This window comes from Massilia aurea, from assembly GCF_040790145.1.
Classification (GTDB): domain Bacteria; phylum Pseudomonadota; class Gammaproteobacteria; order Burkholderiales; family Burkholderiaceae_D; genus Telluria; species Telluria aurea_C.
In genome coordinates this window covers 1-230686 of record NZ_JBFMMP010000004.1, presented here as the reverse complement: position 1 = coordinate 230686, position 230686 = coordinate 1, and the positions used below count along the sequence as shown (strand labels likewise).

Below are 230686 nucleotides of genomic sequence, written 5' to 3'. Positions count from 1 at the left end.
ATTTACCGTTACGTAGCTGGCGTACGGGTACACCTTGCGCAGGCATTCGAGGTAGTCGTCGGCGGCGCGCTCGATCGGGGTGTCGGCGTTCTTGCCGATGTTCAGGCCCAGCACGCCCTGCTTCTCCTGGAAGAAGCGCGAGGCCTGCACATTGGCCACGAAGGCGTCGACGCCGCCGTTATTGAAGCCCATGCGATTGATGATCCCGCGCGCGCGCGGCAGGCGGAACATGCGCGGCTTCGGGTTGCCGGCCTGGCCGCGCGGCGTGACCGTGCCGATCTCAATCGAACCGAAGCCCAGGGCGGCCAGGCCGTCAATATAGGCGCCATCCTTGTCCAAGCCGGCGGCCAGGCCGACGGGGTTGGGAAACGTGATACCCATGACGGTGCGCGGATCGGGCCGTGGTTTCCGGAAAGCGCCTGTCAGGCCAAGCGCGGCTGCGCGACGCAGCATGGGCAAGGTCAGGTTGTGCGCCGCTTCGGGATCGAGCGAGAACAGTGCTGGTCGGACGAGGGTATACAGGATTTTGTCTGGCATGGGTTACTCGGTTGAAATATCCCCACCATTTTAACGTGCGTCGGGGGCCGCGTACGTAACGGCGTGTCAACGCAATTGTTAGCGGTTGTGTCCGGAACGGCCCCGTGCAACAGTCTCAGGCGTCGAGTACGCCCCACTGCCCGTCGATACGCGCTTCCAGCGGCCTGAAATTGATCTTGTACGCCATCTTGGGACTCTGTGCGATCCAATAGCCCAGGTACACATGCGACAGGCCCAGCTCGGCCGCCTGGTTCACCTGCCACATGATGTTGTAGGTGCCGTACGACGCGTTCTCGACATCGGGGTCGAAGAAGGTATATACCGATGACAGGCCATCGGACAATACGTCGATGATCGAGACCATGCGCAAGGTGCCATCGGGTTCGCGGAACTCGACCAGGCGCGTGTTGACGCGGCTTTGCAGCAGGAACTGCGCGTACTGGTCGCGGCTGTCCTGGTCCATGCCGCCGCCGACGTGGCGCGTGGTCTGGTAGCGCAGATAGAGCGCGTAATGTTCGTCCGAAAAGGCCAGGTTGGCGACCATCGCGACCAGGTCGCCGTGGCGCTTCCAGGCGCGGCGCTGGGTACGGTTGGGGCGAAAGTCGGCGCACTTGACGCGCACCGGGATGCAGGCCTGGCAGCCGTCGCAATAGGGGCGGTAGGTGAAGATGCCGCTGCGCCGGAAACCATTCTTGACCAGCTCGGAATACACGTCGGCATTGATCAGGTGCGACGGCGTGGCGACCTGCGAGCGCGCCTGACGCGCGTCGAGATAGCTGCAGGGGTAGGGCGCCGTCGTGTAGAACTGCAGCGTTGCGAAGGGCAGGTCGTGTAGGTGCGTCATGCAAGAGCTCTCGGGACGACGTGGGTTGGTGCCTATTCTAGCGAAAACCGGCGCGCCACGACGCTAGTCAACCAACGGTGACGCCACCGTCCACGCATCGATGCCCGGCTTGCCGATGGCGCCACGGACGTGTTCAAGAAAACGGCTGCGCGCAATGGGCGCCGCGCCGAGCGAAGCCAGGTGGCCGGTCTCTTGCTGGCAGTCGACCATGTCGACGCCATGACGCCGCAAAAATGCCACCAGATAGGCCAGCGCGACCTTGGACGCATCCGAGACGCGCGCGAACATCGACTCGCCGTAGAACATGCGGCCGATGCACACGCCATACGCGCCGCCCACAAGTTCGCCATCGAGCCAGACTTCGGCCGAGTGCGCATGCCCGAGCGCGTGCAGGCCCGTGTAGCCGGCGATGATCTCATCCGAGATCCAGGTGCCGGGCCCGTCGCGCCGCGGCGCGGCGCAGGCGCGCATCACGTCTTCAAAGGCGCTGTCGAAGCGCACCTCCCAGCGCCCGCCTTCCGTACGGCTGCGCTCGATCTTGCGCAGCGTTTTCGCCAGGCTGTCGCTGACCTTGAACTGGGCGGTATACAACACCATGCGCGGGTCGGTGCTCCACCACAGGATCGGCTGGCCTTCGGAAAACCACGGGAAGATGCCGTTGCGGTAGGCCTGCAGCAGGCGCTCTGGCGACAGGTCGGCGCCGGCGGCGAGCAGGCCCGGCGCTTCGGCGGTCAGTGCCTTCGACACGTCGGGGAATGGCGTATCGGCTTCGAGCCAGGGAATCATGTCAGTCCGGTTCGCGTGGGGCGATCATCGGGCGGTGGATGGCGAGGCTGTGAAAGCCGAAGCTGCCACCCTCGCGCACTTTGATCCGGTCGGCAAAGAAGAGTTCAAGCGTCGTGCGAATGGTGGGGAAGGCCAGGTCGTCCCATGGGATTTGCGCTTCGGTGAACAGTTGCACGTCCAGGCTTTCGATGCCCGCCGCGTAGTCGAGGTCGCGCAGGCGCGCCAGGTAGAACAGGTGCACCTGGTGCACGTGGGCGACATTGAGCAGCGTAAACAGCGGGCCGAGCTCGACGTTGGCGCCGGCTTCTTCCTCGGTCTCGCGCTGGGCCGCCTGTTCAGTGGTCTCTTCGTTTTCCATGAAGCCGGCCGGCAACGTCCAGTAACCGTAGCGCGGCTCGATCGCGCGCTTGCACAGCAAGATCTGGAGTTCGCCATCGTGCTCCCACACCGGGATGGAACCGACCACCAGTTTCGGATTCTGGTAGTGGATCGTGTTGCAATGCGTGCACACGTAGCGCGGCCGGTTGTCGCCTTCGGGAATGGCCAGCACGACAGGGTGGGCGCACTCGGAGCAGAATTTCATGGGTGGGTGGGGCAGGTTGGTCGTGGCAATACTGTACACCGAATGCGGGGTCGGTAGGGCGGGCGGCCGTGTTGCCGACCAGCGCGTTCTGCGCGCGACCGAGATATAAATTTCTTCAATCGACCATGCGGGGAGGATTAGATTTGCTTAATGACCGACGGTCGCGTATAATTCATTTCACAGACGCGGGGTGGAGCAGTCTGGCAGCTCGTCGGGCTCATAACCCGAAGGTCACAGGTTCAAATCCTGTCCCCGCAACCAGATTCAAGGCCGTTGATTCGAAAGAATCAGCGGCTTTTTGTTTTTCTGACGCCAGTCTGCTTCTTGCTCATCTATAACGGCCTCGATGCAGGTCAACCTCACGCCCCTCTGTTGCAATGCACCGCGGTTTGCCCGGTCGAACTGGAAACGGTCGACAAGTGAGGGGCACGCCATGATCGATGTAGACGACATCAACAAATCCTGGGGCTGGGTGGGCATGAGCGCGGTCGAAGTGCTCGGCGCCAATGCGTTCGGCAATCTCATCATCCGCGACGAGGACGACCAGTTCTGGTGCCTGCGCCCGCACGAGCTTTGTTGCGAGCCGCTCGCCAGCAGCCGCGCCGCGCTCGATGCGCTGTCGTACAACCAGGATTTTCTCAACGACTGGTATATGCCTGAGGCCGTATGCCTGGCCGAAGCCGCGCTGGGGCCGCTCACCGATGGCCGCACCTACTGCCTCAAGATTCCCAGTGCGCTTGGCGGACAGTACGGGTGCGACAACCTGGCCACGGCGCCGCTGGCAGCGCTGATCCGCTTTTCGGGGGAAGGGGCGCAGCAGTTCGACGGGTTGCCGCGCTGGCGTTGAGCGCCTGACAAAATGTCTTGGTGACTCTTGCCCTTCAGCCCGTCGGCTGACGAGAGTTCTTGCATGTGGAACTCCCTGCGAGAGCAGGGTCTGGAACAGTTTGTCTCTATCCGAATGTCGATAACTTTATCATCGCGATACACACCATCGCAGGCGGGTATGACAGCGGCATAGAATCGATGTGGGCCGTAGATTCGGGTAGTGGCTTCTGGTAGGGTGACCCACTTGTACATTCAATCTGCGCAAGTGGCAGAGTGCCGGTCCCCAAATCGACTTGCTAGCCAGGGAAATCATGCCAGCCGTTTCACTCAACGATCGCCGTGTCCTGCTTACTTTGCTCGCGTTTGGCGCTGAAGTCGGCATATTGGCATGGGAATACCTGAACGGTGGAGTTCGTTCCCACCACCTGCTCGCTAATCCGGATTTCCTGGCCGTTTCGAACTGGTGGGGCCTGCTCGTGATCCCGCTATTGACGTGGTGGACCCTGAGCCAGTTACGTCGCCGCGTCGAGAGAAGCGCTGAGCACAGCGCGAACGGGACTGCAGCGCTGGTTGCGTTCGTGTGCGCTCTGGCTTATGGCCTTGCATTGTCGCTGCTGTTCTCGCACGGCAGTATGCTGGTTGACTATGTTTTCTTCGGCCTGCTGGCCCTGGCCCTGGTGCTGCGCCTTTGGCATGGCGAGTATCTGCTCGGCTTCGTTTTCGGCATGGGGTTCGTGGTCGGGCCGATCTTGCCAGCGATGTTCGGCGCCATAATCGCGCTGTTTTCGTGGACGGTTCATACCACCGGGCGTGCATTATGGCGCAAGGTTCGCGCCAAGCGCGGTGTGGCATAACTGACCGGATCCCCTGGCCGACCATCGGTCTCCTTAATCTGTCGGTCTTGGCGGAGACGTTCGTAACGGAATAATCGTCACACGCTCGATTGAATCGCTCGACATATACCAGTCATTGATGACCAGTTCGACATTGTCCACGCATGTGGCGCCGAGTGGCTCATCACGCATGTCTGCGAGCAAGGCTGCAAACGCCCGTGCGTTCTGCAAGGGGGCGACAAAGCGAAACAATGTGGCGTGCGCAGTGATCAATCGATATCGCTGGTCGAGCGATGCGTGCAGGCCTTTCGCACGCAATTCGCTCCGCAGACGTTCGCGCAAGGTTTCCAGGCCGGAGTCGCGTGGAAAACCCTGGGCGATCACGGCGCTACGCGACATGCTGACGCCAGCAAAGTCGATGTCGATTGCCTCGATGCCGTCCAGGGCGGCGCTCACTGCAGCGCGATAATCGGCAAGTCGATGTAAATGTGGCGCAGGGTGATCGGTGACCGTAAATAACGACAAAATCGTTATGTGCATATCATCCGCCGGTTGGCGATATTGCTGTGGTTCAGCGCTCGCCAGGCGATCCAGCACAGCATCGAAGCGCGCCCGCAACGCCTGGCTCGGGCGCGCGATCAATGTCAGGCCCCGGCGCAGGTCACGCCCGGCCATGAGGCGTGCATCGCAGTCGATATTGCCACGGGCGACTGCATCACAAGAGCGATCCCACATGGCATCGTAGTGGCTCTGCAGATGGGCGTTGGCAGCGGTGTCGGTCATGTCGTCTATCCGGGGACAAGCCGCCGGTTCAGTCAGGTTTCAGTCTGTCGCCGGCTTCTCGGCCAGGCTCGCCCACAGGTACGCGGCCGCCAGCGTCCGATGTGGCGCGTAACGCGCCAGCAGGCGCTCGGCCTCCGGCACGCCCGGTCTGGTCGCGTCGCCCGACAGCTGGTGCAGCGCGGCGCGCACGGCGACGTCACCGTGCAGCGAACAATCCGGATAACCGTAGCCCCGCAGCAGCACGTAATTGACCGTCCACGGGCCGATGCCCTTGATGGCCAGCAGTTTCTGGCTGACATCCGCATCTGCGCCACGCTCGAGCGCCAGACTGCCATCGACGACCATGCCCGCCACGCGCAGGATCGTTTCTGCCTTGGCCTTGGAAAACTTGCGGCCCGTCAGTTCCGTGGCGTCGAGCCGGGCGACATCGACCGCTTCCGGATAGCACCACAGCCCCGACGAATGCGCGCGGCCGGCCACTTCGATCAGCGTGCGGCGCAGCGCGATGGCAAATGTCAGGTTGATCTGCTGGCCGACGATGGCCCAGGTCAGCGCTTCGAACACGGTGGCCGACTGCACGATGCGCAGGCCCGGCTGGCGCGCCACGAGTGGCCCCAGCCACGGGTCGTCGCGCACAAAGGCGGCGAATGCGGTCGGGTCGATCCGCAGGCCGAGCACATTCAGCAGCGCCTCGTGCGCCAGCACCTGCACAGCCGGCGTGACCGGCCCGTCGAACAGTACGCGGCAGTGCGCCACGCCGGCATCGAACCGGATCTCGAGCAGCGTCGGTACACCACCGAGCAGCACGCCCTTGCGCAAGCCGCTGGCGTCGACCTGTTCGGCCACGCCTTCCAGGTCGCGGCCATGAAAGGCCAGCACGTCGGCAACGCGGTAGCCGGGCGGCAGCCCGACGCTGTACCGCTCGCTCATGTGCGCGTCAATCATGTGCGTGTCGGTCATTTGACGGCGCTGGACGCCGCCACGCGCCGCCAGGTCGGTTTGAAGCCCGTCACCAGCGCCGTGCCAATCAGGACGATTGCCGAACCGACGATCGTGTGCCAGCCGATCGCTTCATGCAGGAACAGCGCGCCCCACAGGATGCCGAACACGGGACTGAGGAACGTCACCGTCAGCGCCGAGGTGGCGCCGACGTCCGCGATCAGCTTGAAATAGATGATGTAGGCGATGCCGCTGCAGGCCACGCCAAGTGCCAGCACGGCGCCCATGATGCCGACGGTCGGTTCGCCCGGCGCCGGGAAGAACGCGACGAGCGGCAGCACCAGCAGGGCAGAGGCCCACATCGAACCGTGCGCATTGGCGAACGGCGCCACGCCGTTCTGGCTGGCCGCGGTCGACTTGGTGTACTGGCTGGCGATGCTGTAGCTGAAGGCCGCGATAAGGGTTGCGACCACGGCCAGGCCCGCGCCTGGCCGTTCGGCCACATGGTCGAAGCCGACCAGCAGCGCCACGCCGGCGGTGCCGAGCAGCAGGCCGAGGGCGCTGCGACCGGTGATGGTCTGCCGTGCCCACACGGCGCCGACCAGCGCGCCCCACATCGGCGCGGTGGCATTGAGCACCGCCAGCACCGATGCCGACAGCGTGCGCGCGGCAAACGCAAACAGTAAAAAGGGCAGGGCAGAGTTGAACAGGCCGAGGATCAGGTAATGCTTCCAGTGGCGCCGCACGTTCAGCGGCGCGCCGCGTCCGCGCAGGTGCAGTACCCAGCTCACCAGCGCGAGGAATACGGCGGCCAGCGCCAGCCTGTATTCGATCAGCACCGCAGGCCCCAGCACCGGCGCGGCAATGCGCATGAAGAGGAAGGAGCCGCCCCAGATGGCGGCCAGCGCAACGAGGCGCAGCATGTTCGCGGTGTTCATGTGGTCGAAAAAAATGGCCGTTATTTAACTGACCATTGTGGCAGGGCCGAGGCATTCGTGCCAGCCGCTTCTTGCTGTCGATATCAGGTCAGGCGGCGCTGGCGAGCGTGAGCGCCGCCGCATGCGGCATGATTAAAGTCTGCGGCACCGCGTTCTTCACGGCCGTCATTTCGGCCATGATCGACACCGCGATTTCGGCCGGCGTCTTGCTGCCGATGTACAGGCCGATCGGACCATGCAGGCGCGCCAGTTCGGCGTCGGTGATGTCGAACAGCTTGAGACGTTCGCGCCGCTTGGCGTTGTTGGCGCGCGAGCCGATCGCGCCGACATAGAAGGCGTCGGACTTGAGCGCCTCCATCAGCGCCAGGTCGTCGAGCTTCGGGTCATGTGTGAGCGCCACGACGGCACTGCGCGCATCGAGCCTGGCGTCGATCACCAGGTCGTCGGGCATCGCATGCACCAGCGTCACCCCTGGGATGTGAAAGCCGCTGCGGTATTCCTCGCGCGGGTCGCACACAGTGACGCGGTAATCCATGCCGGCCGCGATCTGGGCCAAAAAGCGCGACAGCGGGCCGGCGCCGATGATGTACAGGCGCCAGCGCGGCCCGTGCAGCGTGTGCAGCACGCCATCCTCGACGCGCTGGATGGCCGTGGCCTGCGCCGTGGCGAGGGTCACGGCGCCGGTGGCCAGCGTCACGCTGCGCTCGACCAGCTCGCCCTGGCCAAGGCGCGCCAGCAGGTCCTTGATGCCGCTCGCGCTCGCGCTCGACAATGGCTCGATGGCGAGTTCGATGGTACCGCCGCAGGGCAGCCCGAAGCGGTGCGCTTCATCGGCGCTGATGCCGTAGCTGATGATGTCGGGGAGGGTGATTTCGATGCCGTTGTCGCGCACGCGGGCGATCAGGTCGTCTTCGATGCAGCCGCCGGAGACCGAGCCGACCACCTGGCCATCTTCGCAGATGGCCAGCGTGGCGCCGACCGGGCGCGGGCTCGAGCCCCAGGTCTTGATGACCGTGACCAGCTGGCAGCGCTGGCCGCCGTCAAGCCAGGCGGCGCAGGTTTTCAGTACGTCGAGGTCAATGCTGTCCATGGTGTTCGTGTCGCCGGGGCGGGTGAGTGGGATGGACAATCATACAAAAAAAGCGGGGAGGACGTGCGGAGGTAGTGTGTGGCGTACTTGGGTTCCCGCCTCCGCGGGAATGACGGTTTGGCGGCTAGCAGCAAATTCAATCGTAGCTGGTAACTTGAAGACCGTCGTTCCCGCCCTCGCCGGGCGCCTTGGCGGGAACCCAAGTCAGTCGAGAAGTGTTACCGCAGACAGCACCTCACAATCAAGGCACCAGCGGCTTTTTCCCGCTTTGCTTGCCCTTGACCTCACCGATCGCCTTGTCGATCGCCGTCACGCGCATCGCCGTGGCCGGGTGATTCGCCGTGTAGCCGTTGAGGATCCTGGCCGGGTAGGTCGCCGCCAGCCGCTTCCAGAAGCTTGACGCCCCCTCATAGCGGTAGCCGGCGCGCGCCAGCAGGTAGATCGCCAGGCGGTCGGCAGCCACGTCGTCGGCCGCCGGCATCGCCTTGATGCCGCCGCTGCCGATCAGCATCGAGGTATCGGGCGTGATCGCGGTCAGGTTGTCGACGATGCTGCCGATGGTGGCGGCGTTGCGCTGCGTGGCCGCGTGGCCCAGCATATTGTGCGCCATCGTGCGCGCCACCACGTACGCCAGTTCGTCGTCGTTCTGCGCGAAGCCCAGCATGCCGCGCGTGACCATCACGCGGCTGCCGTCGGCATACGCATTGATGTTGTCGGCGTTGCCCAGTTCAATGGCGAAGGCGCAGGCGCGCGTGACCGGGATGGTCAGGTCGCGCGGCTTGCCGGCTCGTTCGATCGACAGCGGCAGGCTGGCCTGCTTGGCCACGATGGGACCGAACACGGCGCCGGCCTGGCTCAATGCATTCGGGCCTTCCGGCAGCGGCGTGCCGGCGGCGGCCAGCAGGCGGTCGCCCTGGCGCAGGCCGGCCTTGGCCGCGCCGCTGCCATTCAACACGTTGGTCACCTGCAGGCGCTCGTCCATGCCAAGCACCACCCACGCCGCTTCGTTGTACTGGCCCGGATAGGTGTAGCGGTTTTTTGCGGTGAAACCCAGCAGGTTGCGCGCATGCTTGGTGCACAGCGCGGCGTTGTCGATCAGGAGCGGCGCGGCGACGCGGTACAGGCGATCCTGCTGCGCAGCCATGCGCTGGAGCAGTTCGGCGGCGGCCGCCATCTGCGGCGTGACCTGGGGCTTGCCCGGCGCCTGTTCGACTGGCACGGCACCAGGCTCGGTCGACGATTGCATTGGCCCCGGCGTGCTGCAGGCGGCGAGCAATGCTGCAGTGGCGACGACGAAGGCCGTGGAGGTGAATCGATGCAAGCGTTGAAGGCGAATCATGGTGCTCCTCATGGTTTGTTATTGTTTGCCGGTGCTGCCGAACCCACCGACGCCACGGTCGCTCGAAGCGAAATCCGTCACCACGTTGAAAGCCACTTGCAGTACCGGCACGACGATCAGTTGCGCGAGCCGGTCCATTGGCTGCAGCACGAAGGCGGTGTTACTGCGATTCCAGGTCGAGACCATCAGCTGGCCCTGGTAATCGGAGTCGATCAAGCCTACCAGATTGCCCAGGACGATGCCGCTCTTGTGGCCGAGCCCACTGCGTGGCAGGATCATCGCGGCGTAGCCCGGGTCGCCGATATGGATTGCCAGGCCAGTCGGCACCAGGACGGTTTGTCCAGGCTCGATGGTCAAGGGCGCATCCAGGCAGGCGCGCAGGTCCAGGCCTGCGCTGCCCGGCGTGCCGTAGGCCGGCAGCAGGTCCTGCATGCGCGGGTCGAGGATTTTGAGGTCGATATTCTTCATGACGGATTCTTCGGTGATTCAGGTAAGGAGGGACCGTTGTTCGAGGCGCTTGCCGATCTCGGAGACCAGCTGGCGCGCCAGCGTGAGCTTGTCGGCGCGTTCGAGCAGCACGTGGCCGTTCTCGTCGAACAGGATGATCGTGTTGTCGTCCTGCCCGAACGTCTGCGGGCCGATATTGCCGACCAAAAGGGGGATGCCCTTCTTCTCGCGCTTGGCCGCGCCATACGTTTCAAGCTGCTCGGATTCGGCGGCAAAGCCCACGCAATAGGGCCAACCCGACAGCGACACGGTCGCCGCCACCGACGCCAGGATGTCCGCGTTCTGCGCGAATTCCAGCGCGGGCGGGGCGCCATCAAGCGTCTTCTTGAGCTTCTGGTCGCTGGCATTGACGACGCGCCAGTCGGCCACCGCCGCCACGCCGATGAATACGTGCTGGCCTTCCACGCCGGCCATCACCGCATCGTGCATCTGCTGCGCGGTGAGCACGTCGATGCGGCGCACGCCGTGCGGCGTGGGCAGCGACACCGGGCCGGACACCAGCGTGACCTCGGCGCCGGCTTCACGCGCGGCGCGCGCGATGGCGTAACCCATCTTGCCCGACGACAGATTGGTGATGCCGCGCACCGGGTCGATCGGCTCGAATGTCGGCCCGGCCGTGATCATCACGCGCCGACCGGCCAGCACCTTGTGCTGGAACGACGCGATCAGTTCATCGACCAGTTCATCGGCTTCGAGCATGCGGCCCAGGCCCGTCTCGCCGCACGCCTGCGCGCCGCTGCCGGGACCGAACAGGCACACACCGTCGGCGCGCAGTTGCGCCACGTTGCGCTGCGTGGCCGGGTTGTCCCACATCTCGACGTTCATCGCCGGCGCCACGTGCAGCGGTACATGGCGCGGGCGCGCCACGCACAGCAGCGACAGCAGATCGTCGGCGGCGCCGTGCACCAGTTTGCGGATGAAGTCGGCCGAGCAGGGCGCGATCAGGACCGCGTCGGCATTCCTGGTCAGGTCGATGTGGGCCATATTGTTGGCCATGCGCGCATCCCACTGGTCCAGGTAGACCGGGTTGCCCGAGACAGCCTGCATGGTCACGGCGCCGATGAAGTGCGTCGCCGCGTCGGTCATCACCACCTGCACGCTGGCGCCCTGCTTGACCAGGGCGCGACACAGTTCGGCGGCCTTGTAGCAGGCCACGCCCCCGGTCAGGCCCAGCACGATGCGCTTGCCTTTGAGGTCCATGCTCATTCTCCTGACACGGTTACGACTTGTTCACGCGCCGGAATTCGTCCAGCACGAACAGCACTGCGCCGACCGAGATGCCGATGTCGGCGATATTAAAGGCCGGGAAATGGCCGATCCCGGTCCAGTAGAAATCGAGGAAGTCGATCACGTGGCCGTGCACGACGCGGTCGATGCCGTTGCCGACCGCGCCGGCCATGATCAGCGCGAGCGCGAAGCAGAACAGGCGCTGGCTCGCGTTCTTGCTCATCATGTACAGGCAGAACACCACCGCGCCGATGGCGATACCCAGGAACAGCCAGCGCTGCCAGCCGCTCGCGTCGCCCAAAAAGCTGAACGCCGCGCCCGGGTTGTACACCTTGATCAGGTTGAAGAAGCTCGTGAGCGGCACCGTCTCGGCATACGCGAAGGTGCGCTCGACGGTGAGCTTGGTGACCTGGTCGAGCAGGACGATGATCAGCGACAGCCCGATCCAGGGGAACATGCTGGCGCCGACGCTCTTGTTCGTACTGCGCTTGACGAGGGTGGCGCCCGAAGGCGCTGGTTTCTTTTTGGTTGCCATGGTGTGTGGTGTCGGTACTTATGCGAAGCGGCGCGCTTCGCCGGCGCCGAACAGATTGCTCGTGCAGCGGCCGCACAGGGTCGGATGCGCTGGATCGTGGCCGACGTCGCGGCGATAGTGCCAGCAGCGCTCGCACTTCTCGGCTTCCGACGGCACGACCGCCACGGCTTCCTCGGCCTCGGCTGCGACTTCCGTGACGCTGGCCTGCGACGTGATGAAGACGAACTTCAAATCGTCGTCCAGGCTGGCCAGCGCGCGGTACTTCTCGCCCGATGCCTTGATCGCCAGCTCGGCCTGCAGCGACGAGCCGATCGCGCCGGACGTGCGCACTTCTTCCAGTTGCTTCGTCACGTCCAGGCGCACCTGGCGCAGCAGGGCGTACTTGGCCAGCAGCGAATCGCCGTCCGCCAGTTCGGGGAAGGTCCACAGCGTTTGCGTGAAGATGGTTTCATCGCTGTTTGCAAACGTCTCCTGGTCCGCGAAAACGGCCCATGCTTCTTCGGCCGTGAACGACAGCACCGGCGACATCAGGCGCAGCAGCGCATGCGCGATGTGCCACAGTGCGGTCTGCGCCGAGCGGCGCGCGGCAGAATCGATGCCGGTCGTGTACAGGCGATCCTTCAGGATGTCGAGGTAGAAGCCGCCCAGGTCTTCCGAGCAGTAGTTCTGCAGGCGCGAGACCACCGGGTGGAATTCGTAGCGCTCGAAATGCGCGGCGACATCCTTCTGCAACTGGGCCATCGAAGCGATCGCATAGCGGTCGATCTCGAGCAGCTCGTTCATCGGCACCGCGTGTTTGGCCGCGTCGAAATCCGATGTATTGGCCAGCAGGAAGCGCAGCGTGTTGCGGATGCGGCGATACGATTCGGTCACGCGCTTCAGGATCTCTTCGCCGATCGACAGCTCGCCCGTGTAATCGGTCGAGGCCACCCACAGGCGCAGGATGTCGGCGCCAAGCGTGTCGGAGATTTTTTGCGGCGCCATCGTGTTGCCGAGCGACTTGGACATCTTCTTGCCATGCTCGTCGACCGTGAAGCCGTGCGTGAGCAGCGCCTTGTACGGCGGCTCGCCATTGAGCATCGAGGACGTGAGCAGCGACGAGTGGAACCAGCCGCGGTGCTGGTCCGAGCCTTCGAGGTACAGGTCGGCCGGGAAGCCCAGTTGCTGCTTGTGCGAGCCGCGCAGCACGGTCTGGTGGGTCGCGCCCGAATCGAACCAGACGTCCAGCGTGTCCTTGTTCTTTTCGTAGATGGCGGCGTCCTCGCCCAGCAGCGTGACCGGGTCGAGATTGTGCCAGGCGTCGATGCCGCCGGTTTCGAACAGCTTGGCCACTTGTTCGAGCAGTTCCGGCGTGCGCGGGTGCAGGGTGCCGGTCTCTTTGTGGATAAAGAAGGCCATCGGCACGCCCCACTGGCGCTGGCGCGACAGGGTCCAGTCAGGGCGGTTCTCGATCATGCCGTGCAGGCGCGCCTGGCCCCAGTCCGGGAAGAACCGGGTCTTGGCGATGCCGGCCAGCGCGGTCTGACGCAGGGTCGGGCCGCCATCTTTTGGCGTGATGTCCATGCCCGCGAACCACTGGCTGGTGGCGCGGTAGATGATCGGCGTTTTATGGCGCCAGCAGTGCATGTAGCTGTGATCGAACATCTTCAGTTCGAACAATGCACCCGCTTCGGTCAGCGCAGCGCAGATCGGTTTGCTCGCTTCCCAGATCGTCATGCCGCCGAACAGCGGCAGCGTCGGAACATAGCGGCCATCGCCCATCACCGGCTTGAGGATGTCGTCGTCCTGCATGCCGTGCGCCTTGCACGACACGAAGTCTTCCAGGCCGTAGGCTGGGGCCGAGTGTACGACGCCCGTGCCGCTGTCGACGGTAACGTAGTCGGCCAGGTACAGCGGCGAGAGGCGGTCGTAGAACGCGTCCTGCTTGTGCAGCGGGTGCCTGAAGTTGATGCCGGCGAGTTTTTCGCCGACCGTGGTGGCGATGACGGTGCCTTCGAGCTTGTAGCGCGCCAGGCACGACTCGACCAGCTCGGAGCCGAGGATCAGCAGCAGCGGCTTGCCGTCACGCTCGGCCTGCACCAGCGAGTACTGTACTTCCGGGCCCACGTTCAGGGCCTGGTTCGACGGGATGGTCCACGGGGTCGTGGTCCAGATGACGATGAAGCCATCGCCTTCCGGCAGCTTGGGCAGGTCGAAGGCGGCGGCGATTTTTTCCGGTTCGGCAAACGGGAAGCCGACGTCGATCGCCGGGTCGCGCTTGTCCTGGTATTCGACTTCGGCTTCGGCCAGGGCCGAACCGCAATCGAAGCACCAGTTCACCGGTTTCAGGCCGCGATACACGTAGCCTTTTTCCAGCAGCGTGCCGAGCGCGCGCAGCTCGTCGGCTTCATTGCTGAACGCCATCGTCATGTACGGATTGTCCCACTCGCCGAGCACGCCCAGGCGGATGAAGCCGGCCCGCTGGCGGTCGATCTGCTCGAGCGCGTAGGCGCGGGCCTTTTGCAGCACTTCGGCCGTTGGCAGGTTCTTGCCGTACAGTTTTTCGATCTGGATCTCGATCGGCATGCCGTGGCAATCCCAGCCCGGCACGTAGGGCGCGTCGAAGCCGGCGATCGTGCGCGACTTCAGAACCATGTCTTTCAAGATCTTGTTGACGGCGTGGCCCAGGTGGATGTCGCCATTCGCATACGGCGGGCCGTCGTGCAGGATGAAGGTCGGACGGCCCTTGGCCGCCTTGCGCACCCGCTCGTAGATTTTCTTGTCTTGCCACTGTTTTACCCAGCCCGGTTCGCGCTTGGCGAGGTCGCCGCGCATCGGGAACGGGGTGTCGGTCATATTGACCGGGTATTTGCTCTCGGGCTTCTTGCCACCCTTGGCAGGGTTGTGCTGTTTGGTGTCGGACATAAGGTTCTTTTGTTGGGTGTTCGTGTGTACGGCGCCATGCGGCGCGTCGAATAGGGTGAATCTGATGGTGAGAACGCGCTTTCCGGCCAGTCGGTGACTGCCCCGAAAGCGCACTCAAATTCGGTCGGTCGCGTTCAAGGCGCCATGGCGCTGGTCGAAGAACGCGCGTGCCTGCAGCGCGTCGTTGTCGATTGCGGCCGTGAGCAGGGCCAGGTCGGCGTATTTTTCTTCGTCGCGCAACTTGGCCAGAAATTCGACGCGCACCAGCTTGCCATAGCAATCGCCGGCATAGTCGAACACATGGACTTCGAGCAGCGTGCGGCCCGCGTCTTCGACCGTCGGGCGCACGCCCAGGCTGGCCACGGCCGGCAGCGGCTGTTCGGCCAGGCCGTGCACCTGCACGACGAAGATGCCGGACAGGGCAGGGCGGTGCGTGACGCGCAGATTCAGTGTCGGGAAGCCCAGCGTGCGGCCGAGCTTGGCGCCATGGATCACATGGCCCGACATCGCGTACGGATGGCCGAGCAGTTTGCTGGTGCCGCAAAAGTCGCCCGCAGCCAGGGCCGCGCGCACGGCCGACGACGAGATGCGTTCATCGCCATGGATCACGGCGCCGAGCGTGTGGACCTCGAAACCGAACTCCCGGCCGGCGTCCATCAACATCGCGATGTCGCCGGCGCGACGCGCGCCGAAGCGAAAATCGTCGCCCACCATCAGCCACTTGACGTGCAAGCCGTCGACCAGCACGCGCTGGACGAAGTCGCGCGGCGACATGGCGGCGAATTGTTCGTTGAAATGTTCGACGATGACGCGGTCGATGCCGGCCTGATCGAGGTCTTCAAGCTTGTCGCGCAGATTGGCGACGCGGGCAGGGGCCTTGGACGGGTCGCCCAGCTTCTGGGCAAAGTATTCGCGGGGATGCGGTTCGAACGTCATCACGGCCGCGTCCAGACCGAGCGCATCGGCCGCACCGCGCACGTGCGCCAGCAGGGCCTGGTGGCCGCGATGGACGCCGTCGAAATTGCCGATCGTGAGCGCGCAGGGCGCGCGCGCCCTGTCGTTGGGAAGTCCGCGAAATACCTTCATCAAATCTGGTTCCGGTTGCGCGCCGAGCTGTGTTTGTGCGGCGCCAAAAGCCTGATTATACGGGAACTGCGCGGCAACTCGGGCGTTGCATAGGAGGAATGATTGGCATGCGGAAGGTTGCGCGAGCGCGGGTGCGTTCTCTTTCACAGCCCACGTGTACGGCGCCAAAAAAACGCCCGAAGGCTCATGCCATTGCGTCAGCCGAAAAGCCGTCATCCCCGCGAAGGCGGGGATCCAGGTTTTCACACATACCGCGAACGCATATTGCGGTGGTTGTGCAACTGACTTGGATCCCCGCCTGCGCGGGGATGATGGTCTTCAGACTAGCGACGAATTAGCTGCGCTTCTGGTCGATCGCGAGAAGCGATTACGACAGTGGATGGTTGACAGCCAGGATCCAGTAGCGCGCCAGTTCCGCGGTGCCGTCCTTGCCGCCCACGGTCTTGAACGCAGCGATGGCTTGCTGCTTCTTGCCGGCCACGGCGTAGGCTTCGCCCAGACGCAGCTTGGCTTCTTCGGCATTGCGCAGGCCGCCGGCCTTGATCGCCGCTTCCATCATTTTCAGGCCCTTGTCGGCCTGGCCAGCTTGCACCAATGCATAACCCAGGCCAACCATCTGGTCTGCGTCCTTGGCGGCGGTGTACTCGGCTTCGAGTGCGGCGAAGTTCTTGTTCTGCTCGGCCAGGTTCTTTTCGGCCAGTTCTTTCAGGCGCTGGTGGCGCGCAGCGTCGGTGCCGGTGCCCAGGGCGCCGGCCTTGTAGCCACGGTCGATGATCTTGAGCGCTTCAGCCGGGGCTTTCGCCTGCAGTACCAACTGGGCCATTTCCATGAACTCGCTTGGCTTCTTGAGCAGGTTGTTGGCCAGTTTGAGGCGGTAGACGTCGATGTTCAGACGCTGCGAGTAACCAGGCTGACGCTGGACGCGGTTGAGCAGGTCGGTCCAGTACTGGGCCTTCGGATAGCTCGCTGCCAGCTTCTCGATCGTGCGGACGTAGCCGGCCGTATCGTTTTTCTTGAGCTGGATATTGGCCAGCATGCCGAGCTGATCTTCGCTCAGGCGGCCGGTTTTTTCAATGGTGCGCAGTTCTTGCTCGAGCGCGGCGGTGTTGCCTTGCTTGTAGTAGTTCTGCAGCAGGTAAGCGCGCAGCTTCGGATCGTTGTTTTGCTTGAGCAGCGTTTGGATCGTGCTGTTGGCTTTGTTCAGATCGCCGGCGCGCATATAGATGCCGACCAGGCCTTCCGAGAATTGCGAACGCTCGTTGGCGTTCAGCTTGCCCGAATTGAGTAGTGCTTCGAACGATTTGGCAGCGGTGTCATAGTCGCCGGCCGACGAAGCTGCCGCAGCGCGAACGCGCTCGATCGTGTAGCTTTCGTTGGCGGTCTTGTTGCCTACTTTGTCCAGTCCACGCAGGGTTGCCAGTGCTTCTTTGTGCTTGCCCTGCTTCATTTGCGCCTGGGCTTGCTGCAGTGGCTTACCGATTTCCGCGCGCAAGGCTTCTGCAGCGACAGCGGAGGACAAACCGATCACCGGAGTGGCGGCAACGAAGCCGAGTGCGGCCATTGCGATGCTGAGGTGAGCGAGACGGAACTTGATCATCTGAACAATCCTTATTTCAAAATGGACACGGCAGGGGGTAGCCCTGCCGTGTGGTCAAAACATGGAACGATTACTGGAATTGCTCGTTACCGACCATGCCGATTTTGCTGACGCCGATGCGCTGGGCAGATGCCATCACGCCGGCCACAACTTTATACTCTACCAGCTTATTTGGACGCAAGTGCACTTCAGGCTGGTCAGCCATTGCTGCGACTGCGTTCATTTTCGCTTCGAGGGCTGCACGATCAGGGATCACTTCGCCATCCCAGAGGATGGTGCCGTCAAAGTCCACGTCGATGGTGACCACGACCGGCTTGACATCCGTCAGCGGTGGCGGGGTACCCGTCGGCATGTTCAGATTGACCGAGTGGTTCTGCTTTGGAATCGTGATAATCAGCATAATGATCAGAACGAGCAAGACGTCGATCAACGGCGTCATGTTCATTTCCATCATCGGTTCCGGATCAGCATCCTTGGCGGAGCTCGAACCTACGCTCATACTCATGGTGTTTCCTTTTCAAATGTCGGGAGAAGGGCGCGGCGCCCGGCTCGATGAGCCTGGCGCCGCGTGCAGGGCTATCAGCCCGGTGGCTCGATGACGAAGCCAACCTTCTGCACCCCAGCACGTTGTGCCGTGTAAATGACCCGGCCGATCGCTTCGTACTTGGCCTCTTGGTCGCCACGCACTTTCACTGCCGGTTGCGGCACTTTCACCGACTGCTCCGCGAGAAACTTGAACAGTTCGTCCGTGTTCGCGAGGTGCAGCTGGTTATAGTACATTTCGCCGTCTTTATTGACGGTGATGTTTACGTCTTCCGGCTTGGTCAGGGTGACCTGGTTCTCTTCTGCAGGCAGTGCAACGGTCTGCAGCTTCAGAACCACCGGACTCGTGATCAGGAAGATGATCAGCAGAACCAACATGATGTCAACGAGTGGCGTCGTGTTGATCTCTGAATTCAGCTCATTTTCTCCGTTATCGGATCCGACACTCATCGACATAATTTATCCAATCTTTTTGGCGCTGGCGGCTGCGTTCGAGGTCGACATTGCGCCCGAGATCAGCACCGAGTGCACGTCAGCCGAGAACGAACGGATGTCTTCCAGGACGGTCTTGTTACGACGCACCAGCCAGTTGTAACCCAGGACGGCAGGAACTGCAACGAACAGACCGAAGGCGGTCATGATCAGTGCTTCACCGACTGGACCTGCAACCTTGTCGATCGATGCGTTACCCGACATGCCGATGGCGGTCAGTGCGTTGTAGATGCCCCAGACGGTACCGAACAGACCGATGAACGGCGAGGTCGAACCAACGGTTGCCAGGAACGACAGGCCATCTTGCAGACGCGACTGGACGCGGTCGACCGAGCGCTGGATCTGCATGGTGACCCAGGTCGACAGGTCGATCTGCTCGAGCAGGGCGCCGTCGTGGTGCTGGGTAGCCTTGGTGCCGGTTTCAGCGATGAAGCGGAATGGCGAACCTTCTTTCAGCTGAGCCGAACCAGCAGCGATCGACGGTGCTTTCCAGAACTTGGCTTGCATTTCTTTCGACTGGCCCATCACTTTTTGCTGATCGATCAGCTTGGTGATGATGATGTACCACGAACCGATCGACATCAGCGACAGGATGATCAGGGTGCCCTTGTTGACGAAGTCGCCGTGTTCCCACATGGCTTGCAGGCCGTACGGGTTGTAGACTTCTTCGGTTTTTTCGGTGCCTGGAGCAGCAGCCGGTGCAGCGGCGTCAGCCGGAGCAGCAGCAGCGTCGGCAGCAGGAGCAGCCGCTGGATCGACAGCTGGTGCAGCTGCGTCGGTCGCTGCTGGCGCTGCTGCGTCGGTTGCCGGGGTTTCTTGAGCGAAGGCTGGTGCCGACACCAGCGCCGATGCTGCGGTTACCGACAACAGGACAGCCGCCAGGAAAGCGGACAAACGGGTATTCTTAAACATGCTTCCTCCAAAATATTTAAATAGACAGTTCGCTGAACTTACGACAACGACAATCAAAGGTTGAGACGGTGTTTTGTCCCGGTTTTATTCCAGCGTCCAGACGTACTGCACCGCTGTCCACGCCTGTTCCGGCTTGCCATCGATCATGGCTGGCTTGAATCGGCATTTGCTCAGAGCCGATTGCGCGGCCCGGTCCAAGTCTCGGAAGCCACTTGACTTCGCCAGCTTGGCTTCCAACACGCGACCATCGACACCAATCAGGAACTGCAGGGTCGTGGTACCCGTTTCTTCATTGCGTTGCGACGAACGCGGATATTCCGGACGTGCGCAAGTATTAAAGTCTGCTACTGCCTCGCTGCGGCTGACGCCACGCGGTGCCGGTGGTGCTGGCGGCGCAGGTGGTGCCGGTGGAGCAGGCGGTGCCAGCGACGTGGTCGGTGGCGGCGTCTGCGTCGCGGCGGCGATCACGTTCTGCGGCGGTGGCGGCTGCTGCACCTGCACTTCGACCGGCGGGATGAATGGAGGCGGTGGGGCCTTCATTTCCGGCGGTGGCGGCGGTGGCGGGGTTTCCGGTGGTGGCGGTGGAGCCACTTCTTCAATCAGCTTGGTCTCCACAGCTTCGGTCACCGTGCTGACGATCCGGGTACCCAGGCCAGCCACGAGTGCCCAACCCACAAGGATGTGGAAGATGAGAACAACGATGAATCCTGTGAAATTTTTCCCGGGTTGCTTTTCGTTCGAAAAATTCATGCCATATTTCTCCAATGCCAACTCTTTTTTGTTGCTACCAAACCCACTAAATACGACGGAAACCTAGAGCCGCATCCGGGACATTCGAGGAATTATACCTACGAATTCTTTTTTGCACATACATTTTTACGGCGCCGAAAGGGTCGCTAACTGCTTGTAAATGCACGCAAACAAGCTCATCTATACAAGAACGGATGGGCCATACAGCGGGGCTTGGCAGTCCGGAAAATGTGTAGTTTTATATATCGATTCTCCTCATCACGTGGAAGATCAGTGCACAGACCACTTTCGCCAAATTATTATCGTTAAAACAGATCTCTGGCAAATTTCCTATGACTAAATAATGGCTTTTCTGCAAACAATAGCCATTCTTTCTGTCCCCACCCGGCGAGCAAACCGCCTGGAACCGCCAATTGCCTGCACAAGGTATGGAAAAAAACTATACCAGTAATCACCATTGAGACAGGTCAACCGTGTGTTCAACCACGAGTTCAACTTGACAGGAATGAAAGCTGCGAGCTTCCACACCCTTGAACCCAAACTATATTACTTAGTTTTGCTAGGTACTTCACCACCATATTGCCATGACGTAGATGTGACAGCGCCAACATGTGATGACGGCAACATACCATGAAATCTGTATGTTGGCGATACCAAGGCGGTGTAATTGCGCGTGCATAGTAGCGCGAAGGGTAGGGTGGGCGGCGATGCTGCCGACGCGGTGGTGGTTGGTAGCGAGATCATTCGGCGCGAGAACGCTGCCGACAGCAATCGACGCGGCGGCGCAGCCGCGCCGTCGGCAGTGCCAACGAGGCGGATGAGAGGGATCTCAGTGCCCGCGCTTTTCGCGCCGGCACTCGATGAAGCTGACGACATGGCCGTTGGGATCGGCCGTTTCGAGACGCACATCGAAGCCCCACAGACGGGCGACGTGCTTGAGTACCTCTTGGGCCTGCTGGTTGAGCGGGCGGCGGTTGTACTGCGTATGGCGCAGCGTCAGGGCACGGTCATCCCGTGTATTGACTTGCCAGACCTGGATGTTTGGCTCGCGGCTGCCCAGGTTGTATTGCTCGGCCAGCTTGTGGCGCACGTAGCGGTAGCCGGCTTCGTCGTGGATGGCCGAGATCGACAACTTGTCGCTGCGATCGTCATCGAGCACAGCAAAGAAATGGAATTCGCGAATCAGCTTCGGCGACAGGTACTGGGCGATAAAACTTTCGTCCTTAAAATTGCGCATCGCGAAGTCGAGCGTCTTGCGCCAGTCACTGCCGGCAATGTCAGGGAACCAGGTGCGGTCTTCGTCGGTCGGGTGCTCACAGATGCGGCGGATGTCGGTCATCATCGCGAAGCCCAGTGCATACGGGTTGATCCCGCTGTAATACGGGCTGTTGGCGGGCGGCTGATACACGACGTTGGTGTGGCTTTGCAAAAATTCGAGCATGAAGCCATCGCCGACGATGCCCTCTTGATACAGGTCTTGCAAGATGGTGTAGTGCCAGAACGTGGCCCAGCCTTCGTTCATCACCTGCGTCTGGCGTTGCGGATAAAAGTATTGCGAGATCTTGCGCGTGATGCGCACGAGCTCGCGCTGCCAAGGCTCGAGCAGCGGCGCGTATTTTTCAATGAAGTACAGCAGGTTTTCTTCGGGCTCGGGCGGAAAACGCACCGGCGCCGCGCTTTGCACCTGCTCCTCGCGCAGGGGTAGCGTGCGCCACATGGCGTTCACTTGCGACTGTGCATACTCTTCACGTTCTTTCGTGCGTGCCGCCTCTTGCGCCACCGACAGCTTGGCCGGCCGCTTGTAGCGGTCCACGCCGTAGTTCTGCAGCGCGTGGCACGAATCGATTAATTCTTCTACCGCATCGATGCCATGGCGCTGCTCGCATTCGGCGATATAGTTTTTGGCGAACACCATATAGTCGACGATGGCGTCGGCATCGGTCCAGCTCTTGAAAAGGTAATTGCCCTTGAAAAAGGAGTTGTGGCCATACGCCGCGTGCGCGATCACCAGTGCCTGCATCGTCAAGCTGTTCTCTTCCATCAGGTAGGCGATGCAGGGATTGGAATTGATGACGATTTCGTAGGCCAGGCCCATCTGGCCGCGGCGGTAGCTTTTCTCGGTACTCAAGAAATGCTTGCCGAACGACCAGTGATTGTATGACACGGGCATGCCGACCGAGGTGTAGGCATCCATCATTTGCTCGGCGGTGATGATCTCGAGCTGGTTCGGGTAGGTGTCGAGGCCGTAGCGTTTGGCCACGCGCCTGATTTCTTCGTGCGCCTGCTCGATCAGGTCGAAAGTCCACTCCGACTGTTCGGGCAGGGCACGCGGGTTGTCCGGATCTCTTGGCATGGGGCGCCTCGCTGTTGGGTAGTTCGGCTGTTCGCCGCGTCGCCGGGCCGCGGCTACTTGGCCTGCTTCTTGAACAGTTCGCGGAACACCGGATAAATATCGGCCGGCGTCACGATCTTTTGCATCGCGAAGTTGCGGTGCTGGTTGGCGACGTCGCAATATTGTTCCCACAGGTTCTGGGGTGGGCCGTCGGTGATTTCGACGTAGGTGTAGTACTGAACCCGCGGCATGATCGCGTTGGACAGGATCTGCTTGCACAGCACCGAATCGTTGTCCCAGTTGTCGCCGTCCGACGCCTGCGCCACGTAAGCATTCCAGTCGGCGCTGCCGTAGCGCTCGCTGATGACTTTTTGCAGCAGATGCAGCGCCGACGACACCACGGTGCCGCCGGACTCGCGCGAGTGGAAGAACTCGTTCTCGTCGACCTCGGCCGCCGCCGTATGGTGGCGAATGAAGACCACGTCGATTTTTTCGTACACGCGTTTCAGGAACAGGTATAGCAGGATGAAGAAGCGCTTGGCCGTGTCCTTGCGCGTTTCATCCATCGAACCCGAGACGTCCATGATGCAGAACATCACGGCCTGGGTGCTTGGCTTGGGCACCTTGATCCGGTTGGCGTAGCGCAGGTCGAACGGATCGATGAAGGGGATGGCATTCAGGCGGATGCGCAGGTGGTGAATGTGGTCCTTGAGCTCGATGACGCCCTCGTCGTCGCCGGGCGCGCCCTCGTCGAACAGCGCCTGCAATTGCTGTTGTGCTTCGGACAGCTGGCGCCGGGTGGGGCCACCGACGGCGATGCGCCGGCCCAGCGCACCGCGCAGCGAGCGCAGCACGTGGATATTCGACGGCGTGCCCGAGACGTTGTAGCCGGCGCGCTGGTTCTTGTATTCAATGGTCTGGGACAGCTGCGTCTTGACCATATTCGGCAGCTCAAGGTCTTCGAAGAAATAATTCATGAATTCTTCGCGCGACAGCTCGAAGATGAAATCGTCTTCGACGGTCTGGTCGCTGTTGCCGGCGCGGCCGCGCCCGGCGCCGGCGCCACCGCTGCGGGGGCGGCTGAACTGGTCGCCCTTTTGATACTCGGTGTTGCCGGGATTGACAGTTTCCCACACGCCGCCATGGGCGTGGCCGAAATGCGGCTCGTTCACATCCTTGACGGGAATGGTGACTTTTTCGCCGTTTTCGATGTCGGTGATCGAGCGGCCCTTGATGGCGCGGCCGACGGCATCCTTGATTTGCGCCTTGTAGCGGCGCAGGAAACGTTCGCGGTTGACCGCAGACTTGTTCTTGCCCTGCAAGCGACGGTCGATGAGGTAAGTCAAAACAGGCCTCCTGCTCAATGTAAGCGCGGATCTGGCGTTTTGGACACGCTAATTTGGCGCTGTGGCGCTGCCATCAAAACAGCAGCACCCCTATCTTAATACGCTGCGCGAACGCGCGTGCGATGCACGTGCAGCGTGGGACGTTGCCGGCTGACGGCCTGCGGCCAGCCGGCAACGTTGTTGCTCAGGATGACTTGCGCACGCGCAGGTACCACTCGCACAGCAGACGTACCTGCTTCGGCGTGTAGCCTTTCTCGACCATGCGCGCCACGAAGTCGGCGTGCTTGTTCGCGTCATCGGTATTCGCCTTGGCATTGAACGAAATAACCGGCAGAAGTTCCTCGGTATTCGAGAACATTTTTTTCTCGATCACGCTGCGGAACTTTTCATAACTGGTCCAGGCCGGATTTTTGCCGGCATTCGTGGCGCGCGCGCGGAGACTGAAGTTGACGATCTCGTTGCGGAAGTCCTTCGGATTTGAGATACCCGCCGGCTTCTCGATCTTTTCCAGTTCGGCGTTGAGTGACTCACGGTCGAAACTCTCGCCGGTGTCAGGATCGCGGAATTCCTGGTCCTGGATCCAGAAGTCGGCGAACGTGACGTAGCGGTCGAAGATGTTCTGGCCGTACTCAGAATAACTTTCCAGGTACGCCGTTTGAATCTCTTTGCCGATGAAGTCGACGTAGCGCTGCGCCAGATGTTCCTTGATATACGAAAGATAGCGCTGCTCAGTTTCAGGCGGGAATTGCTCGCGTTCGATTTGCTGCTCGAGCACGTACAGCAGGTGGACCGGATTGGCCGCCACCTCGGTATTGTCGAAATTGAAGACCTTCGACAGAATCTTGAATGCAAAGCGGGTCGACAAACCGTTCATGCCTTCGTCCACGCCGGCGTAATCGGCATATTCGTGCAGCGACTTGGCCTTGGGGTCGGTGTCTTTCAGGTTGTCGCCGTCGTACACGAGCATCTTGGAGAAGATGCTGGAATTTTCGGGATCCTTCAGGCGCGAGAGCACGGCAAATTGCGACATCATGCGGAGCGTACCGGGCGCGCAGGGCGCCTTGTTGAGCGACGAATTGCGCAGCAGTTTGTCGTAGATTTTGACTTCATCGGACACCCGCAGGCAGTAGGGCACCTTGACGATATAAATGCGGTCCAGGAACGCTTCGTTATTGCGGTTGTTGCGGAAGGTTTTCCATTCGGATTCATTCGAGTGGGCCAGCACGATGCCGTCGAACGGAATCGCGCCAAAGCCCTCGGTGCCCTTGTAGTTACCCTCTTGCGTCGCCGTCAGCAGCGGGTGCAGCACCTTGATCGGCGCCTTGAACATCTCGACGAATTCCATCAGGCCCTGGTTGGCCAGGCACAGGCCGCCCGAATAGCTGTAGGCGTCCGGATCGTCCTGCGAAAAATCTTCGAGCTTGCGGATATCGACCTTGCCGACCAGGGACGAGATATCCTGGTTGTTTTCGTCGCCCGGTTCGGTCTTGGAAATGGCCACCTGCTTGAGGATCGACGGATAACGGCGCACGACGCGGAACTTGTTGATATCGCCGCCGAATTCATGCAGGCGCTTGACGGCCCACGGGCTCGGTACTGCGCGCAGGTAGCGGCGCGCGATGCCGTAATCTTCTTCGAGGATGGTGCCGTCTTCTTCTTCGCTGAACAGGCCCAGGGGCGACTCGTTCACGGGCGAACCCTTGATCGCGTAAAACGGCACCAGCTCCATCAGGCTCTTGAGTTTTTCGGCAATGGACGATTTACCGCCGCCGACCGGGCCCAATAGATACAGGATCTGCTTGCGTTCTTCGAGGCCTTGCGCGGCATGGCGGAAATACGAAACGACCTGTTCGATCACTTCTTCCATGCCGTAAAACTCGCGAAACGCCGGATAGATCTTGATGACCTTGTTGGCGAAGATGCGCGACAGGCGCGAATCGAGACGGGTATCGATCAAGGTAGGTTCGCCAATGGCGGCGAGCATGCGTTCGGGCGCGCTGGCATACGTCAGCGGGTCACGCTTGCACATCTGCAGGAACTCGGTCATCGAGTATTCTTCTTCCCGAGTACGCTCATAGCGGGCCGTGTAATTTTCAAGGATGCTCATTGAATTTCCTTTAATGTGCCAACAACGAATCACTGTCACAGCAGCTGCACATGGCGCTGCCCGGGGCCCCGGTTATTTTTTGGCGTACTCCTTGTTCGGTCGTCACGTGCGGCGCCAGCGTGGTCGGCGTCGTGGAAGGTGCGCGTGCGATTGCTTGTTGTGGATTCGAATCTACCGAATCTACCGCAGTGTGGAGAGCGTCTTTTTTGCGTTACTGAAATTTATTATGTGCCTAATAGTTTCCGAAGTCAAAGTCGTGTTGTACACCATGATGACCCTGCGACAAGTGCTTGATTCAAATATCGAAAGCTGGTTTTTGCAGGCGCCGCGCGTGCGCCATGGAAGGTGCCGAAACGCGGCGTCGAGGCCGGTCTGGATCGAGAAGAAGAACGGCCTGGACCACGTTCAATGTCACCCGATGCATGCCGAGTGTGCACCAACTGTGCCACGGGCGGCGCACGCGAATCGTGCTTCGGCGCCCGGCGACGCTGCGCTTTTTCGCTATGGCACGAGCCGATCGCACGCATGCGTTACACTTGCCGGTCGCCTCAACGCGACCTTATTCATTGAACACCCTGTTGGAGAACACCATGCTTGACGAACGCCTGCGCACCCAGTTGCAGAACATGCCCAAGGCAGAACTGCACATCCATATCGAGGGCTCCCTCGAGCCAGAACTGATTTTTGCGCTCGCACAAAGAAATAACGTCCAGCTGGCCTATGCCTCGGTCGAAGCGTTGCGCGAAGCCTACGCTTTCAGCGATCTGCAATCGTTCCTCGACATTTATTATGCCGGCGCCAGCGTGCTGCTGACCGAGCAGGACTTCTATGACATGACCGCCGCCTACCTGGCGCGCGCCCATGCCGACAATGTCCGCCACACCGAGATCTTCTTCGACCCGCAGACCCACACCGCGCGCGGCGTGCCGTTCGAGACCGTGATCAACGGCATCTGGCGCGCCTGCCAGGACGCGCCGCTCAGCGCCGAACTGATCATGTGCTTCCTGCGCCACCTGTCGGAAGACGACGCAATCGCCACGCTCGACGAGTCGCTGCCGTACCGCGACAAGTTCATTGGCGTGGGCCTCGATTCGTCCGAAGTCGGCCACCCGCCCGAGAAGTTCGCGCGCGTGTTCGAGCGCGCCCGCAACCTGGGCCTGCGTCTGGTCGCCCACGCCGGCGAAGAAGGCCCGCCAGCCTACATCGAAAGCGCGCTCGACGTGCTCAAGGTCGAGCGCATCGACCACGGCGTGCGCAGCCTGGAAAGCCCGCTTCTCGTCGAGCGCCTGGTGCGCGAACAGATGGCGCTGACCGTGTGCCCGCTGTCGAACATCAAGCTGCGCGTGTTCGACGTCATGGGCTCGCACAACCTGCGCACGCTGCTCGACGCGGGCCTGGCCGTCACGGTCAACTCGGACGATCCGGCGTACTTCGGCGGTTACGTCAACGAGAACTACTTCGCCGCCTTTGATGCGCTGCCGCTCAATGCCGGCCACGCGCAGCAACTGGCGCGCAACAGCTTCGAGGCCGCCTTCATCGACCCGGAGCGCAAGCGCGCGTTCCTCGCCGAAGTCGACGCCTTCTTCGCCAACGCTTGAATCCATAGAACGGAGCGACGCCATGTTCGTCCAGGCTCTTCGCATGACGGCGCGCGACTGGCGCGCCGGGGAACTGCGCTTCTTGCTGGTGGCGCTGATTGTCGCCGTGGCGGCACTCACGTCGGTCGGCTTCTTCACCGACCGCATGCGCGCCGGCATGGACCGCGATGCGCACCAGCTGCTCGGCGCCGATTTGCTGGTCAAGACCGATGACCCGGTGCCGCAAGCCTGGCGCGACGAAGCCACGCGGCGCGGACTGCTGCTGGCCGACACCGTGACCTTCCCGAGCATGGCGCAGGCAGGCGAGGGCGATGCGTCGCTGGCGCAGCTCTCGTCGATCAAGGCGGTATCCACCGGCTACCCGCTACGCGGCCAGATGACGATCACCACCGATCCTGTCGCGGCGGGCGGCGCGCGCGGCGAAGCAACGCGTGCGGTTCCGGCGCCGGGCACGGTGTGGGTCGATCCTGGCCTGCTCGCGCAGCTGTCGACCCAGGTGGGCGGCATGCTCACGCTGGGGAACAGCCAGTTGCGCATCACGCAGCTGATCGCCACCGAACCCGATAAAGGCGCATCGTTCGCCAACTTCGCGCCGCGCGTGATGCTGTCGATGGCCGACCTGAAAGCGACGGGCCTGATCGACGATTTTGCGCGCGTGGACTTCCGCCTGCAGATCGCTTCGACCAACCGCAATGACCTGACTGTCATCAAGGCCTATGAAACCTGGCTGCGCGCGCAGATCCGCGACGGCAACGTCAAGGGCGTGCGCATCGAGACGCTCGAGAACGGGCGCCCGGAGATGCGCGCCACGCTCGATCGCGCGGGCTTGTTCCTGTCGCTCGTGGGCTTGCTGTCGGCGATGCTGGCGGCGGTGGCCGTGGCGATGGCGGCGCGCCGCTTCATGGGCCGCCACCTGGATGCCTGCGCGATGCTGCGCTGCCTGGGCCTGACCCAGAACCAGGTCACCGTCATGTACGTGACCGAATTTGCGCTCATCGGTTTGCTGGGCAGCGTGATCGGCGTGCTGGTGGGCTTCGGCGCGCACTTCGTGCTGCTCGAACTGATCGCGTCGCTGATCCGCACCGAGCTGCCGCCGGTGTCGATCCTGCCGGCGCTGCAGGGCGTGGCCACCGGCATGCTGCTGCTGGTCGGCTTTGCGCTGCCGCCAATTCTGCAGTTACGCAATGTACCGCACAACCGCGTGATCCGGCGCGAAGCCGGCGCGCCGCAACCGGCCGCGCTGGCAACGTACGGCCTGGGCGTGGGCGCGTTCTTCCTGCTGCTGTTGTGGCAGGCGGGCGACCTGACGCTGGCCTTGATTACCGCCGGCGGCTTCCTCGGCGGCTTCGCGCTGTTCGCGCTGGTGGCGTGGCTGGGCCTGAAACTGCTGCGCCGCATGCGTAACCTGTTCCCGCACCAGGCGTGGCGCTTTGCCGTCACGTCGCTGCAGCGCCGGCCCGGCGCCACGGTGGTGCAGGTGGTGTCGCTGTCGCTGGGCCTGATGGCGCTGCTGCTCCTGACCGTCGTGCGAGGCGACCTGATGTCGGCCTGGCAGTCGGCCACGCCGGCCGACGCCCCCAACCGCTTCGTGATCAACATCCTGCCCGAGCAAACGAAGGGCGTCGAAGGCCAGTTGGTGGCGGCCGGCGTGCAAGAGCCGGTGCTGTTCCCGATGATCCGCGGGCGCCTCACGGCGATCAACGGCGCGGCCATCACGCGCGATACCTTTGCCGATGGCGAAGCGCGCCGCCTGGCCAACCGCGAATTCAACCTGTCGACGACGAACGTGCTGCCCGAGGCGAACGAGGTGGTCGACGGCGCCTGGTTCAAGGATGCACCGGGCCTGGCCGAGGCGTCGGTCGAAAAGAGCATCATGGACCGCCTGGGCCTGAAGCTCGGCGACAGCCTGCGCTTCGACATGGCCGGCCTGATGGTCGACGCGAAGATCACCAGCGTGCGCAAGCTCGAATGGGGCTCGATGCGCGCCAACTTCTTCGTCATCATCAACCCGGCGGCGATGGCCAACGCGCCGACCACCTACATGACGGCGTTCCACGTGCCGGCCGAAGGCGCGAACCTGGGCAATGCGCTCACGCGCGCGTATCCGAACCTGACCGTGGTCGACGTCTCGGGCATCATCCGCCAGTTGCAGGATGTGCTGGACCAGGTGGTCGTCGCCGTCGAGTTCCTGTTCCTGTTCACGCTCGCCTCGGGCGTGCTGGTGCTGTATGCGGCGCTGATGGGGTCACAATCCGAGCGCACGCGTGAGGCGGGCCTGCTGCGGGCGCTGGGCGCCACGCGCCAGCAACTGGCCAGGGCGCAGCGGATCGAGTTCGTGCTGGTGGGTGGTCTGTCCGGCCTGCTGGCCGCGTCGGGCGCCGCGGCGCTGGGCTGGGCGCTGGCGACATACCAGTTCAAGTTTCCGTGGGCGTTCGCGCCTGGCGTGTGGCTGGCCGGCCTGGTAGTGGGCGTGCTGTGCGCGATCGTCGGCGGCTGGTTGGGCCTGCGCGGCGTGCTGCGCCAGCCGCCGCTGCAGACCTTGAGGGAAGCATAAGCATGCAAGATGTTCAAGCCGAAACGCAGACGCTGTACGAGATCATGGGCGGCGCCGAGCGCCTGCGCGCACTGGTCGACCGCTTCTATGACCTGATGCAGCTCGAGCCGGATTTTGCCGGCATCCATGGCATGCACCCGGTGCCCAACGACAGCTCGCGCGAGAAGCTGTTCATGTTCCTGTCCGGGTGGATGGGCGGGCCTGACCTGTACATCGAGCGTCATGGCCATCCGCGCCTGCGCGCGCGGCACCTGCCGTACGCGATCGGCACGAAAGAGCGCGACCAGTGGCTGCGCGCGATGGCCTGGGCCATGGAAGACCTGGGCTATGACGAGGCGCTGCGGCTGCGCCTGATGACCTCCTTCTTCCAGACCGCCGACTGGATGCGCAACAAGCCCGATTGAATCGATGACGATTGCAGATATTCTGATCCTGGTGAGCCTCGCGCTCATCGCCGTGTTGCTGGTGCTGGTCTTGCTGCGTCTGCGCAGCAGCGGCGACGGCCTGCATCTCGAGCGGCTCGAGCGCGAGCTGCGCCAGGAACTGCAAGCCAGCGCGCAAGCGACGCGCCAAGAACTGGCCGGGCATCTGGCCCAGTCGATGGCGCAGAACCAGAGCGCATCGAGCCAGCAATTCGACAGCATGCGCCAGCAGATGCAGCTGCAGTCCAGCAGCGGGCGCGAAGAGCAGGCGCGCGCGCTGAAACGCTTTGCCGACACGCTGCAGCAAACGCTGGGCAGTCTCACCGAATCGAATGCGCAGCGCATGCTGGAAGTGCGCAATACGCTGGAATCGAAAATCCGCGACCTGCAGCTCGATAACGGCAAGCGCCTGGAAGAGATGCGCCAGACGGTCGACGAGAAGCTGCACGCCACGCTGGAGACGCGCCTGACCGAGTCGTTCCGCCAGGTGTCCGAGCGCCTGGAAAAAGTCCACCAGGGCCTGGGCGAGATGCAGCAGCTGGCCATCGGCGTGGGTGACCTCAAGCGCGTGCTGACCAATGTGAAAACGCGCGGCACGTGGGGCGAGGTGCAGCTCGAGATGCTGCTCGAGCAGGTGCTGACCGTCGAGCAGTATGCGAAGAACGTCGAGACGGTGGCCGGCTCGAACGCGCGGGTCGAGTTCGCGATCAAGCTGCCGGGTGTCGTCGATGGCGGCGCGCCGTTGTGGCTGCCGATCGACGCCAAGTTCCCGAAAGAGCAGTACGAGCGCTTGCAGGCCGCGGCCGATATCGCCGATGCCGAAGGCGTGATCCGTGCCGGGGCCGAGCTGGAAAGGGCAGTGCGGCGCGAGGCGCAAACGATCTGCGACAAATACGTCTCGCCGCCGCAGACGACGGATTTTGCGATCCTGTTCCTGCCGACCGAAGGCCTGTACGCCGAAGTGATGCGCCGCCCAGGCCTGGCCGACGATTTGCAACGCACGCTGCGCGTGACGATCGCGGGCCCATCGACGCTGAGCGCGTTGCTCAACAGCTTGCAGATGGGATTCCGGACCCTGGCGCTGGAGAAGCGGTCATCGGAAGTGTGGCAGGTGCTGGGCGCGGTGAAGACCGAATTCACGAAGTTCGGCGACGTGCTGGCCGCGACCAAAACAACGCTGGAACGGGCCGCGAAAAACATCGAAAACGCCGAAGTCCGCAGCCGCCAGATGGCGCGCAAGCTCAAGTCGGTGGAAGCCTTGCCGAGCGAAGCGGCGCAATTGCTGCTGGGCGCCGACGGGCATGAACGCAATGACTGACACCGCCCATATCATCCACCCTCCACAAATAGGGTCAGAGTCGAATTATTGAGCAATTGCTCCAAAAAAGGCCGATTCCAATTAGGGTCAGAGTCGAATTATTGAGCAATTTCTCCTGCCGATAGCGGTCTCGGCAATTCTCGGACGGAAGAATTGAAAAAGTTGTCAAACAATTCGACTCTGACCCTAATTGGATTGCAAGAGCCGGTTAGCAATATTTGGGGTATCCGCTGGCGGTTGGGGAACACGTTCGGGCTGGGTTAGAACAGGCCTTCGAATGGCAGGATATCCACCATCTCGCCAGCGGCCACGTTGCCCTGTTCATCGTGCAGCACGACCATGCAGTTCGCTTCGGACATCGAGCGCAGGATGCCCGAGCCTTGCGCGCCGGTGAGGCGCACTTCGGGCGCACCGTCGATGCCGCGCGCGACGATGCCGCGCTGGTACTCGGTGCGGCCCGGTTTCTTGCGGATCGCATCGGCCGAGCGCGCTTGCAGCAGCGGCAGGGGCGCGTCGGCGCCCATCATCTGCAGCAGCGCCCCGCGCGCGAAAAAGTAGAACGACACCATCACCGCCACCGGATTTCCCGGCAGGCCGAACAAAAACGCGCTGCGGCCGTTCGATGACACCCGGCCGAATGCCAGCGGCCGGCCCGGGCGCATGCCCACTTTCCAGAACGTCACGTCGCCCAGTTGCGCCATTACCTGCTTCGTGTAGTCGGCCGCGCCGACCGAGACGCCGCCCGACGTGACGATCGCGTCGGCGTTCTCGCAGGCGGTGCGTAGCGCTTCTTCCAGCGCTTGGGGGCTGTCGCGCACGACGCCCATGTCGATGATTTCGCAGCCCAGGCGCGTGAGCATGCCGTAGATTGTGTAGCGGTTGCTGTCGTAGACGCAGCCTTCGCCCAGCGGCTCACCGATCGAGCGCAACTCGTCGCCGGTCGAGAAGAACGCCACGCGCAGGCGGCGCTGCACCGGGATTTCGGCAAAGCCGAGCGATGCGCACAAGCCCAGGTCGGCCGGCCGGATGATGCGGCCTGCCTTCAGCGCCGGGCTGCCGATTTGCAGGTCTTCGCCGGCCAGGCGGCGGTTGTCGCCAGCGCGGATCGCGCCGGCGCGCACGGTCATGGCGACGTAGTCGCCACTGTCGGCGAATTCTTGCGGCAGCACACTGTCGCAGCCGGCCGGCATCACGCCGCCCGTCATGATGCGCACGCATTCGCCGGGGCCGGGCACGATGGCTGACGGTTTGCCGGCAAGCACGGTCGCGACGACCTTGAACGTTGCCACGCCATCCTGCGGCAGGTCGACGCCCCGCAGCGCATAGCCATCCATCGCAGAATTGTCGTGCGCCGGCACGTTGATCGGCGAGACCAGGTCGCGCGCCAGCACGCGGCCCAGGCTCGCGCGCAGCGCTACCATCTCGACGGCGCGGACCGGCTGGATGAATTCGCGGATGATGCGCTGCGCATCGCGTACCGGCAGCGCGTTCGGGTCATAGCCATTGATGCAGCTGGCCACCTGGGCCAGGCTGGCGGGGAAGGCCGGTTGCTCGAGGTCGCGCAATTCGTCCAGCGTGTTGATATTGCGGAACGCGGCGGCATCGTCGAACAGGACCTCGACCGCTTTCAGGTCGCGCAGCCAGCGCTCGACGCGGCGGCCGCCTTCGGCCAGGTACCGCGATAACGCCGGCAAGCGATCGGCGCGCACCAGGCAAAACACCGGGTGCGGCTGGATTGGTTGACCGGCTTCCTGCGTCGCGGCATAGGCCACGTCGGCATCGTGCTCTTGCAGCGCAGCAAACAGGCGCGCCGCCAGATCGGGCGGCAGGAATGGCGAATCGCACGGCACGGTCAGCAGATATGGCGTGGCGCAGTAGCGCAAGCCCGCTTCGAATCCAGCCAGCGGGCCGGGGAAGTCCGTCAGCTCATCCGGCAAAACCATCGTGCCAAACGCGCGGTACTTATCCAGATTGCGGTTGGCGCTGATCGCCAGCGGCCCGACCTGCGGCCGCAAGCGCGCCAGCACGTGTTCGACCATCGTGCTCGAACGGAACGGCTGCAAGCCCTTGTCCACGTTGCCCATGCGCGAGCCGCGACCGCCCGCCAGAATCAATCCGCTGATCAAGCCTGTTTCCATCTGTTGATTCGCCACTGAATATCAGCCACCAATATAGGACATCTCGACCCGGCGCGGCCCGTCGCGCTGCCCGGTGCCGGTCTCGGCCGTGCGGGTTTCCGAATACCGGTCGGCCCGACCGCGCCACAGTTGCGCGATGGCGCCGCTCAGTGCCAGATCGTCGTGCCCGGCGCGCAGCAGCGCGCGCAAGTCGTGGCCGCGCGTGGCGAACAGGCACGTGTACAGCTTGCCTTCGGTCGACAGCCGCAGACGGCTGCAGTCGCCGCAGAAGGCTTGCGTGACGCTCGAAATGACGCCGATTTCGCCGTCACCATCGAGGTAGCGCCAGCGTGACGCCGTCTCGCCACTGTAGTTCGCGGCGACCGGCGCCAAGGGCAGCTCGGCCGAGATGCGGCGCACGACGTCGCCGGACGGCACGACATCAACCATGTCCCAGCCATTCGATGCGCCGACATCCATGAACTCGATGAAACGCAGGATGGTCGGCGAGCCCTTGAAGTGGCGCGCCATCGGCAGGATCTGGTCGACATTGGTGCCGCCCTTGACGACCATATTGACTTTGACTGGGCCCAGGCCCACCGCGTGTGCGGTGTCGATGCCGTGCAGGACGTCGGCCACCGAGAAATCGACGTCGTTCATGCTGCGAAACACGCCGTCGTCGAGCGCGTCGAGCGACACCGTGACGCGGTCCAGGCCCGCGTCTTTCAGGGCTTGCGCCTTGCGCGCCAGGATCGAACCGTTGGTGGTCAGGGTCAGGTCGAGCGGGCGGCCGCTTGGCGTGGGCAATGCGCGCAGCATGCCGACCAGGCGCTCGAGGTTCTTGCGCAGCAATGGCTCGCCGCCGGTCAGGCGCAGCTTTTCGACGCCGTGCGCCACGAACAGGCGCGCCACGCGCGTGATTTCCTCGAACGAGAGCAGGTCGCCGTGCGGCAAGTATTGGTAATCCTTGTCGAACACTTCCTTCGGCATGCAGTACACGCAGCGAAAGTTGCAGCGGTCGGTGACCGAAATTCGCAAGTCGTGCAAGGGCCGGCCAAGCGCGTCGCTCAGCAAGCCAGTGGGTGCTTCGGGCACGGCCGGGACCCGCAGCTTGGATGAGCGCAGGTCATTGATCAGGATGATTTTTTCAGCCATTTCAATACGATAGCATGCGCCCGGGAATACTGCCGGGCGGGGGTGTGTGTGAAAGTCGGGTGTCTGTGAAAGTCGATAATGCGTGAGTTCCAGCTATCTTCAAAACGTCGTTCCCGCGGAAGCGGGAACCCAAGTATTGCCAGCGTTATCGCGATGCTGGCTAACTTGGGTTCCCGCCTGCGCGGGAACGACGGATCTTGCTGCGCTGGTACCGATTACTGGCGGCTGGTATCCACCTGCACCAGCGGTTCCTCCACCGGCACGACGACCGGCTTGCGGGCCCGGCCGACGCGTACTGGCGCGGCTGCCTGTGCTGCTGCGGCCTGGGCGGCGCGCAGTTTTTCAGGATCCGTTGCGGCCAGTTGCAGGCCCGCTTCGGCCAGCATGTCGTCCAGTTTCGGTGCAGGCGTTGCCACCACCGGCGCTGCCGGGGCCATGGTCACTTCTGGAGCAGCAACAGGCGCTGGCTCGACTGCCACGGCGGCCACTGGCTCGGCAACCGGTACAGTTGCAACTTCAACCACCGGCGCAGGCGCCGGTTCAACAGGAACAGGCGCAGGCGCAGGAGCAGGCGCTGGAGCAGCCTCGGCCACAACCGGATCAGCCGCAGCATGTTCCGCCGCCACCGATGCCGCCGTCGGGAACATGACCGGTTCGGCATTGGCTGCCGCTACCGATGCCGCCGTCGGGAAGTTCACCGGCTCGACGTTTGCAGGAGCCGCTTGCTCAGCCGCTGCCGCCACCGACGCTGCCGTCGGGAACATATTGCCCTCGACAGGCTTCGCTTCGGTAACCACCGGCGCAGCAGGGCGCGCCGCTACTTCCTTGGCAGCGCTCGCTGCAGCAACCGATGCCGCCGTCGGGAACGGCCACGCCGCCTGGGTACCAGCCTGCGCCGGCTTGCCCTTGGCGGCACGTGCCGCCGCAGCCACCTTGGCCACTTCTTCATCCGCTACCGGCGCGAACGCTGGTGCTTCTTCCGCGCCGTCGCTGCCTTCGCCTTCGACCTGGTCACGGTCGCGACGATTGCGGTTACGGCCACCGCGACGACGGCGACGGCGTGGCTCGTCGCCATCCATCTCGACTTCTTCGCCATCCGGGCCGATCGTGGTCACCGATTTGATGACTTGCTGCACGACTTCCTGGCTGCCTTCCGGCCCCGTGGTGGTCACCGCGACGGTGGTGTTCGACACCACCTGGCTGACATTGACTTCATCGAGCTTGGCTTCGATGACCTGGGTGGTGCGTTCCGTACGCTCGGTGCGCTCGCGCGGCTGACGTGGTTGGCGTTCCTTGCGCTCACCGCGCTCAGCACGATCGGGCCGCTCGGCGCCCTCGACGCGTGGCGCCCCGTCGACCGTCTCGCGTGGTTCACGCGGTTCGCGGCCTTCGCGTGGTGGACGTGGCGGGCGCGGCGGGCGTGGCGGACGCGCTTCGGCGTCCGGGCCCTTGGCCAGTTCTTCGCCCGGCGCAGCAGCCTTGGCAACCGGTTCGCGCTCTTCGCGCTCACGGCCCGGCTTGCCAGCTGGACGGCCGCCGGTGCGGCCATTCTTGTTGCGGTTGTTGCGGTCGCCACGCTCTGCCGGGGCAGGGGCGGCGGCAGGCACTTCCACCAGCACCGCTGGTGCGGCGCCCGTTGGTTCTGGCTTGCCGAAGAAGAAGTTACGCAGCTTGGCGAAGAAACCTTCTTCTTCCACCGGAGCCGGGGCGACAGGCGCGGCGGCGACGGCCGGCTTGGCTGGCTTGGCCGCTTCGCTGCGGTCGACCAGCGGTGCAGGCTGGGCCGGGGTGATCGTCTTGACGACGGCTTCCTGGCGCGGCTTGGCTTCTTCTTTCTGGCGCTTGGCGTACGCCATGTCGGTATCGGCCGACTCCGCCATCGCGTAGCTGGCGTGCGCGTCTTCCAGGCGCGGATCGTCGTGCTTGATGCGCTCGAGCTTGTAGTGCGGGGTGTCCAGATGCTTGTTCGGGATCAGGATCACGGTGATGCGGTGACGGTTCTCGATCTTGAGCACTTCGCCGCGCTTTTCGTTGAGCAGGAAAGCAGCAACATCGACCGGCACTTGCACGTGGATCGCGGCCGAATTTTCTTTCATGGCCTCTTCCTGGATGATGCGCAGGACTTGCAGGGCCGACGATTCGGTATCGCGGATGTGGCCGGTGCCCGAGCAGCGCGGGCAAGTGACGTGGGAACCTTCGGACAGCGACGGACGCAGGCGCTGACGCGACAGTTCCATCAGGCCGAAGCGCGAGATCTTGCCCATCTGAACGCGAGCGCGGTCATGGTGCAGCGCGTCCTTGAGGCGCTGTTCGACTTCGCGCTGGTTCTTGGCCACTTCCATGTCAATGAAGTCGATCACGATCAGGCCGCCCAGGTCGCGCAGGCGCAACTGGCGCGCCACTTCGTCGGCCGCTTCGCAGTTGGTGTTGAAGGCGGTCGTTTCGATGTCGGAGCCACGCGTGGCGCGGGCCGAGTTGACGTCGATCGAGACCAGTGCTTCGGTGTGATCGATCACGATCGCGCCGCCCGATGGCAGCGGCACGGTGCGCGCGTAGGCGGTTTCGATTTGATGTTCGATCTGGAAACGCGAGAACAGCGGCACGTCGTCGCTGTAACGCTTCACGCGGTGCGCCATGTCGGGCATCACGTGGCTCATGAATTGCTGGGCTTGCTCGTAGATGTCGTCGGTGTCGATCAGCACTTCGCCGATATCGGGCTGGAAGTAATCGCGGATCGCGCGGATGACGAGCGACGATTCTTGATAAATCAGGAACGCGCCATTGGACGACTTGCCGGCGCCTTCGATCGCGCGCCACAGTTGCATCAGGTAATTCAAATCCCACTGCAGCTCTTCGACATTGCGGCCGATGCCGGCGGTGCGGGCAATCACCGACATGCCTTGCGGCAGATCGAGCTTGTCCATCGTTTCGCGCAGTTCCTGACGTTCTTCGCCTTCGACACGGCGCGAGACGCCGCCGCCGCGCGGGTTGTTCGGCATCAAGACCAGATAGCGGCCGGCCAGCGAGATGAACGAGGTCAGGGCAGCGCCCTTGTTGCCGCGTTCTTCTTTCTCGACCTGGACCATGATTTCCTGGCCTTCGCGCAGTGCTTCCTTGATCGAGCAATTGCGCACGTCAACACCTTCACGGAAATACGTGCGGGCGACTTCTTTGAAGGGGAGGAAACCGTGGCGGTCTTCGCCGTAGCTGACGAAGCAGGCTTCGAGGGAGGGTTCGATGCGGGTGATGACACCCTTGTAGATATTCGACTTGCGCTGTTCGCGACCGGCAGTCTCGATATCGATGTCGATCAGCTTCTGGCCGTCGACGATGGCGACGCGCAGCTCTTCTTGCTGCGTCGCGTTAAACAACATACGTTTCATTTTTATAACTCCGTGACCCAGGGGCCATGTGAAGGCCGCCCTCGCGGGCGGCGCAGCTACAAGGATGTATGCGGGGACGGGTGACAGGAGGGGGTATGCCCGGGCGTGCGATACAGCAAAAACAGCAAAGTGATTTCGCTGCCGCAACAGGGCGCTGTGGGGCCGAACGTCATTGTCTACGCACGCCGCAACTTTTGTCCGTCACCTGCCACCACATTGGGGTTGGCACAGCGGCGAACAAGGGAGGGTGTGCTACAGCCAGCCGAACCTGGGCGCCAGCAACCATCGACCGGCCTGGAGGCGAAGAGACAGCCTTGCTCAAGCGGTGTGGATGGTGCTGCAGCGGGGTCGGCGAAAACGACAAGCGTTATCGACACCATCAACCGGCAAGCAGCTTATAAGGATGCTTGCTGGTACTTATCCTTAAGAATCCTGACAATCCAATCCGGCATCATTGCGCGCAACCCGATTACAACGACAGGTGCAACCTTGATTGGCGCAAGGATGTGCGTACACGTTCTTTTCCATCGAATTTGCACTTGGCGGGGCCGATGGGGCGTGCCCCAGTGTAAAATTTCATTTTAATTCTTACACCAGCAGAGGTTTGACCGCCGCCTGTCGATTATATATTCAAAATGAAGGACTTAGAGAGAATTTCTGGGAAGACAGACCGAATGGCAATGCAGAACGATAGTGTCCCCCCTTCATCCCCCGCAGCACTGCAAGCGCAGTTCGTGACAATCGACGAAGAAGAAGCCGGCCAGCGCATCGACAACTATCTGTTGCGTGTCTGTAAAGGTGTACCGAAGAGCCATATCTACCGCATCCTTCGCTCTGGCGAAGTGCGCGTCAACAAAGGCCGGATCGACCAGCTGTACCGCCTGGTGGCAGGCGACACCGTCCGCATTCCCCCGATCCGCATCGCCGAAAAGTCGACCGAGCATGCCGCGCCCGGCGCCGAATTCGCGGTCGTGTATGAAGACGCGCACCTGCTCGTGATCGACAAGCCGTGCGGCGTGGCCGTGCATGGCGGCTCCGGCGTGTCGTATGGCGTGATCGAGCAATTGCGCGCGGCGCGCCCGCAAGCGAAGTTCCTGGAACTCGTGCACCGGCTCGACCGCGAAACGTCCGGCCTGCTATTGATCGGCAAAAAACGCAGCGCGCTGACGCACCTGCACGACCAGATGCGCGAAGGCACGACCGACAAGCGCTACTTTGCCGCCGTCAAGGGCGACTGGGTGAACAAGCGCCAGCACATCCGCTTGCCGCTGCATAAATACACGAGCGCCGAAGGCGAGAAGCGCGTGCTGGTCCAGGCCGGCGGGCAAGAGGCGCACACGATTTTCAGTTTATTGAAAAAATGGCACAATTTCGCCTTGCTCGAAGCCGAACTCAAGACGGGCCGCACGCACCAGATCCGGGTGCACCTGGCCTCGTCGGGCTTTCCGATCCTGGGCGATGAAAAGTACGGCGATTTCGCGTTCAACAAGCAACTCCACAAGGTGGGCGAGGGCCGTGGCGCGCTCAAGCGCATGTTCCTGCACGCACACCAGATCACGTTTACGCATCCGGATTCCGGTGAGCGCATGACCTTGCGCGCGCCGCTGCCGGCTGAGTGCGAGAGGTTCTTGGTCAGCTTGGGTGCGCCACAAGCGTAAGCCCTGCCTGCGCACCAATAAAAACTAGAGGGGACCGGCGGCTTGGCCGCCATTAATTATGGCTAGAAAATTATTCGACCTGATCGTGTTCGACTGGGACGGCACGCTGATGGACAGTACCGCGACCATCGTCAAGTGCATCCAGGCGGCGGCGCGCGACCTGGGCTTGCCGGTGCCCACCGATTCGTCGGCCGCGCACGTCATCGGCCTGGGCCTGGCCGAAGCGATGCAGGCCGTGATGCCCGACATCGGGCCGGCACTGTATCCGCGCATGGTCGAGCGTTACCGGTATCACTTTCTCACCAAGGACCATCAACTGGTGCTGTTCAAAGGGGTATCGGAGATGCTCACCGAGCTGTCGGGCGACGGTTATTTTTTGGCCGTGGCCACGGGCAAGAGCCGCGTGGGTTTGAACCGCGCGCTCAATGCCACCGGACTGCTGTCGATCTTTGACGCTACCCGTTGCGCCGATGAGACATTCTCCAAGCCGCATCCGGCGATGCTGCAAGAGCTCACGCGCGAGCTTGGCCAGGATTTGCGGCGCACGGTGATGATCGGCGACACCACGCACGATCTGATGATGGCCACGAATGCCGGCGCTGCCGGTATTGCGGTCGAGTTCGGTGCGCACCCGGTCAGCCAGCTCCAGGCGTGCCGTCCCATGTTCTCTGCCAAGAGCATCCCGGAGCTGCATGCATGGCTGCTCGAGCACGCCTAAAGCAGGCCGTACGCGACGGCGCGGGCAAGATATACTGACTGCCGCACGAACAGCCCCGCGCGTTTGCGCGGGGGCGGCGTTTCGTTGCCCACCTTCCCGACTTTATGAGTGACCATACGAGCATTGACCAACCCGGCGACAGCCGGCTCGCGTCGAATCCGACAATGAGCAACTGGGAGCGCGACACGCTCGAGAAGCTGGTATTTGCCACCGTCCAGGAGCGGCGTTCCGCGCGCCGCTGGAGTATTTTCTTCAAGCTCGGCTTCCTGACCGTGGCGCTGCTGGCGCTGTGGGCGTATTACGATTTCAACTTCGCCAGCGGCGACACCGAAAACCTCGGCCGCCACACGGCGCTGATCGAAATCAATGGCGAGATCGAGGCCGAAGGCAGCGGCGCGGCCGATACCGTGATCCCGTCGCTGAACAAGGCGTTTTCCGATCCCGGTTCGGCGGCCGTCGTGCTGCGCATCGACAGCCCGGGCGGCAGCCCGGTGCAGGCCGGCATCATCGTCGACGAAATCCAGCGCCTCAAGCGTGGCTATCCCGATAAACCCTTGTACGTGGTGGTCGACGAGATCTGCGCCTCGGGCGGCTATTACATCGCCTCGGCAGCCGACCGCATCTACGTCAACAAGGCCTCGATCGTCGGCTCGGTGGGCGTGCTGATGGACAGCTTCGGCTTTACCGGCACCATGGAAAAGCTGGGCGTCGAGCGACGCCTGATGACGGCCGGCGAGAACAAGGGGTTCCTCGATCCGTTCAGCCCGCAGTCCGAGAAACACCGCGAGCACGCCCAGGCGATGCTCAACGAGATCCACCAGCAGTTCATCTCGGTGGTGCGCGCAGGGCGCGGCAAGCGCCTGAAAGAAACCCCAGAGACGTTCTCGGGCTTGTACTGGACCGGCGCGCGCGCCGTCGACATGGGCCTGGCCGATGCCTTCGGCACCGTCGACACCGTGGCGCGCGACATCGTCAAGGCCGAAGACATCGTCGACTACACGGCGCACGAAGGCTTGCCGGAACGGGTGCTGAAGAAATTTGGCGCGTCGGTGGGCGAGAGCGCCGTGAAGGCGGCGTATCACAGCGCCGTGCCGACATTGCGCTGAGTATTTTGATCTTGAAAACATCCGACGGGCGGCTATAGTAAAACGGTGGCCGACGCTGCGGCGGATCAGTCAACCTGCTGGTTGACTGATCCCGGACGGCGAACGCTGGCGACCGCATCGCGGTGCGGTTTTCGAGAGAATTTTTATTCCTCGCGGTATGACTGTCCCGGGCGGGTACATGCGCGCAGCGGGATTGGAAACGACGGCCCAGGCCGTCGTTTTCATTTCGTGGTTCAAGTAGTTGCGGCTGGTGGGGGCATTGTCAGCCTCTCTCGTGCCAGCCATCGTGGATGGGTACTATTTGCGTTGGGTTGTCGTGCTGTTACGTGCCTTGCCAAATCAGGACATGCTGCCGCACTGGCGGCTGTCGTCATCGCGGCCTGTGCGGCGTGACGGCTGTTGCTGGTCGTTGTCGTTGCATTGGTCTGTCAGGTCGCCCGTCACCAGGGGCGGCAAGGGCGGCAATGGCGATGCGAGGCGCGGTGGGTGCCACATAGTTGGCTGGCGCAACGGTGGCAGATCGTCATGCTGAGAAAAGCCACCGCGATCGAGCCAGGCTTGATGGTCGCGCCCGATGCGGGCAAACCACGCCAGTCGCAGCCGTGCCTGTTCATCTTGCAGCAGCGGGCGGGCGCCGCTGCACCAGCGCGCCAATGCCATCGCGGTGGGAAAAAGCGCCGCATGTACTTGTGCAAGGCGCTGGCGCGCGCAATGCATCTCATGCGGGGAAAGCTGTCCAAATGGCGTATCGAGGTCGTCGTTCACGTTCATTCCTGTTCTCTGGCGGAATTGCACCTTGACGTATGGCAAAGGTACGTCACGGCCGTTAGGCGGATTCCTAACATGTTGAAGTCTATCAATAGGAATTTCTTAAGACTTGACGCTGCTCAAATGTACCGTGGCATGCAAATTGGGTAGAAAACATTGCTCTCACTGTCAACCTGTCGCCGCCTGACCTGTTCTGGTAAAGTCTCGCCCCATGAGTAAACTGTCCTTAGACCGCATCCTGCAATCGCAGGGATTCGGCACCCGAAAATACTGCCGCGCCCTGATCGAGGATGGCGATGTCGTCATCAACGGCGAGGTTGCCGACAATTTCAAGGCCACCTTCGAGACCGAAAGCCTGGTATTGACTGTATTCGACGAAGAATGGGTCTACCGCGAGCGCGTCTATATCGCGCTGCACAAGCCAGCCAACTTCGAATGCTCGCGCAAACCGAGCCACCATCCGGGCGTGCTGACGCTGCTTCCAGAGCAATTTACCTGGCGCGATGTGCAGCCGGTCGGTCGCCTTGACCATGATACGACTGGTCTCTTGCTGATGTCGGACGACGGTCCATTCATCCACGCCCAATCGTCGCCAAAACGCCACGTTCCAAAGGTGTACCATGCCACCACGGCCGAGCCGGTGACCGACGAACTGGTCGCAAAGCTGCTCGCTGGCGTGCAATTGCACGATGAGCCGGCGCCGCTGAAGGCGGTGTCGTGCGTCAAGTTGGGCGAGCAATTGATCGAGATCGTGCTGGAGCAGGGCAAGTACCACCAGGTCAAGCGCATGCTGGCTGCGGCGGACAACCATTGCAGCGCGCTGCACCGGGCCCAGATCGGCGGCTTGACGTTGACTGCGCTGGGACTGGCCGAAGGCAAGTGGTGCTTCCTCGAGCAATCCCAGCTCGACCTGCTGGTACCCGCCTGACATACCACATGAGTGTACCGTTGTGGAAATTTCACAACGGAACATGCTCGCCCACAATATTCGTGCGACATGGACAGCCGATTTCCGCGACACTCCGTTGCGACGGCGTCCGGGCACCGGTTGTCGCACGAATGATTCTTCAAGAAAAATAACCATGCAAGCATACCGACCGAGACTCTCCCATTCTTTCGCCCTGATTCCCTTGTTGCTGGCACTGCCGGCCCTGGCCCAGAGCCAACCGGCCACCCTGGCCGAGTGCACCCCGATCCTCGACAGCGCCCAGCGCCTCGCGTGCTTCGACCGCGTGGCCGGCACTGGTAGCACGGCTGCTGCAAGCACCATGTCGGCCAACACGGCGGCCCCCGCATCGACCGCTATCGTGACCCCGGCCCCAGCCGGCCAGGGCGCGTTTGACGCACCGCTGAACCACACCGTCGATCACACCGCCTCGGTCGATCCAGCCGTCCAGGCCGCCGCTGAATACACGCTGAGCAGCCACTGGGAACTCGATTCGCGCGACAAGCGCGGCGCGTTCAAGTTCCGTCCGCACCATCCGAGCTACCTGATCGCCACCCGTACACACCGCCCGAACGAAGCGCCGTACGCCGACTTCCTGGCAACTGACCCGGATGCCGAAGGCCTGTCGAAGGCCGAACTGGAATTCCAGCTCAGCTTCAAGATGAAGCTGATCGAGACCGCGTTCTCGTATCCCGTCGACGTCTGGTTCGGCTACACCCAGAATTCGTTCTGGCAGGCTGCCAACCACAAGGCCTCGAGCCCGTTCCGCGAAACCAATTACCAGCCGGAGATCATGGCGGTCACGCCACTGGACTTCGCCCTGGCTGGCATCAATGTGCGCTTCCTGAACCTGGGCTTTGTGCACCAGTCAAATGGCCAGTCGTCCGACCTGTCGCGCAGCTGGAACCGCTTCTACGCCCAGGTCGGCCTGGAGCGTGGCCCGTTGACCATGACCGCCAAGGTCTGGAAGCGCGTCAACGAATCGCTGGAAGACGACAACAACCCTGACATCACCGATTTCATGGGCCGCTTCGAGCTGGCCGGCAATTACCGCCTCGGTGGCGGTCATGAAATCTCGGGCCTCGTGCGCCGTAACTTCAGCACCGACAAGGGCGCGGTGCAGGTCGGCTGGGCATTCCCGTTGGTCGGTCCGGTCAAGGGCTATATCAATGCGTTCGCCGGCTATGGCCAGAGCATGATCGACTACAACTACTTCCAGCGCAGCCTGGGCCTGGGCGTCGTCGTCAAGTATTGATCGCAGCTTTCCGCCGTATCGTAGAATGGCGGGCTTGATCCCTCGAGCCCGCCCATGAAACTTGCATCACTGGACGACGGCACCCGCGACGGCCAACTGGCCGTGGTGTCGCGCGACCTCTTGACCGCCCACATCGCCGACGGCATCGCGCCAAGCTTGCGTGCCGCTCTCGACGACTGGGCTTTCATTGCCCCGCAACTCGACGCCCTGTATCGCCAGCTGAACGACGCCAAAGGCGACGCCAGGGCCCGCCGCGCGTTCGACTTCGACCCCACCCGTTGCATGGCGCCACTGCCGCGCGCCAGCGCCCGCGTGTGTGGCGCCACCTATCTGCACCATCACGACCTGGAGCAGCGCGCGCTCGGGCGCACACTGCCGGCCGCCTGGCGCGACACGCCGCAACTGCGCCAGGCCGCGAGCGACGGTTTGCTCGGCCCCACCCGGAACCTGGTGTTGGCGCGCGAGGAGTGGGGCATCGACTTCGGCGCCGAGCTGGCCATCGTCAGCGGCGACTTGCCACAAGGCGCGACGCCCGATGCGGCGCTGGGCCAGATCCGCCTGTTGCTGCTGGCGAACGACATCACACTGCGCAATCTGGCGCCGGACGAGCTGGCGACTGGCCTCGGCCTGCTGCACGCGAAACCGGCCACGGCGTTCGCACCGGTGGCGGTCACGCCGGACGAGCTGGGCGAGGGCTGGGTGGCCGGCAAAGCCGCGCTGCCGCTGCGCGTAAAACGCAATGACAATCCCGTCGGCACGCTCGAGGCAGGGGACGACATGACCTTCAATTTTGCCCAGCTGCTGGCGGCGCTGGCGGGAACGCGGCCGGTGACAGCCGGAACCATCGTTGGCTCGGGCGTGGTGTCGAACCGGACGACCCGGCGTCATACGCCGGGCTACGCCAGCATCGCCGAGGCGCGCTGGACCGAGATGCTCGATGGCGACGACGCGGTCACGCCGTTCCTGCGCTTCGGCGACGTGGTGCGCATCGAGATGCTCGACGGAAATGGAAAATCGTTATTCGGCGCGATCGAGCAGAACGTTGGGTTGGCGGCTACGCCGCCGACGCGGTGATCGATAGCGGCTTCGTTTTCGCGCCGGATGATTTGGCTGCCAACGATCACCGCGTCGGCGGCTTGGCCGCCAACCCTGCCAGATCACGCAGCTTTACCTGCACCGGCGGGCTGATCCGCCGTAGCGCCTCCGCCCGCACCAGCCGCCCATCCGGTTCATGCAGCCGGTACCAGAGAAACGCCACGCCGGACAAGGCCAGCCGCTCGCCCGTGAACAGGTTGTCGCGCAGCACGGTGAGCCCTTCGAGACGCAGGTCGACATCGAGCACCAGTGCGCCGGCGCTGCGCTCGGCCTGGCCCAGGTAACGTGCTGTCGTGAATAGCGGGCTCTTGTCGCTTGCTTCGCCAGCGCGCAGCGCCTCGGTGAAGCTGTCCACCGCCTTGAGCTGGACCGTTGCCCCTGTGGCGACGGCAGTGATTTCTTTTTTGCGCTCGCCCTTGGCGGCATCGGCCAACGCCTCGATGGCATCGATGTGCCGCGCGAGCGTGGCGCGTTCGAGCCCCAGCAGCCGCACGCGTTCCAGCAGTGCGGCATGGCGCGTGACGTCGAGTTCGCCCATATAGCCGCCGCTCAGGCCTGCCAGGCGGGCAGGGCAGCTACGCGCCATGGCGCTGGCAAACAGGGCGCGGGCGCCGTCGCCATAGGCCGTGCCGGCCAGGGTGGTGTCGGTCTTGAACAGGCTGGCCAGGTCGGCCCCGGCGCGCAGCAGCATCGTCGGCGCTGTCAGCCAGGCCAGCGGCAGGGCGCTGCGGCGGCGGCCTTCTTCACGTGGCGCGTTGGCCTCGATGTAACGCTGCAGTTCGGTGTTGCGCACGGCCAAGTCTTGCGCCTGCCGGCCAAGCGCGGCGTCGACGGTGCGCGCCACCACGATGCCCTGGCTGACGATCGGATCGTAGAGGGTGACCATGCGGTCGGGCGGCAGGGTCTGGCACAACTCGGCGGCCAGTTCCAGCGCCAGGTCGAAGGCGCGCGCCAGGCCGGCAGCGCCGAACCCGCGGGTATCGACGCTCCCGCCCAGCGCCCTGGCCTGCGCCGGCGGCAGGCGCGCCAGCAATTCGGCGCGCTCGGCTTCGGCAATGGCTTGCCGGGCTTCGGCTTCCAGCAGCCGCGCCCGGGCTGCGAGCAATTCGGGCGACGCAGTCTGGGCAGGCACGGCCGCAGAAACCGTGGCGCCCAGGCAAAACACCAACATCGAATAGAACGCTCGTGCCTTTGAATAGTGTCGCGCCATGGATTTTCCGTGAATGTGTGAAGAGAAATAAATCTATCTAAATATCACTCGAGAAAAGTGTAACAATTTGTGGAGAAATGGTCGGGGAAGTATCTGCACGATTGATCATTACCGCCTGCTCGACCTAGAATCATTTGATAGTTCGTTCACAATCAATGGCTTACATGGCACCGTTAAAGATGTGTGAAATTGCGCCAGAAAGCCCGGGTCGGCACGGTTGGGAGAGGGTTTACCCGAAATGCGATAGAATTGACGAGTTAACAAAGTGGTTCTATGAGTATTATTAACCTGCCATTAGCCGGCCTCGAAATCGGCTTTGCCACATCGCTGATCGTATCGCTCTTGCTCGTGTTCACCACACGCTGGCACGGCCGTTACTCGCTTGATGCAACGCGTGGCGTCCAGAAATTCCATATCACCCCAACCCCGCGCATCGGTGGCGCTGCCATCATGACCGGCCTGTGGCTGGCGCTGGGTGTGTTGCCGCAAGCACAGCGCGATTTGTTGCTGCCAGTACTCATTGCTTCGCTGCCAGCCTTTGTCTTCGGCCTGGCTGAAGACCTGACCCGCACCGTTTCCGTACGCACCCGCCTGCTCGCCACCATCGGCAGTGGCGTCTTGTGCTGGTTCCTCACCGGCGTTACCCTGCAGCACACCGGCCTGCCGCTGCTCGATGGCATGCTCGGCTGGCTGCCGTTCTCCGTGCTGTTCACCGCGTTTGCGGTCGGCGGCGTGGCCAATGCCGTCAATATCATCGATGGCTTCAACGGCCTGGCCAGCGGCACGGTTGTCATCGGCCTGGGCACGCTGGGCCTGATCGCCCTCGGCGCTGGCGACATTCACCTGGCGCAGCTGTGCTTCGTGATCTGCGCCGTCACGGCTGGCTTCTTCGTCGTCAATTTCCCGCTGGGCAAACTGTTCCTGGGTGACGGCGGCGCCTACCTGCTTGGCTTCCTGCTGGCCTGGCTGTCGGTGATGCTGGTCTACCGCAATCCGTCGGTGTCGGCCTGGGCGCCGCTGCTGGCCTGCGCCTATCCGGTGTTCGAAACCCTGTTTACGATCGTGCGCCGCCTGTGGTGCCGCCGCCATCCTGGGCATCCCGACAGCTGGCATCTGCACAGCCTGGTCAAGACGGCAATCACGGCGCGTTACCTGCGCATGCTGCCACCGCCGCTGCGCAATGCCTTCGTCTCGCCGGTATCGTGGAGCATTGCCCTGGTGCCGGCCGCGCTGGCTGTCAACTACGCCGGCGACCCGGCCGTGCTGGTGCAGGGCGCTGTGGCCAGTTTCGCGCTGTACCTCGGTGTGTACGCCCTGGTGGTCTCGGCGTGGCGCGCCCGTCGTCGCCAGGCACCGATCGTCATACCGGGCGCGGCCGCACCGCTGATGCCGAAGGCGGCCGCTGTCATCGTCAAGCCGGTGGCCGTCAAGCCAATCATTACCACCAGCAATGGGCAGGGCGCCACGTCCGGCCTGGTTGCCGCGCGTATCGCCAATCCGAATGCTGCCAACCAGCCGGGCGCCTTGTCCGATCACGGCCACAAGCAATCGGCGCCGGTCCTCGCGCGCCGCCGCATGTAATTCCCACGCCCTTCGCTCGTCGCCGCCCCTGAACTGGGGCGGGATTCTCCCCCTGTTCTCGACCTGTCCGCACGGCAATTTCAGCGATAATCTCGCTCGCGCGGTACAAAGGCGCATGTGAGAAATTGAGCGGGGGCGATATGTCGGAAGATAGCGACGCAGAAAAGACCGAAGACGCATCACCCAGGAAGATTGAGAAGGCGCGCGAAGAAGGCGACGTTCCCCGATCCCGTGAGCTGGCGACGTTTACCGTGCTGATGACCGCTGGCGCCTGCCTGTGGGCATTTGGCGGCATGCTCGTTGGCAGACTGGCGACGTCGCTCAAGTCCGGTCTCACGCTCGACCGCGAGCAAGTCTTCAATCCCAATATCCTCCTCGAGCGCATTCTCAACGACATCGTCAGCGTCTTGCTGGCCTGCCTGCCCATTGCCGGGGCGATCATGCTAATCGCCCTGGTCTCGCCTCTGTTGATCGGCGGCTGGCTGTTCTCGTCGAAGGCCTTCATGCCCAACTTCGGCAAGCTCAACCCCATCAAGGGCATCGGCAATATGTTTTCCAAGAACGCGCTGGTCGAGCTGCTCAAGGCCATCATCAAGACGATCGTCATTGGCGTGGTGGCCTGGATCGTCGTCAGCGGCCAGAAGGAAGCGATGCTGGGGCTGGCGGTCGAACCGCTCAATGAAAGCAGCGCCCACGTCGGCGACATGATCGGCCGTTCATTCCTGTTCATCACCGGCGCGCTGGGCGTGATTGCCCTCATCGATGGCCCGTATCAGTTGTGGCATTGGAAAGACAAACTGAAAATGACGCGCCAGGAAATGATCCAGGAATCGAAGGAATCGGACGGCAATCCTCAGATTAAGGGGAAGATTCGCCAGATGCAGCGCGAAATGAGCCGGGGTCGGATGATGCAAAATGTCCCTACTGCTGATGTGATCGTAACCAATCCGACGCACTATGCAGTCGCACTGAAGTATGCGGATGGCAAGGGAGCACCGCGGGTGGTGGCCAAGGGCGTCGATGATGTCGCGGCCAAGATCCGCGAAATGGGCGCTGAACACAAGGTGGCCATGCTCGAAGCCCCGGCCCTGGCCCGCGCCCTGTTCAAGCACACCGAGATCGATGAAGAGATTCCGGAAAAGCTGTACTCGGCGGTGGCGGAAGTGCTGGCGTATGTGTACCAGCTGCGGGCATACAAGAAGGGCGAGGGCGACTACCCGGATCGCCCGACCAGGTTGAGAGTACCTGCCGAGATGGACCCGCTGAACCCGGCCTCGCAACAGCGACCGGCACCCAATAATGGAGCTACTGAATGACCAACAGCATGAAACTGCCAGCCTGGATGAGCGGCCTTGGCGCACAAGGCGGCAAGGCGGCGGCGCCGATCCTGATCATCATGCTGTTGGCCATGATGATCTTGCCGTTGCCGGCGTTCGTGCTGGACGTATTTTTCAGTTTCAATATCGCGCTGTCAATCATCGTGCTCCTGACCGCGCTGTACACGGTCAAGCCGCTCGATTTTCTGGCTTTCCCGGCCATCTTGCTGGTCTCGACGATGCTGCGCCTGGCGCTGAACGTCGCCTCGACCCGTATCGTGCTGACCGAAGGCCACACCGGCGGCGCCGCTGCCGGTAAGGTCATCGAGGCCTTCGGCCACTTCCTGATCGGCGGTAACTATACCGTCGGTATCGTCGTCTTCATCATCCTGACCATCATCAACTTCTCGGTCGTGACCAAGGGTGCGGGCCGTATTGCCGAGGTGGGCGCACGCTTCGCGCTGGACGCGATGCCGGGCAAGCAGATGGCGATCGACGCCGACCTGAACGCCGGCCTGATCGGCGAAGACGAAGCGCGCAAGCGCCGCCAGGAAGTCTCGCAAGAAGCCGAATTCTACGGCGCGATGGACGGCGCCTCGAAGTACGTCAAGGGCGATGCCGTCGCCGGTATCATGATTACCGTGATCAACATCATTGGCGGCCTGATCGTCGGCGTGGTGATGCACGACCTGGCTGTTGGCGAAGCAACCAAGATCTACACGCTGCTGGCCATCGGTGACGGCCTGGTGGCACAGATTCCGTCGCTGATCATTTCGATCGCGGCTGGTATGGTGGTCTCGCGCGTTGCCAACGATGAAGACGTCAGCTCGCAGCTGACCACGCAGCTGTTCGCCCGCCCTGAATCGCTGTACATCACCGCCGCCATCATCGGTGGCCTGGGCATGATTCCGGGCATGCCGAACTTCGTGTTCCTGCTGCTGGCCGGCTCGCTGGCTGCCGGTGGTTACTTTATTTCGAAGCGCAAGAAAGAAGCGCCGGCGCAGGCGGAAGCCGCCGCCGTGGCCGACGCCGCCGCTGCCGCCCGTACGGCCCCGGCCGAGAGCGAAGAAGCAACCTGGCAAGACGTCATGCCGGTCGACACGCTGGGCCTGGAAGTGGGCTACCGCCTGATTCCGCTGGTCGACAAGAACCAGGGCGGCGAGCTGCTCAAGCGCATCAAGGGCATCCGCAAGAAGTTCGCACAAGAAGTGGGTTTCCTGGCCCCGCCGGTGCACATCCGCGACAATCTGGAACTGAAACCATCGGCCTACCGCATCACGCTCAAGGGCGTCGAGGTGGGCAGCGGCGAAGCGCTGAACGGTCAGTTTTTGGCGATCAACCCGGGCATGGCCAGCGGCACGCTGCCAGGCGTGGTCACGACCGACCCGGCCTTCGGCCTGCCGGCGACCTGGATCGAAGCGAGCCTGCGCGACGAAGCGCAAAGCATGGGCTACACCGTGGTCGATGCCGGCACCGTGGTGGCAACGCACCTGAACCACCTGATCACGCTGCACGCGTCGGAACTGCTGGGCCGCATGGAAGTGCAGGCGCTGCTGGACCACCTGGGCAAGGAAACCCCGAAACTGGTCGAAGACCTGGTGCCGAAGGTTGTCTCGCTGTCGACGCTGCAAAAAGTGCTGCAGAACCTGCTGGTCGAAGGCGTGCACATCCGCGACATGCGCTCGATCATCGAAGCCCTGTCGGAACATGCCGGCATGACGCAAGACCCGGCCGAACTGACCGCCGTGGTGCGCGTGTCGCTGGGTCGCGCCATCGTCCAGCAACTGTTCCCGGGCGAGAACGAGCTGTCGGTGATGACCCTGGACAACCGCCTCGAGCGTCTGCTGATGCAAGCGATGGGCGCCGGTGGCGACGGTACCGGCATCGAGCCGGGCCTGGCCGACACCATCGCCCAGCAGGCGGCGCACGCCGCCAACCAGCAAGAGCAGATGGGCCTGTCGCCTGTGCTGCTGGTGCCGGCGCCGCTGCGCGTGCTGCTGTCGCGCTTCCTGCGCCGCGCCGTGCCGGCCCTGAAAGTGCTGTCGCATGCTGAAGTGCCAGAGACCAAGACGATTCGCGTGACGAGCCTGGTGGGCGTGCCGATGTAATGGTGCGGTAACGATGATCGCACTTGCGCGGCCAACCCTACGCATAGCTACTGCACCACGATCTGCTGTTCGACCGGTCCCAGGTCGGTGATGGTCACCAGGACATGCAGAGGACTATCCCAGTCCACATGCAGATGGAATTCGACGCCGCCGTCGCCACCCTCGGGATCGTGCGGCCCGATATTGGTGACGTACACATTGGCTTCACCCAGGTGAGGGCGCCCGGGCGGTGAATCGAACGGGTCGGTACCGGGTTTCCATTCGGCGGCCGAGATCAGGACAGCCGAGCTTTCAGTCAAGCCGGCCCAGCCGACATTGCGGCGTACACGGCCTTGTACATTGCGGTAGATGAGCCGGATCGAACGTGCCATGGCGCCTCCAGAAGTCATGTGCGGCACGCCAGCCGTGCCAGTGCAAGTTCGATCCTTGCGCCGGCAAAAAGATCGGCAGCCCGATATGGCTTCCTTGTGCCAGCGCAAACCCGGGCATCACATCCGCAACGGTGTTTCACTTTTTCTGATTTTCACGAAATAGGCCCTTTTCCCCATCCTTCTCTGCTGATCGTTTCCTCACGGCATCGACAATAATGTTCTCTATCGATGGGCATGTGCCCGTCATGCAGAACATAGATTGAAGCGCGGAGAACCAAGATGAAAGTGAAGAAATTTACAGCGGCAACTTCCCGGGATGCATTGCGCAAAGTGCGCGAGGCACTGGGCCCCGATGCCGTCATCCTGTCCAACCGTCCGGTCGACGGCGCGGTCGAGATCCTGGCGCTCGACAACGACGACGTCGCCTCGCTGTCCGCGCCAGTCGCGGATTCCGAGATGGCCCAGCCGAAGCCGCAGCTGCAGCACTTTGACGAACTCGCGCCAGCCGCGCCGCGCGCCACGCCAGCCCGTCGTTATCAGGATGCCGGCCCGGCCATGCACGCACCGGTCGCCCCCGCCTACGCCGCACCAGTCGCGCCGCTGGCGCCGGCCGAGCCAGCCTCGACCTACGCCGAGCGCCGCGCGCCAACGCCGGAGCCAACCGTCGACATGGCCGCCATGACCGCCATGATGAGCGCCGCGATCACCCAGGCGAAGGAATCGGCCGCCTCGGAAGTGAGCGGCATGATGAGCGAAATCCGCGCCATGCGCGGTCTGATGGAAACGCAACTGGCCGAACTGTCGTGGGGCTCGACCACCCAGCGCGAGCCGCACAAGGCGACCGTGCTGCGCGAGATGCTCGCTGCCGGTTTCTCGGCCACGCTGGCGCGCTACATCATCGAAAAAATGCCGGCGATGAACGACGCGGCGCAAGCCATGCGTTGGGTCAAGACCGTGCTGGCCCGTAACCTGGCCACCATCGGCAACGAAGACGCGATGCTGTCCGAAGGCGGCGTGTTTGCCCTGGTCGGCCCGACCGGCGTGGGCAAGACCACCACCACCGCAAAACTGGCCGCGCGCTGCGTGATGCGCCACGGCCCGGACAAGCTGGCCCTGATCACCACCGATGCCTATCGTATCGGCGGTCACGAACAGCTTCGCATCTACGGCAAGATCCTGGGCGTCATGGTGCACTCGGTGAAAGACGAAGCCGACCTGCGCATCGCCCTGAAAGAACTGCGCAACAAGCACACCGTGCTGATCGACACCATCGGCATGTCGCAGCGCGACCACATGGTGGCCGAGCAGGTCGCGATGTTGTCGGGCTCGGGCGCCGAAGTCAAACGCCTGCTGTGCCTGAACTCGACGTCGACCAACGAAACGCTGAACGAAGTCGTGCGCGCCTATCAAGGCAGCGGCCTGCACGGCGCGATCATGACCAAGATGGACGAAGCAGCCTCCACCGGCGGCGTGCTCGACATCGTGATCCGCCAGAAACTGAAACTGCACTACATCTCGAACGGCCAGCGCGTGCCGGAAGACCTGCACGTGGCCGACAGCGCGATGCTGATCGACCGCGCCTTCCGCAACCGCGGCGCCGCGCCAAGCGACGCCGACCTGCCAATGCTGATGGCAGCCGCAGCGCAGGCCGACCGCCGCGAGGTGTCGCATGGCTAGTTTTGATTTCGACCAGGCCGAAGGCCTGCGCCGCATGCTGCAAGGCCCGCGTCCGCGCGTGGTCACGTTCCTGTCGGCCACGCCGGAAGACGACAAGGGCGCGATGCTGGTGAACCTGGGCGCCTCGCTGGCCCAGGCCGGCAACGAAGTGCTGATCGTCGATGCCTGCGACGTCGAATACGGCGTCGCTCGCCGCCTGGGCCTGAACCGCGGCGCCTCGCTGCTGCAGGTGGCGCGCCAGGAAAGTGCCCTGAACCAGGTGATCCATCCGGCCCCGCAAGGCTTCTCGGTGGTGCCGATGGGCACGCCCGAAACGACCGACGACGTGCGCCGCCTGGGCAAGACCTTCGACGTGCTGGCCACGCAGGCGGCGATCGTGATCGTCGATGGTGAACTGGGCCCTGACGGCGAGTTCCCGGTGCCGTTGATGTCCAGTTCCGAGATCGTGATCCAGGTCTCGACCGGCGCGGCCTCGATCACCAATGCCTACTCGCTCATCAAGCGCCTGACGCAGGAGCTGGGCCGCCGTCCGTTCGGCATCCTGGTAACCGGCGCGACAGAGGCCGAAGCCAAGGTGGTATACGATAATATGTCACTGGCAGCAACACGTTACCTGGCCGTCAAGCTCAGTTTCATGGGCGCCGTGCCGGCCGACGAGTACCTGCACCGCGCCGCGCGCCTGGGCCGGGCCGTGGTCGATGCTTTCCCGTTGGCCGGCGCATCGGTCGCGTTTCGCCAGCTGGCCGGCAAGTTCGCACTGCCCGCACTGCCGCAGTTCGGCCGCCAGGGCAGCGCTTCGATCGGTTCGTAATACAACAACACCAGCCACACGCACATAGAAAAAGACTCACACCAGCATGTACACGGTCAAAGGGAAAGCGGACAAGAATTCTTTGCTGACGGAGCATATGCCGTTGGTAAAGCGTCTTGCCCACCACATGAAGGCAAAGCTTCCGCCTTCGGTGGAGGTCGATGACCTGATCCAGGCCGGCATGATCGGTCTGCTCGATGCGATCAACCGCTACGAGGATGACCACGGTGCGCAGTTCGAGACCTACGCCGTGCTGCGCATCCGCGGCGCGATGCTCGATGAGTTGCGCTCGAGCGACTGGATGCCGCGCAGCACGCGCCAGAACATGCGCAAGGTCGAGGGCGCGATGCAGAATCTGCAGCAGCGCCTGGGCCGCCCGCCCAGCGAATCCGAAGTGGCCGAGTCGCTCAAGATTTCGCTCGACGAGTACCAGGACATGCTGGCCGACTCGGGCGGCCACCAGCTGCTGTACTACGAAGACTTTCATGCCGACGAAGGCAGCGACAACTTCCTCGACCGCTATGCGGTCGACGATGCCGACCCGCTGCGCAGCCTGATGGAAACCGATTTTCGCCAGGCCGTGATCGATGCGATCGACAATCTGCCGCCGCGCGAAAAGCTCCTGATGGGCTTGTACTACGAAGAAGAACTGAACCTGAAGGAAATCGGCGCCGTGATGGGCGTGAGTGAATCGCGGGTGTCGCAGCTGCACACCCAGGCCGTCGCACGTTTGCGCACCACCTTACGGGAGCAATTATGGACTGGGCCAGCGTAATCGGCCTGGTGCTGGCGATCGCCGGCATCTTTCTCGGTTACACGCTCGACGGCGGCAGGTTTGCGTCGCTGATCCAGCCTGCGGCATTCGCCATCGTGGTGGTCGGCACGTTTGGCGCGGTGCTGCTGCAAAGCGAGCCGCGCACCTTTTTGCGCGGCATCGGCATGCTGCGCTGGGTCTTCGTGCCGCCGAAGAACGGGCGCCAGAAACTGTCGCGCGAGATCGCCCTGTGGAGCCTGACGGCGCGCCGCGACGGTTTGCTATCGCTCGAACAGTTCATGAACAAGGCCGACCCGTTCGTCGCCAAGGGCTTGCGCCTGGTGGTCGACGGCATCCAGCCGGACAAGGTGCGCAGCCTGCTCGAGCACGAAATCAACGGCTACGAATTCGCGCAGCGCCAGGCGGCGCGCATCTGGGAATCGGCGGCCGGCTATTCGCCGACGATCGGCATCCTGGGCGCCGTGCTGGGCCTGATCCACGTGATGGAAAACCTGTCCGACCCGGCCCGCCTGGGTTCCGGCATTGCGGTCGCGTTCGTCTCGACCGTGTATGGCGTGGGCATGGCCAACCTGTTCTTCTACCCGGTCGGCAACAAGCTCAAGGCCATCGTCAGCGACAAGGTGTCGCAGTACGAGATCCTGGCCGAAGTCTTCGCCGACCTGGCCAGCGGCGACCATGGCCGCGTCGTCGACGAACGCGTCGCCAGCCTGCTCACGCACCACTAGGACGCCGACGCCATGGCCCGCAAGCGCTACGACGACGATGTGCCACTGGAAAACCACGAGCGCTGGCTGATCTCGTACGCCGACCTGATCACGCTGCTGTTCGCGTTCTTCGTCGTCATGTACGCCATTTCCATCGTCAACGAGGGCAAGTACCAGGTGCTGTCCGATGCCCTGGGCGATGCCTTTGGCGGGCGTGGCGCGGCCACGCAGGTCAACACCAATGTCGAGCCGGTGCTGCCGCTGTCGCACATCATCAACCGCCGCCGCAACGAAGCGGCGCGGCGCGAGCAGGAAAAGATGGGCGTGATGGCGCGCGAACTCTCTGCGACCCTGCTGCCGCTGGTAAAGTCGGGCCAGGTGCGGGTGACGCAGAACGCGCGCGGCATCAGCGTCGAGATCAATGCCAGCGTACTGTTCCAGCAAGGCGAAGCGGCGCTCGACGGCGAAGGCCAGGAAATCCTGGCCGAGGTGGCGGGCCTGCTCAGGAACGACACGCACCGCATCGAGGTCGAAGGCCACACCGATGACTTGCCGATCGCCAATGGGCTGTATCCATCGAACTGGGAATTGTCGACCGCGCGCGCGAGCAGCGTGGTGCGGCTGTTCGCGGCCAACGGCGTGCTCGATGCGCGCCTGTCGGCGATCGGCTTTGCCGCAACACGGCCGGTGGCGCCCAATACCGACGAAGCAGGGCAGGCGCGCAACCGGCGCGTGGCGGTGATGATCCTGGCGGCGCTACCGGAGACCGGCGGTAACATACTTCAGTGAATGTATTGATGGAATCATGTCATAATTGTCCGGCAGCATCGCGCGGGCGGTGCCCGCCGTGAATCCTGGAGGAGTCGCAATGCATGTCAAACGAAGCTCGCCGGCGGCCAAGCTGGCAATCGTGCTGTCGCTGGTCGGCCTGGCAGGCGCAGTCGATACGGCCGAGGCCAAGGTGAATGTCCATCACCGGCTGGAAGTGGAAACCGGCGCCGGCAAGGTCAAGGTGCGCGTAATGATCGAGAACCGGGGCGATGCGCCGGTATGGATCCCGCGCGAGATCGCACTGGGCGACGATCTGAGCGCCCCGCGCTTCGCACTGAGTTCACTGGCGGACACGGTGGCCTACACGGGCCGCATAGTCAAGCGCGGCCCGCTCGGGCCCGCCGATTATCTCGAAGTCAAACCGCAGACGACCTACCTGAACACGCTCGACATCACGCAGGCGTATGCGTTCAAGCCGGGGCAGCATAGTTACGAGATCCGGTATGCGGGACCGTGGGTGACCGACCTGCGCAAGCTTGACGCGGGCGCGCTCAAGAGCAGCCCGGCGCTGCCAGTCAAGTTCTCGCACACGGTCAGGCTGGCCGCGCACTGAGTCACGGCGCCGGGCGAGCGGCCCGGCAGCACGCCTTGGCATTGGCGTCGACCGAAGAAACTGTGCAACATTCTCTTTTCAGTCCGCAAGGCTGGCCAGGATATGTTCGAGGTCAGCAAATTGCACCGGCTTGGTCAGGTGATGATCGAAGCCGGCCTGCCTTGAACGCTCCCGGTCGCTGTCGGCGCCCCAGCCCGTCACCGCCACCAGATCGAGTCGTTTCGCGCCCGGCATGCGGCGCATGGCTGTGGCGGCTTCATATCCGTTCATGCGCGGCATCCCGATGTCCACGAACGCGATCCTGGGCGCGAAATCGTCGAACGCAGCGAGGGCGTCGATGCCGTCGTGGGCCACGCGGGTAACGTAGCCGTTCAATTCCATGATCATCGACAGCGTCAGTGCCGAGTCAACATTGTCGTCCACGATCAGTACCCGCATGCCGGCCGCTGATGTTCTGGGCGAGCCCGGTGTTGCATCCGCAACCGTCGTGTCCAGCGCTGCCGGCGCCTGCACCAACGGCAAGCGGAGTGTGAAGGTACTGCCCTGGCCGGCGCTGGCGGCAGTCACGCTGCCGCCATGCATTTCGACCAGGCGCCGCACCAGCGACAGGCCGATGCCCAGGCCGCCCTGTGCGCGGTCGATGCTGCTGCCGATCTGGCTGAACATGTCGAACACGCTGGCCAGTGCATCGGGTGGAATGCCGATCCCGGAGTCGACCACGGTCACGACGGCATCGGCGCCATCGCGTGCGAGCTGCAGCGCGATCGTACCACCCGGCGGCGTGTATTTGGCGGCGTTGTTGAGCAGGTTCGCGACGACCTGCGCAATGCGCGTGGCATCGACATCGGCGCTGAACCCTGCCTGCGGTACAGCGACGTGCAGGGTATGGTGGCCGGCATCGATGATGGGCATGCTCGTCTCGATCGCACTGGCGATCACCTGGGCCAGTTCGACCCGGGCCTTCTTGAGCTGCAGTTTGCCGCCGCTGATGCGGGCAATGTCGAGCAGGTCGTCAATCAGATGGACCATGTGGCCGACCTGGCGCTCCATCATGGCATGCACCTTGTCGCTGACCCCGGGCTTGTCGCCGCTCATTCGGATCACGCTCAGGCCGTTACGGATCGGCGCCAGCGGGTTGCGCAGCTCATGGGCCAATGTCGCCAGAAATTCGGTCTTGCGGCGATCGGCTTCGGCCAGGTCGGCAGCCAGCTTGCGCAGCGTGTCGCCTGCCTGCTTTCGCGTAGTAATGTCAGTGAAGAGGACGGCCACGCGGGTGCTGCCAGCCCCGCCGATTCTGGTCGCATAGACATCGAACCAGCGCTGTAGCGACGTAACTTCGTTTTCCAGGCGAATCGCCTGGCCGGTGCTTGCTACCTTGCCGTAGGTGTCGATCCAGAATCGGCCCATGTCGGGTATGAGCGCCAGCGCCGTCTTGCCTGCAGCGCCGGACAGGCCGCAATGCAGTTCGAACATGCGGTTCATTTCGATGTGACGGTAGTCTGCCGGACAACCTGCCGCATCGAAGATGATATCGATAATGCAAAAGCCCTGATCCATCGATTCGAACAGCGTCCGGTAACGCTCTTCGCTGGTGCGCAGATCGTTTGCGGCGCGCTCGTTGTCTGTCATGTCGAGAACGATTGCCACCATCCCCTGGAAGGCACCGTCCGGCCCGCGCAAGCCATTCAGGCTGCTCGTGGCCGGTACGGCCGAGCCGTCCCTGTGCACGTAGTGTTTTTCGATGATCGCGCCAATACCGTCATCCAGCAGCTTTGCCAGCACGTCTTGCGTTGCCTGGACTGACAGCGGGGCCGTCAGTTCGATCGCGCTCATGCCGATCAGCTCATCACAGGTGTAGCCGAGCATATCCGCATAGCGCTGGTTCGCAAATACGATACGCCCGTCCAGGTCCATTTCGACAACGCCCGTCGCGGCCTGGCTGACGAGTTTTTCAAAACGCTCGCGGCTGGCGTGCAGAGCCAGTTCGGCCTGCTTGCGTTCAGTCTGGTCGACGCCGTGCGCGAGCAGGCCGGTGATCGTGCCATCGGCATCGCGCAGCGCCATGTAGACAAGGTCGATGAAGCGCTCTTCGAGCGGCGCGCCCGGTTCGCGTTGCAGCATGACCGGCAAATCAAGGCCGACGAATGGATCGCCGGTCTGGTACACCTTGTCCAGCAGTTCGAAGAAGCCCTGACCGCTGACTTCCGGCAATGCGGTGCGGATTGGCAAGCCGACGACATCGCGATTGCCAATCAGTTGCACATAGCGGTCATTGGTCAGCTCGACCACATGCTGGGGCCCGCGCAGAACGCACATGAAGGCCGGCGCCTGGCGGAAGATGTCGCTCATCCTGTCGTTCGCGGCCTGCACTTCGCGCATCAGGCGATCGTTCTCGCTGGCAGCCTCGATTTCGCCCGTTACGTCGGTATGCGCGCCAACCCATTCCACCAGCTCGCCTGGCGCACTGGCAATCGGCACGACGTTCGCGCGCATGTGGCGGTAAGCGCCATCGGCGCGTCGCAGACGGTGCTCGAGACGAAATGCCTGGCCGCTCTGGCGCGCCCGCGCCCAGGCTGCCTGGGTTGCCGCGCGGTCGTCAGGATGCACGGCATCGAGCCAGCCAGTGCCGCTGTAGGCGGCAAACGGCTGACCGGTGAATTCAGCCCAATCCGGTTGCTGCGTTTCAAAACAGCCTTCCGTTGAACAGTACCAGGTGATGGCGCTGGTGGCTGCCACGAACGCGCGCAGCCGGGCCTCGCTGGCCCGCAGTTCATCCTGGGCCAGGTGGGTGTCGGTGATGTCGCGCGAGACGGCCAGCAGACTGGGGTGCCCAGACCCCGGGTCGGTCACCAGGGACACGATGACGTCCCACCATCGCGGCGTACCTTTGGCGGTCGGGCAAAATGCCCTGAAGTGGCCTGTGTTGCCGTCGATGGCGCTGGCGATCGCAGCACTGATCTGGTCGTGGCTGTCTTCGGGCCAGAACGATTTCCACGGTTGGCCCCTGAACTTGGCGAACTCGTCGATTTCCATGGCACACAGGCCATTTTCATTCATGGCCAACACCTGGCCGTCGCAATCGAGGAGCTTGACGCAATCTGGACTGCTTTCGAAAAGATGCGAATCAAGGCTAAGCGCGAGCAAGCCGGCCGGCGGTTCAAACGTAATCGACATAGCTGGAAACTAGTAACGGTCTCTTGATTAAAGCGAATTGGACTGGTGATAAAAGACGCTTGTATGCACATAGCTTTTATCACGCTGCATTGTAGGTCACCTCCTACATATCGACCGTCCACACGACAAAAATCCTCAAATTCGTCAATTTTCTCGATCCGCTTGTTGTAATTTAGAGAAAAAAATGGTGGATTTGACGCTGTGCGCCCGCTGCCGCGGTAGTGATTCAATCGGTCGCAGTGTCGTGTTCTTGGCTGATATCCTTATTCGGGCCTACCACTGACACCACCGTCGGCGGCTTGTAATTGTCCGGGTCGATCGACGGCTGGACGATGTGCTTGAAAATGTTCGCTCCTTGCGCCTCGCGCCGTTCCTTGCTCGGCGGGCTGATGAACACGATGCTGGCGCCGCTCGGGTCGCGCAGGTTGATCGCGGCCGAGGCGCCGCCGTCGATATAGCTGCCCATCACACCGACTGCCATCTGCACGAAGAAGGTCGCGGCGCCGGTGTTGCCCATGCGGTGGTCGACGTCGATGAACTGCGACGTCTTGCCGCTGTCGATTTCCGGGCCGCCCCGCGCGGCGTAGGCGTGGAGGGTGCCTGCGAGTGCGATCTTCTGTTCGGTGTGGTTGTTGAATGCGGCGATGATGCGGGCGGGACCGGCGACGCGTTCGGGTTCGGGCAGCGTCTGCAAGGCCTGCTGCCAGCCAGCCTCCAGGATTTTCTGGCGGGCGTCGCGGCGCGTGACCGGCTTGCCTTTTTCATCCTCGAACTTGACGAACACCGGGCAGTGGATGAAGCCCATGGAGGGCAGGGCGTCGAAGGCGGCGAGCTGGTTGTGGTTCCAGGGGACCGGGAACCAGGGGGTGGGTTTCCAGTCTTTCGGCGGCGGATTGGCCCAACGTTTGTAGGCGTCGACCAGGGTGCTTTCGGGTCTGTCGAAGATGGGGTGTTTGGCGAATGCGGCTGCGGCGGGGAGCCATTCGGCGACGGTGGGTTGTCTGGTGATGCCTGGATATCTGGCGGCCGCCCATGCAGGTATTGGGACGTTGTCTTGTAGCTGGTAGTACATCTGGCGCAGGGTCGCTTGCAAATAATCGTTGTCAGGGTCGTTCCACGCATAGGGACGCAGCGGTTCGACCCGCTCGCGCCGCGCCAGTACTAACACTGCACTGGCGTCTGTGAATTCGGGAATGTAATGACCGTCCCGAACGCGAAATTCTTTATTGGCTGCTTTTCCATAGTCACGACTTGAGTCACTGTCCGTACTGAGCAATACAAGGTAGGGAAGATCCGGGTTTGCATCGAAAAATGCGAATGCTTGTTCAAGTAGTTGGTCGGGGCGTTCGCCGACCTGCCACGGGCCGATGACAAACAGATGCCACGCCATGCCGGTCCCTTCGGCGTTGCCAGCCAGTCCAGCCATCGGCCAAGTTTCACTCGGCAGCTTCTCAGGGTCGTTCATTGGACCGCGCGCGTACATCGATGGCACGCCCCAAAACATCGGGGACGGATCGGCGCCGTTCTCCAGCGAATCGTTAGTGCGACTACCCGTCACTCCCCGCTTGTCAAATCCGGTCCACGGATACTTGTTGGGATCCGGCTCGCGAATACTGGTAAAGGGTCCTCCTTGCTGCAGAATGTTCCATAGTTTTCCTTGACGATACTGTTCAACTGTGACGCCCAAGCCCAGCACTTCAAGTACATATTCGCGATGGGATTGTTCGATTGTCGCGGCAGCTTCTAGCTGCTTGAGTTGCTGCGTTTTCAGCTGCCACTCGCGTTTACGACCGTCGGCGGCATGCGTATCGAACAACCATTTGCCACCAAACAAAGTAATCACCAACAACAGAGGAATACCAATCAAGCGTAGTTTGTTCATTGTCGTCTCCATGTCCAGATCGGTAAGCTCCGGACGTAAAATCCAAACATCAAAGATCATCCAGAGCAAAAGTAAGGCCGGAAATGCGATCAGCGCCCCCATCAGGTATTTCCATGTGATAGGGCGCTTAATGTTGATGTCGTCGCTCGGAACATTGCTCATGACTTTCCCTTCGATGTGGATGCCATTACGCGTTTGCCTGACGTTGTCTCGGAAATGACGATGTCCCACAGCTTTCCCGTCAACAGCGGTAACCCAGTTGGAAGAGCACCACTGGAGTAATATTTCGCGCTACCTTCAATGATTTGTCTGCGCCAGTCTGGTTCACTTGCAATGTATGGGCCGAACGTGGCGAGAAACTCGTTCCAAGTAAGTATTCCGAGCCGCGCCTCACCATCAATGCCCAGAATCTTCAACCGCCAATCCGCCACCGCACACAAATACGCATAAAACTTCGGATCGCTCACCGCCTTGCCACTCCCAATCGACAAATCGTACGCAGTCACTTGCCGATGATTCTTGCTGCTGGCGAAGATCACGCTATGAAACGATTTCGGACTGTATTCGTGCTGCCAGCGCAGCCTTGCCGCGTTGGGACTTTCCTGTACCAGTGCCGCGATCACATGGCCGTGACGCGTGGCCGACAGGATGCGCGCCATATCGTCGGGATTGGTGCTGCCAGGTAGCCGTGCTTTGTTGTACGCGGCTTCCAGCCGTCCAAGGTCTGCCTTGGACACCACGTCATTGACGCCGCGTTCGATCGATACGGTGACCGAATCCGACAACCGCTCGGGTCTGACCAGCAGACCGCTGCCACTCGTGACGGCGGTGGCAGCATCAATCGCATCGATTTCTTCACAGGGCCCGCGATCTTCGCGTCCGACGCGCGCGCGCATCGATGTGGCAGGAATCTTGTCCGCACTGATCTGGCTGCCACCAATATCGGCCTGGCAGGGCGTCTTGAGCGCTTCGCCATTGATCGTCCGAATGCCATAACGATGCACGCCATCACTCAGACTGAATTGCCCAGCCTCCGGCAACGATTGGCGCAGCGTGCGGCCGCTGGAAGCCACATGAGTGTGGTCATCTTCTCCTGGAAGTCGCAGCACAAAATCGTGCGGTGGCTGGCCAACCAGCACTGGCGCAGCTTTCCCCAGTCCGGCTGTGGGTCGCATCTTTGCCGTGAAGACGCGCTGATGGAAGGAAACGCCCAGTTCAATCAGCGCGTTGCGCCGCACTTTCATCATTGAGGGCGACGGGCCAAACTTCGCTTCATCACCAAGGACGTCGATCTTGTTCGAGGGCGGTGGCGCCACCAGATAAGCGACGGAATCCGGAACACCCTGCCAGCCAATCCCGCGCATATTGTCGAGCGCCACCGTCATGTCTTCCGGACTGAAATACAGATAGACTTTGCCCCGGTTGTCGCGATCCGCATCCGGTTTCCAGCGACCATGCACCATGCCGCCGCAGCCCGTCTCGCTGATGCGTGAGAATACCGGCTCGGTTGCCTTCGACTTTGCGACACCAGCGACGATGTTCACCAGCGTCTGCAGGCGCGCATGAACGCTTTGCCTGCTGGCGATCAGGTCATAAAAGTCGTTCATCGCCGCGTCCTTATCGCCTTGAACAAAGGTAGCTGTACGCATTGCCATGCCCATCTTTTCATCCAGGCTATACGGCGGATGCGTGAGAATCAGCGTATCCGCAGTACGCTCGCCCATCTCCATCAGAAAAGCCTGGGCCAGCAGGCTGATCAAGCAACCCTGGCTGTGCGCAACGATGTTGACGGTGTCATTTGGCTCGTACTGGCGAATCATCGCGACCAGCGCCGCCAGCCGCCGCGCCGCGAGCACCATGTACAGGCGGCCCGGCCCCGTCTTGATGGGCCTGAGCGGGTCACCGGCCGGATCGATCAGCGCATACACGCCCCGGTTCCACATATCGGGCAGGGTACTGGTGGCGTTGCCGAACGGGCCGCCGCCCTTTGACAAATCCTTGTCGAGGCGATTGCCGTTGCGGTCGGTCTTCTGGCCATTCACGGTCCGGGTCTGATTGCTCACCTCACGAAAACCCCAGTAGAACGGAATCACCGGACTATCCGTATCCGTTTCCACGTTACGCTTGAAGAACACCGCATCCGGATCGTCCAGTACCTTCTTCTTGTCATCCGCTCCAGGCATCCGGTAGGTCCCAGGCTTGAATTTCCGCAGTAGCCGATCCTGCAACCCCGCACACAACCCTTCCTCGACCGCGCTATAGCTAGTCCCCACATCATTCACCCCATGCACCACGATGATGTTGCAAGGTTTCTCGCGCGGCACATCGATGACCTTGTCGCGCGTACGTCCCGGCTGCAGCACTGCATATGCACACGTGACAACGTACTCAGGCTTCGGATAACTTTTCCCGGACATCGCTGCCTCCGCTTATTGTTCGCCGCCGCGCGACAGCGCGATCTCGGCCATGTGCATCGCATCGCGCGCCAGCAATTCGGACTTTCCCTGCGCATCGCTGACGCCCTCGAGAGTCGTGCCATCGCTGAGCGAGACGCGCATCTTCAGGTCTTGCACCGGCGCGCCCAACGGCTCGGTACCGTCGTCGTCCACCGTGCCGCGCGGGTAGCGCAGTTCCAGCTTCTGGTCCGCGCCGCCAGCACCAAAATCAGGTAACTGCGCAGCCATCGACTCCGGCCCGTCGAACGTGTAATCCGGCGCATGAAACTGTATAGGCGCCTTGCTGCCCAGCACAGGGGGGCCGTCGCCCAGCTTGAGGAACGAGCCATCGGCCGCCACCAGCAGGATGATCTTGCCGGTCACCGTCACCGTGCCCTCGGTCGCTGTGAGCTGCATGTTCTTTGCCGATTCGATGGCCGTGTCGTCGTGCTGGCTCTGCATCAGGAGCTTGCCGTTGTGGGCGATTGCATGCAGCCCGCCGTGATGCGCGAACAGCGACAACCCCTTGCCGGCATTGACCGAGAACCGCTGGCCCGCAGTCAGTTGCATATGCTGCTGCGCGACCGTGTCGACGTTGGTGCCGGCGTAGCTGACCACCGCTTTCGCGCTGGCGAAGCCGATCCCCGCCGGTGCCGTCACGGCGATCACCGCTTCGCCTGGCGCCGCCGCCTGCGGCCTGGTATTGCTGCCGTCTTCCCATCCGGTAAAGCGCGCCAGCAGCGCCTCTTGCTCGGCCGTATCGATGGCCAGCCCGTGGTGCTCGGCGGCGTAGTTGCCCAGCGATGCGCACAGCTCGCCGCAGTCGCGCAGCAGTACCAGATAATCGTCGCGGGCCAGCTGCGCACCCTTGTCGCCGCCACCACCGAGCAGCTTCCAGGCGCTGAGCAGGATGCCGCGCGCCGCGTGCAAGGCGATCGCCTCTTCGGTGCGCAGCTCGGCGCCTTCGCCGCGCGCGCTGGCGCTGCCTTTCTTGCGCGGTTCAGTCAGAAAGCCCAGATTCAGTTCGCTCGATGCGTGGTCGCTCGCCAGCTGCGCGCTGATCTGGCCCGACGTGTCGTCAAGCCGCAGCTGATTGCCGCGCTGGCCACGGATTTCGCTGCTGCGCAGGCCCGACTGGTAGCGGTTGGCGGGCAGGCCGTCTTCGCGCCGGAATTCGGGTGGCGGGGCGCCGCGGTTGTAGACCTGTGAAATGATGACGGGCTTGTCGGGGTCGCCACCTGCGAACGCCACCAGCACCTCGGCGCCCACCGGCGGCAACAGGCGCGCGCCACACTGACCGCCCGCCCCCAGGCCGTTGCCGGCCCAGCCGGACGCGACGCGCACCCACGCCGAATCGGTATCCGAATTCGAGGCGCCGGCGCCATCGGCATGGGCGTGATCCTGCGTCCGGGTCGCCGGGAAGCGAATCTTGACGCGGCCCAGGTGATCGCACCAGACAGACTCGTCCTTCGGCCCGACGACGATGGCGCTTTGCAACTGCGGCTGGGGAATCACCGGCGGTGGCGGCACGATCCGCACGCCGCGCCGCACGCAGGTAAAACTGGATCGGTAGCGCAGCGGTCGGTCGGTGTCGCCACGTTGCGCGATCTCCCAGCCGTTGCGCGCAAACAGCTGGTCGATATGCGCGCCGATGTCGCCCGGCAGGTTGTTGGTGGCGCAGAGGCGCTGCGCCGTGACGACGAATTCGCGCTCCTCGAGCCGGTGCGTGTCGATCTCGGGATGGCCCGTCAAACCGAACCATTCGCCAACGGCCAGGTCGCGCACCGCCCCTTCGCCATGGAAGCACTTGGCGACAAATTCCAGGTGCGCCATCCTGGCGTCGCTGATCGCCAGCAGATCGTCCCGGTTGTCGCCCAGATGCGGCGCCGTGATGTGGTGTTGCTCCAGCGTGGCGGCCAGGGCGTTGCCGCTTCTGCCCTGATCGACGTGCGATGCAGAGATGGACGTCAGGTTGCCACTGGCCGGGTTCAGGTAATCCCAGCTGTTGAGCGCCATCTGGCCGGGCACCAGCGTGCGCTCGGCGTTCCAGAGCGTGATCGCGTCGCGCTCCTCGGTCGCGGCGTCGCGATGAAACCGGATGGTGCCGGCCGCATTGCACGCCAGTTGGTTGACGTTATCGAACAGCACCAGCGTATGACCGATATCACCCGCCTGGCCCTGCTTGCTGCCCATGCCCGGCTGGAAGAACCAGGCGATGCCGCGCCGCTGCATCAGGCGACGCATGAAGGCGGCGTCGGATTCGTCGAGCTGCAACGTGAACGCGCGCTTCGGAAGCTGGCGGTTGAACAGGCTGCCGGCAATCTGGAAGTCGAAGGTCGAACCGATCACGCGATTGTTTCTTTGCCACTCCTTGAGAATCAGTTCGATGATCTCCAGTTCATTCTTGTCACGGAACACCCGGGTTTTCGCCCCGGCGTCCATGACCGACAGCGCGTCGCGGACAGTGAGCTTGTAGGTCGCGAGCCCGCCATCGCTGTGGCCGGACGCTGCCACCGTGACGATGCCGCAGAGTCGGCGCAGGCCGCCCCGGTCGGTCACGATCTGCAATTCGCACGGCACGCCAATGAAGTCTTTCAGACTCAGGGTTGCACTCTCGGACAAACATAGAATTTGCAGCTCGAGGCTGCCGCACACCGATTCGGTGGCGCTGACACATTGCGGCAGCAGTGTGTCGCCGCCCGTGGCGCCGGGCTGGCCCAGTACCATGCGCAGGGGCCGGTTGCGCGTATCGAGCCGGTAGTGGGCCAGGGCGGCGGCGAGCGTGGTCGCAGGGATTGCCATGGTGATTCACTCCTGGCCAGGTTGCGGCGCTGTGGTGAACGCCATCGCGCGTTCGGCGTCCATGGCCGTGACCAATTGCTCTTGCTGCGCATTGGCGCAGTTGGCGAAGGCGAAACGAGGGTGCATGGGAGACTCCGGTTGAGTTTGAACCGGATTACTCTCGCTCCAATTTCGCTGTCGATAGTGCGCTGCCAGCGACAATCGCCGTCGATCTTGAAGCACGTCATGTGCTCGGCGAAATCTAACGCAAAATAACAACAGCGGATCGACAGGCATCGCCTGCACTCGCAGGGTTTGCTATTATGCAACTATCGTATCCAACATCCCATGCCTCTCGAACACGTTGGATCGCCACCGGCCTTCCCATGATGATCCAGACTACCGTGCCCTCCGACCCGCAATCCCCTGCCGCCGCTGCTGCCGTTGTCGTTGCCGAGAGCACGGCTGCCCGGGACATCCGCGAGACGAGCGAGGCCGATGCGCTGCGCGACGCCCACGCGCTGCTCGGCCAGAACCGCAACTACCTCGAACAGGTCATCGACGGCATGCCGGCGGGCTTGCTGGTCATCGACGCCGAGCGCCGCGTGCGTTCGATGAACCGCATGATGGCCGACCTGATCGGCGCGCCGGAAGAGTCGGCCAGCGCCGGCCATCCGCTCGAGCATTGGCTGCCCGATGCCGGCCTGGTCGCGCGGGTCACGGAAGCGCTGGCCACCGGCACGCCGCAAGACCACGTGCTGGTCTCGCTCGAAGGCCGCCCGGATGGCGTGCGCCACCTCGAATTCAATATCCGCCGCACCGGGCAGGCCGACGACTGCACGCTGCTGCTGATCGGCCAGGACATCACGTTTCGCCGCAAGGCGCGCCTGCGCCTGCAAGAGAGCGAAGAATTCTTCCGCCTGACCTTCAGCCAGGCGGCCGTGGGCATCGTGCTGCTGGGCCCGGACGGGCGCCTGCTGCGCGTCAACAGCAAGATGGCGCAGATCCTGGGCTACAGCGAAATCGAGCTGCTGCAACGTTTCTTCCAGCAACTGACCCACGTGGACGATTTGCCGGACGAGCTGACCCTGGTCAAACGCCTGCGCGACGGCGAGATCAGCGACTACCAGCGCGAGCGGCGCCTGCTGCGGCGCGACGGCACGCCGATCTGGGTGAACGTCAGCGTGTCGACCATGCGCGACGCCTACGGCAACCAGCGTTTTATTTCGGTCATCGAAGACATCTCGCGCCGCAAGAGCGCCGAAGAAGCGCTGCTGCGCATGATCAACCACGACGCCCTGACCGGCTTGCCGAACCGGGTGCTGCTGCAAGACCGGCTCGAGCGCGCCATCGCCCACGCGCACCGCGCCGGCACCCAGGTGGCGGTGATGTTCATCGACCTCGACCGTTTCAAGCACGTCAACGACACGCTCGGGCACGACGCCGGCGACCAGCTGATCGTCGAGATCGCGCGCCGTTTAGCAAGCACGCTGCGCGAGACCGACACCGTGGCGCGCCAGGGCGGCGACGAATTCGTGGTCGTGCTGCCCGAGCTGGGGGGCGAGAACGATGCGTCGCTTGTGGCCCGCAAGCTGCTCGACAACCTGTTCCAGCCGCTGCTGCTGTGCGGCCAGGAAGTCTTCCCGACCGGCTCGATCGGCATCGCCATGTACCCGCGCGACGGCACCGACAGCGCCACGCTGCTCAAATGCGCCGACAGCGCGATGTATGGCTCCAAGGGTGGCGGCGGCAACGGCTTCAGTTTCTACATGACCGACATGGGCGAGCAGACCGCGCTGCACCTGCGCATGGAAGGCGAGCTGCAACGCGCGCTGCAGCGCCAGGAATTCGTGTTGCACTACCAGCCCGTGGTCGATATCGCCAGTGGCCACCTGGGCGGCGTCGAAGCGCTGCTGCGCTGGCAGCCACTGGGCAAGCCAATGGTGCCGCCATCCGATTTCATTCCGCTGGCCGAAGAGACCGGCCTGATCGTGCCGATCGGCGAATGGGTGCTGGAAACCGCGATGGCCCAGCAAGTGGCCTGGCAGCGGGATGGCCTGGCGCCGGTGCGCGTCAGCGTGAACCTCTCGGCGCGCCAGTTCCTGGGCCAGGACGTGGCCCAGCGCGTGGCCGCGCTGCTCGAGAAAACCGGGTGCGACCCGCGCGCGCTGACGCTGGAAATCACCGAGAGCGTCTTGATGCAGAACCCGACGGCAGCGACCGAAACGATGGCGCGCCTGGCCGCCATGGGCGTGCAACTGGCGATCGACGATTTTGGCACGGGCTACTCGAGCCTGGCCAGCCTGAAACGCTTCCCCATCCACAGCCTCAAGATCGACCGCTCGTTCGTCAGCGACCTGACCGAAGACGTCGACGATGCCGCCATCGTCGATGCGGTGATCGGGCTGGCCCATTCGATGAAGCTCAACGTGATCGCCGAAGGCGTGGAGACGGCGGATCAGCTGGCGTTTTTGCTCGCCCATGGCTGTGACCAGATGCAGGGCTTTTGTTATAGCCGGCCGGTTGAACCTGAGGCCATCGAAACAATGCTGCGTTCGCACAAAAATGCGCACTGTCAGCCTAGCAAATGTTAGTATTACCTCAACGTTATGGATGACGCCAGTTGACGTTGACAAAATATCTACGCCGCAGGGACAATGTATTTGTATGTCACCTTGTTGCTATCTGGTCATCATAGAACAGTAGCAAGAGTGGGCGAGAGGCACGTCACGCAACCGAACCTGGCGCCGTTTGTCCACGACATTTCTCAGGTTCGCGCAGCGCCCAGGCGCCGTGCAGCCACCGATACCTTTACCAGGAACTGCAGGCATGACTATCCTCGTGACCGGCGGAGCGGGCTTTATTGGCTCGAACTTCGTCATCGACTGGCTCGCACACCATGACGAACCAGTCGTCAACCTCGACAAACTGACCTACGCGGGCAATCTTCAGAACCTGGCGAGCCTGGAAGGCGACAGCCGCCACCACTTCGTGCGCGGCGACATCGGCGACGGCGCCCTGGTGGCGCGCCTGCTGGCCGAGCACAAGGTGCGGGCCGTGCTGAACTTTGCAGCCGAAAGCCACGTCGACCGCTCGATCGAAGGCCCGGGCGCGTTCATCCAGACCAATATCGTCGGCACCTTCAACCTGCTCGAAGCCGTGCGCGCCTACTGGAACGGCCTGGACGAGCAAGCCAAGGCTGATTTCCGCTTCCTGCACGTGTCGACCGACGAAGTGTATGGCACGCTCGAGAGCGACGCGCCGGCCTTCACCGAACAGCACCGCTACGAGCCGAACAGCCCGTACTCGGCCACCAAGGCGGCCTCGGATCACCTGGTGCGCGCCTACCACCACACCTACGGCCTGCCGGTCCTGACGACCAACTGCTCGAACAACTACGGCCCGTATCACTTCCCGGAAAAGCTGATCCCGCTCGTGATCCACAATGCGCTGGCCGGCAAACCGCTGCCGATCTACGGCGACGGCCAGCAGATCCGCGACTGGCTGTATGTCACCGACCATTGCAGCGCGATCCGCCGCGTGCTGGAAGACGGCCGTCTGGCCGAAACCTATAACGTGGGCGGCTGGAACGAAAAAGCCAATATCGACGTCGTGCGCACGCTGTGCGCGATCCTCGATGAACTGCAACCGCGCGCCGACGGCGCCTCGTACGCCACGCAGATGACGTTCGTGAAAGACCGCCCGGGCCACGACCGCCGCTACGCGATCGACGCCGGCAAGCTCGAGCGCGAACTGGGCTGGCGCCCGGCCGAAACGTTCGACACCGGCATCCGCAAGACCGTCGAGTGGTACCTGGCCAACGGCGCCTGGGTGAACAACGTGACCAGCGGCGCCTACAAGGAATGGGTTGGCCGCCAGTACACGCCAGAAAACGCCGCCGCATGAAGATCCTGCTACTGGGTAAGGACGGGCAAGTCGGCTGGGAGCTGCAACGCGCGCTGGCGCCGCTCGGCGAACTGCGCGCCGTGGGCCGCGCCGACGCCGACTTTACGGATCCCGAATCGCTGCGCGCCGTCGTGCGCGCGTTTGCGCCAGACGTCATCGTCAATGCCGCCGCCTACACGGCAGTGGACAAAGCCGAGACCGACGCCGCCATGGCGCACAACGTCAATGCCGTCTCGCCGGGCGTGCTGGCCGAAGAAGCCGTCGCCGCCAACGCCTGGCTCGTGCACTATTCGACCGACTACGTTTTTGACGGCACGAAAGAGGGCGCCTGGGTCGAAACCGACGCCGTCAATCCGCTGTCGGTCTATGGCCGCACCAAGTACGACGGCGAGCAGCGCATTGCCGCCAGTGGCGCGCGCCACCTGATCCTGCGCACCAGCTGGGTGTTCGCACCGCGCGGCGGCAACTTCGCCAAGACGATGCTGCGCCTGGCCAAAGAGCGCGAGACCCTGAACGTGGTCGCCGACCAGCATGGCGCGCCGACCGGCGCCGAACTGCTGGCCGACGTCACCGCGCTGGCGCTGCACCGCATCAACGTGCTGGGAGAAGACGCGCGCGTATTGTCGGGCGTGTACCACCTGGCCGCCGCCGGCAGCACCACCTGGCACGCCTATGCCCAACACGTGCTGGCACAGGCGCAGGGCCATGGCGCCGTGCTCAAGGCCGGCCCGGACGCCGTGCAACCGATCGCCGCCAGCGCCTTCCCGACCCCGGCCGCGCGGCCCGCCAATTCGCGGCTCGACTGCAGCAAGTTCAGTACCAGCTTCGACCTGACGCTGCCCGACTGGCGTCACCACGTCAACCGATTGATCGCCGAACTGTCGGCACAAGGAAACCTATGAGCGACCCCACGAAGCGTAAAGGCATCATCCTCGCCGGCGGCAGCGGCACCCGCCTGCATCCGGCCACGCTGGCGATCTCGAAGCAATTGCTGCCCGTGTTCGACAAGCCGATGATCTACTATCCGCTGAGCACCCTGATGCTGGGCGGCATTCGCGACATCCTGATCATCTCGACGCCACAAGACACGCCGCGCTTCCAGCAACTGCTGGGCGACGGCGCGCGCTGGGGCCTGAACCTGTCGTACGCGGTGCAGGCATCGCCCGACGGCCTGGCCCAGGCCTTCATCATCGGCGAAGATTTCATCGGCAACTCGCCATCGGCGCTGGTGCTGGGTGACAACCTGTTCTACGGCCACGATTTCAACCAGCTGCTCGAGCGCGCCGACGCCCGCACCGAGTGCGCCAGCGTCTTCGCCTATCACGTGCAAGATCCCGAACGCTACGGCGTGGTGGAATTCAACGACGACGGCAAGGCCATCAGCCTGGAAGAAAAGCCGGCCAAGCCGCGCTCGAACTATGCGGTGACGGGCCTGTATTTCTATGACGAGAACGTGGCGCACATGGCGCGCACGCTCAAGCCGTCGCCGCGCGGCGAGCTCGAGATCACCGACCTGAACCGCATGTACATGGACATCGGCAAGCTCAATGTCGAGATCATGGGCCGCGGCTATGCCTGGCTCGATACCGGCACCCACGAATCGCTGCTCGACGCCGGCCAGTTCATCGCGACGATCGAACAGCGCCAGGGCCTGAAAGTGGCTTGCCCGGAAGAGATCGCGTACCGCAAGGGCTGGATCAATGCCGGCCAGCTCGAAGCACTGGCGGCGCCGCTGCGCAAGAACGGTTATGGCCAGTATCTGGTCCGTGTTTTGAACGAAAAGGTATTTTGATGCAAATTACTCGCCTGGCAATTCCTGATGTCCTGAAGATCGAACCGCGCGTGTTCGGCGACGAACGCGGCTTTTTCTACGAGAGCTTCCACCAGGCCCGCTTTGAAGAAGCGGTTGGCCGCAAGGTGGCGTTCGTCCAGGACAACCACTCGAAATCGACCAACAACGTGCTGCGCGGCCTGCACTACCAGATCAAGCAGCCGCAGGGCAAGCTGGTGCGCGTGGTGGCCGGCAGCGTGTACGACGTGGCCGTCGACCTGCGCCGCTCGTCGCCGACGTTCGGCCAGTGGGTCGGTGAAATCCTGAGCGCCGAGAACAAGGCCCAGCTGTGGGTGCCCGAAGGCTTCGCGCACGGTTTCGTGGTGCTGTCCGAGACGGCCGAGTTTGTGTACAAGACCACCGATTACTACGCGCCCGAGCACGAGCGCTGCATCGTCTGGAACGATCCGAGCCTGGCAATCACCTGGCCGATCAGCGCCGCGCCGTCGGTGTCGGGCAAGGACGAGAAGGGCACGATGTTCGCCACGGCGGAGGTGTTCGACTAACTTGCGTCGAAGTCCATGGTGTCGGGATCGGTGTCGCCAGCGGCCGGCGCACCGAACAGCTTCAGCCAGACAAAGCCGAGAATGCCGGCCGTCAGCGACGCCAGCAGAATCGCCATCTTCGCCGCGTTGATCACATCGGCCTGACCGGCGAAGGCCAGGTTGGTGATGAAGATCGACATGGTAAAGCCGATCCCGCCGAGCAGGCCCGCGCCGATCACGTGACGCCACGCCAGGTCAAGTGGCAAGCGGCACACACCGATCGTCACGGCGGCAAAGGTGAACAGGAAGATGCCGATCGGCTTGCCGGCGACCAGCCCGGCGATGATGCCCATGCTGTTCGACGACAGCAGCGCGCCGGCCCAGCCGGCGCCGATCACGATGCCCGTATTGGCCAGCGCAAAGATCGGCAGGATCACGAACGCGACCGGCGTATGCAGCACGTGTTCCATCTTGTGCGCCGGCGAATCGGCATCGTCCTGCTTGTGCGAGTACGGAATGGTGAACGCCAGCAGCACGCCGGCGATCGTGGCGTGCACGCCCGACTTGAGCATCAGGAACCACATCAGCGCGCCGCCCAGCAGGTAGGGCCACAGCGCCAGCACCCGCAGGCGCCGATTCATCAGAAACAATGCAGCGAACATGGCCAGCGCGCCGACCAGGTAGCCGACCTTGAGCTCTGCGGTATAGAACACGGCGATGACGATGATGGCGGCGAGGTCGTCCATGACCGCCAGCGCGGTCAGGAAGATCTTGAGCGACGCCGGCACCCGGCTGCCCAGCAGGGCCAGCACGCCCAGCGCGAACGCGATGTCGGTGGCCATCGGAATGCCCATGCCCGGCTGGCTGGGCGTGCCGCCATTGAGGCTGAAGTGGATCAGCGCCGGCACGGCCACGCCGCCCGCCGCGGCGATGATCGGCAGCAGCGCGTTGCGCAGGTCGGACAGTTCGCCGTTGTTCAGTTCGCGCTGCAGCTCGAGGCCAATCAGCAAGAAGAAGATCGCCATCAGCGCGTCGTTGATCCATAGTTCGACACTCAGGCCGGCCAGGTCGATTTGCCAGAACGCCAGGTATGGTGCGCCCCAGGGTGAGTTGGCGACAATCAGCGACAGGATGGTACACAGGATCAGTACCGAGCCACCGGCCTTGCCGGAGGCGGCAAATTCCTTGAACGAGTTCGATAGTCGCTTCTCAATGCGCATTGTTTTTCTCCAAAATTGTCTGGGCGTCATTCGGCAACCCCCTCGTGTAATAGGGCGCCGCTGGTGGCGCGACGGTGAAAGGCGGGCAGGTCTTGGCGCGGCATTGGCGGCCGACTGGAAAACGGGCAGTGCGTGCCTGGCGTGAAGCTGGATAGAAATGCAGGTGCATGGTAGTCGCGTCGTGGCCCGCGTGGCGGCCCGACCAGCGCAAATCCTGTCATACCTGGCGGTATGAACACCCTGCCTGGATTATAGCGTAATCAATTGTCGCGCCGCCCCGCGTGACGGCGCGGACTGCCCGTTATTGCGGCCGGCCGGATGGCTTGTCGAGGTTCACCTTGTACTCTGGCCGCGGCGGCAACTGAATCGTCGCCAGCGCGCTGTACAGGGGCGGCGTAAGCACGCGCGAGACGGTACTGGCCACGACCGCGCAGGCCATCAGGCTCAGCACCATGCTGTGGCCATCGACCATTTCCATGACAATGATAAAGGCCGTCAGCGGCGCCTGCGTGGCAGCCGCCAGAAAGCCCACCATGCCCAGCGCGATGAGCGCCGCGCCATACGGATAACCCGTGAGCGTGGCGATATTCTGGCCCAGCGCCGCGCCGATGGACAACGACGGCGCGAAGATCCCGGCCGGCACGCCCGACCAGGCGGTGAGCCAGGTTGCGGCAAATTTGAAGAACGCAAACGCCGCAGGCACGTTGGCTTCGTTTTCCAGCAGGCTGCGCGTGGCCTCGTTGCCGCTGCCGTAGGTGGCGCCGCCGCTGAGCACACCGATCACCGCCACCAGGAAGCCGCAGCCGAGCGCGAAGCGCACCGGATAGCGGGCGCGCCAGCGGCTGGGCAGGTCGGGCGAGACGCCGCGCAGGCTGGCAATCAACAGGCGGGCGAACAAGCCACCGGCAAAGCCGCACACCACGGCGGCAAGTAACCCCGGCCACAACAACGACAAGCCGATCGGCCCCGCGTGAATGACGCCGAAGTGCGTGCCATTGCCATGCACTGATACGGCAATCAGGCCGGCCAGCACGATCGCCGCGACGATCAGGCCGCTGTTGCGCTGCTCGGGCGCGCGTGACAATTCTTCGATGGCGAACATGATGCCGGCCAGCGGGGTGTTGAATGCGGCCGCGATGCCGGCGGCGCCACCGGCCACCAGCAGGGAATGGGCGCTGATGCCGCTGCGGCGCGGCAGCCAGCGGCGGGCGGCCAGCATGACGCCAGCGGCGATCTGGACCGAGGGGCCTTCGCGACCGAGGGACAAGCCACCCAGCAAGCCGGCCGAGGCCAGGCCGATCTTGGCGAAGCTGATTTTCAGCGACACCAGCAGGGGACGCCGACCGCCGGAGAGGCCAGGGTCGAGGGCCGCCATCACTTGCGGAATGCCGGAACCGCCCGCGCCGCGCACGAAGCGGCGGGTGACCCAGACGATGGCGGCGCACAGGAGTGGTGTCCAGATCAAGGGAACCCACCAGGCCAGCGCGGCGATGTCTTTGAACTGTTCAAATGCGGACTCGGCCAACCAGGTGAACGCGACGACGACAAGGCCGGCGATGGAGGCCATGCCGACGACGACGATGCGGGTGCGCCAGAGATTGGGGGAGATGAGTTCGCGTTTGAAGGCGGAGCGGACGTCGTGCGGAGAGGGGTCGAGGGACATGGTGGGCTCGTGGGGGCGAGACCGGTATTATATAGATTTGTGGGAATGTATTTGCAGCGGTACGCGATTGCGAGATGCTGGATGACGAACCAGCTCTCTGACTGCAGCTTGCGAAGGTCGACCCGATGGTCATGCCGGCGTTCACGCTGTCGCTGAGAGTCCAGCGACAGCAAGTGACATCAGCTGCCGTCTCTTTCATCCTCACGTACCGCGCACTGGATGCGCTCAGGGACGCAGCCGTCGCTTCTCGCGGATACCATGCTGCAGGTAGTGCTGGGTCGGATCGACGCCAGCCGCCTCCACATCCGGATTGGCAAGCAGGTACAGCTGGGGATCAAAGGCTTCCGCCTCAAGCCAGTTGGTGCTACCTGGCGCTGTCGCCTCGATGAAGCTCGCCGGTACCTCGTGGCCTGCAACACGGTTGGGAACGTTCTCGCCGGTGACGATGTTGGTGAGCGTACGGAATGCGATGCTGCCGTAAAACGGATCGGACATCATCGGCGTGTAGTAGGCACAGTCATCGAAGAAGTAATGGGTGACTTGCGACCAGCGGGTGCGAGCAGGATCGAGTTGCTTCGTCCCGCCATGCATCAGATTGGCAGCCCAGATGAGCGCCTGCCCTTTCTTCGCATGGAAATAATCGGGCTGCGCGTTGTGAGCGTCCACCAGATCGCGCCACATTGATTCGTAGATTGCCTGCGACTTCGTACCTTTCAGCTCCGCGATGCACTTGCCGATATGTTCGTTCGTATAGATGGGCCAGCGGTGGCTGCCGGGGAAGTACATCAGCGGCCCGTTGGTGTCATCGATATCTTCCATGGCGACCCACACGCCGCACATGAATCGCTCGGGGCTCGAGCTGAAGTGGATCGAGTCAGTGTGAAAGTGTTGCTGGGTGCCGACCGGGAAGTTTAGCGTCTGGAACGGCCAGGCTTGACGGCCGTAGAGCTGGGACAGCAGGGCAAGCACCTTCTCGTTGCAGGCGATGCGCTTTACGTTGTCGTTGAACTCCCAGGCGTCTTGCACGCGCAGGCTGATGCCGGCTTGGTGGCCGTGATTGCGCCAGCCTTTAAAGTCGTAATGGCTGTGGAGGTTTTGCTTGATTGACTCGGCCATTGAGTCGAAGTCTTGATCGGGGAAATCTAGCACCGCGTAGCCCTTGGTCGCTAGTTCGAAGGCGATGCGGCGGGTTTGTGGGTCAATAGTATCGTCGAAGATGCGCGCGAAGAAGGGATGTTCAATGTAGGGAACACCGGGGAGCGAGTTTTTGACGGAAGTTAACATTGATACCAATGGCTACATGATTGCAACTGCATGATAATTCGATAGGTATCAGCCGCCAATTATTTGTCGAAAAAATTTTAGCCTTGAGTAGTAATATACCCTTTCCGCTAATTAGAATTTTCCACTAGGCTAACCGCCAGTAAAGGGTGGATAGCATTAAGTTTCCAGTGTTGTGCGGTCATAATCCTCGTCGTAGCTGGCCCCTGTCCGGGTAAAGGCAATAATATTTGCTACTGTTTAATACACTCAAAGATTGAAAATTAGCGAGGAAATAGCTTATTTTTTAAATAAAATCTGAATCGTAAGATTGATATCTTAATATGTGAGATCCATAAATTGACGGCGATCGCTTTTTATATTGATCGCAGTCAACTTTTATATAATCATCACATCATTCTTGAAAAGACATTCAGATCTGTCAACTTGTGAAAAATAATTATTTTTACAGAGAAATTTTTCGACCTTCCTGTAAGCCATAGAACCGATAGTGAGCCAGTGCCGATGGCACTACCCCAGCTTCGACAGCTTTTGCGACATCTGGATTAGCCTCCAAATATTTTTCTGATGAGAACCATCTCTCTATATCCTTCATTAGCACATCCTCGGAAATATTTGCCATTTTCATTAAGTATTCCCGATCCATTTGATCTGGATTGCTGATTTTATCAATGGCAGATTGTAAGTAGATTTCGCGCTTTTTTAAGCCAGCAACAGTCTTGCCTAATTTTTCAACCTCCGTCGCATGAGTTTTTACCAAATTCTTTATAAATTGCTCTTCGTATAGCATGCTTAAGTACTCATTTAAATTTTCAAAATTTTTGGCAACAGCCAAACCGGAAACAAGATCGGTAATATTATATTGAAGCTGACTCTTAAGCACATGTTGGCCATGACCCCATAAGCTAAAGCTGTGCGGATCTGCAAATGACAGAATTGGATAAGCCGGTTCGCCGCAGTATAAATTCTCGAATTTTACATCGTCTAGCATGTACAGATCGATTAGGTTCGGATGCTCGACAAAGCTGTCAAAAGGCTTCAATGCCCGTTCCCAATTGAACTGTGTCCAGTCAACATAGCTCCTATATTTTTCATATGTTCCAAGGAATTTTTCTACACCTGTCCATAGCTGAGAAACAAAATGATTTTTTCCTGATGATAATTGCTCGCTGGTCAGCACCGCTGCGGTACCTTTATCCGTCTCAATATAATTAAAGGTGCTTCCAACCGTATGACTGAAAATAGTTTCGAAAATATGTACCGCATGGACATATTGATGTCTAGTAAGGGATGGGTCAATATTCTCACCAGCATAGCCTGATGCTTTCCCGCCTTGCTCGAACAGCGACTTGATCCCAACAAAGGTGGCAAAATACAATCCATCGATAAAATTCACCCCGTAAATCTTCTCGATGTAGCGCTGCAAACTTGCCGAGTAGCCAATGTCAAATATGGCTACGTTCTTCCCCGCCTCCGGCTCAAGACCAATTTCCTTGAAATAACGCTTAACTTTCCCACGCATTTCTTCCGAGGAGATAAAAATTCTGCCTGCTAATCGCTGTGCGATCAGAATTAAATCTGCCAGATGAGTTCGTGTGGTGATTTTCTGGGCGGGCGATTTAATAGATGTATCACGCAAAACCTCATCCAACTCATCTTTAGTTAATGCCCATAGATCAATGCCAAAGCGGATTCGAACAAAATCTTCCAATGGCGCTAATTCGAAACGTTGTTTTGTTAGGGCGAGAATGTCCTCGTAATCACTAATTCCAGCGATGGCTAGCACTCTGCGAGAAACGTTAACGTATTCGTATCGGTCTAACGTTGTATATTGATCTGAAATCTTTTCATAGATATTCTTCACTACGAATCCGTCGCGGGCGAAGAAAAACAAGCGATCGATCCCTTTGCTGCTAACGGTTTCCTTCACCCACTCGGCCAAGCTTGTTAGCAATGGGCCAGCTACGGCATAGCCGAAAAGCTCGGGCCTGCCTCGGAAGAACGTGGGTTGCTCATTTGCATAGTATGGAAAATCATACAAAGTCATCGCCTGCCCACCAAAAATGACTTCCTCAGTCAAATTTTCTGCTCCACGTTTCCGATACGACGGACCGTAAGTTTGCATCCATAGCTCTCGCGCTGCTGGGACAAGCGAGCAGGATATGCCAAATCGCTTTGGTACCGTGTAATCTCCATGGAGCGCATCACCGATATGGAACAGCTCGTCTGGCAGCAGTTGAAGATCCTTCAATATATAAAGAAATAATGTTCCAGAATGCTTTCGTAAACGAATCTCGGACGAGACATAAATCTTTTCGCCATTGTAAATATCACATTTTTCCAGTATTTGGCGTATGACAATTTCCGGAAGGTACATGTCACTAGTAAATATAACATTATGACCGGATGCACGTGCTATATCGTAAAGCAATCTTCCGTGAACTCGCGGTTGGATTACATCCATCTCGCAAGCGAGTTCGCTTTGCTTTAAAAATTCGGTTAACCCTAAATCTTTTGAATATGTCTGCAGCTTTGTGAAAATTTCATCATAATTGCAGTCCTCGAAATTTAGGCTTTCAACATCTTGCCTTGCCTCTCGTTCGGAAGCCATGCGTAAGTCACGGTAGTTTGAGAACGAGCTTTCCCGCAACATCTTCTTAAATGCTGGACCAAACTCACTATTGAGCGCTTTGTGCGCAACAATATCAAAAACTGCTGCTGGCGAATAAAGCTCTCTCTGCACTAACGTATCAAAAATATCGAATGATACCGTTTTGTATTTGCTTGAACCTAATCGATCAAGTAAAACAGATGCATGTGTGGAAGCTTGACCGAGATTAGATTTGAGATTCCGAGTAAATTCTTCAGAAAGTTCATTCGATTTTTCTGCGTAATATTCTTTCAGTTCGCGTTGATCGAAAAATTCAGGAATGTCCGAAGATCTGTACTTTAGCAGCTTATTCAAAAAATTTGAGACTGTCCCTTGGTTTTTGAAAATCAAATCGGTTGGTAAGAAATATCGGCCATGCAAAAATTTTAAAGAGCTCGAGCAATCCTTCGCTAAAAGATCCAATTTCCCGATATCTGCAAGACCACCATCAGAAAATCGCGACAAGTGAGAATCGCCCACCGTGATCAGATCTTTTCCTAAAAGCTTGGCTTGAAGACCTACCGAAGACGAAATTGTTATAACCCCATCGACCAAGGGTAATAACGCTTGCGACGCGGAACCTGACTCGTCCAATTCCGTAGAATAGATTAAGTTTGGAAAGCGAGTGCTTAGATAATTAATATTGTCCGGTAATACTACGCGTTCTTCCAATCCTGGAGAAAGATAATGTGTAACTACGATGCCTACATCTGCTGGCGCCGCTTCAAGAACGGAAATCAAGAAATCCCACTGCTTAGTGCCCGTTTGTTTGTTCGACGTTGCGAAATAGTCGGAAATTTGCAGCGGCACGCAATAATTTTTCCGATAGTTCTTTAATCTGCGTTTCAATTCAGCCGGCACTACCGTCTTCGATCGATAATCATGGATATGTCCTACTGATTCTAGTAAGCTATCGATTGCACTGCTCTTAGAGTTCCCATGATTTTTAGCAAATTTTTCTTCGTTCCAGAATTTATTCAACCAAGATTCTGAAAAAAGTCCTTCTGCATCTACGGTTATATGGTACGGGTACGGTTCCCGACTCAACATCCCTGGAGAGAAATAGAATATTCGAGTAGACTTGAATACAGTCTTTAAATATTCAGCGCGAGATTCCCAATTTATTACCAGATCATATTTTTTGGTCATCAATTCTGGGAAACTCTGTGCCATCAACTTTCCTAGTGCCAATGGAGATTCTTGGTCTTTAGTAGAAAAATCTGAATAGCTTGAGGCAATTGTCCTCAATTTTTTTTCTTCTAATACAATGACGTTATCGTATGCAGCGAACCCCCATCCCCCTTCGAGAATTTGAAAATATGCACCTTCTCCGCAAACTAGCGTAACAGTTCCGCCGTCTGCTTTAATTGCATTGGCGAATTTATTAAAAATAGCTCGAATTGGAAAATGGCGAAACCATGGCTTTTTATTTTCGGTCCATGGTTCTAAATAAAGGAGTGCAGAAATTTTTTTCATATTTATATTTTAGAGAGTAACCGTAGTTTGGCTATCCGACGTTTTCTAGCGTTATCGGATTTTCTTATTTATACTATCGCACGTTAAGTATTGTTAGTTATAATTTTATTTGTAAAATCAGAATCTCGTGGCCTTCGATTTCTAGGCGGAATTGCTAGCCCAGAAAACGCAAGACTATTTGGATCAAGGTTCAAACTTGGATGATATGCGGGGTCGTCCAGCAACACACTTCCCCATTTCTGACGAAGATTAAAAATCTCCCGTTGTGCTCGAGACATTTTCTGCTGTGTATCCTCATGTCCCCGGCTTGCTGACTCCGCGTGTAGTAGTTTTGCATGTGGAGTCCATATAATTGCCCTGCCTGAGGCGCGTATTTTTAAACAAAGGTCTACGTCGTTGAATGCCACTGGGAATGCATCCGCGTCCATTTCGCCAAGCTCAAAGAAGTCCTTCCTAAACATGAACAAGCAAGCCGCGGTACATCCACTAACTTGTTGTACTAGTTGGTTTCGACCATGGTCGCCCCAGTCATCATCGGCCAACCGATTACCAAAGTGACCAGCCACGTTGCCAACGCCAAGCAATACGCCACCATGCTGAACCATGCCATTTGGCCACAACAACTTAGCACCGACTGCACCAGTTCCAGATCGCACCAACTGTGCAAGGATTTCGTCGAGCCAGCCTTCATGCAACGCCTCAATGTCGTTGTTTATGAAACCGATAATTTCGCCAGCTGCTTTTGCGATCGCGCGATTGTTCAGGTCCGCATAGTTGAATGGCCCTGGCATCGATAGGACACGTACACCTTGTTCTGCGATTTCCGCAAAATAGGTGTGTGTGGCCTCGTCGGTCGATCCATTGTCGATGATGATGATCTCGAGCTTGGGCCAGTCCGTAAACCGCTGAATCGTACTGATGCATCTTTGCAGCAAATCGACACGGTCACGCGTTGGGATCACCAAGCTGACGATCATGTCTCTCGCAGCATCTGGAAGCGTGTGGCGAACGCGACGTGCTGCATGTGCCACGTTGGGCGGTGCGTTTGGTAGCTCTTCAAGCAGCGCTGTTGGCTGAACTGTAAGCAATGCGCGCCTGGCCGCATTGAGGCGTGCGTTGCGTTCTTCATCGTTCAAGCGCGACTGCACCCGCACTAATACTCGCGGTACGTGCACAATACTGGTCGCGCTTTCATGCCACACCGCTGCCAATGAGTCCCACACAAATTCGGCCGCCGTTGCTATGCGCTGCAAATCTCGTGCAATCACGCTGCGTACCAGCAGCAAATCGAGCGGATAATCGCTCGCCAGCGCGTAGTCGGGATTCCACGCCGGTTTAAACCATGGTCGGCCTTCAAATTCGCTGTCGGTATACACGATCTTGATACATGGCAATGTAAAACCCTGTAATGCATAGGCCAAGGCGTGCTGCGCTAAGACATCTCCTGCGCGGATGCAGCAAATAACATCGCTGTCTGATACCAAAGCCTGCGCCAGTAGCGCCGGGAAGGGCTGGCCAGTGAACATCCGCACGGACATGCCGTGCTGCGCGTTCACACTAGCGATCGTGCGTTCCAGCTGTGCCGCATCCGCCTCGCCCGTGATAATAATGGCGGTGCTCAAAGTTGGCAGCAATGTCGGGCCTTCCCGATCAAAGCGGGCCGACCATTCAGGCCAGGCCGACATCGGAAGGCTACGCGGCAGGTGCCGTTGATAAATGTCGGCGACGTTCAGCAAAAGTTCATCGGCGTCGGCAGGCAGCAGGCCGGCCAGACCATCGAGTGCGCAGCAAATCGGGAGTGGGCTGCCATTGAGTGGCCGTCCTTCTTCGTCCACCACTCGCACGCTGTGCACCGCGCCATCTGCGAGCGAGGCGGGCAGGGCGAGATCAAAGCCATGGGCGCCGTCGATATACCCGCGCATCAATGGAAGAATGATGTTTGCTTCCGCCTGCGCCACCATGTCATTGCCGACAAATGCCCGCACCGTCAACGTACGCTTCGGATCGGCCGGGTCTAGCGCCCAGCCGTGCAGGCGCAGGCCGCCGTCGCCAATGACGGTGTTGATGGCAGCTGCCGGCGGCGTCGTTGGTTGACTCAGACGCACATGGCCGGTGAGTAGTGCGGTGGTGTTGGCGATACGTGTGGAAATGACGCCGCTCGACCGTTCCGGCAACACGCCAAGATCGGCCACGAAGCCATGGCAGACATCAGAGGCACCGAGTGCAGCGAAATTGTCTGCCAAGTCGGATCGGGCAACATCGGCGATGATGCTGGCGATCGGCTCGTCATCGAGGCACACTTCGACGACGACGCGGCTGTTTGGCCGCTCTGCGTCGACGGCCCAACCATAAACCAGTTTTTCGTGGATTCCATCAACTACGCCATGCCATCGCACCGCGACTGCGGTAGCGCCATCAGGTAATACAGATTCGGTGTTCATTACGAAAAAGGAGAGTCAGGCAGCCTTGGCACCTGGGTTGCGGGACATCCAGTCGTTCAGCCACGCGGCAGCATCGAAGCTGTCGTCGAGAAGTACGGGGCGCACCTTGGAGGGCAAGCCCGCTGGGGAAGCGGTCAGCACGGCGCGGCAGCCGGCAATTTGAAGCAGGCGCAGATCGTCCAGAAGCGACAAGGCTTCGCCCATCAGTTCTGGAATCTGGTCGATCACGCCCGTGTGCAGCAGCGCATCGCTGGCAGACCCGATGACGAGCAGGCGCAACCGCAGCTGTGGTCGGCTGGCAATCATGCGGGCCAGTGCCAAAACCATACGCGCCGACGGCGCCAGCGGATCGTGGCGCCAGATGGCGACGCGGTTGTACGACGACGCTAACGCCGGCAAATTGGCCGGCAGCGGCTTCTTCGCCACAGTGTTGGGCAACGCAGCAGTCGGCTCGGCCGTTTCTGCCTTGCGCAGCCATCCGGCTGCGCGCGATTGCCCAAGCGCGGCGCGCAGCAAGTCGCGCGCGCCAGACAGCGGGTCGTTGCGCTGGAAGGCGGCGAACTCGCCGTAATAGTCGGGATAGCGCGCCACGACCACGCCGCGGTTCTGTGCCACGCGCAAGGTTTTCTCGGCGCGGAACGACACCGTGCCTTCGTGCGCGACGAACACACCCGTGGCTTGCAGATGGCGCCAGCCGGCGGTGCGTGCACGTACGCACCAGTCGACTTCTTCGCCGTAACCGCGCACCAGCGCGGTGCCGTCGAGCATGCCGATGGCGTCGAGTACCGTGCGGCGGATCAGCATCGTGAAGCCGCAGCATGACGGCAATTCGATGTCGGCGCCGCCTGGGCCCGCGCGCACGGCGGCGGCGGTCTGGTCGATTAGCGCGAGTTCGCGCGTGTCGGGCGCCGGCGCGGCCTGGCTGATCACCGGGAAACTGCTGATCTCGCCGTTGTTGGTCCAGGGCGTCACCGACGCCACATCAGGCGTGGCGTAGAGGGCAGTGGCCAGGCGGTCGATCCAGTCGCCGTGCACCTGCGTGTCGGCATTGAGCAGCATGACATCGTGGTCATTGAAAGCGCGCATGCCGCGGTTCACCGTTTCGATAAAACCAAGGTTGCACGGGTTGCGCAGCAGCGTAATCGCGCCGTTGGCAGCCTGCTTGTCGAGCCAGGCCGAAACGGCTGGCTCCGGGCTGGCGTCGTCGACGACGACGATACGGGCGGGCGTGCGGTTCAGCGGCAGGCTGGTCGTGACGCTCTCGATGCAGGCCCGCACCAGCGCCAGGTCGCGGTACACCGGTATGACGATCGACACCGGCCGTGGTTCGCCTGTCGCAATTGCGTCAGGCGCGGCGCCGGCGCGGATCGATGGTGCAGGGTAAAAGGCCAACGGCGAGCCGGGCAGCAACTGGCGGCGTCCATCGGGTTGCAACAGGGTGAGTGACCACGCGGCGCCGGCGCGCGGCGGCGTCAGGCGTACTCGGGTGCCGTCACCCGGTACGTCAAACTGATATTGCGTGGTTTCATCGGATAAAAGCAGGGTCGCGCGTGGCGCGGTCGCACTGCTGGTGCCAATGAAAACCATCGCTTCGATGGCGTCGCCTGCGGTCCAGCAGGCGCCCGTATGGGCAACGCCGGCCGTGCGCAAAATAGGCAGCAGGCTTGCATGCTGGCCTGCGCGACAGCGCGCTGGCAAAAAGGCAGGGCCCAGGCTGGCAACGTCGGCACGGCCGCCGTCCTTGAGCCAGCTCTGGAGCATGATGTCTTGTAGTAAAGGGTTTTCAGCTTCCGTCATCCAGGCAGCGTGCCATGCGCGGGCGGCTAAAAATGGATAGCCCGTCTGCAGGATCTTGGCGCGCAAGATGGCTGGAATGCGTTTCATGGGAAAGCGGCGGCATACGTACTCGGAGGCCAGCAGCGCATCGGCGTGTTGGCCCGCCGCGAACAGTTCAAGCGCTCGCGTTAATAGTGCGTCGTCCCGCAAGCGGGACGAGCACGAAGTGAGGAAAAAGGGGGCGGGGCCCCCTTTTGGTTGCTGCATATTACGACTGCTTAGCCGATTGGATCGACGATCGTGACGCTACCGACGATTTCGGTCTCAACACCCGACATCACTGCTTCCACGAAGTTGACGGTGACAGCAGCGCGCGACATGCCGTTGGTCAGCTGACCAACCCAGAACGCGGTACCGGCAGCATCGCCATCACGGTCCAGCAGGCCGTCGTACAGCGAGTCGATGAATTGTGCGTTGGTCTGCGTTTCACCGGTGTACTCGGCTGCGTCCATGAAGCCCATGGCGATCGAGGTCAGGGCAGCGCCGTCGTCAGCACGGTCGAACCAGAAGTCCAGACCGCCAGCATCAGCGGTACGACCCAGCAGAGCCTGGTAAATGTGTGCAACGACAGCCTGGTCAGCGTTGTCTGCGAAGATCAGCGCATCGGTGCCATCCAGCTTGACGAAGTCGACATCGGTGAATTCAACCGACACGTTCGTTTTCGTGTTGGTGACTTTCGATTGGCCATTGTTGGTGATGATGGTGAAGTCATCTTCAACGCCAGCGACCACGATGACCGTCTCGTCGTTACCGGTGACTTTGCTGGTGCCCTGGGTTGCGTTCACGACCAGTTGGCCAGTGCCTGCAACGACCACGTCCTTGTCGCCAACGATGACTTGGGTGTTCTTGCCGTCAACGATGGTGATGGTGTCGGCGCCTGCGGTGCCAACGATGACGCGTTCGATGTCCACGCCGGCAACGACTGCCTGCGACGAGCCAGCTTCAGCGGTGTTAGGAGTAGCGGTACCAACCGTAGCATTCACGCCACCAGCGCCCTGGAAGAACACGACTGGGGTGTCGCCAGTCAGGGTGACATTGGTCACTGCGTTAGGCGAGGTGGTGACGAACAGGACTTCAACACCAGCAGCGCCGCTGATCGTGGCGTTGTTAGCAACGGTGGTGCTATCGACGACGACGGTCGTGTCGGTTGGCGACGACACCAGCGACAGGATCTGCGAGATGGTATCGGCGTTGAAGACTTGGGTCGAGGTTGCGGTCAGCTGATTGCTGACTGCTTGGGCATTGCTTTCGTACATTAACTACTCCTAAAAGGATTAAAGTTTCCCGGTTTCGCCGGGTGCTCCAGGGGACAAATTGGACGGCCAACCTTCAGCCCTCGCACGACGCACCTTAGAAATTGTTCAACCAAGACATGACTAATTCTTGCAAGCCATATCTTGGTTGAGATTTAGTACATCCAGATACCCGAGATATGTTGTTGCCCAAACAAATTGTTTGGATTGCTCGACGTGTACCTAAAAGTCACAACAGCGTTCGAATTTTCGTTCCAGAATCCATTACGGTCGCGCTGCGATTCTACAGTGTAAATGTATGAAAATTCTCACCGAATGTCTCAATGTTCCTATATTTCTACAGGAGGAAATCGAAATAGTCCTGTAATTACAGGAGGTTGGAATTGTTTTTCAAAAGTAACTTTACCGCGACCAACGATCGAAATACAAAACAATCGTGCAGTGCAGCAGATTATTTGTTCAATAATCAGCAAATACAACATATGACGATTGTTAGTGGCCGGATTTTCGGCTTGGACTTGTCAGAATGACTTGAGAAGGGCGCAGGAAGCCGCACATGACTGGGAGGGATATATGAGCAGACTGCAAACGACCGGGCGCCGCATGCGAGGAGGAGGTGCAATCGTACAAACGGCGAGCATTGGCGCTCGCCGTGGATTGATCAATCAGTCCTGACGCTCGGGCTTTACCGCAGGCGTTGCCGCATCAACATCAGCCGCCTGCTTGTTTCGCTCACCCGGCGCCTTCCCCCGCGTGCCGCCCGGCACATCGCCAGTCGCGTTTCCATGACTCACCTGCGCCGCGCCGGCCGGGCCGACATTGCTTTCAGGTGACGCTTGCGCGAAATTGCTATTGATCCCAGACTGGCTGTTGCCAGCCTTGTTGCCGCCGTCGCGGTGCCCGATGCTCGAGTCGCCATCGGCATCATCTGCCACGAAGCCGGCATACGCGTCCGGGCCGTCCTGGCGCAGGCCGTTGTCTTTCGAATCTTTGCGGTTGTTGTCGTTCATGCTGCTCTCCTGGTTCGTTGGTATGGAAAGCATCTGGGTACGCCGTTCCCCGGTCCCAATAGGAGCAAAGATCGTAACAACGTAGGATTTGTCCTCAGTAGCTGGCCGACATCTGCACCGAACGCGACGCGTGCAGCGGTGGCGCCAGCGCAATCACCTGGTCGCGCCCGGCCGACTTGGCGGCGTACAGCGCAGAATCGGCGCGCGCCAGCGTGGTCTTGAATTCTTCGTTATCCAGCGTGATCGTCACGCCAATGCTCAGGGTCAGCCGGCGTTGCGCGGCCGGCAGGTTGCTGGCGGCCTCGCGCAGCGTTGCGGCCAGCGCATTGCCGACCGCGCTGGCGCGCGCCAGGTCGGCGCCCGGCAGCAAGACCGCGAATTCGTCGCCGCCCAGGCGCGCGATGCAGTCGACGGGGCGCAGCGTGTCGCGCGCGCGGGTGGCCACCAGTTGCAGCGCGCTGTCGCCCGCTTCGTGGCCGGCGCTGTCGTTGATGGCTTTGAAGTGGTCAAGGTCGATCAGCATCAGGGCCAGCGGCTGGCGGCGGCGCTGGCTCAGAGTTACTTCGCGCTCGGCGATCTCGAAGAAGGCCTTGCGCGACCAGGCGCCGGTCAGGTGGTCGTGGTTGGCGATGTATTCGGCCTGGTGCACGATGTGGCGGTGCAAGGTCAGCAGGCCGCCCAGGGTCAGCGCGGGCAGCGCCAGCGCGGCGACGGTCAGGATTGCCAGGCTGGCGGTACTGGGTTGCAGGAGCGACGTCGGTGGATCGGCCGCTACCAGCAGCCACAGCATGCGCACCCCGTGCCCGCCGGCGACCAGCGCGCACATCAGCAGGACAAAGCGCTGCACGTGCAGCTGGCCTGGGCCTTGCAGGTGCGCCTGGCCATGCGCGCGGCGCTGCTGCTCGCCGCGGCCGGCAAGCACGCTGTGCGCAATGTCGATGCAGATGCCGGCCTGGAACAGCGAGACGACGGCGCTGCGCAAGGCGAACGAGTCGAGCCAGTAATGAAACAGCGTCGTGAGAATGCCCACCGCGCCCACCAGCAGTGTCAGCACCTTGACATGGAGCGCGCGCCCGGAGAGCTGGCGGTAGCCGGCGGCGAGGGCCGCACCGGACGCCGAATATGAAATGTTCGCTAACTCGTAAGCGAACACGGGCGGCAGTTCGCGGCCGAAGGCATACAGCAGGTTGCCGAGCAGGCCCAGCAGTGCTGCCGAGCGCATGGCGCGCATGCCGCGCAAGGTTTGCGAGCCAGCCGAGACCAGCGCCAGATAGACCAAAAAGCAGAGAAGAGACGCAATCAGGAAAATCTGCTGGGTGGCGAGCATGGCGAACGGGCCTGGCGCAACGGGGTGCGCAGTGGATGACAAGGATGGGATAACCGAACTGAGCCGGTATTATGCCGTCCTCGCATGCGGGCAGGGTGTTGATTTGTCGCTATCTCGCAACTACTTGAAATTACGGCAATAGGCCACGCCCGTCGCCTTGCTCATCAAGGCAAGTTACCCCACGACATACCGTTTGGAGACACCCACGCCCATGGTCTGGCCGCTGGCGCCGTAGATGGTGCCGCTCGGTGCGTTGGTCGGGGTACGCAGGGCGTTGAGCACGCCCTGGTTGTGCGCCAGCTGCTTGTTGATCAGCATGCCATTGACGCGGTTGAGTTCTTTTGCTTCGCGCGCTGCATCGAGCATGCGCTCCCACTGTTGCCGTACATCGCCGTCGCCATTGACTGCCAACCAGGGTTCCATGCCCGCTTCCGATGCGTCGCAGCCTGCTGCGGCCAGCGCCGCGTGGCGCTGTTGCGACAATGAGGCCAGATCGGCCAGCATCGCATTCTTGCGCGTGGTCAGCGTTGCCAGGGTATCGGCATCGAGCGATACCAGCGATTGCTGTTCCTGCTTCATCAACGCCAGGAGGGCGGTGAGGTGATGGTGTTCGGCGGCGATGGTCTGGAACGGGCTGGTGGTCATGGTTTAGCGTTGTCTCGAATGGAGCAAGTCGCGTACGGTTTCTAGCAATCCGTCAGCCACTTTCTCGGAGTTGACTTGGAACTGACCATCGGCGATGGCCATCTTGATACGTTCTACTTTCTTGGCGTCGAATACGGCGGCGCCGCCACCGATGCTGCTTGCCATGGCCTGGCCTTGCGAGGACAGGCGCACGCTGTCGGTCTGCGCCCCGGTCAGGGGGGCGGTTGTTGCGGCCTTGTCGGCGCCACGCGCGTTGTTCGTTTGCGTGGTGGCGGGTTGAAGGCCTGGGTTGCTCTTGAGCGTATCGTTGATTTTCATGGCTTCATCCTTCTCGGTGCGCGGAGCACAAGCTCCGGGATCTGCTTGTTGTAACGGCTGCGCCTTTACAAACTTTAGCAATCAACGCAAATTCGGCGAAGAGAAAATCACAAATACTTTACAGAACTATTTCTACCGTCCCGTCCTGGCGCGCCGTGCCGCTGATGACGCGGCCGGCGATGGTACGCACCTGCACCACCTGGCCGTCGCTGGCGTTGTTGATGGCCTTGGCTTCGCTGCTCACCGAAAAGTTCGAGCCGCGCGATACCAGTCGTACCGCCTGGCCCTGCTTGATCACGGCCTGGCTGCGCAGGGAGTCAGTGCGCAGTGCGGTGCCGGCCGGCAGCGACACGGTGGGCGTACGGCCCAGCGCCTGCGCCATGTCGGTGATGATCCCGTTCGGCATGGCGGCGATATCGCCTTTGACCATCACCAGATGACTTTGCAACAACGGCTGGCCCTGGGCCAGCGGCACGCCGGCGGCGACATACTCGGCCACCACGCTCACCTGGGCCTGGACATACATCGTCCACGCCGGCGCCGTGCAGCGCACGCCCACGGTCGTCTTGCCCCAGGGGCGGGCGCCCGGTTGCTGGAAGGCTTCCGGCGCCGGGCAGGCCGGCAGGTTCAGGCGCTGGTCGATCACGCCCACCTTCACGCTCACCTGGCCCGGCAAGCCGGCGCTCTGGGTGGCCAAAAATTGCTCCACCACGGCGCGCACGGCGTCGGGTTTCTGGCGGTTGTTCGCGCCCTGCTGGGCTTGTGCACCACTCACTAACAGGGCGAGCAGCGAAAAAGCGACAAGTTGAGATTTCATGGTTTGGCGGTTGACCAACGATTCGGGAATGCTGCTATCTTAGGTCCAATGATTCCGTAGTGAAACTTTGAATAGCGGGGGGAATGCCCGCTCTTCTCCGTCGATTGGTGTGGCGAAGCGAACCGTATGATCGCTTCTGTCCCAACAAAGTACAGCCCGGAGGCGGCATGATCGGCAAACTCGACGACTACATGCGTTACAACGAAACGGCATTGTCCCTGCGCTCGCAGCGCCAGGAACTGCTGGCGTCCAATATCGCCAATGCCGACACCCCTAACTACAAGGCGCGCGATATCGACTTCGCGGCCGCGTTGCAGGGGGCGATGGCAGGCAGCAAGCCGGGCGGTGCAATGAACACCACGAACACCAGCCATATGGCACGCGGCACCGCCACCGGCGACACGCTGGCCAACGGCACCCCGGTGCTGTACCGCGGCGTGGTGCAGGGCAGCGTCGACGGCAACACGGTCGACATGGACGTCGAGCGCAACCAGTTCGCCGACAACGCGCTGCGCTACGAGGCCGGGATCATGATGATCAACAGCCAGATCAAGGGTCTGCTGAGCGCGATCCAGGGCCAATAAGGAGCTTACGCATGTCGCTATTTAATATCTTTAACGTGTCCGGTTCGGCCATGAGCGCCCAGGCGCAGCGCCTGAACACGGTCGCCAGCAACCTGGCCAATGCCGACAGCGCCACGTCGCCATCGGGCGAAGCCTACCGCGCCAAGTCGGTCGTGTTCGAGTCGGTGCCCAGCGCGTCGGGCGCCACCGGCGTGCGGGTGCGCGAAGTGGTCGAAGACCCGTCGCCGCTCAAGCAGGTGTACGACCCCAAGCATCCAATGGCCGACGACAAGGGCTATGTGTCGATGCCGAACGTGAACGTGGTCGACGAGATGGTGAACATGCTGTCCGCCTCGCGCTCGTACCAGACCAACGTCGAAACCATGAATGCAGCCAAGACCATGCTGCTCAAGACCCTGACCATCGGCCAATAAGCCCCGTAGATCGATACCATGACCAGCCCAATCACCAGCTCGACCGCAACGTCCGACATTTCCAGCCTGCAGGCGACCATGAATGCCAAGGCGAAGACCGCCGAAGACAGCGTCCAGGCCGACACCGACAAATTCATGACCCTGCTCGTGACCCAGTTGAAGAACCAGGATCCCCTGAACCCGATGGACAACGCGCAGATGACCAGCCAGCTGGCCCAGCTGCAGACCGTCACCGGCGTGAACAAACTCAACACCACGCTGGAGTCGCTCAAAGCCAGCTACCAGTCGAGCGAATCGCTGTCGGCCACCAATCTGATCGGCCATGGCGTGCTGGTCGAAGGCGACGGCATCCTGCTCTCGAAGAGCCAGGCCATCCTGGGCGTGGAGCTGGAAAGCCCGGCCGACTCGCTGCAGGTCATCATCGTCGACAAGGCCACGGGCAAGGATGTGGCGGCAATTGACCTGGGCGAGCAGGAAGCCGGGATCGTGCCGGTCGCCTGGGATGGCATCGCCGACCCCAACAATCTGGACGCCGACGGCAAGCCGGTCGTGTTGCCCGATGGGAGCTATACCTTCCGCGTGGTTGCTTCACGCGGCGGCGAACAGCTCACCGACGCCAAGACCCTGTCATTCGACAGCGTGGCCAGCGTCACGACGAATGGCAAGGACGGCGTCAAGCTGAACCTGCCGGGCAAGGGCGCTGTCTCCCTGGCCGATATTAAACAAGTGCTGTAAGCCAAGCCGCTTACTGACTCACCTTATACTGGAGCATTACTATGTCTTTCCAACAAGGCCTGAGCGGCTTGAACGCTGCTGCCAAATCGCTGGACGTTATCGGTAACAACATCGCCAACGCCAGCACGGTCGGCTTCAAGGGTTCGACCACCCAGTTCGCCGACGTGTATGCCAATGCGCTCAACGGCGCGGGCGGCATGACCGCCGGCATCGGCGTGAAAACCGCCGCCATCGCCCAGCAGTTTACGCAGGGTAACGTGGAAGCATCCAGCAACCCGCTCGATATCGCCATCAACGGCGCCGGTTTCTTCCGCATCGAGCAGGCTGGCGTGACGCAGTATTCGCGCAATGGCCAGTTCTCGCTCGACAAAGAGGGCTTTATTGTCAATGCCCAGGGCGCCAAGCTCACCGGTTATGGCCTGGGCGCCAACGGCCTGCTGGCCGCCGGCACCGCCGTGCCACTGAAAATCGATTCGTCCGACCAGCCGCCGAAGGTCACGTCGGAAGTGCAGATCCAGCTCCAGCTCGATTCGCGCACGACCACGCCGAAAAAGACCGAATTCGATCCGGCCGATCCGGACACCTACAACAAGCAGGTGCCGATGAGCGTGTACGACACGCTGGGTAACTCGCACACGCTGTCGACCTTCTACGTCAAGTCGCCAACCGGCGACGGCACCTGGAATGTGTACGCGGCCAAGGACGGCACTGAAATCGGCGCGCTGGACGCGATCGGCAAGGCCCAGACCGACCCGGCAGCCGTCACGTCGCGTACCGCCTGGGATACCGCCAGCAAGGTCGTGCCGCCAGTGGCCGCCGACCTGGCCAGCACCATCGCCACCTATGCCACCGACGCCGCCAATGCGGTCGTCGCCGGCGCCGGCAACCTGGCCACCGCCGACAACCTGGCCGAAGTGCGCGCCGCCGCCGCGACCGCCGCCGCCGTGCCGGGCGCAACCCCGCTGCAGATCGACGCCGCGATTGCCAAGGCGCTCAAGATGGAGCCGAAATCGATCGGTACGCTCAAGTTCGACACCAATGGCGCGCTGAACCTGGCCAGCACCGGCACCGCCGGCAAGTTCAATATCGACATCCCGATCGTCCCATCGACCGGCGCCGAGCTGAACCTGCCAGTGGAGATCGACTTCGCCGGCACCACCCAGTACGGCACTACCACCAGCGAGAAGTTCCTGGCGCAGGATGGTTACAAGCCGGGTTCGCTGCAGCGCTTCTCCACCGGCGCCGACGGCAGCATCCTGGGCCAGTACAGCAATGGCCAGACCAAGGTTTTGGGCCAGGTCGTGCTTGCCAACTTCACCAACCCGAACGGCCTGCAGCCGCTGGGTAACAATGCCTGGGCCGAATCGTCCGATTCCGGCATCCCGCTGATGGGCACTGCCGGTACGGGCGGCCTGGGCGTGCTGCAATCGTCGGCCACCGAAGCGTCGAGCGTCGACTTGACGGCCGAGCTGGTCAACATGATCACGGCGCAGCGCGTGTATCAGGCCAATGCGCAGACGATCAAGACGCAGGATTCGGTGCTGCAGACGCTGGTGAATCTGCGTTAATGCACGTCATCCCCGCGAAGGCGGGGATCCAAGTTTGCTAGCGCAGCCACGAAAGCAAACTGTATCGGTAACGCAAACAAACTTAGGTTCCCGCCTTCGCGGGAACGACGTGGTAACACATCAAGGAACACATCATGGACCGCCTGATCTACACCGCCGCCTCCGGCGCCAAGCACATCCTCGAGCAGCAAGCCACCACGTCCAACAACCTGGCCAACGTAAGCACGACGGGCTTTCGCGCCCAGATCGACATGTTCCGCGCGGCGCCGGTGCAGGGCCCGGGCATGCCGACCCGCGCGTTCGTGGTCGACTCCACGGCCGGCAACGACTTCGCGGCCGGTCCGCTGCAAGTGACGGGGCGCGACCTGGATGTGGCGGTCAAGGGGCAGGGCTGGCTGGCGGTGCAGATGCCCGACGGTTCCGAGGCCTACACCCGCAACGGTTCGCTCCAGATGAGCCCGAACGGCGTGCTGCAGACTGCAAACGGCCAGACGATCGCCGGCGAAGGTGGGCCGATCACGATCCCGCCCGACGCCACCGTGACGGTCGGCGGCGACGGCACCATTTCCACCATCTCCAGCGTCGACACCCCGGCCGCGCCGGCCGTGATCGGTCGCCTGAAACTGGTCAATCCGCCAGAAGGCGACCTGGTGCGTGGCGACGACGGCTTGTTTCGCATGAAGACCGGCGCCCCGGTCCAGGCCGACCCCACCGTGCAGGTGGCGGGCGGCGCGCTCGAGGGCAGCAACGTCAATCCCGTCGATTGCATGGTCAACATGATTGCTTTGGCACGTTCTTTCGATACCCAAATGAGCTTGCTGAAGAACGCCGAGAACAACGCGGCGAAAGCCACCCAGATCCTCGCTTTGAATTAAGTGTTGCCGCTGCATAATTCTATTGTCCGTGGAGGCCTTCGCCTACCACCAATAGGAGAATGCAATGATCCGTTCGCTCTACATCGCCAAGACCGGCCTGGAAGCCCAGCAGACCAATCTGGACGTTATCTCGAACAACCTCGCCAACGTCAGCACCAACGGCTTCAAGAAGTCGCGCGCCGTGTTCGAGGATCTGCTGTACCAGAACGTGCGCCAGCCAGGTGCGCAGTCGTCCCAGCAAACCAACCTGCCTTCGGGCCTGCAGATCGGTACCGGTGTGCGCACCGTCGCTACCGAGCGCATCCACACCCAGGGTAATCCCCAGCTGACCGGCAACGACAAGGACGTGATGGTCAACGGCCCCGGCTACTTCCCGGTGCTGATGCCGGACGGCACCCAGGCCTACACCCGCGACGGCTCGTTCCAAAAGGATCAGAACGGTCAATTGGTTACCTCGAGCGGCTTCGTCATCCAGCCGCCGATCACCGTGCCGATCAATGCCTCGTCGATCACGGTCGGCCGTGACGGCACCGTGTCGGTCAATGTCGCCGGCGAAACCGGCACTACCCAGATCGGCGCGCTGCAACTGGCCACCTTCATCAACCCGGCCGGCCTCGAGTCGCGCGGCGAGAACCTGTACACCGAAACCACTGCCTCGGGTAACCCGAACCTGAACGTGCCGGGCACCAACGGCGCCGGCAACATCATGCAGGGCTACGTGGAATCGTCGAACGTCAATGTGGTCGAGGAAATGGTCGCCATGATCCAGACCCAGCGCGCCTACGAGATCAACAGCAAGGCGATCACGACGTCCGACCAGATGCTGCAAAAACTGTCGCAGCTTTAATTCGACTCTTCTTTCAGACACCATGAAAATCCTGACTTCGTTCGCTGCGCTGGTACTGCTTGCCGGTTGCGCCACCGCTCCCACCACCATCGTGCAGGGTCCGACCAGTGCACGGCCGATGCTCGTCGATGGCGCGCCAGCCACCGATGGCGCGATCTTCAACGTCAACAGCTATCGTCCGATGTTCGAAGACCGCCGCGCCCGTCATATCGGCGACCTGTTGACCATCAATATCGCCGAGCGCACCACGGCCACCAAGGCCGGCGCGAGCTCGGGCAACAAGACCGGCAGCGCCAGCTTCACCACGCCGGGCCTGTTGGCAGGCGTGATCGGCGCCGGCGTGGCGGTTGAATCCGGCACCAAGTTTGCCGACGGCGACAACCAGAGCGCATCGAACAACTTCACCGGCACCATCGGCGTGACCGTCACCGAAGTGCTGCCGAATGGCAACCTGATCGTGGCCGGCGAAAAGCAGGTCGCGATGAACAAGGGCACCGAGTTCATCCGCTTCTCAGGCATGGTCAGCCCCGACACCATCCAGGCCGGCAATACCGTGTCCTCGGCGGTGGTCGCCGATGCGCGCGTCGAATACCGCACCAATAGCCGCCTCGATCGCGCCGAAGTGACGTCGATGCTGTCGCGCTTCTTCCTGTCGATGCTGCCGTTCTAAGAGATCACCACCATGCGTAAATTTGCTTCCGTCGTCTTGCTGGCTGCCGCCTTTGGCGGCATCGCCCCGCTGGCCCAGGCCGAGCGCCTGAAGGACCTGGCCACCATCGCCGGCGTGCGTCAGAATCAGCTGTCGGGCTACGGTATCGTCGTGGGCCTGGACGGCACCGGCGACCAGACCAGCCAGACGCCATTCACCGTGCAGTCGATCCGCGCGATGCTGCAACAGAAGGGCGTGAACCTGCCGCCCGGCACCCAGCTGCAGCTGAAGAACGTGGCGGCCGTGATGGTCACGACCTCACTGCCGGCGTTTGCCCAGCCGGGCCAGACGCTCGATATCACGGTGTCGTCGATCGGTAACGCGAAAAGCCTGCGCGGCGGCACGCTGTTGATGGCGCCGCTGCATGGCGCCGATGGCCAGGTGTACGCCATGGCCCAGGGCAACCTGGTGGTCGGCGGCGTGGGCGTGCAGGCGCAGGGCGGCGGCGCGCAAGTGCAGGTCAATCACTTGGCAGTGGGCCGCATCTCGGCCGGCGCCACGGTCGAGCGCGCAGTGGCATCGAACCTGGGCGAAAACAACCAGATTCGCCTGGAACTGAAAGAGACCGATTTCGCCACCGCCGCGCGCGTGGTCGAGGCTGTCAACGACCAGTTCGGCCCTGGCATCGCCACCGCCATGGACGGGCGCGTGGTGCGCGTGCGCACCCCGTCGTCGAGCGACCAGCGCGTGGCCTTCCTGGGCATGCTGGAACAGATCGATGTGAAGCAGCCGCTGGCCTCGGCCAAGGTGATCATGAACGCCCGCACCGGGTCGGTCGTGATGAACCGCGCCGTGATGCTCGACAACTGTGCGATCTCGCACGGCAATCTGTCGATCACCATCGGTTCGGATACGCAGGTGAGCCAGCCGAATCCGCTGTCCGGCGGCCAGACCGTCGTCACGCAGAACCAGTCGGTCGAGATCAAGAAGGAACCAGGCCAGATGATCAACGTGAAGGGCGGGGCGTCGCTGGCCGAAGTGGTCAAGGCGATGAACTCGATCGGCACCACCCCGCAAGACTTGCTGGCCATCCTGCAAGCGCTCAAGGCCGCCGGATCGCTGCGCGCCGAACTCGAAATCATCTAAACCGAGAGTCCCGCCATGATCGCCTCGCCCAACCTTGACCAGACCAGCAAGCTCGCGCTCGACACCAACAGCCTCAACGGGCTGAAGAACAGCGCGAAAGCCGGTGGCCCGGCCGCCATGAAAGAAGCGGCGACCCAGTTCGAGGCGATGTTCATCAACATGATGATGAAGAGCATGCGCGACGCCACCCCGCAGGAAGGCATGCTGGACAACCAGCAGACCAAGACCTTTACCACGATGCTCGACCAGCAGACGAGCCAGAACCTGGCCAAGCGCGGCGTCGGCCTGGCCGACGCGCTGGTGCGCCAGCTGAGTGCGAACCAGATGGGCCAGCAGGCGCTGGCCATCGGCGCCGATGGCATGAGCAGCGAAGCGGGCGCTGCCGCCGGCGCCGGTCGCCTCACGCCATCGCTGAGCAGCGCGGCGGCCATGTACGGCAACGGCGCAGCACTGGGGACGGGCGCGGCAGCCAGCGCAGCAGCAGGTAACACCAAGGCGCCACCGCTGGCCGCCACCACCGAGACGGGTCGGGTCCAGGCGCCGCATGTGCGCGCGTTTCAGGAAAAACTGCACGAGCACGCCCACGCGGCCGAGCAGACCACCGGCGTGCCGGCCAAGTTCATGCTGGGCCAGGCCGCGCTCGAAACCGGCTGGGGCAAACGCATGATCAAGAACGCCGATGGCAGCAACAGCAACAACCTGTTCGGCATCAAGGCCGGCCCGGGCTGGAAGGGCAAGGTCGCCACCGCCGTGACCACCGAATACGTGAACGGCAAGCCGCAGACCAAGGTCGAGAAATTCCGCGCCTACGACAGCCCGGCCGATTCGTTCCGCGACTACGCGAACCTGATCGCGAAGAATCCGCGTTACGAAAAAGTCATCGGCAGCAGCGACGCCGCGACCTTTGCCCACGGCCTGCAGCGTGCCGGTTACGCCACCGACCCGAACTACGCGGCCAAGCTGACCCGCCTGATCAAGAACTCGCTGGCGTAACGCACACGCGCCCGACCGAAGAAATTGTTATGACAGCCAACCGTCAAGTTTTCTGAAAAGCTGCCGTTGACTGTACTGTCAAAGAGAGAAAAAAATTATGTCCGGTAACCTCCTCGCCATCGGTAAGACAGGGTTGTATGCAGCACAGGCAGCCCTGGCCACGACCGGCCACAACATCGCCAACGCGAACGTGGCGGGTTTCTCGCGCCAGACCGTGGTGCAGGCCACATCGGCCGCGCTTGATACCGGTGTCGGCTTCCTCGGTACCGGCACGCAGATTTCGCAGATCAAGCGCTACAGCGACAACTTCCTGAACACGCAGGTGCGCAGCGCGCAGGCCAGCACCAGCGGCCTGGAGTCGTATTATTCGCAGATCAAGCAGATCGACAACCTGCTGGCCGACACCACGTCGGGCCTGTCGCCGGCGATGCAGGGTTTCTTCAAGGGCGTGCAGGACATGGCGGCCAACCGCGCGTCGGTGCCGTCGCGCCAGGCGATGCTGTCGGGCGCCGAAACGCTGGCCACGCGCCTGCAAGACCTCGATTCGCGCCTGGGCGAAATCCGCGCCGGCGTGAATGGCGAGATCGAAGCGAGCGTCACCGCAATCAACACCTACGGTACGCAAATCGCCAAGCTCAACGAGCAGATCGCCAACTTCGCCTCGTCGGCGACGCGTCCGCCGAATGACCTGCTCGACCAGCGCGACCAGGTGGTGCTCGAGCTGAACAAATATGTGAAAGCCACCGTCACGCCGGGCGACAACAGCAGCCTGACAATTTCGATCGGCAATGGCCAGCCGCTGGTGGTGGGCAACGATTCGTTCCAGCTGGCGGCGCTGGCTTCGCCGACCGACCTGACCCGCATGGAAGTGGGCTACCAGGTGGGCTCGAAGGTGGCGGTGCTGCCCGATGGCGCGCTGTCCGGCGGCAAGCTGGGCGGTGTGCTCGAGTTTCGCACCGAGACGCTCGATACGGCGCAGAGCGCGCTTGGCAAGATCGCCATCGGCATGGCCTTCGAATTCAACCAGCAGCACCAGCTGGGCCTCGACCAGAACGGCAACAAGGGCCAGGCATTCTTCAATGTGGCCCCGGCCTTTGTCGGCGCCAGCATCAACAACGCCAAGGGCACCGACGCCAATCCGGCCGCTGAACTGACCGCGCAGGTGACCGACCCAAGCAAGCTGATGGACAGCGACTACGAAGTCACGTTCAACGGCACCAGCTACAAGGTCGTGCGCCAGTCGGACAATGCCGACGTCGGCACGGTCACGCCGGGCGCAGATGGCACCGCCAAGTTCGAGATCGATGGCGTCGAGTTCAATTTCTCGGGCAACGCGCGCAACAAGGATACCTTCCTGGTGCGCCCGACCATCAATGGCGCGGCCGACTTCAAGGTGCTGGCCAACGATGTCTCGCAGATCGCCGCCGCGGCCCCGATCGCCACCAGCATGCCGCTGACCAATACCGGCACCGCCAAGATCAGCGAAGGCAAGGTGTCGAAGGACTTCTTGAGCAGCCCGCCGACGCTGCCGGTGACGCTCGCTTTTGACGAAACCAGCGGCAACCTGACCGGCTTCCCGGCCGGCAGCACGGTCACCGTGGTCAACAGCAAGGGCGAGTCGAGCGATGTCGCCGCCGCCAACGTCAAGTTCGAAAACGGCTCGACCTACAGCTTCAATGGCGTGAGCGTCACCATGACCGGCAAGCCGGGCAATGGCGACAAGTTCACGATCGCGGCGAACAACAGCGGCGTGGGCGACACCCGCAACATCGCCGCGCTGGGCGAACTGCAGACCAAGAACATCTTCAACAACGGCACGGCGACGCTGACGTCGGCGTACGCGCAGATGGTCAGCGAAGTCGGCAACAAGACGCGCGAAGTGCAGGTCAATGCGCAGGCCGGCAACGCCTTGCTGGCGCAGGCCACCGGCGCCCAGGCCGATGTGTCGGGCGTGAATCTCGATGAAGAAGCCGCTAACCTCATCAAGTACCAGCAGGCTTACCAGGCTTCAAGCAAGGTGATGCAGATCGCCGGCACCATTTTCGACACGCTGCTGTCGATCAGCCGCTAACGTAGCGAAAGAATATTATGCGTATCAGTACCGCGAACCTGTATGCCACCTCGACCAACCAGCTCAACACGCTGCAAAGCGCGCTCGCGCGCACGCAGATGCAGCTCTCGACCGACCGCCGGCTGCTCACCGCCGCCGACGATCCGGTCGCCTCGGCGCGCGCGCTCGAAGTGAGCCAGTCGCAAGACATCAATGCCCAGTTCGCCACCAACCGCAACAGCGCGAAGTCGTCGCTGGCGCAGGTCGAATCGACGCTGCAGAACACGGGCGACCTGCTGCAGGACATCCAGACGCTGGCGGTCTCCGGCGGTAATGCCACGATGCTGCCGAGCGACCGCGAAAAGCTGGCCACCGAACTCGAAGGCCGCCTGGCCGACCTGCTGGGCATCGCCAATACCGCCGATGGTTCGGGCGGCTATCTGTTCTCGGGTTACATGACCACGACGCAGCCGTTTACCAGCACCCCGACGGGCGCGGCCTATCAGGGCGATCAGGGCGTGCGCCAGTTGCAGGTGAGCGATTCGCGCAAGTTGCCGCTGTCGGCATCGGGCAGCGCCATCTTTGAAGCGATCCCGACCGGTAACGGCACCTTCCAGACCCAGGCCGGCGACGGCAACAAGGGCGCGGCGCTGATCTCGTCCGGCTCGGTCGTGGACCGCCAGGCATTCAACAGCACCAAGTACGGCATCGAGTTTGCGGTGAGCACCGACACGCCGCCCGTGACCACGTATTCGGTCTACAACACGAGCAGCGATCCCAAAGCCCTGGTCAGCGGCGGCAACGCGTATGAAGAAGGCAAGCAGATCACGTTCGGCGGCATGGCCTTCGATATCAAGGGTGCGCCGGCCAATGGCGACACCTTCAGCGTCGAGCCGAGCCAGAAGCAATCGGTGTTTGCCACCGTGACCGACCTGATCGCCACGCTGCGCCTGCCGGGCGACGGCTCGGCCGGCAAGGCCGCCCTGACCAACGGCCTGAACACGGCGATCGACAACCTCAAGAACGCACACGACAATGTGCTGACGGTGCAAGCCTCGGTGGGCGCGCACATGAAGGAGCTTGACTACCTCGACAGCACCGGCGACGACCTCGACATCCAGTACGCCGCCACGCTCGACGAGCTGGTGGGCCTGGACGAGGTCAAGGCGATCTCCGACTTCTCGCAGCAGCAACTCACGCTGCAGGCGGCGCAGATGTCGTTCAAGACGATGTCGGGCCTGTCGCTGTTCAACTACCTTTAATCTTCGGCGCTACCTTCCCGTTCACCTTGGGCGGTTGTTTTGCGGCGCTGATCTCGGCGCCGCAATTCGTATCGGGCGCCTTGTCGACGTTAATCAACGGCAGCAGGGCGGCCAGCGGATTGATCGCTGCCAGCGCCACGGCCGCGCCGGCCTTGAGCGCCAGCGGCCCCACATGCGGGCCTACCTTCGGATCCTTGAACGTGCCGCGCGCATACAGCGGCGTGCGCAGCGACAGGATGCGCGCGCCCTTGGTTTTCGGCCGCACGTCGACATCGAGCCGCTCGGTGGCGAGGTCCACGTAGCCGGTCGCGTTCACCACCGCATCTTCACTGTCGAGCACGAAGCGATCGATGTTCGCACGGCCATTGCGCACGGTGGTCGTTGCCGCCACGCAGTTGAGCGTCGTCTGCTTGTCGCCGAAAATCTTGGCGTAGACGGCATTGGCCACGTTCAGCCCGGCCAGTTCGAGGACGAACTGGCTGACCGTGCCCTCGGTGACCACGGCATTGATTTCGCCTTGCGACGTGCCGAGCATGGCGGCCACGGTATTGCCCTTGCCGACGAGCGCGCCATCGCCGTTGATTTCACCGAACGTTGCCTGCATCGATTGCAGCTTGGGGAACAGCTCGCGGATCTTCACGCCGCGCGCCGCCAGCCGGGCCGAGGCATCGAGCACCTTCTCGCGGCCATCGAGCCGGATATTCGACGTGATGCGTCCGCCCGCCAGCGCAAAGCTCAGCGGGGTGAGCGTGAGCACCTTGTCCTTCATGCGGATCGTGGTCTCGACGTCGCGCAGCGGAATGTCGGCGGTGCGCAGGATCTGCTTGCCGGTGAACTTGACCTCGGCGTCGAGTGCGCCCCATTTGGCCGTGTTGAACTGGTCAACGGGCAAGGCCTTGCCCGGCGCCGGCGCCTTGACCTTGCCTGCCTCTTTGGTGCCGGCGCCGGTATCGGCGCCCACGGTCGGGCCCAGGTCGGCCAGGCGCAATTGCTGCGACGTCAGCGCGCCGGTCAGCAGCGGCCGCGGCTTGCGCTGCGCGTAGGCCAGGGTGCCCGCGATATCGCTGGCGCCAACCTTGCCGGTGAAATCCTTGTAGGTGAAGGTCCAGAAGTCGCCATCCTTCTTGCCCAGCAAATTGCCCTTGGTTGCGTAGGGTGGCGTTTCCGGCAACAGCACACCGGTCAATTCGTAGAGGTCGGCCATGCTGGCGCCGGCCAGTTGCATCTGCAGGGCAAAGCCCGACAGCGAGCGCGGATCGCGGATCACGCCGCGCAGGCCGAGCTTGTTCTCGCCGGCAGCCGCTTCGGCTTCGATCGGAAAACTCGTGTTGTCACCGGTGAGCGAGAGCACCGCGCCGGCCTTGCCGCCGCCGGTGATTTTTGCCTTGTTGTAGGTGCCGGCCAGGGTGAACGCCAGGCCGTACGGCGGCACGCCCGCCGTCGTCGAGGCCGTTTCGCCGCCCTTGATCGAATCGGCGGTGGCGCGCAAATCCAGGCTGATCGGCTCGTCGACATAGCGCACCTTGGCGCGATCAAAGGCCAGGCGCTGGAGATCGACCTTCCAGACCGATGGACCGTTGTCCTTGAAGGTCCACGAATTGCTGCCGTCGGCGCGGCGCTGGACGGCGATGTCCGGATTCACCAGGCGCAGGTCGGTGATGATCACATCCTTGGTCAAGAGCGGCAGGATGCGCACGCCGGCCTCGACCCGCTCGGCAGCGGCCATCTGCATGCCGACCGTGCTCCAGGTGGGGTTGCTCATGTAGACGTTATCGGCCGTGATGCGCGGATGCGGCACGTAGCGGCGCCAGCCAGTCTCGCTGTTGCGCTCACGCTGGAACGTCACGTCCAGATCGCCGCGGATGGCAAATTCGCGCCCGGTGGTCTCGGACACCTTGCGGTTGATGTACGGCCGCAGCATGTTCCAGTCGAACAACATGAGGAACAGGATCACTGCAAGCGTCAAGCCCAGCAGGATCCAACCGGCGATTTTGAGTGGTCTGGATAGTGTCATTGTCGTAGTAGCCCTGAGTGGGACGGCAAATTGGCGGCGACGCTGCCATGCCCCGGGATCCTGAGACTAACCCGACCTTATCCCTCCCGTCCGTTGCCTGATTCGCATTAGACGACAATTTGTTGTCAAGGCGGTCACAACGCCGCCGGACTGCCGAGGGAAGCGCTGATTTATTCTGAGGGTTGGGATTGGCCAGCAAAAAAGGTGGCCTGCAAGGCGCGAAATCGCAGCAATAGCTAGCTATTGAAAGATTTTGCAACGCCGCAGGACGCCTATTTTTGCAGCCAAGTCCGCGCTCATGAATAAATCAGCGCTTCCCTAGACAGTCGGGATGGTCCCGCCGTCGATCACGAACTCGGCGCCGTGCACCGAGGCCGCCAGCGGGGAGAGGAGGAACGCAGCCAGCTCGGCGACTTCTTCCGGCTTGCCCGGGCGACCGATCGGGATACCACCAAGGGACGCCATCAGTTGCTGCCGCGCCTCGTCCTCGCTGCCCCCGCGATGCGCCGCCATTCGCTGCACGAGCGCCTGCGCGGCGCCGGTCTCGATGAAACCGGGCGCGATGGTGTTGATCCGGATGCCGTGCGGCCCGAATTCGTTGGCCAGCGACTTGCTGTAGTTGGCAAGGGCCGCCTTGGCTGCGGCGTAGGCAACCGTCGACTCGAACAGCGGCAGGCGCCGCTGGATCGAGGTGATATGGATGATGGCCCCGCTGCGCCGCTCCAGCATGCCGCGCAGGAAAGCGCGATCGATCCGCACAGCCGACATCAGGTTGGCCTGCAGCGCGTCGTCCCACATGGCGTCGGTCAGGGCGAGGGCGCCACCGCCCGGCGCCGAAGAGCCGCCGACGTTGTTGACCAAAAAATCGAGATGCCCGAATTCGCGCAGGACGGTCTCGGCCACATGCGCCGCGCCTTCGGCCGTCCCCACGTCGGCTTCGACGTAGCGCACGCCGGCCAGCGGCGCCTCGGGCCGGTTGCGCGCCGTCGCGATCACGGTTGCGCCATCGCGCGCCAGCCTGTGCACGATGGCCTCGCCCATGCCCTTGGTGCCGCCGGTCACGAGCGCATGCTTGCCTTGGAATGAACAGGCGTTCATGGCTTGATCTCCAGCGACGCAATTGCCCCTGCTTCCAGTATGAAATGAAAGTGCAGGGCGATCGGGCTACCCGGAAAGTTGCCGCGCACGGTGGCTTGCAACCGGTGGCCGCCGCTTATCTCGTCAAGCACGCCCGGCTCGATCGTGGCATCGTAGCGCATGCCGGTGTCGCGGACCCATGCCGCGATCCGGCCGCGGCCCCGGTGTTCGTGGCCTTCGTCATGGACGATGGCGTCCGGCGTGAAGCAGGTGGCCAGGCGCTCCGGCGCCTGGGCGTTGGCGGCCGCGATATAGTCTGCGATGGCTTGGGGTAATTCGTTCATGTCGATCTCCGGTAGTTGATGCAGTCGATTCTAGGTTCTGACATCATGTAGAAAAACTACTGGATAGAACATGCTCTTTGAACCAACCGTTCACAATCTGTTCGCATGAGTTCCCTCGACCTGATTCGGCTGTTCCTGGCCGTGGCGAACGAACGCAGTTTCACGCAAGCCGCCCGGCGCCTGGACATCACCCCCACCGCAGTCAGCAAGGGCGTGCGCGCGCTCGAGAAGAAGCATGGGGTTCAATTGTTTGTGCGAACCACGCGCAGCGTTGCGCTCACGGACGCCGGGGGCGCGCTGCTGGCGGCGCTCGAGCCCGCCGTTGGCCAGATCGAAGAAGCATTCGCGGAACTGGCGCGCTTCCAGAGTCGCCCAACCGGCCACATCAAACTCACCGCGCCGCGCAGCTTCGGGTTCCTGCTGGCGCGGGTACTGATACCACGCATGCGCGCCGCCTACCCCGATATCAGCATCGACATCTCGCTCGACGATGGCCTGGTCGACCTGGTGACGGCCGGTTTCGACGCCGGCATCCGGCTGGGGCAGGCGATCGCGCAGGACATGATTGCGATCCGCCTGAGTCGCCCGCTGTCATGGTCGATCGTCGCGGCGCCGGGCTACTTTGCGCAGCACGGCATCCCTGAAACCCCGCAACAGCTGCTGCAGCACCGGACGCTGCGCTATCGCTTCGCCACGTCCGGCCGATTGCCGCCGTGGACACTGACGGGCCCGGAGGGCGAAATCCTGCTCGACATTGCCGCCATGCTCACGGCGAACGACACCCAACTGCTCGCCGAGTGGGCGCGCCAGGGGCTGGGGATTGCCTGGCTGCCCGACCTTGAAATCGACGAGGACGTGCGCCGTGGCCGGTTGGTGCGAGTGCTCACGCAGTTCGTTCCCGATACTTCCGGGCTATTCCTGTATTTCCCGATACGTACTCAGAACCAGCCCAAGATGCGTGCCTTGATCGAGCAGGTGGCGCTGGTGGCCGACGAGGGCGCGCTGGATGTCAAATGCGCCCGCTGGCGGGACGGCAGATCGGCGGGCGACATGAACTAGGCCAGGAAAAACTCGAGTCCACGCGCCATCGCGGGGAAGCTCGCCGACATGTGGTTTTCGTGGGCCAGCAGGTGGAACTGCACGCGCGACAAGGTGTTGGCCTGTTGCAGGCGCTCGCCCAGTTCGCGCGCTTCATCCACCATGCGGCGCGCGGCGGCGATGGCCTGGCGGCCTTCGAGCGGCCCGCTGGCTGCCGCTGGCTGTTCCAGTTCGCCCACGGACAGCATCAGCGACGGTTTTGCGGGCTGGGCGGCGACACGCCGGCTGAAGCCGTCCATGCCACCCAGCACCAGGCGTTTGTGGTACCAGATCGATGGACTGGCGGCCAGGTAAGTCTGGAACATGGCCGGGCGTGTGAACAGCGCGTGCAGCGTGCACAGCCCGCCGTACGAATGGCCGTACAGCGCCTGGCGCGCCGGGTCGATTGGCGCCAGTTTTGCGATCAATGGTTTTAGTTCTTTTTCGATAAAATCCAGAAACAGGTCGGCGCCGCCTTCCTTGGCGGGGCCATCCTTGCCCGCCGGCGGCGTGTAGTCGCGCCCGCGCGCCAGTGCGTAATCGTGTTCGCCCGGGTAGCCGATGCCGACCACCACGGGCGGCGCCATCCCCGTGTCCGGGTTGCGCCGGATGGTGGTGCGCGCCAGCAGTGCCAGGGTCGCGAAGCTCGCGTTGCCGTCGAGCGCGTACACGACCGGGTGCCCGCCCGGCAGGGGCGCGCTGGCCGGGATGCTGATGAAGATGCGGTAAGTCTGCCCGGTAATGGGCGAGGCGATGTCGAGCTGCCTGGCTTGCTGCAGCATGGCCGGCTGCCAGCCATCGGCGGCGCGGGCCAGCGGGGCGCCCAGGGCGGTCAGGGCTGCGGCCGCGCCGAGGATGCGGCGGCGGGGGAGGGAAGTGGGAACGGCAGTCGTCATGCGCTTGATTAAAATGAGAATGATTCTCATTGTAGCGCAGCACGCGTGATGCCGGATGTTATCCCGGCGCCGGCGCCACCGGCGTGCCCGCCGGCTGCGCACCCGCAGGGCCCGGCTGCGGATTGCTGGCGCGCGGCAGCGAGCGGCTGACTTCGATGCCCTGGTTGAACAGGTTGACGATCGGCGTACCAAGGTAGGGCAAGACCAGGCTCAGCGTTAAAAAGCCCACGCCGAGCGTGATCGGAAAGCCGATACCGAAGATGTTCAGCTGCGGCGCGGCGCGCGTCAGGATGCCCAGGGCAACCTGCGTGATCAAGAGCGCGGCGATGATCGGCATGGCGATCTGCAGGCCGGCCGAAAAGATGCGCCCGCCCCAGCGCGCCAGTTCCAGCGCGGTGTTCGACGAAAACGGGGTGTCGGTGATGGGCATGGTGATGAAGCTTTCGGCCAGCGCTTCGAGCAAAATCAGGTGCCCGTTCACGGCCAGGAACGCCATCGTCGCCACCAGCGCCATGAACTGGCTGATGGCCGACGAGCGCCCGCGCGTGGACGGATCGAAGAACATGGCAAAGCCCAGGCCCATCGTCTGGCTCGACACTTCGCCCGCGTATTCGATCGCCGCGAACACGATGCGCATGGCAAAGCCCATCGACAGGCCGATGATCATTTCCTTGACCAGGATGAGCAGGCCTGCCCACGAGGTGGGGTCGGCCGCCGGCACGGCCGGCACGAGCGGGGCGATGACGATCGCGAGCAGGATGCCGAGCGTGAGCTTGGCCCGTACCGGCACGCCGGCATTGCCGAACAGCGGGGCCGAGGCGATCAGGCCGAGAATGCGTGACAGCGGCCACAACAGGCCGGCGATCCAGGCATTCATCTCGGCCGCGGTCAGCGTCAGCATGGGGCGCCTCCGGGCGTGCGCACGCGGGCCTTATCCGATCAGGCCGGGAATACCCGTGAACACCTGGCGCATATAGTCCAGCATCACCGACAGCATCCACGGACCGGCCACCACCAGGGTGACGAACACGCCGACCAGTTTCGGGATGAACGACAGCGTGGCCTCGTTGATCTGCGTCGCGGCCTGGAAAATACTGATGATCAGGCCGACGATCAGCGCCACCAGCAGCAGCGGGGCCGAGACCATCAGGGTCACTTCCATGGCCGTGCGGCCCATCGTCATCACGCTCTCGGGGGTCATGGTGCGCGCCCTCTAGTAGAAACTCTGGGACAGCGAGCCCAGCAGAAGTTGCCAGCCGTCGACGAGCACGAACAGCATCAGCTTGAACGGCAGCGCGATGACGGCCGGCGACATCATCATCATGCCCATCGCCATCAGCACCGACGCGACCACCATGTCGATGATCAAGAACGGGATGAAGATGGCGAAGCCGATCTGGAACGCGGTCTTGAGTTCACTGGTGACGAAGGCCGGAATCAGGATGCGCAGTGGAATGTCTTCGGGGCCCTGCAGCGCCGGCGAGCGCGAGATCTTGACGAACAGCGCCAGGTCGGATTCGCGCGTCTGCTTGATCATGAATTCCTTGAGCGGCACGGCGCCCCGGTTCATGGCCTCGGTCATCTGGATCTGGTTGTTCTGCAGCGGCAGATAGGCTTCGCTGTAGATGCGGTCGAAGGTCGGCCCCATCACGAAGAAGGTCAAAAACAAGGCCAGCCCCACCATCACCTGGTTCGGCGGCGCGGTCTGGGTGCCCAGCGCCTGGCGCAGCAGCGAGAGCACGATGATGATGCGCGTAAAGCTCGTCATCATCAGCAGCGCAGCCGGTAAAAAGGTCAGGGAGGTGAGCAGCAGGAGCGTTTGCACCGGCAGCGAATACGCCGTGCCGCCATTTGCCGCCGGGGTGCTCTGGAAAGCCGGAATGCCGGGCTGGGCCAAGGCAATCAGCGGGAGCAGGGCCAGGCCCGCGGCCAGCCAGAGGTGTTTATGACGCATTGCGTTTGTCCATCGTGTGCTTGAGCCAGTCGGCAAAGCGTGTGGCGGGCATGCCGCCAGGAGCGGCGCTGGTACCCGAGCCGAGGTCGAGGTCCTGGCGCGGCATCGTGTGCAGGGCATTCACGCGCCCCGGCGCGGCGCCGACGACGATCCACTGGTCGCCCACTTCCACCACCATGATGCGTTCGCGCCCGCCAAGATTGAGCGCGCCGACCACGCGCAGGTTGGCCATGCCGCCGCCCGGCTTTGGGCCGTAGCGCTTGAGCAGCCAGGCCAGGCCGATGAGCAGGCCCAGCACGAGCAGCAGCGCGAAAATGGTTTGCAGGAGCCCGGCAGCGCCGGGGCCGTTCGATGCCGGCAGAGCGACTTGCGGCGCCGGGCGCAGCGGCTTGATGGCCGGCGCGGGAGCCGGGGCGGTGGTCGTGGTGGGAGGCGCCGTCGTGGCAGGCGGTTCGGCAGTCACTGCAGCATCGCCCGGCAGCGCGGCGACCGGTGGCGGAGTGACGGCCGGCACGGTGGACGGCGCCGGCACGGCGGGCGCGGCAGGGCGGCCAGTGGTGGTATCGCTTGCCGGTGGGTTTTGTGCCAGCACGAGCGCCGGCGCCATCAACAACGCTGCAACGACCGATACGGCGTTCGTGCGGACAAACTGTGCGGCGGCGCGGCGTGAAATCATTTATTGAGTTTGCGAATCCGCTCGGACGGCGTGATGATGTCGGTAAGCCGGATGCCGAACTTGTCGTTGACCACCACCACTTCGCCCTGGGCGATCAGGCAGCCGTTGACCAGCACGTCCATCGGCTCGCCGGCCAGGCCGTCGAGCTCGACCACGGAACCCTGCGCCAGTTGCAGCAGGTTCTTGATGGCGATCTTGGTGCGGCCCAGTTCGACCGTGAGTTGTACCGGGATGTCGAGGATGAAGTCGATATCGTTCGGCGTTTCGTTGCGCGCGCCCTTGTTCGAAAAGTCCTTGAACACGGCTGCGGCCGCCGCCGGCGCGGTGGCCGTCTGCTGGCGCTCGAGCGCCGCCGCTTCGGCCGCAGCCTGCTCGGCAATGGCTGCGCCCCAATCGTCGTCGATGTGTTCCTGGTCTTCCTGGTTGTCGGACATGGTGTTCTCCTGTGATGCGAGGGTAGCCGGCAGGGCGCGCCCCGCCAATATACCGATTACTTGTTGAATGTGTCGCTATTGGCGAGCAGCTTCTCGACCTTCAGCGCATATTGGCCGCTGAAGACGCCGTAGCTGCAGTCCATCACGGGCACGCCATCGACCGTGGCCTGCACCATATCGGGCACCACGATCGGGATCACGTCGCCGATTTTCATGTTGAGGATCTCGTCGAAATTGGCCTTGCCATGCCCGAGCACGGCGACCAGTTCGACCTCGGCCACCTGGATCTGCTGCGTCATCAGGCGCACCCAGCGCTTGTCGACTTCGAGCGCTTCGCCCTGGATGCTCGAGGTCAGCGCGTCGCGGATCGGCTCGATCATCGAATACGGCATGCAGAAGTGGATCTGGCCCGACACCGAGCCCAGTTCGACCGTGAAGGTGCACGACACCACCACCTCGTTCGGCGTGGCGATATTGGCGAACTGCGTGTTCATTTCGGAGCGGATGTACTCGAACTCGATCGGGTACACCGGTTCCCACGACTTGGCATAGGCCTCGAACACGATATCGAGGATCCGCATGATGATGCGCTGTTCGGTCTGGGTAAAGTCGCGGCCCTCGACGCGGGTATGGAAGCGCCCGTCGCCGCCGAACAGATTGTCCACCAGCAGGAACACGAGGCCCGGATCGAGCACCATCAACGCCGTGCCGCGCAGCGGCTTCATGTGCACCAGGTTCAGGTTGGTCGGGACCACCAGGTTGCGGATGAATTCGCTGTACTTGGAGACCCGCACCGAACCCACCGACACTTCGGCGCTGCGGCGCAGAAAGTTGAACAGGCCGATCCGCAAATACCTGGCGAAGCGCTCGTTGATGATCTCGAGCGTCGGCATGCGGCCGCGCACGATGCGCTCCTGCGTTGCCAGGTTATAGGTGCGTACCCCCGAGGTGTCTTCAGGCGCTGATACGTCGTCCTGATCGCCGTTGACCCCTTTTAAGAGGGCATCGACTTCTTCCTGGGAGAGGAAATTATCGGCCATGTTTGTCTGGATTTACTGGATGATGAACGAGGTGAATAATACGTCGGACACTTCCTGTTCGTCGCCATCTTTCTCGAAGGGTTCGGTGATTGCCGCCCGGATCTCGGTCGCGAGCTGCTGCTTGCCCTCGACGGTGCTGATCTCCGACGCCTTTTTGCTCGACAACAGCAGCAGCATGCGGTTGCGCACGATGGCCATATTGTCCTTGACCAGCGTGGCCTGCTCGGCGCCCGCCACTTGCAGGGTGAACTGTACTTGCAAATACTGTTCGCCGTTTTCCGGTTGCAGGTTCACGGTGAACGATTCGATCGGCACGTACTCGGCCTTGGCATCCGGGTTTTTCTTTTTCTTTTTCTTGTGCTCCTTGGCCGGCGCGTCTTCTTCTTCGCCATGGGCGGCTGCGCCCTGCGTGAAATACCAGCCCGCGCCCGCACCTGCACCCAGCACCAGGACGGCGGCGAGGATCATGATGATCAGCTTTTTCTTGGAGCCGGAAGGGGCTGGCGCGGTGTCCGCTTTCGGATCAGCTTTCATTTTCGGATTCGCTTTCAAGATGTGTCTTTACCGCTGGTTGGTGAGGGTTCGTCATTATGGCATTGTCGGGGAAAGATGCGTCCCGGCAAGCCTCGAAAAGAGGGGGGAAGGGGTGGTAATCCGGGGGATTGTTGCTGGGTCGCGCAAAGGCCGTCGTTCCAGCGGAGGCTGGAACCCAAGTGTGCTTGCTCAGTAGCTACGCTCGATCTAAGCGCGGCGCGAACGACTTGGGTTCCAGCCTCCGCTGGAACGACGTGCTGAAGCTAACCCATCAAGCAAACAAATCGACCATGCCGCGATCGCCAATCGACACGGTGCGCGTGCGCGGCGCCACTTCGTTCACGGCTGGCGTGGCATCCTGGCCGTCGCCGTTCACGCCACCGGCGCCGCCCTGGCCGCCTTGCGCGCGGCGGTCCCTATCTTGCTGCTGCTGGCGCTGATCGGGCACGTTGGCGTCGACCGTCGCGTTGCTCAGCGCGATGCCGCTTTCACTCATCATCTCGCGCAGGCGCGGCATGGCGTTTTCAAGGGCCTGGCGCACCTCTAACTGGTCCGACGAAAAGGCGACGGTGGCCTGGTCGTTGCTCACGTTCAGCACAATCTGCACCGGCCCCAGGTCGGGCGGGTTCAACGTCAGGGTGGCGGCTTGTTCCTTGCCGACCATGTACACGATACGCTGGCTGACCTGGTTGTCCCAGGCTTGGGTGCCCAGCCGCGCCGGAATGTGGCCCGGCACGGCGGCCGGATTGCCGGTCGCATCGAGCTTGGCCGCCTGCGCCTGCAGCGCGGCCAACGGGGCAGGCGCTTCTTCGGCGACCGGCAATTGCTGTTGCTGGGTTTCGCGCAGCTGGGCCTGGAATTGCGCGGCGTCCTGTTCGCCCTGCGGCAGCGCGGTGTCGGTCGCTTGCGTGGTGCGCAGCTCGGCCGGCGTCTGCTGCACGCCACTTGCCAGCGTCAAGCCCTTGCCGCCGCTGTCGTCGGTTGTATCGCCCGTCATCGCTTTCAGATTGTCGAGCGCCGTTTCGAGCGCCGTCAGTTGCGCATCGCCTTCCGTGGCGGTGCTTGCCAGGGCGGCGTCGGTGCTCGCGGTGGTGCTTGCCGGCTGGGTCAGGCTGGCCATGAAGGCGAGCATGTCGGTTACCGGCGTGGTCGCCGCCGCGGCGGCGGCTTCGGCGGCTGCAGCATCGTCGGCATCGTCGGCATCGCTTGCCGCTTTGGCGCCATCGCTGCTGGCCGCTTGCGTCGCCTTGGCTTCGCTCTCTTCGGCCGGCGGCTTGATCGTGGCGCGGGTGCCGTTCTCGCGCACCGGCTCGCGGTTGGCGGGCTTGTCGGCATTGGCGGGCTTGGCCCCTTGCGCCGGTTTCGATTGCTGCGCCGCCGCCGCTTGCGGCTGCTGCTGTTGCAACGGCTGGCGCGCGGCCATTTCACGGTTCAGGGTGGCGCTGAACGCACCGGTGCCACCGCTGCGCGCGGTGTCGGCCAGCCGGTCGGGCGTGGCCGGGCGCGGCGTCGTGGCGTTGGCGCCGGTGACCTGGAACGGAAGGGTGTTGGTCTGCATCGTCATGTTGGGCTCGAATGTCGACTGGGTGTCAACGTTGTTTGTAACGGGCGCCGCGGGCGGCGTGGTCATCCATCTGTTTCTGGTCGCGCTTGTTCTCGATCTTGAGTGCTTCGCTTGCCGCGCGTTCGTTCAGGGTGCGGTACGACAGGCGCTTGCGCTCGCTTTCCTGCCAGGTCGTGCGCTCGAACGTGGCCTTGTTCTGCGCATGTTTCAGCACGTCGCGCTGGCCGCTCAATGCGTGGTCCAGCTTGCCGATGAAGGCCACGAAGTTATGGTACGCGAACGGCGTGATGCCGTTCATCTGGGCGGCATCGAGCTTGCGTGCGTATTCGTCGCGGTAGCCGACCAGCATGTCCAGCTTCTGCTCGGCGTCCTCGACCAGTTTCAGGGCCGCACCGAGCCGCTTGGCAGCCGCGTCGGAATCGCGCTGCGCCAGGTCGATCAGTGTTTCGAGAGCGGAAGCTTGGGCCATGGTGAATCACATTTTACTGCCGAGCCGTTGCCCGCAATCACTAGAATAACGTGGTCAATCGCCCCAAGCTCTCGGGAAGCGAAGCGTTGTCGTGAATTTCCTGGCACAGGAATTCTTCGATCTCTGTATTCTTGGCGATGGCCTGGTCGAGCACCGGATCGCTGCCGGCCGCATACGCGCCCACGCTGATCAGGTCGCGCGAGCGCTGATAGCGCGAATACAACTGCTTGAGCTTGCGCGCCGCGAGCTGGTGCTCGTGCGTGGTGATCGAGTGCATGGCGCGCGAGATCGATTGCTCGATGTCGATCGCCGGATAGTGGCCGGCCTCGGCCAGGTGGCGGTTGAGCACGATGTGGCCGTCGAGAATACCGCGCGCCGCATCGGCGATCGGATCCTGCTGGTCGTCGCCTTCTGACAACACGGTATAGAAGGCCGTGATCGAACCGCCGCCTTCCAGGCCATTGCCGGCCCGTTCGACCAGCACCGGCAATTTCGCGAACACCGATGGCGGATAGCCCTTGGTGGCCGGCGGCTCGCCAATCGCCAGTGCGATCTCGCGCTGCGCCATCGCGTAGCGGGTCAGCGAATCCATGATCAGCATGACGTTCTTGCCCTGGTCGCGGAAGTATTCGGCAATCGCCGTGGCGTAGGCCGCGCCCTGCAGGCGCAGCAGTGGCGGCGAGTCGGCCGGCGCGGCGACAACGGCCGAGCGCGCGCGGCCTTCCGGCCCCAGGATCTGGTCGATGAACTCTTTCACCTCACGGCCCCGTTCGCCGATCAGGCCGACCACGATGATCTCGGCTTCGGTATAGCGCGCGATCATGCCAAGCAGGACCGATTTACCGACACCGGTACCGGCGAACAGGCCCAGGCGCTGGCCGCGGCCGACCGTGAGCATCGAATTGATGGCGCGTACGCCAACATCGAGCGTGTCCTTGATCGGCGCGCGGTCGAGCGGGTTGACGGGGCGGGCGTTGAGCGGCGCCATGTCGGACGTGCCCAGCGGGCCCAAACCGTCGAGCGGGCGGCCGGCGCCATCGACGACGCGGCCCAGCAACTGGATGCCCACCGGCAGGTGACGTGCGCGGTCTTGCGGGCGGCGGCGCCCGTGCGGCACGCTGCCCGGCGGCGGCAGCACGCTCTCCACCGGGAACACGCGCGAGCCGGGCACCACGCCTTCGGTGTCGCTTTGCGGCATCAAAAACAGGCGCTCGCCCTCGAAGCCCACCACTTCCGCCTCGATCTGGCCGCTGGCGGTGGGGATGGTGCAGGCCGCGCCCACGGCCAGGCGCAGGCCGACGCATTCCATCACCAGGCCTGCCACGCGCGTAACGCGGCCCGAAATCTGCAGCGGCTCGGCAAAGCTCACCAGCGTGTCGCAGTCGCGGATATATGCTTTCCAGCGCGCCGTGTGACGGTCGTGCGAGGACACGTCGGGCTGGTGCAGGCCGTCGTGGTCGTCCATGTTACGGGCTCAGCCAGTCGACGTTGGCGGCCAGCGCGTGCGTCAGGCGTTGCCAGCGGGCCTCGACCTGGGCATCGATCTGGTTGCTGGCGGTCTCGACGCGGCAGCCGCCGCGCGTGATCGCCGCGTTTTCGATGATGCGCCAGCCGCCGGTGGCCAGTTCTTCGGCCATGCCGTGACGCACCAGCTCGGCGTCTTGCGGATTAAGCATGAGAAGGGCCGGCTGCTGCAAAACAGGCAATTGATTGATGGCGTCGCGCACCACCGACATGATCAGCTCGGGCCGCACGTCCAGGCCGGTGCGCACCATGCCACGCGCCAGGCGCAAGGCCAGGTCGAGAACATCCCTGGCGATGGTTTCGTCGGCCTGCGCCACGGCCTCGCCGAAGCTGGCGGCCACGGTGCGCAATTGATCGAGCTCGTCATTGACGGCTTGCTCGCCCTTGGCGGCGCCGGCGGCGAAGCCTTCGGCATGGCCCTCGGCGTGCCCTTCGGTGCGGCCCTGCGCGCGGCCTTCGTCCAGGCCTTGCTCAAAGCCTTCCTGGCGCGCCGCCTCGCGCATCGCTTCGAGTTCTTCGACGCTGGGCAGCATGACGTTGGGCGGCAGGCCGAGGCCGGCGCTGTTGATCGACACGCCGGCCGGCGGCGCTGCCGCCGGTTCAGCCGCGCGCCGTGCAAGCGTGCTGGGGCGCTCGTCGCCAAACGAGGCCATCTCCCAGCGCTGGTAGGCGCTCTGCTGTTCTTTCGGTATTGCCATCAGACGAACGAATCCTCTCCTTTACCACCCAGGACGATCTGGCCTTCATCGGACAGTCGGCGCACGATCTGCAGAATCTGCTTCTGCTGGGATTCCACTTCAGACAAGCGCACGGGACCTTTCGACTCCAGGTCTTCGCGCATCATTTCGCTGGCACGCTGCGACATATTCTTGAACACCTTCTCGCGCAGATCCTGCGAGGCGCCCTTGAGCGCGATGATCAGCATGTCGGACTGTACTTCACGCAGCAGCAACTGGATACCCCGATCGTCGATGTCGATAATATTGTCGAACACGAACATCTCGTCCATGATCTTCTGCGCCATGTCGTTGTCGTAGTTCTTGATATTGTCCATCACGGCCGATTCCTGCTCGCCGCTCATGAAGTTCAAGATCTCGGCTGCAGTACGCACACCGCCCAGTGACGACTTCTTGATGTGCTCGTTGCCCGACAACAGCTTGGTCAGCACGTCGTTCAGTTCGCGCAGCGCCGCCGGCTGTACGCCGTCGAGCGTGGCGATGCGCAGCACCACGTCATTGCGCAGGCGTTCGGTGAAGTTTGCCAGAATTTCGCAGGCCTGGTCGCGCTCGAGGTGGACGAGGATGGTGGCGATGATCTGCGGGTGCTCGTTTCTGATGAGTTCGGCAACCGACACCGAGTCCATCCACTTCAGGCTTTCGATGCCCGACGCGTCCTTGCCGCCCAAAATACGGTTGAGCAGCACGGCGGCCTTGTCGTCACCCAGCGCCTTGGTCAGCACCTGGCGGATGTACTCGTCCGAATCGAGGCCCACGGTCGAGTGCAGATTGGTTTCGGTGACAAAATCCTCGAGCACCGTGACCACCTGCTCGTGCTGCACCGCCTTCATCTGCGCCATCGCCGCGCCCAGCTTGAGCACTTCGCGCGGGCCAAGGAACTTCATCACCTCGGCCGCTTCGGCTTCGCCCAGGGCCAGCATCAGGATGGCGGCCTTGCTGGTATTGTCTTTGTCTTTATCACTCATTTGAACCCAACCATCCCTTGATCACGTTGGCGACGATGCGCGGATCCTTGCTTGCCAGCTCCTGCGCCATTTTCAGATTGGCGCGGTAGCCCATGTCCTGGCGCAGCTTCTCTTCTTCCTTGATCGCTTCTTCGGCCGGCGTGTCCGCGACTTCTTCTTCGTCCTCTTCCTTATCTTCTTCTTTCGGCTCTTCTGGTACGGCAGTGGCTTCGTCGAACTTCTTGATCGCCGGACGCAAGAGCGGACGCAGGAAGCGGAAGTACAGGAACGCGATCACTGCAGCAACAAACGCATAGCGGGCCAGGTCCTTGAACAGCGGGAAGTTCGCCGGATCGCTCCACCAGGTTGGTTCTACCACTGCTTCGGCCGGTTTGTCCACGCCGTCGAACGGTGCGTTGGTCACGTTGAGCGTGTCGCCGCGTGCCTGGTTGTAACCCATCGCCTGCTTGACCAGCTCGTTGATCTGGGCCACTTCGGCCGCTGCCAGCGGACGCACGGTGACCTTGCCGGTGGCCGGGTCGACGATGCGGCGATGATTCACCACCACGCCGACCGTCAGGCGCTTGATGCCGCCCATCGGCCGCTGCTCGTAGCGAATGGTCTTGTCGACTTCATAGTTCGTGGTCGAGTTCTTGCTGGTCGGTGCGCTCGGCTGGGCGCCTTCGGCCGGCGGTGCACCGTCGATCGGCGCCGTGTTCACGCCCGGCGGCTGGTTCGACAGCGCGCCCGGCACGCCGGACGCCGCGCCACCGGCGCCGACCACTTCCGAACTCTGCGTGCTGCGGATCGCCTGCGGCTCTGGTGGCGAGTTCGGCTTGTACATTTCAGCGGCGGTATCGACCTGGGCGAAGTCCACCTCGGCGGTCGCTTCGGCGCGCACATTGCCTTCGCCGACGAGCGGCTTGATGATCGACTCGACCTGCTTGATGATGTTTTGCTGCACCTGGTCGACATACTTGAGCTGGGTCGGATCGAGCGACTTGCCGCCGGCGCCCTTGTTGCTGGTATCGGACAGCAGCGCGCCGTTCTGGTCGACGACGGTGACGTTGCCGGTGGTCAGTTCCGGCACGCTCGAGGCAACCAGGTGGACAATGGCGCTGACCTGGCCCGGATCGAGCGCGCGGCCCGGCTGCAGGTTCAGCAGCACGGACGCAGTCGGTTTTTGCTGGTCACGCACGAACACGGACGGCTTTGGCAGCGCCAAATGGACGCGCGCCGCGGCGACCGAGCCCAGCGACTGGATCGAACGCGCCAGCTCGCCTTCGAGCGAGCGCTGGTAATTGACCTGTTCCAGGAACTGCGACACGCCCAGCTTCTGGTTTTCCATCAGCTCGAAGCCGACGTTGCCGCCCTTCGGCAGGCCCTGTGCGGCCAGCTTCAGGCGCAGGTCGTGGATTTGCTCGGACGGCACCAGGATCGCATTGCCGCCTTCCGAAAACTTGTACTGGACACCCATCTGGTCGAGCGACGCGGTGATCGCGCCACCATCACGGTCGCTGTAATTGGCGAACAGGATCCGGTACTCCGGGGCCTGGCTCCACATCCAGACCGCAACCATCAACGCCAGGATGAGCGCGACGCCGCCGCCCATGGCAACGCGCTTGCCCATGGTCGTCTGGAAGAACGACGGGGTAGCGGGAGCCGGCGTGCCTTGCGGCGTGTCGATAAGGTTTTCAGCAGTAGCTGCCATGTGGAGGGGCCTGGTCAAAATGGGTGGGGACAGCCAGCATTATGGAGCCACCGGGCAACATTCAAACCTCGAAATAGCGGGCGTTTACAGGCCTGATTCGCAGGTCGGATTCGCTTTCACGCTGATATTCTGATTCCCTGAGTGCATTTGTGGATCAATCTACAAGGCGATAACATGCGGAGGGCAAGATGAGTATTGGCGGTATCGGCGGCATTGACACAAGCCGGATCCAGGCCATGATGGAGCAGCTCAAGGCGGCAGCGACCAAGGCGTCGGCGGCGCCCGAGGTGGCCAATGGCCTTGGCGGCGCGAGCGCGATCGGTGGCAAACCCACGGTCAAGCTCGATTTTGCGGAAGCCTTGCACAACACGCTGCAGGGCGTGAGCGACCGTTCGGCCGAGGCGCAAGCCCTGAGCAAGCGGTTTACGATGGGCGACGATACGGTCAGCCTGTCGGACACGATGGTGGCGATGCAAAAATCGAGCATCGCGTTCCAGGCGACTGTGCAGGTACGCAACAAGATGGTGGCGGCGTATCAGGACATCATGAATATGCAGGTGTAATACCTGCCTCCCGGTCATCCGGGAGGCAGACGGGTTGGGCGGCGGCCTCGGCTAGCGGGCTGGGGTCGCGCCGGCCTGGTCGATCCTGGTCCGGGCTGTGCGCGCGACATCCTTGAGCCACGGATGCGTCCCCTGCCAGCGCTGCGCGAACGCCTGGATCGCCTGCAGGTGCACGAGCGAGGCGCCGAGCATGTCGAGTCCCTCCATGAACATGTGGCGATGGCGCTCGCTGAGGGTAAACGCGGCGGTTCCCGTCGCGCTGACCACCTGGAGCTGGTCGACATCGACCCGGACCTGCATCGGTGCGGCCGGCGCGGCTGCTTCTGCGAACAGCCGCTGCATGTCTGCCTCCGGCACGGTCGCCAGCATCAAGCCATTGTTCATCGCGTTCGAATAAAAGATCTCGCCGAAACTCGACGCGATGATCGCGCGCACGCCAAACTGCAGCAAACCCCACACTGCATGTTCCCGGCTCGACCCGCACCCGAAGTTGGCGCCGCCGAGCAGGATCGGTGCGCCCGCGTAGGCCGGCTGTTGCAGCACGAAGTCATGGCGCGGCTGCCCAGCGCCGTCAAAGCGCAAGTCGTGCAGGACGCCGCGCGCCAGTCCCGCCTTGTCGATGCCTCGCAAGAACTGTTTCGGCATGATCTGGTCGGTGTCGAGATTGGCGATCGGCAGCGGCGCGGCGATGCCTTCGATAATGGTTTTGTCGTTCATGATGCGAGCAGCTTTCTGACGTCGGTGATGTGTCCCGTGACCGCAGCGGCGGCGGCCATCGCTGGGCTCATCAGGTGGGTAATCGCACCGCGTCCTTGCCGGCCTTCAAAGTTGCGGTTGGTGGTGGAGGCGCAGCGGGTGCCGGGCGCCAGTACGTCGTCATTCATGGCCAGGCACATCGAACAGCCGGGCTTGCGCCATTCGAAGCCGGCGGCAATCAGTTTGGCGGCGATGCCTTCCTGCTCCGCCTGGTCTCGCACCGCGCCTGATCCGGGCACGACCATCGCCCGTACACCGGGCGCAACGCGGCGCTCGCCGATCGTCTCGATCACGGCCCGCAAATCCTCGATGCGGCCGTTCGTGCAGGAACCGATGAACACGTGCTGGATCGCCACACCTTCCAGCGACGTGCCGCTGCTCAAGCCCGTGTAGTGCAGGGCGCGGGTGTCCGACGCATTCCGCGCCGGCGGAATCAGGCCCGTCACGGTGACTGCCTGGTCCGGACTCGTGCCCCAGGTGACGGTGGGCGCCAGGCTGGATGCGTCGAAACGGTGTTCGACGTCGAACGTTGCATCAGGATCACTATAGAGCGTGCGCCAGTGTTCCAGTGCACGTTCCCGCAGCGCGGCGTCGGTCGCCAGATCCGGACAGTGTTCCAGCACATAGCGGATGGCGGTCTCGTCGGGCGCGATCAGGGCGCCGCGGGCGCCGGCTTCGACCGCCATATTGCACAGGGTAAAACGGGCCTCGGTGCTGAGCGCGGCGATCGCCGTGCCGCAGAATTCGACAACATAGCCGCGCGCGCCCTGGGCGCCGATCGCCGCAATCACCATCAGCACAACGTCCTTGGCAGTGGTTCCAGGCGGCAGCGCACCATCGATGCGGATCCGCATGTCCTGCGCCAGGCGATAGACGAGGGTTTGCGTCGCCAACAGATGCTCGACCTCGGTGGTGCCGATGCCGAAGCCGAGCGCGCCCAGCGCGCCATAGGTGGTAGTGTGGCTGTCGCCGCAAATGACGACCATTCCGGGCCGGATCATGCCGTGCTCGGGTGCGATGACGTGTTCGATGCCCTGCCAGCGGTCGTTCGTGTCGAACAGCGGAATCGCATGCCGATCGCAGTTGCGTTTGAGGTTGCTCGCCTGCAGTGCCGAATCGGCATCGCCAATGATCCGGAACTTGTCCGGATGCGTCGGGATGATATGGCTGACGGTGGCCACGTTCTGGCCCGGATACAAGGTTGTCAAGCCGCGTTCGGCGAGGCCGGCGAATGCCTGCGGACTGGTGTACTCGTTCATCAGGTGCAGGTCGGCGTACAACAGCACGTTGTCAGCGTCGAGCTGCACGACGGTGTGCGAGGCGACCAGTTTTCGATACAGTGTCTGGGTCATGATGCTCATTGGTTGTGCTGGCGGGTTAGTCGGCGCTGATGCCGCGATCCTTGATGACCTTGCCCCACATGGCCAGCTCCTGCCCGAGCCGCGCGTGGGCCTGCGCAGGCGTCGACGGGATCGTGTCGAACCCGTCCTTGACCAGCTTGTCTTTCAGGGCGGGCGCGCTGATCGCCTTGTTGAGAGCGGCATTGAGCTTGTCGATGATCGGCTTGGGCGTGTTGGCCGGAGCGAACACGATGAACCAGGTTTCGAACGCGTAGCCTGTGGCGCCCGATTCCTGCAGGGTGGGTACGTCGGGTAACAGCGGCGAGCGCTTGGACCCGGTGACGCCAATGGCGCGCAGCTTGCCGGCGCGCACATGCGGGACGGCTGCCGACAGCACCGGGAAGCTCATGTCGACCATGCCGGCCATTGTGTCGACCAGTGCCGGACCGCCGCCCTTGTAGGGCACGTGCACGATATCGGCACGGGTCACGTCCTTGAACAGTTCGGCGGCCATGTGAAACGTGCTGCCCGGCCCGGCGGAACCATAGTTGTACTTCCCCGGACTGGCCTTGACCACGGCCAGGAATTGCTTGGTGTCCTTGGCCGGAAAGGCCGGATTGACAACCAGCACGTGCTGCGACGTGGCCACCATGCCAATCGGCGCCAGGTCCTTGAGCGTGTCATACGGGAGCTTGGAAAACAGCGACGGATTGATGGCCAGCGAGACCGTCTGCAGGCCGATGGTGTAGCCGTCGGGGTCTGCCTTGGCGACCGCGTCGACACCGATATTGCCGCCTGCACCCGCCTTGTTTTCGATGTAGATGCTGCCGCCCACGGCTTTCGCCCAGTCGCTGGCAATGCGCCGTGCCACGATGTCCGCGCTGCCGGCAGGTGCATACGGAACGATCAGGCGGATTGGCCGCGCAGGATAGGGATCTGCGGCGGTAGCGGCCGAGGCCAGCGTCAGGCCAGCCAGCAGGGCAGTGATGAATTTCATTGGTCTCCTCCGATTTGTAGTAGGGATGGCCTTGGGTGGAACCAGGGCGCTGCGGTGCCGGTCTGGGGCGGCTTGCGCAACACATTCATCATATTCAATAAAATAAGTCTTATAATTTATCTTCCAGCATTTCATTCGGTCTTCGAGGTTACTAATGGACGGGCTTTCCGACTTGTCGTTTTTCTCGCTCCTGATCAAGCGCGGCAGCCTGGCAGCGGCGGCGCAAGAGATGGGAGTGACCCCGCCAGCGGTCAGCAAGCGGCTTGCCGCGATCGAGGCGCGCCTGCGGGTACGCCTGCTCAACCGGACCACTCGCCGGATGAGCCTCACGCCCGAGGGCGAAACCTACCTGACCGAGGGCGAGCTACTGGTCGCCGGACTCGAGGCGTTGGAGCGCAAGATCTCGGGCGGCAGCGTGGTCCCGCAAGGCTTACTAAAAATCAGTGCGACGCTCGGTTTCGGGCGCAGGCACGTGACACCGCATCTGTCGCGCTTCGCGTTGCGCTATCCCGAGGTCGACGTCCAGCTGCACCTGACCGATCGGCCGGTGAACCTGGTAGAGCAGGGCTTCGACATGGCGATTCGTTTCGGCGAACAGCCGGACGCCCGGATCACGGCGCGCAAGCTGGCCAGCAACCGGCGTTTCCTGTGCGCCGCGCCCTCGTATCTCGCCGCGCGGGGCGAGCCGTCTGCGCCGCGCGATTTGCAGGCGCATAGCTGCATCGTGCTGCGCGAAAGCGATGAGACCTTCGGCAGCTGGCATTTCCGCAACGGCGCCCGGCAAGAAACCGTCAAGGTGCGCGGCCCGCTGAGCACCAATGATGGTGAGGCGGCGCTGGCCTGGGCCCTGGATGGCCACGGCATCGTGCTGCGCTCCGAATGGGACGTCGCGCCATTCTTGCGCTCGGGCCGCCTGCGTGTGCTGCTGGCGCAATGGACGCCGCCGCCGGCCGATATCCATATCCTGTTCCCGACCAAGAGCCATCTGCAGGCCAAGACCCGTACCATGGTCGACTTCATGCTCGACGCATTCGCAGACCGGCGCCGCATTGGCCGCGCCGCCAGCGACGACACGGCGCTGCTCTGGTGATGACGCCGAGTATGTGGCGCATTCAACGTGCGTTCGATCCTGGATCGACTGGACAGCCGCCGATCTCTTCCAGGAAGCCTTGCGCCAGGTAGCGCGGGATCTTGTCGAATTCGCCGAGCACGCGGGCGCGAAACTCGTCATGTTCGTGCCAGCGCTCCGCTGGCGTGCCGAAATAATTCACAGCAAAAACCGACAAGGTCGGCCCGGGCCAATGCCGTTGCAACGTCATCAGGTAGCGCCGGGTCGAGCATATTTTCCCGATGACGACGATACTGCGGATCGCGGCGAGGTCCATCACGTCAGCCACCCTGGCGCGGCCGAACCGGACGTTTTCGCCCGTGTTCATGGCTTCGGTTTCCCGTATGAGAACGCTGTCAGGTACCCCGAGCGCAATCAGGCGCGCGGCGATGACGTCCGCTTCCGCCAGGCGCGACGCTCCTGTTCGTCCACCGGATATCAATAAACGGCTGAACATCCCGCTGCGCCAGAGGTCATGGGCCGCAGCGCAAAATTCCGGCACGCCATGACGGCTTCCGAACACAAATCCGAGATCGGACGGGCATGCCGGGAATGACGGCATGATGTAGTCGGCTATGCGCTGCAGTTCGTCGTGTGGCATACGTTAGCACTTGAGGGTTCAAAAAGTTCACGCAATCCCACCGCATGGTAATCATGCCAAGCCATTTTTTTCGCAAATGCTACGCAAGGCAATCATCGCCTCATGCGCGGCGGTCATTGGATTGCGCGCCTTCATCGCATCGTTGAACACTTCGAGGCCGATCGGGCCGGCATAACCGATGGCCTTCAAGCGCTGCAACAGGCTATCGAGCGGGAAGCATCCTGCACCTGGCAGCAGGCGGTGATGGCGGGCTGTCTCGACGAGCTGTCCGACCTCGACCGCATGGTCGAGGTCGGACAGCTGCACCAGGAAAATCCGGTCGGCGGGGATGCCGTCGATATCGCTGGCGTCACGCCGCGCGGCAAAAATGTGGAACGCATCGATCACCATGCCCAGGTTGGATTGGCCGGCCTGCTGAACGCTGCGCCACGCGCTCGGGGTCGTGTGATTGATCGTACTCCACGCCATGCCTTCATAAGCGATGCGCAATTGGCGCACCGCCGCCTGCTGCGCGAGCCATACCAGATCGTCGACAATTCGCGCGGCGTCGCAATCGGGATCGGTCGACGCCGGTGTCAGCACGGTGCCGGCGCCCAACTGCGCCGCCAGGTCGAGCATCTGCAAGGCGTCGCGTCGTTTCGCATCGCGCCGTGCGCCCGGCGCGCCATCGAAGTCCATCAAAACCTGGAAATCCGTCAGGCCGATGCCGTCCAGTGCTTGCACAATGCCGGCTGCGCCGCCGGACTCGGCCTCGACATCCTGGCGCCACAGTTCGATCTGGTCGAAGCCGGCGGTTCTGGCAGCGGCGATCTTGGCTCGGCTGGATCCGCCGAGCAGGATAGTGTTGACGAAGAGGGGATTGGTCATGCTGCTCCTTTCATGGTTTGTTAACCCGCACTCAGTCGATCGCTTCGCCGTTCGCTTCCCGAATGAAATCGACAAACGCCCGCAGCTTGCCCGGCATCTGCGAGCGATGCGGGTAATAGATGTGAAACGCATCGTCGGTCGCGCCATGCGTGCCGAGGATCCGCACCAGCGACCCGGCCGCCAATTCGTGGCGCGCGAAATCCGCGTACACGAATGCGATGCCGGCGCCGCGCACTGCCGCATCGACAACCGAGTGCATGTCATCGAACATCAGGCGGCCCTGCACGTCAATCTGCACCATCTGGCCATCGACCTGAAATTTCCAGTCGAATAACCTGCCGCCAAACGAGTAGCGCTGGCGGATGCAGTTGTGGGCGAGCAGGTCTTCGATCTGCGTCGGCGCGGCGCGCTCGCCGAAATAATCGGGCGCCGCCAGCACGATGCGCCGTTGTGGCTCTCCCAGCTGCACCGCAACCATGTCGTTCTGGACTTTTCGGCCCAGGCGGATGCCGGCATCGAAGCCGGCGCTGACGATATCGCTCAGTTGATTGTCGAGCGAGATTTCCAGGTTAATCATCGGGAACGCTTCGAAAAAAGCGTCCTGGTGCGGTTCGATGAAGATGCGGTACGCCACATACGACAGATTTATGCGCAGCAAGCCGGATGGCCGGTCGGCGCCGTGGCTCACTTCCGCCAGTGCACTGCGGATGGTCGCCAGCGACGGCGCAATCGAGGCATTGAGCGCCGCCCCGGCCTCGGTCAGGCCGACGCTGCGTGTGGTGCGGTTGAACAGGCGCACATTGAGCTGACCTTCGAGCACCTTGATCGTGCGTGACATCGCTGTGGGCGTCACGCCCAGCTCCGCCGCAGCGCGGGCGAAGTTGAGCACCCTGGCCGCCGCTTCGAAGGCAACCAGGCCTGGGAGGTGCACGGGGCCCAGCGAAACGGGGTCGCCATCCAGAAGAACGGGCAGGGCAGTTTCACGCACTATGACCTTTTTGTTCATTCAATATCTCGGTTTATGACGATTCACTTCATTATCGATCATCTTTACAGTAAGTGCTTGGCGGGACCACACCGCACTACTGAAGGAACCAGAATGCTTGATAACAGTTTGTTGACCGACCTCTTCGCGCCGAGTCGCTTCGGCGACATCGCCACCGCGAACCGCATCGTGATGGCGCCCATTACGCGCAGCCGCTATGGCGAAGACGGCGTGCCCGGCCAACTGCATGCGACGTATTATGCGCAGCGCGCGAGTGCCGGCCTGATCGTATCGGAAGCGGTCAATATTTCGGCGCAGGGCAGGGGTTATGCAGCCACGCCCGGCATCTGGAACGACGCCCAGGTTGACGGCTGGAAGCAGGTGACGGACGCTGTCCGCGCCGCCGGCGGCAAGATCGTGTGCCAACTCTGGCACGTGGGTCGCTACTCGTCCGTCGAGCTGCAGCCGGACGGCGCGGCGCCGGTTGCACCATCGGCCATCAGGGCCGAGGGCGACACCTACACGACGGCCGGCTTCGTGCCCGTCTCGACCCCGCGCGCGCTCGAGACCGAAGAAATCGCCGGCATCATCGCGCAATATGTGCACGCCGCGCAGAATGCCCTGCGCGCGGGCTTCGATGGCGTCGAAGTGCACTCCGCCAATTGCTACCTGCTGGATCAGTTCCTGCGCGATAGCACCAACCAGCGCACCGACCGTTACGGCGGCGCCATCGAGAACCGGGTGCGGCTGATGCTGGAAGTCACGGCAGCGGTCGTCGCCATCTGGGGCAGCGCCAGGGTCGGGATTCGCCTGTCGCCGGCGTCGCCCGATGTCGGCAACACGCCGCTTGACAGCAACGTGATGGCCACCTACGGCCACCTGATCCGCGAACTGAATGGCTTCGAACTGGCTTACCTGCATGTCGTCGAAGGCGCCACCGGCGGCTCGCGCGACGTGCCTGCCGATATCGACCTGGACGCGCTGCGCGCACTGTTCGCGGGCCCTTATATCGGCAACAACAATTACGACCTCGAGCTGGCCATTGCGCGGCGCGCGGCAGGAAAAATCGACGGTGTCGCGTTCGGCCGGCCGTTCATCGCCAATCCGGACCTGGTCGAGCGGCTGCGTCATGGCAAGCCACTGACCGTCGCGCCGCGTGCGTCGTATTACAACGGCGGCGCCACCGGTTACACCGACTGGCCGGTCGCCGGCGTCTGATCACGCAGCACCATCCCGCGCCTTGTGCGCTACTTGACCGGAGCATCCAATGAGCAAAAACATCAAAGCAGTACCGACCGCCGACTACAACGCCGTGATCGACGTGGCCCGGAAATATGTCGACGGCCTGCGTATCGGCAGTGCGGAAGGCGTCGCCGAAGCGTTTCACCAGGATGCCGTGATGTACGGCTTCACCAACGGCAAGCTGATGGGCGGGCCGATCGAGAATCTGTACAACTTCGTCAAGCAGAACGGCAAGGCGCCGCAGATCGCCACGCACCTGGACGTGCTGGCCATCACGCCGACGACGGCGGTCGTGCGGGTGGACATGGAGCAGGACGCCATCGGTGCCGACTACAACGACTATCTCACTCTGATCAAGATGGACGGCGACTGGCAAGTGATTGCGAAGGTATATCACCAGTTCGACGCTTGACCTCGGCAGGCGCGAGGGGGCGTCGCTTCTGTTGATCCACACCGGATCGTGTCATTGCGTCGTCATGTGTGGCGTTTACGCTGGCGACGTCTTGCAATGATGTCGGCAAGGCAATAAAAAGCAACATGCGTTGCTTATGCGAAACCCCTCACATCTTCGGAACAACGCCATGACCACACGACGCAGTTTTCTGCGCAATAGTGCCCGCGCAGGTATCGCCGCCGGCACGTTCGCCGCTTTCCCGCCAGCCATCCAGCGCGCCCTCGCCATCCCCGCCAACAATGCAACAGGCACCATTCGCGACGTCGAACACGTCGTGATCCTGATGCAGGAGAATCGCGCGTTCGACCATTATTTCGGCACGCTCAAGGGTGTGCGCGGCTTTGGCGACCGCTTCCCGATCCCGCTGCCGGAAGGCCGCAGCGTGTGGCAGCAGCGCATGGCCAATGGCAACGTGGTCATGCCGTTCCACCTCGATGGCAGCCGGGGCAACGCCCAGCGCGTCAACGGCACGCCGCACGATTGGCTCGACAGCCAGCTGGCCTGGGACAACGGCCGCATGGATCAATGGCCGCGCTACAAGAATCCCATTTCGATGGGCTACTTCAAGGAGAGCGAAATCCCGTTCTCGTTCGCGCTGGCCAATGCGTTCACGGTGTGCGACGCCTACCACTGCGCGATGCACACGGGAACCGACGCCAATCGCTCGTTCTTCCTGACCGGCACCAACGGCGCGGTCCCTACCGGCACGGCCTTCGTCACCAATGAGTGGGACGCCATCGACGGCGTGCCCGGCGGCGTGAACACGGGCTACATCTGGACCACGTACGCCGAGCGCCTCGAGGCGGCAGGCGTGAACTGGATCAGCTACCAGAACATGCCCGATGAATGGGGCGACAATATGCTGGGCGCGTTCCGCCAGTTCAAGCGTGCCAATATCGCGTCGGGCTTCCCGGTGTCGAGCGGCGGCGCGCCTGGCCAGCCCTACACCAACACGGGACAAAGCCTGCCGTACCACGCCTACGATGCGGCGACCGACAACGCGAAGAACCCGCTGTACAAAGGCATCGCCAACACGCTGCCGGGCACCCAGCCCGAGCAATACCTGGACGCCTTCAAGCGCGATATCCGCGAAGGCAAGCTGCCGCAGGTGTCGTGGATGAATGCCCCGTCAATCTACTGCGAACACCCCGGCCCATCGAGCCCGGTGCAGGGCGCCTGGTTCCTGCAAGAAGTGCTCGACGCCTTGACCGCCAATCCCGAGGTCTGGAGCAAAACCGTCCTGATCGTCAATTTCGACGAGAACGACGGCTATTTCGACCACGTGCCGTCGCCGTCCGCGCCGTCACCGGACGGCAAGGGCGGCTACGCCGGCAAGACCACGCTCACGCCGGGCGCCCTGGGCCCCGAGTACTACACGCACTCCCGGCCCGCCGGCAGCACGCGCCAGCCCGCTGCCGACGGCCGTGTCTACGGGCCCGGCCCGCGCGTGCCGATGTATGTGATCTCGCCGTGGAGCCGCGGCGGCTGGGTCAATTCGCAGGTGTTCGACCACACGTCGGTGCTGCGCTTCCTGGAAGCGCGCTTCGGTGTCATCGAGCCGAACATCAGCGCGTATCGACGCGCCGTCTGCGGCGACCTGACCAGCGCCTTCAACTTCGTCACGCCCAACGACGAAGCCTTGCCGGTGCTGGCGGGCCGCAAGAACAGGAGCCAGGCCGACGCACTGCGCGCTGCGCAGCAACGCCTGGCGCAGATTGCGCCGCCGGCGTCGCCGCAGATGCCGCTGCAGGCGCCGGGCACGCGGCCGTCGCGCGCGCTGCCGTATGAACTGGCGACCACCTGCCAGGTGCAGCCCGGCGCGACGATGGCCGCCGTGCAGGTGACCCTCAACTTCATCAACACCGGCCGCCAGGGCGCCGTGTTCCACGTGTACGACCGCAAGAACCTGGCGGCCGTACCGCGCCGCTACACGGTCGAAGCGGGCAAGTCGCTGGCCGACAGCTGGGCGCCCGCAGTGGGTGGCGCGTACGACTTGTGGGTGCTGGGGCCGAACGGCTATCACCGCCACTTCACGGGAAGTAGCTTGCGCGCGGTAGCGGCGGGCCAGGCACGCCCGGACGTTCATGTGCGCTGCGATGCGGGCGCCGGTGAACTGGTGCTGCGCCTGATGAATGCAGGCGCCGCGCCGTGCACGTTCAATCTGAACGCGAACGCCTATGCGCAACTGCGACAACTGCACACGCTGGCGCCGCGCACCGAACTGCTCGTGCGCATTCCGGTGGCGGGCAATGACTACTGGTACGACTTTAGTGCCACGGTCTCGGGCCAGCCCGACTATCTGCGCCGCTTTGCGGGCCGCGTCGAAACCGGCCGGCACACGGTCAGCGACCCCGCGCTGGGCCTGGTCTGACCTGCCACTTTCCATCACTCATCAACAGGAATCCCATGCATTCCATTTTCCGCAACGCCGCCGCAGCCATCGTCTTTGCGCTGTGCGCACCTTTCGCCTCGGCCACCGTGCTCGACTTCGACGACATCACCGGTCCTGACGGCTATGCGTCCGTGCCTGCCAACTACGGCGGCCTGGATTGGTCGGGCGCCGGCCTGAACGTCTTCACGAGCGAGCAGGATCCATTCACCGCCCATTCCGGCGCCGGCCGCGTGACGACCGACTGGATCGACGGCGGGCCGGTCGCCAGCACCATCCGCTTCCTGGCGCCCACCGTGTTCGACGGCGCCTGGTTCTCGGGCTATGAAGACAGCAGCGTACGCTTTGACCTGTATTTCAAGGGCTTGCTGGTCGCCAGTTCGGCGGCGCTGCAACTGTCGGGCGCACCAGCGTTCCTGGACGCCGGCTGGGATGGCGCCATCGATGCGGTGGTCGTGTCCAGCGGCGCGCAGGGTTCGTACGCGATGGACGACTTCAGTTTTGGGGATGTGACCGAAGTGCCGGAGCCGGGTTCGCTGGCGCTGCTGCTGGCGGGCCTGGGCGTGGTCGGTGCGCTGCGAGTACGTCGCGCACAGCCTTAAATCAACCCCAGCGTCAGCGCCCGCAACGTCGCTGCGGCCCGGGTCGAACACCCCAGCTTGCGGAAGATGCTCTCGACATGCGTGCGCACGGTGCTGGGACTGATGCGCATGGCGCGCGCGGCTTCCTTGTTGGTCTCGCCCAGGCTGATGCGCTGCAAGACATCGATCTCGCGTGCCGACAACAGCAGGCGCGCCGACGTCGTGGTGGCCGCGGCGCGGCCTTCGGTGGCGGCCAGCACGGCGTCCACCGCAGCGCGATCGAGGCGGCCGCCCGTCACCTGTGCTTCGAGCAGCGCCAGCGTTGACGCCTGCTCGTGCGCCGCGCGCCATGGCCGCGGCGCGCGCAGGGCGACGTAGGCGGCAGCTGCTGCCAGCAGGCGCGGCGGCATGCCGAGCGTGTCGGCGTCCAGGCTGCGAAAGTAGCCGCTGCCATCGAGCCGTTCATACACGTGCGAGGCCAAATGCGCATCCTTCTTGATGCCCTCGATGCGGCTGCCGGCGCGCGCGGTCCAGTAGGGCACGAGGCGGATCGCTTCCCAGTCGGCGCCGCCCAGTTTCCCCTTGCGTTCCCACACGGTGTTCGACACGGCGGCGCGCCCGATCCCGTGCAGCAGCGCCGCGCGCGCCAGGCTGCGCTGGTCGGCGTCTGGCAGCCCGGCCAGTTGCGCGGCTTGCTGGACCAGCAGCGCCACGCGGCGCGAATACCCGGCCAGCCAGGGCAGCTTCAGTTCGATCATGTCGGCCACCAGCGTCAGGGGCACCGACAGCGGCAGGAAGTCGCTCAGAGCAGCCGCTTCTACATCGGTGTCGAGTCCTTCGAGCCACGCCTGCGCATGCGGGAGCACCTGCGCCACCAGCGCCGCAGGATACTTGACGTCGCCCAGGCGGGTGATCATCGCCAGCGCCGCAGTCAAGCCGTGCACGCGCGCGAGGATCTCGACGTCGCCGGCCAGCGCCACGTGGTACACCACGGCCGGCACCGCGTCGCCCTGCAAGCCGTACGGCAGGCCGCCGCCATCGTATTGTTCGAACACGTGGCGCAGGCCGTGTTCGACCGGGGCCGGCAGTCCCATCATGGCGGCGATGTCGCCCGAGACTTCGCAGTGGATTTCGGCCAATGGGGTGATGTCGGCCAGGCGCGCGGCCTGCTGCGCGGTGAGGGTGCGGCCCAGCATGGCGTGGCGGCCGCCGACGTCGTCGCCCAGCAGCGTGGCAAAGCCGGCGGCATTGGCGGTGCAGCCCGACCAGCGCAGCTGCGACACCATGCGCGCGTGCGCGCTCGCGGCAGCGTTGCCGCCGGCGGCCAGTGCAATGCGCGCGGCCAGCCGGGAAGCGCGCTCGGATGCATCGATCGGCTGGCCCATGCTCAGGTCACCGACGATTGCAAGCAGCCCCATGGCCTGCGCCAGCGTCACCGTGTCGTGGCCGTGCAGGCTGGCGCTGGCGGGCGAGAGCGAGGGCGGGGATGCCTGGGTGACCGTGTCCATGGAGCCTTTATGTGTGCGGGGTAGGTGGTGCTGGCGCCGTGCATGGCGCCGATAGTATAGCCAGTTCGCCGCGCATCGGTCGATCGACCGATACCGCATCGGCAAGCCGCTTCCTATACTTGGTTCACCGTAGCAACCACCCACCAGGAGAACACCATGACCAAGCTTGCCGCCTCACTTCGCACCATCGCCATCGCCGCCGCCATCGTCACCGGCACAGCCCACGCCGCCTCGCCGGCTGCACCGGCTCCCGCTGCCACGTCCGTGGTCATCGTCCATGGCGCCTTCGCCGACGGTTCAGACTGGGCCAAGGTGATCCCGATGCTGCAGGCGAAGGGCGTGAAAGTCACGGCCATCCAGAACCCGCTCACGTCGCTGAAGGACGATGCCGCCGTCGCCCGGCGCGTGCTCGACGCGCAGAGCGGCAAGGTGGTGCTGGTCGGCCACTCGTGGGGCGGCACCGTGATCACCGAAGCCGGCGCCCACGACAAGGTCGCGGCCCTGGTATACGTGGCGGCGTTCGCGCCGGATGCCGGCCAGGCCAGCGGCGAATTGGGCAAGGGGTACACGCCGTCACCGGGGATCGGCAAGCTGGTGGCCGACAGCGAAGGCTTCCTGACCTTGCCGCCGGAGGCGATGCGCGACGACTTCGCGCAGGATCTGCCGGCCGCGCAAACCGCCGTGATGAGCGCGACGCAAGGGCCGATCAAGGGCAGCGCCTTCGGCGACAAGGCCAGCAACGCCGCGTGGAAAGTGAAACCGTCGTGGTATATCGTCAGCACCAAGGACCGCATGATCGACCCGCAACTGCAGCGCGCGATGGCGAAGAAAATCGGCGCCCACACGACCGAGCTGCCGTCGAGCCACGTGCCGCAGCAATCGCGGCCGGCCGATGTGGCGAAGGTGATCCTGGAAGCGGTGGCGGCCAGCAAAGGCTGACCGCTTGGCGAGTCAGGCCAGGCCGGCCAGTTTCGCGTTGCGCTCGCGTTCGAGCTTGGTGATGTAGCGCTGCACCGCCGCCAGGCCGCCGCGCGAGATGTCGACGAACTGGCAGCCCAGGCGCCGCGTGGTCTTGTGGTTCAGCAGCGTGAGGTCGAGCGAGTTGCGGATCTCGAGCGAGGTGGCAATGGGCCCGATCTCGGGCAGCTCGATGCGGCAGCTGCCGATCACGCGCCCGACGGTGGTATCGAGCAGCAGCTTGCTGTCGAGGAGCGCGATGCCGCCCACGCTGATGTCATGTAGCGCAAAGACGCTCATGCCGCCCGTGCCGCCGTCCATCGGCACCGGGATCAATGCGCGCACCGGGTTGGTGACCGGCGTGGGCATGCGGTAGTACTCGCGCCGCTGCAGGCGGATCAGGGTGGGAGGAATATCGGCGCGCAGTGCCGGCTCGCCGCGCCAGGTGGTCGGCGCCAGGTTGGCGGCGCCAAACAGGATGCGGATCTTGTCGAGCGTGGTCTCGCACTTCACGCGCGCCGCGCCTGTTATCCGCTCGTTCTGCGCGGGGTCGATCGAACGATCGAGGATGACGGTGTTGCTCGCTTCGTCGACTGCCAGGATCGAGGTCACGCACACGTCGGCCTCACCCTTGATCAGCATGCGAATCAGCTGCTTGTGTTCGCCGATCTGGCGCAGCAGCGAGACGATCTCGCGGCGCGATGCGACTTCGTAGTCGTGCCAGTCTTGCAGTTCTGCTTCATCCATTGCTAGGCTTCTGTCCTTGACGCTTGTTCCGGTGGGAGGTGGGGCGTCGGATCGGGCGCGGCGGGCATGGACCCGCCATTCTTTTTAGCCGACTCAATATGATATAGCCACGCTAACAGTTCTGCAATTGCCCGATACAGCGTTGGCGGAATTTCCCGGTCCAGATCCACCTGCATCAGCAGCGACACGAGTTCCTTCGATTCGTGCACGAACACGCCCGCGTCCTGGGCGCGCTGGATGATCTGTTCGGCGATCATGCCGGACCCCTTGGCCACGACGGTCGGCGCTTTCTCGCCTGCGCTGTAGGCCATCGCCACCGCGCTCTTGATGCGCTTGGTGGCCAGCTTATTCATCGTCACTGTCACCGCCATCCTTCGGCGTCGCTGCAGGCCGCGCGCGCGCATCGAACCCGGCCAGCGGCGTGCCGACCGAATCGAGCGCGTCGGCCAGGTGCGGCGCGTGCTGGCGCAGCAGGGCGGCGGTGGCGTCGTCGCCGGTCGAGAACCCGATCTGCATGGCGCCGCCCACCATCCGCAACTGCACATCGAGTTCACCCAGTTCGGGAAACCGCAGGCGCAGGCGGCTGTTCCAGATCGCTGCTTCGTCGTCGCCGCCGCCGCTGTGGGCCTCGCGCTGCACGTCCCACTCCATCGGCTGGCCGGGCCAGAGCTGGCCTTTCCATGCCAGTTGCGATTGTTCCTGCGCCGCCAGCTGCATGCTGATGAATTGCGCGGTGGCCGGATCCTGCGGGTTCGGGCGCGCGCCGGCCTGCGCGGCCTGCTGCTGCGGCTCGTTCGCCAGTTCGGTCAGCGCGCGCGTACCCTGCGCCCACTCGGCCACGTGCGATTCGTAGAACAGGCCGCTCTTGCCGAACGCCTGTTTCAGGCCGGCGGCCAGCTCGGCTGCATCGGCGCCCGGCGTGGCCACCAGCGGCGCGTTGCCGGTGACGGCCGTGAGCACCGTCTCAGCTTTCTGGGCCGCCGCCAGTACGCCGGCCAGTGCCTGGGCGGTGGGACTCAAGGTGGTGTTTTTCGCTTCGGTGCCGCCGACGAAGGCCTGCGCGCCAAGCGCCGCGCTCGACGCCAGCAAGGCGCCAGCGCGGCCGACGGCGGCGCCTTCGCGGTAGGTCAGCGGCGCGCCCGGGGCATCCGTTTCGGCTTGCGGCGCGGGACCGGCTTCGGCGAAACCGGTGGCGGTGGTTTGGGTGCCGACCTGGAAGGTGGGACGGGGATGCAGGCCGATCAGCGTGAGCGGCACGTCGGCGCCAACCAGGGCGCCCGGCGGCAACTGCATGCGCGCCTGGGTGTCGGCGAACTTGACGACGAAAGTGCCGTCGGTGAGCTTGGCCTGGATTTCGCCGTGGATGGCTTTGCCCAAGAGCGGCGCGACGGCGCGCGCAAACGCCTGCTGGCGCGGGTCGACTGCCTGTTCGGCAGCCTGGCCCGGGGTGACGCGCGTGACGGCAGAGACGAGGTCGCGGGGCAGCATCAGTCAACCCGCCCCTAGCGCATCAGATGCCGTAGGCGCGCACGACGCGGCGTTCGGTCGATTTGCTGTTGATCAGGGACGACAGGTGCGCCATCCATGGGCTGGTCAGGTCGCGGATGCGGCGGTCGGCGTCGAGCATGCGGCGGATCGCATCGACCTTGCGCACGCGTTCCTGGCCGGCCAGGGGCTGGATGCCTTCATTGGCTTTCAGGCGGCGCGCATGGGCGGCGCATTCCTGTTCGAGTTCGGCCAGGCGATCCCATTCGTTGGCGGTGGCCGCGTCGAGCATGCGCTCGGTGATGCCGACCATCGTTTCGTAGACCGATACCACTTCTTGTCCGTTCATCGTCATCATCGTCATCATCTATGCCATCAGGCGGTCATCAGGGCAGGGGATTGCTCGGCCGCGTTGCTCTTTTCGCCGATCTCGACCCAGGCTTCACGCAGGTTCGACATCAGGCCATGGATTTCTTCGATGATCGAGATGTCATTCTTGATATTGGCCTGCAGCAGGCGGCGGCTCATGTAATCGTACAGCGCATCGAGATTCTGTGCGATTTCGCCGCCGGCTTTCTTGTCGAGCGAGGCGCGCAGGCCATTGTCGATGATCGTGATGGCCTTTGAAAGCGAGGCGCCCTTGGCGGCCACGTTCGCCGACTTGATGTGGTTGATGGCGCTGAGCAGGGCAACGATCACGCCGTCGTACAGCATGACTACCAGCTTTTGTGGCGAAGCGGCAGCGACGCCGGTCTCCAGGCCAACTGTTGCATAGGCGCCGACACCGCGTTTTGGGTTTCCAAACATATGTGATTCTCCGGTAGTGCTGAAAATTATGAGTTGGCCGACAGGGCCGCCAGCTGCTGGGTTAGGTAGTCCGAGGTCGACTGCATCGAGACCATCATGGCGTCGAGCGCGACGAACTGTGCGCGGTAGCGTTTTTCAATGCTTTCCAGGCGGGTCTCGAATCGTGCAGCCTGGTCGGCGATCGATTTGATCGATGTGCTCAGGCCGTCGGTCTTGCTCTTGAGCAGACTGTCCTTGCCCACGAAGCTCGTCGCCAGGTTGTTGAGCTGGAATGCGAAGCCCTGCGAGAAGGTGACCGTGCCGCGTTCGCCGAGCGTGCCGCCCGTGATCGAGACCTGGATGCCTGCGGCGTTCGAGCCGGCCGCCGCGGTCAGCGACTGGCCGTTGCCGGTGGCCGCCACACCGCCGATGGTGCCGACCACGTCGGCGCCCTTGCTCGGCGTCGAACTGCCGAAGATCGACGCCACCGCGCTGCCGCTCACGCCGGCAATCGCGATGTTCGAGGTCGAGCCGTACTTGCTCGACGAGAGTGTCAACAGGCCATCGTCGCCAATCTTCGATTCGACCGTGTCGCCGGCCCCGGCAAACGTCGCATTGCCGTTGATCGCCGAGCGCAGCAGTGCGGCCAGGTCATCCTTGTTGTAGGTGCCGGCAGGCAGCTTGATTTCCTGGGTCTTGCTTTCGGTGACCGGATCGGTCTGGTTCAGCGTGACGCGCCACACGGTATTCGGGGCGATCGTGGTGCTGGTGGCCAGCGCGGCGCTGCTGGCCAGCGCGCCCTGGGTCGCCAGGCTGGTGACATTGACGCCATAGGTGCCGGCCTTGGTCGCCGCGGTCGACTTGTCGAATTTCACCAACCCGTCGGTGGTCGAACCCATGGCGGCGAACAGGCCGCCGAAGTCGGCCGCATTCTCGGTGATCGCCTTGTTCAGCTTGGTCGAGTCCAGCTTCAGGCTGCCGTCCTGCTGGAACGCGATGCCGATCTGGCTCAGCGAGGTCAGCTTGCCGCCCGTGCCTTCCATCACTTCGCTGATCTGGCGCCGGATCTGGCTCTGGATCGAGCGCACGCTGGCGTCGCCCTGCAGGATGCCGCCGGTCTTGGTTTCGGCGTTGTACTTGGTCAGGCCGCTCATCGTCGTGTTGAGCGCGTTGTAGGCCTTGACGAAGTCGTTGACCGCCGTGCTGATGGCCGCGGTGTCTTTCGAGACCGTCATCGTGCTGCTGCCGACACCATTGATCTCGAGCGTTACGCCCTGGATCGCATCGCTGACGGTGGTGCTGTCGCTCTTGATCTCGATGCCGTTCATGTTCAGCAGCGTGCTTTGGGCGCCGGCGGTCTGGGTCATGCCCTGGGTGCCGGCCGGATCATAGCCGAGCAGGGCGGCCAGGGCTGGATCGGCAGCTTCGCCGTCCTCGCCAGTCACGCCGATCTTCATCGTGGTCGCTTCGCCGGTCTTGTTCGACGTGATCACGAGGTGATACGGCTTGCTGCTGCCATCGGACACGATGGTCGCGGTCACACCCATGTCGCCCTTGTTGATGGCGTCACGGATGCCTTGCAGCGTCTGGTCGCCCGGCGCCAGGGTAATGGTCTTGCTGTTGAGCGCGCCGTTGAGCGAGAAGCCCGAGCCCTGGTGCGAGCCGATGCTGCCTGCGGTAAAGCCGGCGGCAGCCGGGTTGTTACCCGCGACCAGGATCTGGTTGCCATCGTTCGAGCGCAGCGTGACACCGGCGGTGGCCGTCGTGGTCGCGCCGGCATTCACGGCATTGTCGGCGTGCTTGATGCCGCCGCGTACGGTGCCGGTGACGGTCTCGGTCACGTCGATGGTATTGCCGTCGGCGGCCGTGAATTTCAGCGTGCCGTCGGCGGCGCTCCCGCTGACGGTGATGTTGGCGGCAGCCAGCGCATTGCGCGTGCCGGCGCTGGCCAGCGAGGTGTCCAGCGCGGCGCCGGTCAGGGGCGCGCTGCCCGTGTTCAGGTTGGCCAGTTGCACGCCGCCGACCGACAGCGCATAGCTCGAGCCGCTATCGACGCTGACCTGGCCGAAACCGGCGAACAGGTCGGCGGCGGTCTCCGTACTGCCAGCGGTGGCGACAACCCCGGTCTTGTCGCTTTGCGCATTGATGGCCTCGGCCAGGGCGCGCGCGCTGCGGGTGGTCGGGCCGGTGCTGATCGCCACGCCGTTCAGGTTCAGCGAGCCATTGGCGATGCCGCCGGCGGCCGGGGCCAGGCCCAGCGCGGTGCCGGTCGCGCCGAAGGTGCCGCCGGTGACGGTGCCGAACTGAAACGTGAGATTGGTCGGCGCGCCCGAGCCGATGGTGCTGGTGGTGCTGGCCATCCCGCTGGTCTTGAGGCTCTGCGACTGGGCCAGCTGGGTGACGTTGACCTTGTACTTGCCCGGCACGGCGCCGCTCGTGGCGGAACCGGAGAACACATCCTTGTTGGACGGGGTCGCGCTCAGGCCCTGGAACGTGTTCGAGTTGTTCAGCGACGTCAGGGCCGCCTGGAACGCGCCGACTGCGGCGCTGACCTGGTTCAGGCCGGCGTTCTTCTGCTGCAGCGCGGCCGTCTTCTTGGCGTAGTTGTCGAGCGGCCTGGATTCGGCCTGCATCAGCTTTGCTACGAGTCCATCGATGTCGAGTACGGCCACGTGTTTCTCCGGTGAAAGCAATAATGTAAGTCATTATCGGCAGAAACAAACCGTACTTAAGAGCGGTAAAGGCCGCTCTATTTTTATTTTAGTGCGGGCAGCATATAAAAAAGCGCCGGACCCTCGCGGGTACGGCGCTTCTGCTCCTGCATTGGTATGCAGCGTGCTGCGTCAGGCGGTCTGGTCGAGCAGGCGGCCCATCATCTTGTCGATCGATTTGGCCATTTCAAGGGCCTCTTTCGTCGGCATCTGACGTACCACTTCGCGCGTGTCGCGGTCGATGATCTTGACCACGACTTCCTTGCTGTCCTCGTCGATCTCGAACTCCAGACTCTGCGCCGATTGTGGCAGCGCTTCGTTGAGTTTCTTGACGGCCGAAGTCACTTCGTCGCGGCCGGGTTCGGCGGCGGTCTTTTCAGGCGCCGCCCGTTGCGCCGGCGCTGCTTGCACGCTCACCGTGGCAGGCCGTTCGTCCAGCTTGGCGATGGGCGATGAACCGGTTGGTTGAATCTGCATGGCGTTCCCCTAGTGAAAATTCCCCGGCCAAATTTCTTCAGCCGGGGAACCACTACCTTGTGAGCCTGTTACCTTGCGTTAGCGATTAGCCACGCAGGAGCGACAGGACACCGTTCGGCAGCGAGTTGGCCTGGGCCAGCATCGAGGTACCAGCCTGCTGCAGGATCTGACCGCGGGTCATGTTCGCGGTTTCAGCTGCGAAGTCGGTATCGACGATGCGGCTACGCGATGCCGACAGGTTCTCGGTCGACGACGACAGGTTCGAGATCGCCGATTCGAAGCGCGATTGCAGTGCGCCGTACTGGGCGCGCTGGCTGTTGACCGATGCCAGTGCTGCGTCGGCGGTCTTGATTGCCAGCTGGGCGCCTTCGAAGGTGCTGATGTCGAGGTCGGCGACCGATTTCAGGGCCGACGAACCATCGGTGTCGCCATCGGTCAGGCCGAAACCGCTCTGGTCATCGACCGAGAAGCTGTTTTCCGAGTCCAGGATGATACGGCCAGCGACAGTTGCGCCAGTGGTTTCAGTATCTTCCGGGCCGGTGATGGCCTCGCCGTCGGCGTCGTAGGCGCCGAGCGTGGCGGTGGCCGTCGCATCGGTCGACACGTTTTTGACATTGATGTCGGCGCCGTCGGCGTGGGTCAGCTTCAGGCCGCCAGCGTCGTCGTACGATGCGGTGATGCCGGTCTTGGCCGATTGGGCATTGAAGGCGCTGATTGCAGCGGCATGGCCGTTTGCATCGTCGGTGCCGATCGAGAACGACACTTTGACGGCTTCGGCGTTGTCGCCCTTGACTTCGAAGGTGAACGATTTACCAGCAGTGGCAACCAGGTTCGCTTCCGATTTCGCGGTGGCGGTGACGCCGGTGTCGCCGCTGGCCTTGTTGATGGCAGCTGCGGTGACCTTGGCCGTTGCATCTGCACCAACGGTGATGTCTTTCGAACCCGACGAACCATTGATCGTCATGGTGCCGGTTGCGACGCCGTTCGAAGCGCCCGATGCTGCTTGCAGTGCGCTGGCGTCCAGACGGTTGTTACCGTAGGTCGAGGTGGTGAAGTTCGAGCCGGTCATCGAGATCAGCTGGCCGGCGTTGGCGCCAACCTGGAAGTTCGCGGTGCCCATCGAACCGTCCATCAGCTTCTGGCCGTTGAATTCGGTGGTGTTGGCGATACGGTTCAGTTCCGAGGTCAGCTGGGTAACTTCAGTCTGCAGTGCCTTGCGGTCGCTGGCCGAGTTCGACGAGTTCGACGATTGAACAGCCAGTTCGCGGACACGTTGCAGAATGTCGCCCGAGCTCGACAGAGCGCCTTCAGCGGTTTGGGCCATCGACACGCCATCGTTGGCGTTACGGGTAGCTTGCGTCATACCCTTGATTTGCGAATTCATGCGGTCCGAAATCGCCAGACCAGCGGCGTCATCCTTGGCGCTGTTGATGCGCATACCCGACGACAGTCGCTGGATCGAGGTGTTCAGGGACGCTTGCGACGACGACAGGTTACGCTGCGAGTTCAGGGATGCGACGTTGGTGTTGATAACTGATGCCATGGTAATTCTCCAGACTAGGTCTTACTAGGGGTGCAGCGACCTTGCTGCTGTTCACTTTGGTCCGTCTCGCTACACCGTGACGTTCAAACCGCTGTTGTTGCTGGTAACGGTGCCCCATGGAAAAAGTTTAGGGCCGGATCTCAAAATAAATACGCTTTCTTTCGCCCTGTCTGAAAAAACGTGCTCCTTGGCGGCAGCGAAAAAGCGAACTTGAGGGCAAAAATAAATTAATTCGGCGCCCTCAAGCCACCATGCCGCGAAGAATGTCTTGTCAGTCCGCCACCACCACCCGATTTTTCCCGCTGTTCTTGGCTTGATACATCGCCTTGTCGGCGCGCGCCATCAACGACGCCTGCTCTTCGTTCTGCACCCTTAGTGCCACCCCGCACGAGAACGTGATGAGCATCTTCTCGTTATCGTGCAAGAAGAAGTGCTTGGTCAGCTCGCGCTGCACCCGCACCATGGCCGCCGCCGCCGCATCGACCGTGGTCTCCGGCAGCAGGATCAAGAATTCCTCCCCGCCAAAGCGCGCGATCACATCCATCGAGCGCAGCGTGTCGCGCACCACTTTCACCAGGTGCTTGAGCGCGGCGTCGCCCGCCATATGCCCATAGGTATCGTTCAGGCGCTTGAAGTTATCGAGATCGAGCAGCGCCACGCACAGCGGCGTGTTGCGGCGGTCGGCCCGCGCACTCTCGCGCTCGAACACGTCGTCCAGGCCGCGGCGATTCAGGCTGCCGGTCAGCTGGTCTTCGCGTACCAGCTCGCTCATATGCTGCAGCTCGGCTTCCAGTTCGCGGATGCGCTGCTCGGCTTCCTGCACTTCGCGGTGCGCGCCCACCATGCGGTCGCGCGAGGCCAGCGCCTCATCCTGCGCATGGCGCGTCTCGCGCAGCACCTCATTCAGCACGGCATTGAGTTCGTTGATGTCAGTGGCGCTGCCGATGCGCTCTGAAAAGTCGCCCAGCTTGGCGTGGTAGTCGCCGGTCGCGGCGGCCACCGAACCCAGGCGGTCGACAAACGTCATCATCATGTTCTTCATCGTCGCGCGCACGTCGGCGATGCCATGTTTCAGGTGACTTTGCTTGATGATCACGTCTTTCAGGCTGCGCGTGGCGTCTTCCAGCGCGCGCGTGTCCAGCGGGCCGGCGATCAGTTCCTGCACCGCCACCACCTGGCCGCGCATATAGCTGTCGTCCTCGAGCAAGCCCTCGATATTGTCGAGCAGCAGGCGGAACAGCCGCAGCAGCAGCTCTTGCTGGCCGGCGCTGTCGTCCTTGCGCAATTCGATCTGGAAGCACAACTGCTTCAGGCGCGCCTCGATGTCGTGCAATTCGCTCTCGCCGACCGCCGTTTTCACCAGCGCGCCGAGTGCTTCGGCTTCCTGTACCAGTGTCGGATTGTCGCCCAGCAGCGACGCGCAGGCGAACGACAGCGTGCGCGCCAGCATGTCGCGCAACAGGCGCGTGTCGGGCTCTTCGTCGCCCATCGCCATCACCGGGGTGTTGCGGCGCAGATGCCGCTCTGACAATTGCCCCAACGCCTGGGTGTAATTGTTCCAGTCACCCGTCTTGACGGCGCGCGTCATGCGGCGGCCATACTCGGCCAGCTCGCCCGGCGTCTCGAGCATGCGGCGCGCAAACCCGTTCAGTACGTCGACGGCACCGGCGTCCGGCGCAGGCGTCGGTGGCGGCGGTGGCGTTCCGGCGATCTCGTCGTAGATGGCGCGGTAGGCGTCCGGTGTCGGCGCGATACGGCGCGTGGCCAGGCGCCGAAATGCCTCGCGAGCAATATCAGCCGGGTTCGCTGCAGAAGTGGCAGTAGCGCCAGGGCCGGGTGCAGCGGGAGCAGGTGTGGACGGGATGGACATGGATTGCAGCGCAGTGCCGGGTTTGCGGGATTGACGACATGATAGGCAGTTTATTTGCCTCGTATCAATATATATTCAGCGGCCAGGCGTGCGCCGGGACCGTTAGTCCACCAAGCCGTTGCGAATCGCATACGTGGTCAGCTCGGCACTGGTCCTGAGTTTCATTTTTACCAACAGGCGCGCGCGGTACTCGCTGATCGTCTTGACCGACAACGACAGTTCGCCCGCGATCTGCGTGACGGTCATGCCCGACGCGATCATCGTCAGCGTCTGGTATTCGCGGTCCGACAAGCCCTCGTGGGCGGCGCTTTCGTGGTCTTCGCCGATGGCGCTGGCCAGCGTCTGGGCCAGCGCGGCGCTCACGTATTTTTGCCCGCTTGCCACCAGGCGGATCGCCGTGATCAGCTCGCGCGGCGCGCTTTGCTTCGTGATGTAGCCGGCCGCGCCTGCCTTTAACGCGCGGATCGCATACTGGTCTTCGCGGTGCATCGACAACATCAGCACCGCCAGCTCGGGTTTGTCTTTCTTGATCTGCTTGAGCACGTCGATGCCGTTGCGGTCGGGCAGCGAGATATCGAGCAACATCACCTGGCAGCGCGTTTTACTGGCCAGGCGCACGGCATCGTGACCGTTCTCGGCCTCGCCAGAGACAACCATGTCGGGCTCGTCGGCGAGGATCTGCTTGAGTCCTTCGCGCACAATGGCGTGGTCATCGGCGATGCATACCCGGATCGTTACTTTTTCACTCATCCTGTTTCTGGTTCTGTGCCAGGGTCGCGGGCGGCGCCAGCCTGGTCTTGACGGTTACCATCGTGCCACCTCCCGGCGCCGGCGACAAGGCCAGCGTGCCGCCCAGCGCGCCCGCCCGTTCGTGCATGCCGCGCAGGCCGAACGCATGCGGTTTACCGCGCCCCCCCGGGTCGATGCCGCGCCCGTTGTCGCAGATGGTCAATGTGAGGTCGCTGCCATCGCGCTCCAGCGTCACCGTGGCCTGGCTGGCGCCGGCGTGTTTGGCGATATTGGTCAGCGCTTCCTGAGCGATGCGAAAGAGGGCGGCGGCATGGTCTGGCGCCAGATCCAGCCCGTCCGGGCCGTGCGTGACCACGTGGATCCCGGTCTGCCGTTCGAACTCGCGTGCCTGCCAATCGAGCGCGGCCACCAGGCCCAGGTCGAGTGTCGATGCGCGCAGGCCGTGCGAGATATTGTGCACTGAATCGATGGTGCGCTCGACCAGGTCGTCGACATACTGCACCTGCCCGGCCAGGCCGGGCTGATCGGAGGGCAGGCGCGCGGCGAGGCGCGCTAGCGCCATCTTGATCGCGACGAGATTGCCGCCCAGGTCATCGTGGAGTTCGCGCGCGATGCGGGTGCGCTCCTCGTTCCTGGCGGCGTCTTCGTGATCGTGCTGACGTGGGGCGGGTTGGCGCATGCTCGAATGATACGACAAGCACGGTCAAGTCTCGCTACAATGAACCCATGAACAAGGCATTTGTAAAAGAGTCCGACAACGACGACGATGATGAAGCCCTGGCGCTGGCGCAGGCGATTCCTGACGGCGCCAAGAACTACATCACCCCGGCTGGCTATCAGCGCATCAAGGATGAGCTGCTGCAGCTGATCGACGTCGACCGGCCCGAGGTCGTGCGCATCGTGCACTGGGCCGCGTCCAATGGCGACCGTTCCGAAAACGGCGACTATATCTACGGCAAGCGCCGCCTGCGCGAGATCGACCGCCGCATCCGCTTTCTCACCAAGCGCATGGATTCGGCGTTCGTCGTCGATCCGAGCATCCAGCATGGCAACGACCAGGTGTTTTTCGGCGCCACCGTCCGCTACGTCAACGGGGCCGGCGAAGAGCACACCATCACCATCGTCGGCATCGACGAACTCGATCCGCTGCACGGCAAGATCAGCTGGGTCTCGCCGGTGGCGCGCGCGCTGACCAAGTGCCGCGAAGGCGACGTGGCCCAGTTGCAGACGCCGCTCGGCATGGACGAGCTTGAAATATTGTCGGTCGATTATCCCGAACCCGTCGCCGACTGAGGCCGGCCCGTGCTGCTACTATAGCGGCATGAATCGACCTGATAACGCGGCGCACATTCTCGATCCCCTGGCGGCCTTGCGCGCCGCCACCAACGAACGGCACGAACGGCTCGATAGTGGCCTGCCGCTGGCCGGCCCCGCGCCGGATCTGACCGACTATGCGTCGCACCTGACGATGGTGCGCGACTGGCTGGCGCCATTGCTGCCATGGCTCGATACATTCCAGGATGGGCCGCAGCGGGTGTTGCCGCCGGTGGAACGCCTGGCGCTGATCGAGGCTGACCTGAACGAGCCGGGCATGCCGCCGCTCCGCGCGCCGGCTGCTGCCGATGCGTGGCCGCGCGACGCCAGTGCGGCCTATCGCTGGGGCATGTGCTATGTGATCGAAGGCTCGCAGCTGGGCGGCAAGGTGTTGTACGGGAAGCTGGCCGGGTCGCTGGCGCCGCATCCGCTGCGCTATCTGAAGGGTAGCGACGCCGGGCCCGGGCCGCGCTGGCGCGCGTTCATGCTGGCTTTGAAAGAGCATGTGACGTCGCCGGATGAGATTGCCGATGCGTGCGCGGGGGCGTGCGCGGCGTTTGACAGTATTTTAAAGCTGAGCCTGGACAAGAAGGGCTGATCGCAGCCCTCAGCTTTCGCACGTCGTTCCAGCGGAGGCTGGAACCCAAGTCGTTCGCTACGAGTTGGCACGGAAAGTAGCGGCAGATCACGCAAGCTTGGGTTCCCGCTTCGCGGGAACGACGGCAATGATGCCGCCGGCCCTTACGTCCGTTCCCGCTCCACCCGATTCACACCAGCCACCCGGCGCAGATTACGAATCAACTGTGCCAGATGTACCCGATCCGCGATCTGGATCGTGAAGCGCAGCTGCGTCATCATGTTTTCGTCGTCTTCATCCATGCCCACATACGTGATGTTGGCGTCGGACTCGCCGATCTCGGCGGCCACGCGGGCCAGGATGCCTTTTTCGTTGTTGATCAACAGGCGGATCCGGCAGTCGAAGCGGCGGTTGAGCTCGTCGCCCCATTGCACGGCGATCCAGCGATCGGGTTCCTTCGCCAACAGGCGCTTGGCCGCCAGGCAATCGCAGGTGTGCACCACCAGCGCCTGGTCGCGGCGCAACTGGCCCGTGATCTGGTCGCCCGGGATCGGTAGGCAGCATGGCGCCAGCTGGACCGCCACGCCTTCGCTGCCATAGATCGTCACCGGCGCAATATCGCTGGCCGGCAGCGGCTTGCTCGACGGCAGCAGATCGGGGTCGCCTTCCATCAGGCCGAAGATATGGCGCGCCACCAGCGTGGGCATGCGCTTGCCGATGCCGACGTCGGCATACACTTCTTCCATCGAATTGGCCGACGATTCGGCCAGCAGCCGCTCGACGACACTGGCCGGCAGATCCGGCTTGATATTGCGCACCGCCAATGCTTGCGTCAGCAGCTCCAGGCCCAGCTCGGCCGATTCGGTTACGTCGACCAGGCGCAGGTGATGCCGGATCGCCGAGCGGGCCTTGCCGGTGCGGACAAACGTGAGCCAGGTGGGGCTCGGGCGTGAATCGGGCTGGGTGATGATCTCGACAATGTCACCATTGTGCAGCTCGGTGCGCAGCGGTTGCTCTTCGTTGTTGATCTTCACGCCAACCGTGTGGTCGCCAATGCCGGTGTGGATCGAGTAGGCGAAGTCGAGCGCCGTCGCGCCGCGGGGCAGGGCGATGATCTTCGACTTGGGCGTGAACACATAGACCGAATCGGGGAACAGGTCGACCTTGACGTGTTCGAGGAACTCGGCCGAGTCGCCGGTTTGCTGCTGGATGTCGAGCAGCGACTGCAGCCACGCATGGGTGCGCTGCTGCAGGTCGGACATATTCGATTCGCCCGTCTTGTACAGCCAGTGCGCCGCCACGCCGCTCTCGGCGGTGCGGTGCATGTCCTGCGTGCGGATCTGGAATTCGACCGGGGTGCCGTAGGGGCCGATCAGCGTGGTGTGCAGCGACTGGTAGCCGTTGATCTTGCCGATGGCGATATAGTCCTTGAACTTGCCCGGCATCGGCTTGTAGAGCGCGTGCAGGGTGCCCAGCGCCACATAACAGTTGGGCACGCTGTCGACCACCACCCGAAAGCCATACACGTCGAGCACCTGCGAGAACGACAGGTGCTTGTTGCGCATTTTTTTATAGATGCCGTACAGCGTCTTTTCGCGGCCGTGCACTTCGGCTTTCAGGCCGCCGGCCTCGAGCTGGTTCTTGACCGCTTCGAGGATCTTCTTGACCACTTCGCGCCGGTTGCCGCGCGCCGCCTTGATCGCCTTGGACAGCGTCTGGTAGCGCACCGGATACAGGTGCGAGAACGACAGGTCTTGCAGCTCGCGATAGATATTGTTCAGGCCGAGGCGATGCGCGATGGGCACGTAGACTTCCATCGTTTCGCCGGCGATGCGGCGCTTCTTGGCCGGAATCATGAAGCCGAGCGTGCGCATATTGTGCAGGCGGTCGGCCAGCTTGATGAGAATGACGCGCACGTCGGACGCCATCGCCAGCAGCATCTTGCGGAAGTTTTCCGCCTGCGCTTCGAGCTGGCTCTGGAATTCGATTTTTTCGAGCTTGGACAAGCCGTCGACGAGGTTGGCGACCTGCGCACCGAAGCGCTCGATCAGCTCATCCTTCTTGACGTCCTGGTCTTCGATCACGTCGTGCAGCAGCGCGGCCATGATGGCCTGGGCATCGAGTTTCCACTCGGCGCAGATTTCTGCGACGGCGATCGGATGGGAGATATAGGGCTCGCCCGACTTGCGTACCTGGCCCAGGTGCATCTCGTCAGAGAAGCGGTAGGCTTCCTTGACCTTTTTGAGTTCGGCGGGCGTGAGGTATTCGGACAGCTTGTTGATCAGCTGCGTCACCGAGGCCACGCCGGGCACGATGGGGCCGGCGGGCTCGATGAAATCAGGCGGGCGATTGTCGGCCCGCCGCTCGCGTGGAGCAGTACTGCGTGGAGTGGTCGAATCTGGAGGTAACAGGTTCATTACGTTAATCGTCTGGCTGCGGTGAGATCAGAATAACAGAAGACGGGATAACGCAAATTCAGGTAACCCCGAACTTTATTACATCGGGACTTTTTTCAGCATCTCGATGCCGACTTTACCGGCGGCGATCTCGCGCAGCGCGACGACAGTTGGCTTGTCCTTGGCTTCGACCTTCGGGGTGTGGCCCTGCAGCAGCTGGCGCGCACGATACGTCGCAGCCAGGGTCAGCTGGAAACGGTTCGGGATGTTTTTGAGGCAGTCTTCGATGGTAATGCGGGCCATGTGTGCTCCTGGGTAGCTAAATGTTAGGTAACGATGAGTGCGGACAATGAATACAAACAACAAGTGCGGCGCGCCCTGCAACGGCGCGCTCGTCAAGATTGTGGTTGATTCGCGTGGATTCCCAGCTGGGCAAACAGCATAGCGTTGCGGGCAGCTTGTTGGGCAAATCGGCAACGTGTCGCTTTGACAATCGCCTGCAGTTCGGCCAGGGCGACGTTAAACTCTTCGTTGATGATAGCATATTCGAAGTCGGGCGCGTGAGCGATCTCGCCGCCCGCCGCCAGCAGGCGCCGGGTGATGATGTGGGGCTCGTCAGTGCCGCGCTTGTGCAGGCGCTCTTCCAGCGCTTCGATCGATGGCGGCAGAATGAAGATGCCGGCCGCGTCCGGGAACAGCTTGCGCACCTGGCGCGCGCCTTGCCAGTCGATTTCCAGCAGAATATCGGTGCCGTTCTTCATCTCTTGCTCGACGGTGAGGCGGCTCGTGCCGTAGTAGTTGCCGTGCACTTCGGCCCATTCCAGAAACTCGCCGCGTTCGGCGCGCGTGACGAAATCCTCGGCGCTCGTGAAGTGGTATTCGCGGCCATCCTGCTCGCCCGGACGCGGTGCGCGGGTGGTGGTGGAGATAGACAGCTTGATGCCCGGTTCGTTCGCCAGCAGGGCGTTGACCAGGGTCGATTTGCCGGCGCCGGATGGGGCGGCGACGACGAACAGGCTGCCGGAGAAGGCGTGTGGGAGCATGGCGGGGTCCTTTGTCGGTACGTGATGGTGCATGATGGTGCGAGCGTTGTCGCGGGTATTCATGTTAACGTTGAACGCGTCGGCGGCATAGCCACCAACCCCGTAGGGTTGGCGGGTCTCCCGCCGACGCGTTCAACCGGCCTCGAATGGCCGAATCCTATTCCAGGTTCTGCACCTGTTCGCGCATCTGCTCGATGAGCAACTTGAGCTCCATCGACGCATCGGCCAATTCCTTCACCGACGCCTTGGCGCCGAGCGTATTTGCTTCGCGATTGAGTTCTTGCATCATGAAGTCGAGACGCTTGCCGACCTGGCCACCCTTCTTGAGGATGTGGCGGGTTTCATTCAGGTGCGCCGAGAGGCGCGACAATTCTTCGGAGACGTCGATCCGGATGCCATACAAGGTGACCTCTTGGCGAATGCGCTCCAGCACTTCCTGGCGCGTGAGCGTCGACGGATTGCCGTGGCCGGCCACGCCCAGGACATCCTGCATGCGGTCGATGGCCTTGTTCTGGAATTGCGAAATGACTTGCGGGATCAGCGGCGTGATGCGCCTGACGATCGCTTCCATCGATTCGATACGCGATTGCAGCATGGTTTCGAGCGCCGCGCCTTCACGTCGGCGGCTGTCGACAAAGGCGGCGATGGTGGTGACCGTGAGCGCGGCGACGTCGGCCTGGAGCGACTCCTGGCCGATGGTCGATTCTTCGATGACGCCGGGCCAGCGCAGCAGTTCGGCCACCGTCATCGGGGCGGCCTGGGCGAAGTGACGCGCCACTTCGCCTTGCAAACGGGCCAGGTCGGCCAGCAATTCCTGATTGAGCGCCGCCGCGCCGCTGCTGACCTTGCGGCCAAACGAGACACGCACTTCGACTTTGCCACGCTGAATCGCGGCCATGATCGCCGTTCGCAGATCGGGTTCAAGCGCGCGCAAATCGTCATTGATGCGGAACTGCAGATCAAGAAAGCGCGAGTTGACGCTCTTGATTTCGATCGTCAGGGTTCCGGCAGCGCCTTCGCTGGTGGCGACCGCATAACCTGTCATGCTTGAAATGCTCAATGGGATCCCCGGTTTTTATTCTTTACAAAGCCGACATTTATCCACACAATCGCGCTGTTTAGCAAGGATACCCAATTGGATGGCTGCACAGAATAACGCTCCTCTGCCCGCAGGACTCGAAATTGCCGGATACCGCATTGTAAAGAAAATTGCGTCCGGCGGGTTCAGTATCGTATATCTTGCCTATGACAGCGAGGGCAATGCGGTCGCCATCAAGGAGTACCTGCCGAGCGCTTTGGCGCTGCGCCAGCCGGATCAATTGATTCCCGTGGTGCCCAAGCCGCACCTCGCGGTTTTTCGCATTGGGCTGAAGTGTTTTTTTGAAGAAGGCCGCGCCCTGGCGCGCATCGTGCACCCGAATGTGGTGCGCGTGCTCAATTTTTTCCGTGCCCACGAGACCGTATACATGGTCATGGCCTACGAATCCGGTCATTCGCTGCAGGAACACGTCGCGCGCGCCGCCGCCAAGGGCACTGGCCTGAGCGAAAAATTCGTGCGCACGGTGTTTCATGGCGTCTGCAGCGGCCTGCGCGAAGTACATGCCAACAAGCTGTTGCACCTCGACCTGAAACCGGCCAACATTTATTTGCGAACCGACGGCTCGCCGCTGCTGCTCGACTTCGGCGCCGCGCGCCAGACGCTGCACACCGACGCGCCGATGCTTGCCCCGATGTACACGCCGGGCTTTGCCGCGCCCGAGCTGTACACGCGCGGTGCGGCCCTCGGGCCCTGGACCGATATTTACAGTCTTGGCGCCGCGATGCTCTCGTGCATGAGCCTCTCGACGCCGCCGCCAGTCGAGGCGCGCCGCGCGGACGATCACGTGCCACGCCAGCTGGCGCGCCTGGCAGGGTACTATTCACCGGAGCTGGTCAAACTGGTGGCCACCTGCCTGGCGCTCGATCCGCTGCTGCGGCCGCAAAGCGTGTTCGAGATCCAGAAAGCGCTGCAGGCGGCGCCGGCGTCGCCGCTGCCGGTGCGGGCAACGACGCCGCCGGTAGTCGACGCGCTGGAGACGGGCGAAGCACGCGGCGGCTGGCGCGGCCTGGTCGATCGTCTCGGCGCATTCCGGCGCGATCAGTAAGACGAGCAGGCGCACGATGAACAGACGCGGTTAAGGAAACTCATGCAATTTTCGGTGTATCAACAAAGCCATATTGGCGGACGCAAGGTCAATCAGGACCGCATGGGCTACTGCTACACGCGCGACGCCTTGCTCCTGCTGCTGGCGGACGGCATGGGCGGGCACCTGGGCGGCGAGATTGCCGCGACCATCGCGCTGCAGACGGTGTCGGCGATGTTCCGCCTGCAGGCGCGCCCGTACGTGAAAAAGCCCGAGCGCTTCCTCGAAGAAGCGCTGCTGCAGGCGCACCACGACATCCAGGCCTACGCCGTCACCCACGGCTTGCCCGAAATGCCACGCACCACGGTCGTGGCCTGCCTCATCCAGCACAACTGCGCGGTGTGGGCCCACGTGGGCGACTCGCGCCTGTACTGGGTGCGGCGCAACCAGGTGCTGGCCTGCACGCGCGACCACTCGCATTTCGAGTACCTGCTCGAGCGCGGCCGTGCCGACCCTTCCGAGCGCAACACCCACCCGGATCGTAACAAACTCTACAACTGCCTGGGCGCCTCGAGCGTGCCGAAGATCGAGCTGTCGGCGCAGCACAGCCTGCAGCATGGCGACGTGCTGCTGCTGTGCTCCGACGGCCTGTGGTCCATGCTGCCCGACACCGAAATCGTGCACCGCCTGGCCACCGGCGACGTGGTGCAGGCGGTGCCGGAACTGGTGCAGATGGCGGCCGCCATCGGTGGCGCGCAGGCCGACAACACAACGGCCCTGGCCATCGCCTGGCAGGGCGCAACCGGCGTGCTCGATGCCGACGGGCAGAACGTGATCTCGACCCAGTTGCTGGCCGAAGACGCCGTGAGCTCCACCATCGTCGCCGGCGACCCGCTGCCGGAAGGCAGTGACGCGTTCGACGAAGACGACATCGAAAAAGCGATCGCTGAAATCCGCGAAGCCATTGAAAAATCGTCCCAGCTGCTCAAGTAACCGAAAGACCGCCATGATTTTCCAACAGCGCCCGAGCGGCCGCGCGATCGACCAGCTGCGCCCGATCGTCATCACCCGCAACTACACCCGGCACGCCGAAGGCTCGGTGCTGATCGAGTTCGGCGACACCAGGGTCATTTGCACGGCCAGCATCGAAGACAAGGTGCCGGGCTTTTTGAAAGGCAAGGGCCAGGGCTGGCTGACGGCCGAATACGGCATGCTGCCGCGCTCGACCCACGCGCGCATGGACCGTGAAGCCGCGCGCGGCAAGCAAAGCGGGCGCACGCAGGAAATCCAGCGCCTGATCGGCCGCTCGCTGCGCGCCGCGTTCGACCTGCACGCCTTCGGCGAGCGCACGCTGCACCTCGATTGCGACGTGATCCAGGCCGACGGCGGCACCCGCACCGCGGCCATTACCGGCGCGATGGTGGCGGCGCACGACGCCTTTACTTCGCTGCTCTCGTCGTGCGCGATCACGGCGCTGCCGGTGCGGCATTTTGTCGCGGCCGTATCGGTCGGCGTCTACCGCGGCGTGCCGGTGCTCGACCTGGATTATCCGGAAGACTCGGACTGCGACACCGACATGAACGTGGTCATGAACGAGCAGGGCCACTTTATTGAAGTGCAGGGCACGGCCGAAGGCGCGGCCTTCGACCGCGCCGGCATGGACCGCCTGCTCGACCTGGCGCAGGCGGGCATTGCCGACCTGATCCATTTGCAGAAGCAGGCGCTGCGCGTGGCATGACGGGTAGTCGGGCGGTGGGCGCGCGAAGCCGGTAAAATGACCGGTTTCCTATCCTGCACCCTGACTACCATGACCCAGCGCCTGATCCTCGCCTCCAACAACGCCGGCAAGCTCAAGGAATTCGCCCAGCTGCTCGGCCCGATCGGCCTCGACCTGCATCCGCAAGGCGAATTCGACGTTCCTGAAGCAGAAGAGCCGTTCGGCACCTTTGTTGAAAACGCGCTGGCCAAGGCGCGCCACGCTTCGCGCCTGACCGGCCTGCCGGCATTGGCCGACGATTCGGGCGTGTGCGTCAATGCGCTTGGCGGCGCGCCGGGCGTGTATTCGGCGCGCTACGCTGGCGAGCCGAAATCCGACGCCAGCAACAGCCGCAAGCTGGTCGCCGACCTGTCGACGCTGAGCGACAAATCGGCCTATTACTATTGCGTGCTGGTGTATGTGCGCCACCCGGACGATCCGCAGCCGATCATCGCCGACGGGCGCTGGAACGGCGAAATCATCGCCACGCCGCGCGGCGAGAACGGCTTCGGCTACGACCCGTACTTCTTGATTCCGTCGCTCGGCAAGACCACGGCCGAACTGGCGGCCGATGAAAAGAATGCGCTGTCGCACCGCGGCCAGGCGCTGCGCGCGCTGGTCGAGAAACTGAAAACCGCCTGACATGATCCCCATTAAATTCGTCGGTGAGAACGTACCGCAACCGCTTGCCGGCGAGCCGCGTTCACCTGCCACGGCCGCGCTGCAATACCTGCAGCCAGGCGCGCTGAACCTGACCGCGCTGCCGCCACTGTCGCTGTACGTGCACTGGCCGTGGTGCGTGCGCAAATGCCCATACTGCGATTTCAATTCGCACGAAGGCAAGGGCGAACTGCCCGAAAAAGAGTATCTGGACGCGCTGCGCCTGGATCTGGAACAGTCGCTGCCGCTGATCTGGGGCCGCAAGATCCACACCGTGTTCATCGGCGGCGGCACGCCCAGCCTGATGTCGGCAGCGGGCCTGGACCGCTTGATGTCCGACCTGCGCACCTTGCTGCCGCTGGAACTCGACGCCGAGATCACGATGGAAGCCAACCCCGGCACCTTCGAGGCCGAGCGTTTCAAAAGCTATCGCGAGAGTGGCATCAACCGCCTGTCGATCGGTATCCAGAGTTTTAATCCGGCGCACCTGAAGGCGCTGGGGCGCATCCACGATGGCGACGAAGCGCTGCGCGCAGTCGAGATCGCAAAGAACACGTTCGATAATTTCAATCTCGACCTGATGTACGCGCTGCCGTCGCAGACACTGGCCGAGGCGCGTCATGACCTGGAAACGGCGCTCGCGTTCGCGCCGCCGCACCTGTCGCTATACCACCTGACGATGGAACCGAACACGGTCTTTGCCAAGTATCCGCCGGCGCTGCCGGACGACGATCTGAGCGCCGACATGCAGGACATGATCGCCGAGGTGACGGGCGGCGCCGGCTACGACCATTACGAAGTGTCGGCCTACGCCAGGGCGGGCCGGCGCGCGCGCCATAACCTGAACTACTGGCAGTTCGGCGACTACCTGGGCATCGGCGCCGGCGCGCACTCGAAGATCTCGTTCCCGCATCGCATCCTGCGCCAGGCCCGCTACAAGCAGCCGGCTTCGTTCATCGAGGCGGCCAAGCGCGGCAACCCGGTGCAGGAAGAACACGAAATCGGCCGCGCCGACATGGGCTTCGAGTTCATGCTCAACACGCTGCGCCTGACCGGCGGCTTCGATCCGAACCTGTTCGGCGAGCGCACCGGGATGAGCATCAACACGATTGCCAAAATGCTCAACGAGGCCGAGGCGAAGGGTCTGATTTATCGCGATCACAAGCTGATCAGGCCGACCGAGCTGGGGCAGCGTTTTCTGAACGATTTGCAGGAGATGTTCTTGGCGGAGTAGGGGGGGCACCTTGCTCTCTATGCCTGCACGACGCCCGCCATTGCCTTGAGCGTGCGCACCAGGCCATCGACAACGCGTGCCAGGCCATCGTATTCGTCGGGGGCCTCGTGGTTTTTCTCGCCGGGTAGCGGCGCGGTGTGGAAGTAGGGGTAGCCGAGGAAGTCAGGGCCGGTAATCAGCAAGGTTGTCGTGCCTGCGCTGCCAAGGCCTTGGCTGGTGAGCGTCAAGCCCATCACGTGGGCCGATGTCGCCAGCCCGTGGCGCATCTGGTGCGGGTCGCTGCGCAATGCGGCGAACGCCTGACGCACGCGCTGCGATGCGGCGGGTGTGCCGATGAACGCGATGAAGTTGTCCAAGCCGTTATGTGCGTGCGGCGCAGTGTCAATTAAAAACACAAAACGGATTTCAGTGCCGGACTCAAGGCGCAAATCCTTGACGGCCCGCGCCAGTTCGAGCACTGCGGACGCGCCCACATCCCCGCCCGGCCCGACGCGCGCACCGACCAGAAACGTGCGGCTTGGCGTGGCGCCCGGCGTCACGCTGGCGACAGCCGCTTCGATAGCGTGTTCAGGATGGGTAGCGCTGCCGGCGCCCGTCTTGTGCGGCATATAGCCATAACGCCGCAACGACGTTTCTACGTGCCGCAGCGCGCTGCACGGCGCACCGGGCGCCAGAGCCTGCGCATGCTCTTGCAGGCGTGTCGCCAGCGGGACGCGGGCCGATTTGGTCTCGACAGTCAGGGTCGCCAACACGATGGCAAGCACGATCGCGACGATGACTTTCCAATGTGAGTTGAAGAAATTTCTCATGGCGGCACACGGCGCCGTGGGGCGCGTCTTCGGCAATCGATGCAAGCAGTGTAGCCAATCGCGCAAATATCTGCACCCACAGATCGGTGCAATGCCGCGCTACAACGTCCGCGATGCGGCGTCTACACCACAGCAAGCACGATGACCGCCGCCACGTTGCGCATCCTCAATTGCGCCGCGATTTCGCATCGCTAAGATCGGGCGTTGCCGTGTGATCTGCGGCGGTCATCGTGAGGCGAAGACAGTGAAACTCGATCAACTTGCTGCGAGTGTCATGGGGTTGTCGGATTCAAATCGTGCCATACGACTTCGCATATCTGGCGCCCATGGCATCGTCGACGATCTGCTGCTGGTGAAATATGTGAGCGGGGTAGAAACGATGTGCGGAGGGCTCGAATATGCCCTGCAATGCTTGTGTCTCAAGGCCGGTCTGGCGCTGAAGGATTTCATTGCCAATCCGGTTGAGTTGCAGTTCGTGACCGATACCGGATCGTTGCGCACGGTGTGCGGCATCGTCGGGGGCGTGACGGAGGGCCAGAGCGACGGGGGGCTGGCCACTTACCAGTTGATTGTTCGTGACGCGATCTCTCTGCTCGATGAAACCTGCAACACGCGTGTCTTTCGCAATCGCAGCGAGGTCGACATCACCGAGATCATCCTGCGCGAATGGTGTCAATCCAATCCCATTGCCAGCGCCGCTTTTCGCTTCGACCTCACTGGACTCAAGCACTATCCAGCCCGCGAATTCACCATGCAATACAACGAGTCGAATGCCGCATTTCTGCGCCGCTTGTGGAAACGGCGCGGCATCGCGTGGTACATCCGGGCCGGTGACTCGAATGAACGCGGCAGCGACAACACGCCTGTCCATACGCTGGTGCTGTTCGATCAGCCGAATGCAATCGATCAAAATCCAGCCGGTCCCGCGCGCTATCACCGGGGCGGCGCCACCGAGCAGCGCGACGGCATTACGGCCTGGTATGCAGTCCGTAAATTGACTGCTGGTCGCGTGGAACGCCAGAGCTGGGACTATCGGAACGCCTGGGCGATGAATAGCCAGGACACGAGCCTTGCCAAGCAAGGCGAATCCGGCAACCAGTTTGCAGCATCGCTGGACGACTATCTGATCGACCCGCCGCACGCAGGCGACAGCTCGAACGACTATCACCACCTTGGCCTGGCGCGCGTACAGCGCAAGGAATACGAGGCCAAGTTCTTTCAGGGAGAAAGTGGTGACCGCGAAATGCGCGTCGGACAGTGGCGTGAAATTAAAGGTCATCCAGAAATCGATTCGCATCCCTCGGAGCAGCGCGAGTTTGTCTGCACCGAATTGCGGGTAGAAGCGGAAAATAATCTGCCCACGACGCTGAACGAACGAGCTGGCCGGCTATTCACCCTGAATCGCTGGAGCAGTGATCTGGTGCGCGCCAGTGCCGAGCGCGGCGTGCGCTATTCCAACCGATTCACTTGCGTGCGGCGCGGCATACCGATTGTCCCCGCATTCGATCCACGCACCGATTTGCCGCGCACGGCGCCGCAAACCGCCATTGTCGTCGGGCCTGCGAACCAGGAGATTCACTGCGACGCAATGGGACGAATCAAGTTGCGTTTCCCGGCATGCCGCTCGAAAGACCACGAGCACGCAGGCGGTGCGGGCACATCGGACAGCGACCGGGATTCGGCGTGGGTGCGTCTGGCAACAGCCTGGGCTGGCAATCGATACGGCGCGATCTCGCTGCCGCGCGCAGGGGACGAGGTGGTCGTCGTGTTTTTGGGCGGCGACCCGGATAAACCGCTCGTGATCGGAAGTGTCCAGGGATGCCGCACGCCGCCGCCTTCTTTTAGCCGTACCAGCATTTTGCCTGGGGATCGACACTTGTCCGGAATTGTGAGCCGGGAAGGGCAGGGGACACGCGCAAACCAATTGCGCCTGGACGACACGCCCGGACAGATCAGCGCGCAGCTTGGGAGCGAGCACGATCACAGCCAGCTCAACCTCGGTTTTCTCACGCAACCACGACGTGATGGTGCGGCCACGCCACGTGGTGAGGGCGCTGAGTTACGTACCGATGCGGCGTTGGCGCTGCGCGGAGGTCAAGGCGTCTTGATCAGCGCAGACGCGTCGCTGCGGGCAGCAGGACGGCAGTTGGATCGGGATGGATTGACCGGATTGGCCGAGGCGCTGGCGAGCATACAAAAGCAATTGGCCGATCTGGCCGAGACCCATGAAACAGATGCCGTGGAAATCGAGTCGCTGGCGCAGGTGAAGTCACATCTGGAGCAGTGGGAACAGGGCAGCAACACCGCAGGACAGGCGGCCGACGGGAATGGCGCACCCATTGTCGCGATCGAGGCGCCGGCGGGGGTGATAGTGGGCAGTCAGGCTGGCGTCACGATCGGAGCGCAGACGCATGTCGATGTGGTCAGTGTCCGGAATATCCAGTTGTCTGCTGGCCGCAAGCTGATGTTGCATGCGCTGCAGGGGATTGGTTTGTTTGCGCATTCGCTGGGAGCGAAATTGGTTGCGGCGAGCGGGAAGGTGGAGATTATCGCCCAAGGCGATGACGTGGAAATTACGTCGGCAAGACGCATCGTTCTCGCTGCAACTGAGGAGATTGTTTTGCAGGCGCCGAAGGTTACGCTGGTGACACAGGGTGCGCAGGCAGCATTTGGCGAAGGGGCGATTACGCATCAGTGCACGGGGAGTTTCTTAGTGAAGTCGGCTAAAGCGGAATTTCCGAATGCAGGGGATGGTGGGGTGGACTCGATGCGAATGCCTGAAAGCGTGGTTGAACATGATCAGCGTGTGAGATTGGTCGATCTAAGTACCGGTGAGCCGTTGGCGGAGCAACGATACCGAATCACATTGGAGGATGGTCAGGTTGTGGAGGGACGTACAAATGCAGATGGAATGACTCATGACTTTTCGTCGGACATCCCATTTGCCCAGTACAGGATCGAAGCAATTGATGACTAGCAGGGGTAAATTCGAATAATGATAGTGATAAATGTCACATTTAGCCTAACGGGTTAAGAGAAACAAGAAAGGTGTGCGATGACGAGTTTGCCAGGAAAAAATGGATACAAGCTGCCGATCAATCCGGAGAAAAAGCAAGGGAAAATTTCTCAAGGTTTCGTAACGCCTAAGCAGGACAAAACTCCCCAAGTTCAAAAGATTCCACCGAAACGCGTGTTACCTATCGTGTTCATACCCGGAATTATGGGGTCGAACTTGAGGATGACGGAGTCCCGTCAGATAGAACTAGGTGGGATGCATAATATCTCTTGGAGACCAGACAATTCGAGTGTGACGATCAAACAATATAACGATAGCCCGATTGAAAGGCAATTACGTTTGGATCCGGAAAATACCGAAGTAGATACGTACGATACCGTAAAAAATCTGACAGGAAATGCGGAAGAGAGCTCAGACCTGCGCAATCAAAGCGTAACATACACGAGAGGATATCGAGGTTGGGGGAGACTTGACGGCCCTTTACTTCAGCCAGATCTACCGGGAACTGAAAATCGCCGTAACCAAGATCAAAAAGCTCGTGAGCGAGGATGGGGGGAAATCTATTACGGAAGCTATCAAAAAGTTCTAGAAATCTGTGAGAGTAAGCTTAATTCTGCATTTTTTGGTGGGGCAATGGACCTCTATTTGCGGACCAATATTTTGAACGTCGACCCCAAGAAATGGCAGGCGGAGCCCAATAGTTCTATGGCCGCTCTCGATGAGAATTCCATGCGAGATGCGGTGAAAGGGTGTTGGTTTCCAGTACACGCAATGGGGTATAACTGGCTCAAAGGAAACTTCGAATCTGGCGTCACTATTGCGAAAAGGATTGGCGTCTTGATTGATAAGTACAGAGGTCAAGGATTTGAGTGTGAAAAAGTTATTCTTATAACGCATTCAATGGGCGGACTAGTAGCGCGTGCGGTTGTCCATCCCTCAATCGGAAATGCAAACGATAAAATTTTGGGTGTCATTCACGGAGTCATGCCGGCCATGGGAGCGGGTGCAGCCTACAAAAGAATGCGTTGTGGAGTTGAAGGGAATTGGACAGCGCCGACAGAGAGAATTACAGCAGGTGTCTTGGGAGATAACGCAGAAGACGTAACTGCAGTACTTGCGAATGCTCAAGGTGCATTGGAGCTGCTCCCGAACCAGTTTTACGGAGCACACTGGCTGGAATTTCGAGATGAGAAAAAATATTGAGAAGTTGGCCTGCCCAATGTCCATACGAGGAAATTTATAAAGTAAGAGGGAAGTGGTTCAGCTTATTCCGAGAGAGATGGATTAACCCAGCAGATACGCCAGGATTCGGAATTGTCAAGACTTTGAATTTATTGGACGACGCAAAGAGCTTTCACGCGAAAATTGAGAATACTTATCACAGTCAGAGTTATGCTCACTATGGGGTAGATCCGGAAAGAAAGGCTTGGCATAAAGTGATATGGAAGATAGATAGTGAGGTTGAGTCAAGCGATATTGATTCGTTAAAGATCGTCGGGGATAATCGAAAAGGCAGTCTTAGTCTAATTGATCTGAAATCTCCGATAAATTCCAGAAAGGCTAATTTTTTGAATGTTGAAATGCTCGGCCCCGATGCCCCTGGCGATCAAACCGTACCGTCGCATTCAGCCGATGCACAACTTTTGAGTAGGAAGTTTAAGGGTGTTTTTCGACAAAAAGGCTATGAGCATCAGGGAAGTTATTCCGACCCTGTCGTGTTGGCATCGACTATGTATAGTTTGTTTAAAATAATATCTACGATGAAGTGGGGTGGGTAATGAAAAAATTCCTCTATCATCCGATTGCTTGGGTAGTTGGAATACTGGTATTGACTATAGTAATTATTAACCCGTTGGAGGGTAAAGTGACTTCGTCATCGAAAAAAATGGATGAAATATTTACGAACACGCGTGTTGTGTGCTTCGGTCGATTACGGGTAACAATTCCTGAGACTGCGTCTGTTATCTATGGGCCTATTACGGTCGATGGAAATATGCAGTTTTATCGCAATCAATCCTCGAGTATTGCCTCCTTGGTTGAATCACGTCTTCAAAGTGTTCAAGAAGAGAAGAGCTATCTGGCGGATTACTCTTTGGCTAAGCTTCCGATGGTTGGGAAGGTCGTTGATGGCATCATTCCAGGTCAGAAAATTGTGTTCGGTGCGAAAAGCTCAGTGAGCTATGCGATTCATTCCTACATCCCGATGGAAGGCGATCTTTTTATCCAATATATTAGTAGTGTAATGCCAAGTGCGGACAGTGTGTCATTGGTGAATAAGGTCGCTGGTCAGCTGAGTCTTCGTTCTGAGAACGAAATTCCTGAGGAAATGGGAATGTGTATTGAAGGAGGTTTTGTTCAGGTTAATGCAGACTACGAAAGCAGTGCTATCGGCATTTATCTGAAAGAAATTCCGGATGTTCGAATCTCGATCGAGGCACGTAAAAACCATGATAACTTACAAGGAGGGAGTAGTCCGCGGAAGCTCAGACGACAAGCGGAAGAACGCGCGGTCATGCTTGGATTCGGTAATTTCTTCTCCAGGATAAAAGTGCTCCGAGATGGGGCACGGCAGCTGGGAATATGGCATGGTGAAGAAATTCTCACCAGGCGACCCGCGTACAAAGATGATACAGATGCTCATGAGTTTCGTTTTTTCAGCGTTGGCGAGAAAAACAGTGCGTTGCACCCCTTGCTGGATGTTCGCTTAGATTCCGGCGTAAAGGGTGATGCGAAAGCCAAGGTCAAGCCCAGCCTTACAGATGAAGAAGCGTTAGCTCTCTGGGACAGAGTACTCCCGTCTATTGGCGTGCGCCAACCAAGCGACGCAACTCCATCCAACGAAGTACCACTAAAAACCCCACTCGGCGCCATCAGCAAATCAGGCGAAATCTGCCCGCAGAGCGGCTTTTGGGAATGTACCGACAAACGGAAGATCGACGGCGCAAGACGTCGTCTGTTCACGCAGGGCGAAAAAATCCCGCCAGTGATCGCCACTGGTTACATCAGTCTTTTGAGAACACTGATCGGGGACGTCTACCGTGTCGCTTACGTCGACTGGAAATTGACTGCTTATGAGACCATCCCGACAGCTTCGGGCGACGTCGATGGTAAGCCGGATGAGGACGATCGCGCAGAGGACACCCATGCCTAACATCATCCGCCTGAACGACCCCACCAGCCACGGCGGCAAAGTCACCAGCGTCGCCGCCACCCATTTCACCGTCGGCGGCATCGCAGTCGCCTGCCTCGGCGACGAATGCGTATGCCCGATCCACGGTAAAGGCACCATCGTCGAAGGCGATCCCAACCACACGATCAACGGCGTGCAAGTCGCTTACGACGGCCACAAAACCAGCTGCGGCGCCACCCTGACTTCAACCATCGCAACCTTCACCCGCACCTAGCCTGATCCAGCGCGGCCAGGTCACCGCCACCAACCTGCATACGAAAAAAAACCGGGCCACGCAGGCCCGGTTCTCATTCACATTAGCAGCACAGCAACTTATCGCGCCGCCACCGGCGCCCCGTCGGCTTGCGCCGCCGGCTCCACCCAACCGCCACCGAGCACGCGATACAACGCGACCTGGTTCTGCAAACGCAGCAGATTGGCGTTCACCGACAACTGCTGCGACTGGAACAGCGAACGCTGTGCATCGAGCAGGTCGAGCTGGCTGGCCGCGCCGCTGCGGTAGCGCAGGTCGGACAGGTTGAAGCGGTCGGCTTCGGCTTCGGTCACGGCCGATTGCGCGCGCAGCTGTTCGCTGTACGTGGCCTGGCCGGCCAGGGCGTCCGCCACTTCGCGGAATGCGGTCTGGATTGACTGCTCGTAGCGGGCCACGGCGATGTCGCGCTGGGCACGGGCGGCGCCCAGCGTGGCGGTGTTGCGGCCGTAGTCGAAGATCGGCAGGATCGCCTGCGGGGCGAAGGACCAGCCCCAGGTGCCGCTGTCGAACAGGCCCGACAGTTCGGTGCTGGCGCTGCCGGCCGAACCGGTCAGCGAAATGCGCGGGAAGAAGTTCGCGCGCGCAGCGCCGATGTTGGCGTTGGCGGCGATCAGTTCCTGCTCGGCCGCGCGGATGTCCGGACGGTTGGCCAGCAGGTCCGATGGCAGCCCGGCCGGCAGGTCGGGCAGCTCGGTCTTGGCCAGCGTGGCGCCGGCCGAGACGTCCGCCGGCAGCGGCTGGCCCACCAGCAGCGTCAGCAGGTTGATGTCCTGGGCGCGGAAGCGCTGTTGTTGCGCCAGCGTGGCCAGGGCCGTTTCAACGAGCGAACGCGATTGCTGGAGTTCGAGACGCGAGGCGACGCCGTTATCGAAGCGCAATTGCGTCAGGCGGTCCGAATCCTGGCGCGTCTTGACGGTGTCTTGCGTGATGCGCAGCAGTTCTTCGTCGGCCAGCAGTTGCAGATAGGCGTTGGCGACCGATGCGATCAGGCTGATCTGCGTGGTCTTGCGCGCTTCTTCGGTGGCCAGGTATTGCGCCAGCGCGGCCTCGCTCAGGTTGCGCACCCGGCCGAACAGGTCGAGCTCGAACGACGTGACTTGCAGGCCGGCCGAATAGGTACTGTCGATCGGCTGGTCTTCGCCCACGGTCTGGCGGTTGCCGCTGATGCCCAGGCCCACCGACGGCAGCCGGTCGGCACGGGTAATGCGGTATTGCGCGCGGGCCTGCTCGATGTTGGCGATGGAGATACGCAGGTCACGGTTGTTCACCAGTGCCTGGTCGATCAGCTGACGCAGGCGGGTATCGGCAAAGAACTGCTGCCAGGCGACCGATGCCGGGGCAGCATCGAGTACCGGGCTGGCCGCGTCCGCGGCCGACTTCGGCAATTCCGGGAAGGCGCCTGCCACCGGCGCCACCGGGCGTTCATAGTCCGGCGCCATCGACATGCAGCCTGCCAGCGCCATTGCCAGCGCCAGCGGGGTCACGAGTTTCATATGCTTGATCATGCTTTGTTCCCTTCTTCTGCAGCTTGCCGTTCCTGTTTTTCCTGCTCATGCTGTTTTTCTTGCGCATGGGCGTACATCTTGCGCTGGCGCTCGCTGCCCTTGAAGAGCGTGCGGACGACGACGAAGAACACCGGCACAAAGATCACGCCGAGCACGGTAGCCGTAATCATACCGCCCATCACGCCGGTACCGATCGCGCGCTGCGACGCCGAACCGGCGCCGCTCGCGATCACCAGCGGCAGCACGCCGAGGATAAAGGCCAGCGAGGTCATGATGATCGGGCGGAAGCGCAGGTGAGCCGCTTCAAGCGCCGCATCGAACGGCGACTTGCCTTCGGCTTGCAGGTCCTTTGCAAACTCGACAATCAGAATCGCGTTCTTCGCCGCCAGGCCAATGATGGTGATCAGGCCGACCTTGAAGTAGACATCGTTCGACAAGCCGCGCATATTGGCTGCCAGCAGCGAACCAAGGATACCCAGCGGCACCACCAGCATCACCGCCACTGGAATGGTCCAGCTTTCATACAGTGCGGCCAGGGCCAGGAACACCGCCAGCAGCGCGAAGCCGATCAGGATGAACACGGTCGAGCCCGACAGCAGTTCCTCGCGCGACTGGCCGGTCCACTCATACGAGAAGCCAGGCGGCAGTTGGGCTGCCAGGCGCTGCATTTCGTCCAGCGCTTCGCCGCTCGAGTAACCAGGCGCCGGCTCACCGGTCAGTTTCATCGCCGGATAGCCGTTGTAGCGGTTGGTCTGCATCGGGCCGGTGGTCCATTCCGTGGTCGCGAACGAAGACAGCGGCACCGGCTGGCCCTGGGTATTCATCGCATTGATCTTCAGCAGATCGTCAGGCTGCATGCGCTGTGGCGCATCGGCTTGCACGATCACGCGCTGCAGGCGGCCGGCGTTCGGGAAGTCGTTCACGTACGACGAACCCATCGAGGTCGACAGCGCCGTGTTGATCGCGGCGAAGGTCACGCCCAGGGCTTGCGCCTTGTCGCGGTCGATGTTCAGCTTGAGCTGCGGCGCATCTTCCAGGCCTTCCGGACGCATGCCCGTCAGGATCTTGCTTTGCGACGCCATGCCCAGCATCTGGTTACGCGCGGCCAGCAAGGCAGCGTGGCCATTGCCGGCACGATCTTGCAGGCGGAACGAGAAGCCGGTGCCGGTACCCAGTTCCGGGATCGGCGGCGGGCTTACCACGAAGATGAACGAGTCGCGCAGCGCGCCCATGTGGCCGGTGATCCGACCCGCGAACGATTGCGCATCCTGGCCGTCACCCTTGCGCTCGTCCCATGACTTCATCGGGATGAATGCCAGGCCCATGTTCTGGCCCTGGCCAGAGAACGAGAAGCCGGTAATGGCCACGATGTTGGCCGTTTCAGGCTGCTTCATGACGAACTCTTCCATTGCACGCATGACCGTGTTGGTACGTTCGGCAGTCGCGCCAGGCGGCAGCTGAACGTTGGCGATCACGTAGCCCTGGTCTTCGTTCGGCAGGAACGAGTTCGGCAGGCGCGTGAACATCACGCCGACGATGACGACCAGCAGCGCGAACACCACCATCCAGCGGCCGGCGCGTTTCATGAGGGCGCCGACGAAGCCTTCGTATTTTTTGGCGCCGGTGGTGAACTTGCGGTTGAACCAGCCGAAGAAACCCTTCTTCTCGTGATTGTGGCCCGCTTCGACCGGTTGCAGCAGGTGGGCGCACAGTGCCGGGGTCAGCGACAGCGCCAGGAACGCCGAGAAGGCGATCGAGGTCACCATCACCACCGAGAACTGGCGGTAGATGTTGCCGACCGCACCAGCAAAGAACGCCAGCGGCACGAACACGGCGATCAGGACGACGGTCACGCCGATGATGGCGCCCGAGATCTGGCCCATCGCCTTGCGTGTGGCTTCCAGCGGCGGCAAGCCTTCTTCGCTCATGATCCGTTCGACGTTCTCGACTACCACAATGGCATCATCGACGACGATACCAATCACCAGCACCATGCCGAACATGGTCAGCACGTTGATCGAGAAGCCCATCGCCAGCAGGCAGGCGAACGAGCCCAGCAGTGCGATCGGCACCACGATGGTCGGGATCAGGGTGTAGCGGAAGTTCTGCAGGAACAGATACATCACCAGGAACACCAGCACGATCGCTTCGAGCAGGGTGTGCACCACTTGCTCGATCGAAATCGAGATGAACGTGGTGGAGTCGTAAGGGATCGAGTATTTCACACCGGCCGGGAAGAGCTTCTGCAGCTCGGCCATGCGCTCCTTGATCAGATCTGCGGTTTCCAGGGCGTTACCCGATGGCGCCAGCTGCACGCCGATACCGGCCGATGGCTTGCCGTTCAGGCGCGCCGCGGTGGCATAGGCCTGGCCGCCGATTTCGATGCGCGCTACATCCTTCAGGCGCACGGTCGAGCCGTCCTGGTTTGCGCGCAGCACGATATTGCCGAACTGCTCGACGTTCGACAGCTGGCCGGTCACGATGACGGTGGCGCTGATCTGCTGGCCCTGCGCCAGCGGCAGGTCGCCAATGGTGCCGGATGCAACCTGGGCATTCTGCTGCGAGATCGCGCTGGTAACGTCGGCCGGCGACAGGCTGTAGCCGACCAGCTTGGCCGGATCGATCCAGATCCGCATTGCTTTTTCGGTGCCAAACAGCTGGGCCTGGCCAACGCCGGTAATGCGCTGGATTTCAGGCAGCACATTGCGCGAGGCATAATCGCCTAGCGTAATGTTGTCCATGTTCGGGTCATCCGACGACAGGATCGTAAACAGCAGGAAGTTCGAGCGTGACTTGTCGACGCGCACACCCTGCTGCGTCACCGCCGGCGGCAGGCGCGGAGTCGCGCGTGACAGGCGGTTTTGAACGTCAACCTGAGCGAGTTCCGGATCGGTGCCGGTCTCGAAAGAAATGGTGATCGAGCCAGTGCCATTGGCCTGGCTGGTCGATTCCATATAGATCATGCCTTGGGCACCGTTCATCTCGCGTTCGATAATCGAGATGACGGAATCCTCCAGCGTTTGCGCCGATGCACCCGGGTAGGTGACGTTGACGACGATCGCGGGCGGGGCCACGGACGGGTATTGCGCGATCGGCAGCTGCTTGATGGCGACGCCACCTAGCACCATGATGAACAGCGCGATCACCCAGGCAAAAATTGGGCGGTCAATAAAAAAACGTGCCATTGAAAAGTCCTGTTCGTTTTATTCTTAGCGGCTGCTGTCGGCCGGGGTCGTTGCACCCGCCGCTGGCGAACCGGAATTCGGGGTGCGTGCACCGGCAGCATTCGCGCCAGCGGCGGCCTGAGCGCCGGCAGCGTTCGGCTGGGCAGCCGGTGCGCCTGCCTGGGTCGGCGCCTGTGGCGCGCCAGGTGGCGTCCACTGCACTGGCTTGACCGGCGTACCTGGCGGCAGCATCTGCAGTTTCTGGAAGCCGTCGACCATGACTTTTTCGCCTTCTTTCAGGCCGTCGGTGACTACCCAGTTTTCGCCTTTCTGCGAACCGACCACGACCTTGCGGGACACTGGCTTGTTGTCGGCGCCAATGACCATCACGGTGTCGCCAGTCTGGCCGCCGCGGGTGACTGCTTGCTGCGGCACCAGGATGCCGCGCGTTTCGGCCTGCGACAGGCGTACGCGTGCATACTGGCCTGGCAGCAGGGCATTGTCCGGATTGTCGATCGCAGCGCGCAGCGTGACCTGGCCGCTGGTTTCATCGACGGTAACGTCCGAGAACAGCAGCTTGCCCTGGCGTGCCATCACGGTGCCGTCATCGAGCACGACCGAGACCGGCAGCTCGCCGTCGGCCTTGCCGCTGGCCTGCTTGCGCAGGCGCTGCAGATCGTTCGCCGATTGCGTGATGTTCAGGTACATGCGGTCGGTCTGCTGGATCAGGGCCAGCTCGGTCGACTGCGTGGCCGAGACCAGCGCGCCTTCGGTCACCAGCGAGCGGCCGATGCGGCCGGAGATCGGGGCATTGACATTGGTATAGCCAAGATTGATCTGGGCAACGCGGACCTGGGCGCGGGCGGCGGCCACTTCGGCCTCGCCTTGGCGTTGGGCAGCAATAGCGTTGTCGAATTCCTGCTTGCTGACGGCGTTGGCTTCGACCAGCGGCTTGTAGCGATCGGCAATGGCCTTGGCCGCCACCAGGTTGGCCTGGGCACGTGCGAGGTCAGCCTGGGCTGAAGCGACCTGGGCCTGATAAGGCGCGGCGTCGATCTGGTACAGCGCCTGGCCCTGCTTGACGATGCTGCCTTCGGTGAACAGGCGTTTCTGGACGTTGCCATCGACGCGGGCGCGCACCTGGGCGGTGCGGATTGCCTCGACGCGGGCTGGCAGCTCGGTGACCAGGGCAACGGTTTCGATTTTGGTGGTAATCACACCAGCCTGGACAGCGGGCGCTTGCTGGCCGCCAGGGGCGGCGCCGGCTGGCGCTTCATCTTTCTTGCCGCAGGCGGACAGCAGGACCAGGGCCGCCAGGGTGGCGGCAGCGACCCGGGTCAGGGACGGGGACGAGGATTGGGCAGGGCGCATTACGTGTGCTTCCTTCTAGTTAGTAACGCGTTGATGTCACGCTCCGGTCACTCGAATGTGGTGGAGGGCAATATCAACACTGGCTTTTGCAAATAGTTTTATATACTATCACGACTGTATGTAAAATGTTTTGCCCCCTTGTAATTTTGGAGTGTCCCCCGAATATGGTCCGCAGGACGAAAGAAGAAGCCGCCGCAACACGCGACAGCATCCTTGACGCAGCCGAGATTTTGTTTGCAAAACATGGCGTTTCAAGAACAACTTTACAGCATATTGCAACCGCGGCGGGCGTGACGCGCGGAGCGATTTATTGGCATTTTGTTGACAAAGGCGCCGTGTTCAGCGCAATGATGGAACGCGCCACGATGCCGATGGATGCCGCTGTCAAGCTCGCTGGCGAGCGTGCGCACACCGATCCGCTGCAATGCCTGCGCGACGAGATGATGGCCGTGCTGCACATCGTGGAGAGCGACGAAAAGGCGCGCCGCGTGTTCGAGATCGCCACGCTCAAGACCGAGTTCACCGACGAGGTCGATTCGGCGCGCGCCCACAAGCGCGAATCGGTCGCGCGCTGGCGCGGGCGGATGCAGGATCAGTTCACGCAGGCGAAGGCCGAGGGCATGCTGCCGGCCACGGTCGATCCGCGCAATGCGTCGATGAGCATGTGGGTCATGCTCGATGGGCTGCTACGCAACTGGATTTTTGAACCAGGTGCATTCGAGCTGGTGGCGCTGGGATCGGAGTTGATCGATACGTATATTGCAGGGCTGCGGGCGCGCTGAGCGACGCCGCAACGGTGTTCATGCACGCAACCTCAACTACGTCGTTCCCGCCTCCGCGCATTGCTGTCCGGGATAATACCGCTGACCTGAAAACCGTCGTTCCAGCGAAGGCTGGAACCCAAGCTCAGCATCTTTGCCGCAAAATTGATGGCGGCCCGCAACGGAATTAGGTTCCAGCCTTCGCTGGAACGACGTGCAAATGGCTTGAATGTTGTATCTGGTATCGCATGGACTGCAGCTCCGGCAACGAAAAAGCGCTCTATTGCAGACTTACCGGTTATCCCGGACAGCAGTGCGCCTCCGCGGGAACGACGGTTTCAAGTCCTGCGTCTGCGCTTACCGCATCCCTTCGATCATCACCTTCAGCTTGATCGAGTCAGCCACGAATGCGCGAATTCCTTCGGCCAGCTTCTCGGTCGCCATCGCATCTTCATTGAGCATGAAGCGGAACGTCTTTTCGTCGATCGCGATCTTTTCGATATCCGCTGCATCGTCCTTGACCAGTTTGCGCTCGAACGGCGCGTCGCTGTCGGCCAGCTTTTGCAGCAGGTCGGGCGAAATGGTGAGCAGGTCGCAGCCAGCCAGTTCGAGAATCTGCGACGTGTTGCGGAAACTCGCGCCCATCACTTCGGTGGCGTAGCCGAACTTGCGGTAGTACTGGTAGATGCCCTTGACCGATTGCACACCCGGATCGTCGGCGCCCTGATAATCGGTACCGGTCGACTTCTTGTACCAGTCGTAGATGCGGCCGACGAACGGCGAAATCAGCTTCACATTCGCTTCGGCGCAGGCCACGGCCTGGCACAGCGAGAACAGCAGCGTCAGGTTGCAGTGGATGCCGTCTCGTTCCAGGATCTCGGCGGCGCGGATGCCTTCCCAGGTCGAGGCGATCTTGATCAGCACGCGTTCGCGCGACACGCCGGCCGCCTGATACAGCGCGATCAGTTCGCGGCCCTTGGCCACCGTCGCTTGGGTATCGAACGACAGGGCGGCATCGATCTCGGTCGACACGCGGCCCGGCACGAACTCGAGGATTTCCACGCCGAAGGCGATCAACAGATTGTCGATGATGGCGTCGATCGATGCGTCGGGTGCGTTCGCGATGGCTTTTTCCAGCAGCGGGCGGTATTCCGGCTTCTGCACGGCCTTCAGGATGAGCGAAGGATTGGTGGTCGCGTCCTGTGGCGTATAGGCCTTGATCGACTGGAAGTCGCCGGTGTCGGCAACGACGGTGGTGAATTGCTTGAGCTGTTCGAGTTGGTTCATGGTGGTCTCTTGAATGTTCTTAGAAATCGGTGCCCGCGACAAACGCGGCCAGCATGGCTTCCAGGCCGGCGCGGTCCTCGTCGCTGAAGCGCTCGCGTTTCGGGCTGTCGATATCGAACACGCCGATCAGGCGGTCGTCCTTGATCACCGGGATCACGATCTCGGCGGCGGACGCCGAATCGCAGGCGATGTGGCCGGGGAACGCATGCACGTCGGCGACGACGATGGTTTCGCGCTGGACGGCGCTCGTGCCACAGACGCCGCGCCCGAACGGGATGCGGGCGCAGGCCGGCTTGCCCTGGAACGGGCCGACCAGCAGGTCATTGCCTTCGCCCTTCCTGGACGGCACGGTGAAGTAGAAGCCGGCCCAATTGAGGTCGGCGATGGTGTCGTAGACAAGGGCCGAGAACTGCGACGCATTGGCCGTCAGGTCGCGTTCACCTTCGAGGATGCTCGTGACCTGGCGTACCAGCAGGTCGTAATCGGGGCGGTCGCTGCGTTCTGGATTGATGTGCATGGCGATGACTTTGGACGGTCAATAAACCATCCATTTTAGCCGATGAACGAATCGAACTGCATGTCGAACTCTTGCAGCGCCTTCTGCGCGTTCTGCATCTTCTTGCGAAACTCCGGCCCGCGCCGCAGCGCCAGGCCCACCGCCAGCACGTCGATCACGACCAGATAGGCCAGGCGCGCCGAAATCGGCGTGTACGGGTCGGTCGCAAACACCAGGTCGATCGGAATGAGCAGCGTGGCCATTTCGGCCAGCGGCGTGCCCGATGGCGCCAGCACGATCACCTGCGCACCGCCGGCCTTGGCCAGCTTGGCCGAGCGCGTGAGTGCCGGGTTGTTGCCGCGCTGCGAGATGGCGACCACCGCATCGCCTTCGCGCAGCAGGGCCGCCGCGATCGAGTGGATCGCCGGGTCGGTGTAGGCCACCGTCGGCACACCGGAGCGGAAGAACTTGTGCTGGGCGTCGGCCGCCACGAAGCCGGACGTGCCCTGGCCGTAGAACTCGATCTTGTTGGCGCGTGAGAGGATCTCGAGCGCCTGCTGCACGAGCTCCGGTTTGAGGTTGTTGCGCAGGTCGAGCAGCGTGTTGATCGAGCGGCTGCAGATCTTGTTGATCAGGTCAGATGCCAGGTCGTCCTGGTGCGGCGCTTCGTTCGCGCCGGGCAGGGCCAGCGCCAGGCCTTGCGCGAGCTTGAGCTTGAACTCGTGCCAGCCGTCGTAGCCGAGCGTGCGGCAAAAGCGCACGACGGTCGGTTCCGACACGCCCGCGCTGCGCGCCAGCGCCGTGATGTTCTGGCTCACGGTGGCGGACGGCGCGGCCAGCACCGCCAGCGCCACCTTGCGCTCCGACTTGGACAGCGTGTCGAGCTGGGTGCGGATCGAGTCGAGCAGCATCGGTAAGCCTTAATCTTCGGGCAGCGATTCTTCGCGCCACTGCAAGCCGTCGCGGCCGATCAGGGCACTGGCCGCGGCCGGGCCCCAGGTGCCGGACGTGTATGGTGCGGGCGAGGTGTCGTCCTGCTCCCAGTGTTCCAGGATCGGTTCGACCCATTCCCACGCCGCTTCGAGTTCGTCACCGCGCATGAACAGCGTGAGCTGGCCGCGCAGCACGTCGAGCAGCAGGCGCTCGTAGGCTTCCATGCGCGGCGACGTGAACTGCTCGCGGAAATCGAGTTCGAGTTCGGCCTGTTTAAGGCGCATCGAATCGCCCGGCGTCTTGGCCATCAGGTTCATCGACAGGCCTTCGTCCGGCTGCAGGCGGATCACCAGGCTGTTGGGCTGGAAGCTCGACGTGGGCTGGTTGAAGATCGAATGCGGGATCGGCTTGAAGCGCACGACGATTTCGGCCAGGCGGTCGGACATGCGCTTGCCGGTGCGCAGATAGAACGGCACGCCGGCCCAGCGCCAGGTGTCGATTTCGGCTTTCATGGCCACGAAGGTCTCGGTGCGCGAACTCTTCGGCGCATCCGGTTCGTCGCGGTAGCCGGGCACCGGCTGGCCGTCGATATAGCCCGAGCGGTACTGGCCGCGCACGATATTGTGCGCCAGCGTCGTTGGCGTGAAGCGTTTCAATGAGCGCAGCACCTGCAGTTTGGCGTCGCGCACGGCGTCCGGTGCAATGGACGCCGGCGGCTCCATCGCCACGATGCACAGCAGTTGCAGCAGATGGTTCTGCAGCATGTCGCGCAGCGCGCCCGAATTGTCGTAGTAACCGAGGCGATTGCCCACGCCGATCTTCTCGGCGATGGTGATCTGCACGTCCGAAATCCATTCGCGGCGCCACAGCGGCTCGAACAGGATGTTCCCGAAGCGCAGGGCCAGCAGGTTCTGCACGGTCTCTTTGCCCAGGTAGTGGTCGATGCGGTAGATCTGCGACTCGGCGAACACCTTGCCGACATCGAGGTTGATCTGCTTGGCCGAAGCCAGGTCGCGGCCCAGCGGTTTCTCGAGCACCACGCGCGAATTGGGCGTGGCCAGGCCCGTGGCGGCCAGGTTGTCGCAGATCTTGGCGAAGATTTGCGGCGGCGTGGCCAGGTAGTACACGCGCGTGAGCGACGCATCGGCGCGCAGGGCCGCAATCAGGTCGCCATAGGTGGCGACATCGGTGGCGTTCAGGGCCACGTAGGTGATGCGGGCAAGGAAGCGCTCCCAGTTGGCGCTCGACGGGGCTTCTTTGATGTGCGGCTTGGCGTTGGTTTCGACCATATGCAGGAATTCTTCCTGCGTGGCGTCGTCGCGCCCGACGCAGATGATGCGGGCGCTGGCCGGCAAGTCGCCCGCCACGTCGCGCGCGAACATGGCAGGCAACAGCTTGCGCATCGCAAGGTCGCCACTGCCGCCAAAGAATACGAGGTCGAAATCGGGAATCGCCATGATGAGGTCTGATGCGTCAATAAAAATGGTTTTGTAAATTTACTACATAAATTATACAGAATCAAGAAAATCTACTACGTTTCTCAGAGGTCGCAGCCTATGGTGCCATATTCGCCGCCCGCGCAGCGCACCCAGATTTCAGGTGGGTGACTCGGGCGGCTGCCAGTCGGCCTGCTGCGCGCGCACCCGTTCACCGAGCCAGTCGGCAAACGCACGGACCGTCGACGCCAGATGCCGGTCTTGCGGATAGATCAGCGAGAGCGGCACGGGTGGCCCTTGCAACGCCGGCAGCACGCGTACCAGGCGCCCGGCCGCCAGGTGCGGCAGCGCCAGGTAGCTGGCGATCCGGATCACCCCCAGGCCTTCCAGGCCGCAGCCCAGGTAGGCATCGGTATCGTTCACCACGAGCCGCGCGCCGGGCGCGATCGTGTGCTCGGCGCCATCGACCGTGAAGCACCAGCCTGCCGTGCGGCCAGTGAGCGCCGACTGGTAGCCGACGATGTCGTGTGCCTGGAGCGCCTCGAGCGAGTGCGGCGTGCCGCGCCGCGCCAGGTAGTCGGGCGCGGCGCAGGCGATCCAGTCGAAGCTGCCGAGATGGCGCGCCACCAGCAGTGCCGACGACGCCGGCGTACCGGCCCGCACCACGCAATCGACGCCTTCCTGGACCAGCTCCACCGGCCGGTCGCCCAGCGTCAGCGTCAGGTCGATGCCCGGATACCGGGCCTGGAAGTCGCGCAAGCCTGGCAGCACCACCGCCCGTGCGAACGACGACGTCATGTCGGCGCGCACCAGCCCGCGCGGCGTGACCGTGCTGTCCGCCAGCGCGGTCTCGACCCCGGCGATCTCGCTCAGGATGCGCTGGCAATGGTCGTAATACAGGCTGCCGTTCGGGGTGAGGTGCAGGGTGCGGGTCGTGCGCTGCAGCAGGCGCACGCCCAGGGCTGCCTCGAGTTCCTGGATCGACCGGCTGACCGTCGACCGCGGCACCGCCAGGATCCTGGCGGCCCCGGCGAAGCTCTGCGCTTCGACCACGCGCGAAAAAATCTGCATTGCCCGTAACCTGTCCATCGATCCCGCCTCCTTGATCTGCCCGAGCGCCCGATTATCCCATTCATCGCAATTCTGAAATGAGAAGTGACGGGCTTACGTGCATGCGCCCTGGTGAGCATACTCGACGCCATTCAAGCCATCACGCTACGACAGGAGCTCGCATGACCAACCACGACAACCCGCACCATCTCACTCACACGCTGGTGCTTGGCGCCGGTGAACTCGGCATGGCCATGCTGCGCCATCTGGCGCCGCACCAGAAAGCTGCGGGCCATCCCCTGGCGGTGCTGGTGACACCCGGCTCGCTGACCACGCCGACACCGCGCCAGGTGGAGGATCACGCCGCGCTGCGCGCGCTGGATGTGCAGTTCGTGCCGTTCGACCTGGTCGAGCGCAGCCACGAAGACCTCGTGGCCTTGCTGCGCCAGTTTGACACGGTCATCAATTGCACCGGCTTCGTGGCCGGCCCCGGCACCCAGCTGCGCCTGACCCGGGCGGTGCTGGATGCTGGCGTGCGCCGGCATATTCCATGGCAGTTCGGTGTCGATTACGACATCGTCGGCAAAGGCAGCGGCCAGCCGGTATTCGACGAGCAGTTCGACGTGCGCGGCATGTTGCGCGGGCAGGACCGGACCGAATGGATCATCGTCTCGACCGGCATGTTCACCAGCTTCCTGTTCGAGAAGGCCGCCGGCATCGTCGACCTGGATGCCGGTGTAGTGCGAGGCCTGGGCACCTGGGCCACGCAGGTGACCGTCACCACGCCCGACGATATCGGCCGTTGCACCGCCGCGATCCTGTTCGACGAACCGCGCATCGCGAACCAGGTCGTCTACCTGGCCAGCGATACGGTCTCGTATGGGCAGCTGGCCGACATCGTCGAGTCGGTAACGGGGCGCGGCGTCGAACGCATCCTGCTGACCGGCGCCGCCCTGCAGGCCGATCTGGCCGCGCAGCCGGCCGATCCGATGGCGCGCTACCGCATTGCCTTCGCCCGCGGCGACGGGATGGCCTGGCGTCAGTCGACCACCTACAACGCGCAGCGAGGGATCCCGACTACGAACATTCGCGCCTGGCTGGAGAATCGGGTGAAGTGAGCGGGTGATGTGAACGCAGTGCCTGTTCCGGGTATAAGCATAGGCGCAATCGTTATTGGTCACGCAATGTGGGGCCTGTTAAGCTTCGCGTCCCTTCGGCAGTCGAGGTACTGCCGTCACCGATGCCAGAACACAGAAAGCCCCACATGAGCTGCAAACACCATCACGCCAACCCGGCCCGCGCCGTCCTTGTCCTCGGCCTGATCGCGACCCTGGCCCCGCCCGTCGCGTTCGCGCAGGACACGCCACCGCCCGCGCCGGCCGCGGATGAACTGCAGACGATCGTCGTCACCGGCACGCGTTCGCTCAACCGCCGCACGCTCGACTCCGAGTCGCCCGTTGACGTCATCGGCAGCAAGGAATTGCAGAGCACCGGTTCCGGCGAGCTGGCCACCGTGCTGGCGCGCCTGCTGCCATCGATGAACTTCCCACGCCCGAGCGGCGCCGATGCCAGCGATGCGGTGCGTCCGGCGCAGCTGCGCGGCCTGTCGCCCGACCAGACGCTGGTGCTGGTCAACGGCAAGCGCCGCCACACGTCCGCCGTCGTCAACGTCAACGGCACACTGGGGCGCGGTTCGGCGCCGGTGGACCTGAATGCGATTCCGCTGGCGGCAATCGAGCGCATCGAAGTGCTGCGCGACGGCGCTGCGGCGCAGTACGGCTCGGACGCCATCGCCGGCGTGGTCAATATCATCCTGAAAAAAGGCGCGGAGGGCGGCGAAGCTGAAGTGGTCTACGGCCAGTACGATTACGGCGACGGCGAGCAGGCCACCGTGCGTGGCTCGGCAGGCTTCAAACTGGGGCAGGATGGCTGGGTGCGCGTCGCGATCGAAGCAGCCGAGCGCAATGCCACCAACCGTTCGCTGGCCGATCCGCGCGCATCCGCCGGCTCGCGCCAGGGCACCGTTACACAGCGCTACGGCGATCCGGACAGCCGTCCGCGCACGCTGTTCGTCAACAGCCAGCTGCGCATCAACGACGATATCGACTGGTACGCCTTCGCCGGCTACGGCGAGCGCGCCACCTCGTCGGCGGCGGTGTTTCGTACCGCGTACACCGACAACACCCGCACCACGCTGCGCTCCAGTCTCTATCCGGAAGGCTTCCAGCCGCTGCTGGACAGCACATCGGTCGATGCGTCGCTGGTGACCGGCCTGCGCGGCGTGCTGGGCGACTGGCGCTGGGATGCAAGCCTGAACCATGGCCGCAACCGTTTCTCGCTCGATGTCGCCGATACGGTCAACTACAGCCTGGGCGCGGCCAGCCCGACGCGCTTTTATGCCGGCGAGCTGACCTCGACGCAAAGCCTGGCCAACCTGGACGTGGCGCGCGAGATTCCCGTGGCGTTCTTGCATGGCCCGTTGACGGTCGCGCTGGGCCTGGAGGCGCGCCATGAGTCGTACGAGATCGGCGCCGGCGAACGCAATTCGTACTTCGGTTCCGGCGCCCAGGGCTATTCGGGTTTCCGGCCCGAGAACGCCGGCAAGAACAGCCGCAACAACAAATCGCTGTACCTGAACCTGGAGGGCGATATCACGCAGGACTTGTCCGGCGCGCTGGCGCTGCGCCATGAACGCTACAGCGATTTCGGCAACACCAGTTCGGCCAAGGCCTCGGCGCGCTATGCGTTCACGCCGACGTTCGCCCTGCGCGGTACTGCCTCCAATGGCTTCCGTGCGCCGTCGCTGGCCCAGTCTTTCTACACGATCACCACGACCAATACGCTGCTCGTGAACGGCGCCAGCGCCCTGGTCGAAACGGGCACGTTCCCGGTCGGCAGCGCCGCCGCCCGCGCACTTGGTGCCGGTGCGCTGAAAGCCGAAAAAGCGCGCAACCTGAGCATCGGCGCGCAGTGGCAGCCAACCCGAAACTGGACCACGACGGTCGACCTGTACCGCATCGATATCGACGACCGCATCGTCTTCTCGTCGAACCTGCAACTGGCCAATGCGCCGGCCCTGGCCAATGCACTGGCGGCGCAAAACGTGTTCGTCGGCGCCGCGCGCTACTTCACCAATGCGGTCGACACGCGCACCGAGGGCGTGGACATCGTGAGCACCTATCGCCTGAATCTGGCTGGTGGCGCGCGCGCCGACCTCACGCTGGGCTACAACCACAACGACAATGACGTGCGGCGCGTGGCCGATACGCCGGCCGTGCTGGCGGCGCAGAAGCTGGTGCTGGTGGACCGCCAGAGCGTCAATCGCCTGACCGTCGGTTCGCCGAAGGATAAATTGAGCCTGGCTGGTGACTACACGAACAGCATCTGGAATGCCCGCGCCGCCGTCACGCGCTACGGCGAATTCACCGTGCCGCAGAACGATGCGTCGCTCGACCAGACCTACGATCCGCAATGGGTGCTCGATCTTGCGGCGAGCGTGCGCCTGAACCAGTGGCGCTTGAGCGCCGGTATCGACAACGTCACCAACCGCTATCCGGCGCAGGTAACGTCACTGGCCAACCTGAATGCGAACGGCACCCAGCCGTACAGCGTGTGGGCGCCGAACGGCTTCAATGGGCGCTACTTCTATCTGAAAGCCGGCTACACCTGGTAGCCAGACCCTAGATCGCGTACTCGGGCTCCACGCGGCCTGCCACATCGAGCTTGATCGCCAGTACCTTGCCAGTGAGCGGATACTGCGCGATCTCTTCGCTTGACCGGCCATGGCTGGCGCTGGTGATGTACAGCGTGCGCAGGTCGGGCCCACCGAAGCAGACCGACGTCGGGCAGCGCACCGGCAGCTTCAGTTCGCGCACGATCTCGCCGTTCGGCGCGATGCGCAGCACGCGGCCGCCTTCGAACATTGCGACCCAGTACATTCCTTCGGCGTCGATCGTGGCGCCATCGGGCCGGCCGCCGTAGTCGGGCGCCGTCTTGTCGCTGGCGAAGGTGACGATCGTGCGGCGGTTGCTTTGCTCGCCGGTGGCCACGTCGAAGTCGTAGCAGTCGATGCGGTGCGTGGTGGTATCGGCATGGAACATCGTGCGGCCATCGAGGCTCCAGGCCAGGCCGTTCGAGTTGGTCATGCCGCCGCGCCAGGCGCAGCGCAACTGGTCGCGATCGAGCACGTACATCTCGGCGGCCGGCTGGTCGCGCGGCTCGTACATGGTGCCGATCCAGAAGCGGCCCGCCGGGTCGACGCGACCATCGTTGAAGCGCACCTTCGATGGATCGTACGGCGCATCGGCGATCGGGGTCTCGGAGCCGTCGGTCGAGTTCAGCCGGATCAAGCCGTTGCGCGTGGCGACCACCAGGCAGTTGTTGTCGTCGATCGCCAGCGCCGACGGGTTCGAGCCCATTTTCCATGACGAGAACTTGCCGCTCGCCGCGTGCAGGCGGTTGACCGTCAGGCCTTCGATGTCGACCCAGTACAGGGCCGATTCGACTTCGTGCCAGATCGCCGATTCGCCGACCAGCATCGGCGCATCGTGTACCACTTCAAATTTTTCGGTTGCCATAGTCTCGATATAAAGATGGATTCAAACGGCGGCCTTGGCGCGCGCGATCAGGCCATTGGTCGAGCTGTCGTGCAGGTTTGGCGCCGGTTCGCCCGCCAGCTCGGCCTCGATCTTCTTGGCCAATACCTTGCCCAGCTCGACGCCCCACTGATCAAAACTGTTCACGTCCCACAGCACACCCTGCACGAATGTCTTGTGTTCATACAGTGCGATCAGGGCGCCCAGTGTGGTGGGCGTCAGGCGCTCCATCAGGATGGTATTGCTCGGGCGGTTGCCGGGGAAGGTCTTGTGCGGCGTGAGGCGCTCGACTTCTTCTGGCGCCAGGCCTTGCGCGGCGAGGTCGGCGCGCACTTCGTCGGCGGTCTTGCCCTTCATGAAAGCTTCCGATTGCGCGAAGCAGTTCGCCAGCAGGGCGGTGTGATGGTGGTCCATCTCGTGCGCCGGACGCAGGGCGGCGATGAAGTCCATTGGCGTGATATCCGTGCCCTGGTGCAGCAGCTGGAAGTAGGCGTGCTGGCCGTTGGTGCCGCACTCGCCCCAGATCGCCGGGCAGGTCGGGGTGTCGACCGGCTGGCCATCGCGCGTGACGCGCTTGCCGTTGCTTTCCATGTCGAGCTGCTGCAGGTAGGCCGGGAAGCGGTTCAGGTCTTGATGATACGGGGCGATCGAGACCGAGCTGCAGGCGAGGAACTGGCGGTTCCAGAAGCCGATCAGGCCCAGCAGCGCCGGCAGGTTCTGCTCGAGCGGCGCGGTGCGGAAGTGTTCGTCCAGCTCGTGGGCGCCGGCCAAAAAGTCCTTGAAGTAGCCGAAGCCCACGGCCAGCGCGACCGGCAGGCCGATTGCCGACCATACCGAGTAGCGCCCGCCGACCCAGTCCCAGAACGGGAACATATTGGCCGGGTCGATGCCGAAGGTTTTGATTGCTTCGGTGTTGGTCGATGCGGCGACGAAGTGCTTCGCGAGCGCATGTTCTGCTGACTCAGCTGGCGCATGCGCCAGGAACCAGCGGCGCGCGGTCTGCGCGTTCATCATCGTCTCGGTGGTGGTGAAGGTCTTGGACGCGACGATGAACAGCGTCGTTTCGGGATCGACCTGGCTCAGGGCCGCGTCCATGTCGTGGCCATCGACGTTCGACACGAAGTGCATGCGCAGGCGCGGATGGGCGTAGTGGCGCAGGGCGAGCACGACCATCTTGGGACCCAGGTCCGAGCCGCCGATGCCGATATTGACGACGTCGGTGATCGGCTTGCCGGTGTGACCCAGCCATTCGCCGCTGCGCACGGCATCGGTGAAGGTCTTGACGCGATCGAGCACGGCGTGGATGTCGGCGTTGATGTCCACGCCGTCGACCACGTGCGACGCACCGCGCGGCGCGCGCAGTGCGGTGTGCAGCACCGCGCGGCCTTCGGTGTTGTTGATGCGCGCGCCGAGGAACATCGCATCGCGCCGCGGCTCGACGCCGCGCTCGCGCGCCAGCTGCATCAGCAGTTCAAGCGTGCGCCCGTCGAGGCGATTTTTTGAATAGTCTAGGAACAGGCCTGCAGCCTCGTCGGAGAAACGCTCGAAGCGCTGCGGGTCGGCGGCAAACAGGTCGCGCATCTGCCACGTGGTGGCGATATCGGCGTGCTGGGCGAGGGCCTGGAAACTGGCGGTACTGGTCAAGGATGGCTGGCGCATGGGGTCCGGGGTGCGTGGCACAATGTTGTCGTTAACAGATTATCGAATAATACAATCATCTGCACGTAAATTCACTACAAAAAAGAGCGTGCAGGTCAACAGGATTCACACTTGCTGCTGTTTTCGAGGCCCCCGTTCTATCCCATCTGTATAGCAAAAAAGATGGCGAGAGAGCGCAGCGCCCCAAATTGTAGTAAAATTTCAGATACTAAATTCAGGAAGGAACGAACATGGCGCTCCACCCGGTAGTTGAACAGGTCACCAACCGCATCATCCAGCGCAGCGGCCCGTCGCGCGCAGCCTATCTGGCGCATCTCGAAGCGGCCCGCATCCAGGGCGTGCAGCGCGGCGCGTTGTCGTGCACCAACCTTGCCCACGGGTTCGCCGCGTTCCCGGCCAACGACAAGCTCAAGCTGCGTGAAGTCAAGCAGCCGTCGGTGGCGATCGTTTCTTCCTACAACGACATGCTGTCGGCGCACCAGCCGTTCGAGTACTACCCCAAAGTCATCAAGGAAGCGGTGCGCGAAATCGGCGCCGTGGCCCAGTTCGCCGGCGGCGTGCCCGCCATGTGTGATGGCGTGACCCAAGGCCAGCCGGGCATGGAGCTGTCGCTGTTCTCGCGCGACACCATCGCGATGGCCACCGCCGTCGGCCTGTCGCACAATATGTTCGACGCCAGCCTGTACCTGGGCATCTGCGACAAGATCGTGCCGGGCCTGCTCATCGGCGCGCTGCACTTCGGCCACATCCCGGGCATCTTCGTGCCGGGCGGCCCGATGACCTCGGGCCTGTCGAACAAAGAGAAGGCGCGCGTGCGCCAGCTCTACGCGCAAGGTAAAGCCACGCGCGAAGAGCTGATGGAATGCGAAGCCGCGTCATACCACGACGCCGGCACCTGTACCTTCTACGGCACCGCCAACAGCAACCAGATGCTGATGGAGGTGATGGGCCTGCACCTGCCGGGCGCCGCGTTCATCACGCCGGGCACCGAACTGCGCGACGCGCTCACCCGCAGCGCGGCGCAGCAGGCAGTGGCGATTTCGCAGCAGGGCGGCACCTATATGCCGATCGGCCGCATCGTCGACGAGAAATGCATCGTCAACGCCATCGCCGCGCTGCATGCCACCGGCGGTTCGACCAACCACACGCTGCACCTGGTGGCGATCGCGCGCGCGGCCGGCATCGTGATCGACTGGGACGACTTCGACCAGATGTCGAAGGTCGTACCGCTGCTCACGCGTATCTACCCGAACGGCGAAGCCGATGTGAACCACTTCCAGGCCGCCGGCGGCCCGGGCTTCATCATCCGCGAACTGCTGGACGCCGGCCTGGCGCACGAAGACGTCAACACGGTGCTCGGTCACGGTCTGCGCGCCCACTGCAAAGAGCCATTCCTGGGCGAAGACGGCAAGACCATCTGGCGCGACACGCCGGCCCAAAGCGGCGACGAGACCGTGCTGCGCCCGGCATCGAACCCGTTCAGCAACAACGGCGGCATGGTGCTGGTGCAGGGTAACCTGGGCCGCGCAGTGATGAAGATCTCGGCCGTCAAGAACGACTACCACGTGATCGAAGCGCCGGCGCTGACGTTCAATTCGCAAGAAGATTTCATGGGCGCCTACAAGGCCGGCCAGCTCAATCGCGACTTCGTCGCCGTGATCCGCTTCCAGGGCCCGCGCGCCAACGGCATGCCGGAACTGCACGCACTGACGCCAGCCCTGTCGAACCTGCAGGACGCCGGCTTCAAGGTGGCGATGGTCACCGATGGCCGCATGTCGGGCGCGTCGGGCAAGGTGCCGGCGGCGATCCACGTGTCGCCAGAAATCCTGGCCGGCGGCCCGCTGGGCCTCGTGCGCGACGGCGACATCATCCGCGTCGACGCCACCACCGGCGTGCTGCAGGCACTGGTGCCGGCCGACGAGTGGGCGGCGCGCAAGCAAGCCACCACAGACCTGAGCAAGAGCCACATCGGCATGGGCCGCGAATTGTTCGCGATGTTCCGCGCCACGATCAGCGAAGCGGAGCAGGGCGCGGCAACGTTCCCGCTGCCGTCGCCGATTCCCACCATCGTACCGCTGCACGAAGGCCTCGATGCCAACGAAGTCGTGCCGGGTTCGGACGAAGACTTTCTCTTTAGGACGCAGAAATGACCCTCCTTGAAATCATGCGCTCGGCGAGCGTGATCCCTGTCATCGCCATCGACGATCCGGCCCACGCCGTCCCTCTGGCCAAGGCGCTCGTCGCCGGCGGCATACGCGTGCTCGAAGTCACGCTGCGTACCGAACATGGCTTGGGCGCGATCCGCGCCATGAGCGAAGTCGAAGGCGCCATCGTCGGTGTCGGCACACTGACCTCGCCCGAAGAATTCGTCGCCTCGCGCGACGCGGGCGCCGTGTTCGGCGTCTCGCCGGGCCTGACGGCGTCGCTGATTGCCGCAGCCAAGTCGAGCGGCCTGCCGCTGCTGCCGGGCGTGATGACGCCATCCGAAGTAATGGCCGCGCGCGAAGCGGGCTTCAAACAAGTGAAGCTGTTCCCGGCGATGCAGGCCGGCGGCGTGGGCATGCTCAATGCGATCCGCGGGCCCTTGTCGGACATGACGTTCTGCCCAACCGGCGGCATCACGATCGAGACCGCGCCGGCTTTCCTGGCCTGCAAGAACGTCGCCTGCGTGGGCGGTTCGTGGCTCACGCCGAAGGACGCGATCGAAGCGGGCGACTGGGCCCACATCACCGCTCTGGCGAAAGCCGCAGCGGCGCTGCGCGCAGCGTAACCGCACGTCTTTTCTTATCGGGGGACGCATCATGCGCGCGCGCTTTCGTCCCCTGAGCGAAGGTGAAATCAAGCTGGCGTCGCTGCTGTTCGGCGACGCCATCGACTTTTCGCGCGTGCGCATCCACAGCCGTCGCTACATGCCGTTCCAACCGCGGAACTGCTGCATGACGCCCAACGGCAGCATGTATTTTCATCGCTCCTGTTTTCTTCCCGATTATGCGCGCGGCGATGCGCCGGCGATCCACTGGTTCATGCACGAGATGGTGCATGTGTGGCAGCATCAGCTCGGGTATCCGGTGCGGCTGCGCGGGGCGTTCCGGATCGGGCTGTCCTATGGCTACACGCTGGACGAACACGCGACGCTGGAGGATTTCAATATGGAAGCGCAGGGGGATTTGCTGGCCGATTACTTCGTGCTCAAGCATCTACGCCGGCCCGAGGTGATGCGGCAGCAGCGCTATCGCAATAGCCTGGCGTTGTACGAGAAAGTGCTGGCGCTGTTTTTGGCCGAACCTGGCAACCGCGCCAGTCTGCATCGCGGACCAGCGCGCTGGCTAGCGCGGTGGCGTTGAAATTCGCCTGAACGGCTCGTGTCCTTCGTTGCTAATCGCCGCAACAGGCCAGGGCGGCCTGCTGCGGCTGACACCATCAGGCGATGGCGTCTTCCTCGTCATCGACCCGCTCCACATCGGCACGCGATGGCGTCTTCGGGCGTACGACCAGTGAGCGCCCGGTGGCTGCAGGCCGCGCAGGCTCGCGCGCAGCACTCCGCCCGCCATGGCCCACATTGAATACACTGACCAACTGCGCCAGCTGCGCCGCCTGATCCTGCAGCGACGCCGCCGCTGCCGCTGCCTCTTCGACCAGCGCCGCGTTCTGCTGCGTCACGCCATCCATCTGCGTGATGGCTTCGTTGACCTGCTCGATGCCGGTCGACTGCTCGGCGCTGGCCGACGTGATCTCTGCCATGATGTCGGTCACGCGGCCGATGCCCTGCACGATCTCCTGCATCGTCACACCCGCTTCATCGACCAGGCGTCCGCCGGCATCGACCTTCTCCACCGAGTCGCTGATCAAGCCGCGGATTTCCTTGGCCGCGGCGGCCGAGCGCTGCGCGAGGTTGCGCACTTCGCTGGCCACGACCGCGAAGCCGCGACCCTGCTCGCCGGCGCGCGCCGCTTCCACTGCCGCGTTCAGGGCCAGGATATTGGTCTGGAACGCGATGCCGTCGATGACCGCGATGATGTCGCCGATCTTCTTCGATGACGCGTTGATCGACGCCATCGTCGCAACCACCTTGGACACCACTTCGCCGCCATGCGCCGCGATCTGCGAGGCGTTCTTGGCCAGCACGTTGGCCTGGCGCGCGTTGTCGGCGTTCTGGCGTACGGTGCCGGTCAGTTCTTCCATCGATGACGCGGTTTCTTCGAGCGAGCTGGCTTGCTGTTCGGTGCGTGACGACAGGTCGAGATTGCCCGACGCGATCTCTTGCGAGGCCGTGACGATGGTCTCGGTACCGGCGCGCACTTCGGTGACGGTCTTGAGCAGGCTGTCGTTCATGGTCTTGAGCGCAGCGAGCAGCTGGCCGACCTCATCCCGCGAATCGACATGGATGTCGGCAGTCAGGTCGCCCGAGGCAACCTGCTGCGCCAGACCGAGGGCGCGTGCCAGCGGATGGGTAATGCTGCGGGTCAGCAGCCAGCCAAACGCGGCGCCAATGACGACTGCGGCGGCGCCGAGGATCACCAGAATGCGCTGCGCCGAGGCGCTGATCGTGTCAATGCTGGCATTGGCCTCGTCGGCCACTTTTACCTGGTACTCCGCCAGCTTGCGGGCGGTCTCGACATAGGCGCTCAGTTCGGGGACGACCTTGCTGCCAAGGAAAGCGACGAGTTCAGGATTGCCGGCGCCAAGTTCGGCTTTCATCTTGTAGGCCTGGTTACGGGCAGCGCCGTACTTGGCGCGCTGTTCGATCAGGGCCGCCAATAGCGCCTTGCCTTGCGGGCGAGTGATCGCGGCCTCCAACGATTTTTGCAATTCGCCGGCGCGCTTGCTGATGGGTTTCATGCCTTCTTCGTAGTACTGCTCGTCGGCCGCATCAATGGCCTTGATCTTGGCGACCGTACCCACGCCGTTGGCGACGGTTCCCGAGCGCATTTCCTCGGCCAGTTTGGCGCGCTCGGTGGCCGACGCCATTGCTTCCTTGGCATCGGCAATCTTGTCCAGCTGCCATAGCGCGGTGCCCAGCATGAGGACCATCATGGCGAGGATGACGGCAAAGGCGCCGCCGAGGCGAATGCCGATGTTGAGATCTTTGATTTTCATGGTTTCCGTTCAGTAGCGAGGTTTGACCAGGCATGTTTGTTCATGCGTGGCGGTGCAATGCGCCGAGAACGCCTGATGCACTCGCGCAAGGGTAAACGCCGATTGCCCGAGAGCAAACCAAAAAATCCGGTAACTTCAAATAATGTTGCGGTTCGTTAACATTTTAGTGTATCGATTGCATCGACCAATAATCAATCGATATCAAGGTTGTATTTAAATCAGTGATTGCCGGTGCGCGTCGACGTGGTTACTCGTAACGCAGGCAATCCACTGGCAGCAGCCGCGACGCCCTTCGTGCCGGATAGAAGCCAAAGAACACGCCGACAGCGGTCGCAAACCCGCACGCCACCACCACTCCGGTCATGGTGAGATACACCTCGAAGTCGGCGAACGTCGTGATCAGTGCCGCGCCGCCCGCCGCGATTGCAATCCCCACCAGTCCGCCTGCCAGGCAGATCACCACCGCCTCGGCCAAAAACTGCAGCAGCACGTCGTTGGGCCGTGCGCCGATGGCCATGCGGATGCCGATCTCGCGCGTGCGCTCGGTCACCGACACCAGCATGATGTTCATGATGCCGATGCCGCCGACGAGCAGCGAGATCGCGCCGATCAGGCCGAGCAGCAGCGCCACGCCGGCGCTGATCTTGTTGGCCGTCTCGGCGATGGTATTGAGGTTCTGCACCCGGAAGTCGTCGGGATCGTCGACACGGATCCGGTGCCGGCTGCGGATTACCTCCTTGATATCCTCGACCGCGTCGCCCATCGCCACGCCGGGCCGGCCCTGCGCATTGATGTAGTGGACGTTCTGCGGGAACGGCGATTTGACCAGGTTGGCGCTGGCCGCCGTGATCGGCACCAGGATCTGTTCCGACAAATCGGTACCGTCGGTCTGGCGGCCTTCGCCTGCCAGCACGCCCACGACCTGGAACGCGACGTTCTCGATGCGGAGCAAACGGCCGAGCGGGTCAGCGCGGTAGAAGAACTGGTCCGCCACCTTCTGGCCGATCACGACCAGGCGCGCGCTGGCGCGCACGTCGCCCTCGCTGAACAGCGTGCCCTGGTCCACCTTCCAGTTACGGATGGTGAACATCGCCGGTGTCACGCCGATCACCATGCTGCTGGCGTTCTCGTTGCCAGCGGCGACCCTGAAGTTGCCCTGCAACGCCGGTGCGGCGCCGGTCAGGCTGGGCAACGCGTTCAGGGCTTCGGCGTCGTCGAGGGTCAGCACCGCCACCTTGCCCTCGCGGGCGCGCTGCGCGGCCGTGCGATCGCCCCCAGGCATCACGTAGACCATATTCGTGCCCAGCATCTGCAACTCGTTGCTGATGAAGCGCTGCATGGCATCGCCCAGTGCCAGCAGCAGCACGACCGACGCGATGCCGATCACGATGCCCAGCATCGTCAATGCGGTGCGCAGCCGGTTTGCCGCCATCGAACGGAACGATTCGATCAAGACCTGGATCAGGTTCATGGCGCCACTCCCGCGTGGCCGCTCGCCAGTTGCAGGCCTTCGGCCGCAGGGCCGTCATACAGCACGCGCCCATCCTTCAGGCGCACCAGGCGCTGGCTGTAGGCGGCGACATCGGGTTCGTGCGTGACCAGCACGATCGTGATGCCGCGCTCGCGGTTCAGCGCGCCGAAGCTGGTCATGATGTCGTCGCTGGTGTGCGTGTCCAGGTTACCGGTCGGTTCATCGGCCAGCAGCAGCGGCGGATCGGTGACCAGTGCGCGCGCGATCGCCACGCGCTGCTGCTGCCCGCCCGAGAGCTGGCTTGGCGTGCGCCTGGCGAATTCGCCGAGGCCCACGCGCTCGAGCTCCTGCACCGCGCGCGCCTGCGCTGTCGCGCGACTCACACCGGCGTAGATCAGGGGCAGGGCGACGTTCTCCGCCACGCTCATGCGCTTGATGAGATTGAAACTCTGGAACACGAAGCCGATCGTGCGGTTGCGGATGTCGGCCAGTTCGGCGCGCCCGAGCGTGCGCGTGTCGACGCCGTTCAGCAGATACGTGCCACCCGTGGCCTGGTCGAGACAACCGAGGATGTTCATCAGGGTCGATTTGCCGGAGCCCGACTGGCCCATGATCGAGACGAAGTCGCCGCGCTCGACGCGCAGGTCGACGCCGTGCAGCACGGGCGTCTCGACCGCGCCGCTCAGGTACGTCTTGACCACGCCGCGGATGTCGATCAGGGCCCCGGTCATGGGTTCTCCGGCATGACCATCGAACGGGTGACGACGCGGTCGCCCGGTTTCAGGTCGCCCGACAGCACTTCGGTGTAGCGGAAGTTCGACAGCCCGGCGCGGATATCGATCGGCTGCGGCTGATTCATCGCGTCGAGCTTGTAAATCTTGAATATGCGCGTCGTGTCGCTGGCGTTGCGGAAGGCGACGTCGTCGTCCGTTACTGGTACCGGCATTGGCGCCGGCGCGGCGTCGGCAACTGCGACGGCGCCCGGCTTGGCATCCTTGTTGCGCTTGCGCTTGCGCTCTGCTTCCTGTTCTTCTTCCGACAGCCGGAAGCGCAGCGCCGTGGTCGGGATGCGCAGCACGTCGGGGCGGTTCGCCACCACCAGCCGCACCTGGGCCGTCATGCCGGGTTTGAGCAGTTCATCGACATTGTCGACGTCGAGCACCACGTTGTACGTCACCACGTTCTGCACCACGTTCGGCGCGAGGCGGAACTGGCGCATGGTGGCGGCAAACTCGCGCTCCGGGTACGCATCGACCACGAAGCGCGCCGGCAAGCCATCCTTGAGCTGTCCCACATCGGCTTCCGACACGCTGGTGTCGATCTGCATCTTGGTCAGGTCTTGCGCAATCTGGAACAGGTTCGGCGTCGTGAACGACGCCGCCACGGTCTGGCCCAGGTCGATGGTGCGCTTGATCACGACGCCATCGATCGGCGAGCGGATCACGCTGTTGTTCAGGTCTGCCCGCGCGCGGTCGTGCTGCGCCTGCGCCAGTGTCATATTGGCCCGCGCGACCTCCATCTCGCGCTTCGACTGGTCGAGCGCCAGGCCGGACATGAAGTTCTGCGCGACCAGCTGTTCGTTGCGCTCGAAGGTGGCCTGGGCCAGGCGCAGGCTGGCGCGCGCGGATGCGATATTGGCCTCGGCCTGGCGCACCTGGGCATTGAAGATGGTCGGCTCGAGCTTGAGCAGCACCTGGCCTTTTTTCACGCGGTCGTTGAAGTCGGCATTCAGCTCGGCCACGGTGCCCGATACTTGCGAGCCGACGTTGATCAGTGCGACCGGATTGATGGTGCCGGTCGCGGTGACGGTCTGGTTGATGGCGCCGCGGTCGACGACCGTGCTGCGGTATTTCGATGGCGGTACAACGTCGTTCTTCGGCTTGAACACGGCACCCGCAACTGCGGCGACGACGAGTACGGCAACGGCGATGACAACACGCTTCCTGGTGAAGATTTTCATTGTATGTATGCCAAATAAAATACCGGGTAAAGGTCGAGTTTGATGCACTGGTACAAGATTGGCAATGCATGACGCATATTCAGGCGCGCTTTCGGGTACATATGGCGGCCGATTCTGGAAGGAGGGCCGTGCCGATCCGCTAGAATGGCGTATTCCTTTTTTACCTGAGCATCATGACCCAAGACGAACTGAAACAAGCCGTAGCACGCGCCGCCATCGATTACGTGGTCGATGGTGAAATCATCGGCGTGGGCACCGGCTCGACCGCCAACTTCTTCATCGACGAACTGGCCAAGATCAAGGACCGCATCAAGGGAACCGTGGCCTCGTCCGAAGCCACCGCCAGCCGCCTGCGCGGCCACGGCATCCCGGTGTTCGACCTGAACGACGTCGAATCGATGGCCGTCTACATCGACGGCGCCGACGAAATCAACGCCCAGGGCGCGATGATCAAGGGCGGCGGCGCAGCGCTCACGCGCGAGAAGATCGTCGCATCGGTCTCGAAAAAATTCGTCTGCATCGCCGATGGCTCGAAGCTCGTCGAGACGCTGGGCGCGTTCCCGCTGCCGGTCGAAGTGATCCCGATGGCGCGCGCCTCGGTGATGCGCAAGCTGGCGGCCCTGGGTGGCCAGCCGAAGCTGCGCCTGAAGCAGGGGACCGATCAAGCGTTCATCACCGACAACGGCGGTGAGCTGATCGATGTCGCCGGCTTGAAAATCACCGATCCGGTGGCGCTGGAAGAGTCGATCAACCAGATGGTCGGCGTGATTGCCGTTGGCCTGTTCGCCAAGGCCGGCGCCGATGTCTGCCTGCTCGGCACGGCCGACGGTGTCAAGACCCTGTCGCTGTGAACGGAAACCCGACCATGAAACTCGCGCTGTCGCTGTCCGCGTCTTTGCTCGTTACTTTGTTGGGAGGTTGTTCTGTCTTTGGCAGCTCGATCGACCTGTCCGAGCCTGCTGTGGTTGCGCCGGCTGCATCGACCGATGTGACGGCAATCCAGCGCGTGCCGTTCAGGGTCGGGGAATCGTCGTACACGGTCGAGAAGCTGGCCAGCGCGCAGGCGTGCACCAGCACGCAGGGCGCGGGTTTGATGACCGATCCGGGGCCGATCGAGGTATACCGGATGCAGTGCCAGAACGGTCAGGTGTTCATGGCGCGTTGTGAACTGCGCCAGTGCCGGAAGATGTGAACGTTTTCCCGGAGCCCCTAACCTAAAAACCGTCATTCCCGCCTGCGCGGGAATGACGGTTTTTAGTGCGGTGGCTATCTAGTGCGGCGGCTAAATGCGGGCCTTGCTGTCCTGCTTACACCGGCGGCGGCACGTACCCCATCGCCTGATCGGCGCCATCGCCGAAGAAATGCTTCTCGAGCTGTGTCGCCAGGTATTTGCGCGCGCGGTCGTCGGCCAGGTTCAGGCGGTTTTCGTTGATCAGCATGGTCTGGTGCTTGAGCCATGCCTGCCAGGCTTCCTTCGAGACCTGCAGGTACAGCTTCTTGCCCATCTCGCCGGGGACCGGTGGATAATCCAGGCCTTCGGCTTCCTTGTTCAGTTTGATGCAGTGGACGGTGCGGGCCATCGAGTACTCCTGTTATGCGTCTAGGTAAAACCCGTATTATAAAGTCTTGATCAAGACCTGTGAGCGGCGCTGCCAGTTGTACATGTGCTGCCTGTCTTTCGGCAGGTCGTCCACCGTGGCCGGCACGAAGCCGCGCTTCTTGAACCAGTGCGACGTGCGCGTGGTCAGCACGAACAGCTTGGCCAGGCCGGCGGCGCGGGCGCGGTTTTCGATGTGCTTCAAGATGCGTTCACCGTCGCCCTGCGTCTGCGCGTCCTGGCTCACGGTCAGGCAGGCCATCTCGCCCATCTTCGAGCCGGGGAACGGATACAGCGCGGCGCAGCCGAAGATCACGCCATCGTGGTCGATCACCGAGAACTGGTCGATCTCGCGTTCGATGAGCTCGCGGCCGCGATACACCAGCGTGCCGTCGGCCTCCAGCGGCTCGATCAGCTTGATAATGCCGCCAACGTCCTCAATTGTGGCCTGACGCAGGCTTTCCAGGTTCTCGTGGCTGATCATGGTGCCCACGCCATCGTGGGTGAACACCTCGAGCAGCGCCGAGCCGTCCATCTCGAACGGGATGATGTGGGCGCGATCGACGCCGGCGTTGCAGGCCTTGATCGCGTGCTGCATGTAGAACGCGGCGGAGTCGGACAAAAAGCCCGCCTGGAGCACCGCTTCGGCCATGTGCGACGACAGCTCGCGAATCTCGGCGCCGGCCGCGTCGAGCATCATCGGCGCTTCGGTAATGAAGATCAGCTTGTCGGCGTGCAGCGCGATCGCAGCCGATGCGGCGACGTCTTCCAGCGTGAGGTTGAAGATCTCGCCGGTGGGCGAGAAACCCAGCGGCGAGAGCAGCACCAGGTTGTCTTCGGTCTGCAGGATCGGGTGGATTTTTTCGGCCGCGATCTTGCGCGTCACGCCAGTGAGCTCGAAGTCGACGCCGTCGATCACGCCAAGGGGCCGGGCGACGACGAAGTTACCCGAGACGATGCTGATCTGGGCGTTGGACATTGGCGTGTTGGGCAAGCCCTGGCTGAAGGCGGCCTCGATATCGAGGCGCAGTTCGCCGGCGGCTTCTTTCGCGCATTCGAGGGCGGCGGTGTCGGTCACGCGCACGCCGTTGTGGAAACGGCCCTCGACGTTACGCAGCGCGAGCTGTTCGGCCACCTGCGGACGCGAGCCGTGCACCAGCACGATCCGGATGCCCAGGCCGACGAGCAGCGACAAGTCTTGCGCCAGCACGGGCAGCGCGCCGGCGGCAACGAGCTCGCCGGGGAAGGCGACCACGAAGGTCTTGCCGCCGAATGCGTGAATGTACGGCGCGACCGAGCGCAGCCACTGGACGAATTGGGTAGGAGTTTCCATTTGCCGCATTATAATTCGCTGCGCGATGTGCGCACCAAAACCTTGTAAAAATCAATGTCTGAACAGAGTAACAAGCCTTCACGGCAACCGGCGCGCGAGCGCAATCCGCTGCCACCGATTACGTTTCCCGAAGATCTGCCGGTCTCGGGCCGGCGCGCCGAAATCGCCAGGGCGATTCAAGAGAACCAGGTCGTCATCGTCTCGGGCGAAACCGGTTCGGGCAAGACCACCCAGTTGCCGAAGATATGTCTTGAGCTGGGCCGCGGCGCGAAAGGCCTGATCGGCCACACGCAGCCGCGCCGTATTGCCGCGTCGTCCACCGCCAAGCGCATCGCGCAGGAACTGGGCACGCCGCTGGGCGAGCACGTGGGCTTCAAGGTGCGCTTCAACGACACGCTGCAAAAGGGCGCGTCGGTCAAGCTGATGACCGACGGTATCCTGCTGGCCGAAACGCAGACCGATCCGCTCCTGCGCAACTACGACACGATCATCATCGACGAGGCGCACGAGCGCAGCCTGAACATCGACTTCTTGCTCGGCTACCTGAAGCAGCTGATGCCGCGCCGGCCCGACCTGAAGATCATCATCACGTCGGCGACGATCGACGCCGAGCGCTTCGCGCGCCACTTCGGCAAGGGCGATGGCGAGAACCTGAAACCGGCGCCGGTAATCGAAGTGTCGGGCCGCCTGTACGCGGTCGAAGTGCGTTACCGTGCGGTCGACCGCGACCCGGTTGCTGGCGCGGGTACTGGTGCCAGCGCGCCCAAGCCGGGCGAGGCGCCGAATCTCGCGCCCAAGGCGCAAGCCGCGCGCGACAAGCGCGACCTGATGGATGCCGTGGTCGATGGCGTCGACGAAGTATGCCGCCTGGGGCAGGGCGACGTGCTCGTGTTCCTGCCGGGCGAGCGCGAGATTCGCGATTGCGCCGAGGCGCTGCGCAAGCACCATCCGCCGCACGTCGAGATCCTGCCGCTGTTCGCGCGCCTGTCCGTCGAAGAACAGGACCGCGTGTTCCGCACCACGAACGCGCGCCGCATCGTGTTGTCGACCAACGTGGCCGAGACCTCGCTGACCGTGCCCGGCATCCGCTACGTGGTCGACACGGGCCTGGCGCGTGTAAAACGCTACAGCTTCAGGAACAAGGTCGAGCAGTTGCAGGTCGAGCCGATCGCGCAGTCGGCCGCCAACCAGCGCGCCGGCCGTTGCGGCCGCGTGGCCGATGGCGTTTGCATTCGCCTGTTCGACGAAGACGACTTCAACAAGCGCCCCAAGTTTACCGAGCCGGAAATTTTGCGCTCGTCGCTGGCCGCGGTCATCCTGCGCATGAAGGCGCTGCGCCTGACCGACGTGGAGACGTTCCCGTTTATCGAGGCGCCGCAAGGCCGGGCGATCGCCGACGGTTATCAGTTGCTGCAAGAAGTGGGCGCGGTCGACGACACCAATGCACTGACGCCGCTGGGCCGCAAGCTGGCCAAGCTGCCGCTCGACCCGCGCGTGGGCCGCATGATCCTGGCGGCGCTCGACAACGGGTGCCTGACCGAGATGCTGATCGTGGCCTCGGCCCTGTCGACGCAAGACCCGCGCGACCGGCCTGTCGAATACCAGCAGCAGGCCGACGAGAAGCACAAGAAGTTTGCCGACGAGCGCTCGGAATTCCTCAGCTACCTGAAGATCTGGGCCTGGTTCGAAGACGCGATCGAGCACAAGAAAACCAATCGCCAGCTGCAGGAAAACTGCCGCGCCAACTTTTTGTCGCAGGTGCGCCTGCGCGAATGGCGCGACGTGCACTCGCAGTTGCTCACCATCGTGCGCGAGCAGGGCTGGCGCCTGAACGAGTCGCCGGCGACCTATGAGCAGCTGCATATCTCGCTGCTCACGGGTTTGCTCGGCAATATCGGCTTCAAGGCCGAGGACGAGCAGGCCGGCATCTACCTGGGCGCGCGCGGCATCAAGTTCCACATCTGGCCCGGCTCGACGCTGGGCAAGAAGGCGGGACGCTGGGTCATGGCGGCCGAACTGGTCGAGACCACGCGCCTGTATGCGCGTACGATCGCCCAGATCCAGCCGGAGTGGGTCGAGAAGGTCGGCGCGCATCTCCTGAAAAAATCGTGGGGCGAGCCGCGCTGGGAAAAGCGCCAGGCGCAGGTGACGGCGCTCGAACGGGCCACGCTGCACGGCATCGTGATCTATGGCGCGCGCCGCATCAACTACGGCCAGCGCAACCCGACCGAGGCGCGCGAGATCTTCATCCGCGATGCGCTGGTTGCAGGCGACTACGAAACGCGCCTGCCATTCTACATCCACAACCACAAGCTGGTGAAGGACATCGAGAACCTCGAGCACAAGTCGCGCCGCCAGGACGTGCTGGTGGACGACCAGCTGATCGCGGCCTTCTATGACAGCGAGATCCCACGCGACATCGTCAATGGCGCCGGCTTCGAGAAGTGGTACAAGGACGCGGCGCGCGAGAATCCGAAGCTGCTGTACCTGAACCGCGAAGAGCTGATGCGGCACGAGGCGGCCGGTATCACCACCGAGTTGTTCCCCAAGACGATGACCGTCACCGGCATCGAGATGGGGCTGTCATACCACTTCGAGCCGGGCAGCGTGCGCGATGGCGTGACGCTGGCCGTGCCGCTGTTCGCGCTGAACCAGATTCCGCAAGAGCGCGCAGCCTGGCTGGTGCCGGGCATGATCAAGGAAAAGGTGCACCTGCTGCTCAAGTCGCTGCCGCAAAAGCTGCGCCGCCACTGCGTGCCGCTGCCCGATTACGCGGCAAAATTCGTCGAGCGCATTCACGCCGCCGGCGCGTTCGGGCGCGGTGACCTGATCGACGTCCTGATCGCCGACGTGCGCGCGCAGACGGGCATCCTGGTGCTGACGGCCGACTTCAAGATCGAGACGCTGCCGGCGCACATGTTCATGAACTTCAAGGTGATCGACGAGCACGGTCGCCAGCTGGACATGGGGCGCAACCTGGCCACGCTGCAGGCCGAATTGGGCGGGCAGGCGCGCGAGAGCTTCCAGAAAATGGCCGAGTCGGCGCCGGCATCGAGCGCCGCGCTGGCGCAGTTGGCGCGACCTGGATCGCCTGCGGCTGCACCCGCGGGCAAAGGCAAGAACGCGCAGCCAGCCGCACCGGCGGCAGCGTCAGGCAAGGGCGCGGTAGCTGGCGCATCCACCACCAGCCAGCACACGGGCCTGACCGCGTGGACGTTCGGCGACTTGCCCGAGCTATTGGAGATCAACCAGGGCAAGCTGACGCTGATCGGCTTCCCGGCGCTGGTCGACAAGACCACCCACTGCGACCTCGAAGTATTCGACGACCCGAACGTGGCCGCGCGCACGCACCGGGTGGGCCTGCGGCGCCTGTTCGCGCTGCAGTTCAAGGAGCAGCTCAAGTTCGCCGAGAAGAATATCCCCGGCCTGCAGGGGATGGGCATGCAGTTCATGAGCCTGGGCTCGCAGGAAGACTTGCGCGACCAGATCGTGGCCAAGGCGATCGACATCGCCTGCCTGCAGGATCCGCTGCCGCTCAATGCGGCGCAGTTCAATGCGCGCCGTGACCAGGGCAAGGGCCGCATCGGGCTGTTGATCAATGAAGTCGCGCGCCTGGCGGGCCAGATCCTGGCCGAGTTCCACGGCATGCCCAAGCGCATACAGAGCCTGCCGCAGACGGTATCGGCGGATATCTCGGGGCAGTTGCAGGCGCTCGTGCACAAGCGCTTCATTGCGGACAACGAGTACAGCCAGCTGGCGCACTTCCCGCGCTATCTGAAAGGGATCAACGTGCGGCTCGAGAAGCTGCGCGGTAATCCGACGCGCGACGCGCAGCTGATGGCGGAATGGCAGACGGCGGCGGCGCAGTTCCAGCGTACGCTGAAGAATATGGGGTCGAAGAACAACGACCCGCGCATGATCGAGTTCCGCTGGATGCTGGAAGAGTTGCGGGTGTCGCTGTTCGCGCAGGAGTTGAGAACGCCGATGCCGGTGTCGGCCAAGCGCTTGCAGAAGGTGTGGGAGTCGATGCAGCGATGATGGCGGGCATACGGTTGGCGGCGCGACCGCCAGCCGTATGCCAATGACGCTCGATCAGCCGATATTACTGCCCCGGATCCGGCTGATGTCGTCGTCGGCGCCGAGGTTGCCCGCACGCGGATCGAGGCTGGCGCCGGATCCCTGGTTGGGTGACGAATCGCTCATGCTGCTGCCCGAGCCGGCCATGCTGCCGGAGCCCGACGTGCCCGACCCCATGCTCGAGCCCATCGAACCGCCGGCATAGGTAGCGCTGCCAGTGCCCGCGCCACCGACCATGCCACCCATCGGTACGCCCGGTCCCATCGTGGGCGCGCCGGAGCGGTTTGGATCGGTGCCATAGAAGCTGTGAATGCCGCCGGCCCAGGTGACGTCGCTCATGTCGGGCCAGGCGTCCTTGTCGAAGCCCGGCGCGGTCTTGAGGCGGTCTTTCTCGACGTTGAGCACGAAGCGGTGATTGACCGTATCCAGATGCAGCGCCTGCCATGGCACGGCGAACAGTTTCTCGCCCAGGCCCAGGAAGCCCCCGAACGCCAGCACGGCGTAGGCGACCTGGCCGGTCTGCATGTCGAGCATGATTTCCTTGATGTCGCCAAGGTCTTCTTCGTTGGCATTGACAACGCTGTCGCCAATCAGGGTGTCGGCGCCCATCAGCGATGGTCCGGGACCTGCATCGGTGGTGCCTTTGTACATACCGTATTTGTCGCGATCTGCGTAGCCCATACGTTCCTCCATGTCGGTTGACGTTCTGAACAATAACCGCGGTCATCCGACTGGGATGGACCATGGTCCTGTCCAACCATGATAGGACGCGATTGAATTGGGGCGCGCGCGCCAGCGCTTCTGGTCCGACGTTGTCGTCTTGCGACGGCAAAACGCAACAAACGAAACTAATGCGTTACAGAAATACTATTTTTACCGGTTTGCCTTGGAGCGATCAGTTACATTGGTAGATCGACAGGAATACGTTAATGGCAACTCTCATCCCATCACTCAGCGCCTGCACGGCGCGCATGACCTCTGGTGAACGGCGCTTCGCCTTGCGCCTGGAAGATAAACTCGAAGATGATTACCTGTGCTGGTATGACGTCAGCATCGGTGCGCGCAACCAGCATCCCGACTTCATCGTGTTTCATCCCGCACGCGGCTTGCTGGTGCTGGAAGTAAAGGACTGGCGCCTTGGCACCCTGGTCACGATCGACAAGCAGCAGGCAGTTATCGTCACCGACGCGGGCACCAAGCAGGTCATGAATCCGTTGGAGCAAGCGCGCCAGTATCTGTACGCGGTCACCAACAAGCTGGAGGGTGATCCGATGCTGACCTGGCCATCGGGCAGCTTGAAAGGGAAATTTTTCTTTCCCTATGGTTGTGGAGTCGTCCTGAGCAATATAACGCGCAAACAATTTGACGATGGTGCGTTGGGCGAGGTACTTCCGGAACACCTCGTTATTTGCCAGGACGAGATGATAGAGAGTGTGGATGACGAAGCGTTTCAGGCGCGGCTATGGGGCATGTTCCCCATCAAGTTCAAGATGAAGCTGTCATTGCCGCAGATCGACCGCGTGCGCTGGCATATGTTTCCCGAGGTGCGCATCGGCGTTCAGGCCGATCTTTTCGATGAGCATGGCCAGATCAGTACGGAAATCCCGGATCTCATCCGTGTCATGGACCTGCAGCAAGAGCAACTGGCGCGCAGCCTGGGTGAGGGACATCGCGTCATTCACGGCGTGGCCGGTTCCGGAAAAACGCTGATCCTGGGCTATCGCGCCGAGCATCTGGCCAAGCTTAGCCAGCGCCCGATTGCAATTCTTTGCTACAACAAGACACTGGCAGCCAAGTTGGCCGCCATGATCGAGCAAAAGGGGCTGGGCGATAAAATCGTGGCCATCAACTTCCACGCGTGGTGCATGCGCCAGCTTGAAACCTATCACGTCGAGAAGCCGGCCCGAACAACCGACCTCGATGCTTTTTTCGAGGCGTGCATCGACAATGTGATTCGCGGCGTGGACAGCGATCTGATTCCCCGGGGTCAGTACGACGCCGTACTGATCGACGAGGGGCACGATTTCAAACCGGCCTGGTTCAAGCTGATTGTGCAGATGGTCAACCCTGAAACAAAGTCGCTGCTGGTCTTGTACGATGATGTGCAGTCGATTTATCACACGGCGAAGAAGCTGAAATTCTCGTTCTCGAGTGTCGGCGTGCAGGCGGCTGGTCGTACCACCATCCTGAAACTCAATTATCGGAACACTGCAGAAATCCTGGCGGGGGCGCGCGCCTTTGCCGCCGAGCTGCTCACCGCGCACAATACGGAGGACGATGAGGCGCCCACGGTCCAGCCCATGAGCACCGGAAGGCGTGGTCCGAAACCGATCCTGGTGCAACTGCCAAGTTTGCAGAAAGAAGCCGAATTTCTGGCCGATAAGCTCGCTGCGGCAAGCAAGACCGGTACCGCATGGGGCGATATGGCACTGATTTATCGGCGCTATGGTGTCGGTAAAGTGCTGGCAGAGGTACTGCAGCGCCGCGACATTCCGTTTCAGTGGCAGCAGGCAAAAGGGGCGTCCTATTCTCCGGCACACGACAGCGTCAAGCTGATCACCATGCATAGCAGCAAGGGACTGGAGTTTTCACTGGTGGGCATTCCAGGCCTTGGCGCCGCGTTCAAAGAAGAGGACATCGTTGAAGACGAGGCGCGCCTGCTGTATGTGGCGATGACCCGCGCCACGCATGAGCTGGTCATGACGTGCGATGGCGTCACGGCCCATACGGACAAGCTCAAACGCGCGATGACGGTGTTGGAAGCGATGTGAGTGTGCCTGCGGATCGCGCGGCCAACCATGCTGCCTGACGCCTGCGGTTGTGAATAAGCGAGCCAGCGTACAGAAGAGCTGAGCAGTAATGGTTATTCTGCGAAGCAATTCTTCGGAGACCATCATGACTGTCATTTCACGCTGCAACAACGCCGGGCCACTGGGCCGCCTGATCCCGACCCGCTCGCTGGCGTCGCTCCTGGTACGCCTGCTGGGCCGCCGTTAAAACCGAACCGCCCGGCAGCACCAGGCAGCTCTGATAGCGGCCGCCTACGGCTGACCGCCGCCGCCCGCCACGCCATACACATGGCCGGTGGTGTAGCTCGATTCATCCGACGCCAGCGTGACGAAGGTCGCCGCCAGTTCGGCCGGCTGACCAGGACGCTTCATCGGCGTATCTTCCCCGAACTTCGCGCGGCCCTCCGGTGAATTGCCGCCCGCCAGTTGCAGTGGTGTCCATACAGGCCCCGGCGCCACGGCATTCACCCGAATCCCTTTGGATGCCATCTGCTTGGCCAGCGACTTGGTGAACGCCACCTCGAACGCCTTTGTTGCCGAATAGTCGAGCAGTTTTTCCGGTGGATCGTAAGCCGTTTGCGACGACGTGTTGATGATCACGCTGCCTGGCTTCATGTGCGGAATCGCCGCCTTGGTGATCCAGAACACCGCATACACATTGGTCTTGATCGTCCAGTCGAACTCGGCGCTGGAAATGTCGAGGATCGAATCGTGGTTCTGCTGGCGCGCGGCATTGTTGACCAGGATGTCGAGGCCGCCCAGCTCGCGCACCGCCGTTTCCACCATTTTCTTGCAGAATGCTTCGTCGCGGATATCGCCCGGCACCGCCACCGCCTTGCGGCCGGCGTCGCGGATCAATTGCATCACCTCGCGTGCATCCGGCTCTTCGGCCGGCAGGTAGCCGATCGCCACGTCCGCGCCTTCACGCGCATACGCGATCGCCGCCGCGCGGCCGATGCCCGAGTCGCCGCCCGTGATCAGCGCCTTGCGGCCGGCCAGGCGGCCGCTGCCGCGATAGGTAGTTTCGCCGTGGTCAGGGCGCGGCGTCATTTTGCTGGCCAGCGCGGGCCACGGCTGATCCTGGTTCGGGAATGGTGGGCGCGGATAACGCTTGGCCGCTTCGCGCGCGGCGCCGGCGGCTGGCTGGTTGCCGCCCGCGGCCTGTTGCGCCAGGGCCGGGACGGCGGCGGCCGAGGCGGCCACGCCGGCAGCCACGGTGCCGACGAAGCGGCGGCGCGATGACGCCAGGTTGTCTGTGCTCTGGTTGGCTGGCTTGTTGTCTTCCGAATGCATGCTTGCTCCTTGAATGTGGTGGGAGGGTGCCGATAGCGGTCACGACGTTGATGAAGATGTTAGTCGTTATCCAAAAGGCATGGTGTTCGGTAGCAGCGAGGAAAGAAAACCACAGCGGACTGCCAGATGTCGGGCATTGCCGGACGGAACCACGGTTATGGGGTAAGATTTTCCTTTACCGATTTTTCGTATTTACCATGGTGTTTCTCCAGAATCTGCTCGCCATCATGCTGCTGGCGCTGTGTCAAATCGCCTCTGGCGCCCCATCCGGATCCGGTTCCGACGCCATCGCCGCCGCCGTCCAGGCCGAGCCGGTATCGCGCGCCGAGTTCACGGTGGCCACGCGCAGAGTCTTCGTCTTTCGTGCCACGTTGCAGGGGCACGCGCCGCAAGACCGTGCCGAGGCAGCCGAGCGGCGGCTCGCCAAGGCCCTGGCACAGGCAGGCCCGCAACGCACGGGTGTGCATGCGATCGCCGAAGGCGTGCAGGTGCTGCTCGACGGCGCACCGTTGTTCCTGGTCACGCCGGACGACATCAACGGCCTTGCCGGCGACACGACGATCGATGTGGCGCGCGACAGCGCCGCGCGTCTCGAGCGGGCATTGACGACGCGCCGCGAAGCGAGCGACCCGCGTGTGCTGATCGAAGCTGCGGTGCTGTGCATCGGCGCCACGCTGGCGTACATGATCGTGCTGCGCGCGCTGGTGGCGCTGCGCAGTGCAATCAAGAGCCGCTTCGAGCGCCTTCTCAGCGTGCGGCTGGCGCGGGTCAGTTTTCGCAATGTACGCCTGCTGGACACCCAGCATTACGTGGGCTTCCTGCGCCAGGTGACGATGGCGCTGGTGTGGTCGCTGCGCCTGCTCGCGACTTACATCTGGATCAGCTTTTTGCTTGGCGAATTCGCCTATACGCGCAGCTGGGGCGAGTGGCTCAAGGGTTATCTGGTCGAGATGGCGGTGAACATGGGCCAGTCGATGGCGGCGGCGATTCCCGGCTTGCTGGTGGTGCTGGTGATTGCAATGATCGCGCGCCTGGTGATCCTGACGGCGGGCTCGGTCTTCATGCGCGTGGAAAGCGGCGAGCTCGAAGTGGGGTGGCTCGACCAGGACACGGCTGCGCCGACGCGGCGCCTGGTCAATATTGTGATCGTGCTGTTCGCGCTGGCGATGGCGTATCCCTATTTGCCTGGCTCGCACACCGCGGCGTTTCAGGGGGTGACGGTGCTGGCCGGCCTGATGGTGTCGATCGGCGCGTCGAGCATCGTCGCCCAGGGCGCGGCGGGCCTGATCCTGATGTATACGCGCTCGCTGCGCAAGGGAGAGTATGTGCGCGTGGGCGAGAAGGAAGGCACGGTGGTCGAACTGGGCATGTTCGAAACGCGCCTGCGCACCGGCAGCGGTGAAGAAGTCCTGATGCCCAACGCCTGGGTGCTGTTGAACACGACCAGCAATTTTTCACGCGACCATGATGGTGACGGCTTCGTCACCGAGGTCAAGGTCACGGTCGGCTATGACACGCCGTGGCGCCAGGTGCATGCCTTGCTCGATGAGGCGGCGCGCGCGACACCGGGCATCGCCACGCAGCCGGCGCCGTTCATCGTGCAGTCGGCGCTGTCGGATTTTTATATCGAGTATCGCCTGTGCGCGCATGCGGCGGCGCAAGACCCGCGTGGCCGCGCTGAGGTGCGCAATCGCCTGCACCAGCAGGTGCTCGACGTGTTCGACGCGCACGGCGTGCGCCTGACGTCGCCGCACTACCAGCATGTGGCACTGCGCGAAGGCTGGCCGGCGCCATGAAAAAGGCGCTGTCACCGTTATCTGTAGACAGACTGACTGCGATACGTAGCAATTGTTCGGCGGTCATTATCCGGCCGCCGTCAAGTGCCCACCACCAACCAGATAGTTCGGCAGGTAACGCGACGCCACGCCACGCCACGCCACGCCACGCCACGCCATTAAACCGTGCCAGCCAGGCGCGAAACCGGCTGTGATAACCGTTGACGTTTTGTACGTCGACGGCGAACGATAACAGCGCCAAAAAAACGGGTGACGCAGCATGGCCGCATCACCCGTTTTCAGGGCACTACAAAATCGCGCTGGATCAGTCGACGGTCGCGCCGCTGTCTTTCACGACTTTCGACCATTTCACGCTTTCAGCTTGCACGAACTTGGCGAAGTTCTCGGGCGTGTCGCCCACATACTCGGTGCCGGTGTCGGTCAGCACGCGCTGGAAGTCAGGCGTCTTCATGACTTTCTGTGCTTCGGCATTGATCTTGTCGACCACGGCCTTTGGCGTCTTGGCCGGCACGAACAGGCCATACCAGGCGTACGATTCGATCGGCAGACCGGCTTCGGCGAAGGTCGGCACATCCGGCAGCAGCGGCGAGCGCTTGTTGCCCGAGACGGCGATCGGTTTCACTTTGCCGCTCTTGATGTGCGGCATGATCGCGATGGTGCTGTCAAACATGATCGGAATGTGGCCGCCCAGCAGGTCGGAAATCGCCGGCGCCGAACCCTTGTATGGCACGTGGACCATGTCGAGCTTGGTCACGCCGCGGAAGATTTCGCCGGTCAGGTGCTGCGGGGTGCCGTTACCGGCCGACGCGTACGAGAACTGGCCGTTCTTCGACTTGATCAGGGCCAGCAGTTCCTTGACGTTCTTGGCGGGCACCGATGGGTGGGCAACCAGCACCAGCGGCGCGCGCAGCAGGTTGGTGACCGGGATCAGATCCTTGGCCGGATCGAACGCCATTTTCTTGTACAGGCTCGGGTTGATCACGATTGGAGCGCTCGAGGTGATCAGCATGGTCTGGCCATCCGGCTTGGCGCGGGTGACCGCTGCCGAACCGATATTGCCGCCGCCGCCGCCGCGGTTATCGATGACAAACGACTTGCCCAGCGTGGTCGTCAAGCCCTTGGCCAGCGGACGTGCCGCGATGTCCGACGGGCCGCCTGCCGGCCATGGCACGACGACGGTCACGGTGTCGCTCGGCCAGGTTTGGGCAAAGACGCTGGTGGAAAGAACGGTTGCTGCCAGAGCGAAGACGAGGGTTTTTCCGGTGGATGGGAAGACTCGCATGGTTTTGTCACCTCTATATAGTTAATTTGTTTCGATAACCTGCTGAAATGATTTTACACGAAGGGTAATGCCGGTTGCGTAATCGCAGATGTAATCTTTTGTTTCTTTATAGGAATTTTTACAACAGCTTATGGTGTGCGATTGGCGACAGGAGCGGCCACGGCGGCCACGGCTTCCCACACCACATTCGGCGTCCAGCCGGTTGCCAGCAGCGTGGCCTGCATCACGGTGGCGGCGTTGTCCTTCGCCGTGTTCAGTACCGTCGGCTGGCTGCAGGCGGCCTGCACCGCTTTCTGCGCCGTGGCCAGCACATTGTTCATGGCAGCGGTGCGCGTTTGCGCCGACGGCATGAACGCCTGCAGACCCTGGTCGGTGACTGCATAGAAGTACGAGCCGCCCTTGGCGCGCGGTTCGTGGTTGATGCGCGCCTGCAGCGGCGCGGGCGCCGGCAGCACGACCGTCAGCGTACGCGCCGCGTTATCGATATCCTCGTAGCGCGCCTGGCGCAGGTCAGTGGCCAGGGTGCAGTCGCCGCGCGCGACCAGCAGCACGCGGGTGCTGCCAAGCCGCACTTCCCATTGCGACCACGGGATGTCGACGGCATTCGGCTGGGTGAATTCGATCACGTCCGAGTAGTTCATCTTGAGCGACACCAGGTGTCCCATCTTTTCGAGCGACACCAGCGGCGGCGGCGCGGGCGCTTCATCGACCGGGCGCTTGATGAGGGCAAAGGTGATGACGGCGGCGAGGACGGCGACGAGCAGGAGCGGCAGGTGTTGCGATGGTTTCATGGGCGGACGGGGCAGGGTGCGTGGGCGGAGTCGGCGGCAGTGTATCCGATCCTGCGCATGGTCGCCGTTCGCGGGTGTACCTTGGCCGTACCTCAGGCATAATCGGCTTACCACAGGAGGAACTCATGCCCAGCCTTACCGATGCCGCCATCCTCGACGCGTGGTCACGCAATGTCGATCCCTGGACCGCCGCCGTGCGTGGCGGCGACATTGAAACCCGCACCCTGGTCACCAACGCCGCCATCGTCGATGCGGTGCGCAGCCTCGAGCCGGCCACCGGCGTCGATCTCGGTTGCGGCGAAGGCTGGCTGGTGCGCGCGCTGCCTGGCGTGGCCATGGTGGGCGTGGATGCGATTCCCGCGTTGATCGAGAAGGCCAACGCCGCCGGCGGGGGCGACTTCTGCGTGCTGTCGTACGAGCAGATCGCGCAGGGCCGGCTGGCGCTGGCGGTCGATGTCGCGGTCTGCAATTTTTCGTTGATCGGCAACGAGGCCGTCGATGGCCTGCTGCGCGCGGCGCCGACCTATCTGCGCGAAGGCGGCTCGCTGGTCGTGCAGACGGTGCATCCGCTCATGGCGTGCGGCGACGCGGCGTATGTCGATGGCTGGCGCGCCGGCAGCTGGGCGGGTTTTTCGAGCGACTTTGCCGATGCCCCGCCGTGGTACTTCCGCACGATCGCGAGCTGGATCGCGCTGTTCGCCGCACATGGCCTGCGGGTGACCGCCATGCGCGAGCCGCTGCATCCCCGCACCGGCAAGCCGGTCTCGCTGATCCTGATCGGGCAGCTGGAAGCATGATGGACGCGTGATGCCGGCTAGCGCAGCAGCTTGAGTCCCGGCGGCAGGGCGTCGCCCAGCATGCGTGCTTCGCTGGCCTGATCCAGTTCCACCACCTCGCGCACCATCGCCGTCCATTGTGGCGGCGCGCCGCTGGCGGCCAGGCGGCGCAGCACGTCGTCCCGCACCGCCTCGCCGATGTCGCGCGAGCGGTCGCCCGTCATGCGCGCGATGTGGGCGGCGGCGAAACCGGCCGGTTCCACCTTGCGCCAGTCGAGCAGCAATAGCTGGCGCAGCCAGCCCTCGGCCACGTCCGGCGGCGCCACTTCGTGCGCGCTCGACTGGAACGACTGGCGCGCACCGACGCGGCCCAGCGCCCACAGATAACGGCCATGGCGCGCGCTGGCGCGGGCATCGAGCTTGCCGCCGGCGGGGATCGCTGCAATCTGCTTGAACAGCCACTCGCCGATCTCGGCCTTGTAGGCCGACGGAATGCGTTCGAGCGAGGCGCCCACGCGCAGCAGGTCTTCTTCGCTGCCGTCGACCAGCGTGACGGGCCGCCGGCCACGCTCTGAGGCATCGGCTTGCAGGTTGAACGCGAAATCGTCGAGCACGCGCAGTTGCGCCTCGAGCGACAGGCCGCCGGCCACGCGGCGCCACAGCGTCCACCATTCGGCGCGCACCTGGCTGTCCTTGTGGTGCTGCACGCCGGCCTCGAACATCGCCCACAGCTGCTCCATGCGCCACGCGTCGAGCGGATGGCCGAAGCCCGGCCGCAGGCTGTAGCCGGCCAGATTGAGCCACGCGCGCTCATGCTCGACCGAGCGGCGCCGGCCTTTCGCGCGCGCCATCAGGGCGTCGAACAGGCGGCGCAGCAGCGGCGGCGTCCAATTCTCTCGCGCGCCGAGCAGGTGTTCGAGGCCGGCGCGCAGTTGCCTGACTTCCTTCGGCTCGACCTGTTTCGAGCGGGCGCCGAATACGCGCTCGATCTTGTCGATGGCGGCGTCAAGGTGCGCGGGCAGGGCCTCGTCGCGCGCATCGACGTCGTCGCTGCCGCCGCCGCGCAACTGGAACGCAAGCTGCCAGCGCCCGCCGCCGTCGTCGGCGACGCAATGCACTTCGAGCGAACCGACTTCGCTCAGCGTCGTCACCAGATGTACGGGGATCTCGGCCGGCGTGCCGGACGCTGCGGCGCGCAGCACCGTGGCGATTGGCGGCAGGCGCACCACGTCGGCCGGATCGAGGTCGACCAGGTCGCCGGCCTGCGGCGTGGCGCCGGCATCGGCAATTGTCGAGACCAGGTGAAAGCGCACCGGCCGGCCGACGCGCAGCGCGAAGCTGCGGCCCGCGAGCAGCACGTCAAGGGCGGCCGGTGTGCCGCGTGGCAGCAGGCACACGGCGCTCAGCATGCCGGCGCGCGCCTGGTCATCGAGCAGCAGGTAATAGCTGCGCGCCGCGCCGCTGTCGATTGCCGGCGCCAGGCCCTGGCGCCCCAGGGCGTAGGCGACGCCGCCGCGGGCGACGGCGATGTCGGGGTTCTCGTTGTGCAGCACGCGCAGCGCCTGGCCATGTTGCGCGCCACGCCACCGAGCCAGTGCGTCCGCAAGGCGCTGCGCCAGCGCGGCGCCGCGGAACACGCCGCCGTTGAGCAGCACGGTGTCGGGGATTGGCAGCGTGCCATCGTCCGGCAGGCCCAGTGCCTCGCGCGAGGCTGCGGCATGCTGGCGCAGGAAGCTCGCCAGATGGCGCGTGATGGCGGGGTCGCTCGCATACGGCAGGCCGAATTCGACGATGCCGGCGCGCGCGCGTTTCGGTTCTTCCTGCTGCTCGTTGAGTGGTAAGAAGCCATCGAGCACGATGCGTTCGATGTCTTCACGCCGCAGGTCGGCCTTGCGGCTGGCGCCGATCAGGCGGCTGCCGGCGCCGAGCAGCGTGACGGCCACCGACGCGGGTGCGCCGTCCGCCAGCAGCTGCTCCTTGGCGGCGCGGCAGCGTTCGGTGAGCTGGGCCAGGCGCGCGGCCGACAGGCGCGTGGGCGCCGCACCGTTGCCGCGCTGTTCGCCAGTTTGGTCGGCCATGCGCGCCTCGATCAGGTGCGCCAGCGCCAGGTCCATATTGTCGCCACCCAGGATCAGGTGGTTGCCCACGCCGATGCGGGTCAGGCGCGGCTCGCCATCGATCATCTCAACCTTGACCAGGCTGAAGTCGGTCGTGCCGCCGCCCACGTCGGCCACCAGCACGAGGCGTGCATTACCAAGATCGTCGGCCAGGCTGGCGCGATGGCGGTACAGCCAGTCGTACAGCGCGGCCTGCGGCTCTTCCAGCAGCGCGACCTGCGGCAGGCCGGCGAGTTTCGCCGCCTCTAACGTCAGCGCGCGCGCGCCTTCGTCGAACGATGCCGGCACCGTGAGCACGATCTGCTGGCGTTCGAGGGGTTGTTTGGGAAAGCGCGCATTCCACGCGGCGCGCAGGTGCGCGAGATAGCTGGCGCTGGCGGCCACCGGCGAGACCTTGGCCACGTCGCTGTCGACGCCCCACGGCAGGATCGGCGCCATGCGATCGACGCCGCCGTGCGACAGCCAGCTCTTGGCGCTGGTGACCAGCCGGCCCGGCGTGGCCGCACCGAGCACGCGCGCCAGGCGGCCCAGCGCAACGCGCTCGACGCCGGCGACATCCTGCTGCTGCCACGGCAGTTGCAGGGCGCCGGGCGCGAGTTCGTCCGGCCCCGGGTGGTAGCGCATCGACGGCAATAAAGGCGCGCCGGCCACTTCGCCAGGCGCCACCAGTTGGTCGATCTCGAATAGTTCGATCGCGCCCGATCCGGCGCGGCCATACGCCAGCACCGTGTTCGTGGTGCCCAGATCGATGCCGACCAGGTAAGTCACTACGCCTCGGCTGCGCTGCGCACGTCGAACTCGATCTTCCAGCGCTGGCCGTCACGCGCCACTGCCAGCAGTTCCAGCGTGCCAGTGTCAAGCGCCAGCGCATGCAGTTTTACTTGCACGACATCGCCCGCCACACGGCCATCGGCCGGCAGCGTGGCCTGGATGGCGTTCATCTCTTGCAGTTCGTCCGGGCCCCAGAATTCGAGCACGTCACCAATGCGGTCCTGGCGGCGCGTGGTGGAACCGAAGAAGCGGAACGTCACCGGCTCGCCGATCACCAGGCCGAATTCCTGGCCAGGCAGTTCGAGTTCTCCCCCTTCTTCCATGCCGAACGGCGCCACGCACAGCGCCTCCAGCGGCGGCTCCATGCCCGGGATGGCCGGCATCGACGACTCGACGCCGACGTAGTACGAACGCGCCGTGCCGCCGCGAATGCGCACGCCGCCGCCGCGCCGCGCGTAGCTGAAGTAGGCCGCGCCGCGCGCGACGGCCAGGTCGAGGTCAGCGCCTTCGAGGGCGCGCGCCGGTTCGGCGCCTTCCATGTACAGCCAGTCGTTGATGGTGTCCATCACGCGCTGGGCCAGGATGCCTGACTTGAACACGCCGCCGTTGAACAGCACCGCGCTCGGATGCAGGAAGGTGTGGTCGGGGGTGACGCGGCCGCTGAAGCCTTCCAGTTCGGCGGTGGCGCCGGCCTGGCGCGCGAGGAACGCGGCCAGGTGGCGCGTGATCGCCGCATCCTGTGCGTATGGCAGGCCAAGCTGGGTCAGGCCGGCGCGGGCGCGCACGGTCGGCCGCGCCGAGGCTTCCACGCGCGGGAAGAAGCCGTCGGTGATGAAGGCGGTGACTTCGTCGCGCGTGAGTTCGGTGCGGATCGAGCCGCCAATGAGTTTCGAGCCGCGGCTTGGCACCACGATCGGGTGGGTGGTGGCGTGGGCGTCGGCCAGCAGGGCTTCCTTGGCGCTGCGGCAGCCGTAGGTGAGGGCGCGCATCTGCCAGGCGTCGAGCTGCGTGCCGTTCGTCGACAGTTTGCGCGCGACGAAGTGGGCCAGCGCCAGGTCCATATTGTCGCCGCCGAGCAGGATGTGGTCGCCCACGGCCACGCGGTGCGGCTCCAGCTTGCCGTCTTTTTCCAGGATCGCGATCAGCGAGAAGTCGCTGGTGCCGCCGCCGACGTCGACCACCAGGATGATGTCGCCTGGCTGGACCTGTTTGCGCCAGCGCCCGCCGCTGCCCTGGATCCAGCTGTACAGGGCCGCTTGCGGCTCTTCGAGCAGGGTGGGCGTGAAGCCCGCCAGGCGCGCCGCTTCCGCCGTCAGCTCGCGCGCGCCCGGATCGAACGACGCGGGGATGGTGACCGTGACCGATTGCTGGTCGAACGGCGCTTCGGGGTGCGCGGCGTTCCAGGCCTGGCGCAGATGGCGCAGGTAGTGGGTGGATGCGGCCAGTGGCGACACGCGTGCCACTTCGTCAGGCGCGTCGGTTGGCAGGATCGCGGCGCGGCGGTCGACGCCCGGGTGGCACAGCCAGCTCTTGGCCGACGAGACCAGGCGGATCGGCGTGGTGGCACCGCGGCTGCGCGCCATTTCGCCGGCGATCGCGGGATTGGTGGTTGCTTCGGGATCGCTCCACGGCAGCGCGCGTTCGCCGGCCGGCAGTTCGTCCGGGTGCGGCAGGTACAGGAACGACGGCAGCAGCGGCAGCGCTTCGATGGTGCCGGGCGCGGTCAGTTGCGGGATCGGCAGCACGGCATCGACGGCTTTTTCGCCGTCGCTCGCTTGCAGGTCGACATACGACAGCGCGCTGTGGGTGGTGCCCAGGTCGATGCCGATGGCGTAGCGCGGATCGGCCGCATTGTTCAAGTCGTTCACGATATCGCTCACAGCTCGACCTCCGCCGGGGCCAGCACGCGCGCATCGTGGCGCTCGGCCAGTTGCGGCAGCGTGACGCTGGCGGCGCGCCAGCCGCGGTGGCTCAGGGTGCCGTTGAACGGCGCGGTGCCGACCACGTTGCCGGTCAGGCGCACGCTGGCCGCGTCGAAACCTTCGTTCAGGGTGATGCGGGCGCCTTCCGTTTCGCTGCGCACCGGTTCGATCGTGAAGTGCTCGCGCAGCACGCGCGCGCAGCCTTCGTGCACGACGCGTGCGGCGGCGCCGATGTCGGCATCCGAATAGCTGCTGAGGTTTTCGTGGGCGAAGTCGATCAGGCGCGCTTCGCGCTGGAACAGGCTCAGTAGCTGCAGGGCCGAATCCGGGGTCGGCGCGCGCAGGGGCGCTGGCGCTGGCGTTGGCTTCACCACTGGCACTGGCGCTGGTGCAGGCGCTGGCGCCGCGGTCGGGCCGACGCCGTCATCGCGCACGCGCGCGGCGAATTCGGCGTCGCCGAGCGATTTGAACAGGGCGCCGAAGGCGATCGACAGGCGGCTGAAGAAGCCGGGCAAATTGGTTTGTTGGGTCATGGTTGTTTTGATTGGTCAGTGCGAGGGAGGCGGTCCGGTGCGCCACGCGCCCGGCAGTGCCGTCCTAAAAGAGGCGCATGATACCAGCAGGCCGCGCAGTTGGCGCATTGGCAAGACATTGGCAGGACATGGGCTCGACTACCCGACGCTGCGCGCGCCGCTGGTCAATGCCGCCGCGTAATCGGTGAAATCGGCGAGGCCGCGCTTGACGATCGTGACGAGGGCGGGCAGGGGCGCGGTTTGATGATCCCATTCGGCGCGGCAGAATTCACCGGTGCGCTTGAGGTTTTCGGCCACCGTGGGCGCGATCCAGCCGTGCTCGGCCAGCAGGGTGATGACGTCGCGCTCGTCCTGCGGCGGCCCCAGGCGCGCGCAGCCGATCACGTAGTCACCCATCTCGATCGCCGCTTCCCAGGCGCGGATCACGTTCAGCGTGGCGGCATCCTGGCGCGTGATGTCGTCCGGGAAGGTAGCGGGGTCGCGCTCGTATTCAGCGCGGGCGCGGCTGCAGCAGCGGTCGATGATGCCGGCTTTTTTCAGCAGGATATCGTTGTTCATTTCCTACTCCATGGTGAATGGCGCATGAAGAAACCAGATGGTGCCGAAACACTCATTCACAAGGCGTTGATCCTTCTGCAGGACGCCTTGCAGCACGTTTAATGCTGGTCAATGCTGAACAACGACTTGATGTAGGCAAAATGAAAAGATCTTGCAAAGTGCCGGTTCAGCGAGTACTGTACGTTTATACAGTACTTTGCATTGTTATCACCGATATGAACCCTTCTTCCATCCTTGCCGCACCAGAGGCATTGCACCCATCGCTGTGGCGCGCGTCGCAGCTGGCGCATGCCGATACGCGCTGCATCGACACGGGCCACGCCACCTTGTCCGGCCAGTTGCCTGGCGGCGGCTGGCCCGGCGGCACCCTGGTCGACCTGCTGCTGCAACAACCCGGCATCGGCGAAATGCGCCTGCTGCGCCCGGCGCTGGCCGCCTGCGCAGCCCGCCGCATCGTGCTGCTGCAACCACCGCATCCACCCCAGGCGCTGGCGCTGGCTGCGCTGGGCCTCGATCCATCCCAATTGCTGTGGCTGCGCTCGACGCGCAGCGCCGACGCCCTGTGGGCGGCCGAGCAGGTCTTGCGCAGCGGCAGTTGCGGCGCGCTGCTGTTCTGGGCCAACCACGTACGCAGCGACAGCCTGCGCCGCCTGCATCTGGCGGCGCAGGGCGGCGACACCCTGTTCTTCATGCTCCGCCCGCTGGCCGCCGCGCAAGATGCGTCGCCCGCGCCGCTGCGCCTTGCGCTGCGCCCGGCGGCCGGCGGCATGACGGTCGACTTCATCAAACGCCGGGGACCGCAGCGCGACGCGCCGCTGTTCCTGCCCCTTGGTTCCTCACTACTGCAACGCCATGCGCCTCTGGATCGGCCTGTATTTGCCCCAGCTACCGCTCGAAGTCTTCAGCCCACGCTGGTGCAGTAGCGGGAGCAGTAGCAGTAGCGGCGAAGGTAGAAATATCGGCGCCGATGGCGCTGCTGCCACCGCCGCTGCGGGCGACCCCGGCATCGTGGTTCTGGAGCAAGAGCGGGTGATGGCCTTGTCAACGGCGGCGCGCATCGACGGCGTGCTGCCCGGCATGCGGCGCGGCGGCGTGCTGATGCTGATGCCCGACGCGCGCATCGTCAACCGCAGCCACGAGCGCGAGGCCGACGCCTTGCAGGCGGTGGCGATGGCGATGCTGCAATACACGCCGCAAGTGGCCCTGGCCGAAGAAGCCACGCTGCTGCTCGACATCGGCGCCAGCCTGCGCCTGTTCGGCGGCATCCGGCGTTTGTGCGAGCGCGTGCGCGCCAACTTGCGCACGCTGGGTTTCAGCGCCTGCATCGCCTGCGCGCCCACCGCGCGCGGCGCCTGGCTGCTGGCGCGTCGCAATGCGGGCCGGGCGGTCAAGATGGATACGCTGGTGCGGCGCCTCGACCGCCTGCCGGTGGGCTTGCTGCCGCCGGCGCGGCCGTTCGCCGCCTGGTTCGATGGCCTGGGCTGTCGCCGGCTCGCCGAGTTGCAACGCCTGCCCCGGCCCGGCCTGCAGCGGCGCTGCGGGCGCGCGCTGCTCGACATGCTCGACGCCGCGTATGGCCACAGTCCCGAACTGCTGCGCTGGATCGCACCGCCCGAACGTTTCCAGGCCCGGCTCGAACTGTTCGACAGGCTCGAGCACGCCGACCTGCTGCTGGCCGGCGCCCACCACCTGGTGCTGCAAATGACCGGCTGGCTGTGTGCGCGCCAGCTGGCGGTCGAGCGCATCCTGCTGCTGCTCGAACACGAGCGCGGCCGGGTGGCGTGTCCGCCGACCGCCGTCGAAGTGGCGCTGGCCGAGCCCACCTGGCGCGACGAACATTTGATGCGGCTGCTGCGCGAGCGCCTGGCCAAGCTCGAACTGGTCGCGCCCGTGATCGGCATCCGGCTCGAAGCGCAGCAATTGCAGGCGATGGCGCCGCCGACCGATTCGCTGTTTCCCGATCCCGGCGGCAGCGAAGAAGACCGCATGCGCATGATCGAATTGCTGGTCGCACGCCTGGGTGCCGACAATGTGCTGCAGGCGCTGCCGCATGCCGACTACCGGCCCGAAATCGCCAACGCCTGGGTGCCGGTGCACGAGAAGGCAAGCGCTGCGGCGCGGGCCGCGCAAATGCCGCCCGACGTGCAAAGCCTGCCCCGGCCGAGCTGGCTGCTGGCCAAGCCGATTGCCTTGTTGATGCGTGACCACCGGCCGTTTTATGGCTCGCCCTTGCGGGTGGCATCGAATCCCGAACGCATCGAAGCGGGGTGGTGGAGCCAGACGCAAACGCGCGACTACTTCATCGCCGAAGGTAAAGATCACGCGCTGTACTGGATCTACCGCGAGCGCATCAACGGCTCGGGCGAAGATGCCGCGCCGCGCTGGTTCCTGCATGGCTTGTTCGGATAAAAGCCCGCCAGCGCGCGCCAGCGAACGGTGCCATTACCTTCGGTCGGGCATACTTGTTCCATCCACAGTCGACAGGAGAACCCATGCAACGATCGATTCATTTCGCCGCCCTGGCCGCCTTTACCTTCGCCGCTTCGGCCCACGCCGCCACGCAGCAAACGCTCGAAACATCGGGCTTCACCGTCAAGATCGTGCAGCAGTGCGAAGAGGGCAACGTCACCTGCGACGACGTGCGCTACACCGGCACCAGCAAGAAATCCGGCAAGGCGATCACGCTGCGCGGCAAGACCATGCATTCGATGGCGGCCGATGGCATCACGCCGGGCGCCTTCCAGGGCTATGTGTTCCGCTCGGGGCGCGTGAATTACACCGTGTATGCCGATGGCCGGCTGGTGGTCACCGAAGGCAAGAAGACGCTGGTGAACCAGCGGGGCGAGTGGAGGTAAGCCAGCCGCGAGCATGCGCTGAACTGCTTCACAGCCTCAGCACTGCGGGCGGCGATGGATTGGCTGGCTTGTCGGCATATTTTACACACGCACGATGCGTGGCAGATCAAATCGCCCAAGTAGTTGACGACATTGATTTTTATCTTTGGCATGGATTGTGCTTTTGTATTTACCGCACACCTCCTTTAATCATCCAGGATAAATCCAATGAATCTGATGAAGAGTTTGAAAACTGCCATCATCGCCGTGTTCCTGTTCTCGGCCAGCGTGGCCAATGCCGCGCTCATTCAGTTCAACCTGACAGGCGACTACACGGCCAGTTGGCAACTGGAGTCCACAACGCCTGATGATGTCTTCGATGGCATATGGGCCACCTATATCGATGTGACAGGTTCATTCCCTGGAGCGAGTCAATCAGCTGTCGACGTGACGTTCTACACCCCAGTACTCCAGGGCGGATTCGAGATTTACGACTACAACGCCGGTATTGCTTTGGTGGCGACTGCCGGACCCATGCTCTATACCGAGTCGGCAAACGGTCCGCTCTTCACATTCGGCACATTCGCCTTGACGGCCTATGACGGTCCAGGCAACTACACCCTGTCGATTTCAGCAGCAGCAGCACCCGTCGATGTGCCCGAGCCGGCAACGAGTGCATTGTTACTCGGTGGGTTGGGCCTCATGTTGGCGTCCGGACGGCGTTTCAAGGCATTGCGCCGCGGCTGACCAGCGCCGAAATTTTGGGCGCATCGACAAGCTGTGTTGCGTAAATCCGGCTGCAGCGACTGCTGCAGCCGGAAGCAGATTGTGCTCAGTGCCCACTCATGTCCAGGCAGATCAGCGGCGCTCAATCCGGCGCCAGCAACTGCTCCAGCCGCCTCGGATAGTGATTCAAGAAGTCGCGCGTGACGGCGTAATGCTCGGTGTCCTCGTATGCCATCTCGGTAATGCCGCTGCCATCGAACGCCAGGATCTTCGCACCCGGATACGCGAGCAGGATCGGCGAGTGCGTCACGATGATGAACTGCGATTGTTCCTGCACCAGCATGTGAATCGCCCGCAACGCCGCCAGTTGGCGATTGGGCGAGAGCGCCGCCTCGGGTTCGTCCAGCAGGTACAGGCCGTTGCCGCGAAACTTGTCGAGCAGGATGCTGATGAACGCTTCGCCGTGCGAACGCGCATGCAGCTTCTTGCCGCCATAGCCGGTGGTTTCCGGCATCTGGTCAAGGTAGGTCGCGAGATTATAAAAACTTTCGGCGCGCAGAAAATAGCCATCCCTGGGCCGGCGCACGCTGCGCGACATGCGGATGTGGTTCGCCAACAAGGTGTGCTCGCCGGACGTGTTGAGCAGGCTGTTGTTGAGCGTGCCGCCTTCGATGCCAAAGCCCAGCGCCAGCGCGATTGCTTCCAGAATGGTCGACTTGCCGCTACCGTTCTCGCCCACGAAGAACGTGACGTCGGCGTGAAACTCGATCGATTGCAATTCGCGCACGGCAGGGATGTTGAACGGAAAGTCGTCGAAGCCGACCTCGTTGCCGAAGTCGGACCACACCCGTTGCAAATAAGGCTTGGCGCCGAAGCGGTTCATGGCGAACAGGACAAAGTTGGCATGCTCACCATCATCGCACACGATGAGAGAACATCCGAATGCGGCGCGGTATGCCAGGCACGGCTACACCACTGCAGCGCTGAACGACTCGGGCCGCCGCGCAAGCAGATGCGACAGCCGTTGAAGGCCGGCCTGCAAGCGCCCACGGTCCTGGATGCTGCCCAGCGAGATCCGGATGGCGTTCACGGTGGCGCTGCCGGTCGCGAATGCCTGGGCCGGCGTGACGGCGATGCCCTCGCGCCCGGCGACATGCGCCAGCTGCGCCGCGTTCCAGTATGCCGGCAACTCGAGCCATACATGCAGGCCGTCGCCAGTGCCACTGTAGCGCCCCGCCAGGAGATCCCGGGCCATCCGGTGACGCACGCGCGCCTCGTCGCGCACGCCTTGCATCAATGCCTCAGCCGAACCATCAAGGATCCACTGCGTGGCCAGTGCAGCGGTCAGGGGGGCTGCCATCAGTGCAAACGATCTCAGCGCGGCCAGGAACCGTTCGCGTTCGTGCGGGTCGCGTATCAGCACGAAGGCGACACGCAAGCCGGGCGTCAGGCATTTCGACAGCGTCGAGATGTAACTCACCTGTTCCGGGGCGAACGTGGCAACCGGTGGTGGCGGGGCATCGGCCAGCAGCCAGTACGGGTCGTCCTCGACGATGCGAACCTTGCAGCGCTGTGCAATGCCGGCGAGCGCCTTGCGCCGGTGCGCCGGCATGGTGCTGGCAGTCGGGTTCTGCAATGTCGGATTGAAGTAGACCAGCCCGGGCTTGTGGCGGCGGCAGGCCTCGTCGAGCAGCTCGGGCACCATCCCGTGCCTGTCCGCTTCCACCGCCATGATGCGCCGGCCGAACTGGGCCGCTGCCGCACGCAAGCCGGGATAACTGGTCGGCTCGGCCAGGATGACATCGCCAGGCTCGGTCAGCGCCAGGATCAAGGCGGCGATCGCCGCCTGCGCACCGGGACAGACAACAACCTGCCCGAAATCGAGCGGTCCAAACATCGGTGCGAGCCATGTGGCGCCGGCCTTGCGGTCGGCGTCGCTGCCGCCGCCCAGGTGGTACGTCATCAGCAATGCATTGTCTGCGCTCATCAGTACCTGAGACAGGCCTTGCTTCAACAGGTCGTCGAAGTCCACGCCTGCCGGCGGTGGCGGGGTGTTCATGCTCAGGTCGAGGATCGACGTCAATGCGACTTTCGGCGCCGCGACATACGTGCCGCGCGCACCGCGACCCTCCAGCAAATTGCGGCGCCGGGCTTCGTCGTAGGCGCGCGTGACCGTCGTCAGGTCGACATCCAGCTGCGCTGCCAGCCGCCGCTGCGGGGGCAAACGGTCACCCGGTGTCAACAAACCAGCGACCACTGCCGCCTGCAACGCGTCCGCAATCTGCAAGAAACGAGGCCCGCCCTGCGCGGCCAGTCGCGGCAACCAGGTTGGCAAATCCTCATCTTGTATGGTTCTCGACTGGGACATTTTGTCTCAATGTATGGAAATTGCTTTCAAGTAGTATGCTTCAAAGCGTGTTGAGGCAGTGGTCCTCACGATCGAAAGTGCCAAGTAATAGCCTGGAAATACTCACGATGGATTGGTTCCCTGTAGTCTTTTTTACCTTCAAGGCTCTCGTGCTCGGCACGGGCATGTTCTTCGCCATCAAGTGGCATTACGATCAAGGCAAGAAGCAGAAGGCAATGGATCGGCGCGCATTGCTGGGCGCAGCGGCCAAGGTGGTCGCAATCTTCCTGGTATTGCTCATGGTGCTGGGGTACGGCACTTTTGTCCTGATCAGGAAGCTTGGATTGGACTGGACCTTGCCCTGACGCCAACGAGCGGGCGCCGCGTGGGCGCGTGGACGGCCGGGCCATCCACGCTACGCAATGACGCTTACTTCAGCGCCTTGAACAACACATCGAGCCGATCGCGCGTGCCTGGAATGCGCTCCAGGCGCGGATACCGCAGGCCGTCACGATAATCGAGCGCGATCGTGCGCAGGTTGTTCCCCTTGCGCACCAACAGTTCGAGCGGCGCCTTGCCATCCTTGGCCGCGCGCACCGCCGCCTTCAGCACATCGCCCTTGTAGACGCGGTTGTTGACCGCCACGATCGTGGTGTTGGCCGCCAGGCCCGCGCGGAAGCCCACGCCATCCCAGATCACGCCGGTGATGCCGCCGTCGGCGCGCACCTGGAAACCCAGCGAGTACGTGAAGTCGGTGATCTTGGTGCGTTCTTCGGCGCCGCGCGTCGTGTCGTTGGGCGTGTCGCCGTACACCAGCTTCCAGCCGGCGCGCCCGATGCCATCGAGCGGGGCGCCCGGGCCGTGGCCGTCCAGGCGCGCGCGCAGGAACGGCGCCCAGTCGAATGCCTGCACCTTCGTCAACGCGGCCACCACGTTGTCGAACGTGTAGAACGTGGTGTCGGTGCTGCCATTGTCGATGCCGAAGAAGGCGCGCGCGAAGTCCTGCAGGCCGCGTTTTTCGCCCGAGAGTTCGCGGATCTTGGTATCGACGTCGAGCCAGATCAGCATGCCCTCGGTGTAGTAATCCTCACTGCGCTGCCAGTTGCCCCAGCCGATCGGGCGGCGCCCGTTGATGATCGGATCGTTGACGGTGTCCTGCATCGCGCGCCAGTCGCGGCCCTGGGTGGTGTCGTAGCGCGCCGCGTCGATCGCCAGCGCGTTGCGCGCATGGGTCTGCGAGACCAGGCCCGAACGCGCGGCGAGCACCTTGCCCCAGAACTGGGTCTGGCCTTCGTATAGCCACAGCAGTTCGTTCTGCAGCGGCGTGTTGAAGTTGGCGACATCCTGGCCGGCAGGGCGGCGGAACTTGCCGTTCCACGAATGCACGAATTCATGCGGCAGCAGTTCGCGTCCGGGTTCGTTGCGGTTCCATTCGGTGAAGTAACCGAGCTTGACGCCGTTCTCGCTCGACTGCTGGTGCTCGCGGCCGATGCCGCCGAATTCGTCCGAGATCGCAAACAGAAAATCATACTGGCGGTAGTGGTGCGATCCGAACAGCTTGAGCGCCTGGTCGACCATCGCGCGGTGCAGCGCGATCTGTTCCGGCTTGGCCTCGAGGCTTTCGGGATTGTCGGCCACCACGTTGAGCATCACCGGCTGCTTCGCGCCCGGCGCCAGGTCGATGCGCTTGAAGTAGCGACCCGCGAACAGGGGCGAGTCGACCAGCGTGTCGAGGTCGTGCGGCTTGAAGCGCACTTCGTCCCCCGTGCGCCCTTCAACCTCGAGCGAGCTGGCGAACTGCCAGCCGGCGGGGAGCCGCAGCGTCGGCTGCACGGTGATGCGGCGCGCCTGGTAGCCGGCCGGGTACAGCGCCACCGATTGCCACTGCACGCCGAGGATATCGTCGGTCATCGTGATGCGGCCCTGGGTCGTGTCGAGCGGCGACAGGAACTGGTACTCGGCTTCGAGCGTGGTCGCGCCTTCCGGCACGACCACGTGGAATGCATACACGTTGACGGGGTCGCGCTTCCACTCGACCGGCTTGCCGCCGGCACTGAATTTCAGGCCGGCCAGTTGCGTCAGCGGGATATTCGGGCCGTGGTTCCCCGGCGCCCACTGCGGATACAGCAGCGTCATCGGGCCGGGCCGCGCGGGCATCGACAGGCGCATCCTGAAGACCTGCTGCGCCAGGTTGCTGGCGTCGACATGCAGCGCGATCGTGCCGGGATACGGGGCGTCGCCGACGGCGGGAACCTGCGCCGAGGCAGGCAGGGCCAGGGCAAAAGCAAGGGCCAATGCGCTCGCCGGACGGGCAGCGCGTGCGAAGAAAGTGCGGGGTGCGGTCATGGAAAAAAGCAGGAAGGAAAGGAAGCCGGGCAGTGTAGCACCGCCTGCGGGGCCGATTTTTCGCTGATACATCATGCAAATAAAATTTGGCATTTTTAATAAAAATACGTATTTTGCTTGCCTTGATTTCCCGATACCCGGCATTAGATTGGTACCAGCGGATGCTCAACGGAGGTCCGCACCCTTATCGCTTAATTTCAAAAGGATAGACATCATGCGTACTTATGACCTGACCCCCCTGTACCGTTCCGCCATCGGTTTCGATCGCCTGGCCAGCCTGCTCGAGCAACGCGCCGAGTCGCAGCCAAGCTACCCGCCGTACAACATCGAACTGGTGAGCGAAGACCAATACCGCATCGTGATGGCGCTGGCCGGCTTCAGCCGTGACGAAGTCGAGATCATCACCGAGCGTGACAGCCTGCACGTCACCGGGCGCAAACAGAAGGACGACGCCCAGCGCACCTTCCTGCACCGCGGCATCGCAGCGCGCGATTTCGAGCAGCGCTTCCAGCTGGCCAACCACGTGAAGGTCACCACCGCGTCGTTCGACAACGGCATGCTCACCATCGAACTGGTGCGCGAAGTGCCCGAGGCGCTCAAGCCGCGCAAGATCGCCATCGGCGACGCCGCCGGCACCATCAGTGGCGACAACGTCCAGGCACTGGAACAGCGCGCCGCTGCCTAAGCGTCTTTTAGTGTCAGCATAAGCACGTCGTTCCCGCGCAGGCGGGAACGACGTTTTTGCGTCAACGGAAGAACGCCGCGCGCCCATCCTTAAGTCGCGTTTAAGCCCCTGCCATTGTCAACTTAAGTACCGTCTAAGATGGTTGCGCGACACTACTCTCATCGAATTTCACCACACCGATTCACCGAATTTTCATCAGGAGCACATCCATGTCGAATCCAAGTGCCGTTACTGCCATCACTGCCAAACGCCTGACGCTGGCCCTGTGTGCCGCGGGCGTCATCGGCGGCGCGGTCGGTGCCATCGCTGTCAATCACAACAACGCCACTGCCAATGCCGCCGCCGAACGCGCGCCTGCCGTCATTGCGGCCGCCCCGGCGCCTGCGCCGGCTGCCGCCGTGGGCGCGCCGTCGTCAACCGTGGCGCTGCCCGACTTCACGCGCATCGCCGCGCAACAGGGCAAGGCCGTGGTCAATATCCGCGTCGTCGGTGGCACCAAGTCGGCGGCCCGTGGCGCTCAGGGCGGCATGCCGAGCCTGGACCCGGGGCATCCCCTGTATGAGTTCTTCAAGCAGTTTCAAGACCCGCGCTACGGTGGTAGCGAGCGCGGTGGTCGTGAAGCGCCCGTTTTCGGCGCTGGATCGGGCTTCATCGTAAGCCCGGACGGCGTCATCCTTACCAACGCACACGTCGTGCAGGGCGCTGACGAAGTCACGGTCAAGCTGCAGGATCGCCGCGAGTTTCGCGCCAAGGTCCTGGGCGCCGACCCGCGCACCGACGTGGCTGTGTTGAAAATCGACGCCAAGGGCTTGCCCGTGGCGCCGATCGGCAAATCGCAATCGGTCCTGGTGGGCGAATGGGTGCTGGCCATCGGTTCGCCGTATGGCCTCGAAAGCACCGTCACCGCCGGCGTGGTCAGCGCCACCGGCCGCTCGATCCAGGGCGACAGCAATGTGCCGTTCATCCAGACCGACGTCGCGGTCAATCCCGGTAACTCGGGTGGCCCGCTGTTCAACACCCGCGGCGAAGTGGTCGGCATCAATTCGCAGATCTACAGCCAGACCGGCGGCTACCAGGGCCTGTCGTTCTCGATCCCGATCGACCTGGCCGTGCGCATCAAGGACCAGATCGTCGCCACCGGCAAGGTGCAGCATGCCAAGCTCGGTGTGAGCGTGCAAGAGGTCGGCCAGAGTTTCGCCGATTCGTTCAAGCTCGAATCGGTCGAGGGCGCGCTGGTGTCGAGCGTCGAACGTGGTAGTCCTGCCGAACGCGCGGGCCTGAAGTCCGGCGACGTGATTCGCACGGCCAATGGCACGGCCATCGTCGCCTCGGCCGACCTGCCGGCCATGATGACGCTGGCCAAGCCGGGCGACAAGGTGGCAATGGACGTCTGGCGCGACGGCAAACTGGTGCGCATCAGCGCAACGCTCGCCGACGCGGCCGACAAGCCGCGCCGCGCCCAGGCGGAAGATGTCGGCAACACGGTGGACAACAGCGCCAGGCTGGGCCTGTCCCTGCGACCACTCGAGCCGATCGAGCGCCGCCAGAGCGGCATCGCGGCCGGCCTGTTGATCGAGGACGCCTCGGGCGCCGCCCAGATCGCGGGCATCGAACCGGGCGACGTGCTCATTTCGGTCAATGGCCGGCCGGTCAGTTCGGTGGCCCAGGTGCGCGAGATGGTGGCCAAGGCCAGCAAGTCGGTGGCCTTGCTGATCCAGCGGGGCGACGAGAAGATCTTCATTCCGGTGCGGATTGGTTAAGATGGTGTAGCGTCCCCGGGGTCGCACTTTTACAAACGAGGGAACGATGCGACTGCTGCTGGTGGAAGACGATACGATGATCGGTGAAGTGGTGCTCGACCTGCTCAGGGCCGAGCACTACGCGGTCGACTGGGTAAAGGACGGCGAGATGGCCGACACGGCCCTGATCCAGAACCAGAACTACGATCTGGTGCTGCTCGACCTGGGGCTGCCGCGCAAGGATGGCCTCGAAGTCTTGCGCTCGATGCGCGCGCGCAAGGACCGCACCCCGGTGCTGGTGGCCACCGCGCGCGACTCGGTGGCCCAGCGCATCGCGGGCCTGGATGCCGGCGCCGACGATTACGTCCTCAAACCCTACGATCTCGATGAACTGCTGGCGCGCCTGCGCGCACTGCTGCGCCGCGCCGCCGGCCGCGCCGAGCCGATTTTTGAATACCGCAACATCACGATCAATCCGGCCACCCGCGAAATCATGGTCGACGGCACCCAGGTATCGCTCTCGGCGCGCGAATGGGCCGTGCTCGAGGCGCTGGTGGCGCGGCCAGGCGCCGTGCTCTCGCGCGCGCAGCTCGAAGAAAAGCTGTACAGCTGGCGCGACGAAGTCTCGAGCAACGCGGTGGAGGTGTACATCCACGGCCTGCGCAAGAAACTGGGCAGTGACCTGATCCAGAACGTGCGCGGCGTCGGCTACATGGTGCCCAAAGCATGAAGATGACGCACTCGCTGCGCGGGCGCCTGCTCTGGTTCCTGCTTGCGGCGATCACGATCGCGGCGGTGGCGCAGGCGACGATCGCCTACCGCACCGCGCTGCACGACGCCGACCAGATCTTCGATTACCACATGCAGCAGATGGCCCTGTCGCTGCGATCGAGCACGCCGCTGTCGAACGACGAAGCGCGCGCCCGGCAAGAGGCCGACAGCGCCGGCGGCAACGACGACATGGTGGTGCAGATGTGGTCTCCCGACGGCGCCCAGATGTTCCACAGTGTCTCGCGCGCGCGCCTGCCGCAGCGCGCGGTGCTCGGTTTTTCGAACGTGCGCGCCAATAGCACCACCTACCGCGTGTTCTCGATCCAGACGTCCAATCAAACGGTGCAGGTCGCGCAAGACCTGGCCGTGCGCCGCAATATGGCCGGCAACCTGGCCCTGCGCACGCTCGGGCCCATCGCGGTGATGATGCCGATCCTGATGCTGGTGGTGTGGTGGGTCGTGAGCGGTTCGCTGCAACCGGTGGCGCGGGTGCAGTCACAGGTCGCATCGCGCCAGGCCGACGATCTGTCGCCCGTGTCCGATACCGGCCTGCCCGACGAAGTGCGCCCGCTGGTGCAAGAACTGAACCTGCTGTTTGGCCGCGTGCGCACCGCATTCGAGGCGCAGCAGCATTTCGTGGCCGATGCCGCGCACGAACTGCGCACGCCGCTGGCGGCCTTGCGCCTGCAGGCGCAAAGCCTCGACCGCGCCGACACGCCCGACGCGCGCCGCGTCGCGGTGGGGCGCCTCACGGCCGGCATCGACCGCGCCACGCGCCTGGTCGAACAACTCCTGATCCTGGCGCGGCAAGAAGCCACCGCCGCCGAAGGCTCGGTTGCGAAAACCCGGCCGGTGGACCTGGCCGACCTGGCGCGCCGCACGGCCGCCGACCTGGCCGGCGTGGCCGCCGCCAAGGGCGTCGACCTGGGCCTGCAGCAGGCCGACCCGGCCAGCGTCGACGGCCAGCCCGATGCGCTGCAGATCCTGCTGCGCAACCTGGTCGACAACGCGGTCAAGTACACGCCTGGCGGCGGCACGGTCGATATCTCGGTGCTCAGCAGCCCCGGTACGGTAGCGGTACAGGTCGAAGACAGCGGCCCCGGTATCCCGCCCGACGAACGCGAACGCGTATTCGACCGCTTTTACCGCGTTCCCGGCAGCGAAGCTGCCGGCAGCGGCCTGGGGCTGGCGATCATCAAGGCGATCGCCGAGCGCCATGGCGCGGTGCTCACGCTGGGGGCTTCCGGGCGGCTGGGCGGATTGATGGCGACCGTCACGTTCAAGACGCCCGTGCAGACAGGCCTCTAGCAGCGCAGTTCGTGATAACGCTGGCGCAGGCTGAAGGTGTCACGGCGCAGCGATTCCATCGGCGCGCCTGCGCTGCTTTCCTGTTCGCTGCGCTCGTTGTCGACGATCGCAGATTCCAGTGCGCGGCATGCACGCTGCGCGCTGGCGTCGAGGGCGTAACGCCGCGTGGCTGTAGCGTACTGCTGTTCGTTCATCCCCGTAATGGGCCTGAAGATGCGCGCCATGTTCTCATGGTGGTATTCGCGTGCCACATCCGCGCCCAAACGGGATGTGCCCGAGAGCTTGTCGACGCCGCGCGCCGGCACCACGTCGAGCCGCTTCGCGCCGAGGCATGGCACGTCGGTATAGGCAATCTTGCCGGCCACATTGCACTTGTAGATCGTGCGGCTTGGGGCCGGCAGCTGCGCGTGTGCCGGCAGGGCTGACAGCGCCAGCAACAGACTGCCGGTCAAGGCAGCCCGGATTCTGAATGAGATAGTGTGCATGATGTTTGACGCAAGGGTGCTCGTTGTCGTTGCTGTATTACGCGCGGCCGCAGGCGTTTGCGCCCTGCAGGTCAGGCAGCATAGCGCATCTGGCGTTGACCAAATATCGTCAATTGTCACGCCAGCGCGGCGCGCGCACTCACGGTAAAATGGCCGGTTTGGCGGCGTTTCGCCCGCCCGTTTGCATACTGAGGAATCGATGAACAAGCATATTTTGGTCGCCAGCGTACTGGCGGCAGCCGCCGGCCTGGCGTCGAGCCAGGAGGTCGTGAAGATCGGTCACGCGGCCGCGGTCACCGGGCCAGTGGCCTACTTTGGCAAGGACACCGAGAACGCCACGCGCATGGCGATCGAACACCTGAACGCACGCGGCGTGACGATCGCCGGCAAGAAGGTGACGTTCCAGCTCGTGGCCGAAGACGACGGCGGCGATCCGAAACAGGCCACCAGCGTGGCGCAGAAGATGGTCGACGCGAAGGTCAACGGCGTGATCGGCCACCAGACGTCGGGCACCACGATCCCGGCCTCGAAGATCTACAACACCGGCGGCATCCCGCAGATCTCGCCGTCGAGCACCAGCCCGAAATACACGCAGCAGGGCTTCAAGACGGCATTCCGCACGATCGCCAACGACGTCCAGCTGGGCCAGGCGCTGGGCCGCTACGCGACCGGTACCATGAAAGTGCGCCGCGTGGCGGTGGTCGATGACCGCACCGCCTACGGCCAGGGCCTGGCGATGGAATTTTCCAGAAGCCTGCAAAAGCAGGGCGGCACGATCGTCGCGCGCGAGTTCACCAACGACAAGGCGACCGATTTTTCGGCCATCGTCACCCGCATCCGCGCGACCAAGCCTGACATGGTCTTCTTCGGCGGCATGAACGCCACGGCCGGCCCGATGCTGCGCCAGATGAAGCAGCTGGGCATGAACGTGCGCATGATGGGCGGCGACGGCATCTGCTCGGACGAGATCTTCAAACTCTCCGGCGGCACGATGGCCGACGGCCAGGTTGTGTGCGCGGAAGCCGGCGGCGTGCAAGGTGAAGGCAAGGCCGGCATGGACAAGTTCCGCGCCGACTACAAGAAGCGTTTCGGGATCGATGTGCAGATCAACGCGCCGTATGCGTACGACGCGACGATGGTGATGGCCGAGGCGATGATCAAGGCTGGCTCGACGTCGCCTGCGACATACCTGCCGTTCCTGGCAAAGACCGAGTACAAGGGCGTGACCGGCCCGGTGGCGTTCGATGCGCGCGGCGACGTGCGCGACGGGACCATCACCCTGTACGGCTTCAAGGGCGGCAAGCGCTCCCTGATCACCGTCACCAAGTAAGGTAGACGGCGCCGCCTGCGTTACGACATCCGATGCCGGAAGGTCGGCTCGATATTCTTCGCATGCAGGTGGCGCACGATGTCTTCCAGCGTCGCGTCTTTCAGCAGCAACCCGGCCGGCGGGGCAGACGCCGGCACGCTGGCAACCACCGGCGTATCGAGTGACGCCGCCACCGGCGCACTCACCGTGGCCGGCTCCAGCAAACGCCAGACGCGCTCGAACCCTTCTGCATCGATACTCTCCAATCCTTCCAGAAAGCCGGCCTGACCGTTCGGCGGCGGCCGCATGTCCAGTCCCGGTTCATCGGCGAACGATGCGCCCATCCCGGGGTGGATAAAGGCGGCCCAGCGGCCGGTGCGCGGGTGCAGGCAGGGCGGCAGGGCGACCGGCGCGCGCACGGCGTCCGGCGCCAGGTCGACTTCAGGGAAGTAAGCAGTGCGCAGGCGTTCGAGGAACGCCTGCGCCCGCTCGGCCGGCACCGGCGTCTCGAGCGACAGCCACAGATAATAAGCGTCGCCGCCCGAGATGCTCACCGCCGGCGCCGGCAGGCTCAAAGTCGTCTGCAGTGCATTGGCCACTTCGCACAAGCGCATCCAGTGCGCCTCGCTGTCGGCGCCCTTGGTCTTGCGAAAGGGGATCATCATCGCGCGCGTCAGGCCGTCGCTGCCAGTCAGGCTGACCGGCGCGTTCTGCTGGCCCTGCAGGTGCAGCGCCAGGACGTCGGGCGGCAACGCATCAAAGGGGAGATACAGCCGCAATAGTTCGGCAATCAGTTTGTGCATGGCGTTTTCTAGGGAAAGAAGCCATTTTGACACAGCGCGTGAACCGCTGGAGGGCAGCGACACTGTGGCGCGGCCCCAACATCCGTTTTTTCATACAAACCCGCGCGATTACTTTTTATTGGATTTGGCGCGATATATTCAAAAAAAGGTGATCGCTGAAATCGCGCCGATAATCATTTTTCTGTTTTTATCGAGAATGTCGATATTTAAGTAATCGCAGTTATTGCAGTCATGAAACCTCATAAATTCGCTCATCCGATCCGGTTGCCAATGCCATAAAAATACCGCATTCTCGTTTCCAGCATTGAATCATTCGATGCAAATAAATATAACGGAGACCAGCGTGCATCACACCCTTTCCTATCTGGGAACATGGGCCGTATTGTCATCGGCCCTGCTTCCCTCACTCGCCGCGGCCCAGGCCGCTCCCGCCCCGATCGTCTTCCAGAACGCCGCCGTGCATGACCCGTCGGTGATCAAGGTGGGCGACATGTTTTATGTATTTGGGTCACACCTGGCCGCCGCCAAATCGCGTGACCTGATGAAATGGCAGCAGGTCAGCGAAGGCGTCACCGCAAGCAATCCATTATTCCTCAATGGCGCGTCGAACGTATTCACCGAACTGGCCGAGACATTCGACTGGGCCCAATCGACAACGCTCTGGGCGGCCGATGTCAAGCGCATGCCGGACGGTAAATTCTATATGTATTACAACGCCTGCAAGGGCGATTCGCCGCGGTCCGCATTGGGTATTGCGGTGTCGAATAATATCGAAGGCCCGTATGTTGACAAGGGCATCATTCTGAAATCGGGGATGTGGGGCCAGCCCAGCCATGACGGCACGATCTACGACGCGATGAAACATCCGAATGCCGTCGATCCCCACGTGTTTTCGGATAATGCCGGCAAGCTGTGGATGATCTACGGCTCGTATTCGGGCGGGATTTTCATCATGGCGATGAATCCCGCAACCGGTGTGCCGTTGCCGGGGCAGGGCTATGGCAAGCGCCTGATGGGCGGCAACCACGCACGCATCGAAGGCGCTTACGTCATGTACAGCCCGGCCACGTCGCACTATTACCTGTTCACGTCCTTCGGCGGCCTCGATTCAACCGGTGGCTACAATATGCGCGTCGCGCGCTCGCTCAACCCGGACGGCCCGTACGTCGACGCCCAGGGCAACGACATGGCCGGTGTCAGATCCGATCCCACCAAGCCGCTGTTCGATGACGCGTCGATCGCACCGTACGGCGTCAAGCTGATGGGCAGCTTCCTGTTCGAGCGCAAGCTGGGCGACACGGGCGCGGGCATCGGCACCGGTTATGTCTCACCCGGCCACAATTCGGCGTACGTCGATCCGGCCAGCGGCAAGCACTTCCTGATCTTTCACGCGCGCTTTCCCGAGCGCGGCGAGCAGCACGAAATCCGCACCCATCAACTGTTCATGAATGCCGACGGCTGGCCGGTCGTCGCGCCACGCCGCTACACGGGCGAGACGCTTGGGGCCGTGCGGCGCGAGTTCGTGCAGGGCGACTACATGCTGGTCAACCACGGCAAGGACATCTCGGCGGCCATCAAGAAGTCGCAGCACATCGCGCTCAATGCCGACGGCACGATCACGGGTGCAGTGGCCGGCAGCTGGCTGCTCACGGGCAGCAACGGGATCGAGATCCGCCTGCCCGGCGCCTCGCCGTACAAGGGCGTCTTCGTCAACGGCTGGGACGAAACGGCCAAGACCTACGCGATGACCTTCTCGGCCCTTTCGCGCGAAGGCGTGGCGCTGTTTGGCAGCCGGCTGCTGCCGCGCACCGAGGCGCAGACCGTCAATGCCGTCGCCGCGGAACTCAGCCTGGGCAACACGAGCGCCGTCACGGCCAATCTCGCGCTGCCGACAAGCGGCACGCGCGGCGCGACCATCACCTGGACTTCGTCGAACCCGGCAGTCGTCAGCAACACCGGCGTCGTCACCAGCCCTTCGAGTGGGGACGTGAACGTCACGCTCACGGCGCGCATTGCCAAGGGCAGTACGGTGGTCATCAAGACCTTCGTCGTCACCGTGCGCAAGGCCGGCGGCCTGCTGGCGCACTACACCTTCGATGGCAGCCTGGCTGACGCGGGCGGCATCTTCGCTGCCGGCAGCGTCACCGGCAACCGGATCGACGCACCAGGCGGCAGCATCGCCTACGAGGCGGGCGTGAAGGGCAGGGCGGCCGTCTTCAACGGTGCAAGCGGCGTGCGGCTGCCCAATGGCCTCATCGCGAGCCACAACTACAGCGTGACGCTGTGGCTCAAGCCGGCGGCGCTGACGGCGTTCTCCACCACCTTCTTCGGCGCGCGCACGACCGAGTCGTGGGTCAGCCTGCTGCCGATGGGGCATGCGGGCGTGGGCGGTGCGTCGATGCTGTGGTCGGGCACGGCCTGGTATGACGCCGGCCTTGGCATGAACATCCCGGTTGGGCGCTGGTCGCATGTTGCGTTCACCGTGAAGAACGGCGCGCTCAACGTCTACATCGATGGCAGCAAGCGATTTGCCGGCACGGGCTTTCCCAACGTGTTCACCAACACCAGCGGCGTGTTCGCGCTGGGCGTGAACTGGTGGGATGCGCCGTACCAGGGCGCGATGGACGACCTGCGCATCTATGGCTCGGCACTGAGCGACGCCGATATCGCGGCGCTCGTGCGCCAGTAACCTCTACCTCAAGGAGCACCACATGAAACACATCATCATCGCGCTTCTGCTGGCGGCGTGCTGCGCAAGTGCGCAGGCCGACGTCATCGGCTTCGACGACCTGCCCAGCAGCGACACTGCCGTCATCGCCGATGGCTACGCGGGCTTTAACTGGACCGGGGTGGGCGTGATTGGCGCCGACGCGTATCCGGACAGCGGCTTTGCCAGCGGCGTGGTCTCGGGCGTCAACGTCGCCTTCAACCACGGCGGCGCCACCGTCACGATCTCGAATGCAGGCGGCTTCGATTTTGTCGGCGCCTTCTTCACATCGGCCTGGTATGAACAGGAACTCTCGTTCGAGGGTAGCCGCGCGGGCCAGCTGCTGTTCGCGACCGATGTGTCGTACGTGATCGACACTATTACGCCGCAGTGGATCGAACTCGGTTGGCGCGGCATCGACACGCTCACGATCTACAACAGCAGCGGCACGCAATGGGCGATGGATGCATTTACGGTGCCGGAGCCGGGCACGCTGGCGCTGTTGGGCATTGCGGGCGTGGGGTGGCTGGTAACGCGCAGGCGCAGGCATGACGCATGTCCGGTCAGTCGTCGCTCGTCGGGCAGCAGGCTATAAGTCACCTGCCTATGCACGTCGTTCCCGCGGAGGCGCACTGCTGTCCGGAATAATTTGCTTGACTTAGGAAGTAGGGGTTGCAGGCATTGGTTTACGAGGGTTAACCT

Annotated in this window: 193 protein-coding genes, 1 tRNA gene and 2 pseudogenes (1 of these 196 cut by a window edge); 82 read left to right on the top strand and 114 right to left on the bottom strand. The window is 63.1% G+C overall.

Annotated elements, in window-relative coordinates:
* From AB2N08_RS09190 to AB2N08_RS09175, 4 genes are all read right to left on the bottom strand, one after another.
* Nucleotides 1–537: the 5' portion of a quinone-dependent dihydroorotate dehydrogenase gene (locus AB2N08_RS09190; protein ID WP_367610336.1), read on the bottom strand. Its footprint begins 513 nt before the window's first position; only the first 537 of its 1050 coding nucleotides appear in the window; the start codon lies at nt 535–537; its stop codon lies off the left edge, out of view.
* A gap of 115 nt (nt 538–652) precedes the next feature.
* A complete protein-coding gene (locus tag AB2N08_RS09185; RefSeq protein ID WP_367610335.1) occupies nt 653–1381 on the bottom strand; it encodes an arginyltransferase in 729 nt (242 codons plus the stop codon).
* 63 nt (nt 1382–1444) lie between these two features.
* The gene (gene aat, locus AB2N08_RS09180) at nt 1445–2167 is read right to left on the bottom strand and encodes a leucyl/phenylalanyl-tRNA--protein transferase (RefSeq protein ID WP_367610334.1); all 723 of its coding nucleotides are present in this window, start codon (nt 2165–2167) and stop codon (nt 1445–1447) included.
* A 1-nt stretch (nt 2168) separates the two neighbouring features.
* Nucleotides 2169–2750 carry an NUDIX hydrolase gene (locus AB2N08_RS09175; protein WP_367610333.1) on the bottom strand — a complete coding sequence of 194 codons (582 nt, stop codon included), beginning with the start codon at nt 2748–2750 and terminating at the stop codon, nt 2169–2171.
* Between the two features lie 184 nt (nt 2751–2934).
* Here AB2N08_RS09175 and AB2N08_RS09170 point away from each other — a divergent pair.
* From AB2N08_RS09170 to AB2N08_RS09160, 3 genes are all read left to right on the top strand, one after another.
* Nucleotides 2935–3011, top strand: a tRNA-Met gene (locus AB2N08_RS09170).
* Between the two features lie 172 nt (nt 3012–3183).
* Complete coding sequence (locus AB2N08_RS09165) at nt 3184–3597, top strand: T6SS immunity protein Tdi1 domain-containing protein (protein WP_367610332.1); 414 nt, start codon at nt 3184–3186, stop codon at nt 3595–3597.
* Nucleotides 3598–3889: 292 nt separating this feature from the next.
* Nucleotides 3890–4432, top strand: a complete 543-nt coding sequence (locus tag AB2N08_RS09160; RefSeq protein WP_367610331.1) for a hypothetical protein — start codon at nt 3890–3892, stop codon at nt 4430–4432.
* Between the two features lie 33 nt (nt 4433–4465).
* Here AB2N08_RS09160 and AB2N08_RS09155 read toward each other — a convergent pair whose 3' ends face one another.
* The 18 genes from AB2N08_RS09155 to AB2N08_RS09070 form a co-directional block, all read right to left on the bottom strand.
* Nucleotides 4466–5194 carry a 2'-5' RNA ligase family protein gene (locus tag AB2N08_RS09155; protein ID WP_367610330.1) on the bottom strand — a complete coding sequence of 243 codons (729 nt, stop codon included), beginning with the start codon at nt 5192–5194 and terminating at the stop codon, nt 4466–4468.
* 39 nt (nt 5195–5233) lie between these two features.
* A complete protein-coding gene (locus AB2N08_RS09150) occupies nt 5234–6139 on the bottom strand; it encodes a DNA-3-methyladenine glycosylase family protein (RefSeq protein ID WP_367610329.1) in 906 nt (301 codons plus the stop codon).
* A gap of 11 nt (nt 6140–6150) precedes the next feature.
* Nucleotides 6151–7071: a DMT family transporter gene (locus AB2N08_RS09145; protein ID WP_367610328.1), complete on the bottom strand. Its 921-nt coding sequence runs from the start codon at nt 7069–7071 to the stop codon at nt 6151–6153.
* Between the two features lie 88 nt (nt 7072–7159).
* On the bottom strand, nt 7160–8161 hold the full coding sequence (locus AB2N08_RS09140) for an XdhC family protein (protein ID WP_367610327.1): 1002 nt from the start codon (nt 8159–8161) through the stop codon (nt 7160–7162).
* A 241-nt stretch (nt 8162–8402) separates the two neighbouring features.
* The gene (locus tag AB2N08_RS09135) at nt 8403–9500 is read right to left on the bottom strand and encodes a M48 family metalloprotease (RefSeq protein ID WP_367610326.1); all 1098 of its coding nucleotides are present in this window, start codon (nt 9498–9500) and stop codon (nt 8403–8405) included.
* 18 nt (nt 9501–9518) lie between these two features.
* A complete protein-coding gene (gene dut / locus AB2N08_RS09130; protein ID WP_367610325.1) occupies nt 9519–9968 on the bottom strand; it encodes a dUTP diphosphatase in 450 nt (149 codons plus the stop codon).
* A gap of 18 nt (nt 9969–9986) precedes the next feature.
* Nucleotides 9987–11207 (bottom strand): bifunctional phosphopantothenoylcysteine decarboxylase/phosphopantothenate--cysteine ligase CoaBC, encoded by a 1221-nt coding sequence (gene coaBC, locus AB2N08_RS09125; RefSeq protein ID WP_367610324.1) that lies wholly within the window; start codon nt 11205–11207, stop codon nt 9987–9989.
* A gap of 19 nt (nt 11208–11226) precedes the next feature.
* The gene (lspA, locus tag AB2N08_RS09120) at nt 11227–11769 is read right to left on the bottom strand and encodes a signal peptidase II (protein ID WP_367610323.1); all 543 of its coding nucleotides are present in this window, start codon (nt 11767–11769) and stop codon (nt 11227–11229) included.
* Between the two features lie 18 nt (nt 11770–11787).
* The gene (ileS, locus tag AB2N08_RS09115; RefSeq protein ID WP_367610322.1) at nt 11788–14673 is read right to left on the bottom strand and encodes an isoleucine--tRNA ligase; all 2886 of its coding nucleotides are present in this window, start codon (nt 14671–14673) and stop codon (nt 11788–11790) included.
* Between the two features lie 114 nt (nt 14674–14787).
* Entirely contained in the window at nt 14788–15759 is a 972-nt protein-coding gene (locus AB2N08_RS09110; RefSeq protein WP_367610321.1) for a bifunctional riboflavin kinase/FAD synthetase, read from the bottom strand.
* A gap of 367 nt (nt 15760–16126) precedes the next feature.
* Nucleotides 16127–17356: a tetratricopeptide repeat protein gene (locus tag AB2N08_RS09105; RefSeq protein ID WP_367610320.1), complete on the bottom strand. Its 1230-nt coding sequence runs from the start codon at nt 17354–17356 to the stop codon at nt 16127–16129.
* A 70-nt stretch (nt 17357–17426) separates the two neighbouring features.
* Nucleotides 17427–17861, bottom strand: a complete 435-nt coding sequence (locus AB2N08_RS09100; RefSeq protein WP_367610319.1) for an ExbD/TolR family protein — start codon at nt 17859–17861, stop codon at nt 17427–17429.
* A 74-nt stretch (nt 17862–17935) separates the two neighbouring features.
* Complete coding sequence (locus tag AB2N08_RS09095; protein WP_367610318.1) at nt 17936–18355, bottom strand: ExbD/TolR family protein; 420 nt, start codon at nt 18353–18355, stop codon at nt 17936–17938.
* 3 nt (nt 18356–18358) lie between these two features.
* A complete protein-coding gene (locus AB2N08_RS09090; RefSeq protein WP_367610317.1) occupies nt 18359–19303 on the bottom strand; it encodes a MotA/TolQ/ExbB proton channel family protein in 945 nt (314 codons plus the stop codon).
* Nucleotides 19304–19387: 84 nt separating this feature from the next.
* Nucleotides 19388–20053, bottom strand: coding sequence for an energy transducer TonB (locus AB2N08_RS09085; protein WP_367610316.1), 666 nt, complete (start codon nt 20051–20053; stop codon nt 19388–19390).
* Nucleotides 20054–20882: 829 nt separating this feature from the next.
* A complete protein-coding gene (locus AB2N08_RS09080) occupies nt 20883–22406 on the bottom strand; it encodes a SpoVR family protein (RefSeq protein ID WP_367610315.1) in 1524 nt (507 codons plus the stop codon).
* A gap of 53 nt (nt 22407–22459) precedes the next feature.
* Nucleotides 22460–23731, bottom strand: a complete 1272-nt coding sequence (locus tag AB2N08_RS09075) for a YeaH/YhbH family protein (protein WP_367610314.1) — start codon at nt 23729–23731, stop codon at nt 22460–22462.
* Nucleotides 23732–23915: 184 nt separating this feature from the next.
* Entirely contained in the window at nt 23916–25838 is a 1923-nt protein-coding gene (locus AB2N08_RS09070) for a PrkA family serine protein kinase (protein WP_367610313.1), read from the bottom strand.
* A 590-nt stretch (nt 25839–26428) separates the two neighbouring features.
* Here AB2N08_RS09070 and AB2N08_RS09065 point away from each other — a divergent pair.
* Genes AB2N08_RS09065 through rmuC form a run of 4 tightly spaced genes read left to right on the top strand, consistent with a single transcriptional unit; the run spans nt 26429 to nt 31730 of the window.
* Entirely contained in the window at nt 26429–27436 is a 1008-nt protein-coding gene (locus tag AB2N08_RS09065; RefSeq protein ID WP_367610312.1) for an adenosine deaminase, read from the top strand.
* 22 nt (nt 27437–27458) lie between these two features.
* Complete coding sequence (locus AB2N08_RS09060; RefSeq protein ID WP_367610311.1) at nt 27459–29990, top strand: ABC transporter permease; 2532 nt, start codon at nt 27459–27461, stop codon at nt 29988–29990.
* A gap of 2 nt (nt 29991–29992) precedes the next feature.
* Complete coding sequence (locus AB2N08_RS09055; protein ID WP_367610310.1) at nt 29993–30394, top strand: group II truncated hemoglobin; 402 nt, start codon at nt 29993–29995, stop codon at nt 30392–30394.
* Between the two features lie 4 nt (nt 30395–30398).
* Complete coding sequence (gene rmuC, locus AB2N08_RS09050; protein ID WP_367610309.1) at nt 30399–31730, top strand: DNA recombination protein RmuC; 1332 nt, start codon at nt 30399–30401, stop codon at nt 31728–31730.
* 260 nt (nt 31731–31990) lie between these two features.
* On the opposite strand, the gene moeA is transcribed toward rmuC, so the two are convergent.
* The 3 genes from moeA to AB2N08_RS09035 all read right to left on the bottom strand — a co-directional run bounded on the left by moeA (nt 31991) and on the right by AB2N08_RS09035 (nt 38385).
* Nucleotides 31991–33868 (bottom strand): molybdopterin molybdotransferase MoeA, encoded by a 1878-nt coding sequence (gene moeA / locus AB2N08_RS09045; protein WP_367610308.1) that lies wholly within the window; start codon nt 33866–33868, stop codon nt 31991–31993.
* Between the two features lie 21 nt (nt 33869–33889).
* Nucleotides 33890–35002, bottom strand: a complete 1113-nt coding sequence (moaA, locus tag AB2N08_RS09040) for a GTP 3',8-cyclase MoaA (RefSeq protein ID WP_367610307.1) — start codon at nt 35000–35002, stop codon at nt 33890–33892.
* A 215-nt stretch (nt 35003–35217) separates the two neighbouring features.
* Complete coding sequence (locus AB2N08_RS09035) at nt 35218–38385, bottom strand: ribonuclease E/G (RefSeq protein WP_367610306.1); 3168 nt, start codon at nt 38383–38385, stop codon at nt 35218–35220.
* Between the two features lie 674 nt (nt 38386–39059).
* Between AB2N08_RS09035 and AB2N08_RS09030 the strand changes: the two genes are divergently transcribed.
* The 3 genes from AB2N08_RS09030 to AB2N08_RS09020 all read left to right on the top strand — a co-directional run bounded on the left by AB2N08_RS09030 (nt 39060) and on the right by AB2N08_RS09020 (nt 41867).
* A complete protein-coding gene (locus AB2N08_RS09030) occupies nt 39060–40043 on the top strand; it encodes an RluA family pseudouridine synthase (protein WP_367610305.1) in 984 nt (327 codons plus the stop codon).
* 58 nt (nt 40044–40101) lie between these two features.
* Nucleotides 40102–40761: an HAD-IA family hydrolase gene (locus AB2N08_RS09025; RefSeq protein ID WP_367610304.1), complete on the top strand. Its 660-nt coding sequence runs from the start codon at nt 40102–40104 to the stop codon at nt 40759–40761.
* Between the two features lie 164 nt (nt 40762–40925).
* Nucleotides 40926–41867, top strand: a complete 942-nt coding sequence (locus tag AB2N08_RS09020; RefSeq protein ID WP_370662407.1) for a S49 family peptidase — start codon at nt 40926–40928, stop codon at nt 41865–41867.
* 339 nt (nt 41868–42206) lie between these two features.
* Here AB2N08_RS09020 and AB2N08_RS09015 read toward each other — a convergent pair whose 3' ends face one another.
* Nucleotides 42207–42632: a hypothetical protein gene (locus tag AB2N08_RS09015; RefSeq protein WP_367610302.1), complete on the bottom strand. Its 426-nt coding sequence runs from the start codon at nt 42630–42632 to the stop codon at nt 42207–42209.
* A gap of 214 nt (nt 42633–42846) precedes the next feature.
* Between AB2N08_RS09015 and AB2N08_RS09010 the strand changes: the two genes are divergently transcribed.
* The 3 genes from AB2N08_RS09010 to AB2N08_RS09000 all read left to right on the top strand — a co-directional run bounded on the left by AB2N08_RS09010 (nt 42847) and on the right by AB2N08_RS09000 (nt 45910).
* The gene (locus tag AB2N08_RS09010) at nt 42847–43563 is read left to right on the top strand and encodes a pseudouridine synthase (protein ID WP_367610301.1); all 717 of its coding nucleotides are present in this window, start codon (nt 42847–42849) and stop codon (nt 43561–43563) included.
* A gap of 154 nt (nt 43564–43717) precedes the next feature.
* The gene (locus AB2N08_RS09005) at nt 43718–44836 is read left to right on the top strand and encodes a phospholipase A (RefSeq protein WP_367610300.1); all 1119 of its coding nucleotides are present in this window, start codon (nt 43718–43720) and stop codon (nt 44834–44836) included.
* Nucleotides 44837–44890: 54 nt separating this feature from the next.
* A complete protein-coding gene (locus AB2N08_RS09000; RefSeq protein ID WP_367610299.1) occupies nt 44891–45910 on the top strand; it encodes a fumarylacetoacetate hydrolase family protein in 1020 nt (339 codons plus the stop codon).
* 46 nt (nt 45911–45956) lie between these two features.
* Here the strand turns inward: AB2N08_RS09000 and AB2N08_RS08995 are convergent, their stop codons facing one another.
* Nucleotides 45957–47102 (bottom strand): hypothetical protein, encoded by a 1146-nt coding sequence (locus AB2N08_RS08995; protein ID WP_367610298.1) that lies wholly within the window; start codon nt 47100–47102, stop codon nt 45957–45959.
* A 312-nt stretch (nt 47103–47414) separates the two neighbouring features.
* Between AB2N08_RS08995 and AB2N08_RS08990 the strand changes: the two genes are divergently transcribed.
* The 3 genes from AB2N08_RS08990 to flhA all read left to right on the top strand — a co-directional run bounded on the left by AB2N08_RS08990 (nt 47415) and on the right by flhA (nt 52146).
* Complete coding sequence (locus AB2N08_RS08990) at nt 47415–48722, top strand: MraY family glycosyltransferase (RefSeq protein ID WP_367610297.1); 1308 nt, start codon at nt 47415–47417, stop codon at nt 48720–48722.
* Between the two features lie 140 nt (nt 48723–48862).
* A complete protein-coding gene (gene flhB / locus AB2N08_RS08985; RefSeq protein ID WP_367610416.1) occupies nt 48863–50038 on the top strand; it encodes a flagellar biosynthesis protein FlhB in 1176 nt (391 codons plus the stop codon).
* On the top strand, nt 50035–52146 hold the full coding sequence (gene flhA / locus AB2N08_RS08980; protein ID WP_367610296.1) for a flagellar biosynthesis protein FlhA: 2112 nt from the start codon (nt 50035–50037) through the stop codon (nt 52144–52146). Before flhB ends, flhA begins: the two co-directional genes overlap by 4 nt.
* A 47-nt stretch (nt 52147–52193) precedes the next feature.
* Here the strand turns inward: flhA and AB2N08_RS08975 are convergent, their stop codons facing one another.
* Nucleotides 52194–52517 carry a hypothetical protein gene (locus AB2N08_RS08975; protein WP_367610295.1) on the bottom strand — a complete coding sequence of 108 codons (324 nt, stop codon included), beginning with the start codon at nt 52515–52517 and terminating at the stop codon, nt 52194–52196.
* A gap of 279 nt (nt 52518–52796) precedes the next feature.
* Here AB2N08_RS08975 and flhF point away from each other — a divergent pair, with 279 nt between their 5' ends.
* The 6 genes from flhF (at nt 52797) to AB2N08_RS08945 (ending at nt 57868) form a co-directional block, all read left to right on the top strand.
* Complete coding sequence (flhF, locus tag AB2N08_RS08970) at nt 52797–54194, top strand: flagellar biosynthesis protein FlhF (protein ID WP_367610294.1); 1398 nt, start codon at nt 52797–52799, stop codon at nt 54192–54194.
* The gene (locus tag AB2N08_RS08965; RefSeq protein ID WP_367610293.1) at nt 54187–55005 is read left to right on the top strand and encodes a MinD/ParA family ATP-binding protein; all 819 of its coding nucleotides are present in this window, start codon (nt 54187–54189) and stop codon (nt 55003–55005) included. The genes flhF and AB2N08_RS08965 overlap by 8 nt, the downstream gene beginning before the upstream one ends.
* Before the next feature lie 46 nt (nt 55006–55051).
* Nucleotides 55052–55780 (top strand): RNA polymerase sigma factor FliA, encoded by a 729-nt coding sequence (locus AB2N08_RS08960; RefSeq protein WP_367610292.1) that lies wholly within the window; start codon nt 55052–55054, stop codon nt 55778–55780.
* Nucleotides 55762–56505: a flagellar motor protein gene (locus AB2N08_RS08955; RefSeq protein WP_367610291.1), complete on the top strand. Its 744-nt coding sequence runs from the start codon at nt 55762–55764 to the stop codon at nt 56503–56505. The genes AB2N08_RS08960 and AB2N08_RS08955 overlap by 19 nt, the downstream gene beginning before the upstream one ends.
* A gap of 12 nt (nt 56506–56517) precedes the next feature.
* Entirely contained in the window at nt 56518–57273 is a 756-nt protein-coding gene (motD, locus tag AB2N08_RS08950; RefSeq protein ID WP_367610290.1) for a flagellar motor protein MotD, read from the top strand.
* Nucleotides 57274–57352: 79 nt separating this feature from the next.
* Nucleotides 57353–57868 (top strand): hypothetical protein, encoded by a 516-nt coding sequence (locus AB2N08_RS08945; RefSeq protein ID WP_367610289.1) that lies wholly within the window; start codon nt 57353–57355, stop codon nt 57866–57868.
* A gap of 78 nt (nt 57869–57946) precedes the next feature.
* Here AB2N08_RS08945 and AB2N08_RS08940 read toward each other — a convergent pair whose 3' ends face one another.
* The 4 genes from AB2N08_RS08940 to AB2N08_RS08925 form a co-directional block, all read right to left on the bottom strand.
* The gene (locus tag AB2N08_RS08940; RefSeq protein ID WP_367610288.1) at nt 57947–61042 is read right to left on the bottom strand and encodes a PAS domain-containing protein; all 3096 of its coding nucleotides are present in this window, start codon (nt 61040–61042) and stop codon (nt 57947–57949) included.
* A 226-nt stretch (nt 61043–61268) separates the two neighbouring features.
* Nucleotides 61269–63086, bottom strand: a complete 1818-nt coding sequence (locus AB2N08_RS08935) for a type VI lipase adapter Tla3 domain-containing protein (protein WP_367610287.1) — start codon at nt 63084–63086, stop codon at nt 61269–61271.
* Complete coding sequence (locus AB2N08_RS08930; RefSeq protein WP_367610286.1) at nt 63083–65341, bottom strand: T6SS effector phospholipase Tle3 domain-containing protein; 2259 nt, start codon at nt 65339–65341, stop codon at nt 63083–63085. Before AB2N08_RS08930 ends, AB2N08_RS08935 begins: the two co-directional genes overlap by 4 nt.
* 12 nt (nt 65342–65353) lie before the next feature.
* Nucleotides 65354–68161: a type VI secretion system Vgr family protein gene (locus tag AB2N08_RS08925; RefSeq protein WP_367610285.1), complete on the bottom strand. Its 2808-nt coding sequence runs from the start codon at nt 68159–68161 to the stop codon at nt 65354–65356.
* A 365-nt stretch (nt 68162–68526) separates the two neighbouring features.
* Here AB2N08_RS08925 and AB2N08_RS08920 point away from each other — a divergent pair, with 365 nt between their 5' ends.
* The 5 genes from AB2N08_RS08920 (at nt 68527) to rfbC (ending at nt 74383) form a co-directional block, all read left to right on the top strand.
* Nucleotides 68527–70734 (top strand): putative bifunctional diguanylate cyclase/phosphodiesterase, encoded by a 2208-nt coding sequence (locus AB2N08_RS08920; RefSeq protein ID WP_367610284.1) that lies wholly within the window; start codon nt 68527–68529, stop codon nt 70732–70734.
* Nucleotides 70735–70969: 235 nt separating this feature from the next.
* On the top strand, nt 70970–72046 hold the full coding sequence (gene rfbB, locus AB2N08_RS08915) for a dTDP-glucose 4,6-dehydratase (protein ID WP_367610283.1): 1077 nt from the start codon (nt 70970–70972) through the stop codon (nt 72044–72046).
* Nucleotides 72043–72948: a dTDP-4-dehydrorhamnose reductase gene (rfbD, locus tag AB2N08_RS08910; protein WP_367610282.1), complete on the top strand. Its 906-nt coding sequence runs from the start codon at nt 72043–72045 to the stop codon at nt 72946–72948. The genes rfbB and rfbD overlap by 4 nt, the downstream gene beginning before the upstream one ends.
* Entirely contained in the window at nt 72945–73838 is an 894-nt protein-coding gene (rfbA, locus tag AB2N08_RS08905) for a glucose-1-phosphate thymidylyltransferase RfbA (protein ID WP_367610281.1), read from the top strand. Before rfbD ends, rfbA begins: the two co-directional genes overlap by 4 nt.
* A complete protein-coding gene (gene rfbC / locus AB2N08_RS08900; protein WP_367610280.1) occupies nt 73838–74383 on the top strand; it encodes a dTDP-4-dehydrorhamnose 3,5-epimerase in 546 nt (181 codons plus the stop codon). The genes rfbA and rfbC overlap by 1 nt, the downstream gene beginning before the upstream one ends.
* Here the strand turns inward: rfbC and nhaA are convergent.
* The 12 genes from nhaA to flgA all read right to left on the bottom strand — a co-directional run bounded on the left by nhaA (nt 74380) and on the right by flgA (nt 92299).
* Nucleotides 74380–75582, bottom strand: coding sequence for a Na+/H+ antiporter NhaA (gene nhaA, locus AB2N08_RS08895; RefSeq protein ID WP_367610279.1), 1203 nt, complete (start codon nt 75580–75582; stop codon nt 74380–74382). The genes rfbC and nhaA overlap by 4 nt on opposite strands.
* A gap of 301 nt (nt 75583–75883) precedes the next feature.
* Nucleotides 75884–77245: a chloride channel protein gene (locus tag AB2N08_RS08890; RefSeq protein ID WP_367610278.1), complete on the bottom strand. Its 1362-nt coding sequence runs from the start codon at nt 77243–77245 to the stop codon at nt 75884–75886.
* Nucleotides 77246–77470: 225 nt separating this feature from the next.
* The gene (locus tag AB2N08_RS08885) at nt 77471–78529 is read right to left on the bottom strand and encodes a phytanoyl-CoA dioxygenase family protein (protein ID WP_367610277.1); all 1059 of its coding nucleotides are present in this window, start codon (nt 78527–78529) and stop codon (nt 77471–77473) included.
* A 442-nt stretch (nt 78530–78971) separates the two neighbouring features.
* Nucleotides 78972–82652, bottom strand: coding sequence for a hypothetical protein (locus AB2N08_RS08880; RefSeq protein ID WP_367610276.1), 3681 nt, complete (start codon nt 82650–82652; stop codon nt 78972–78974).
* Nucleotides 82653–82735: 83 nt separating this feature from the next.
* Nucleotides 82736–85093, bottom strand: a complete 2358-nt coding sequence (locus AB2N08_RS08875; protein WP_367610275.1) for a glycosyltransferase family 2 protein — start codon at nt 85091–85093, stop codon at nt 82736–82738.
* A gap of 15 nt (nt 85094–85108) precedes the next feature.
* A complete protein-coding gene (locus tag AB2N08_RS08870; RefSeq protein ID WP_367610274.1) occupies nt 85109–86977 on the bottom strand; it encodes a glycosyltransferase family 2 protein in 1869 nt (622 codons plus the stop codon).
* Nucleotides 86978–87147: 170 nt separating this feature from the next.
* Nucleotides 87148–88185, bottom strand: coding sequence for a DUF4214 domain-containing protein (locus AB2N08_RS08865; protein ID WP_367610273.1), 1038 nt, complete (start codon nt 88183–88185; stop codon nt 87148–87150).
* Between the two features lie 662 nt (nt 88186–88847).
* Nucleotides 88848–89192, bottom strand: a complete 345-nt coding sequence (locus tag AB2N08_RS08860) for a hypothetical protein (RefSeq protein WP_367610272.1) — start codon at nt 89190–89192, stop codon at nt 88848–88850.
* Between the two features lie 94 nt (nt 89193–89286).
* Nucleotides 89287–90519: a GGDEF domain-containing protein gene (locus AB2N08_RS08855; RefSeq protein WP_367610271.1), complete on the bottom strand. Its 1233-nt coding sequence runs from the start codon at nt 90517–90519 to the stop codon at nt 89287–89289.
* A 174-nt stretch (nt 90520–90693) separates the two neighbouring features.
* Nucleotides 90694–91164 carry a flagella synthesis protein FlgN gene (locus AB2N08_RS08850; protein WP_367610270.1) on the bottom strand — a complete coding sequence of 157 codons (471 nt, stop codon included), beginning with the start codon at nt 91162–91164 and terminating at the stop codon, nt 90694–90696.
* 3 nt (nt 91165–91167) lie between these two features.
* Entirely contained in the window at nt 91168–91482 is a 315-nt protein-coding gene (gene flgM, locus AB2N08_RS08845) for a flagellar biosynthesis anti-sigma factor FlgM (RefSeq protein ID WP_367610269.1), read from the bottom strand.
* Between the two features lie 118 nt (nt 91483–91600).
* Nucleotides 91601–92299: a flagellar basal body P-ring formation chaperone FlgA gene (gene flgA, locus AB2N08_RS08840; RefSeq protein WP_367610268.1), complete on the bottom strand. Its 699-nt coding sequence runs from the start codon at nt 92297–92299 to the stop codon at nt 91601–91603.
* 167 nt (nt 92300–92466) lie between these two features.
* On the opposite strand from flgA, the gene flgB reads away from it, so the two are divergent.
* The 11 genes from flgB to flgL all read left to right on the top strand — a co-directional run bounded on the left by flgB (nt 92467) and on the right by flgL (nt 103421).
* Nucleotides 92467–92883: a flagellar basal body rod protein FlgB gene (flgB, locus tag AB2N08_RS08835; RefSeq protein WP_367610267.1), complete on the top strand. Its 417-nt coding sequence runs from the start codon at nt 92467–92469 to the stop codon at nt 92881–92883.
* Nucleotides 92884–92894: 11 nt separating this feature from the next.
* Complete coding sequence (flgC, locus tag AB2N08_RS08830; protein WP_367610266.1) at nt 92895–93296, top strand: flagellar basal body rod protein FlgC; 402 nt, start codon at nt 92895–92897, stop codon at nt 93294–93296.
* Nucleotides 93297–93314: 18 nt separating this feature from the next.
* Nucleotides 93315–94031: a flagellar hook assembly protein FlgD gene (locus AB2N08_RS08825; RefSeq protein ID WP_367610265.1), complete on the top strand. Its 717-nt coding sequence runs from the start codon at nt 93315–93317 to the stop codon at nt 94029–94031.
* A gap of 41 nt (nt 94032–94072) precedes the next feature.
* On the top strand, nt 94073–95599 hold the full coding sequence (locus tag AB2N08_RS08820; RefSeq protein WP_367610264.1) for a flagellar hook protein FlgE: 1527 nt from the start codon (nt 94073–94075) through the stop codon (nt 95597–95599).
* A gap of 134 nt (nt 95600–95733) precedes the next feature.
* Complete coding sequence (gene flgF, locus AB2N08_RS08815) at nt 95734–96474, top strand: flagellar basal-body rod protein FlgF (protein ID WP_367610263.1); 741 nt, start codon at nt 95734–95736, stop codon at nt 96472–96474.
* Between the two features lie 64 nt (nt 96475–96538).
* Complete coding sequence (flgG, locus tag AB2N08_RS08810; protein WP_367610262.1) at nt 96539–97321, top strand: flagellar basal-body rod protein FlgG; 783 nt, start codon at nt 96539–96541, stop codon at nt 97319–97321.
* Nucleotides 97322–97343: 22 nt separating this feature from the next.
* Entirely contained in the window at nt 97344–97991 is a 648-nt protein-coding gene (locus AB2N08_RS08805) for a flagellar basal body L-ring protein FlgH (RefSeq protein WP_367610261.1), read from the top strand.
* Nucleotides 97992–98003: 12 nt separating this feature from the next.
* Complete coding sequence (locus tag AB2N08_RS08800) at nt 98004–99116, top strand: flagellar basal body P-ring protein FlgI (protein ID WP_367610260.1); 1113 nt, start codon at nt 98004–98006, stop codon at nt 99114–99116.
* A 15-nt stretch (nt 99117–99131) separates the two neighbouring features.
* Nucleotides 99132–100109 carry a flagellar assembly peptidoglycan hydrolase FlgJ gene (flgJ, locus tag AB2N08_RS08795; protein ID WP_367610259.1) on the top strand — a complete coding sequence of 326 codons (978 nt, stop codon included), beginning with the start codon at nt 99132–99134 and terminating at the stop codon, nt 100107–100109.
* 97 nt (nt 100110–100206) lie between these two features.
* A complete protein-coding gene (gene flgK / locus AB2N08_RS08790; RefSeq protein WP_367610258.1) occupies nt 100207–102180 on the top strand; it encodes a flagellar hook-associated protein FlgK in 1974 nt (657 codons plus the stop codon).
* A 17-nt stretch (nt 102181–102197) separates the two neighbouring features.
* On the top strand, nt 102198–103421 hold the full coding sequence (gene flgL, locus AB2N08_RS08785; protein WP_367610257.1) for a flagellar hook-associated protein FlgL: 1224 nt from the start codon (nt 102198–102200) through the stop codon (nt 103419–103421).
* Here flgL and AB2N08_RS08780 read toward each other — a convergent pair.
* The 3 genes from AB2N08_RS08780 to AB2N08_RS08770 form a co-directional block, all read right to left on the bottom strand.
* A complete protein-coding gene (locus tag AB2N08_RS08780) occupies nt 103408–105435 on the bottom strand; it encodes an AsmA family protein (RefSeq protein WP_367610256.1) in 2028 nt (675 codons plus the stop codon). The genes flgL and AB2N08_RS08780 overlap by 14 nt on opposite strands.
* Before the next feature lie 318 nt (nt 105436–105753).
* Nucleotides 105754–106533 carry an SDR family oxidoreductase gene (locus AB2N08_RS08775; RefSeq protein WP_367610255.1) on the bottom strand — a complete coding sequence of 260 codons (780 nt, stop codon included), beginning with the start codon at nt 106531–106533 and terminating at the stop codon, nt 105754–105756.
* Nucleotides 106530–106856, bottom strand: a complete 327-nt coding sequence (locus AB2N08_RS08770) for a nuclear transport factor 2 family protein (RefSeq protein ID WP_367610254.1) — start codon at nt 106854–106856, stop codon at nt 106530–106532. The genes AB2N08_RS08775 and AB2N08_RS08770 overlap by 4 nt, the downstream gene beginning before the upstream one ends.
* Nucleotides 106857–106961: 105 nt before the next feature.
* Here AB2N08_RS08770 and AB2N08_RS08765 point away from each other — a divergent pair, with 105 nt between their 5' ends.
* The gene (locus AB2N08_RS08765; protein ID WP_367610253.1) at nt 106962–107915 is read left to right on the top strand and encodes a LysR family transcriptional regulator; all 954 of its coding nucleotides are present in this window, start codon (nt 106962–106964) and stop codon (nt 107913–107915) included.
* Here the strand turns inward: AB2N08_RS08765 and AB2N08_RS08760 are convergent.
* From AB2N08_RS08760 to fliF, 14 genes are all read right to left on the bottom strand, one after another.
* Nucleotides 107912–108829 carry an alpha/beta hydrolase gene (locus AB2N08_RS08760; protein ID WP_367610252.1) on the bottom strand — a complete coding sequence of 306 codons (918 nt, stop codon included), beginning with the start codon at nt 108827–108829 and terminating at the stop codon, nt 107912–107914. The two genes, AB2N08_RS08765 and AB2N08_RS08760, sit on opposite strands and share 4 nt — an antisense overlap.
* A gap of 58 nt (nt 108830–108887) precedes the next feature.
* Entirely contained in the window at nt 108888–109730 is an 843-nt protein-coding gene (fliR, locus tag AB2N08_RS08755; protein WP_367610251.1) for a flagellar biosynthetic protein FliR, read from the bottom strand.
* A gap of 30 nt (nt 109731–109760) precedes the next feature.
* Nucleotides 109761–110030 (bottom strand): flagellar biosynthesis protein FliQ, encoded by a 270-nt coding sequence (fliQ, locus tag AB2N08_RS08750; RefSeq protein WP_183555720.1) that lies wholly within the window; start codon nt 110028–110030, stop codon nt 109761–109763.
* A gap of 12 nt (nt 110031–110042) precedes the next feature.
* Complete coding sequence (fliP, locus tag AB2N08_RS08745; protein WP_367610250.1) at nt 110043–110783, bottom strand: flagellar type III secretion system pore protein FliP; 741 nt, start codon at nt 110781–110783, stop codon at nt 110043–110045.
* Nucleotides 110773–111459 (bottom strand): flagellar biosynthetic protein FliO, encoded by a 687-nt coding sequence (fliO, locus tag AB2N08_RS08740; RefSeq protein WP_367610249.1) that lies wholly within the window; start codon nt 111457–111459, stop codon nt 110773–110775. The genes fliP and fliO overlap by 11 nt, the downstream gene beginning before the upstream one ends.
* Nucleotides 111456–111893 carry a flagellar motor switch protein FliN gene (gene fliN, locus AB2N08_RS08735; RefSeq protein ID WP_367610248.1) on the bottom strand — a complete coding sequence of 146 codons (438 nt, stop codon included), beginning with the start codon at nt 111891–111893 and terminating at the stop codon, nt 111456–111458. The genes fliO and fliN overlap by 4 nt, the downstream gene beginning before the upstream one ends.
* Before the next feature lie 56 nt (nt 111894–111949).
* Nucleotides 111950–112933 carry a flagellar motor switch protein FliM gene (gene fliM / locus AB2N08_RS08730; protein WP_367610247.1) on the bottom strand — a complete coding sequence of 328 codons (984 nt, stop codon included), beginning with the start codon at nt 112931–112933 and terminating at the stop codon, nt 111950–111952.
* Between the two features lie 12 nt (nt 112934–112945).
* Nucleotides 112946–113467: a flagellar basal body-associated protein FliL gene (gene fliL / locus AB2N08_RS08725; RefSeq protein ID WP_367610246.1), complete on the bottom strand. Its 522-nt coding sequence runs from the start codon at nt 113465–113467 to the stop codon at nt 112946–112948.
* Between the two features lie 271 nt (nt 113468–113738).
* Nucleotides 113739–115031 (bottom strand): flagellar hook-length control protein FliK, encoded by a 1293-nt coding sequence (locus AB2N08_RS08720; protein ID WP_367610245.1) that lies wholly within the window; start codon nt 115029–115031, stop codon nt 113739–113741.
* 25 nt (nt 115032–115056) lie between these two features.
* Entirely contained in the window at nt 115057–115500 is a 444-nt protein-coding gene (gene fliJ / locus AB2N08_RS08715) for a flagellar export protein FliJ (protein ID WP_367610244.1), read from the bottom strand.
* A 40-nt stretch (nt 115501–115540) separates the two neighbouring features.
* Nucleotides 115541–116965 carry a flagellar protein export ATPase FliI gene (fliI, locus tag AB2N08_RS08710; protein WP_367610243.1) on the bottom strand — a complete coding sequence of 475 codons (1425 nt, stop codon included), beginning with the start codon at nt 116963–116965 and terminating at the stop codon, nt 115541–115543.
* Nucleotide 116966: 1 nt separating this feature from the next.
* On the bottom strand, nt 116967–117722 hold the full coding sequence (fliH, locus tag AB2N08_RS08705; protein ID WP_367610242.1) for a flagellar assembly protein FliH: 756 nt from the start codon (nt 117720–117722) through the stop codon (nt 116967–116969).
* The gene (fliG, locus tag AB2N08_RS08700; protein WP_367610241.1) at nt 117722–118726 is read right to left on the bottom strand and encodes a flagellar motor switch protein FliG; all 1005 of its coding nucleotides are present in this window, start codon (nt 118724–118726) and stop codon (nt 117722–117724) included. Before fliG ends, fliH begins: the two co-directional genes overlap by 1 nt.
* A complete protein-coding gene (gene fliF, locus AB2N08_RS08695; RefSeq protein ID WP_367610240.1) occupies nt 118719–120416 on the bottom strand; it encodes a flagellar basal-body MS-ring/collar protein FliF in 1698 nt (565 codons plus the stop codon). Before fliF ends, fliG begins: the two co-directional genes overlap by 8 nt.
* A gap of 188 nt (nt 120417–120604) precedes the next feature.
* Between fliF and fliE the strand changes: the two genes are divergently transcribed.
* Complete coding sequence (gene fliE, locus AB2N08_RS08690) at nt 120605–120979, top strand: flagellar hook-basal body complex protein FliE (RefSeq protein WP_367610239.1); 375 nt, start codon at nt 120605–120607, stop codon at nt 120977–120979.
* Nucleotides 120980–121030: 51 nt separating this feature from the next.
* Here fliE and leuD read toward each other — a convergent pair whose 3' ends face one another.
* From leuD to AB2N08_RS08675, 3 genes are read right to left on the bottom strand one after another with little or no spacing between them, the layout of a single operon-like run.
* On the bottom strand, nt 121031–121696 hold the full coding sequence (leuD, locus tag AB2N08_RS08685; RefSeq protein WP_367610238.1) for a 3-isopropylmalate dehydratase small subunit: 666 nt from the start codon (nt 121694–121696) through the stop codon (nt 121031–121033).
* Nucleotides 121693–123087, bottom strand: coding sequence for a 3-isopropylmalate dehydratase large subunit (gene leuC / locus AB2N08_RS08680; protein WP_367610237.1), 1395 nt, complete (start codon nt 123085–123087; stop codon nt 121693–121695). Before leuC ends, leuD begins: the two co-directional genes overlap by 4 nt.
* A 25-nt stretch (nt 123088–123112) precedes the next feature.
* The gene (locus tag AB2N08_RS08675) at nt 123113–124072 is read right to left on the bottom strand and encodes a tripartite tricarboxylate transporter substrate binding protein (RefSeq protein WP_367610236.1); all 960 of its coding nucleotides are present in this window, start codon (nt 124070–124072) and stop codon (nt 123113–123115) included.
* Between the two features lie 154 nt (nt 124073–124226).
* On the opposite strand from AB2N08_RS08675, the gene AB2N08_RS08670 reads away from it, so the two are divergent.
* Nucleotides 124227–125162 (top strand): LysR family transcriptional regulator, encoded by a 936-nt coding sequence (locus AB2N08_RS08670; RefSeq protein WP_367610235.1) that lies wholly within the window; start codon nt 124227–124229, stop codon nt 125160–125162.
* A 22-nt stretch (nt 125163–125184) separates the two neighbouring features.
* Here the strand turns inward: AB2N08_RS08670 and AB2N08_RS08665 are convergent, their stop codons facing one another.
* From AB2N08_RS08665 to AB2N08_RS08655, 3 genes are read right to left on the bottom strand one after another with little or no spacing between them, the layout of a single operon-like run.
* The gene (locus AB2N08_RS08665; protein WP_367610234.1) at nt 125185–125781 is read right to left on the bottom strand and encodes a YdcF family protein; all 597 of its coding nucleotides are present in this window, start codon (nt 125779–125781) and stop codon (nt 125185–125187) included.
* 51 nt (nt 125782–125832) lie between these two features.
* A complete protein-coding gene (locus AB2N08_RS08660) occupies nt 125833–126648 on the bottom strand; it encodes a sugar phosphate isomerase/epimerase family protein (RefSeq protein ID WP_367610233.1) in 816 nt (271 codons plus the stop codon).
* Nucleotides 126649–126679: 31 nt separating this feature from the next.
* Nucleotides 126680–127654 (bottom strand): LysR family transcriptional regulator, encoded by a 975-nt coding sequence (locus tag AB2N08_RS08655; protein WP_367610232.1) that lies wholly within the window; start codon nt 127652–127654, stop codon nt 126680–126682.
* A 93-nt stretch (nt 127655–127747) separates the two neighbouring features.
* On the opposite strand from AB2N08_RS08655, the gene AB2N08_RS08650 reads away from it, so the two are divergent.
* The 4 genes from AB2N08_RS08650 (at nt 127748) to AB2N08_RS08635 (ending at nt 132320) form a co-directional block, all read left to right on the top strand.
* Nucleotides 127748–128851, top strand: a complete 1104-nt coding sequence (locus AB2N08_RS08650; protein WP_367610231.1) for an alkene reductase — start codon at nt 127748–127750, stop codon at nt 128849–128851.
* A gap of 49 nt (nt 128852–128900) precedes the next feature.
* The gene (locus AB2N08_RS08645; RefSeq protein WP_367610230.1) at nt 128901–129287 is read left to right on the top strand and encodes a nuclear transport factor 2 family protein; all 387 of its coding nucleotides are present in this window, start codon (nt 128901–128903) and stop codon (nt 129285–129287) included.
* Between the two features lie 169 nt (nt 129288–129456).
* The gene (locus AB2N08_RS08640) at nt 129457–131700 is read left to right on the top strand and encodes a phosphocholine-specific phospholipase C (RefSeq protein WP_367610229.1); all 2244 of its coding nucleotides are present in this window, start codon (nt 129457–129459) and stop codon (nt 131698–131700) included.
* Nucleotides 131701–131735: 35 nt separating this feature from the next.
* Nucleotides 131736–132320, top strand: a complete 585-nt coding sequence (locus AB2N08_RS08635) for a PEP-CTERM sorting domain-containing protein (RefSeq protein ID WP_367610228.1) — start codon at nt 131736–131738, stop codon at nt 132318–132320.
* Here AB2N08_RS08635 and AB2N08_RS08630 read toward each other — a convergent pair.
* Nucleotides 132317–133807, bottom strand: coding sequence for an HD domain-containing phosphohydrolase (locus tag AB2N08_RS08630; RefSeq protein WP_367610227.1), 1491 nt, complete (start codon nt 133805–133807; stop codon nt 132317–132319). The two genes, AB2N08_RS08635 and AB2N08_RS08630, sit on opposite strands and share 4 nt — an antisense overlap.
* 156 nt (nt 133808–133963) lie before the next feature.
* Between AB2N08_RS08630 and AB2N08_RS08625 the strand changes: the two genes are divergently transcribed.
* A complete protein-coding gene (locus tag AB2N08_RS08625; protein ID WP_367610226.1) occupies nt 133964–134746 on the top strand; it encodes an alpha/beta fold hydrolase in 783 nt (260 codons plus the stop codon).
* 12 nt (nt 134747–134758) lie between these two features.
* On the opposite strand, the gene AB2N08_RS08620 is transcribed toward AB2N08_RS08625, so the two are convergent.
* From AB2N08_RS08620 to AB2N08_RS08570, 11 genes are all read right to left on the bottom strand, one after another.
* Nucleotides 134759–135511: a flagellar brake protein gene (locus tag AB2N08_RS08620; protein ID WP_367610225.1), complete on the bottom strand. Its 753-nt coding sequence runs from the start codon at nt 135509–135511 to the stop codon at nt 134759–134761.
* Nucleotides 135512–135513: 2 nt separating this feature from the next.
* Entirely contained in the window at nt 135514–135864 is a 351-nt protein-coding gene (locus AB2N08_RS08615; protein WP_367610224.1) for an EscU/YscU/HrcU family type III secretion system export apparatus switch protein, read from the bottom strand.
* Nucleotides 135857–136999 (bottom strand): flagellar hook-length control protein FliK, encoded by a 1143-nt coding sequence (fliK, locus tag AB2N08_RS08610; RefSeq protein WP_367610223.1) that lies wholly within the window; start codon nt 136997–136999, stop codon nt 135857–135859. The genes AB2N08_RS08615 and fliK overlap by 8 nt, the downstream gene beginning before the upstream one ends.
* Nucleotides 137000–137021: 22 nt before the next feature.
* The gene (locus AB2N08_RS08605) at nt 137022–137345 is read right to left on the bottom strand and encodes a flagellar protein FliT (RefSeq protein ID WP_370662406.1); all 324 of its coding nucleotides are present in this window, start codon (nt 137343–137345) and stop codon (nt 137022–137024) included.
* Between the two features lie 26 nt (nt 137346–137371).
* The gene (gene fliS / locus AB2N08_RS08600) at nt 137372–137803 is read right to left on the bottom strand and encodes a flagellar export chaperone FliS (RefSeq protein WP_367610222.1); all 432 of its coding nucleotides are present in this window, start codon (nt 137801–137803) and stop codon (nt 137372–137374) included.
* A 26-nt stretch (nt 137804–137829) separates the two neighbouring features.
* Nucleotides 137830–140454 (bottom strand): flagellar filament capping protein FliD, encoded by a 2625-nt coding sequence (fliD, locus tag AB2N08_RS08595; protein WP_367610221.1) that lies wholly within the window; start codon nt 140452–140454, stop codon nt 137830–137832.
* 171 nt (nt 140455–140625) lie between these two features.
* The gene (locus tag AB2N08_RS08590; protein WP_367610220.1) at nt 140626–140970 is read right to left on the bottom strand and encodes a flagellar protein FlaG; all 345 of its coding nucleotides are present in this window, start codon (nt 140968–140970) and stop codon (nt 140626–140628) included.
* An 85-nt stretch (nt 140971–141055) separates the two neighbouring features.
* The gene (locus AB2N08_RS08585) at nt 141056–142513 is read right to left on the bottom strand and encodes a flagellin N-terminal helical domain-containing protein (protein ID WP_367610219.1); all 1458 of its coding nucleotides are present in this window, start codon (nt 142511–142513) and stop codon (nt 141056–141058) included.
* A gap of 271 nt (nt 142514–142784) precedes the next feature.
* The gene (locus AB2N08_RS08580; RefSeq protein ID WP_367610218.1) at nt 142785–144383 is read right to left on the bottom strand and encodes a GGDEF domain-containing protein; all 1599 of its coding nucleotides are present in this window, start codon (nt 144381–144383) and stop codon (nt 142785–142787) included.
* Nucleotides 144384–144485: 102 nt separating this feature from the next.
* Entirely contained in the window at nt 144486–145133 is a 648-nt protein-coding gene (locus tag AB2N08_RS08575; RefSeq protein WP_367610217.1) for a response regulator, read from the bottom strand.
* The gene (locus AB2N08_RS08570) at nt 145126–145812 is read right to left on the bottom strand and encodes a sensor histidine kinase (protein ID WP_367610216.1); all 687 of its coding nucleotides are present in this window, start codon (nt 145810–145812) and stop codon (nt 145126–145128) included. The genes AB2N08_RS08575 and AB2N08_RS08570 overlap by 8 nt, the downstream gene beginning before the upstream one ends.
* Nucleotides 145813–145859: 47 nt before the next feature.
* On the opposite strand from AB2N08_RS08570, the gene greB reads away from it, so the two are divergent.
* Nucleotides 145860–146426, top strand: coding sequence for a transcription elongation factor GreB (gene greB / locus AB2N08_RS08565; protein ID WP_367610215.1), 567 nt, complete (start codon nt 145860–145862; stop codon nt 146424–146426).
* A 28-nt stretch (nt 146427–146454) separates the two neighbouring features.
* The gene (locus tag AB2N08_RS08560; RefSeq protein ID WP_367610214.1) at nt 146455–147045 is read left to right on the top strand and encodes a biliverdin-producing heme oxygenase; all 591 of its coding nucleotides are present in this window, start codon (nt 146455–146457) and stop codon (nt 147043–147045) included.
* Between the two features lie 143 nt (nt 147046–147188).
* On the opposite strand, the gene AB2N08_RS08555 is transcribed toward AB2N08_RS08560, so the two are convergent.
* The 4 genes from AB2N08_RS08555 to AB2N08_RS08540 all read right to left on the bottom strand — a co-directional run bounded on the left by AB2N08_RS08555 (nt 147189) and on the right by AB2N08_RS08540 (nt 151508).
* Nucleotides 147189–149441: a RelA/SpoT family protein gene (locus AB2N08_RS08555; RefSeq protein WP_367610213.1), complete on the bottom strand. Its 2253-nt coding sequence runs from the start codon at nt 149439–149441 to the stop codon at nt 147189–147191.
* 78 nt (nt 149442–149519) lie between these two features.
* Nucleotides 149520–149723 carry a DNA-directed RNA polymerase subunit omega gene (rpoZ, locus tag AB2N08_RS08550; RefSeq protein WP_019922806.1) on the bottom strand — a complete coding sequence of 68 codons (204 nt, stop codon included), beginning with the start codon at nt 149721–149723 and terminating at the stop codon, nt 149520–149522.
* Between the two features lie 92 nt (nt 149724–149815).
* Entirely contained in the window at nt 149816–150463 is a 648-nt protein-coding gene (gmk, locus tag AB2N08_RS08545) for a guanylate kinase (RefSeq protein ID WP_367610414.1), read from the bottom strand.
* A 157-nt stretch (nt 150464–150620) separates the two neighbouring features.
* Complete coding sequence (locus AB2N08_RS08540; protein WP_367610212.1) at nt 150621–151508, bottom strand: YicC/YloC family endoribonuclease; 888 nt, start codon at nt 151506–151508, stop codon at nt 150621–150623.
* A 94-nt stretch (nt 151509–151602) separates the two neighbouring features.
* On the opposite strand from AB2N08_RS08540, the gene AB2N08_RS08535 reads away from it, so the two are divergent.
* The 5 genes from AB2N08_RS08535 (at nt 151603) to hemW (ending at nt 156236) form a co-directional block, all read left to right on the top strand.
* Entirely contained in the window at nt 151603–152607 is a 1005-nt protein-coding gene (locus AB2N08_RS08535) for a serine/threonine-protein kinase (protein ID WP_367610211.1), read from the top strand.
* A 42-nt stretch (nt 152608–152649) separates the two neighbouring features.
* Nucleotides 152650–153579, top strand: a complete 930-nt coding sequence (locus tag AB2N08_RS08530; RefSeq protein ID WP_367610210.1) for a PP2C family protein-serine/threonine phosphatase — start codon at nt 152650–152652, stop codon at nt 153577–153579.
* A gap of 13 nt (nt 153580–153592) precedes the next feature.
* Nucleotides 153593–154324 (top strand): ribonuclease PH, encoded by a 732-nt coding sequence (rph, locus tag AB2N08_RS08525; RefSeq protein ID WP_367610209.1) that lies wholly within the window; start codon nt 153593–153595, stop codon nt 154322–154324.
* 69 nt (nt 154325–154393) lie between these two features.
* Complete coding sequence (rdgB, locus tag AB2N08_RS08520) at nt 154394–154984, top strand: RdgB/HAM1 family non-canonical purine NTP pyrophosphatase (RefSeq protein WP_367610208.1); 591 nt, start codon at nt 154394–154396, stop codon at nt 154982–154984.
* 1 nt (nt 154985) lies between these two features.
* Entirely contained in the window at nt 154986–156236 is a 1251-nt protein-coding gene (gene hemW, locus AB2N08_RS08515) for a radical SAM family heme chaperone HemW (protein WP_367610207.1), read from the top strand.
* Nucleotides 156237–156253: 17 nt separating this feature from the next.
* Here hemW and AB2N08_RS08510 read toward each other — a convergent pair whose 3' ends face one another.
* Entirely contained in the window at nt 156254–157045 is a 792-nt protein-coding gene (locus AB2N08_RS08510) for a hypothetical protein (protein ID WP_367610206.1), read from the bottom strand.
* Between the two features lie 244 nt (nt 157046–157289).
* On the opposite strand from AB2N08_RS08510, the gene AB2N08_RS08505 reads away from it, so the two are divergent.
* The 4 genes from AB2N08_RS08505 to AB2N08_RS08490 all read left to right on the top strand — a co-directional run bounded on the left by AB2N08_RS08505 (nt 157290) and on the right by AB2N08_RS08490 (nt 163465).
* Nucleotides 157290–160022: a type VI secretion system Vgr family protein gene (locus tag AB2N08_RS08505; RefSeq protein ID WP_367610205.1), complete on the top strand. Its 2733-nt coding sequence runs from the start codon at nt 157290–157292 to the stop codon at nt 160020–160022.
* A gap of 78 nt (nt 160023–160100) precedes the next feature.
* The gene (locus AB2N08_RS08500) at nt 160101–161264 is read left to right on the top strand and encodes a PGAP1-like alpha/beta domain-containing protein (RefSeq protein ID WP_367610204.1); all 1164 of its coding nucleotides are present in this window, start codon (nt 160101–160103) and stop codon (nt 161262–161264) included.
* Nucleotides 161265–161838: 574 nt separating this feature from the next.
* On the top strand, nt 161839–163212 hold the full coding sequence (locus tag AB2N08_RS08495) for a T6SS immunity protein Tli4 family protein (protein ID WP_367610203.1): 1374 nt from the start codon (nt 161839–161841) through the stop codon (nt 163210–163212).
* On the top strand, nt 163205–163465 hold the full coding sequence (locus AB2N08_RS08490) for a PAAR domain-containing protein (protein ID WP_367610202.1): 261 nt from the start codon (nt 163205–163207) through the stop codon (nt 163463–163465). Before AB2N08_RS08495 ends, AB2N08_RS08490 begins: the two co-directional genes overlap by 8 nt.
* 98 nt (nt 163466–163563) lie before the next feature.
* Here AB2N08_RS08490 and AB2N08_RS08485 read toward each other — a convergent pair whose 3' ends face one another.
* The 3 genes from AB2N08_RS08485 to AB2N08_RS08475 are packed head-to-tail and all read right to left on the bottom strand — an operon-like array spanning nt 163564 to nt 169544.
* Nucleotides 163564–165009, bottom strand: coding sequence for an efflux transporter outer membrane subunit (locus AB2N08_RS08485; protein WP_367610201.1), 1446 nt, complete (start codon nt 165007–165009; stop codon nt 163564–163566).
* On the bottom strand, nt 165006–168194 hold the full coding sequence (locus tag AB2N08_RS08480; RefSeq protein ID WP_367610200.1) for an efflux RND transporter permease subunit: 3189 nt from the start codon (nt 168192–168194) through the stop codon (nt 165006–165008). The genes AB2N08_RS08485 and AB2N08_RS08480 overlap by 4 nt, the downstream gene beginning before the upstream one ends.
* Before the next feature lie 24 nt (nt 168195–168218).
* Entirely contained in the window at nt 168219–169544 is a 1326-nt protein-coding gene (locus AB2N08_RS08475) for an efflux RND transporter periplasmic adaptor subunit (protein ID WP_367610199.1), read from the bottom strand.
* Between the two features lie 125 nt (nt 169545–169669).
* Here AB2N08_RS08475 and AB2N08_RS22935 point away from each other — a divergent pair.
* Both AB2N08_RS22935 and AB2N08_RS08470 read left to right on the top strand, forming a co-directional pair.
* Nucleotides 169670–169834: pseudogene (locus AB2N08_RS22935) on the top strand (TetR family transcriptional regulator); the annotation flags it as partial.
* Nucleotides 169835–169879: 45 nt separating this feature from the next.
* A complete protein-coding gene (locus AB2N08_RS08470) occupies nt 169880–170326 on the top strand; it encodes a TetR family transcriptional regulator C-terminal domain-containing protein (RefSeq protein WP_370662409.1) in 447 nt (148 codons plus the stop codon).
* Nucleotides 170327–170662: 336 nt separating this feature from the next.
* Here the strand turns inward: AB2N08_RS08470 and tal are convergent, their stop codons facing one another.
* From tal to AB2N08_RS08445, 5 genes are all read right to left on the bottom strand, one after another.
* Complete coding sequence (tal, locus tag AB2N08_RS08465) at nt 170663–171592, bottom strand: transaldolase (RefSeq protein ID WP_367610197.1); 930 nt, start codon at nt 171590–171592, stop codon at nt 170663–170665.
* Between the two features lie 19 nt (nt 171593–171611).
* Nucleotides 171612–172109, bottom strand: a complete 498-nt coding sequence (locus tag AB2N08_RS08460) for a GAF domain-containing protein (protein WP_367610196.1) — start codon at nt 172107–172109, stop codon at nt 171612–171614.
* 35 nt (nt 172110–172144) lie between these two features.
* Complete coding sequence (locus tag AB2N08_RS08455) at nt 172145–172999, bottom strand: SIS domain-containing protein (protein WP_367610195.1); 855 nt, start codon at nt 172997–172999, stop codon at nt 172145–172147.
* Between the two features lie 9 nt (nt 173000–173008).
* Nucleotides 173009–174478 (bottom strand): glucose-6-phosphate dehydrogenase, encoded by a 1470-nt coding sequence (zwf, locus tag AB2N08_RS08450; RefSeq protein WP_367610194.1) that lies wholly within the window; start codon nt 174476–174478, stop codon nt 173009–173011.
* Nucleotides 174479–174616: 138 nt separating this feature from the next.
* Nucleotides 174617–175528 (bottom strand): LysR family transcriptional regulator, encoded by a 912-nt coding sequence (locus tag AB2N08_RS08445; RefSeq protein ID WP_367610193.1) that lies wholly within the window; start codon nt 175526–175528, stop codon nt 174617–174619.
* A gap of 161 nt (nt 175529–175689) precedes the next feature.
* Between AB2N08_RS08445 and AB2N08_RS08440 the strand changes: the two genes are divergently transcribed.
* Both AB2N08_RS08440 and AB2N08_RS08435 read left to right on the top strand, forming a co-directional pair.
* Nucleotides 175690–176625 carry an aromatic alcohol reductase gene (locus AB2N08_RS08440; RefSeq protein ID WP_367610192.1) on the top strand — a complete coding sequence of 312 codons (936 nt, stop codon included), beginning with the start codon at nt 175690–175692 and terminating at the stop codon, nt 176623–176625.
* Nucleotides 176626–176771: 146 nt separating this feature from the next.
* Nucleotides 176772–179180 carry a TonB-dependent receptor plug domain-containing protein gene (locus tag AB2N08_RS08435; protein ID WP_367610191.1) on the top strand — a complete coding sequence of 803 codons (2409 nt, stop codon included), beginning with the start codon at nt 176772–176774 and terminating at the stop codon, nt 179178–179180.
* A gap of 7 nt (nt 179181–179187) precedes the next feature.
* On the opposite strand, the gene AB2N08_RS08430 is transcribed toward AB2N08_RS08435, so the two are convergent.
* Complete coding sequence (locus tag AB2N08_RS08430; RefSeq protein WP_367610190.1) at nt 179188–180084, bottom strand: SMP-30/gluconolactonase/LRE family protein; 897 nt, start codon at nt 180082–180084, stop codon at nt 179188–179190.
* A gap of 21 nt (nt 180085–180105) precedes the next feature.
* Entirely contained in the window at nt 180106–181761 is a 1656-nt protein-coding gene (gene pgi, locus AB2N08_RS08425) for a glucose-6-phosphate isomerase (protein ID WP_367610189.1), read from the bottom strand.
* 230 nt (nt 181762–181991) lie between these two features.
* Here pgi and edd point away from each other — a divergent pair, with 230 nt between their 5' ends.
* The 3 genes from edd to AB2N08_RS08410 are packed head-to-tail and all read left to right on the top strand — an operon-like array spanning nt 181992 to nt 185105.
* On the top strand, nt 181992–183911 hold the full coding sequence (gene edd, locus AB2N08_RS08420; protein ID WP_367610188.1) for a phosphogluconate dehydratase: 1920 nt from the start codon (nt 181992–181994) through the stop codon (nt 183909–183911).
* Nucleotides 183908–184531, top strand: a complete 624-nt coding sequence (eda, locus tag AB2N08_RS08415; RefSeq protein WP_367610187.1) for a bifunctional 4-hydroxy-2-oxoglutarate aldolase/2-dehydro-3-deoxy-phosphogluconate aldolase — start codon at nt 183908–183910, stop codon at nt 184529–184531. Before edd ends, eda begins: the two co-directional genes overlap by 4 nt.
* Before the next feature lie 31 nt (nt 184532–184562).
* Nucleotides 184563–185105, top strand: coding sequence for a Rhs element Vgr protein (locus tag AB2N08_RS08410; protein WP_367610186.1), 543 nt, complete (start codon nt 184563–184565; stop codon nt 185103–185105).
* 76 nt (nt 185106–185181) lie between these two features.
* On the opposite strand, the gene AB2N08_RS08405 is transcribed toward AB2N08_RS08410, so the two are convergent.
* From AB2N08_RS08405 to AB2N08_RS08390, 4 genes are all read right to left on the bottom strand, one after another.
* Nucleotides 185182–186858, bottom strand: coding sequence for a methyl-accepting chemotaxis protein (locus tag AB2N08_RS08405; RefSeq protein WP_367610185.1), 1677 nt, complete (start codon nt 186856–186858; stop codon nt 185182–185184).
* Between the two features lie 247 nt (nt 186859–187105).
* The gene (locus AB2N08_RS08400; RefSeq protein WP_367610184.1) at nt 187106–188329 is read right to left on the bottom strand and encodes an ABC transporter permease; all 1224 of its coding nucleotides are present in this window, start codon (nt 188327–188329) and stop codon (nt 187106–187108) included.
* Entirely contained in the window at nt 188326–189060 is a 735-nt protein-coding gene (locus AB2N08_RS08395) for an ABC transporter ATP-binding protein (RefSeq protein WP_367610183.1), read from the bottom strand. The genes AB2N08_RS08400 and AB2N08_RS08395 overlap by 4 nt, the downstream gene beginning before the upstream one ends.
* Complete coding sequence (locus tag AB2N08_RS08390) at nt 189057–190289, bottom strand: efflux RND transporter periplasmic adaptor subunit (protein ID WP_367610182.1); 1233 nt, start codon at nt 190287–190289, stop codon at nt 189057–189059. Before AB2N08_RS08390 ends, AB2N08_RS08395 begins: the two co-directional genes overlap by 4 nt.
* A gap of 173 nt (nt 190290–190462) precedes the next feature.
* Between AB2N08_RS08390 and rpiA the strand changes: the two genes are divergently transcribed.
* Together rpiA and AB2N08_RS08380 are read left to right on the top strand one after the other, a co-directional pair.
* Nucleotides 190463–191140 (top strand): ribose-5-phosphate isomerase RpiA, encoded by a 678-nt coding sequence (gene rpiA, locus AB2N08_RS08385; protein WP_367610181.1) that lies wholly within the window; start codon nt 190463–190465, stop codon nt 191138–191140.
* A gap of 14 nt (nt 191141–191154) precedes the next feature.
* Nucleotides 191155–191481 (top strand): hypothetical protein, encoded by a 327-nt coding sequence (locus AB2N08_RS08380; RefSeq protein WP_367610180.1) that lies wholly within the window; start codon nt 191155–191157, stop codon nt 191479–191481.
* Nucleotides 191482–191596: 115 nt separating this feature from the next.
* On the opposite strand, the gene AB2N08_RS08375 is transcribed toward AB2N08_RS08380, so the two are convergent.
* Nucleotides 191597–191869, bottom strand: coding sequence for an oxidative damage protection protein (locus tag AB2N08_RS08375; RefSeq protein WP_367610179.1), 273 nt, complete (start codon nt 191867–191869; stop codon nt 191597–191599).
* Between the two features lie 36 nt (nt 191870–191905).
* Nucleotides 191906–193219 carry an amino-acid N-acetyltransferase gene (argA, locus tag AB2N08_RS08370; RefSeq protein ID WP_367610178.1) on the bottom strand — a complete coding sequence of 438 codons (1314 nt, stop codon included), beginning with the start codon at nt 193217–193219 and terminating at the stop codon, nt 191906–191908.
* Nucleotides 193220–193273: 54 nt separating this feature from the next.
* Between argA and hrpA the strand changes: the two genes are divergently transcribed.
* Complete coding sequence (gene hrpA, locus AB2N08_RS08365; RefSeq protein ID WP_367610177.1) at nt 193274–197257, top strand: ATP-dependent RNA helicase HrpA; 3984 nt, start codon at nt 193274–193276, stop codon at nt 197255–197257.
* 54 nt (nt 197258–197311) lie between these two features.
* Here the strand turns inward: hrpA and AB2N08_RS08360 are convergent, their stop codons facing one another.
* Nucleotides 197312–197977, bottom strand: a complete 666-nt coding sequence (locus tag AB2N08_RS08360) for a PRC-barrel domain-containing protein (protein ID WP_367610176.1) — start codon at nt 197975–197977, stop codon at nt 197312–197314.
* Nucleotides 197978–198225: 248 nt separating this feature from the next.
* Between AB2N08_RS08360 and AB2N08_RS08355 the strand changes: the two genes are divergently transcribed.
* On the top strand, nt 198226–200067 hold the full coding sequence (locus AB2N08_RS08355; protein ID WP_367610175.1) for a 3'-5' exonuclease: 1842 nt from the start codon (nt 198226–198228) through the stop codon (nt 200065–200067).
* A gap of 270 nt (nt 200068–200337) precedes the next feature.
* On the opposite strand, the gene AB2N08_RS08350 is transcribed toward AB2N08_RS08355, so the two are convergent.
* On the bottom strand, nt 200338–201378 hold the full coding sequence (locus tag AB2N08_RS08350) for an SDR family oxidoreductase (protein WP_367610174.1): 1041 nt from the start codon (nt 201376–201378) through the stop codon (nt 200338–200340).
* 197 nt (nt 201379–201575) lie between these two features.
* Between AB2N08_RS08350 and AB2N08_RS08345 the strand changes: the two genes are divergently transcribed.
* Nucleotides 201576–203174 (top strand): mechanosensitive ion channel family protein, encoded by a 1599-nt coding sequence (locus tag AB2N08_RS08345; RefSeq protein WP_367610173.1) that lies wholly within the window; start codon nt 201576–201578, stop codon nt 203172–203174.
* Between the two features lie 43 nt (nt 203175–203217).
* Here AB2N08_RS08345 and AB2N08_RS22945 read toward each other — a convergent pair.
* The 3 genes and pseudogenes from AB2N08_RS22945 to AB2N08_RS08335 all read right to left on the bottom strand — a co-directional run.
* Nucleotides 203218–203397, bottom strand: a pseudogene (locus AB2N08_RS22945) (hypothetical protein); the annotation flags it as partial.
* 81 nt (nt 203398–203478) lie between these two features.
* Nucleotides 203479–204456 carry a Bug family tripartite tricarboxylate transporter substrate binding protein gene (locus tag AB2N08_RS08340; RefSeq protein ID WP_367610172.1) on the bottom strand — a complete coding sequence of 326 codons (978 nt, stop codon included), beginning with the start codon at nt 204454–204456 and terminating at the stop codon, nt 203479–203481.
* Between the two features lie 128 nt (nt 204457–204584).
* On the bottom strand, nt 204585–205247 hold the full coding sequence (locus tag AB2N08_RS08335) for a DUF4230 domain-containing protein (RefSeq protein ID WP_367610171.1): 663 nt from the start codon (nt 205245–205247) through the stop codon (nt 204585–204587).
* 125 nt (nt 205248–205372) lie between these two features.
* Between AB2N08_RS08335 and AB2N08_RS08330 the strand changes: the two genes are divergently transcribed.
* On the top strand, nt 205373–206044 hold the full coding sequence (locus tag AB2N08_RS08330; RefSeq protein ID WP_367610170.1) for a class I SAM-dependent methyltransferase: 672 nt from the start codon (nt 205373–205375) through the stop codon (nt 206042–206044).
* Between the two features lie 17 nt (nt 206045–206061).
* Here AB2N08_RS08330 and AB2N08_RS08325 read toward each other — a convergent pair whose 3' ends face one another.
* The 4 genes from AB2N08_RS08325 to hepT all read right to left on the bottom strand — a co-directional run bounded on the left by AB2N08_RS08325 (nt 206062) and on the right by hepT (nt 211924).
* On the bottom strand, nt 206062–208908 hold the full coding sequence (locus AB2N08_RS08325) for an Hsp70 family protein (RefSeq protein WP_367610169.1): 2847 nt from the start codon (nt 208906–208908) through the stop codon (nt 206062–206064).
* Nucleotides 208908–210779: an Hsp70 family protein gene (locus AB2N08_RS08320; RefSeq protein WP_367610168.1), complete on the bottom strand. Its 1872-nt coding sequence runs from the start codon at nt 210777–210779 to the stop codon at nt 208908–208910. The genes AB2N08_RS08325 and AB2N08_RS08320 overlap by 1 nt, the downstream gene beginning before the upstream one ends.
* 8 nt (nt 210780–210787) lie before the next feature.
* Nucleotides 210788–211366, bottom strand: coding sequence for a DUF2760 domain-containing protein (locus AB2N08_RS08315; RefSeq protein ID WP_367610167.1), 579 nt, complete (start codon nt 211364–211366; stop codon nt 210788–210790).
* 138 nt (nt 211367–211504) lie between these two features.
* Entirely contained in the window at nt 211505–211924 is a 420-nt protein-coding gene (gene hepT / locus AB2N08_RS08310; RefSeq protein WP_367610166.1) for a type VII toxin-antitoxin system HepT family RNase toxin, read from the bottom strand.
* A 215-nt stretch (nt 211925–212139) separates the two neighbouring features.
* On the opposite strand from hepT, the gene imuA reads away from it, so the two are divergent.
* The 4 genes from imuA (at nt 212140) to AB2N08_RS08290 (ending at nt 215505) form a co-directional block, all read left to right on the top strand.
* Complete coding sequence (gene imuA, locus AB2N08_RS08305; RefSeq protein WP_367610165.1) at nt 212140–212847, top strand: translesion DNA synthesis-associated protein ImuA; 708 nt, start codon at nt 212140–212142, stop codon at nt 212845–212847.
* Nucleotides 212777–214333: a Y-family DNA polymerase gene (locus tag AB2N08_RS08300; RefSeq protein WP_367610164.1), complete on the top strand. Its 1557-nt coding sequence runs from the start codon at nt 212777–212779 to the stop codon at nt 214331–214333. The genes imuA and AB2N08_RS08300 overlap by 71 nt, the downstream gene beginning before the upstream one ends.
* An 83-nt stretch (nt 214334–214416) precedes the next feature.
* Nucleotides 214417–214779, top strand: a complete 363-nt coding sequence (locus AB2N08_RS08295; RefSeq protein WP_367610163.1) for a hypothetical protein — start codon at nt 214417–214419, stop codon at nt 214777–214779.
* A gap of 207 nt (nt 214780–214986) precedes the next feature.
* A complete protein-coding gene (locus AB2N08_RS08290; protein WP_367610162.1) occupies nt 214987–215505 on the top strand; it encodes a PEP-CTERM sorting domain-containing protein in 519 nt (172 codons plus the stop codon).
* A gap of 121 nt (nt 215506–215626) precedes the next feature.
* Here AB2N08_RS08290 and AB2N08_RS08285 read toward each other — a convergent pair whose 3' ends face one another.
* Both AB2N08_RS08285 and AB2N08_RS08280 read right to left on the bottom strand, forming a co-directional pair.
* Nucleotides 215627–216367: an AAA family ATPase gene (locus AB2N08_RS08285; protein ID WP_367610413.1), complete on the bottom strand. Its 741-nt coding sequence runs from the start codon at nt 216365–216367 to the stop codon at nt 215627–215629.
* 84 nt (nt 216368–216451) lie between these two features.
* Nucleotides 216452–217852, bottom strand: a complete 1401-nt coding sequence (locus AB2N08_RS08280) for an aminotransferase-like domain-containing protein (RefSeq protein ID WP_367610161.1) — start codon at nt 217850–217852, stop codon at nt 216452–216454.
* Nucleotides 217853–217959: 107 nt separating this feature from the next.
* Here AB2N08_RS08280 and AB2N08_RS08275 point away from each other — a divergent pair, with 107 nt between their 5' ends.
* Nucleotides 217960–218196, top strand: a complete 237-nt coding sequence (locus tag AB2N08_RS08275) for a hypothetical protein (protein WP_367610160.1) — start codon at nt 217960–217962, stop codon at nt 218194–218196.
* Between the two features lie 64 nt (nt 218197–218260).
* On the opposite strand, the gene AB2N08_RS08270 is transcribed toward AB2N08_RS08275, so the two are convergent.
* The gene (locus AB2N08_RS08270; RefSeq protein WP_367610159.1) at nt 218261–220177 is read right to left on the bottom strand and encodes a M61 family metallopeptidase; all 1917 of its coding nucleotides are present in this window, start codon (nt 220175–220177) and stop codon (nt 218261–218263) included.
* Between the two features lie 214 nt (nt 220178–220391).
* Between AB2N08_RS08270 and AB2N08_RS08265 the strand changes: the two genes are divergently transcribed.
* The 4 genes from AB2N08_RS08265 to AB2N08_RS08250 all read left to right on the top strand — a co-directional run bounded on the left by AB2N08_RS08265 (nt 220392) and on the right by AB2N08_RS08250 (nt 224680).
* The gene (locus AB2N08_RS08265; protein WP_367610158.1) at nt 220392–220862 is read left to right on the top strand and encodes an Hsp20 family protein; all 471 of its coding nucleotides are present in this window, start codon (nt 220392–220394) and stop codon (nt 220860–220862) included.
* Nucleotides 220863–221071: 209 nt separating this feature from the next.
* On the top strand, nt 221072–222622 hold the full coding sequence (locus tag AB2N08_RS08260) for a Do family serine endopeptidase (protein ID WP_367610157.1): 1551 nt from the start codon (nt 221072–221074) through the stop codon (nt 222620–222622).
* A 46-nt stretch (nt 222623–222668) separates the two neighbouring features.
* Nucleotides 222669–223331, top strand: coding sequence for a response regulator (locus tag AB2N08_RS08255; RefSeq protein ID WP_367610156.1), 663 nt, complete (start codon nt 222669–222671; stop codon nt 223329–223331).
* Entirely contained in the window at nt 223328–224680 is a 1353-nt protein-coding gene (locus tag AB2N08_RS08250; protein WP_367610155.1) for an ATP-binding protein, read from the top strand. Before AB2N08_RS08255 ends, AB2N08_RS08250 begins: the two co-directional genes overlap by 4 nt.
* On the opposite strand, the gene AB2N08_RS08245 is transcribed toward AB2N08_RS08250, so the two are convergent.
* Nucleotides 224677–225132 carry a hypothetical protein gene (locus AB2N08_RS08245; protein WP_367610154.1) on the bottom strand — a complete coding sequence of 152 codons (456 nt, stop codon included), beginning with the start codon at nt 225130–225132 and terminating at the stop codon, nt 224677–224679. The two genes, AB2N08_RS08250 and AB2N08_RS08245, sit on opposite strands and share 4 nt — an antisense overlap.
* Nucleotides 225133–225364: 232 nt before the next feature.
* On the opposite strand from AB2N08_RS08245, the gene AB2N08_RS08240 reads away from it, so the two are divergent.
* A complete protein-coding gene (locus tag AB2N08_RS08240) occupies nt 225365–226495 on the top strand; it encodes a branched-chain amino acid ABC transporter substrate-binding protein (protein WP_367610153.1) in 1131 nt (376 codons plus the stop codon).
* Between the two features lie 20 nt (nt 226496–226515).
* Here the strand turns inward: AB2N08_RS08240 and AB2N08_RS08235 are convergent, their stop codons facing one another.
* The gene (locus tag AB2N08_RS08235; protein WP_367610152.1) at nt 226516–227277 is read right to left on the bottom strand and encodes a hypothetical protein; all 762 of its coding nucleotides are present in this window, start codon (nt 227275–227277) and stop codon (nt 226516–226518) included.
* Between the two features lie 343 nt (nt 227278–227620).
* Between AB2N08_RS08235 and AB2N08_RS08230 the strand changes: the two genes are divergently transcribed.
* Both AB2N08_RS08230 and AB2N08_RS08225 read left to right on the top strand, forming a co-directional pair.
* Nucleotides 227621–229966: a family 43 glycosylhydrolase gene (locus AB2N08_RS08230; protein ID WP_367610151.1), complete on the top strand. Its 2346-nt coding sequence runs from the start codon at nt 227621–227623 to the stop codon at nt 229964–229966.
* A 22-nt stretch (nt 229967–229988) separates the two neighbouring features.
* Nucleotides 229989–230579 carry a PEP-CTERM sorting domain-containing protein gene (locus tag AB2N08_RS08225; protein WP_367610150.1) on the top strand — a complete coding sequence of 197 codons (591 nt, stop codon included), beginning with the start codon at nt 229989–229991 and terminating at the stop codon, nt 230577–230579.
* Nucleotides 230580–230686 lie beyond the last annotated feature (107 nt).

What these genes read in the sequence shown, in the direction of transcription:
- AB2N08_RS09185 (WP_367610335.1), bottom strand. Translation starts at nt 1,381, where the DNA reads ATGACGCACCTACACGACCTGCCCTTCGCAACGCTGCAGTTCTACACG.
- aat (WP_367610334.1), bottom strand. Translation starts at nt 2,167, where the DNA reads ATGATTCCCTGGCTCGAAGCCGATACGCCATTCCCCGACGTGTCGAAG.
- AB2N08_RS09175 (WP_367610333.1), bottom strand. Translation starts at nt 2,750, where the DNA reads ATGAAATTCTGCTCCGAGTGCGCCCACCCTGTCGTGCTGGCCATTCCC.
- AB2N08_RS09165 (WP_367610332.1), top strand. Translation starts at nt 3,184, where the DNA reads ATGATCGATGTAGACGACATCAACAAATCCTGGGGCTGGGTGGGCATG.
- AB2N08_RS09160 (WP_367610331.1), top strand. Translation starts at nt 3,890, where the DNA reads ATGCCAGCCGTTTCACTCAACGATCGCCGTGTCCTGCTTACTTTGCTC.
- AB2N08_RS09155 (WP_367610330.1), bottom strand. Translation starts at nt 5,194, where the DNA reads ATGACCGACACCGCTGCCAACGCCCATCTGCAGAGCCACTACGATGCC.
- AB2N08_RS09150 (WP_367610329.1), bottom strand. Translation starts at nt 6,139, where the DNA reads ATGATTGACGCGCACATGAGCGAGCGGTACAGCGTCGGGCTGCCGCCC.
- AB2N08_RS09145 (WP_367610328.1), bottom strand. Translation starts at nt 7,071, where the DNA reads ATGAACACCGCGAACATGCTGCGCCTCGTTGCGCTGGCCGCCATCTGG.
- AB2N08_RS09140 (WP_367610327.1), bottom strand. Translation starts at nt 8,161, where the DNA reads ATGGACAGCATTGACCTCGACGTACTGAAAACCTGCGCCGCCTGGCTT.
- AB2N08_RS09135 (WP_367610326.1), bottom strand. Translation starts at nt 9,500, where the DNA reads ATGATTCGCCTTCAACGCTTGCATCGATTCACCTCCACGGCCTTCGTC.
- dut (WP_367610325.1), bottom strand. Translation starts at nt 9,968, where the DNA reads ATGAAGAATATCGACCTCAAAATCCTCGACCCGCGCATGCAGGACCTG.
- coaBC (WP_367610324.1), bottom strand. Translation starts at nt 11,207, where the DNA reads ATGGACCTCAAAGGCAAGCGCATCGTGCTGGGCCTGACCGGGGGCGTG.
- lspA (WP_367610323.1), bottom strand. Translation starts at nt 11,769, where the DNA reads ATGGCAACCAAAAAGAAACCAGCGCCTTCGGGCGCCACCCTCGTCAAG.
- ileS (WP_367610322.1), bottom strand. Translation starts at nt 14,673, where the DNA reads ATGTCCGACACCAAACAGCACAACCCTGCCAAGGGTGGCAAGAAGCCC.
- AB2N08_RS09110 (WP_367610321.1), bottom strand. Translation starts at nt 15,759, where the DNA reads ATGAAGGTATTTCGCGGACTTCCCAACGACAGGGCGCGCGCGCCCTGC.
- AB2N08_RS09105 (WP_367610320.1), bottom strand. Translation starts at nt 17,356, where the DNA reads ATGATCAAGTTCCGTCTCGCTCACCTCAGCATCGCAATGGCCGCACTC.
- AB2N08_RS09100 (WP_367610319.1), bottom strand. Translation starts at nt 17,861, where the DNA reads ATGAGTATGAGCGTAGGTTCGAGCTCCGCCAAGGATGCTGATCCGGAA.
- AB2N08_RS09095 (WP_367610318.1), bottom strand. Translation starts at nt 18,355, where the DNA reads ATGTCGATGAGTGTCGGATCCGATAACGGAGAAAATGAGCTGAATTCA.
- AB2N08_RS09090 (WP_367610317.1), bottom strand. Translation starts at nt 19,303, where the DNA reads ATGTTTAAGAATACCCGTTTGTCCGCTTTCCTGGCGGCTGTCCTGTTG.
- AB2N08_RS09085 (WP_367610316.1), bottom strand. Translation starts at nt 20,053, where the DNA reads ATGAATTTTTCGAACGAAAAGCAACCCGGGAAAAATTTCACAGGATTC.
- AB2N08_RS09080 (WP_367610315.1), bottom strand. Translation starts at nt 22,406, where the DNA reads ATGCCAAGAGATCCGGACAACCCGCGTGCCCTGCCCGAACAGTCGGAG.
- AB2N08_RS09070 (WP_367610313.1), bottom strand. Translation starts at nt 25,838, where the DNA reads ATGAGCATCCTTGAAAATTACACGGCCCGCTATGAGCGTACTCGGGAA.
- AB2N08_RS09065 (WP_367610312.1), top strand. Translation starts at nt 26,429, where the DNA reads ATGCTTGACGAACGCCTGCGCACCCAGTTGCAGAACATGCCCAAGGCA.
- AB2N08_RS09060 (WP_367610311.1), top strand. Translation starts at nt 27,459, where the DNA reads ATGTTCGTCCAGGCTCTTCGCATGACGGCGCGCGACTGGCGCGCCGGG.
- AB2N08_RS09055 (WP_367610310.1), top strand. Translation starts at nt 29,993, where the DNA reads ATGCAAGATGTTCAAGCCGAAACGCAGACGCTGTACGAGATCATGGGC.
- rmuC (WP_367610309.1), top strand. Translation starts at nt 30,399, where the DNA reads ATGACGATTGCAGATATTCTGATCCTGGTGAGCCTCGCGCTCATCGCC.
- moeA (WP_367610308.1), bottom strand. Translation starts at nt 33,868, where the DNA reads ATGGAAACAGGCTTGATCAGCGGATTGATTCTGGCGGGCGGTCGCGGC.
- moaA (WP_367610307.1), bottom strand. Translation starts at nt 35,002, where the DNA reads ATGGCTGAAAAAATCATCCTGATCAATGACCTGCGCTCATCCAAGCTG.
- AB2N08_RS09035 (WP_367610306.1), bottom strand. Translation starts at nt 38,385, where the DNA reads ATGAAACGTATGTTGTTTAACGCGACGCAGCAAGAAGAGCTGCGCGTC.
- AB2N08_RS09030 (WP_367610305.1), top strand. Translation starts at nt 39,060, where the DNA reads ATGGCAATGCAGAACGATAGTGTCCCCCCTTCATCCCCCGCAGCACTG.
- AB2N08_RS09025 (WP_367610304.1), top strand. Translation starts at nt 40,102, where the DNA reads ATGGCTAGAAAATTATTCGACCTGATCGTGTTCGACTGGGACGGCACG.
- AB2N08_RS09020 (WP_370662407.1), top strand. Translation starts at nt 40,926, where the DNA reads ATGAGCAACTGGGAGCGCGACACGCTCGAGAAGCTGGTATTTGCCACC.
- AB2N08_RS09010 (WP_367610301.1), top strand. Translation starts at nt 42,847, where the DNA reads ATGAGTAAACTGTCCTTAGACCGCATCCTGCAATCGCAGGGATTCGGC.
- AB2N08_RS09005 (WP_367610300.1), top strand. Translation starts at nt 43,718, where the DNA reads ATGCAAGCATACCGACCGAGACTCTCCCATTCTTTCGCCCTGATTCCC.
- AB2N08_RS09000 (WP_367610299.1), top strand. Translation starts at nt 44,891, where the DNA reads ATGAAACTTGCATCACTGGACGACGGCACCCGCGACGGCCAACTGGCC.
- AB2N08_RS08995 (WP_367610298.1), bottom strand. Translation starts at nt 47,102, where the DNA reads ATGTTGGTGTTTTGCCTGGGCGCCACGGTTTCTGCGGCCGTGCCTGCC.
- AB2N08_RS08990 (WP_367610297.1), top strand. Translation starts at nt 47,415, where the DNA reads ATGAGTATTATTAACCTGCCATTAGCCGGCCTCGAAATCGGCTTTGCC.
- flhB (WP_367610416.1), top strand. Translation starts at nt 48,863, where the DNA reads ATGTCGGAAGATAGCGACGCAGAAAAGACCGAAGACGCATCACCCAGG.
- flhA (WP_367610296.1), top strand. Translation starts at nt 50,035, where the DNA reads ATGACCAACAGCATGAAACTGCCAGCCTGGATGAGCGGCCTTGGCGCA.
- AB2N08_RS08975 (WP_367610295.1), bottom strand. Translation starts at nt 52,517, where the DNA reads ATGGCACGTTCGATCCGGCTCATCTACCGCAATGTACAAGGCCGTGTA.
- flhF (WP_367610294.1), top strand. Translation starts at nt 52,797, where the DNA reads ATGAAAGTGAAGAAATTTACAGCGGCAACTTCCCGGGATGCATTGCGC.
- AB2N08_RS08965 (WP_367610293.1), top strand. Translation starts at nt 54,187, where the DNA reads ATGGCTAGTTTTGATTTCGACCAGGCCGAAGGCCTGCGCCGCATGCTG.
- AB2N08_RS08960 (WP_367610292.1), top strand. Translation starts at nt 55,052, where the DNA reads ATGTACACGGTCAAAGGGAAAGCGGACAAGAATTCTTTGCTGACGGAG.
- AB2N08_RS08955 (WP_367610291.1), top strand. Translation starts at nt 55,762, where the DNA reads ATGGACTGGGCCAGCGTAATCGGCCTGGTGCTGGCGATCGCCGGCATC.
- motD (WP_367610290.1), top strand. Translation starts at nt 56,518, where the DNA reads ATGGCCCGCAAGCGCTACGACGACGATGTGCCACTGGAAAACCACGAG.
- AB2N08_RS08945 (WP_367610289.1), top strand. Translation starts at nt 57,353, where the DNA reads ATGCATGTCAAACGAAGCTCGCCGGCGGCCAAGCTGGCAATCGTGCTG.
- AB2N08_RS08940 (WP_367610288.1), bottom strand. Translation starts at nt 61,042, where the DNA reads ATGTCGATTACGTTTGAACCGCCGGCCGGCTTGCTCGCGCTTAGCCTT.
- AB2N08_RS08935 (WP_367610287.1), bottom strand. Translation starts at nt 63,086, where the DNA reads ATGAGCAATGTTCCGAGCGACGACATCAACATTAAGCGCCCTATCACA.
- AB2N08_RS08930 (WP_367610286.1), bottom strand. Translation starts at nt 65,341, where the DNA reads ATGTCCGGGAAAAGTTATCCGAAGCCTGAGTACGTTGTCACGTGTGCA.
- AB2N08_RS08925 (WP_367610285.1), bottom strand. Translation starts at nt 68,161, where the DNA reads ATGGCAATCCCTGCGACCACGCTCGCCGCCGCCCTGGCCCACTACCGG.
- AB2N08_RS08920 (WP_367610284.1), top strand. Translation starts at nt 68,527, where the DNA reads ATGATGATCCAGACTACCGTGCCCTCCGACCCGCAATCCCCTGCCGCC.
- rfbB (WP_367610283.1), top strand. Translation starts at nt 70,970, where the DNA reads ATGACTATCCTCGTGACCGGCGGAGCGGGCTTTATTGGCTCGAACTTC.
- rfbD (WP_367610282.1), top strand. Translation starts at nt 72,043, where the DNA reads ATGAAGATCCTGCTACTGGGTAAGGACGGGCAAGTCGGCTGGGAGCTG.
- rfbA (WP_367610281.1), top strand. Translation starts at nt 72,945, where the DNA reads ATGAGCGACCCCACGAAGCGTAAAGGCATCATCCTCGCCGGCGGCAGC.
- rfbC (WP_367610280.1), top strand. Translation starts at nt 73,838, where the DNA reads ATGCAAATTACTCGCCTGGCAATTCCTGATGTCCTGAAGATCGAACCG.
- nhaA (WP_367610279.1), bottom strand. Translation starts at nt 75,582, where the DNA reads ATGCGCATTGAGAAGCGACTATCGAACTCGTTCAAGGAATTTGCCGCC.
- AB2N08_RS08890 (WP_367610278.1), bottom strand. Translation starts at nt 77,245, where the DNA reads ATGTCCCTCGACCCCTCTCCGCACGACGTCCGCTCCGCCTTCAAACGC.
- AB2N08_RS08885 (WP_367610277.1), bottom strand. Translation starts at nt 78,529, where the DNA reads ATGTTAACTTCCGTCAAAAACTCGCTCCCCGGTGTTCCCTACATTGAA.
- AB2N08_RS08880 (WP_367610276.1), bottom strand. Translation starts at nt 82,652, where the DNA reads ATGAAAAAAATTTCTGCACTCCTTTATTTAGAACCATGGACCGAAAAT.
- AB2N08_RS08875 (WP_367610275.1), bottom strand. Translation starts at nt 85,093, where the DNA reads ATGAACACCGAATCTGTATTACCTGATGGCGCTACCGCAGTCGCGGTG.
- AB2N08_RS08870 (WP_367610274.1), bottom strand. Translation starts at nt 86,977, where the DNA reads ATGAAACGCATTCCAGCCATCTTGCGCGCCAAGATCCTGCAGACGGGC.
- AB2N08_RS08865 (WP_367610273.1), bottom strand. Translation starts at nt 88,185, where the DNA reads ATGTACGAAAGCAATGCCCAAGCAGTCAGCAATCAGCTGACCGCAACC.
- AB2N08_RS08860 (WP_367610272.1), bottom strand. Translation starts at nt 89,192, where the DNA reads ATGAACGACAACAACCGCAAAGATTCGAAAGACAACGGCCTGCGCCAG.
- AB2N08_RS08855 (WP_367610271.1), bottom strand. Translation starts at nt 90,519, where the DNA reads ATGCTCGCCACCCAGCAGATTTTCCTGATTGCGTCTCTTCTCTGCTTT.
- AB2N08_RS08850 (WP_367610270.1), bottom strand. Translation starts at nt 91,164, where the DNA reads ATGACCACCAGCCCGTTCCAGACCATCGCCGCCGAACACCATCACCTC.
- flgM (WP_367610269.1), bottom strand. Translation starts at nt 91,482, where the DNA reads ATGAAAATCAACGATACGCTCAAGAGCAACCCAGGCCTTCAACCCGCC.
- flgA (WP_367610268.1), bottom strand. Translation starts at nt 92,299, where the DNA reads ATGAAATCTCAACTTGTCGCTTTTTCGCTGCTCGCCCTGTTAGTGAGT.
- flgB (WP_367610267.1), top strand. Translation starts at nt 92,467, where the DNA reads ATGATCGGCAAACTCGACGACTACATGCGTTACAACGAAACGGCATTG.
- flgC (WP_367610266.1), top strand. Translation starts at nt 92,895, where the DNA reads ATGTCGCTATTTAATATCTTTAACGTGTCCGGTTCGGCCATGAGCGCC.
- AB2N08_RS08825 (WP_367610265.1), top strand. Translation starts at nt 93,315, where the DNA reads ATGACCAGCCCAATCACCAGCTCGACCGCAACGTCCGACATTTCCAGC.
- AB2N08_RS08820 (WP_367610264.1), top strand. Translation starts at nt 94,073, where the DNA reads ATGTCTTTCCAACAAGGCCTGAGCGGCTTGAACGCTGCTGCCAAATCG.
- flgF (WP_367610263.1), top strand. Translation starts at nt 95,734, where the DNA reads ATGGACCGCCTGATCTACACCGCCGCCTCCGGCGCCAAGCACATCCTC.
- flgG (WP_367610262.1), top strand. Translation starts at nt 96,539, where the DNA reads ATGATCCGTTCGCTCTACATCGCCAAGACCGGCCTGGAAGCCCAGCAG.
- AB2N08_RS08805 (WP_367610261.1), top strand. Translation starts at nt 97,344, where the DNA reads ATGAAAATCCTGACTTCGTTCGCTGCGCTGGTACTGCTTGCCGGTTGC.
- AB2N08_RS08800 (WP_367610260.1), top strand. Translation starts at nt 98,004, where the DNA reads ATGCGTAAATTTGCTTCCGTCGTCTTGCTGGCTGCCGCCTTTGGCGGC.
- flgJ (WP_367610259.1), top strand. Translation starts at nt 99,132, where the DNA reads ATGATCGCCTCGCCCAACCTTGACCAGACCAGCAAGCTCGCGCTCGAC.
- flgK (WP_367610258.1), top strand. Translation starts at nt 100,207, where the DNA reads ATGTCCGGTAACCTCCTCGCCATCGGTAAGACAGGGTTGTATGCAGCA.
- flgL (WP_367610257.1), top strand. Translation starts at nt 102,198, where the DNA reads ATGCGTATCAGTACCGCGAACCTGTATGCCACCTCGACCAACCAGCTC.
- AB2N08_RS08780 (WP_367610256.1), bottom strand. Translation starts at nt 105,435, where the DNA reads ATGACACTATCCAGACCACTCAAAATCGCCGGTTGGATCCTGCTGGGC.
- AB2N08_RS08775 (WP_367610255.1), bottom strand. Translation starts at nt 106,533, where the DNA reads ATGAACGCCTGTTCATTCCAAGGCAAGCATGCGCTCGTGACCGGCGGC.
- AB2N08_RS08770 (WP_367610254.1), bottom strand. Translation starts at nt 106,856, where the DNA reads ATGAACGAATTACCCCAAGCCATCGCAGACTATATCGCGGCCGCCAAC.
- AB2N08_RS08765 (WP_367610253.1), top strand. Translation starts at nt 106,962, where the DNA reads ATGAGTTCCCTCGACCTGATTCGGCTGTTCCTGGCCGTGGCGAACGAA.
- AB2N08_RS08760 (WP_367610252.1), bottom strand. Translation starts at nt 108,829, where the DNA reads ATGACGACTGCCGTTCCCACTTCCCTCCCCCGCCGCCGCATCCTCGGC.
- fliR (WP_367610251.1), bottom strand. Translation starts at nt 109,730, where the DNA reads ATGCTGACGCTGACCGCGGCCGAGATGAATGCCTGGATCGCCGGCCTG.
- fliQ (WP_183555720.1), bottom strand. Translation starts at nt 110,030, where the DNA reads ATGACCCCCGAGAGCGTGATGACGATGGGCCGCACGGCCATGGAAGTG.
- fliP (WP_367610250.1), bottom strand. Translation starts at nt 110,783, where the DNA reads ATGCGTCATAAACACCTCTGGCTGGCCGCGGGCCTGGCCCTGCTCCCG.
- fliO (WP_367610249.1), bottom strand. Translation starts at nt 111,459, where the DNA reads ATGATTTCACGCCGCGCCGCCGCACAGTTTGTCCGCACGAACGCCGTA.
- fliN (WP_367610248.1), bottom strand. Translation starts at nt 111,893, where the DNA reads ATGTCCGACAACCAGGAAGACCAGGAACACATCGACGACGATTGGGGC.
- fliM (WP_367610247.1), bottom strand. Translation starts at nt 112,933, where the DNA reads ATGGCCGATAATTTCCTCTCCCAGGAAGAAGTCGATGCCCTCTTAAAA.
- fliL (WP_367610246.1), bottom strand. Translation starts at nt 113,467, where the DNA reads ATGAAAGCTGATCCGAAAGCGGACACCGCGCCAGCCCCTTCCGGCTCC.
- AB2N08_RS08720 (WP_367610245.1), bottom strand. Translation starts at nt 115,031, where the DNA reads ATGACGATGCAGACCAACACCCTTCCGTTCCAGGTCACCGGCGCCAAC.
- fliJ (WP_367610244.1), bottom strand. Translation starts at nt 115,500, where the DNA reads ATGGCCCAAGCTTCCGCTCTCGAAACACTGATCGACCTGGCGCAGCGC.
- fliI (WP_367610243.1), bottom strand. Translation starts at nt 116,965, where the DNA reads ATGGACGACCACGACGGCCTGCACCAGCCCGACGTGTCCTCGCACGAC.
- fliH (WP_367610242.1), bottom strand. Translation starts at nt 117,722, where the DNA reads ATGGCAATACCGAAAGAACAGCAGAGCGCCTACCAGCGCTGGGAGATG.
- fliG (WP_367610241.1), bottom strand. Translation starts at nt 118,726, where the DNA reads ATGAGTGATAAAGACAAAGACAATACCAGCAAGGCCGCCATCCTGATG.
- fliF (WP_367610240.1), bottom strand. Translation starts at nt 120,416, where the DNA reads ATGGCAGCTACTGCTGAAAACCTTATCGACACGCCGCAAGGCACGCCG.
- fliE (WP_367610239.1), top strand. Translation starts at nt 120,605, where the DNA reads ATGAGTATTGGCGGTATCGGCGGCATTGACACAAGCCGGATCCAGGCC.
- leuD (WP_367610238.1), bottom strand. Translation starts at nt 121,696, where the DNA reads ATGAACGACAAAACCATTATCGAAGGCATCGCCGCGCCGCTGCCGATC.
- leuC (WP_367610237.1), bottom strand. Translation starts at nt 123,087, where the DNA reads ATGACCCAGACACTGTATCGAAAACTGGTCGCCTCGCACACCGTCGTG.
- AB2N08_RS08675 (WP_367610236.1), bottom strand. Translation starts at nt 124,072, where the DNA reads ATGAAATTCATCACTGCCCTGCTGGCTGGCCTGACGCTGGCCTCGGCC.
- AB2N08_RS08670 (WP_367610235.1), top strand. Translation starts at nt 124,227, where the DNA reads ATGGACGGGCTTTCCGACTTGTCGTTTTTCTCGCTCCTGATCAAGCGC.
- AB2N08_RS08665 (WP_367610234.1), bottom strand. Translation starts at nt 125,781, where the DNA reads ATGCCACACGACGAACTGCAGCGCATAGCCGACTACATCATGCCGTCA.
- AB2N08_RS08660 (WP_367610233.1), bottom strand. Translation starts at nt 126,648, where the DNA reads ATGACCAATCCCCTCTTCGTCAACACTATCCTGCTCGGCGGATCCAGC.
- AB2N08_RS08655 (WP_367610232.1), bottom strand. Translation starts at nt 127,654, where the DNA reads ATGAACAAAAAGGTCATAGTGCGTGAAACTGCCCTGCCCGTTCTTCTG.
- AB2N08_RS08650 (WP_367610231.1), top strand. Translation starts at nt 127,748, where the DNA reads ATGCTTGATAACAGTTTGTTGACCGACCTCTTCGCGCCGAGTCGCTTC.
- AB2N08_RS08645 (WP_367610230.1), top strand. Translation starts at nt 128,901, where the DNA reads ATGAGCAAAAACATCAAAGCAGTACCGACCGCCGACTACAACGCCGTG.
- AB2N08_RS08640 (WP_367610229.1), top strand. Translation starts at nt 129,457, where the DNA reads ATGACCACACGACGCAGTTTTCTGCGCAATAGTGCCCGCGCAGGTATC.
- AB2N08_RS08635 (WP_367610228.1), top strand. Translation starts at nt 131,736, where the DNA reads ATGCATTCCATTTTCCGCAACGCCGCCGCAGCCATCGTCTTTGCGCTG.
- AB2N08_RS08630 (WP_367610227.1), bottom strand. Translation starts at nt 133,807, where the DNA reads ATGGACACGGTCACCCAGGCATCCCCGCCCTCGCTCTCGCCCGCCAGC.
- AB2N08_RS08625 (WP_367610226.1), top strand. Translation starts at nt 133,964, where the DNA reads ATGACCAAGCTTGCCGCCTCACTTCGCACCATCGCCATCGCCGCCGCC.
- AB2N08_RS08620 (WP_367610225.1), bottom strand. Translation starts at nt 135,511, where the DNA reads ATGGATGAAGCAGAACTGCAAGACTGGCACGACTACGAAGTCGCATCG.
- AB2N08_RS08615 (WP_367610224.1), bottom strand. Translation starts at nt 135,864, where the DNA reads ATGAATAAGCTGGCCACCAAGCGCATCAAGAGCGCGGTGGCGATGGCC.
- fliK (WP_367610223.1), bottom strand. Translation starts at nt 136,999, where the DNA reads ATGCTGCCCCGCGACCTCGTCTCTGCCGTCACGCGCGTCACCCCGGGC.
- AB2N08_RS08605 (WP_370662406.1), bottom strand. Translation starts at nt 137,345, where the DNA reads ATGAACGGACAAGAAGTGGTATCGGTCTACGAAACGATGGTCGGCATC.
- fliS (WP_367610222.1), bottom strand. Translation starts at nt 137,803, where the DNA reads ATGTTTGGAAACCCAAAACGCGGTGTCGGCGCCTATGCAACAGTTGGC.
- AB2N08_RS08590 (WP_367610220.1), bottom strand. Translation starts at nt 140,970, where the DNA reads ATGCAGATTCAACCAACCGGTTCATCGCCCATCGCCAAGCTGGACGAA.
- AB2N08_RS08585 (WP_367610219.1), bottom strand. Translation starts at nt 142,513, where the DNA reads ATGGCATCAGTTATCAACACCAACGTCGCATCCCTGAACTCGCAGCGT.
- AB2N08_RS08580 (WP_367610218.1), bottom strand. Translation starts at nt 144,383, where the DNA reads ATGTCCATCCCGTCCACACCTGCTCCCGCTGCACCCGGCCCTGGCGCT.
- AB2N08_RS08575 (WP_367610217.1), bottom strand. Translation starts at nt 145,133, where the DNA reads ATGAGTGAAAAAGTAACGATCCGGGTATGCATCGCCGATGACCACGCC.
- AB2N08_RS08570 (WP_367610216.1), bottom strand. Translation starts at nt 145,812, where the DNA reads ATGCGCCAACCCGCCCCACGTCAGCACGATCACGAAGACGCCGCCAGG.
- greB (WP_367610215.1), top strand. Translation starts at nt 145,860, where the DNA reads ATGAACAAGGCATTTGTAAAAGAGTCCGACAACGACGACGATGATGAA.
- AB2N08_RS08560 (WP_367610214.1), top strand. Translation starts at nt 146,455, where the DNA reads ATGAATCGACCTGATAACGCGGCGCACATTCTCGATCCCCTGGCGGCC.
- AB2N08_RS08555 (WP_367610213.1), bottom strand. Translation starts at nt 149,441, where the DNA reads ATGAACCTGTTACCTCCAGATTCGACCACTCCACGCAGTACTGCTCCA.
- rpoZ (WP_019922806.1), bottom strand. Translation starts at nt 149,723, where the DNA reads ATGGCCCGCATTACCATCGAAGACTGCCTCAAAAACATCCCGAACCGT.
- gmk (WP_367610414.1), bottom strand. Translation starts at nt 150,463, where the DNA reads ATGCTCCCACACGCCTTCTCCGGCAGCCTGTTCGTCGTCGCCGCCCCA.
- AB2N08_RS08540 (WP_367610212.1), bottom strand. Translation starts at nt 151,508, where the DNA reads ATGACAGGTTATGCGGTCGCCACCAGCGAAGGCGCTGCCGGAACCCTG.
- AB2N08_RS08535 (WP_367610211.1), top strand. Translation starts at nt 151,603, where the DNA reads ATGGCTGCACAGAATAACGCTCCTCTGCCCGCAGGACTCGAAATTGCC.
- AB2N08_RS08530 (WP_367610210.1), top strand. Translation starts at nt 152,650, where the DNA reads ATGCAATTTTCGGTGTATCAACAAAGCCATATTGGCGGACGCAAGGTC.
- rph (WP_367610209.1), top strand. Translation starts at nt 153,593, where the DNA reads ATGATTTTCCAACAGCGCCCGAGCGGCCGCGCGATCGACCAGCTGCGC.
- rdgB (WP_367610208.1), top strand. Translation starts at nt 154,394, where the DNA reads ATGACCCAGCGCCTGATCCTCGCCTCCAACAACGCCGGCAAGCTCAAG.
- hemW (WP_367610207.1), top strand. Translation starts at nt 154,986, where the DNA reads ATGATCCCCATTAAATTCGTCGGTGAGAACGTACCGCAACCGCTTGCC.
- AB2N08_RS08510 (WP_367610206.1), bottom strand. Translation starts at nt 157,045, where the DNA reads ATGAGAAATTTCTTCAACTCACATTGGAAAGTCATCGTCGCGATCGTG.
- AB2N08_RS08500 (WP_367610204.1), top strand. Translation starts at nt 160,101, where the DNA reads ATGACGAGTTTGCCAGGAAAAAATGGATACAAGCTGCCGATCAATCCG.
- AB2N08_RS08495 (WP_367610203.1), top strand. Translation starts at nt 161,839, where the DNA reads ATGAAAAAATTCCTCTATCATCCGATTGCTTGGGTAGTTGGAATACTG.
- AB2N08_RS08490 (WP_367610202.1), top strand. Translation starts at nt 163,205, where the DNA reads ATGCCTAACATCATCCGCCTGAACGACCCCACCAGCCACGGCGGCAAA.
- AB2N08_RS08485 (WP_367610201.1), bottom strand. Translation starts at nt 165,009, where the DNA reads ATGATCAAGCATATGAAACTCGTGACCCCGCTGGCGCTGGCAATGGCG.
- AB2N08_RS08480 (WP_367610200.1), bottom strand. Translation starts at nt 168,194, where the DNA reads ATGGCACGTTTTTTTATTGACCGCCCAATTTTTGCCTGGGTGATCGCG.
- AB2N08_RS08475 (WP_367610199.1), bottom strand. Translation starts at nt 169,544, where the DNA reads ATGCGCCCTGCCCAATCCTCGTCCCCGTCCCTGACCCGGGTCGCTGCC.
- tal (WP_367610197.1), bottom strand. Translation starts at nt 171,592, where the DNA reads ATGAACCAACTCGAACAGCTCAAGCAATTCACCACCGTCGTTGCCGAC.
- AB2N08_RS08460 (WP_367610196.1), bottom strand. Translation starts at nt 172,109, where the DNA reads ATGCACATCAATCCAGAACGCAGCGACCGCCCCGATTACGACCTGCTG.
- AB2N08_RS08455 (WP_367610195.1), bottom strand. Translation starts at nt 172,999, where the DNA reads ATGCTGCTCGACTCGATCCGCACCCAGCTCGACACGCTGTCCAAGTCG.
- zwf (WP_367610194.1), bottom strand. Translation starts at nt 174,478, where the DNA reads ATGGCGATTCCCGATTTCGACCTCGTATTCTTTGGCGGCAGTGGCGAC.
- AB2N08_RS08445 (WP_367610193.1), bottom strand. Translation starts at nt 175,528, where the DNA reads ATGCAGATTTTTTCGCGCGTGGTCGAAGCGCAGAGCTTCGCCGGGGCC.
- AB2N08_RS08440 (WP_367610192.1), top strand. Translation starts at nt 175,690, where the DNA reads ATGACCAACCACGACAACCCGCACCATCTCACTCACACGCTGGTGCTT.
- AB2N08_RS08435 (WP_367610191.1), top strand. Translation starts at nt 176,772, where the DNA reads ATGAGCTGCAAACACCATCACGCCAACCCGGCCCGCGCCGTCCTTGTC.
- AB2N08_RS08430 (WP_367610190.1), bottom strand. Translation starts at nt 180,084, where the DNA reads ATGGCAACCGAAAAATTTGAAGTGGTACACGATGCGCCGATGCTGGTC.
- pgi (WP_367610189.1), bottom strand. Translation starts at nt 181,761, where the DNA reads ATGCGCCAGCCATCCTTGACCAGTACCGCCAGTTTCCAGGCCCTCGCC.
- edd (WP_367610188.1), top strand. Translation starts at nt 181,992, where the DNA reads ATGGCGCTCCACCCGGTAGTTGAACAGGTCACCAACCGCATCATCCAG.
- eda (WP_367610187.1), top strand. Translation starts at nt 183,908, where the DNA reads ATGACCCTCCTTGAAATCATGCGCTCGGCGAGCGTGATCCCTGTCATC.
- AB2N08_RS08410 (WP_367610186.1), top strand. Translation starts at nt 184,563, where the DNA reads ATGCGCGCGCGCTTTCGTCCCCTGAGCGAAGGTGAAATCAAGCTGGCG.
- AB2N08_RS08405 (WP_367610185.1), bottom strand. Translation starts at nt 186,858, where the DNA reads ATGAAAATCAAAGATCTCAACATCGGCATTCGCCTCGGCGGCGCCTTT.
- AB2N08_RS08400 (WP_367610184.1), bottom strand. Translation starts at nt 188,329, where the DNA reads ATGAACCTGATCCAGGTCTTGATCGAATCGTTCCGTTCGATGGCGGCA.
- AB2N08_RS08395 (WP_367610183.1), bottom strand. Translation starts at nt 189,060, where the DNA reads ATGACCGGGGCCCTGATCGACATCCGCGGCGTGGTCAAGACGTACCTG.
- AB2N08_RS08390 (WP_367610182.1), bottom strand. Translation starts at nt 190,289, where the DNA reads ATGAAAATCTTCACCAGGAAGCGTGTTGTCATCGCCGTTGCCGTACTC.
- rpiA (WP_367610181.1), top strand. Translation starts at nt 190,463, where the DNA reads ATGACCCAAGACGAACTGAAACAAGCCGTAGCACGCGCCGCCATCGAT.
- AB2N08_RS08380 (WP_367610180.1), top strand. Translation starts at nt 191,155, where the DNA reads ATGAAACTCGCGCTGTCGCTGTCCGCGTCTTTGCTCGTTACTTTGTTG.
- AB2N08_RS08375 (WP_367610179.1), bottom strand. Translation starts at nt 191,869, where the DNA reads ATGGCCCGCACCGTCCACTGCATCAAACTGAACAAGGAAGCCGAAGGC.
- argA (WP_367610178.1), bottom strand. Translation starts at nt 193,219, where the DNA reads ATGGAAACTCCTACCCAATTCGTCCAGTGGCTGCGCTCGGTCGCGCCG.
- hrpA (WP_367610177.1), top strand. Translation starts at nt 193,274, where the DNA reads ATGTCTGAACAGAGTAACAAGCCTTCACGGCAACCGGCGCGCGAGCGC.
- AB2N08_RS08360 (WP_367610176.1), bottom strand. Translation starts at nt 197,977, where the DNA reads ATGGGCTACGCAGATCGCGACAAATACGGTATGTACAAAGGCACCACC.
- AB2N08_RS08355 (WP_367610175.1), top strand. Translation starts at nt 198,226, where the DNA reads ATGGCAACTCTCATCCCATCACTCAGCGCCTGCACGGCGCGCATGACC.
- AB2N08_RS08350 (WP_367610174.1), bottom strand. Translation starts at nt 201,378, where the DNA reads ATGCATTCGGAAGACAACAAGCCAGCCAACCAGAGCACAGACAACCTG.
- AB2N08_RS08345 (WP_367610173.1), top strand. Translation starts at nt 201,576, where the DNA reads ATGGTGTTTCTCCAGAATCTGCTCGCCATCATGCTGCTGGCGCTGTGT.
- AB2N08_RS08340 (WP_367610172.1), bottom strand. Translation starts at nt 204,456, where the DNA reads ATGCGAGTCTTCCCATCCACCGGAAAAACCCTCGTCTTCGCTCTGGCA.
- AB2N08_RS08335 (WP_367610171.1), bottom strand. Translation starts at nt 205,247, where the DNA reads ATGAAACCATCGCAACACCTGCCGCTCCTGCTCGTCGCCGTCCTCGCC.
- AB2N08_RS08330 (WP_367610170.1), top strand. Translation starts at nt 205,373, where the DNA reads ATGCCCAGCCTTACCGATGCCGCCATCCTCGACGCGTGGTCACGCAAT.
- AB2N08_RS08315 (WP_367610167.1), bottom strand. Translation starts at nt 211,366, where the DNA reads ATGACCCAACAAACCAATTTGCCCGGCTTCTTCAGCCGCCTGTCGATC.
- hepT (WP_367610166.1), bottom strand. Translation starts at nt 211,924, where the DNA reads ATGAACAACGATATCCTGCTGAAAAAAGCCGGCATCATCGACCGCTGC.
- imuA (WP_367610165.1), top strand. Translation starts at nt 212,140, where the DNA reads ATGAACCCTTCTTCCATCCTTGCCGCACCAGAGGCATTGCACCCATCG.
- AB2N08_RS08300 (WP_367610164.1), top strand. Translation starts at nt 212,777, where the DNA reads ATGCGCCTCTGGATCGGCCTGTATTTGCCCCAGCTACCGCTCGAAGTC.
- AB2N08_RS08295 (WP_367610163.1), top strand. Translation starts at nt 214,417, where the DNA reads ATGCAACGATCGATTCATTTCGCCGCCCTGGCCGCCTTTACCTTCGCC.
- AB2N08_RS08290 (WP_367610162.1), top strand. Translation starts at nt 214,987, where the DNA reads ATGAATCTGATGAAGAGTTTGAAAACTGCCATCATCGCCGTGTTCCTG.
- AB2N08_RS08285 (WP_367610413.1), bottom strand. Translation starts at nt 216,367, where the DNA reads ATGAACCGCTTCGGCGCCAAGCCTTATTTGCAACGGGTGTGGTCCGAC.
- AB2N08_RS08280 (WP_367610161.1), bottom strand. Translation starts at nt 217,852, where the DNA reads ATGTCCCAGTCGAGAACCATACAAGATGAGGATTTGCCAACCTGGTTG.
- AB2N08_RS08275 (WP_367610160.1), top strand. Translation starts at nt 217,960, where the DNA reads ATGGATTGGTTCCCTGTAGTCTTTTTTACCTTCAAGGCTCTCGTGCTC.
- AB2N08_RS08270 (WP_367610159.1), bottom strand. Translation starts at nt 220,177, where the DNA reads ATGACCGCACCCCGCACTTTCTTCGCACGCGCTGCCCGTCCGGCGAGC.
- AB2N08_RS08265 (WP_367610158.1), top strand. Translation starts at nt 220,392, where the DNA reads ATGCGTACTTATGACCTGACCCCCCTGTACCGTTCCGCCATCGGTTTC.
- AB2N08_RS08260 (WP_367610157.1), top strand. Translation starts at nt 221,072, where the DNA reads ATGTCGAATCCAAGTGCCGTTACTGCCATCACTGCCAAACGCCTGACG.
- AB2N08_RS08255 (WP_367610156.1), top strand. Translation starts at nt 222,669, where the DNA reads ATGCGACTGCTGCTGGTGGAAGACGATACGATGATCGGTGAAGTGGTG.
- AB2N08_RS08250 (WP_367610155.1), top strand. Translation starts at nt 223,328, where the DNA reads ATGAAGATGACGCACTCGCTGCGCGGGCGCCTGCTCTGGTTCCTGCTT.
- AB2N08_RS08240 (WP_367610153.1), top strand. Translation starts at nt 225,365, where the DNA reads ATGAACAAGCATATTTTGGTCGCCAGCGTACTGGCGGCAGCCGCCGGC.
- AB2N08_RS08235 (WP_367610152.1), bottom strand. Translation starts at nt 227,277, where the DNA reads ATGCACAAACTGATTGCCGAACTATTGCGGCTGTATCTCCCCTTTGAT.
- AB2N08_RS08225 (WP_367610150.1), top strand. Translation starts at nt 229,989, where the DNA reads ATGAAACACATCATCATCGCGCTTCTGCTGGCGGCGTGCTGCGCAAGT.